Genomic DNA, 230,686 nt, shown 5'->3' on the forward strand with positions numbered 1-230,686 from the left:
CAAAATGAACAAACTGATCGCCGCTCTGGTCGCTGGCCTCTTCGCAACGGCAGCATTCGCACAAGCATCGGCACCGGAAGCAGCTTCGGCAGCTCCGGCAGCAGCAGCTTCGTCGGCAAAGAAGACCACCAAGCACGCTCACAAGAAGTCGCACAAGAAGGCAGCAGCAGCTGCAGCTTCGGCAGCTTCGGAGTAAGTTGCTGGTAACAAACGCAGTCAAGAACAAGCTTCATTGCCGTTCTTACGGCGTTGTAAGGCAGATCACCGCAAGGCGATCTGCCTTTTTGTTTTTGACGCGCTCGCGTAACATGCGCGGGTTCATTTCAGCAAGGAGTCTTCCCGTGCGATTTTCCATGCGCTCGTTGATGGCGCGTTTCGTCGTTGCCGTGGCACTGCCGCTCGCGGCGCTCTCGTTCGCCGCCGCCACCACCGCCCCCGCCCAGGCGCAGCAGATGCCGCCGGGCGCCAAGCAACCGAGCGAGTTTCCGCGCGTCAAACTGACCGCGGGCATGTTCGTCATCGACGCGGCCGTCGCCGCCAACGACGCCGACCGCGAACAGGGCTTGATGTATCGCACGAATCTCGCACCGAACGAAGGCATGCTGTTCGTGTTCGACGAGAACGCGGGCCACTGCTTCTGGATGAAGAACACGCTGATCCCGCTGTCGATCGCGTTCATGCGTGCCGACGGCACGATCACCGACATCGACGAGATGCAGGCCGAGACCACCAACAACCACTGCCCGACGCACAATGGCGTGTTCGCGCTGGAAATGTCCAAGGGCTGGTTTTCGTCGAAGGGCATCAAGCCGGGCATGCGGGTCCAGGGCTTGCCGCCGGTGCCGGGTATCGCGCAGTAAAGTCCCGCGCGGCCAGCCCTGGCGCCGGCTGGCAAGATTCATGCAAAAGACCAGTCGACGCGCTATCCTTGTAATCTCAGTAAGCAGCACCAGACTCCCCGGGCGGCCCACGCGGTCGCCCGGCATGCGTTTCAGGCGCGCCATTACAAGGAGATTAACGTGCCCCGCAAGACTCCCATCGAGCGCTACCGGAATATCGGCATCAGCGCTCACATCGATGCCGGCAAAACCACCACCACCGAGCGGATTCTGTTCTACACCGGCGTGACCCACAAGATCGGCGAGGTTCACGACGGTGCGGCGACGATGGACTGGATGGAACAGGAGCAGGAGCGCGGCATCACGATCACGTCGGCGGCCACCACGGCGTTCTGGAAGGGCATGGCCGGCAATTATCCGGAGCATCGGATCAACATCATCGACACCCCCGGGCACGTCGACTTCACGATCGAAGTCGAACGCTCGATGCGCGTGCTCGACGGCGCCTGCATGGTGTACGACTCGGTCGGCGGCGTGCAGCCGCAATCGGAAACGGTGTGGCGCCAGGCGAACAAGTACAAGGTGCCGCGCATCGCATTCGTCAACAAGATGGACCGCGTCGGCGCGGACTTCTTCCGGGTGCAGCGGCAGATCGGCGATCGGCTGAAGGGTGTCGCCGTGCCGATCCAGATTCCGATCGGCGCGGAAGAGCACTTCCAGGGCGTGGTCGACCTAGTCAAGATGAAGGCGATCTACTGGGACGACGACAGCCAGGGCATCAAGTTCGAGTACCGCGACATTCCGGCTGAACTCGCGGCCACCGCCAGGGAATGGCACGACAAGATGGTCGAGGCCGCGGCCGAGGCGAACGAGGAACTGCTCGAGAAATACCTCGGCGGCGAACCGCTCAGCGAAGCAGAAATCAGGCACGGCATCCGCGCGCGCACGATCGCCAACGAGATCGTGCCGATGCTGTGCGGCAGCGCATTCAAGAACAAGGGCGTGCAAGCGATGCTCGACGCGGTGATCGACTATCTGCCGTCGCCCGTCGACGTGCCTGCGATTACCGGTCACGACGAGTACGATCGTGAGATCGAGCGTCATCCCAACGACGACGATCCGTTCTCGGCGCTCGCCTTCAAGATCATGACCGACCCCTTCGTCGGCCAGCTGATCTTCTTCCGCGTGTACTCGGGCGTCGTCAATTCGGGCGACACGGTCTACAACGCGGTCAAGGAAAAAAAGGAGCGCCTCGGCCGCATCCTGCAGATGCACGCGAACGAGCGCAAGGAAATCAAGGAGGTCTATGCGGGCGACATCGCCGCGGCCGTCGGTCTGAAGGAAGCCACCACCGGCGACACGCTCTGCGATCCTAACCATGTGATCATCCTCGAAAAGATGATCTTCCCCGATCCGGTGATTTCGCAGGCCGTCGAGCCGAAGACCAAGGCCGACCAGGAAAAGATGGGCATCGCGCTGAACCGTCTCGCGCAGGAAGATCCGTCGTTCCGCGTGCAGACCGATGAGGAATCCGGACAGACGATCATCTCTGGCATGGGCGAGCTGCACCTCGAAATTCTGGTCGATCGGATGAAGCGCGAGTTCGGCGTGGAGGCGACCGTCGGCAAGCCGCAGGTCGCTTATCGCGAAACGGTGCGCAACAAGGTCGAGGACGTCGAAGGCAAGTTCGTCAAGCAGTCGGGCGGCCGCGGCCAGTACGGCCACGCGGTGATCGCGCTCGAACCGAGCGCACAGGGCAAGGGCTACGAGTTCGTCGACGCGATCAAGGGCGGCGTGATTCCACGCGAATTCATTCCGGCCGTCGACAAGGGCATCCAGGAAACGTTGAAGGCCGGCGTGCTCGCGGGCTATCCGGTCGTCGACGTCAAGGTCACGCTGACTTTCGGTTCGTACCACGACGTCGACTCGAATGAAAACGCGTTCCGCATGGCCGGCTCGATGGCGTTCAAGGAAGCCATGCGCAAGGCGAAGCCGGTGCTGCTCGAACCGATGATGGCGGTGGAAGTCGAAACGCCCGAGGACTTCATGGGCAACGTGATGGGCGACCTGTCGAGCCGGCGCGGCATGGTGCAAGGCATGGAAGACATCGCGGGCGGCGGCGGCAAGCTGGTGCGCGCGGAAGTGCCGCTCGCCGAGATGTTCGGCTACTCGACGTCGCTGCGCTCGGCCACCCAGGGCCGGGCGACCTACACGATGGAGTTCAAGCACTATGCGGAAACGCCGAACAACGTCGCCGAGGCCGTGATCAACGCGAAGAAGCAATGATACTGACGTCACGGCGTTGAGCGCGACGACTCGAAGCCCGCTCCGTGTGAGCGGGTTTTTTTTGCGGCGCCTTTTGCATCGTGACGCCACGCAGCCATTTTTTGAACGTGCCAGAATGTCGATCAGCCATGCGGCACGACCGTCGAGCGCAGGACCGAAGCGAACGACTCGAGCGCGGCACGCAAGCCGAGGAGGAGAGACGATGAGCCAGGATCACGAACATCCGCATTACCGGGCCGAGCACGAAGCCGCCGAAGCCAGCCAGCAGATCGACTGGCGCGAGCACGGCGTGAAGGTCATCCGCGGCGATCAACTCGACGCCAACACCGCGCAAACGCCGGGCATGAATCGCGCGGCCGCAATCAATGCGGCGCGCGTCGGCGCGCAGAAGATCTGGGCCGGCACGGTCACGATCCATCCGAATGCAAAGACCGGCGCGCATCATCATGGCGCGCTCGAAAGCGTGATTTACGTGGTGCGCGGCCAGGCGCGCATGCGCTGGGGCGAGCATCTGGAGTTCACCGCGGAGGCCGGTCCCGGCGACTTTATCTTCGTGCCGCCCTACGTGCCGCATCAAGAGATCAACGGGAGCACCGACGAACCGCTCGAATGCGTGCTCGTGCGCAGCGACAACGAAGCGGTCGTCGTCAATCTGAACATCGACGCGGTCGAGCAGCCGGAAGCGGTCTACTGGGTCGATCCGATCCATAAGCATCCGCACGATCACTAAGCCGCTCGCTAACCTGCTCGTTTATCCGCCCGCGCCACATGACGCCTACTGCCTCGCTGCGCCCTCGGCTCGTCACGCTCTACACGGTTCTGATCGCCGCCAACCTCGGCGCCTGGCTGTGGGCGCTGATCGCGTTTCGTCACTATCCGCTGCTGCTCGGCACCGCGCTGCTCGCGTATGGCTTCGGCCTGCGTCATGCGGTCGACGCCGACCACATCGCGGCGATCGATGCCGTCACGCGCAAGCTGATGCAAACGGGCAAGCGACCGCTCGGCATCGGGCTCGCGTTTTCGCTCGGACATTCGACGATCGTGATCGCGGCGACGGTCGGCATCGCGTGGACCACGCATTCGCTGCATGGGCGCTTCGAGAGCCTCAAGGAAGTCGGCGGCATGCTCGGCACGCTGGTCTCGGCGACGTTTCTGCTGGTGCTCGCGGCGATCAATCTCGTGATTCTGCGCGACGTGTGGCGCCGCTACCGGCACGTGCGGCATGGCGGCGCGACAACAACACCGTCAGCCGATGCCCTCGCCCCAGCCGGACTGCTGTCGCGCGCATTACGTCCGCTATTCCGGCTGGTCACGACAAGCTGGCACATGTATCCGGTCGGCGTGCTGTTCGGACTCGGGTTCGACACCGCGACCGAGATCGGCCTTCTCGCGATCGCCGCATCGCAAGCGAGCACCGGGCTGCCGCTCTACTCGATCCTCGTGTTTCCGGCGCTCTTCACGGCCGGCATGACGCTCGTCGATTCGACCGACAACGTGCTGATGGTGCATGCGTACGGCTGGGCGATGGACGACCCGATGCGCAAGCTGTACTACAACGCGAGCATCACCTTCGTGTCGGCGGTGGTCGCAATCGTGATCGGCGGCGTCGAGGCGTTGGGATTGCTGTCGGACCGTTTCGGCTGGAGCGGCGGCGTGCGCGATGCGATCGCCGGTGTCGGCGATCATTTCGGCGCACTCGGTTATGCGACCGTCGCGGCCTTCATGGCGTGCTGGATCGGCTCGGTGCTGTTTAATCGCTGGAGACGGCCGGATCCGGCGCGACGGTAGATCGCCGCGGCAAAACACTCGACGCAATCGACCCGATCGGTAAGGCTTCCAGCGCAATGTCCACCGGCGCATCGCGCTCATCGTTGCGCGGACTCGTTGATCTAGCGGCTGCCGCCGACGCTCTCATCATCGTTCCCGGAACGCTTCACGCGCTTTGAAAATCGGCTTCAGCAGATAGTCAAGGATTGTCTTCTCACCGGTACGGATGTCGGCCGTCGCGACCATGCCCGGCAGAATCGGTAAGCTTTTCCCGCCAGCATGCAACTCACTGGCGTCGGTCAGCACGAGCACCCGGTAGTAGGTGGCATCGGCCCGGCCCGCTGCGGCCTTCTGGTCGTCCTTCAGAGTGTCAGGACTGATGTGTTCGACCTTGCCCGTCAGGCCACCATAAATACCGTAGTCGTAAGCGGTGATCTTCACCGTGGCCGGTTGACCGGGATGCAGGAATGCGACATCCGAAGGCTTGATGCGTGCCTCGACGAGCAACTGATCCTCCAGCGGCACGATTTCCATGATGTGCTCACCCGGCTGGATGACGCCTCCAATCGTATTGACGCGTACGTTCTTCACCGTGCCATATACGGGTGCCACCACCGTCGTGCGCTGCAGGACATCCGCGCGACCCACCACGGTTTCGCTGGTTTGCGCCAGTTCCAGTTCCAGCTTCGTCAGTTCCGAGTTTGCATCGGCCTGAAACTTGTTGCGCCGCTCGACGACCTGCGAGCGCAGGTCGTTTGCCTGACGGCGCATGCGCAACAGTTCGACTTCGGATACCAGCCCCTTGGCCGCGAGCGGCTCGGCCAACGCGATTTCCTTGCCCGAGAGCGAGTAGCTCTTTTCCAGCGCCGCTACGCTGTCGTCCAGTGCTCGCCGGCGCGCGTTGTATGCGAGCGTTTCCTGCTTCACGACCGTCGGCACGGCTTTTACGTCGTCCGGAAATGTCAGCGGTTGTCCGTACGCCTCAGCGCGCAAACGCGCAATCGTCGCCTTCAGCCCGACCGATTTGGACCACGCTTCTCGATAGCTTGTCTCTGCACGCGTTGGGTCGATCTTTGCCAACACCTGGCCCTTCTTGACGATATCGCCTTCGCGTACATCTAGTTGCTCGAGAATGCCGCCTTCGAGACTCTGGATGACCTGCTCGCGGCTTTTCGAAATGATGGTCCCTTCGCCGTGCGTAATCTCTTCCACGCGAGCAAAGTGCGCCCAAGTCAGACCGACTGCCAGAATCGCGAGAATCACGTAAAGCATGATCATGGAGCCCGGAGTCGACTGCGTGAGCAACGATTCCTTGATGTCGCTCATAAATGCGGCATCGCCTGGGGTGAGCCGGGCATTCTTCGCCCGGCGTCTGAGAATATTGAAGTTCATTGACATTGCTCCTCGTTCGGCACGCCTGCCTGCGCATTACCGGCTTGCGCAGTGGCTGCCGAAACGGCCTTCTTTGCGGGCACGATCCTGATATTGGTAGTGGTGGCTTGAGGCGCCGCAGGCGAAGCGGCTGAGCCGGAAGCGGTCGTGGCTTCGGCTCCCGGCGGGGTGCGCTGTCGCTCGCGCGGCTGCGCTCCATCCACTGCAGCCGACTTGGCGTTACCCGACAGCGCGGCGAGGATCTTGTGCTTCGGACCGTCGGCCACGACTTTGCCTTCCTCGACAACGACAATCCGGTCAACCAGTGCCAACAAGGATGGTCGATGGGTCACGACAACGATCGCCTGTCCGAGCGTTGCACGCGCGAGGTGCTCGAGGAAAACCGCCTCGGTCTGGCTATCCATCGCGCTGGTCGGCTCATCGAGCAACAGAAGTTGCGGCCGCGCAAGGAGGCTGCGAGCCAACGACACCAGTTGACGCTGGCCGCCGGAGATGCCCACACCACCTTCTCCGATCGGAAGGTTGATGCCCTTTGGATGGCGGCTTGCGAACTGCTCAAGGCCGGTTAAACGCAGCACGCGCAAAAACTCGTCAGCGCTCGCTTCCGGCCGGCCGATCATCACGTTTTCGCGCAGGGTACCGTGAAAAAGACGCGCGTCCTGTCCCACGTAACCCACCGCTTTGCGCCAGTCGGCCAGGTCGATCTGCTCGACATCCAGACCGTTGGTCAACACCTGGCCGTCAACCGGCGCATAAAGACGCGCCATCACGCGCAGCAGGGTCGATTTACCGCTGCCGACGCGGCCCAGGATCGCAACCCGCTCGCCGGCCCCGATGCTCAGGTTGACGTCCTTCAGAACCGACGGATTCGTTTGCATCGCCGGCGCTGGGTATGAGAAGCAGACGTCCTTCAGCGTGATTTGTCCCGACAGCGGTGGCTTGGGCAGATAGGTGCGTGACGAATCACGATCAACGGGCATCGTCATCAGGCTGTTCAACGAGTGCAGCGCGGTCTTCGCCTGCTGGAAGCGCAAGGCCAGTCCCATCACCTGGCCCAGCGGCGCGGTAATTCGACCGGCCAGCATCACGGTACCGATCAGTGCACCTTGCGTCAGCTCGCCTGCGCCGATCAGGTACACGCCCAGCACCACCAGCACCACCGTCTGCAATTGCTGCAACAACGCGATGAAGCTCGTCGCCTTGCTGGAAATCTGACGCGACTTCATCGAAGAGGATGCCGCCATCGCGCTTAAGGTCTCCCAACGCTTTTGCATATGGCCTTCACCACCCACCGCCTTGAGCGTCTCAAGACCTTCAACCGACTCGATCAGTACGCCCTGCTTCAGCGACGCCTCCTTGAAATTCTCTTTCATGAGTCGGGCAAGCGGCCACTGCACGAACAGACTCGCCCCGACGATCAACGGGATCATCAGCAACGGCACCCAGCCGAGTGAGCCTCCGACCGCGAACACCACGCCCACGAAGACGAAGACGAACGGCAGATCGGAAATCGCAGACAGCGTCGCGGAGGTCGCGAAGTCTCGCACCGACTCGAACTCGCGCAGCTGGTTGGCGAATGAACCCGCCGACGCGGGCCTGTACTCCATCCGGATCGCGAGCGCTCGCCGAAATAGAAGCGTACCCATAACGAGATCTGCCTTCTTGCCGGCAACGTCCAGCAAATGGCTACGGACATGACGAGAGATCGCTTCAAACAGCATCGCAATGCCAACCCCGATCGCGAGCGACCAGAGCGTGACGTAGGCTTGGTTCGGTACCACGCGGTCGTACACGTTCATCGTGAAAAAGACGCTGGCGAGACCAAGCACATTGATCAGCAATGCGCCAAGCGCGGCACTCGCGTAGTAGCGCCGATAGCGCCATAGCGTACCGAGCAGCCAGTGGCCAGCCGGTTCGACGCTGTCCCCTTCGCGCAACTCGACTCTGGCCGTCGGCTTGACCAGAATGGCGTAGCCCGCATAGATCTCATCCATTTCCTCTTGGGTGTACTCCACCGGCTCATGGCCGATTTCCGGTACGACCACCTGATACAGAACGCGGCTCTTGGCTTCCTTATCCGGATTCTCCCGACGACCTAGCAATACGCAGCCCCCCATCCGCCGATGCAGCAAAATAGTCGGCAGCACGTGCTCCGGAATCAGTTGCAGGCGACGCTCCACGAGGCCCGCCGTGAGACCCGCATTTGACAGAGCGCCGAGCGCCAGCGACGGCGAAAGCATGCCGCTCTTCGGCAGGCCCGCGGTCAGCGCCTCCGCCGTCTTGCCACAACCGTAACGCTCGCAGATCCACATTACGGAGTTGAGTAGGCCGTCCTCGTTGGTGAGCGTCTGCGCCGCAGCCTGCACGTCAGGGAAAACGTCTTGAGTCATGATCGGAACCGGTTAGATTGATCGTTGTGGCGCGACACCTGAACCGTGATCCGGACGTACTGAACGATGAAAACAATCGTTGTCGTCTAAGGGTCGATTCGGCTATTTCGCGTGATTGATGAACGAAACATAAAATCTCGCACTGGCTTCCATTGTCTAAAAATCAGTCGTTTAAAAAAATCGGACGGTCGCACCGGCACGACAGGACGAGTACGAATTCGTAGCTCACTCGCCTTTCACAAGACCATTGGACGAAGCAGCGTTAAAAAGAAGCATTTGCGGCGGTGGCTTGTAAACGAAGGCGAAGACTCGTTCACTGGCGCCTTTTGCACGGCGAACCGGATGCTCCCCGACATTCGGAGTATTGAAGAAGCCTTTGCTCAAGAATCCCAGCAGCGGCACGCCAGCCCATGAACTGACACGAATGTTCGCGGTCGCGCTGTGCGCAATTGTTCTCTCGGGCGCAAGTTAGCCAGCACAGACCAGGCCGAGACTTCGGTGTACGTCCTTCAAGCCTTATTTGTCGCGCTGTCTCTCATTCAGATTGTCGCGCCACTATGGCGTTAGCTTGCCGCCGGTTTTGTGTCGTCCAGCTCATCATTGCGGTCTTCGTTATACGGCTCGACCGCAAGGGCCGCCCCGATCGAGTACTTGATCAGCTCAGTGTCGGTCTCCACTCCAAGCTTACGCATCGCACTGGTCTTTTGCGAGCTGATGGTCTGTTTGCTGCGCTTGAGTTGCGCCGCAATTTCGTTGACAGACAGTCCCGACACAAACAGCCGAATTACCTCAGATTCACGCTTGGTGAGCGCCCGGTTACTGTAACCGGAAGATTCAATGTCGAGCTGCCAGACAATCTTCGAAATGGCAGGCGAAAAATAACGTCCATTTGCATATGCGCCATGAATTGCCGCCAGCAAATGGTCGGTCGTATCGGCCTTGCTGAGAATGCATTGAATGTCGAGCTTGAGAATAGAGCGAATAACGCCCGGATTGTCGATCATGGTCAATATGACAATCCGTAGAGCCGGGTACCGCCGCCGCAAAAAGGAAAACAGTGTGATGCCGTCGCCGTAATCGCCGCCGGGCATCGCGTAATCAGATACGAGTACGTCGCAGGGCCGCTTGCCAAGTGCGGCAAGCAATTCGGTGGAATCGCCAACCGTATCCACAACCTCAAGCGTGCGGTGCTTCTTGAGCGTATGGAGTAATCCGGCAACGACAGCTGGATGGTCGTCGGCGAGAATGACCCGGATGGCAAAATCATCCATTTGGAGGTTTCCTGCTTTGGAATGTAGTCAAGTACATTACAGATTTCGAATAAATCGGTAATGATTGAGAGGTGGCCGGCAACTTTGGACAGCCGGACAAGTGAATCGACCGGGGCCTAAGCCAGCGGTCATGCTGTTCACAGGATGAAAGCGGCAGTTGCAGGAGCGCGCGGCGGACGTGTTTGATGCGACAGGCGCGTCGAGGGCCGGTGCATTCGGCTGTCGATAGATGGCCGTGGCAACTCGCGTGACACCATGTTCGTCGAACGAGTCCGGCGCAGCATCAAGTGCGGGGAAGTTCATCTGAAGGCCAGCGAGTCGGTCAGCCATGCTCGGCGCTCCATTGGGCGAATACATCGAGCTGTACAACCGGAAACGGCCGCATCCGAGCCTGGCAAATCAGACGCCGGATGAGACATACTTCGCGACGCCGCCTGCAATAAAAACGGCCGCACGATTGCGTCGGACGCTCCAAATTCCTGGTTATCCCGACGATGGGTGATTAGGTCAGTATATCGTGCACAACAATCACGACGGCATAAAAAGTGGCAACCCACCCGGGAAACACCCGACCACCCCGGAATTTGTCAGAAATGGCGCACTCGACGTGTGAATATCCTCGGAGGCCGTTTTCATAGCAGTCGTTCAACACTCAGTTCCGAGAACGTTCATACGCGTTCGGTCGCATGTCTGATCAACAGGTGAGCGCTCAACCGCTGGTGTTACCAGTCTCTAGCCAATCAACCAACGCACCTGCCGACGCGTATTCCTGCAGTACCGCCGTGTAGCCGTCAAAGCGATTCGCCACTTCGCTCACGCTGTTGCCATAGTGATCGTTCTCGGCGAGCAACACATCCAGCAGCGTTCGCTTGCCCAGGTGGTACCACTGTTCGAAGAAGGCCTTGCGCACCTGATCGGTCTCGGCGGAAAGTCGTTCGTATTGGTCCGCGCGGTTGAGCATGGTGTGCGCATCCTGATCCGCGGCGCGAATGCCATACTCAAGGTCGCGCCGCTGTTGATCGAGGCGCTGCCACGTGGCCTGTGCCCGATACCCGGCCGCCGCCGTCGCCGCCTGCGTAGAACCGCCGCGAAGTGCCGCCCAGTTGAGCGTCAGCATGGTCTGCCATGGCGCGCGTTGTCCTGTGCCTCCGACGCCGGCATTCGCACTGACAACCCAGTTCACCGACGGCAGTCCGGACGCTTTCACCGCCTTCGCATTCAGGTCGGCAGCATTGGCCTCGGACTGAATCTGACGCAGGCTCGAGTGAGTATCCACCTGCTGCAGAAGTTGCGGCAGATCGCCCGGTCGGATGGGCCATGCGTGTGCGCGCGGGATCGGCGGCGTGGTCTCACCCACCAGCTTTTGCAACTTCAGCTCAGCATCACGTGCCTTTGCTTGTGCGGAATCACGCGCGGCTTCAGCTTGCAGCAGACGCGCCTTCGCCTGCGTGAGCTCGCTACCGCGACCTCGGTCGACAGCCACAATTTCACTGAGCATTTTCACGAGCGTGGCCATGCGCTCGACGAATTGCTGACTCAGGTCAACGATCGCGCGTTGCTTGCCCAGTTCGACCAGCGTGCTCGTCACGTCGAACGCATTCTGGTCGCGAGCCACGGTGTAATTGCTGCGCGCGGCATCCGAGAGACGCTCACGGCTGCCAATAGTGTTCTTTGTACGGCCCCAGTCGTACACCGTCGTGGTGATAGTCGCCGTAACTGCATTACCGTTGTCGTAGCCATTCCGATCGCCAGGACCAAATTTGACGCCCTGCGTCTGCGAGCCGATGTCAACTTGTGGCCACCGCTGCCCTTTCGCTTCATGGACGTCTGCATTCGCAGCTTCGTAGGTGGCATAGGCCTGCCCCACTTCGGGACTGCGCTTCTCCGCTTTCTCAACGGCGTTTAGGAAGATGCGACGCAGCGTGGCGCCATCCACCGAAGGCGCGTTATCGGTACTGGCCGGCTGTGCTTCGAGCCACTGCGCGAACGTCTCAGGTGGCGTGCGGCTTGCCGACGTCGACGGCTGTTTCGCCTTTGGTGAAATTGATTTCAGTGCAATTTCGGCATCGCTTACCAATGCCTGATCAGGCTTCGTTTGCGCACCTGCATCGCCAGTCGCCAGCAAGCCAAGCAGTGCCAAAGCGAGCCATGCCACGGGGCGGCGTGCGGGACCGGGGAGACCGTCCTCGTGGGTCAAGGCTTGCATCGCAGCTTGCACGTCAAGTCGAATATGTTGAGTCATGATCGGCACCGGTCAGATGATCGTTGGTGACGCGACACCTGAACCGGAATCCGGAACCCTACCCAACGATGAAACAATCTTCGTCATCCTTGGAGTCGATCAGGCTACTTCGCGTGACTGATGAACGAAACATAAAATTTCGTACTGGATCTCATTGTCGGAAAATCAGTCAGCGGGCGAAATCGGACGGCAGCAACGAAATGGCAGGACTAGTACGAATTTGGACATCGCACTGACTTCGACTATTGGGCCTACTGCGCCAGCGTCACCGTTTGCGGTAGCCGTCGAGAAAGCGCGCGATCCGGTTGATCGAATCCGCGAGGTCGTCGACGTTCGGCAGGAACACGACGCGGAAGTGATCCGGCGTCTTCCAGTTGAAGCCGGTGCCCTGCACGAGCAGCACGCGCTCTTCGAGCAGCAGGTCGAGGATGAACTGCTGGTCGTTCTGGATCGGATACACCTTCGGGTCGAGGCGCGGGAACATGTAGAGCGCCGCTTCCGGCTTCACGCAGCTTACGCCGGGGATCGCCGTCAGCATGTCGTAGGCGAGCTCGCGCTGTTTATACAGGCGCCCGCCCGGCACGATCAGGTCGTTGATGCTCTGATAGCCGCCGAGCGCGGTCTGAATCGCGTACTGGCCGGGCACGTTCGGACACAGCCGCATCGACGCGAGGATGCCGAGCCCTTCCAGATAGTCTTTCGCGAGCCGGCGGTTCTCGCCGGTCAGGCCCGAGATCGCCATCCAGCCGGCGCGATAGCCGCATGAGCGGTAGCTCTTCGACAGGCTGTTGAACGTGACGGTCAGCACGTCGTCGGACAGCGACGCCATCGACGTGTGCGTCTTGCCGTCGTAGACGATCTTGTCGTAGACCTCGTCGGCGAAGATCACGAGGCCGTGCTGGCGGGCAATCCCGATCAGGCCGAGCAGCAGTTCGTCCGAATACAGCGCGCCGGTCGGATTGTTCGGGTTGATCACGACGAGCGCGCGCGTGTTCGGCGTGATTTTCGCGCGGATGTCGTCGAGATCGGGCATCCAGCTGTTGGACTCGTCGCAGATGTAGTGCACCGGCGTGCCGCCCGCGAGGCTCACGCCGGCGGTCCACAGCGGGTAGTCGGGCGCGGGCAGCAGCACTTCGTCGCCATCGTTGACGAGGCCCTGCAGCGCCATCACGATCAGCTCGGACGCGCCGTTGCCGATGTAGATGTCGTCGAGCTCGACGCCGTGCGCGCCTTTTTGCTGCGTGTAGTGCATGATCGCCTTGCGCGCGGCGAACACGCCTTTCGAATCGGAATAGCCCGACGAGCTGGGCAGGTTCAGGATCATGTCCTGAATGATCTCGTCCGGCGCCTCGAAACCGAACGGCGCCAGATTGCCGATATTCAGCTTGATGATGCGGTGGCCCTCTTCTTCGAGCCGCTTCGCATGTTCGAGGACGGGCCCGCGAATGTCGTAGCAGACATTCAACAACTTGTTGGATTTGAGAATCGGTTTCACGACGGGCACCCTCACCCGGGATAAATAACTTGAGCAAACCCGCGACATGCAGGGTCTATGCCAAATAGCTGCAACTCCATGAGGTGCTGAAGTTCATTGCCGTGTTGGCAGCAAACTGGCATCTAATAAAACTCGACGAATTGGCGGTGACGTGCTGTTCACCATGCGCGACGGTACACTCTATCCAACAATATTCACCCCCTACTGCTTGTCGGATGATAGGGGGCCCCCCGTTTGCACAGAAATCTGACTCGCAAAGCGCGTACAGATACGCTAGACTGAACTCAGGAATCAAGGAGTGGTAGTTCAGTTGGTTAGAATACCGGCCTGTCACGCCGGGGGTCGCGGGTTCGAGTCCCGTCCACTCCGCCAGCATTACCAAAGGCGAACGTTTTGTTCGCCTTTTTTATTTGGACCGCTGCGCCGCACGAACACCACTTAGCATGTCGAACTTCATTGTTTCCACACAGAGTCGCGCCGGGAATTTTCGAAGCTGGTTCGTTTAAGTCGATGTCGGCGCGGCAGCGGTATTGCGGAGTTACCGATATTGGTTTGCTTCGGCTTCAGCGGTCGGGACATCCCTGATGAGTTACATCACTCCACGGCGATCGAACCACGCTACCGTTCCAACGTAACCAATTCGACGGATTCACGTGCTCTCGATGCACTGGGCGAACACGTCGATTCCGAACGCCACATATAGCCGGTCCTGCTACGTCGTCCTTTCACCTCCAGTGCTTGAGGCTTTCGGGCTCTGACGTGCTAATGCCTCCACTCTCGCCGCTGACCCACCCGCGATAGCTTCGCTCGCTGACCACTGTAATGGGTAACCGTCGTGATGTTCTCACACCATGCGCACTGCACACTCGCGGACTTCAATTGAAAACTTGTTTGATTTATTCATGGCTCTGCCAGCGGGGCCTGCAACGCTTCCCCGTATTGAGGTCCCTCATCCTTGAGCGTGAGTGACAACACCTTCATGACCAGTTCCTCATAGCTGATACCAACCGCGCGGGCGGCCTTCGGCGGCAGCGAGTGATCGGTCATTCCGGGCGCCGTGTTCACTTCAAGGAAGTACGGATTGCCCTCACCGTCCAGCATAAAGTCGGCGCGGCCCCAGTCGGTGCAGCCAAGCACCTCGAACGCGCGGCGCGCAAGCTCCTTCAGGCGCATCTCCTCTGGCGACGGCAGTCCGCACGGAATCAGGTATTGCGTCGCGTCGGAGATGTACTTCGCCTCGTAGTCGTAGAACTCGCCTCCGGGCACGATGCGGATGACCGGTAAATCGAGATCACCCGCAATGCATGCGGTGTATTCACCGCCGCCTTCGATGCTCTTCTCGACGAGCACTATCGTGTCGAACTTTGCCGCTTCCGCGATCGCTGCAGCCAGCGCCGTGGCCGCTTTCACCTTGATCACCGCGACGCTAGAGCCTTCGCTCGCCGGTTTCACGAAAAGAGGTAGGCCGAGTTGTGCGACGATCGCCCGCGAGCGCGCATCGTAATCATCGCCGCGCATCACAGTCTCGAATGGCGGCGTTGGAATGCCCAACTGCTGCCACACAAGCTTTGCGCGAAACTTGTCGAGCCCGAGCGCCGAACCGAGCACGCCGCTACCCGTATAACGAATGCCGTAAAAATCGAGCGCGCCCTGAATCTGCCCGTTCTCGCCGTAGCCGCCGTGCAGCGCATTGAATGCACGCGCAAAGCCCTCGTCCTTTAGAGCGGAGAGCGGCCGTACGGACGGATCAAAAAGGTGCGCATCGACGCCTCGGTCGCGCAACCCCTGCAGCACCAGTCGGCCGGAATTAATCGACACTTCACGCTCGGCGGACACGCCACCCGACAGGACCGCCACTTTGCCAAATTGTCTTGGATCGATACCACCCATCTCACCCCCTGTTGCTGCGCGAAGCGTCAAAGCCCCCGCTGCGAAAAAAACACGATCATCGCAATCAACGCATTGCGAGCGCACCACTACAGCGAGCGCCCGCTGGCATTGGCCCCGATTCGAACTACCGTACGGCAAGTCGAAACGACAAGTGAGGTGGTGACGTCGAGCCGGAAAGCGGGCTGTCGAAGCCCGAGACGCAGCGAACTACAAACCACCCGTATTGCACGAGCCTATGAAAAAAATGCCACTGAGTGTCCATTCGCAGTCCGCACTAGTCTGGGCGAAGGCGTCATGACCGAGATGACTGCCTGACAGAAAGTGCACGGTCCTTTTGCTGGACAACGCCCCCCACTGTGACCATTACGGACAATGCTTTACCGGAACTGGTACTTCCTCCGGTGATTCACCGACCCTGCTGCACATCAAGTTTCGCAAGCGCCAAGCGAATTTCCTCTGCGGACTTTCTTTGAGCCAACAGCGCCGCTGCGCGTTTCGCGTGCCTAGCGAGCAGATGACGTTGCGGCCCGGCAGCATAGGCATAGATGTGATGCGGCTTGAGGCCGGCGCCGCGCAAGCGGCGGACGTAATACAGCTGACTGTAAAAAGGAACGACACGATCCTCCGGATCCGAAATCAAATAGATTTCGGGTAGTGGGTCACGACGAATATTCCCGATTTCGTCGACCGGATCGTAATAACTCCGAGCGTCATAGAGCAGTCGGCCGGGAATTTCACGCCTGAATTCCCAATAGGCGGTAACCTGCTTCATGGAAACGAGGCCCGAAGAAAACACCGATGCCGCGATGTCCTGTCGCCTGTTCAGGAGAGCCGCGACGATCTGACCTCCAGCAGAATGTCCGGTCAGGATGAATGACTTGATGTTGTAGCGCTCTTTCAGCATGTCCAGTGCGCGCTCCATCAGTTCTATTTCTCGGTGAGTGCGTCGGATATTATGGGCGCCAGAGGAGCCATAGATACCCGGCCGGGCAACATAGAGCGCGGGGATGCCGGCGTCAGCCGACCAGTCAGCCATCTCGTTCTCGATCTCCATCGGGGAAGTCGATAGATAGGATTGTGAAATGTACCTGACGCCCCTCGCTGATCTCAGCATGACATCGCCGCTGAAATAAACAAGAGCGGCGGGATTCTCGCCACCGGATAGTCCATGCGCATAGTATCGGATGCAATCCCCCTTGCCGTTGACTTCAACCCAGAGGCTATCGGGCACCTGCGCACAGTGTTCCGGTGAACTGAACGAGCCATTCAGGGCTTGCGCAGCATCGAAGGGCTCGCTGCCCACTGGGATGTTGAGCTCTCCGGGTCGTGGATCCTTGAACGGCCCCAGTGCGGGCCGCCCCCCCAAACTGGGTTCGGCGACCCCCCAAACGCCGAAGGCGACGAAAAGAAAGCGCCGGAGTCTCCAGCGCAGAAGATGCGATAAACGCCGAACAGAACGGCCAAGCCATTGCATGATTAAGATTCCGTGAGGTTGTTCAAGAAAACCCGAGATAATCGACGATCGTCATGTGCGAACACGACCGACCGCGTGCGGATACTCTCATGGGGAACGGCGCCGCCGTCGTGGGCTCACTGAGTCACGTCTAACAGCGTGTATTGCCCGTAGGTTGGGCAGAGATCAACACGGCCTGACTCTGCGCACACGCCTTCATCCACGCCACGATGTGGTGTATGCCCGTACTGTTGGAGCCTTTGAGCAGCACCACATCCTCGTCGACGAGCTCTTCGTGAAGTGCAAGCTTCAGTTCATCCAGGGAATTCGTGTGACGTCCTCGGCGCGCAGCCGGCAACCGCTTCCAGAAATCGGTATAGAGTTTGCCCATGACATAAACACGGTCAATCGCACAACGCTCGACCACCGCAGCGAGGTCAGCATGAAGCATCAGGGCCTCGGGACCGAGTTCCGCCATCTCGCCTAGCACAGCGACCCTTCTGCGGGCATGCTTCATGTCCCTTAAATGCTCCAAGGCCGCCTGCATCGAACCGGGATTGGCATTGTAGGCATGGTCGACGACGGTCAGATGCCGTCCGTCAAGCGTCAGCTCAAGCTCCTCACCCCGGCCGGACAGGGCCGCAAAGCGTGCGATTCGTTCGAGCGCGGGTTCAAGCGGATAGTTGAGCGCCAAGACGGAAGCGAGGACGGCCACGCTGTTCAGCGCCATGTGCAAGCCCGCAGCCCCAATCGGGAAGGTGATATCGCGCCCTCTGATACGGACAGTGGCCGACTGCCGCGCCGAATCATGGTCCACGAGCTGAAAGTCACTCTCGGCAGTCCTGCCATAAGTAAAGATTTTCAGATCTCGTTCCATGGCCGCCTGATAGACGGTGTCCCATTCGAGCATGTCGCGATTGAGTATCACGGTACTTCCGGCAGACATGCCAAGGAAGATCATGCTCTTGGTCCGTGCGATGTCGGTGATTGTGCTGCTTTTGCCGAGGTGTGCAGGCTGGATATTGGTGAAAATACTGATGTTCGGGCGCGCTATGAGCGCGCTCTTCCTCATGTTGCCCACGGCAACTTCCAGGACGACATGAGGGGTATCCCAGTTGATCGACGCAAGATTCCAGCTCAGGCCGTGGGGAAGGTTTGCGTTGAACGCACTCGCTGCCGTCTGGCCGTAAGCATTGAGGGCATCAGACAGCATGGCCACGAGCGTAGTCTTGCCAGCGCTTCCCGTCACTGCCAGGACGGTCCCGCTCATCTGCTGGCGTGCGTAGGCACCCATCGCAAGAATTGCCTCACCCGTATCTGCGACATGCAGGACCGGCAAATCGTCAAGTTGAGCCTGCGCATCAGGATCCGTCGTGATGACGCCCGCTGGGCGCGTGTGCATCTGTCGAATAACAGAAACAGGAATCCCCCGATCGCCCTCACCGACTCGGGCGACCACCACGTTTCCGGCCCTCATGGCAGGCGCGTAAATACAAAGGCCATTCGCCGTCCACCCCGATGGCGGCGGTGTGAGCCATGTCCCCTGCGTGACTGACTGGATCACGGAGGCGCTCCACTTCCGCCCCGGCGTAGAGGATACGGCACCGTGCTGCGCGTTCAGATAGTTTAGATAGGCGACGAACCCGGACAGATAGTGCTCGACGTCGTCAATTCGGACCCGGAAGGCATGGTGACGGATGAAGAAGCTGCCAGTGATCTTGGCCGGATTGGCGAAGTACATGGCGAGTTCCGGCCAGAAATGGCCGTTCAGAAGGCGCTGTGCTCGCGCATGCAATGCATGAAAGAACTTATCCAGATCGATTTCGGCGAGTAGATGCTCCATGCCGGGTTCCTGCTGCAGTCGGCTGATCATCTGCTCGGCAGCCGTCATCAATTCAAGGAGGGTCGGAAAGGTCGTGATCCTGTCGACTACGAAGTCGAGGTAGCTGGCGAAGTTCTGGATCCCGAACTTGTAATACGCTTCCAGTGGCCTGTGACGGGTCAGTTCGTTCACGCAATAGCTGAGCCAGTGGTCATGCGCCTTCCAGTGTTTTGCCTCGATGAAATGAGCGAACGCCTTTTTTACTGCTTCGAGCCATCTCGCATCGCCAGTCAGGCCATAAAGGCGCATCAGGCCAAAGGCTGCTTCGCCATCGTAATAAATGATCCGGAATGCCTGTTTGACCGACAAATCCGGATAGTTCAGCACGTGGCTGAACCTGCCGGTGTCCGCATCCTGCATGAAGAGGATGCCTGTCGCGAGCTGCTCAAGCAGAGTCAGATATTCACCCGACCCGGTCAGCTGGCTATATTTAACCAGCGCGAGAAGGCACACGCCGTTTCCACCCAGTTTGATTTCGGCGCGTGCGTCAACCAGAAACGCCGCCTGGGCCCCGGACGGCAATTCCACCGGCATGATGAGTTCGTTGACGAGATAACGCAGAGCTGCGTCGATTGCTATCTCGAGGTCATGATCCCGGGTCACTTCCCAGGCTTCGAGCATTGCGTAGACCGAACTCGCGTGTCGCAGACAGTTGTAGGTGCCGATCGCCCGATCGAAGCAGGGATGCCAGCCATAATGAAAGCGTCCGTCTTGCTGTACCTGCCCGGCCAGATAGCGGCTGCCGGAGGCGACGAGCGCCCTGACGTCTGCCGGCTGAAGATGTTCGATGATACGGCGGCCTGCATTCAGGCCAGTTCCGTGCAAAAGATGCACTTCCGGCGATTGCAGACTTGTGAACGCCCCGCGGGTCGAGAACACATAGACCTCCCGCGCGTCTGCGAAGTCCACATTGGCGAGCTGGTGCCGGATGGCGGCATACCGTTGGAAGTTCTTCGTGTTCACGACGGCATGCGCCGTTGCCGGACCACCATACAGCATGGCATTGGCATTCAGTTCGGTCTCCAGGAAGGCATGCCCGAAACTCCTGTCCAGCGACAGACCGCAACGGAAATAATTGCGTTTGGTCTGTTCGAGGCGGGCTCGCAGTGCTTTCCAAGTGGTGACCTCGACCTTTTCGACCCAGTCCACGCGAAGCCACTGGACACCCTCTCCGGTTGCGCCGGTAGCCTGGGTGGCCCGCGCCATGGCGATGTCCCATGCCTCGGCAAATGTCGGTGCCGTTGCACTCACGACGTCGGCTCGCCGCTGCCCGTCGCTCCATGAAAAGAACAGGACAAAAGACGGCCAAGCCGCCGCCAACGGATTGACCTGCGGTTCAACGACAGTGCGCAACCGCGCGAACAGTGCAGGCAAATCTGTGGGAGTGAACGGGATGGGCAACATGGTTTTACTCTCGGGTAAGGGGAAAAAAACGCCTTCGGCGAGATACCTGACGACTATGTTTCGTCTCGCAGCGGCAAATGAGATCTGACTGGAGACAATCGACAAATCCAGTATATACACTTGTCGAACGATGTCTTGCACAGGTTCGACTCTGTGATCGAAAGACTGCCCCCCTGAATTTCGCTTCGGGGGGTTAGTCGCGTATCGGCACAATCAGCGTTGCGCCGGCGAACTCGAGCTCCCGTCGCCATTGCTCGATGAACTCCCGTTTGCGCACCCGAGAGGCAAAGATAAACTCATTGAGCATTCTGTGAAAGACCTCCTGGTCACTATCGTGTAACGCCGCATAAGCGAGCAATACATTGATTGCAGGAATCGCTGGTTGTTTTGCCATCACAACTCCGTGATTGAAGCTCTCGTCAATTGCGTGTGGCGAAAGACAGATTAATAACAATAAGATGTAGCGAAATTAGGCTTTTCGGACTGTCAACTTTTTGACTTCGCGATAACTGACGGTCTTTTTTGGCCTGACAGGAAGCAGGCGTCTGGCAACGCATTCATGAACGTCGGCCCTTCGAGCGTTCGATTGCATAGGCTTCGCTCGTTTGGATGTCTGAACATTTGCTATGAACGCTACACTCCTATTCACCAAGCATTCCTGTCCCTCGCGTGCGCCTCGATCTGCTGGACGCCCCCCACGCCGCTTTTGATTCATTTCGCAACAACGTTTGGGGCGAACGCGACTTCCGGATTCGGGAAAGGCTGTGCGCCGCAGCAGCCTGCGTCCGCCGTCCCGTCAGGCCGGATGGGACAGGTTCACACGCACCACCACGCGGCGGTTGGGCTCGTTGCAGGCAATCTGTTGCTGCATCGTGCCGCTGCACTCCGAAACTACGGCATCGGAATTGCCCGCGCTTTCGGCTGCAATCTTCGACGTCGGAATACCCCGCTCAATCAGCATCCGGCGAACCGTCATCGCACGCTGCTCGCCAAGTTTCTGCGCCGCTGCTTCCGAGCCGATCATGTCTGCGTGGCCAATCACCGTGACGGCTTCCAGCGATGCGTTCTCCGCGAGAATCTGCTCAGCAAGACGCGAAATCTCCGCCCGGCCTTTGCCGGTCATGTCTTGGCTGCCAGACTTGCCGAACGCGAATAGCGCGTCGCCCTTGAGCGTGTAGTTTTTCACCAAGGCAGGCTGTGCCGCCGCGGCGGGTTGTCCCACAGTGACTGACGGATAGTCACACGCCTGAACTGCCGATGCACGGGAAAGCACGTGCATTTGCGCGCGCATGCCCTGCAACTGGGTTTCGGCTTCGTTGCGCGGCACCACTACGGGTGCGCCATTGTTGCCACGCGGCGCGACCTTTACGAAGTAGGTCATGCCGTCCTTCAGTTCAGCGCGAGATCCACTGGTGGTCTTGCCTCTATAGAGCGGTGCATCGTCGATGTACGCACCTAGCGTGTGTTCGCCCGGCTTCACGCAAAAGATGCTGTAGCCGTTAGGCAGCAATGCGGTCTGCAGGTCGCCATCAACATAGACGTCAGCGGCAGACGAACGGCCCGCACCCGCGGATGCGTCACGGTAGTAGACGATCTGTGCCTGCTGCGAGCTGACCTGGCCAACAGGCGCGTAGCTCTGGCCGAATACCTTGCCAAGCTGCGTGCCGGCGCCGCTCATCGGTGCAGCTCCGGGTGCGCCTGCCTCTGTAGTCAGCGGCTGCTGGTTGGAGAAAGATTGCTGTGCGACGGCTGGCAAGATGCCGGCCGTCACGAGCAATGCGCCTGCGAGCGCACGCTTCAATGTTTTATTGAAAGTCATGTTAGTTCACCAAAATGGCTCCCTGCACCGCCCGATGCGGTTCAGGGGACCTTGTCAAATGAATGGTCGATTCCAAGGTCCGCGACGCGGGCCATGCGTCGCGGACCGTCCAAAGGTCAGTGATTGTTCAGCGTGGTCTCGACACCGTGCTGCACCAGCAGTTCGGCGTTCAGACCCGAGTGGTAGAAGACGTCATACTCGACGCCACCCACGGTCGTAGTGCCAGACTCCTGCACCCAGTCGCCGAGGTCCTCACCGTCCGGTAGCAGGTCGGACAGATCGACCTTGTCGCCCGCATCACCCTTGACCTTCAGCTGAGTATGGCCGTCGGCAAGGAACAGGTCAGTGGCTCCCAGTTCGAGGACATCGCCCAGCGAAAGCTTGAGCGTGTTGTCACCCGTGCCGGTGATGTCGAACACTTCGATCGACGACAGCTTCTCTTCGACATTCGCCAGATCCGGCACCAACCCCGAACCCGTCAGCGTCAACACGTCCACTTCACCTTCAGTACGAATATCGCCATACGCACTGGTGGAATACTCAATGCCCTGAAGATCAAGCACCGTATCTGGATCTTCAGTCGAGGTCACGCCTATTGACTGTTCGTCACTATCGCGTGCCGAATCTGAATCGCTCGGCTTCTCATCGTCAAAGCCACTGTCAGCAGGGACATCTGCATTTGCCGTTGGGGCTGCATCTGCATCCGCATCAGACGAATCCCCGGTGTCCTGAATCTCGGAAACGGCGACCTCGTCCACCAAGACATCAGACTGGCCGGTTACGGGTTGATATTCACGAGTGTAGTAAGAACTACCCGTTATATCGAAGCCAGGAGACGCGTTGTCGAACACGATTTCCAGTCTTATCAAGGTGTAGCCTTCCGGCAAGGTCATTTCAATATGATTTGCACCTTTGTTGTTCAAATTAATAAAAGTTAATTGCTTTTCATTCCCGTACGCTCCGCTCTCGTCCTTGACAATGACCCTCACGATATAGTGGTATTTCGGATCGATTCCATCGAAATCAACCGAAAACGCAGTCGGTCGATTACCCGGGGTCCCGAGGTAATAATAGAGCATTGACGTCGGAAACTGCCCCGAATCCTGCGGCGAAGTGTTGGGACGCGTGCCTATACGCATTACACCATTCACCATCTTTACATCATGACGATCCCCGGCATTGTAGAAATTCGTGGATAGACCACTGACGGTTGATTTACTGAAATCCAACTCATAGTGTCCGGGTAGCAACAACGAGAACCCGAGTTGCCCGCTCGGTTCACTGGTGCCCACCTCATTCGACGCCACAGCCGTCAGGTTATGGTTCCCTTCGGCCAGCGGCGTCGCCGGCGTGAAGCTCCAGTTGCCATTGTCGTCAGCCTTCGTCTGCCCCAGCACCTGGCCACCATCGGAAATCGTCACTATGCTGCCCGGCTCCGCCGTGCCACGGATTTCCGGCTGTGCATCATCCGTCGTCGAACCCTGAGCGATCGGACCCGTCACCGTGCCTTGATCGTCAATCACTGCGCTGATCACCGGCGCGTCTGGCCTCTTCGTGGCCACGATGACCGTCCATGGATCCGACGGCTCGCTTTCGTTGCCCGCCGGATCGCGTTCCACCACCGTCAACTCATGCCGACCTTCGTCCAGCGGCGTATCCGGCGTGAAGCTCCAGTTGCCCTGCTCGTCGACCTTCGTCTCGCCAATCGGCGTGCCGTTGTCCTTCACGATGATCGTGTCGCCCGGATCACCCTTGCCCACCAGCGTCGGCCTCGGGTCGTCCGTGCTCTCCCCATTGCCCACCGGACCCTGAATCGGACCCACGTGGTCAATGACTTCGCCCAGCGACGGCGTGTCCGGCGGAGTCGTATCCACGATCACGGTCCACGGGTCCGACGGCTTGCTTTCGTTGCCCGCCGGATCGCGTTCCACCACCGTCAACTCATGCCGACCTTCGTCCAGCGGCGCATCCGGCGTGAAGCTCCAGTTGCCCTCCCCGTCGACCTTCGTCTCGCCAATCGGCGTGCCGTTGTCCTTCACGATGATCGTGTCGCCCGGATCACCCTTGCCCACCAGCGTCGGCCTCGGGTCGTCCGTGCTCTCCCCATTGCCCACCGGACCTAGGATCGGACCCACGTGGTCAATGACTTCGCCCAGCGACGGCGTGTCCGGCAGAGTCGCGTCCACGATCACGATCCACGGATCCGACGGCTTGCTTCCGTTGCCCGCCGGATCGCGTTCCACCAGCGTGAACTCATGCTTGCCTTCGCCCAGCGGCGTGTCAGGCGTGAAGGTCCAGTTGCCCTCCTCGTCGACCTTCGTCTCGCCAATCGGCGTGCCGTTGTCGATCACGATGATCGTGTCGCCCGGTTCGCCCTTGCCCACTAGCGTCGGCTGCGTGTCGTCCGCGCTCTCGCCATTGCCCACCGGACCCTGGATCGGACCCACGTGGTCAATGACTTCGCCCAGCGACGGCGTCTCCGGCGGAATCGTGTCCACGATCACGGTCCACGGATCCGACGGCTTGCTTTCGTTGCCCGCCGGATCGCGTTCCACCAGCGTGAACTCATGCTTGCCTTCGCCCAGCGGCGTGTCAGGCGTGAAGCTCCAGTTGCCCGCCTCGTCGACCTTCGTCTCGCCAATCGGCGTGCCGTTGTCGATCACGATGATCGTGTCGCCCGGTTCACCCTTGCCCACCAGCGTCGGCTGCGTGTCGTCCGTGCTCTCGCCATTGTCCACCGGACCCTGGATCGGACCCACGTGGTCAATGACTTCGCCCAGCGACGGCGTCTCCGGCGCATCGGCCAGCGTACCGAGCCTCATATGGGTGGTCGGGCTCGGCTGTGAGACGTGGCCCGCCGCGTCGCTCACCGTATAAGTAATGTCGAACTCCGTTTCCAGGTCGACCAAGTCTTCCGCCGGGATACGCATCTTAATAACCCCCTGGAGACCGTCGGCCACTGACACCACGTGCTCGTAAGTCTTGCCGTTCCAGTCCAATTTGATCGTGTCGCCCACGGCCATGTCCCCATAGGCCGGGATCAATACCCATGTGCCGGTGGTGGCTTCCTCCCTGTTGATCACACCATCTGCCATATCCGGTACAGAAGGCGCCTTCAGGTCCGTCCATGGTTCCGGTAGTTCCGGCACGTCGGCATCGGCGTCCGCATCCGCATCCGCATCCGCATCCGCATCCGCATCCGCGTCCGCATCCGCATCCGCATCCGCATCCGCATCCGCATCCGCATCCGCATCCGCATCCGCATCCGCGTCCGCGTCCGCGTCCGCGTCGGCATCCGCGTCGGCATCAGCATCAGCGTCTGCATCTGCATCCGAGTCAGCATCGGCGTCTGAATCAGCATCCGCGTCGGCATCGGCGTCCGAATCAGCATCTGCATCCGAGTCCGCATCCGAGTCCGCATCCGCGTCAGCATCCGCGTCAGCATCCGCATCAGCGTCGGCGTCTGCATCCGCATCCGCATCAGCATCGGCATCAGCATCGGCATCGGTATCCGCATCGGCGTCAGCGTCAGCGTCAGCGTCCGCATCTGCATCTGCGTCTGCATCCGCATCAGCGTCGGCATCCGCGTCAGCATCCGCATCGGCATCGGCATCGGCATCGGCATCGGCATCAGCATCCGCGTCAGCATCCGCGTCGGCGTCGGCATCCGCGTCGGCATCCGCGTCGGCATCGGCATCGGCATCGGCATCGGCATCGGCATCGGCGTCAGCGTCAGCGTCCGAATCAGCATCGGCGTCCGCATCCGCATCCGCATCCGCATCCGCATCCGCATCCGCATCCGCATCCGCATCCGCATCCGCATCCGCATCCGCATCCGCATCCGCATCGGCATCCGCATCGGCGTCTGCATCCGCGTCAGCATCGGCATCTGCATCTGCATCCGAGTCCGCATCCGCATCAGCATCAGCATCTGCATCTGCATCTGCATCCGAATCCGAGTCGGCGTCGGCGTCGGCATCGGCATCGGCATCGGCATCGGCGTCAGCATCCGCGTCCGAATCAGCATCGGCATCAGCATCCGCGTCAGCGTCGGCATCGGCATCGGCATCGGCATCGGCGTCAGCATCCGCGTCCGAATCAGCATCGGCATCCGCATCCGCATCCGCATCCGCATCCGCATCCGCATCCGCATCCGCATCAGCGTCCGCGTCCGCGTCCGAATCAGCATCGGCATCGGTATCCGCATCGGCGTCAGCGTCCGCGTCCGCATCCGCATCCGCATCCGCATCCGCATCCGCATCCGCATCCGCATCCGCATCCGCATCCGCATCAGCGTCCGCGTCCGAATCAGCATCGGCATCGGTATCCGCATCGGCGTCAGCGTCAGCGTCCGCATCAGCATCCGCATCAGCATCCGCATCCGCATCCGCATCCGCATCCGCATCCGCATCCGCATCCGCATCAGCGTCCGCGTCCGCGTCCGAATCAGCATCGGCATCGGTATCCGCATCGGCGTCAGCGTCCGCGTCCGCATCCGCATCCGCATCCGCATCCGCATCCGCATCCGCATCCGCATCCGCATCCGCATCCGCATCCGCATCCGCATCCGCATCCGCATCCGCGTCCGCGTCCGCGTCCGCGTCCGCATCCGCATCCGCGTCCGCGTCCGCGTCCGCGTCCGCGTCGGCATCCGCGTCGGCATCAGCATCAGCGTCTGCATCTGCATCCGAGTCAGCATCGGCGTCTGAATCAGCATCCGCGTCGGCATCGGCGTCCGAATCAGCATCTGCATCCGAGTCCGCATCCGAGTCCGCATCCGCGTCAGCATCCGCGTCAGCATCCGCATCAGCGTCGGCGTCTGCATCCGCATCCGCATCAGCATCGGCATCAGCTTCGGCATCGGTATCCGCATCGGCGTCAGCGTCAGCGTCAGCGTCAGCATCTGCATCTGCGTCTGCATCCGCATCAGCGTCGGCATCCGCGTCAGCATCCGCATCGGCATCGGCATCGGCATCGGCATCGGCATCGGCATCGGCATCAGCATCCGCGTCAGCATCCGCGTCGGCGTCGGCATCCGCGTCGGCATCCGCGTCGGCATCGGCATCGGCATCGGCATCGGCATCGGCATCGGCGTCAGCGTCAGCGTCCGAATCAGCATCGGCGTCCGCATCCGCATCCGCATCCGCATCCGCATCCGCATCCGCATCCGCATCCGCATCCGCATCGGCATCCGCATCGGCGTCTGCATCCGCGTCAGCATCGGCATCTGCATCTGCATCCGAGTCCGCATCCGCGTCAGCATCCGCGTCAGCATCCGCGTCAGCATCCGCATCAGCGTCGGCATCGGCATCGGTATCCGCATCGGCGTCAGCGTCAGCGTCAGCGTCCGCATCTGCATCTGCGTCTGCATCCGCATCCGCGTCGGCATCCGCGTCAGCATCCGCATCGGCATCGGCATCAGCATCCGCGTCAGCATCCGCGTCGGCATCCGCGTCGGCATCCGCGTCGGCATCGGCATCGGCATCGGCATCGGCATCGGCATCGGCATCGGCATCGGCATCGGCATCGGCATCGGCGTCAGCGTCCGCGTCCGCGTCCGCATCGGCGTCGGCATCCGCGTCCGCGTCCGCGTCCGCATCCGAGTCTGCGTCGGCGTCTGCATCCGCATCTGCATCGGCATCGGCGTCAGCGTCAGCGTCAGCATCAGCGTCCGAATCAGCATCCGCATCCGCATCCGCATCCGCATCCGCATCCGCATCCGCATCAGCGTCCGCGTCCGAATCAGCATCGGCATCGGTATCCGCATCGGCGTCAGCGTCAGCGTCCGCATCAGCATCCGCATCAGCATCAGCATCCGCATCAGCATCAGCATCCGCATCAGCATCAGCATCCGCATCCGCATCAGCGTCAGCATCAGCATCAGCATCAGCGTCTGCATCTGCATCAGCGTCGGCATCTGCATCCGAGTCAGCATCCGCATCAGCGTCAGCGTCAGCGTCGGCATCTGCGTCGGCATCCGCATCCGCATCAGCATCAGCATCTGCATCTGCATCTGCATCTGCATCTGCATCCGAATCCGAGTCGGCGTCGGCGTCGGCATCGGCATCGGCATCGGCATCGGCGTCAGCATCCGCGTCCGAATCAGCATCGGCATCAGCATCCGCGTCAGCGTCGGCATCGGCATCGGCATCGGCGTCAGCATCCGCGTCCGAATCAGCATCGGCATCCGCATCCGCATCCGCATCCGCATCCGCATCAGCGTCCGCGTCCGCGTCCGAATCAGCATCGGCATCGGTATCCGCATCGGCGTCAGCGTCCGCGTCCGCATCCGCATCCGCATCCGCATCCGCATCCGCATCCGCATCCGCATCCGCATCCGCATCCGCATCCGCATCCGCATCCGCGTCAGCATCCGCGTCGGCGTCGGCATCTGCGTCCGCATCTGCATCTGCATCTGCATCTGCATCCGAGTCGGCGTCGGCGTCGGCATCCGCATCCGCATCTGCATCCGCATCCGAATCCGAGTCGGCGTCGGCGTCGGCGTCGGCATCGGCATCGGCATCGGCATCGGCATCGGCGTCAGCATCCGCGTCCGCGTCCGCATCGGCGTCGGCATCCGAGTCTGCGTCGGCGTCTGCATCCGCATCTGCATCTGCATCGGCATCGGCATCGGCATCGGCGTCAGCGTCAGCATCAGCATCAGCGTCCGAATCAGCATCCGCATCCGCATCAGCGTCCGCGTCCGCGTCCGAATCAGCATCGGCATCGGTATCCGCATCGGCGTCAGCGTCAGCGTCCGCATCCGCATCCGCATCCGCATCCGCATCCGCATCCGCATCCGCATCCGCATCAGCGTCGGCATCAGCATCCGAGTCTGCGTCGGCGTCTGCATCCGCGTCTGAATCGGAGTCAGCGTCGGCATCGGCATCGGCATCGGCATCGGCATCAGCATCGGCATCGGCGTCAGCATCCGCGTCCGAATCAGCATCGGCATCAGCATCGGCATCAGCATCCGCGTCGGCATCGGCATCGGCATCGGCATCGGCGTCAGCATCCGCGTCCGAATCAGCATCGGCATCAGCATCCGCATCCGCATCCGCATCCGCATCCGCGTCGGCATCTGCATCTACATCTGCATCTGCATCTGCATCTGCATCCGCGTCCGCATCCGCATCCGCATCCGCATCCGCATCCGCGTCAGCATCCGCATCCGCATCCGAGTCTGCGTCGGCGTCAGCATCCGCATCCGCATCCGCGTCTGCGTCGGCGTCTGCATCGGCATCGGCATCGGCATCCGCGTCCGAATCAGCATCGGCGTCGGCGTCGGCGTCGGCATCGGCATCGGCATCGGCATCGGCATCGGCATCGGCGTCCGCATCAGCGTCCGAATCAGCATCAGCATCCGCATCAGCATCAGCGTCGGCATCTGCATCCGAGTCAGCATCCGCATCCGCATCAGCGTCAGCGTCGGCATCTGCATCTGCATCTGCATCCGCATCCGAGTCGGCGTCGGCGTCTGCATCCGCATCCGCATCCGCATCCGCATCCGCATCCGCGTCAGCATCCGCGTCGGCGTCGGCATCTGCGTCCGCATCAGCATCTGCATCTGCATCCGAGTCTGCGTCGGCGTCTGCATCCGCATCCGCATCTGCATCCGCATCCGAATCCGAGTCGGCGTCGGCGTCGGCATCGGCATCGGCATCGGCGTCAGCATCCGCGTCCGCGTCCGCGTCCGCATCGGCGTCGGCGTCGGCGTCGGCGTCGGCGTCGGCGTCGGCATCCGAGTCTGCGTCGGCGTCTGCATCCGCATCTGCATCGGCATCGGCGTCAGCATCAGCGTCCGAATCAGCATCCGCATCCGCATCAGCGTCCGCGTCCGAATCAGCATCGGCATCGGTATCCGCATCGGCGTCAGCGTCAGCGTCTGCATCAGCATCCGCATCAGCATCAGCATCAGCATCCGCATCAGCATCAGCATCCGCATCCGCATCAGCATCAGCGTCGGCATCTGCATCCGAGTCTGCGTCGGCGTCTGCATCCGCATCTGAATCGGAGTCAGCGTCGGCATCGGCATCGGCATCGGCATCGGCATCGGCGTCAGCATCCGCGTCCGAATCAGCATCGGCATCAGCATCCGCATCAGCATCCGCGTCGGCATCGGCATCGGCGTCAGCATCCGCGTCCGAATCAGCATCGGCATCAGCATCCGCGTCGGCATCCGCGTCGGCATCCGCGTCGGCATCCGCGTCGGCATCTGCATCTGCATCTGCATCTGCATCCGCATCCGCATCCGCATCCGCATCGGCATCCGCATCCGCATCCGCATCCGCATCCGCATCCGCGTCAGCATCCGCATCCGCGTCCGCGTCGGCGTCCGCGTCAGCATCAGCATCAGCGTCGGCATCTGCATCTGCATCTGCATCTGCATCTGCATCTGCATCCGCATCCGCATCCGAGTCTGCGTCGGCGTCTGCATCCGCATCTGAATCCGAGTCGGCGTCGGCATCTGCGTCCGCATCCGCATCCGCATCCGCATCCGCGTCAGCATCCGCATCCGCATCCGCGTCTGCGTCGGCGTCTGCATCGGCATCGGCATCGGCATCGGCATCCGCGTCCGAATCAGCATCGGCGTCGGCGTCGGCATCGGCGTCGGCGTCGGCGTCGGCATCGGCATCGGCATCGGCATCGGCATCGGCATCGGCATCGGCATCGGCATCGGCGTCAGCATCAGCATCAGCGTCCGCATCAGCATCAGCGTCGGCATCTGCATCCGAGTCAGCATCCGCATCAGCGTCAGCGTCGGCATCTGCATCTGCATCTGCATCCGCATCCGAGTCTGCGTCTGCATCCGCATCCGCATCCGCATCCGCGTCAGCATCCGCGTCGGCGTCGGCATCTGCGTCCGCATCAGCATCTGCATCTGCATCCGAGTCTGCGTCGGCGTCTGCATCCGCATCCGCATCCGCATCTGCATCCGCATCCGAATCCGAGTCGGCGTCGGCATCGGCATCGGCATCGGCATCGGCGTCAGCATCCGCGTCCGCGTCCGCGTCCGCATCGGCGTCGGCGTCGGCGTCGGCGTCGGCGTCGGCGTCGGCGTCGGCATCCGAGTCTGCGTCGGCGTCTGCATCCGCATCTGCATCGGCATCGGCGTCAGCGTCAGCATCAGCGTCCGAATCAGCATCAGCATCCGCATCCGCATCAGCGTCCGCGTCCGAATCAGCATCGGCATCGGTATCCGCATCGGCGTCAGCGTCAGCGTCCGCATCAGCATCGGCATCAGCATCCGCGTCGGCATCCGCGTCGGCATCCGCGTCTGCATCCGCGTCAGCATCAGCATCAGCATCAGCATCAGCATCAGCATCAGCGTCGGCATCAGCATCCGAGTCTGCGTCGGCGTCTGCATCCGCATCTGAATCGGAGTCAGCGTCGGCATCGGCATCGGCATCGGTGTCAGCATCGGCATCGGCATCGGCGTCAGCATCCGCGTCCGAATCAGCATCGGCATCAGCATCCGCGTCGGCATCCGCGTCCGCATCCGCGTCAGCGTCCGCATCAGCATCCGCGTCGGCATCCGCGTCAGCATCAGCATCAGCGTCCGCGTCAGCATCAGCATCAGCGTCCGAATCAGCATCAGCATCCGCATCCGCATCAGCGTCCGCGTCCGAATCAGCATCGGCATCGGTATCCGCATCGGCGTCAGCGTCAGCGTCCGCATCTGCATCCGCATCAGCGTCGGCATCTGCATCTGCATCCGCATCCGCATCCGCATCCGCATCCGCGTCAGCATCCGCATCCGCATCCGCATCAGCGTCGGCATCTGCATCCGCATCCGCATCCGCATCCGCATCCGCATCCGAGTCTGCGTCGGCGTCTGCATCCGCATCCGAATCCGAATCCGAATCCGAATCCGAGTCGGCGTCGGCGTCGGCGTCGGCATCGGCATCGGCATCGGCATCGGCGTCAGCATCCGCGTCCGCGTCCGCGTCCGCATCGGCATCGGCGTCAGCGTCAGCATCAGCGTCCGAATCAGCATCGGCGTCCGCATCCGCATCCGCATCCGCATCAGCGTCAGCGTCCGCGTCCGAATCAGCATCGGCATCGGCATCGGCATCGGCATCGGCATCTGCGTCCGCATCCGCATCCGCGTCAGCATCGGCATCTGCATCCGAATCTGCATCGGCGTCAGCGTCGGCGTCCGCATCGGCATCCCCATCCGCATCGTCTTGCTCACCCGGCGGCGTCTGTGCATCCGAAACAGGATCTACGCCCTCTGACCCGCCACTACGGCCGCCGCCGGCCACAGCGATCCCTGCACCCAGAGCTGCAAGCGCCCCCAGACCCAAAAAGCCGAGGCCCGCCAAGCTCACACCAGGTGCAGCTAAGACATTCCCGCTGAGCCCGTTCAGCTGCTGTGCGCCCAGCACCAGAGGCGAGTCGGTGCCGTCCGCAAGAAAAGCGGCTTTATGGTCATCCTCGCCGTCTGCAGCGATATATTCGTGATACGCCCCGTCTTCTCCCAAGCCGATCAGCGCGCCTTCATTGCCGTAAAAGTCTTCGATGATCAGTTGCGGTTGGTCGAGCTCCGTCCCTTCCAGGCTGACCAGAAGTTTCTTGCCGGAACGGCGTACGGTAATGTTTTGAGGACCATGGCCAGTGTCGTTCTGGGCCAGAATCAACTTGCCGCCCTTGATGGCGCGGATATGAACGGGTGCGCCTTGCGCAGAACCGCGCAATTCGACCGTCTGCTTGATCGTGTTGCCGTCGATAACGGCCAGCTTCACTGAATTCGTACTCACAGTAATATTCCTTTTATTAGGCGTGGGCGCGCTGGCCCAGCTGGCCAGCATATGGATGGAAAATCGTGACCCGGCTGCCGCCGGATTCATCTACGTTCATTTTTGATAAGTGCCTCGATAAACGGAACGGGACCGATCCGCATTGAAGTAGGACTGGAACGAAAATGATGTTTGGCTGGGAAATCAGCCAGGGAAATCGCCCAAGGCTCTTTAAGGAATGTCCGCCAAAGTTCTGGCATTGGGATTCGGGCAGAGCCTCCTGTGAAGTACGACTGGATTGACGCGCACGACGACTACTTTCCGCGGGCGGCGCTGCGCGAGGTCCCGCCACCCAGCGCGACTTCAACCAGGGGACGCAGTAGGTTGCACAAGCCGTTCGGCTGGCGTTTCGTACTTCATGCCGTCTTCGGACGTTTATTGATCCTGTCGTCGAGGACCCCAATCGAGTGGTCAATGAGGTGGCCGGAGATATCAGCTTCTCTCTCGTTCGGTCTGTCCACAGAGAGACTAATCTGCACCGTAGGTTTTTAAGAGTTCCATCTTGAGGAGTCAAAAGACGCATCTCGTTCGATGCAATCGAAGATCAAACGCTCCAGTGTCCCGCGCGATGGAATTCGTTCGACGCTCAAGACGACGGCGACGAGAAAAGTCGCCGGAGTTGCGGTTTTGTTGCCATGCATGCCATGATGCAAAACCAGCCTGCGAGACGTTTTTGCGACTCAAGTACAACTCGGCGGATAGAAGCGTTCGGTTCCGATCAGCGCCGGCTCAATCCATGAGGCGGTGCCCCCCGCACACCTTCCCGACAGGTCTCCGAAGCCGCAAGTCTGCAGGGTTTTCCCGTCACGGTAGACCTACCGACCGCTGACGATGACCGACAGGTTTGTCGTCTCGTAGCAAAGCCGCACGCCCAACGCAGCCCGTCGAGACCCATTCCGCCGATCCACCGCAATGGCGGCCACCTCTCGCAAGCACGCGTCGGGTAACCGTTGTCACGACGACACACCGCACGCCATTTCTCGGCCGATCGGCCGGGGCGGCGCGCCAGAGCCGCGAGCAATCGCTTACACTGAGACCGCTCTGCGCAGCGTTGCGCTTTCGCGATCGCGGCCCCGCGACCTCGTGCCGCCCTTCGGAACGCGCGCTGCCTCTCGCGCTGTCGCGCGGCTCGCGCGACACTCCCGAACCGGCAACAGAACGGACTGGACACGCCATCGATGAAAACGCCTGCGGACCGATTTCTCGCCTCTCGTACAGCACTGAACGAAGCCCGCCTCACCGCCGACGCGTACGGCAACCACGCCCTCGACGAGTTCCTCGCCGGCCGCATCACGCGCCGCGAACTGCTGCGATATGCAAGCGTGATCGGTCTGTCGCTCACGGGCGGCAGCTTGCTCGGCGCGCCGCGTGCGCGGGCGCAAGGTGCGCCGGCCACGTCGAACCAGACGATCCGCGTCGCGCATCTGACGCCGGCCGGCGCCGTCGATCCGCTGACGGTCACCGACGCCGCGAGTCTCGCGCTGCTGAATCAGACCGGCGAATTCCTGATCGACGACGACGGCGAGAAGCTGATGCTCAAGCCGGCGCTCGCGCTGTCGTGGAAGCCGAACGACAAAGGCGACGTATGGACCTTCAGGCTGCGCCCCAACGTGAAATTCCACGACGGCCAGAGCTTCGGCGCGAAAGACGTGGTCGCCACTTTCGACCGTCTCGCCGATCCCTCGAGCGGCTCGGCCGCGCTGTCGGTGTTGAAGGGCGTACTGTCGAAAGGCGGCGCGAAGGTCGTCGACGAACACACGGTGGCGTTTCATCTCGATGCGCCGACCGGCAATTTCCCCTACTACGTTTCCTCGGATAATTACAACGCGGTGATCCTTCCCGCGAACTTCGCGGGCAACTACGAAAAGAGTTTCATCGGCACCGGCCCGTTCAAATTCGAAAAGTATCAGCCGAAGGTCGGCGCGTCGTTCGTGCGCAATCCCGACTACTGGGGCGAGAAAGCGTTACCGCAACGCGTACAGTTTTCGTTCTATGCCGACGAACAGGCGCAACTGCTCGCGTTGCAAGGCCATCAGGCCGACGTGATGGGCACATTCACCGTGCAGGGCGGCGCGGCCATCCTGAACAATCCCGACTACAAGGCGGTCGGTGTGAAGTCGAGCGCGCATCGGCAGATCCATATGCGCAACGACAGTCCGCTCTTCAAGGACAAGCGCGTGCGCCAGGCGCTCGCGTTGTCGCTCGATCGCGACGTGATCGTGCGCGGTCTCTTCAAGGGCCGCGCGCAGCTCGGCAACGACAGCCCGTTCGCGCCGGTGTTTCCATCGTCGGATGCGGGCGTGCCGCAACGCAGGATCGACGTCGTGAAGGCGAAGCAACTGCTCGCACAGGCCGGCGTGCCGAACGGTTTCGACGTGACGCTGACCACCGAAAAATACATGGAGATTCCCGACCTCGCGGTCGTCGTGCAGAACGCCGCGAAGGCGATCGGCGTGCGCATCAATCTGAAGGTCGAGAGCCAATCGCTCTACTACGGCGCGGGCACGCCGGGCAAATCCGACTGGCTCGACTCGCCGCTCGGCATCACCGACTATGGCCATCGCGGCGTGCCGAACGTGTTCCTCAATGCGACGCTGACGAGCAACGGCACATGGAACGCCGCGCACTTCAAGAATCCGCAGTACGATCGACTGGTCGCGCAGTTCGTCGCGGCGATCGATCTCGCCAGTCAGAAGAAGATCTCCGGACAGATCCAGACGCTGCTACTCGACGAAACGCCGCTCATCATCCCGTTCTTCTACGATCAGCTGATCGCGATGCGCAAGGGCGTGAACGGCGTGCGCTTCACCGCGCTCGCGCAACTGTATTTCGATCGCGCGACGCTGAGCGCGTAAGCAGCGCGCCGTCCGCCTCACTTCCGCAGGAGAACTCACGATGTCGGCTCCGGCGCCCTCTCCCGCCTCGAATGCATCGCGCTCGCCGCGCGCGACGAACGGCAACGCGGGCCGCGTCGCGCGTTTTCTCGCGACGCGCGTCGGCCTCTCGCTGATTACGCTGTGGCTGCTGTCGCTGATCGTGTTCGCGGGCGGTCAGTTCCTGCCCGGCGATATCGGCCGCGCGGTGCTCGGACCGCTCGCCGATGCGCGCGCGGTCGCCGCGCTCGATCATCAGCTTGGCGCCGACCGGCCGCTGCTCAGGCAGTACATCGAGTGGATCACGCATTTCGTGCGCGGCAACATGGGCTTGTCGTACGCGTACCGCGAACCGGTCGGGCCGTTCATCAGCGACGCGCTCGCGCATTCGGCGAAGCTCGGCCTGCTCGCGTTCATCGTCGTCGTGCCGCTCGGCATCGCGGGCGGCGTGTGGTCGGCGATGCATGCGGGACGCTGGCTCGATCGCGCGATCAGCATTGCCGGGTTGTCGGCGACCGTGGTGCCGGAGTTCGTGTCGTCGATCGTGCTGATCCTCGTGTTCGGCGTGTGGCTGCGCTGGCTGCCGATCGAGGCCGCGTATCCGCCCGATGCAGGCGTGCTCGAACAGCTGCGGCATCTGGTGCTGCCGGTGCTGCCGCTCGTCCTCGTATTTTTCGGCTACATCGCGCGGATGGCGCGTGCGGGTACCGTCGAAGCGCTCGACGCCGACTACACGCGCACCGCGATCCTCAAGGGCCTGCCGCGCCACGTCGTCATCTGGCGGCACGTGCTGCGCAACGCGCTACTGCCGACCATCACCGTCGCCGCCACCCAGCTCGGCTACATGATCGGCGGACTCGTGGTGGTCGAGACGCTGTTCCACTACCAGGGCATCGGCTCGCTGATCTACAACGCCGCCAAGGCGAAAGACTTTCCGATGCTCGAAGCGGGCGTGCTGACGATCGGCGTCGTCTATACGCTCGCGAATCTGGTCGCCGATGCGCTGCACGTGCTGCTCAATCCGCGGCTCCGAGTGAGGACCGCCGAATGACTACGACCGTGCCGCCAGCTTCATCGACGCCGCGAGGCTCGCCCGCGCCAGGCGCACCGGGCTCCGTGCCGCGCGCGGCCGCCGAACCGCGCTTCCCGCGCCTGCTGTTATTGCTGCGCTCGCCGACCTTCATCGTGGGCGCGCTGATCGTCGCGTGGTGGATCGTCTGCGCGATCGCCGGACCGTGGTTCGTGCATCTCGATCCGTACGCGTCCGATCCGCTCAATTCGCTGACGCCACCCGATCGCACGCACTGGTTCGGCACCGATCAGCTCGGCCGCGACGTGTTCTCACGCGTGATCGTCGGCGCGCGCGACATCCTGACGATCGCGCCGCTCGCGACGCTGCTCGGCACCGCGGCAGGCACCGCGCTGGGCCTGCTGGTCGGCTACTTCGACGGTTGGGTCGACGACGTGATCGGCCGCGTGATCGACGCGGTGCTCGCGCTGCCGCTCGTGATCATCGCGCTACTCGCGCTCGCGGCGGTCGGTGCGTCGAACTTCACGGTGATTCTCGTGATCGGCGTCACGTTCACGCCGATCACCGCGCGCACCGTGCGCGCCGCCGTGTTCGCCGAGCGCCATCTCGACTATGTGGCCGCCGCGCAACTGCGCGGCGAGCGCGCGCCGTACATCATGTTTGCGGAGATCCTGCCGAACGTGCTGCCGCCGATCGTCGTCGAGGCGACCGTGCGCCTTGGCTACGCGATCTTCGCGGTCGCGACGCTGTCGTTTCTCGGCTTCGGCATCCAGCCGCCGTCGGCCGACTGGGGGCTCGCGCTGTCCGAGTCGTACACGCTGATGGCGGGCGGCGCGTGGTGGACGGTCGTGTTCGCGGCGGGCGCGATCGCGTCGCTGGTGGTCGGTGTCAATCTGATCGCCGACGGCGTGCAGGGGGTGCTCGACCGATGAACGGCCCGCCGCCCTCCTCGTTCGCCGCGTTCGACGTATCGAAGAGCGATCGCACCGATGCGCTGACCGTGGTCGGCCTGACGGTCACCTACCGGATCGGCGGACGCGATCGTGAAGTGCTACAGGACGTGTCGTTTCGCGTGCGGCGCGGCGAGGCCTATGGACTCGTCGGCGAATCCGGTTGCGGCAAGTCGACCGTCGCGATGGCGACGCTGCGCTATCTGCCGCGCAATGGCAAGGTGAAAGCCGGCAAGATCGTGATCGCCGGCGAGGACGTGCACAAGCTCGGCGCCGATGCGCTACGCGGCATGCGTGCGACGACCGTGTCGATGGTCTACCAAGACCCGGGGCGCGCGCTGAATCCATCGCTGACGATAGCGCGTCAGGTCTCCGAAGCATTCGAGGCGGCCGGCGTCGCGCGCGACGAAGCGCTCCAGCGCACGCTCGCGATGTTGAAGCGCGTGCGCATCGCGGCGCCCGAGCGCGTCATGGACAGCTATCCTCATCAATTGTCGGGCGGCATGCAGCAGCGCGTCGTGATCGCGATGGCACTCGCGTCGAACCCCGCGCTGCTAATTCTCGACGAACCGACCACCGGCCTCGACGCGACCGTCGAAGCGGAAGTGCTCGACCTCGTCGCGCAGCTGCGCCAGGAACTCGGCACCGCGGTGCTGTTCATCAGCCACAACCTGGCGGTGATCGGCCGCATGTGCGAACGCGTCGGCGTGCTGTACGCGGGCAAGCTGGTCGAGGAAGGCGCGACGCAGGACGTGTTCGCACGGCCGCGGCATCCGTACACGGTCGGACTGCTGCGGTGCCTGCCGACGGCCGGACGCAGCAAGGACCGCGAGCGGCTCGATACCATCGCGGGCGGCTTGCCGCTGCCGGGCTCGGTCACGCAAGGCTGCATCTACGCGGAGCGCTGCCGCCTCGCCGACGAGCGCTGTCGCCGCGACGCGCCGCCGCCCTATCGGCTCGGCGCCGCGCACGGCGATCAGATGGCGCGCTGCCACTATCACGAGCGCGCGATCGAGCTGCCGCAAGCGGCATCGAGCGCGGCGCCGGTGCGGGCCGCGGCACCCGATGCAGCGCGGCCCGCGGCGCCGTCGCCAGTCCTGCGCGCGCACAACCTGTCGAAAACGTTCCACGTATCCGGCGCCCCGCTGCGCGCGGTCGACGACGTGTCGCTCGAACTCGCGAGCGGCGAGACGCTCGGGCTCGTCGGCGAATCGGGCAGCGGCAAGACAACGCTCGCGCGGCTGATGCTCGGCCTGCTCGCACCCGATGCCGGCGGCGTGCTCGAACTCGACGGCGCGCCGCTCGCCGCGCGCGTCACGCGACGCAGCGACGCGCAGCTGAAGTCGCTACAGATCGTGTTCCAGAATCCGGACTCGGCGCTCAATCGCGCGCATTCGGTCAAGCGGCTGATTGGCCGCGCGCTCGCGCGCTTCACCGCTTTGCGCGGGCCCGAGATCGACGCGCGGCTCGCGACGCTGACGGACGCCGTGCGGCTGCCCGAGCGCTATCTCGACGCGCGCTCGCGCCAGCTTTCGGGTGGACTCAAGCAGCGCGTCGCGATTGCCCGCGCGTTCGCCGGCGATCCACGCGTGGTCGTGTGCGACGAGCCGACTTCATCGCTCGATGTGTCGGTGCAGGCCGCAATCCTGAACTTGCTCGCCGACCTGCAGCGCGAGCGCGGCGTCAGCTACGTGTTCATCTCGCACGATCTGCACGTGGTGCGCTATGTGTCCGATCGCATCGCGGTGCTCTATCTCGGCCGGCTGCTCGAAATCGGCCCGGCGGCGGCCGTGTTCGATGGGCCGCAGCATCCCTATACCGAGGCGTTGCTGTCCGCGGTGCCGACGCTGCCGGGCGACGGCGGGTCCGGCGAGCCCCGGCCGCCTACGCGCATCCGTCTCACGGGCGAGCTGCCGGGGCCGGGCGCGATGCCATCGGGCTGCGTGTTTCACCCGCGCTGTCCGCGCAAGCTCGGCGCGATCTGCGAGCAGCAGGACCCGCCTTTCGCCGACGCGGGCGGCGCCGCGAACCTGCCTTCCGCGCACCGGATTCGCTGCCATATTCCGGTCGCCACACTGCGCGAGCTGCAACGCGAGCCGCGCGACGACAACGCCGGCAACCCGGCGAACGGCGGTGACGCCGACGACGCGTCGCGAAACGCCAGCTAGCGTCGCCCCGCCCGCTTAATGAATGCCGCGCCGGAACACGCTTTTGCGTCCGCGCGTTTCGTCGCTGCAACGTTTTTGGACGTTTTTCCGGTGTTCCCGGCGCAGGTCCCGATACCGCACGCGTCGCTTCAAGGCTTTGCGACGCGTGGCATGGATATCGCTAATTAGCGGCCAGTGATTCGACGCCAATCCGGGCGTACAACACCGCGCACATCCGCACGACGAGCGCCATCACGCGATGGCGCGCCCTCGCGCGATCAGCACGGCAGCGACGCGCGGACAACTTCGACAGAACTGACTCGGGATGCGACGAGAGGGAAATAAGGGGAAATAGCGGTGGCGTAAGCGGCGGCGGATGTAGCGGCGGAGGCGGGAGCGACTGCCGCGGTTGCGCAAGCTCCAGCGGCGAACCAAGCGGCGGCTTCGGTGGCGGCTTCGGTCGAGGCTTTGGCGAAAGCTTCGGCGGCTGCCACGGAGGTCAGGGTGGCGACAGTGGCAACGGCGACGGGAACGGGCACCAGCCGTGGCCCGTTTTCCCGGGTAGTGGGCGCACTACCCGCCCGCGACACGTCCCCGCATACTGTCCGCTATCCGCTGGCAACGGCGGTGACGTCCCGATCCCCCGGTCGGGCGTCACCGCCGGAGGCCGGGCGCAGCGGGCCGCCTGGCTGCGGCGCGCGCTGACCGGACGGCTCGGAGAGCGCACGAGCCACGCGCCGCGCCATCGCATGACCCGCGCCGCGAGCCGCGGGGAGCCACCCTCCATGGCGTGCGCGTGTTATGGAACCAATCCGAGACGACCGCCTCATATCAAATTCATCGTTCGATATGAGGGCCCACAACATGCATAGAAGCGTCCCCGCCTCCGCGACCCGCACGGCAGCCGCCGCGTTGATGGCTGCCGCCTTGGGCCTCGCATCGCTCGCCAATGCCCAAACGCCTGCGCAGCCGATCGCGCCGACCCTGTCGCAAGCTGCGCCACCGGTCGACCCGAGCTTCTCCGCCTACTCGCTCGTACAGAGCTGCAAACAGCGCCGGGACAACGTCGCGCAAGGGCAATGCGTCGGCGCCATCCGCGGCATCATCCACGGCTATCAGTACGGCGTGCTGTTCCTCGCCCAACGCGCCACCCTGCCCGCCAACGAAACCCAGCGCGTGTCGCTGTGTCTGCGCGACGTGCCGGTGTCGTCGATCGTCGATGACTTCCTCGCCGACGCCGCCCAGGTCCCAGACGACGCCCTGCAGCACACCCCCGCCGAAGTCGCGGTGCTCGGCTCCGTGCATCAGCACCATTCCTGCACCTGAGCGCTGCGTCAGCGCGAGCGGCGGCATCGATGCGCGCAGCGCTTCCCGCCTCGCGCGCCGCCGCCGGGCAATGGGCGGCGGTCGCGAAGGCTTACAACATCTCCAGTGCCCGCTTGCCGCGCGGCGGCTTGAAGTACGCGTCGAGCGAGGCGAGTTCGCCGGCTTCCAGCACCAGTTGCGACGCGCGATAGTTGTCCCGCACATGCTCGACGCGCGCCGCCTTCGGAATCGCACACACATTGGGCTTGCCCAGCGCCCACGCGAGCGCGACCTGAAACACCGAGACGCCGCGCGCGTCGGCGATGTCGTCGAGAGGCGAGCGTTTTGGCAGACGCGCGTGATCGACCGGGCTGTACGCCATCGCCGGCATGCCGCGCGCGGCGAGCCATGGCAGCAGATCGAACTCCGGCCCGCGCCGCGCCACGTTGTACAGAATCTGATTGGTCGCGCACGCGTCGCCGCCCGGCGTCGCGACGAGTTCTTCCATGTCGTCGGTATCGAAGTTGCTCACGCCCCAATGGCGGATCTTGCCCGCGCGCCGCAGCGCCTCGAAGCCGTCGACGGTCTCCGCGAGCGGCACCGAGCCGCGCCAGTGCAGCAGGTACAGATCGAGCCGGTCGGTCTTCAGACGCTGAAGGCTCTGCTCGCACGCGGCCATCACGCCGCGCCGGCTGGCGTTGTGCGGATACACCTTGCTGACCAGAAAAACCTTGTCGCGCAAACCGGCGAGCGCTTCGCCCAGCAACGACTCGGTCGCGCCATCGCCGTACATTTCGGCGGTGTCGATCAGCGTCATGCCGAGTTCGATGCCGCAGTGCAGTGCATCGATTTCCGCCGCGCGTTGCGCCCGCTGCTCGCCCATCTCCCACGTGCCCTGCCCCAGCGCCGGAATGCGCTCGCCGCCCGGCAGGCTCACGCTCGCGATATTGCTCGTCATGCTGACTCCTCGAAAGTGGCTAGATCCAGATGCGCTGCGATTGCACGCCGCCTGAGCGCGCGCCGCATGCTACGAAAACCTAGCGACGAGTTTAGCGGCTGTGCGGCCTCACGGCGGCGCGCCAGGCAAAAGCCCGCTATAACGGGAAGCGCCGATGTTCTAAAATTGCCGCTTGCCCATCTTGCGTGAGCCCCATGACCTCTGCCTCGGAAGACCGCTGGCGCGACCTGCGTCCGGACCCGGAAAACGACACCCCGCTCTATCTGCAACTAGCCCGCAAGCTCGGCAGCGCGATCCACGAAAACCGCTGGAACGCCGGCGAGGCGCTGCCCTCGGAGCGCGTGCTATCGGAGGCGCTCGGCGTGTCGCGCATCACCTCGCGCAAGGCGATCGCGTTGCTGGTCGAGCAGGGTTTGATCCGCCGCACCCAAGGCGCGGGCAGCTTCATCACGCCGCGCTATGAAGATCCGTTGTCGCGTCTGTCGAGCTTCAGCGAAATGCTGCAGCGGCGCGGCTTCACGCCGAGTTCGAAGTGGCTGTCGCGCGAAATCTCGCCGGCCAATCGCGACGAGGTGATCCAGCTGGGGCTGTCGCCCGCCGCCGCGGTCACGCGGCTGCGGCGGCTGCGGCTCGCCGACGGCATCGTGATGGCGGTCGAGAATTCGACGTTTCCGGCCGCACTGATTCCGGATCCGCAGGCGATCGGCGATTCGCTGTACACCTATCTGGAGAATCGCGGACTGACGATCGTGCGCGCGTTGCAGCACTTCCGCGCGGTGAACGCGAGCGACGAGATCGCGCAGCAGATGAGCATCGCGCCGAACGAGGCATTGCTGTTGATCACCCGCGTGGGTTATACGGCGGATCAGCGGGCGATCGAGTTGACGGATACGTATTGCCGCAACGACTACTACGACTTCGTCGCAGAGTTGAGGAAGTAGGCTGGCACACATGGCACGCATGGGCAGCGGTCGGGCGGGCCGCAGCCATCAGGTCCACCGGGCATCGTGCGCGCCGATGGGCGCCGGCGGCAGCGCATAAAACGCCGGCGTCTGTTCCAACTGCTCCGCGGGCTGCACGCCCAGCACGCGCCCGAACTCCGATTGCATGCTCGCGACGCAATCGCGCACCTCGTCGAGCGACACCTCGGGCGCCTGCTGCCCATCGGCCAGCAAGCCGAACGACTGCAGCCAGCGCCCGGTCTGCGCAAGCGACACCTTCACATGCCAGCTGCCGCCCTCACGACAGCGCCGCGCGAGCGCGACCATCGCACCGAACGCGGCCAGATAGCCGGTCGCGTGGTCGAGCGCCTGACACGGCAGATGCCGCGGCTCGGCCGAACCCGCCGCCGCTCGCTCGGTCCACGCGATGCCGCTCGCCGACTGCACCAGACTATCGAAGCCGCGTCGTTGCGCCCACGGTCCCGCGTGCCCATACGCGCATACCGAGACATAGACGATGCCCGGCCGCAGCCGCGCCAGTTCGTCCGGGCCGAAGCCGCGCGCCGCGAGCGCGCCCGGACGATAGGCCTGCAGGAACACGTCGGCATCGCGCGCGAGTTCACGCAACGTGTCGCGGCCGGCCGCGTCGCGCAGATCGACGAGTGCGGAACGCTTGCCACGGCCATTGTCGATCACGAGCGGCGCGATGTTCGGCAGATGCGGCCCGTTGACCGTCAACACGTCCGCGCCGTGATGCGCGAGCGCGCGGCCGGCCACCGGTCCCGCGATGATCCGCGACAGATCCAGTACCCGCAAGCCTGCGAGCGGGCGGTCGTGGCCGGTGTCAGCGCCTGCGTGGCGCGGCGGCTCGGCCGGCGCGTCACCGATGCGCTCGATCTCGAACAGCGGCAAGCGCGCAATCGCTTTGGCCTGCTCGAGCGCGGCCCATTCGTCGGGCGTGCGAATCAATGCGGCGCACAGGCCCGCATCGGCCAGCGCGCGATCGAGCATCGCGCCGTCCCAGCCGCGAACCGCGGCCGCCACCGGGTCCCGCCCATTGTCACAGCCGAGCACCTCGAGCACGCCCTTCAGGTGATGCGCGAAATTCGTATGCAACTGGATCCAGCGGCCGTCGCCCGTTTCGTAGAAGCCGGTGACCGGATCGCGTAGCGCGGGCGGCGCGCCATCGTCGATCCGTAGATAGCGTTCGCTGCGAAACGCCGCCAGCGCGCGACGCATCTGTACTGACACCTGTTGCCTGCGTCCGCTGCGCAGGCGCCAGTATTCGGCGGCGGCGAGGCCCGTCGCGGCGATCGTCGACGACGCGAGCGTGCCGACGCGGTAGACCGACGGCAAGCCGGGGTCCGCGCCGGCGAGCGACACGGCGTGCAGCGCGACCGGATCGCAGCCGGCGAGAGTCCAGATGTGCTTAAGGGCGAGTTCGGGTGTCATGGCATCGGGCGCGCTGGTCGCGCGGACTGGAAGGAGTGCATCGAGTCTAAAGTTGCGCATTGCCGTAATCAATCTTGATGATCATAATCAACATATATTGATTTCTTCGGTTATCGCACGCTTTCATGCCCACCCCGATTTACCTGACCGCCGCCGAAGCGGCCGCCACCCTCGGCGTCAGTTTGCCGACGCTGTATGCGTACGTCAGCCGCGGCATGCTCGGCTCGTCGCCGGATGCGCAAGGCAGGCATCGGCTCTACGATGCCGCCGAGGTGCGCCGCCTCGCGCGTCGCAAAGCAGACGGCAAGCGCGCGGGCAAGGTCGCGCAGAAGGTGCTCGACTGGGGCGTGCCGGTGCTCGAATCGTCGATCACGCTGGTCGCGGACGGCCGGCTGCTGTATCGCGGGCACGATGCGATCGAACTCGCGCGCAGTGCGTCACTCGAAGACGTCGCGGCGCTGCTGTGGGAATGCAGCACGCGGCGCATCGCCGATGCGCCCGCCGTTCCGCTCGCTCGCGCACAATGGGCCGCGTGGCTCAAGCTATGGAGCGACAGCACGCCGCTCGATCGCACGCTCGTGCTGATGCCGGCCGCCGCGGCGCAAATGCCGCGCGTGTGGGCGCTCGGCCGCGATGCGCAACTCGACACCGCGTGCGCCGTGATGCGGCTGCTTGCCGCCGCGATGCTGTCGGCGGCGCCGTCGAACGAACCGCTGCATCGGCAGATCGCAACGGCCTGGCGGGTGCGCAGCCGGCAGCAAAGCGGGCTGCTGCGCGCGGCGCTGATCGCCTGCGCCGATCACGAGTTGAACGCGTCGACGTTCACGGTCCGCTGCATCACATCGACGGGCACGCATCTGTTCGGCGCCGTCGCGGGCGGACTCGCGGCGCTCTCCGGGCCGCGTCACGGCGGCGAAACCGTGCGCATCGCCGCGCTGCTCGATGAGGCGTCGCGCTCGCCCGAGCTGGACCGCTATCTGGCGAACCGCCTCGCGCACCACGAGCACGGCGCGCAAGGCGCGGCGCTGCCGGGTTTCGGTCATCCGCTTTATCCGGACGGCGACCCGCGCGCGCGGCTGTTGCTGACGATGCTCGCCGACTGCGCACCGGCCCGCTCACCGCTCAACGAGGTGCTGCATTTCGCACGAGCCGTGCGCGAGACGACGGGCGCGGAGCCGACGGTGGATTTCGCGCTTGCGGCGGTCGAGCGCGTGCTCGGCTTGCCGACCGGTGCCGCGTTCACGCTATTCGCGCTCGGGAGGGTGGTCGGCTGGATCGCGCACGCGATAGAACAGACGCGCGACGGCCGGTTGATCCGGCCGCGCGCGCGGTATATCGGAGAATACGAGGCGGGAGGGGCTGCGTCCGGGCCGTAACCGAGCCGTTATCGAGCCGTAAGCTGGCTGCAAAGCGGCGGCTCGCCGCTCGTCCGGCTTCAGACCGCCTGTGGCCGGCGCGCCAGCCAACCCGGCATTGGCCAGCCGAATAGCAAGGCCGGCAACTTCCGTTGCGAGCCGCTCGCCAGCGCAAAACGCGCCCCGGCCTGCCCCGTGCTGATCCATGCCACCGACCCACGCGCCAACTCGATCGACTCTCCCGCCGCCAACCAGTGATCCTCATGCTCGCCCTCGACGGTCAGCCAGACATTGCCGCTGATCACCTTGAAAATCGACGGACGCGCGACCCGCCAGGCCGAGACGGGCTCGCCATGTTCCAACTCGAAAACTCGGACTTCTCGCATCGCCGTTCTCCTCGAAGAACTTTCTGTTGTACCGATTATTGATGTGCGATGATCGAATACCCATGCACAGTTCCGAACACTTTCATCTGAACTGTTCAGTCAAAAAACCGAACAGTTGGCATGGCCTGCGCGGTGCAAAACCACTCGCGTTCGCCGGCCGGCACAAGAAGGCGAGCGTATGAAACTTGAAATCGAGCTCGATCGGGACAACGGCGTGCCGCTGACCGAGCAGATCGTCGCGGGCGTCTCGGCGTGGATCCGCTCGCGCAATGCGCATCCTGGCTCGAAACTACCGTCGATCCGCCAGTTCGCCGCAGACTTCGGCGTGAGCCGCTTTCCGGTGATCGAGGCGTACGACCGGCTGGTGTCGCTCGGTTATGTCGACTCCCGCCACGGCTCAGGCTTCTACATCGCCGATCGTCAGCCGACCGAGATGCGCTGCCAAGGCACCTCCGACCCGCGCCGCGCCGACGTCGAGTCGGACCATTTGCTGGAGCAATTCAACTTTCCGGGCGAGACGCTGAAGCTCAGCTCAGGCTTCATTCCCGAAAGCTGGCGCGACATCGATGGCATAGCGCAGGCGATCCGCCACGTGTCACGAACCGATCCGTCGAGCATGGTCGAGTACGCGACGCCGCTTGGCAACCCGGTCTTGCGGGAGCAGTTGCGCGGCCGCATTGGTCAGCTGGGCATTCAGGCAGACGCGTCGCAGATTCTCATCACCAATGGCGCGAGCCAGGCGTTCGATCTGCTGGTGCGCTACATGCTCAAGCCAGGCGACACGATCTTTGTCGAGGACCCGGGCTATTACAACCTGTACGGCCTGCTCCGACTGCACGGCATGAAGCTGATCGGCATTCCACGCACGGGCCATGGTCCGGACCTCGACGCGATGCAGGCGCAATTGAAGCTGCACCGGCCCAGATTGCTGCTCATCAACTCCGTGTTCCACAATCCGACCGGCACCACGGTCGCACCGCAGGTCGCGTTCCGTTTGCTGCAAATGGCGCGCGAACATGGCTTCCAGATTATCGAAGACGACATCTACGCGGATTTCCAGACCGATATCACCGATCGCCTTGCCACCCTCGACCAGCTCGAACAGGTGATCTACATCGGCGGGTTGTCCAAGACGCTGTCGTCGTCGCTACGGATCGGCTGCGTGGTAGCGAATCACGCGATCATCAAGGACCTGGTCGACATCAAGATGCTGACGAGCATCGGCTGCTCGCGTTTTGCCGAAGCGGTAGCGGTGTCGATGCTGGAGCGCGGCGCATATCGCAAATATCTGGAGCGACTGCGCCGGCAGATGCGCGGCGCGCTCGGCTCGACCGTCCAGACACTCGAGGATGCCGGCTGGGAGATTTTCGAAGAGCCGGCAGGCGGCAAGTTCGTGTGGGCGCGCGTGCCTCACGTCGCGGACGCCGAGCGGTTGGTGGAATGCGGCGTGCCGCTCGGTGTAACGGTGCTACCTGGACAACACTTCAGGCCGAATCGGGAGGCGAGCCCGTGGATCAGGATTCACGTCGCCTTTGGTAACGAGCCGCGCGCGCAGGCGTTTTTTCACGCGGCGGCGCAGTTGCCGCCTGATGCGTGAACACGGCGCAGAGCTTGGCCGTGACGCAGCACCGGCGCCCACGAACAGCACTGCCGACCCGCAACAGGGCGCGTGCCGCACCAGCGAAGTGCGTGTCGCCGCCGTCGTGCCGCGGCGGCCGCACAAGGGCTTCCCCGGCGCATGGCTGGCGGGCACTCGAGCCATGTTCGTACATGCGCATATTTCTTGCTCGTCTATCCTGTAAACTCTTCGTCTGCGCCTGCGAACTCCCGCGGTGCCTTGCAAGCGCCGCCATTTCCACACGACTGAATGATGAGCATGATCGAACTCGATCCTCCCGGCTTCCAGCCACCACGCCCGATGGCCGGCGACGAAGGCTCCCGGCGTACCGTTCTGTATGGTGGCTACACCGTTTTCAGCGTGTTTCAGCCGGTCTTCTCGGTATCGCACCGGCGAGCGATCGGATATCACGCATCGCTGCGCGTTCATGACGAGCATGACAAACAGGTGCCCTCGCACGAAGTCTTTACGCAGGCCGCGCGACGCGGCGATCTGCTCGAACTCGGCCGGCTGGCCGAATCGCTGCACCTCGGCAACTTCAACGCGTTTGACAGCCACGACGAATGGCTCTTCCTCAGCCTGCATCCCGCCGCACTGATGGACACCAGTTACGGTGACGCGCTGCTTGCCGGCTTGAAGACGCTTGGCCTGCCGCCGCAACGCGTGGTGCTCGAAGTATCCGAACAGGCCGGCGGCGAGACCACGCGCTTTGCCGAAGTCGTCGATTCGCTGCGCAAGTCCGGTTTCCTGATCGCGCTCGACGGCTTTGGCGCCAAGCATTCGAACATCGACCGAGTGTGGAATCTGCGGCCGGACATCGTCACGCTGGACCGCTGCATCCTCGCGCAAGCGAGTGAACACTCGCACATCGAGCGCGTTTTGCCGGGCCTCGTCTCTCTGCTGCACGAGTCCGGGCAACTGGTGCTGATGGGCGGTCTGAGCACCGAGCGCGACGCGCTGATCGCGCTCGAATGCAACGTCGACTTCGTCCAGGGCGCCTTTTTCGCGGGCCCGAGCGTTGACCCCGTCAAGCCGCAAGTCGCAGCACGTCTGATGGATTCGCTCTCCGCCTCGCTGCGCGAACGCGTCGCCGCTCGAGAGAAAGCGCAGTCCGCGCGGCTCGCACCGTATGTCACGGCGCTCGAGGCCGCCGCCGCGCAGTTGATCGCCGGGGAACCGATCGCGCAGGCGAGCGCGCCTTTGCTCGCGCTGGGAGAAACGGCGCGCTGCTTTCTCCTGGATGGTTCGGGCCGGCAGATCGGCGACAACGTGCTGCCGCCGGGCCGCACCTCGCAACGCGCAAAGCGCTTCAGCCCCCTGCTGCATTCCGAAGGCGCGAGTTGGGAACGCCGCCCGTACTTCATTCAGGCGATGCGTCAACCGGGGCGTGTTCATCTGACGCCGCCGTATCTGTCGATCAACGAAGCGCACCTGTGCGTCACTGCCTCGATTGCCGCGCATACGTCGCATGGTACGCAGGTGCTATGCGTCGACATCAACTGGGAAGTCGCGGCTCACCGTAACTGATGCCCCCGGATGGTCCTTGATCCGGGCAAGCAGTTCCTTCACCGCGTCGCGGCCAAGCATCCGGTTGGCCGCGTGCAAATGCGCGGCGCTGGTCAGGATGCGCAGCGAGACGATTCTCGCCGAAAGGTCCGTGGCGCCATCCGTCACCACGTCGATTAACCCGACGATGTCGCCGTCGCAGAACAGCGCGATACACACGGCACCCGCCATCGACACCACCTCGGCATGGCTCGCCTGCTGCGCGAGCGATATGATCACGCCCATCCACTTCGGACCTGAAACCGGTTCACGGGCGCGCTGCGATTCGGTCCTGGGCGTTGGCCCGTGTGCACCAAGGGCCGGGTCGACCGCGGGGAACGCAGTGGGCTGAGCGTACAAAGGTACGTCGCTGACAAGTTGCGGCGCCTCGCTGAAAAGCTGTAGCAGGCCCGCCCGGTCTTGCGCTTCGAGCGCCGCGCGCAAACGCTCGACGATTCGCCCATGCACCGCTGGATCGGGCCGCTCCAACGGCGCACCCGCACGTCTCAGACGCTCCTTGGCGCGATGAACCATTTGCCGGCAAGCGGCCGGGTTGCGCTCGAGAATCAAGGCAATTTCTGCATAACCGCACTCGAACGCTTCATGGAGGACGAACGCCGCACGTTCGTCTGGCTTCAAATGTTCGAGCAGCAGCATCACCCCATAGGACATATCCGCGGCGCGCAGTGCCAACTCCTCCGCAGAGGGCGCGACCTCGTCGAGCCACGGCTCGGGCAGCCAACCGCTAGCCTGCGACGCACGCTCGCGCTGCGCATGCCGCAGGCGGTCGATCGCCGTGCGCGTCGTGAGCGTGGTGAGCCATGCGACCGGTGTTTGTACCGCCTGCGTATCGGCCAGATGCCATTTGAGCCAGACGTCCTGAACCGCGTCTTCGGCTTCCGCGCGACTGCCGAGCATCCGATATGCGAGTGCCAGCAGACGGGCGCGCGCGGCCTCGAAACTGGATGCCTTGTCGATTCCGTGCTCCGTCATGCGTCGACCTCCCGATGGTGCGTAGTGAAAAAGCGGCTGTGTTGTCATGTCCGGTATTCGTAAGCTTGACGCATGGGCAACTGGCTGTGTGACAGCGCGGCGCAAAAAATTTCTGTCACACCGCCGGCCGCTGCTTCGTCAAATGAGCAAAACCGGCACATGTCACAAGGCTTCTGGCTCGCACGGCCGCCTGCACATCCCGGAATGCCCGTACCGTCCATCCTGAACGAGGAATACATGCCTTCCAGTTACCCATCTGTCTCCGGCCTGGGCCTTGTGCCCACGGTGATCGAACAATCCGGCCGGGGCGAGCGCGCCTATGACATCTACTCCCGCCTCCTTCGCGAGCGCATCGTGTTTCTTGTCGGGCCTGTGAACGAGCAGTCGGCCAGCCTGATCGTCGCGCAATTGTTGTTTCTCGAATCAGAGAACCCCGACAAGGATATTTCCTTTTACATCAACTCGCCCGGCGGTTCGGTGTACGACGGCCTTGCGATTTACGACACCATGCAGTTCATCAAGCCGGAGGTGTCGACCTTGTGCACGGGCTTTGCCGCGAGCATGGGCACCTTCCTGCTCACCGCGGGTCAACGCGGCAAACGGTATGCGCTACCCAATGCGCGCATCATGATTCACCAGCCGTCCGGCGGCGGTCAGGGCACCGCGGCGGACATCGAAATCCAGGCGAAGGAGGTGCTGTATGTGCGAGCGCGTCTCAATGCGATGATGGCCGAGCGCACCGGACGCAGCATCGAAGAGATCGCGCGCGACACCGACCGCGACAACTTCATGTCGGCGCTCGAAGCGAGGGAATATGGATTGATCGATGACGTGCTGGAAGCTCGCGCGACGTGGAACAACGAAGGTCGCCGCGACACCGTGTAACGAGACTGACATGGAGCCGCTTGCCGGACCGCCGGTTGAACCGCTTGCTGCCAATTCCCTCTTGCCGAGCGGTGCGCGCGCACCACAAAAGCTGCTCACCTTCGCTGGAATCGCTATCATGTCGCGATTCGTCGAGTTCGACGATCGCTTCAATGGAGATAGATATGGCGTCATCCAACGAAAACGTCAGCATGGCGCTGTTTTGCGACTTCGAAAATGTCGCGCTTGGCGTGCGCGACGCGAAATACGACAAGTTCGACATCAAGTTAGTGCTCGAACGGCTGCTGCTGAAGGGCAGCATCGTCGTCAAGAAAGCGTATTGCGACTGGGATCGCTACAAGAGTTTCAAAGGCGCAATGCACGAAGCCAATTTCGAGTTGATCGAAATTCCGCACGTGCGCCAATCGGGCAAGAATTCCGCCGACATTCGGCTCGTCGTCGATGCGCTCGATCTCTGTTACACGAAATCGCACGTCAACACGTTCGTCATCATCAGTGGTGATTCCGACTTCTCGCCGCTCGTGTCAAAGCTGCGCGAAAACGCCAAACAGGTAATCGGCGTGGGTGTACAACAGTCCACCTCCGATCTGCTGATTGCGAATTGCGACGAATTCTTCTTTTACGACGATCTGGTACGCGAAAGTCAGCGCGCAGTCGTGAGGCGCGAATCGTCGCGCCAGCAGCAAGGCGCCCAACAGGCCGCCAAACGTACGTCTGACGAAGAGAAGGCCCCGCCCAAAGAGGATCTGGAAAAGCGCCGCACCAAGGCCGTTGAAATTGCGGTGCAAACCTTCGACGCGCTCGCTTCCGAACGTGGCGACAGCGGCAAGATCTGGGCGTCCGTGCTGAAAAATGCGATTAAACGGCGCAAACCGGATTTCAACGAGACGTACTACGGTTTTCGCGCTTTCGGCAATCTGCTGGAAGAAGCGCAAGCGCGCGGGCTGCTCGAATTCGGCCGCGACGAGAAGTCAGGCGCGTACGTTTATCGAAGCGCAGCTGTGAACGTCGCCGGTGAAACCGAAAGTGAAAGCGAAACCATCGGTGAAACAGTGACGGGGTCGGCGGAAACCGGGTCGGCCGAAGCAGTATCCGCTGAACCGCCAGCCGAACATTCGTATGAAGCGCAGGCTGCGCAAGCGGCCGCTTCGGAGTCGGGTGGCAAGCACAAGTCGCGGCGCAAGGACCGCAACAATCCTAAGGCGCGCCGGGGTCAGCAGGAGGCCGCGCATGCCCAGCGCAGTCACCACGAAGCGGCTGATGAAGCCCCCGCGGCTACCGCACCGGCTCGCACCGAACACGCGGAACACGCCGAACCGGCACACCGGCAGGACCCTCATGTACATGCGCCGCTCGCGCACGAGTTCGTCGCTGAACAGGTAGCTCAGGAGCCCGAAGGTCACTCTGTGACAGCGCAAGCGGATACAGCCGCTGAACAAGTCGTGTTCGGCCACGAAACCCACTCAACCATCGACAGCGACCATCCCGCGCAGCGTCAAAGCCCCAAAAAGCGCGCATCGCGCAAAACGGCCGCAAGGAAAGTCAAGAAAAGCACGCCGCGCACGATCGATGAAGCACCTGAGATTGCCGCGCCGGCCGAAGCCGCTGCGCCGGCAGTCAGCCCGGAAGAAGTGCCCGAGGCCACCAGGCAAGCCGCCCGTAAAACGGCGTCGTCTCGCGGGCGTCGTCCGCGTAAAGCGGCGTCAACGGACAACACCGAGTGAGCAGCGGTACAGGTTTGACGAGCGTTGCTAAAAGTTGCGGCGCAGCCGTACCACGCATTTCACCCGCGATACGAGCCGGCAATGCCGGACAAGCAAGCCGGCTTGGCCCCACAATCACCGCTCAGTAAGCCGGATAAGGCGCATACATGACCGGCGGAGGCGGCGCGTAATAAGGAGGGGGTGCGACATAGACCGGCTGCGTCGAATAGTAAGGCTGCGGCTGAACGATCGTCTCGCCTTTCGAAGTCATACACTGGGCGTAGGCGGTGTCGTAGCGGGCCTGCATGCCGGCGGCCGAATACTGGGCGCCATTCGCGCCGTTCGCGCCTCCGATGAGCAGGCCGCTGCCCGCGCCGATCGCCGCGCCCGCGCCGGCGTTGCCCGCCGCCGCACCGAGCAGTGCGCCGACCGCTGCGCCGCCGAGCGTGCCGAGCGCCGCGCTGTTCACGCTATTCGTGGTGGCGGCCTGCGCTGCGCCGGACGGATTCGTCGATTGATTCGCGTAGTCGCGGCATGCGTAGTCGTTTTGCTGGAACTGGCTGAGAGGCTCGCCGCTATGCGGCATGGCGACCACGCTCGGGCCGCTCGGCGGCGCGACTGCACAACCGCCTAACGCAAGTGCAATGACGGCGGCGGGAATCGCCAGGCTGATCGTTTTATTGCTGGGAATCATGGTAGTGCACTTCGGGAGATTGGAATTCAAACGTTAGGCTAACCGCACAATTCCGTGGTTACGGCTTCGTTACAGAAAGTTTGTTGCGCAGCCGGCTTGCCCGTTGCCGGCTGTGTGTCGACGCGGTGACCGGGTACGTTAGGTCAGGTCATGCTTGTAAATCAGTGTAATCAAATGACGAGAAGCGCCACTGCCAGCCCGGGAAGTCGACAGGCGATGGCCGGGGCCATCTCCATCGACACATGCCGACGAGTTCTGACTCGGACGGTTAGCCGCAGCTCACGCTGCCACGCGCCGGTTGCAGAGCGGTTACCAACTGTGACAATCTTCTTTCAGAAGCGCGCCAAGAACGACACCCGCCCGTAGTTTGCGCGAGCGGCACCGATTCCTCGCCTTGCAATCGCGTCAAAAAACAGAAAGCCCTCGCAATGGAGGGCTTTCGTCTTTCGCTTCCCGCTTCGATCGCGACCGCAGGGATCACAACCTCAGTCGGCAAGCGGCAACCGGCAATCTCAAGCGAAGTTCTTCGCTGCAAAATCCCAGTTGACGATGTTCCAGTACGCCTCGACGAACTTCGGGCGCGCATTGCGATAGTCGATGTAGTAAGCGTGCTCCCATACGTCGATCGTCAGCAGTGCCTTGGCGTCGGTGGTGAGCGGCGTGGCAGCGTTGCTGGTCGACACGAGGTCGAGCGAACCATCAGCTTTCTTCACGAGCCATGCCCAGCCGGAGCCGAACGTGCCGACTGCCGTCTTCGCAAACTCTTCCTTGAACTTGTCGAACGAACCCCACTTCGCGTTGATCGCGTCAGCCAGCGCGCCGGTCGGTGCGCCGCCACCTTGCGGCGACAGGCTGTTCCAGAAGAACGTGTGGTTCCACACCTGAGCCGAGTTGTTGAAGATGCCGCCCGAGGACTTCTTGACGATTTCTTCCAGCGACAGGCTCTCGAATTCCGTGCCCTTGATCAGATTGTTCAGATTGGTCACATAGGTCTGGTGATGCTTGCCATAGTGAAACTCGAGCGTCTCTTCCGACATGTGCGGAGCGAGCGCATTTTTCGCAAACGGCAGGGGCGGGAGCGTATGTTCCATGGTGCTTTCCTTCTCTGTATCTGTTGTGGGGAGTCTGCGGATGACGCTATCGAGCACTCGATTGTAGGCGAGTTGGAATAACCCCGCAAACCAACGGCCTTTGTGTCCGGCATGGCAAACATGCGGTGCGCAAGACCCTCGGGACGTGCCTGCATTGGCCGTGCCCGGTCGTCGGAACTCAGGGAGCGGGCGCCCGCGGGCACCCGCGAGACCTCACAAACCGTCGGTCAGACGCGCCTGCACGTCGGCGAGCGCGACGTCGGCCGAGCCTTCGGCGAGATGCATCGTCAAACGACGTCCGGGTTTCAGCGACGAAGGCGTGCGGATCGCCCGACCGCTTTGCGCATCGAGCACGGCCGCATAGCCGCGCTCGAGCGTGCGCTGAGGGCTCAGCACGGCGAGTCGCGCGCTCAGCATGTCGATGCGCGCGACCTGACGTTCATGCTGGCGCGATAGCGCCGCATTCAGGCGCTGCGTCAGCGCATTGACACGGGCGCGCTCGGCCGCGAGATCCGGACGCCAGCGTTGCCAGCGCATCTGCAGCAGCGAGAATCGCGCACGCGCGTCGCGCACCGGCCGCGCGCCCGCCGACGCGAGCCGCACGCGCAACTGCTGCAGATGCGTGCGCTGCCGCGCGAGCCGCTCTCCCGGCGACACGAGCCGGCGTGCGAGCCAGTCGAGCTGCTGCGCGCGCCGCTCCATCATGCGGCCGAACGCGCGCGCGAGTGTCGCGTGCCGATGATCGAGTTCGCGCAGCAGCATGACGCGCTGCGGACTCACGAGCTCCGCGGCACCGGTCGGGGTCGGCGCGCGTACGTCGGCGGCGAAATCGGCAATCGTAAAATCGGTCTCGTGACCGACGCCGCTCACCACGGGGATGACGCTTTCCGCAATCGCGCGCGCGAGCACTTCTTCGTTAAACGCCCAGAGGTCTTCGATCGAGCCGCCGCCGCGACATAAGATCAGCACGTCGACCTCGCGGCGCGCGCCGGCCGCCTCGACCATCGCCGCGAGCTTCGCGCTGACGCCCGCGCCCTGCACCGGTGCCGGATAAACGATCACCGGAATGTGCGGCGCACGGCGCGACAGCGTCGTCAGCACGTCGCGCAATGCGGCGGCTTGCAACGACGTGACGATGCCGATCGCGCGCGGATGGGTCGGCAGCGCGCGCTTGCGCTCCGCGGCGAACAGCCCCTCGGCCTCGAGTTGCGCCTTCAACCGCAAAAACGCTTCGTACAGACGCCCCTGTCCAGTGCGGCGCACCGCTTCGACATTCAGCTGCAGTTCGCCGCGCGGTTCGTACATCGTGACGAGCGCGCGCACCTCGATGCGATCGCCTTCGCGTGGCATGAATTCGGCGTACTGCGCGCGACCGCGGAACATCACGCAGCGCATCTGCGCCTGCGCGTCCTTGATGGAAAAATACCAGTGGCCGCTCGCCGCGCGGGTGAAGTTCGACACCTCACCCGCGACCCAGACGAGCGGAAACGAGCGTTCGAGCATCGTGCCGATCGCACGGTTGAGCGCGGAGACGGGAACGACGACCTCACCGCCTGGGGAGGCCGCCGAAGCAAAAGGATTTTCGGGATTCATGCGAGGAATAAGTAGCGCTGGCCGGACAGACGATAGACCGAGCGACGAGCCGCGTCCAGCCGGAATCGCAGCATTGTTAAAAGTGTCCACATGGCGGGAACCGCCTGACGAATTCCGCCAGACGCCCGCCAAGGAAAATAAATCCCAGGCAGGCCGTTGATTTATATGGAATTTACTTTTCAACAGCGAGCGAGCACTGCGGGCCGAAGCACATGGAATGGCCGTTTCGGGTCATCGCATGGCAGGTTCTCCACAAAGTTATCCACAGACTGTGGGCAACCCCACATAAGGTGCGGCCGCCTGTGTGACGCCCCGCGCGACTTGCGGGGCGGGACGCCCGCGCGATAGAGTGGCGGGTTCGACGGCATGCCGATCGCACAGTGCAGCGAACAGCTTGCCGGCCCAGGACCATCACGCGCGAGCCCTTTCGCCACGTCGCTCGCACCTCATTTTTCGACCGTATTCGCATTCGATTGCCCGGAGAACCGCGTTCATGTCGATCCCGCGTAGTGCGTACGGCGCGCAGTCCGTGCGCGCAAACCGCCCATGAGCGAACTCAACCACCGACTCGAAGCGCGCCTCGCGCGCGAATGGCAGCAACGCGGCCCGTTCGCCTGGGCGCTGACGCCGCTCGCCTGCGTGTTCGGCGCAATCGCGGCCGCGCGCCGCGCCGCCTTTTCTCTCGGCTGGCTCAAGTCGGTGCGCATCGGCGTGCCGGTGGTGGTCGTCGGCAACGTGACGGTCGGCGGCACCGGCAAGACGCCGACCGTCATCGCGCTCGTCGAAGCGTTGCGCGCCGCGGGCTTCACGCCTGGCATCGTGTCGCGGGGCTACGGCGCGCGCGTGGGCACGCCGACCCAGGTCACGCCCGGTTCGTCGGCGGGCGTCGGCGGGGACGAGCCGCTGCTGATCGCGCGCCGCACCGGCGCACCGGTGTGGGTCTGTCCGGATCGCGTCGCGGCCGCCCAGGCGCTGTGCGCCGCGCGCGGCGACGTCGACGTGATCGTCAGCGACGACGGCCTGCAGCACTATCGGCTGGCGCGCGACGTCGAACTGGTCGTGTTCGATCACCGGCTCGGCGGCAACGGCTTCCTGCTGCCGGCCGGACCGCTGCGCGAGCCGCTGTCGCGCCGCCGCGACGCGACACTGATCAACGATCCGTACGCGCGCACGCTGCCCGCGTGGCCGAACACGTTCGCACTGCAGCTCGCTCCCGCCGACGCGTGGCATCTCGACCATCCCGCGCTGCGCCGCCCGCTCGCGCAGTTCGCCGGTCAACGCGTGCTGGCCGCCGCCGGCATCGGCGCGCCGGAACGCTTTTTCGCGACACTGCGTGCGGCCGGCCTCGCGCCCACGACGCGCGCGCTGCCCGATCACTACGCGTTCGAGCGCAATCCTTTCACCGATGTCGACGCCGATGCGATCCTGATCACCGAAAAGGATGCGGTAAAATTGGGGGCCTGGCACGACGCGCGCATCTGGGTAGTCCCGGTCGAAGCCGCGCTTGATCATCGCCTCACTGCATTAGTTGTGGAGAAAGTCCGTGGACGCTCGCCTGCTTGAAATCCTCGTATGCCCGATCTGCAAGGGCCCGCTCAGCTACGACCGCGCCGCGCAGGAGCTGATCTGCAACGCGGACAAGCTCGCCTATCCGATCCGCGACGGCATTCCCGTCATGCTCGTCGACGAAGCACGGCAGACCGTCGAAGGCACCCCCGTCGATCTGAATCCCGGCTCGGTCGCCTGACCCGCAGCGGCGCTGCAGCGTGAGGCGCCGCGTCGTCTGGCTCATGCGAGAACCACGGCGAGCTCCGATGTGAATGCCCGCCGCGCACGGACTGCGCAATCGATCCGCCGCCGTTTTCGCCGCTTCCGCTTATGTCCGACTCTGCGTGCGCGCCGCGCGCGCAGCCTCTTCCCCCGCCTTGATCGCCGCTCGTCCTTGATCCGATGACCCACACCGCCGCTCATCCGTTTATCGCCGTCGTACCCGCCCGCCTCGCGTCGACGCGTCTGCCCAGCAAGCCGCTCGCGGACATCGGCGGCAAGCCGATGGTCGTGCGCGTTGCGGAGCGCGCGCGCGAATCAGGCGCGCAGCAGGTGCTGGTTGCGTCGGACGCGCAAGAAGTGCTCGACGCGGCGCACGAGCACGGCTTCGAAGCAGTGCTCACGCGCGCCAATCATCCGTCTGGCACGGACCGTCTCGCGGAGGTGGCAACGCGCTTTGGCTGGAGCGACGACACGATCGTCGTCAACGTGCAGGGCGACGAGCCGCTGATCGACCCAGCGCTCGTGCGCGGCGTCGCCGCGCATCTGGCGACGACGATCGACTGCGCGATCGCGACGGCCGCGCATCCGATCACCGATCCCGCCGACATATTCAATCCGAACGTCGTCAAGGTCGTGCCCGACGCGCGAGGCGTCGCGCTGTATTTCTCGCGCGCGCCGATCCCGTGGGCGCGCGACGCGTGGCAGCCGCATTGGCCCAACGTCGCGTCCATGCCCACGCCGCCCGCGCCTGCCGTGGTGTACCGGCACATCGGCCTGTACGCGTATCGCGCGAAATTCCTGCGCACGTACCCGACTCTCGCGATCTCGCCGATCGAGCAAGTGGAAGCGCTCGAACAGCTGCGCGCGATGTGGCATGGCGAGCGCATCGCCGTACTCGTCACACATGACGTGCCGTTGCCCGGCGTCGATACCCCTGCCGATCTCGCCCGCGTACGGGCTTTATTCGGGTCTTGAGCGCAGGAAGCCGTGGCATAATCGAACGGTTATGCGCGCTTCCCCAGCGCAAGCGACACCCGGGTTGTCCCGGTCGCGCCGTTCATGTCTTGCAGCGCCGTCGTATTCGACGTGCAGCGCGAGCTAGCCAACGGTAGCCGATGCGGAACCTGCGAGAATCGCCGGGAAGCATGCCGCGTCAACGAAGAATTCACACAGATCTGGAGATATCCATGCGTTTGATCCTGTTGGGTGCGCCGGGTGCTGGCAAAGGCACTCAGGCCAACTTCATCAAGGAAAAGTTCGGCATCCCGCAAATTTCGACCGGCGACATGCTGCGCGCGGCCGTCAAGGCTGGCACGCCGCTCGGCCTCGAAGCAAAGCGCTTCATGGACGCCGGCGAGCTCGTCACCGATGAGTTGATCATCAACCTCGTGAAGGAACGTCTGCAGCAGCCGGACTGCGCGAACGGCTATCTGTTCGACGGCTTCCCGCGCACGATTCCGCAAGCCGAAGCAATGAAGCAGGCTGGCGTCGCGATCGACTACGTGCTCGAAATCGACGTGCCGTTCGACGAGATCATCGTTCGTATGAGCGGCCGCCGCTCGCACCCCGCGTCGGGCCGCACGTATCACGTGACGTTCAATCCGCCGAAGGTCGAGGGCATCGACGACGTAACCGGCGAGCCGCTGATCCAGCGCGACGACGACAGGGAAGAAACCGTCAAGAAGCGGCTGCAAGTATACGAATCGCAAACCAAGCCGTTGATCGAGTACTACAACAGCTGGGCGAAGAACGGCGATGCATCGGGCTCAATGAAGGCGCCGCAATATCGGCGCATTTCGGGTCTCGGCACCGTCGACGAAATTCGCGCACGCGCATTCGACGCGCTGAAGTGAGCCGGATCGCTCTGAACGTCAGCGCTGGTTGCTTTTGACGAAAACCCGCCCAGTCGGCGGGTTTTTTTTTGGCGGCGAGCAAGTCGAAGCGGCAACTGTGCAGATCGCTCGGAACGATGCGTTATTTTTTCCATAGCGCTGGCACGCCGCCGCCCTGCTTCGCTTTCCGCATCGCAGCACAGCCGCTACAATCAATCGTCGAAAAATGCTTCGATCGAGCCAGCACTGAACCACCGCAGCAAAGGAGAAGACATGGAGATTCGTGACAACGTGTTCCTGATCACCGGCGGTGCATCGGGCCTCGGCGCTGCCACTGCGCGCCTGCTCGCCGACAACGGCGGCAAGGTCGTGCTCGCCGACTTGAATCTGGACGCGGGCGAGGCGCTCGCGAAGGAACTCGGCGGCGTGTCCATCAAATGCGATGTGAGCCGCGAAGAGGACGCGCAACAGGCCGTCGAAGCGGCGACGAAGCTCGGCACGCTGCGCGGTCTCGTCAACTGCGCGGGCGTCGCGCCAGCCGCGAAGACCGTCGGCAAGGATGGTCCTCATTCGCTCGATCTGTTCACGCGCACGATCTCGATCAACCTGATCGGCACGTTCAACATGATCCGGCTCGCCGCAGCGCAGATGGCGAAGAACGCGCCGAACGCCAATGGCGAGCGTGGCGTCGTCATCAACACGGCATCGGTGGCGGCGTTCGACGGCCAGATCGGCCAGGCGGCCTACTCGGCGTCGAAGGGCGGCGTGGTCGGCATGACGCTGCCGATCGCGCGCGACCTCTCGCGCAACGCGATCCGAGTGATGACGATCGCCCCCGGCATCTTCGAAACGCCGATGCTGCTCGGCATGCCGCAGGAAGTGCAGGATGCGCTCGGCGCGATGGTGCCGTTCCCGCCGCGCCTGGGCAAACCGGCCGAATACGCGATGCTCGCCAAGCAGATCTTCGACAATCCGATGCTGAACGGCGAGGTGATCCGGCTGGACGGCGGAATCCGTATGCAGCCGAAGTGAGGATCGCATCCGGTAAAAAAAACGCCTGCACATGTGTGTCATGTGCAGGCGTTTGCGTTTTATACAGCGTGTCAATGCGCGTCGCTACTCGCCGCTATCGTGCCGCGTGCGCTGCCGCAATTCATGCAGCTGCGACTCGACCACGGTGGCGTCTTCCGCATCAGGGCGATCGCCGAGATAATTTTCCAGATCCTCGAGCGCGGGCCGCAGATAATCGAGCCGCGCATAGGCGAAGCCGCGATCGCGCACTTCCTCGATATTGTCCGGCAGCAAAATGACGAGCCGTTGCTGCACAGCCAAGAGACGCTGCCAGCGCTCAGTCTGCAGATAGATCGCCTTCAGGTTGCGCAACATCCGCGCGACGATCTCGCGACGCGTGGCCGGTTGCAACAGCATGCGCAGCGCGCGCCCGACCGAATCCCCAGCGGACGCGACGTACGGCTCGAGCATCTCGACCATTTGTGCTTCGGACAGCGAATGACCGGTGGTTGGATCGAGCATCACGTCACCGTCGGGGGTCGTCACGCGCAGCAGGAAGTGGCCAGGAAACGACACCCCGCGCACCGGAACGCCGAATTGCTCAGCAATCTCCAGATAGAGCACCGCGAGCGAAATTGGAATACCGCGGCGGCGTTTGAGTACGACGTTCAGATGACTGTTGTCGGGGTCGTAGTAATCGTTCAGATTGCTCGCGAAACCGAGCTCGCGGAAAAAGAAACGATTCAGGATGCCGACCTTCTGACGGATGTCGGCATCGTCGGGCATGCGGCGCCGCAGCCGCAGTACCAACTCGTCGATTTCGGCGAGCACCGACTGCAGATCGAGGTCGGGATAAGCGTCCTGCGCGATCGAGAGCGCCGTCTCGGTCAGCGGCAGACTCTCGTCTTCGGCGACGAGCGTACTGAAATAATCGAGAACCCGCGACATGGTGATCACTTCACTCGCCTTCTGAAATACGCGTACTTGAAGCCCATCAGCCAAAGCATACCGAAATATAGCGCGGCGAACAGAACGAGGCACGCAGCAAGCAATACGATGCGGCTGACCGGCTGGCTATGCATGCCGATCCAGTCGAAGCTGATCGCGAGCCAACGCATCACGCCGGCGAGCACGAGGCACGCGCCGAGCAACTGCACGAAAAACTTGACCCAGCCGTGCGACGGCATATAGATGCCGCGTTTGCGCAGACCAATGAATAGCAGCAACGCGTTGACGCAAGCGCCGAGCCCGACGCTCAGCGTTAGACCCGCATGCGCGAACACCGGCACGAACGCGAAGTTGCTGAGCTGAGTGACGACCAGCACGCCGATGCCGATCTTCACCGGCGTCTTGATGTCCTGCTTCGCATAGAAGCCCGGCGCGAGAATTTTGATCAGGATCAGGCCGATCAGGCCGACGCCGTAGGCGGCGAGCGCGCGGCTCACCATCACGACCGACATGCCGTCGAATTTGCCGTAGTTGAACAGCACAGCCGTCAACGGCTGCGCGAAAAAGAACAGTGCGATCGCGCTTGGCGCGGCGAGCAGGAATGTGACACGCAGCCCCCAGTCGAGCAGCGACGAATACTCGTGAGAATCGGCATCGACGTGCGCCTTCGACAGGCTCGGCAGCAAGATCGTGCCGAGCGCGACGCCGAGCAGCGCGGTCGGAAATTCCATCAACCGGTCGGCGTAGTTGATCCACGACACCGCGCCAGGGCCGATGTGCGATGCGATGTTGGTGTTGATGATCAGGCTGATCTGCGCGACCGATACCGCGAACATTGCGGGCACCATCTTCGCGAGCACCCGCTTTACGCCGCGATGCGCCAGCGCGCGCAGCGGGTTCAGGCCGATGCGCGGCACCATGTCGATCTTTTTGAGGCCCGGCAACTGCACGATGAATTGCAGCACGCCACCGACGATCACCGCCCAGGCGAGTGCATAGACCGGCGTTTGCAGGCGCGGCGCGAGAAATACTGCCGAGACGATGAACGCGACGTTCAGCAGCACCGGCGCGAACGCGGGCAGAGAAAAGTTCTTGTACGTATTCAGCACACCCGACGCCAGCGACGTCAGCGAGATGAAAATGATGTACGGGAACATGATGCGTGTCATCGCGACCGCGAGCTGGTACGCGTGCCCTTCGTGCGCGAGGCCCGACGCGACGACGAACACGACGCCCGACGCCCCCATCACACCGATCAGCGACAGCACGGCGAGCGCCCACGCAAGCACGGTCGAGGTCGCGTCGACGAGCGCCTTGGTGGCGTCGTGGCCTTGCTGGTTCTTGAACTCGGCGAGAATCGGAACGAAGGCTTGCGAGAACGCGCCCTCGGCGGAAATGCGGCGCAGCAGGTTCGGAATGCGAAAGGCGACGTAAAAAGCGTCGGTGTATTGACTGGCGCCGAACGCACGGGCGATCAACGTTTCACGGGCCAGTCCGGTCACGCGCGACAGCAGCGTGAAGCCGCTGACCGTCAGCAGGGCTCGGAAGAGATTCATGGGGCGCTTATTATAAGGGTCCCGCTAATGCGGGCGACGAGCCGGAACGCGATTCCGACCGATTTGCCACCCGGACGTTCGCCCCGATCGGCTGGAAAGCACGATTATTTATGATTTTTTCGACGTTCGACGTTCCAGGCACCGCTCGTACCTGCGAACGGCGCCTTGCGCGAGAACTAGCGCATAGCGCGACCGTGACGCCAGACCGGTCACTGTGGCGCCTTCGCGCGTTTTTCGTTGTCACGTGTCTGATTTTGTTGCTATAATCGTCGGTTTCGAAGCTTGCTCAGTTTTCGAACGGTCTTCGGATGGGATTCTCGGGTTGGCGCAGCGCCGCCCGTCAATGTATCCGGATGCCATGAAAACATGGGCCCGCCTTCGCGTAGTCCGATCGATTTTTTCGACACATTTACGCCCTTGGGCAATCGCTTCCAAGGGTTCGGATCGAGAAGCAGCGCCTCGCCTCATCATTGAAGGCCGGGTACTGGAAACAGGAACAGGATAAGGAACCGTCATGGCTAACTCCGCACAAGCACGCAAGCGCGCCCGCCAGGCCGCGAAGGCAAACTCGCACAACTCGGCACTGCGCTCGAAGTTCCGCACGGCTATCAAGGCTGTCCGCAAGGCAATCGACGCAGGCGACCACGCTAAGGCCGCCGAAATCTTCAAGGCATCGTCGAAGACCATCGACATCATCGCCGACAAGAACATCGTTCACAAGAACAAGGCCGCTCGCAACAAGAGCCGCCTCGCTGCAGCCGTCAAGGGTCTGCAAGCGCCCGCAGCGCAGTAATTCCGGTCGGCCCGTTTCGGCGGGCTACCTCCTGTTTCCGCTGCACGAGAAGCCCGCTTTGGCGGGCTTTTTTGTTTGCGCCGGAGTTTCTGCCGGATCGTTTCTGCCGGATTGCCTGCCACAAAAAAACCCGCAGCTTGCGGGTTTTTGTTTTTTTGGATTTGCCGATCCGGTCGGCTTGCGTCAGATCACGTGCCGTTTGGCTTGGGGCGCAGGCGCCTGCTCGAGTTCCAGCTCGCACGCCTCGGTGACGAGGAGGTCGTTGTCTTTCGCGAAGTTCATCACGAAATCGAAGGCCATGGGCTCGATGTCACGCAGCCGCGAATCGAGAATCACGCATTTGAGGTCGCCGATCATGGTCGGCCGTACGTACAGCGAGTACTGCATGTAGGCGTTCGGCCCCTTCCTCACGCCGGGCCCGAACGACGACATCACGCCCGCGAGCCGCTCCGACCAGTCGCTCGGCCGAAACCTTTTTCCGGTCGACGTAATGCCCTGAATGAAATATTCGATTGGAGCTTCTTCGGCCATGTAGGAATACCTGTGTGACTGCCCAGCGGAATGACGGCCAACCGGCGACGCAAGTTGTACGCGCGAATTCACCGCAAGCGGCATACACGGCAAGCGCTTGCAGCCACCTGCTACGTGCGGGAGACCTGGCGCTAACGCAACACTGACGAACCGCACCACGAAACCGCTGCGGCGAACCGGCTGAACCGCTCTTGCGCCTGTCATGACGGCCACGCTGTGAGGGGCTTTCCGCGCCGCGCGAGCCGGCTTCCTTCATGCGAAACGGTGGCCTGCTGGGGCTTTGGGATAACCCGCAGATTATAGCGCAGCGGACCCTTTTCCGCACTGCACACAAGCGCCCTCCGACGACCGCCAGACGGCCGATGCGACGCTTTCGGACAGCTTGCGCCGCCTTCCGGCCGACTCGTCAAACGGGGCGAAATCCTTTATGCTGCATTGACTTACCACCAAATCGACGGCGGCGCGGTCCGGCAACCCTGCCGGGTGAAACCGCCGTATTTGTTTCATGACCGCCAAGAAAATTCGCCACTACCTGCAGTTCAAGGATTTCTCGCTGGAAGACTACGAGTACGTGCTGGAACGCGCGCGCATCCTGAAACGCAAATTCAAGAACTACGAGACTTACCATCCGCTGCATGACCGCACGCTGGCGATGATCTTCGAAAAAAATTCGACGCGCACGCGCCTGTCGTTCGAAGCCGGCATCTTCCAGCTCGGCGGTCACGCCGTGTTCATGAGCACGCGCGACACGCAGCTCGGCCGCGGGGAGCCGATCGAAGACGCCGCTCAGGTCATCTCGCGCATGGTCGACATCATCATGATCCGCACGTTCGGCCAGGACATCATCCAGCGCTTCGCCGAAAATTCGCGCGTGCCGGTGATCAACGGGCTCACGAACGAATACCACCCGTGTCAGGTGCTCGCGGACATCTTCACCTACTTCGAGCATCGCGGTCCAATCCGCGACAGGACGGTCGCGTGGGTCGGCGACGCCAACAACATGCTGTACACGTGGATCGAAGCCGCGCAGATTCTAGGCTTCAAGCTGCGCCTGTCCACGCCGCCTGGCTACAAGCTCGACCGCGCGCTCGTCGCGGCAGAAAGCGCACCGTTCTATGAGGAATTCGACGACCCGAACGAAGCTTGCGCGGGCGCGGACCTCGTCACCACCGACGTATGGACCAGCATGGGCTTCGAGGCCGAGAACGAAGCGCGCAAGAAGGCTTTCGCGGACTGGTGCGTCGACGCCGACATGATGGCGCGCGCGAATCCCGACGCACTCTTCATGCACTGCCTGCCCGCGCATCGCGGCGAGGAAGTCAGCGCGGAAGTGATCGACGGCCCCCAGAGCGTCGTGTGGGACGAGGCGGAGAACCGTCTGCACGTGCAGAAGGCGTTGATGGAATACCTGCTGCTGGGCAAGCTCAATCACTGAGCGAGCCGCTCGCCCGGACACCCGCGGCAACCGCACTCGAAAAAAGGCGCCGCGAGGAAACTTCCGGCGCCTTTTTGCATTGTGGACGGCGAAGCTTCGCGAGGAGACTCAGCGTGAAAAAAGCAAACGGCCGCTCACAGGCAAACCGGCTCCGCCTCCAATTCCACGCCGAATCGCTCGAACACGTCGCGCTGGATCGCCCGCGCCAGCGCCAACAGGTCCGAGCCGCTCGCGCCACCGCGATTCACCAGCACCAGCGCCTGGCGCTCATGCACAGCCGCCGCGCCCATCGCGCGGCCCTTCCAGCCGCATTGGTCGATCAGCCAGCCGGCCGCCAGCTTCACCCGGCCGTCCGCTTGCGCATACGACACGATATCCGGCTCGCGGCGCTTGAGCGCCTCGAACTGCACGGCGTCGATCACGGGATTCTTGAAGAAGCTTCCGGCGTTGCCCAGTTCGCGCGGATCGGGCAGCTTGGCGCGCCGCACGGCGACGACCGCATCGAAAATGGCCTGCGCGGTCGGCTGCATCGCCGGCTCATCGGCTTCCACGGTGGCGGCCGCATGACCGCGCGCCGCCAGCTCGCGCGCGAGATCGGCGTAGCCCGCGCGCGGCTGCCACGCCTTGGGCAACCGGAACGTCACCGACGTGATCGCGAAGCGCTCGCGCCCTTCCCGCTTGAAAAAGCTGTCGCGATAGCCGAACCGGCACGCAGCGGCGTCGAGCTCGATCACCTTGCCGGTCGCGAGCTCGATCGCCCGCAGCGACGCGAAGCGTTCGCACAATTCGAGCCCGTACGCGCCGATGTTCTGGATCGGCGCCGCACCGACCGTGCCAGGAATCAGCGCGAGATTCTCCAGGCCGGGCATGCGCTGCGCCAACGTCCACGCGACGAACTCGTGCCACGGCTCGCCGCCGGCGGCCTCGACATACCATGCGTGCTGATCCTCGCGCACCACACGGCGGCCGCGCAGCGCCATCAGCAGCATGAGCCCGGCGAAGTCGCCGCTCAGCACGACGTTGCTACCACCGCCGAGCACGAGGCGCGGCAGGCCCGCGACGCGCGGATCGCGCACCGCGGCGAGCACTTGCTCCTCACGCTCGATCAGGCACGCGAACTGCGCGCGCACGTCGAAGCCGAAGGTGTTGTGAGTCTTCAGCGGATAGCCGGCAATGAGGGACGCGACAGTGGAAGCGGCAAGAGCGGATCGGGACATCGGAATGGCAACAGGGCAACGACGCGAAGCGACGAAAAGCAACGAAAACGACCAATGGCGCGTACGGCGACTGCAACGACGCCGCCCGACGCCGGATCGCCCGCCGTCACGACGCAGCGCGGCGGCCTTGGGCAAAAGAGAGCGGCGTCGGTAAAATGACGTCCGGTCCGTGATTATAGCGAGTGCCTCGCGCGCAGCCGACCGGCCGCGTCGCGCACTGCCGCACTATTGGGAGAATGCAATGCCATCGTTTGACGTCGTCTGCGAAGCGAACATGATCGAAGTGAAGAACGCGATCGAACAGTCCAACAAGGAAATTTCCACGCGTTTCGACTTCAAGGGGTCCGACGCGCGCGTCGAACACAAGGAAAACGACATCACCGCATACGCCGACGACGACTTCAAGCTCGGTCAGGTGAAGGACGTGCTGCTGTCGAAAATGGCCAAGCGCAACGTCGATGTGCGCTTCCTCGACTACGGCAAGATCGAGAAGATCGGCGGCGACAAGGTCAAGCAGGTCATCAAGATCAAGAAGGGCGTGTCGGGCGATCTGTCGAAGAAAATCGTGCGTCTCGTGAAGGACAGCAAGATCAAGGTACAGGCGAGCATTCAGGGCGATGCGGTGCGCATCACCGGTGGCAAGCGGGACGATCTGCAAAGCGTGATCGCTATGCTGCGCAAGGACGTGACCGACACGCCGCTCGACTTCAACAACTTCCGCGACTAAGCGGCACGGCGCGCGAAACTTGCAACGAACCTCGCGCAAAACCGGAAGCGCTTCGCCTCAGCGGGTAATGCGGCCCAGCCCACTTCAAAGATCGTTGCCCGCCGCCGGACTTGCGACCTTCTTCTTGTCGCCGATACGGCTCTCCTGCCCCCGCATGAGCTTCGCGATATTGCCGCGATGCCGCCACACCAGCAGCAGGCTCATCACCAGAATCGCGAGCGCCACGATGCGCGGACCGAACAGAAAGACGTAGAAGAGCGGCGCGAACAGCGCCGAGCACAGCGCCGCCAGCGACGAGTAGCGGGTGAAGAACGCGACGATCAGCCAGGTCAGCAAGGTCGCGACGCCGAGCGTCGGGTTGATCCCGAGCAAAACGCCCGCGGCGGTCGCAACGCCCTTGCCGCCCTTGAAGCGGAAGAAAACCGGATACAGATGGCCGAGAAACACCGCGAGCGACGCAATCGCGATCGAGCGCTCGTCGAGCCCGTAACGCGCGCCGACATGCACGACCAGCCACACCGGCAGCCAGCCCTTGAACGCGTCGCCGATCAGCGTCAGAATCGCGGCCTTCTTGCTGCCGCTGCGCAGCACGTTGGTGGCGCCCGGGTTGCCCGAGCCGTACGAGCGCGGGTCGTCGAGACCCATCGCGGCGCTCACGATCACGGCAAACGACAACGAACCGATCAGATAGGCAACGACAGCGACGATCAGGTTTTGCATCTGGGACTCTTGTAAGGATCGCGGTCTGACATTCGATACCCCAACCGCAACAGGGCATGCCCGTCGAAACAGGGCGGCGCACATTCTACCCAACGCGTGCGCGCGAAAAACATTCAGGCAAACCTCAACCCACGCATCGGCGTCAGTCCACGCTCGCGCATTGCACCGCTTTCGCGGCGAGCAGATCAGTGAGCACCTTCGGCTCGATGCTGACGAGAAAGCCGCGCCGTCCGCCGTTCAACCAGATCCTGTCCATCTCGAGAATGGTCGACTCCACATACACCGGCATCTGCTTGCGCGTACCGAACGGCGACGTTCCGCCGATCAGATAACCCGAATGCCGGTTCGCCACCTCGGGCTTGCACGGCTCGACACGCTTCGCGCCGATCTGCCGCGCGAGGTTTTTCGTGCTGACGGTGCGATCGCCGTGCATCAGCACGATCAGCGGCTTCGCGTGCTCATCTTCCATCACCAGCGTCTTCACGACGCGATGCTCATCGACGCCGAGCTGACGCGACGATTCCGCGGTGCCGCCATGCTCGACGTAGTCGTAAGGATGCTCGCCGAACGCGACGCCATGACGGCGCAGCAGCTGTGTGGCGGGTGTTTCAGACACGTTTCTGGATTTGCTCATCGGCGCATTGTAATGGCGAGTTTGCGCAACGGCTATTTGGCGAACGGCCAATTGTGCGGGCCGGAGGCTTGTGGCACGATCGTTCGAAAGTATGCCGGCGCAGTGCGGGATACTGCACGCAGCGCAACGAACAGGTAAAGAGGAGACAGTGTTGAATCAGGCTTCATCCATCCGGTCTACGATCGACGTCCCCGCGTTGCTCGCCGCCTTGCCCGCGCGCATCAGCGACATTCCGGCGCTCGCGGCCGCGCGCGATCCGCGGCATGTCGCGCTGATCGAAGATGCGCGCCGCCTGACCAACGCGCAACTGCTCCAGGCCGTCGATGCCAGCGCCGCGCTGCTGCGGGACTGGGACGTGCGCGGCGGCGATCGGGTGATGATCGTCGCGGAGAACAGCATCGCGCAAATCGTACTGCTGTTCGCGACCGCGAAGCTCGATGCGTGGGCGCTCGTGTCGAATGCTCGTCTGTCCGCCACCGAACTCGATTCGATCCGCGCGCATGCGCAACCGCGCGTCGTCGCGTATGCGGTCGAAAGCTCGCCCGACGCGCGCGAGCATGCGCAGCGGCATCGAGCCACGCACGCACCCACGCTGTCGCCAAACATCGGCGCATGGTCGTATGCGCTGGACAGCAGCGTGCAAGCTGAAGCGGTCGAAGCCGCCAGCGAGCGCCAATGCGCGGCGCTGATCTACACGACCGGCACCACCGGCGCGCCGAAAGGCGTGATGCTGTCGCATCGCAATCTGCTGTACATCGCGGCCGTGTCGAGCCGGCTGCGTCAGGTCGGGCCCGACGACGTCGTCTATGCGGTGTTGCCGATCTCGCACGTGTACGGCTTCGCGTCGGTGTGCCTCGGCAGCCTGCATGCGGGCGCGACGCTGCGGCTCGCGCCGCGCTTCGTGCCCGAAGCGGTGCGCCGTGCCCTCGCCGACGAGCGTGTGTCGATCTTCCAGGGCGTGCCGGCGATGCACGCGAAGCTGCTCGAATATCTGCACACGCACGAGCACGCATGGTCCGCGCCACGGCTGCGCTTCGCGTACTCGGGCGGCTCGCCGCTCGACGCCGCGCTGAAGGCGCAGGCCGAAGCCGTATACGGTCTGCCGCTGCACAACGGCTACGGGATGACCGAAAGCAGCCCGACCGTGTCGCAGACGATGGTCGACGCGCCGCGCACCGACTGCTCGGTCGGCGAGGTCATTCCGGGCGTCGAGGTGAAGTTCGTCGGGCTCGACGGCGTCGCAGCCGCGTCTGGCGAGATCGGTGAACTGTGGGTGCGCGGGCCGAACGTGATGCTCGGCTACTACCGCAATCCTGAGCAGACCCGCGCGAGCGTCACCGAGGACGGCTGGCTAAAGACTGGCGACCTCGCGCGGCAGGACGCGGATGGCGCGTTGCACATCGTTGGGCGCAGCAAGGAGCTGATCATCCGCTCGGGCTTCAACGTGTATCCGGCCGAGGTCGAGCACGTGCTGAACGCGCATCCCCAGGTCGTGCAGTCGGCGGTGATCGGGCGCGCGGTCGAGGGCAACGAGGAAGTCGTCGCGTTCGTCGAGCTGATTGCCGGCGCGACGCTCACGCCCGCGGAACTGATCATGTGGTGCGGCGAGCGGCTCGCGCCGTACAAGCGGCCGGCCGAGCTGAAGGTGCTCGCGGCGCTGCCGGCCGCGTCGACCGGCAAGATTCTCAAGCACCGCCTGCGCGAGTTGCTGTAATGCGGGCGGGCGCCCCGCTCGCTTCACGTCGTGCTCACCCGCGCGGATGATGCTGCGCATGCAGCGATTTCAGACGCTCTCGCGCGACGTGCGTATAGATCTGCGTCGTCGAAATATCGGTGTGGCCGAGCAGCAATTGCACGACGCGCAGATCCGCGCCGTGATTAAGCAGGTGCGTCGCGAACGCGTGCCGCAACGTATGCGGCGACAACGGCGCATGGATCCCCGCCGCCTGCGCGTGTCGCTTGATGATGTTCCAGAACTGCTGGCGCGTCATGCCTTCCGCGCGTGCCGTCACGAATAGCGCATCGGCCGCGCGCGGGCCGAGCAGGGCCGGGCGCGCGTCGCACAGATAGCGCTCGATCCACCCGTGCGCTTCTTCGCCGAACGGAACCAGCCGCTCCTTCGAGCCTTTGCCGGTGACGCGCACGACGCCTTCGTTCAAGCCCACTTCGACGGTCTTCAGCGTGACCAGTTCGGTCACCCGCAAACCGCTTGCGTACATCAGTTCGAGCATGGTGCGATCGCGCAAGCCCAGCGGCGTGTCGATGTCAGGCGCGCCGAGCAGCGCTTCGACCTGCGCTTCGCTCAACGTCGACGGAAAGCGCGGCGGCTGCTTCGCCGAGCGGATGCGCAAGGTCGGGTCGGCGGCCGCGCGATGCTCGCGCACCGCCCACGCGTAATAGCGGCGAAACACCGACAGCCGACGGTTCGCCGAAGTCGCCTTGTCCTTTTGCCGCGCCGCGCTGTAGGCGCTCAGGTCGGCTTCGCTGGCGATGTCGAGCGACGCATTGCGGGTGTGCGCGAGCCATTCGCCAAAGAGGCGCAAGTCGCGGCGATACGCGTCGAGCGTGTTGCGCGATAGGCCGTGTTCGAGCCACAGCGCGTCGCAGAACGCGTCGATCGAGGCGGAGGAGGTGATTAGCAGCGGTGAGTCGACGACCGTGTGTTCGACCTGTGCAGCGGTATCGGGTGCGGCGCTCGTGCTCATGCGAAGGGCACGCCTTCATGCGCGAGTAGCCAGCGCTTCACGTTGCGAAAGAAGCCATCGCCGCCATCGTGCGCGAAGCCGCCGATGCCGCTCGCACTCACCACGCGGTGACACGGAATCACGATCGGAAAGAAATTCGCGCCGCACGCCTGGCCGACCGCGCGCGGGACGCTACCGAGCTGCTTCGCGAGTTCTCCGTAGGTCAGCACGACGCCGGGCGGGATCTCGGTGATCGCGCGCCAAACGCGTCGCTGGAACGCGGTGCCGCACTCGGCAAGCGGCAGCTCGAACTTCGCGGACGCGTGTTCGAAGTACCGCTCGATCTGTTCGGCAGCCTCGCGCGCGAGCGGCGTCGTGGGCGCGACGTTGCGCGTCGACTCGGGCAGATAGACGATCTCGCGCATGGCCTCGCCTTCGAGCCGGATGCCGATCTTGCCGAACGGCGCATCGATTACTGCGTTGAACATGATTGCCTGCTCCTCTGGCGTGGCGGATTGCGGGCATCGAATCGCCGTCACGAATGACCACGACTTTACGCCGCTTCGAGCGCCCACTCCACATGCTCGCGCACGAGCCCGGACGGATCGTCGACACGCTGCCTCAACGCCCGCACGATCGCGGCGCGCGCATCGGCGTCAAGACTCGCGGGCGCGGCGCGCAACGCGTTGCCCATGCCGACCGCGAGATTGCGCAGCCAGCTCTCGTAACCGATGCGGCGAATCGCGCTGCCCTGCATGCGCGTATCGAAGTCTTCTGCGCTCCACCCGAACAGCTCGACCAGCGACGCGCGATCGAGCCCATGCCGCACGTCGAAGTCGGCGACCGGCGCGGCTTGCGCGAACTTGTTCCATGGACACACGAGCTGACAGTCATCGCAGCCATACACCCGATTGCCGATCAGCGGGCGCATGTCGAGCGGAATACTGCCCTTCAGCTCGATCGTCAGATACGAGATGCAGCGCCGCGCGTCGACCTTGTACGGTGCAACGATCGCACCGGTCGGACAGGCGCCGATGCAGCGCGCGCAACTGCCGCAATGCGAGCCCGGCGTCTCGGGCGCGAGCTCGGGCGAGGTGTCGGCGTCGGTTGGCAACGGCACGTCGACATAGATCTCGCCGAGGAAAAACAGCGAGCCGGCGTCGCGCTGCAGCAGCAACGTGTGCTTGCCGCGCCAGCCGATGCCGGCTTTCTGCGCGAGTTCGACTTCGAGCACCGGCGCCGAATCGGTGAACACGCGATAGCCGAACGGCCCGATCGCCGCCTCGATCCGGTCGGCCAGTTGTTGCAGGCGCTGACGCATCACCTTGTGATAGTCGCGGCCGCGCGCATAAATCGACACGACCGCCGTCGACGGGTCCGCGAGCCGCGCGTACTCGGCCGCGCGCCAATCGCGCGCGCGGGGGGTCGGCCGTGACGCGGATTGCGCCACGTCTTGCGACAGGCTTTCAGGCGAGCCTGGAGCGGCGCCTTCAGGCGCCCGTTCCGACGCATCTGCACCCAGCGTCAGCGCAGGCAAATAGGCGATGCGCGCGGTGATCACGCGTCGCGTGCCGGCCACAAGCTCGGCCGGCCGCGCGCGTTTCATGCCATGTTTGGCCATATAATCCATCTCGCCGTGGCATCCCGCTTCGAGCCACGCTGCAAGCGGCGCTTCGGCGGCCGACAGATCGGTGTCGCTGATGCCGATCGCTCCGAAACCGAGTTCACGGCCCCACGTCTTGATGTCGAGCGCGAGCGCACGAAGCGCCGCTTCATCGAGACGGGACGTTGCACCAGAAGCTCGCGCGGCATCGTCGGCCGACGCGGGCGTGCAGGAAACAGGGGACTTCGGACTTCGGTTCATCACGCCATTTTACGAGAATGCCTGTCAATCCCGATCACGCGACGCTACCGTCCGCTCCCGTCCTGTTCGAACGCGCTTTCGCGTTCGCTGACGAAGCCGCCACGCAGGCGTTCGGCGCGCGCTTCGCACAGGCGATCGAAAGCGTGCGCGCAGCCTCGCAGCCAGGACGGCAGGCCAAGCCTCGCACCGCAAGCGGCCTCGTGTTCCACGGCCTGCAAGTGCAACTCATCGGCGATCTCGGCGCCGGCAAAACCACGCTCGTGCGCGCGACCTTGCGCGGGCTCGGCCACAGCGGCCGCGTGCGCAGTCCGACCTACACGCTCGTCGAACCGTATGTGCTCGAGCGCCCCGCTGGGGAACTCACGCTCTATCACTTCGATCTGTACAGATTCACCGATCCGGCCGAATGGGCCGACGCGGGCTTTCGCGAGTATTTCGATAGCGGCGCCGTCTGCCTCGTCGAATGGCCGCAACGCGCGGGCCCGCTGCTCGGCGTGCCGGATCTCGTCTTCTCGCTCAGGCTGGCCGGCGGCCCAGACGCAAACGCAGACGCACGCGTACTCGTCGCACGCGCCTACAGCGAATCAGGAAAGGCATGTCTCGAAAGATGTTAATCAAACCGTTCCACTCGATCGAATCGGCAGCGGGCGCAACGCATAACTGGCGGCGTCGGCAGATCCTGCGCGCCGGTGCGTCGACACTCGTGCTTGGCCTCGTCGCGCCGCGTCTCGCATTTGCGAGCTCAGTGCTCGGCGTGCGCGTGTGGCCCGCGCGCGACTACACGCGCGTGACGATCGAATCCGATCAGCCGCTGCAGAACACGCAGCAACTGCTGCAGGGACCTGACCGGCTCGTCGTCGACCTGAACGGCCTCGATCTCGACCAGGCGCTCAAGGACCTGGTGTCGAAGATCACGCCGAACGATCCGCAAATTTCGTCGGTGCGGGTCGGGCAGTATCAGCCGCACGTGGTACGCATGGTGTTCGACCTGAAGGGTTCGGTGAAGCCGCAGGTGTTCGCGCTGCCACCGGTCGGCGCGTACAAGTACCGGCTCGTGTTCGACCTGTATCCGGCCGTCGCGCCCGATCCGCTGATGGACCTGCTCGCGCAGACCGAGCGCAAGCAGCAGGCGCTCGACGAAGAAAACAGCGCGCCGCCCGCGGCGCTCGCCGGCCCCGGCACCGCGCCGCCGGCCGACAACAGCGACGCGTTCTTCGAGCGTTACGCGCAGAACGGCGGTGCGGGCAATGGCACCGCGGGCGTGCCGCATCCGCCCACGCATGGCAGCACGGCGCCGTCCGCGCCGGTCATTGCGGGCAGACAGGCAACGCCCGCCGCGCCATTGTCGCCGCCCACCTCGATCGCCCGCAACAAGGGTGGCAGCGCCAAGGGCAACGGCGCAGCGCAGGGCCCGGACAACGACAACCTCGCCAACGGCGACGGCACCTACGCGTTCACCACGCCGAAGTCGAGCCGCAGCAACACCGTGCGGCTGCTCACCGTCGCGATCGACCCGGGCCATGGCGGCGAGGACCCGGGCGCGATCGGCGGCGGCGGCACTTATGAGAAGCACGTCGCGCTCGACATCGCGAAGAAGCTGCGCGCGAAGATCGACGCGCAGCCGAACATGCGCGCGATGATGACGCGCGACGCCGACTTCTTCGTGCCGTTGAACGTGCGCGTGCAGAAGGCGCGCCGCGTCGGCGCGGACCTGTTCGTGTCGATCCACGCGGACGCGTTCACGACGCCCGAGGCGAAGGGCTCGTCGGTGTTCGCGCTGTCGGAGCACGGCGCGTCGAGCGCGGCCGCGCGCTGGATGGCGAACAAGGAGAACTCGTCGGATGTGATCGGCGGCATCAACATCAAGTCCGACGACGCCACGGTGAACCGCGCGCTGTTCGACATGTCGACCACCGCGCAGATTCGCGACTCGATGCGCTACGGCAACTTCGTGCTCAAAGAAATCGGCGACATCAACAAGCTGCACAAGGGCTCGGTCGAGCAGGCCGGCTTCGCGGTGCTGAAGGCGCCGGACATTCCGTCGATCCTCGTCGAGACCGCGTTCATCAGCAATCCGGACGAAGAGCGCCGCCTGAACGACGACGCGTATCGCGACCGGATGGCCAACGCGATTCTGACCGGCATCAAGCGCTATTTTGCGGCGAATCCGCCGCTCGCGAAGAGCCGAATGACGTGATCACGGCTGCTCAGCGCGCCGGCATCAAGCGCTGCACGAGCCAGCCGCCGAACACGTTGACCGCGAGCCCCGCCAGCACGAGTAACGCGCCCGCCACCTGCGTCGCGGAGAGCTGCTCGCCGAGCAGCAGCGACGCCGACGCGAGTCCGATGATCGGCACCAGCAGCGAGAACGGCGCGACCTGGCTCGCCGGATAGCGCGACAGCAGACGGCTCCATAAGCCATAGCCGATCAACGTCGCGATAAACGCCAGATAGACGATCGCGAATATCGACAGCGCGCTGATGCCGGTCAGCGCGGCGACGATCTCGCGCGGCCCTTCGAACACGAACGATGCCGCGAAAAACGGCAGCGGCGGAATCAGACTGCCCCACACGACGAGTCCAACCAGGTCGATCTTGCCGACCTTCTTCGTGACGATGTTGCCGAGCGCCCACATGCACGCGGCGCACAGGGTCAGCACGAAACCGGCGAGCGACATCGTGTGGCCGCCGCGCAGGCCGATCACCGCCAGCCCCGCCGCGGCGATCAGCAGACCCGCGACGTTCGGCAAGCGCAAGCGCTCGTGCAGAAACAGCGCCGCGAACATCAGCGTAAAAAACGCCTGCGCCTGCAGCACCAGCGACGCGAGCCCCGCCGGCATGCCGACGTACATCGCAGAGAACAGGAACGCGAACTGCCCAAAAGAAATCGTCGCGCCGTAGGCGAACAGCCACCGCCACGCGATCTGCGGCCGCCTGACGAAAAACACCGCCGGCACCGCGGCGAGCGAAAAGCGCAGCGCGCCGAGCAGCATCGGCGGCACGCCATGCAGGCCGACCTTGATCACGACGAAATTAACGCCCCACGCGATCACGACGATCAACGCGAGCAGCAAGTCCCTCGGCGACATCCGGGTCTCCAATGTGATGGTTCATCCGGCAGTGTAGCGGAGGGCGGCAAGGTCGGTTCAGTGCGCCCGCTCACGCCCGCGTGCGCCGTTGCCGTCGGCCGCACGCGACGCGCAGTAGAATCGACCATTCGAGCCTTCTCCCTCCATTTTCCCCGTCGAGCCCGCCCATGACTTCGTCGATCAAAGCCGTCCTCAAACCGCACTTGCGCGACATCGGCAATCTGACCGTGCGGCGCGTGCTGCCGGCGATGGCGGCGCGCCTCGTCGGCCCATTCATCTTCTTCGACCATATGGGCCCCGCGACGCTCGAACCGGGCACCGGCCTCGACGTGCGCCCTCACCCGCACATCGGCCTCGCGACCGTCACCTATCTGTTCGACGGCGCGATCATGCATCGCGACAGCCTCGGCTCCGAGCAAAAGATCGTCCCGGGCGACGTCAACTGGATGACCGCCGGGCGCGGCATCGTCCATTCGGAGCGCACGCCGCCGGAAGATCGCGCGCGCGCGCAGAAGATTCACGGCATCCAGACCTGGGTCGCGCTGCCGCTCGCCGACGAAGATATCGAGCCGTCGTTCGCGCATCATGCGGCGGCAACCTTGCCGGTGGTCGAGCGCAACGGCGTGACGCTGCGCGTGATCGCGGGCACCGCGTTCGGCGCGGTGGCGCCGGTCGCGACTTTTTCGGGCACGCTATACGTCGCCGCCGACTTCACGCCGGGCAGCGCGTTTGCGCTCGAGCCCGAGCACGAGGAGCGCGGCGTGTACCTCGTGGAAGGCGATCTCGAGATCGACGGCACGCCGCTCGAAGCGGGCGCGATGGCCTTGCTTGCACTCGACGAAACCGTCACGCTCGCGAGCACGCACGGCGCGCGCGTGATGTTGCTGGGCGGCGAGAAGCTCGACGGCGAGCGCTTCATCGAATGGAATTTCGTCGCGAGCTCGCGCGAGAAGATCGAAGCCGCGAAGCTCGCGTGGACCAATCAGGAAATGGGCCAGGTGCCCGGCGAAACCGACTGGATTGCGCTGCCGCAGCGCAAGTGACGGCGCCGGTCCCGCGCGAACGTCCGCATTGAATTCGTGCGTTTCGGCACCACCTAGCTACAAACCGTTTCTATCGACGAGGACGCAATGGACACCACTCTGGCCACTTTCGAACAGGACGTCATCAACGCGTCGATGCTGGCCCCCGTGCTGGTCGATTTCTGGGCGCCGTGGTGCGGCCCCTGCAAGAGTCTCGGCCCGATGCTCGAAAAGCTCGAAACCGAAGCCGCCGGCAAATGGAAGCTCGTGAAGGTCAACGTGGACGAGAACCACGAACTGGCCGCGCACTTCCAGGTGCGCAGCATTCCGCACGTGATCGCGTTCGCCGACGGTCAGCCTGTCGATCAGTTCATCGGCGTGCTGCCGGAAGGACAGCTGCGCGAGTTCCTCGACCGGCTCGTGCCGCAGGGTGCGCCGGCCGCGCGCATCGAAGCGCAGACCGCGCTCGCCGAAGGCCGCCGCGACGACGCCTACGACCTGCTGCAAGCGGCGCTCGCATACGACCCGGGCTTCGACGACGCGCGCATGGACCGCATCGAGTTGCTGCTCGAAGACAACCGCATCGACGAGGCCCGCAACGAAGTCGAGCTGCTGTCGCCGAAAACCACGCAAGGCATCGACGCGCGTTTCAACGCAATCAAGACGCGACTCGACGCGGTGGACGCCGCCGCGGATCTGCCGCCCACCGATGCGCTCGAAGCGCGCGTCGCGGGCAATCCCGACGATCTGGAAGCGCGCTTCGATCTCGCGAATGCGTTTATCGCACGACGCAAATACGCGCAGGCGCTCGAACATCTGCTCGCGATCGTGCAGCGCGACCGCGCGTTCCGCGACGATATCGGCCGCAAGACGATGTTGTCGGTGTTCGATCTGGCCGCGCATCAGCCGGAGCTGGTAGCGCAATGGCGACGTAAGCTGAGCGCGTCGTTGTATTGATCGTTTGTCGCATTTCGCCTGACGGCAGTCCCGGATAGCGCGGATAAAACCGCCGTCCAGGCTGCCGCCTAAACCGCCGCCTGCTTCGCCAACTCCCGCAACACGTACGCCGCAGCCGCAAAACCAAAGCTCGCGGTCACGCACACGCTCGACCCAAACCCCGCGCAATTCAGGCCGACCGGCCCCGTGTGCCCCGGTGACGTGCTCACGTGCTCGGCTTCTTCATCGATATCGCACACGGCCGCTTCCGGATAGATCAGCGGCTCGTCGGAATACACGGCGCTCACCCTGAACTTCGCCTTCGGCCCACGCGGAAAGCCATGCTGTTTGCGCAGCTGCCCGCGCACCTTCGAGAGCAGCGGGTCCTGGATCGTCAGCGCGAGATCGTCGATGCGGATACGGGTCGGGTCGAGCTGACCGCCCGCGCCGCCGACCGTGATCAGCGGCTGCTTGCGCTCGACGCACCACGCGATCAGCGCGGTCTTGGTGCGCACGCTGTCGATCGCGTCGATCACATAGTCGAAGCCTGCGCCGAGCGTCGCCGCGAAATTGTCCGGCTCGACGAAGTCTTCGATCAGCCGCACGTCGCAGTGCGGATTGATCGCCGCGATGCGCTCGGCCATCGCTTCGACTTTCGGTTTTCCGTAGTTGCCGTCGAGCGCGTGAATCTGCCGGTTCGTGTTGCTTTCCGCCACGTTGTCGAGATCGATCAGCGTCAGCGTGCCGAGCGCGCTGCGCGCAAGCGCCTCCGCGACCCACGATCCCACCCCGCCGATGCCGATCACCGCGACGTGCGCGCCTTCGAACGCGGCGAGCGCCGGCGCGCCATACAGGCGCGCGATGCCGCCGAAACGGCGCGCGCGGTCGGCCATTTCATTCGCGTCGAGGCTGGTAGTAAGATCGGATTGCGCGGTGGTGCTGGACATGATGACAGGGCTCGAAAACACAGGCTGATTGGCGAATCGCTTTGGCAAACAAGGCGCGCAGCCCGTATTTTGCCTGAACACGTGAAAGCAGCCGCGCAGGACCACGAGCAGCGACGCAACGTTGCAGACGCGCGCTGGCGCGACTTGCGCCGCGCGCTACGTTGATCCGCCCGCGCGCAAAAACCTGCCGCCTTGGCTATACTTGGCCCACTGTAGCGTTCGCATAAGAACATGATCTCACTCGCCGAGCTTCGAAAAAATTACTCGCTGGGCTCACTGGACGTTGCCGACGTCAACCACGATCCGTTCCGTCAATTCGACACGTGGTTCCAGCAGGCAATCGACGCCAAGCTGCCCGAGCCGAATGCGATGACGCTGGCCACGGTCGACGCGCGCGGCCGCCCATCGGCACGCATCGTGCTCATCAAGGGCGTGGACGATCGCGGTTTCGTGTTCTTCACTAATTACGAGAGCCGCAAAGGCCGCGAGCTGAGCGCGAACCCCTACGCGAGCCTGCTGTTTCACTGGATCGAACTCGAGCGCCAGGTACGCATCGAGGGCCGCGTCGTCAAAACGAGCGAGGCAGACAGTGACGCCTATTTCGCGTCGCGTCCGCTCGGCTCGCGCATCGGCGCATGGGCATCGAATCAGAGTCAGGTGATTGAAAGCCGTTCGCAGCTCGAAGTACGCGAACGCGAAATCAGCCTGCAATACGGCGACGATCCTCCGCGTCCGCCGCACTGGGGCGGCTACCGTCTGGTGCCCGACGCGATCGAATTCTGGCAGGGACGGCCGTCGCGGCTGCACGATCGTCTGCTTTACACGCGCACGCAAGAAAGCGCCAACTGGCAGATCGCACGCCTGTCGCCCTGACCGCACGAATGACGCCGGCCGCGCCGCCAACGTAGCGGCGCGGCCGGCCGGATTGCGTTGCGCGGCCCGCGGAATGCGCCGCGCCCTGTCGCGATCCACACAGCTTTGCTTTAAATCAACGAACACGGAGAGATCGCATGTTCTGGGAGAAAAAGCTGGCGCAGTGGGTTGAAGATGTCAAAGCCACCGCTAACCTGCCCGCACGCCTCGTGCTGTGGGACGGTCAGCAACACGACTTCGGGCAGTTCGCCGCGCCCCGGGTCACGCTACACGTGAAGAGTGCAACCGCGCTGCCCTATCTGCTCGAGCCGAGCCTCGACAATCTCGGCGAAGCCTATGTCAAGGGCAAGATCGACATCGAGGGCAAGCTGTCGGACATCATCAATATCGGCTATCAGCTCGCGCGCAGCACGGTGACGAGCGCCGGCAAGCTCGCGCGCGTGCGGCGCTACTTCAATCATTCGAAGACGTCGGACAAAAAGGCCATCCAGTATCACTACGACGTGTCGAACGAGTTCTACAAGCTGTGGCTCGACGAGAACATGGTCTACTCGTGCGCGTACTTCGAGACCGGCACCGAAGACCTCGCGACCGCGCAACTGAAGAAAATCGATCACATTCTGACCAAAATCCAGCTGCAGCCGGGGCAGCGTCTGCTCGACATCGGCTGCGGCTGGGGCGCGCTCGTGCTGCGCGCCGCGCAGAAGTTCGGCGCGAAGTGCGTGGGGGTTACGCTGTCGCAGAATCAGTTCGATCTCGCCACCGCGCGCGTGAAAGCGGCGGGCCTCGAGAACCAGATCGAAATCCGTCTGCAGGACTATCGCGATGTGCAGGGGCAGTTCGACCGCATCACGAGCGTCGGCATGTTCGAGCACGTCGGCCGCAAGAATCTGCCCGGCTATTTCCAGAAGATGCACGATCTGCTCGCCGACGAAGGCATCGCGATGAACCACGGCATCACGTCGAGCGACGCCGATAGCGGCGAAACCGCGCTCGGCGGCGGCGAATTCATCGACCGCTACGTGTTCCCGGACGGCGAACTGCCGCATATCAGCCTCGCGCTGGAATCGATGCAACGCGGTGGGCTCGAACCGGTTGACGTCGAAAGCTTGCGCCGTCACTATGCGCACACGCTCGACATCTGGGCCGAGAATTTCGAAGCGCATGCGGACGAAGCCCGCAGTCTCGTCGACGACGAGAAATTCCGCATCTGGCGCGTGTACCTGGCGGGCTGCGCGTATGCGTTCGAAAACGACGACGTGTCGATTTTCCAGGTGGTGTGCCGCAAAGCCGGCCGCAGCGCGAAAACCCTGCCGTGGTCGCGCCGCTACATGTACGAAAAACCGCTGTGACCCGGCTATGACCGGTTGCGCCGCGGCGGCCTGCATGAGCGCGCGCCGCGGCGCAATTCTGATGAACAGCAGGCCGGACATCGATGGACCACAGCGGGACGAGTGACGTTGACAAGCCGTTGAACGACGAGGACGGCGGCGCGGACGATGCCGCGCATGAGGCCACGCAGCAGTTCGATCTGTTCGGGATGCCGATGCAGTCCGCGGTAGCAACGCCGGCTGTCCCCGCAAGCGAAGCCGATTCGAACCCTAGCGCTGCGGCGCAGCCAGAGCGCACGCGCGCGCCGAAGACCGCACAAGCCAACGCGGCTGCGTCGCTGTTCGAAGACGACGCCACGCCCGAGAACCCCGCCCCCGAAGCAGGTTCCCCCGACTCACAACCCGCGTCCACCGACGCGCCGAAAAAACGCCGCAGCCGCGATGTGCTCGCCGCGCCAACGTCGGCCGAACTGCTCGCGCTCGCGGCGCAATTGCCGCCGCAGATCCGCCTCGGCACGTCGACATGGTCGTTCCCGGGTTGGTCCGGCATCGTCTACGGCGACGACTACAGCAACAGCAAACTGTCGCGCGAGGGCTTGAGCGCGTACGGCGCGCATCCGCTGCTGAAGACCGTCAGCATCGACCGCTCGTTTTACCAGGCGCTGACGGTCACCCAATACCTGCGCTACGCGCAGCAGGTGCCCGAGCACTTCCGCTTCATCGTCAAGGCGCCGATGACGATCACCGACGCCACGGTGCGCGCCGAGCGCGGCGAGCCGGTCTCGCTGAACCCGTGCTTTCTGAACGCGCAGATGGCGATCGACGATTTCGTCACGCCGTGTCTCGAAGGCCTCGGCGCCAAGGCCGGCGCGCTGGTGTTCCAGTTCTCGCCGCTGCCGGATCAGATGCTCGCGCAGCCAGCGGTGTTCATTGAGCGTCTCGGCGAGTTTTTCGACGCGTTGCCGGGGCTACCCGACGGCAGTTGCTATGCGGTCGAGATCCGCGATGCAAGCCTGCTCACGCCGCGCTTCATCCGCATGCTGAAGACGGCGGGGGTGCGCTACTGCGTCGGCATTCATGCGCGGATGCCCGATCCGCTGCGCCAGGCCGCGGCGCTCGCGCTGCTCGACGGCGAGCCGGCCGGCCCGCTGATCGTGCGCTGGAGCCTGCACGGCGGCTTCAAGTACGAACAGGCGAAGGCGAAGTACGAGCCGTTCAATCGGCTCGTCGACGAAGATCCGGCGACGCGCGCGTCGCTCGCCGAGCTGGCCGCGCGTTATGCGCTCGCCGGCCAGCCGGTCGTGATTGCGGTCAACAACAAGGCGGAAGGATCGGCGCCGCTCAGTTGCGTGAAACTGGCTGAAGAGATCGTCCAAGCCTGCGTGCGGATCACACGGGGACGCGAGGATGACCTTGGCGCCGACGACGCGCCGTCGCAAGCACAGGAAACGCACGGATGAACAGCAGCGGGCGGCCTTGCACATCCGTCCGCTGCCGACTCCATTCCGCGCGCTGCACGGTCAACCGGCCTTGATCCGATGCGCGAACTTCTGGCGGAATTTCGCGACCTTCGGTGCGACCACGAACGAGCAGTAGCCCTGATTCGGATGCTGCGCGAAATAGTTCTGGTGGTAGGCCTCGGCGGCCCAGTAGTTGTCGCCGAGCGCCAGCACCTCAGTCACGATTTTGCCGTCGTAGATGCGCTGTTCGCCGATCTCGCGAATCGCCTGCAGCGCGGTTTCACGCTGCCCATCCGAATGCGTGAAGATCACCGAGCGGTATTGCGTGCCGACGTCGTTACCCTGCCGGTTCACCTGGGTCGGATCGTGGATCGCGAAGAAGATGTCGAGAATCTCGCGATAGCTGATCTTCGCCGGATCGAAGTCGACCTTGACCACTTCCGCGTGACCGGTGTCGCCGTCACAGACCTGCTCGTAGCTCGGATGGCGCGCGTGACCGCCCGCATAACCCGACTCCACCGCATTGACGCCCTCGGCGCCCAGATACACCGCTTCGAGGCACCAGAAACATCCACCACCGAGCGTTGCCGTCTCGTTCATGAGCTTCACTCCAGAATCGATTCACACCATGATCGGCAGCTGGGCTGCGTCGCGCCGCCGGGTCTGCCACCGCAACCGAATATATGGCCGAAAACGCGTCCTGAAAGGCGCCGCTCAGGCGCCCGTCGCGCAACGCCGCGAATCCGACCGTGTAGATATCGAGTATAGAAACGCCGGCACGCGACAGGTGAATAACCCTGCATCACGCCGCACCGCACGCATCGCCGCGCGGCGCGCGCCGCGATTGCAGTTAAAATTGGCAGAAATCGACGATTTTCACCATGACTTTCGAAACATCCGCTTCCCGCCGCACCGGTCTACGCTTTAATTCGCGCCTTTATGCGCGCTTTGGCGCGTCTTTCACACGGCGCGCGCCGGGGACCTCGCCCCGATGAAGCGCGCGACCCCACCCAACTTCGACCAGTCCGCCTTCAAACAGGCGCTCGGCCAATTCGCGACCGGCGTCACCGTGATCACGACGCGCGCCGCATCCGGCCAGCTGATCGGTATCACGGCCAGCTCGTTCAACTCCGTGTCGCTGTCTCCGCCGCTGGTGCTGTGGAGTCTGGCGACGCGCTCGGCGTCAATGCCGGTGTTCCGCGCCAACAGTCACTACGTGGTCAATGTGCTGGCCGCGACGCAACTCGATCTGTGCAAGCGCTTCGCGACCGTAAAGGGCGACCGCTTCGAGGGCGTCTCACACGCGGCGGGCGACACCGGCATGCCGGTGCTCGACGGCGCGCTCGCGTGGTTCGAATGTCATAACCGCAGCCGCTACGAGGAAGGCGACCACGTCATTTTTGTCGGCGAAGTGGAGCGCTGCGGCGTGCATGAAAATGCCGCGGCAATGCGGCCGCTCGTATTCCAAAGCGGCCAGTTCCACGGCCTGGAGCCGCTTTGAGCGGCGCGGCGCGGCGCGCCCCCCTCACATCACCTCAACGCTCGCTGTGCGCGGCCCCGTGGCCGCTGTTCTTCGTCACGAGCGATACCGGCACGCCTGAATCTTCCTTCAGCGTTTCAAGCACGATGTTCGAGCGGATGTCCATCACGCCCGGGGCCTTGTACAGGCGATTGAGCACGAAGTCCGAATAGTGTTTGAGGTTGTGCGCGAGCACGCGCAGCAGATAGTGCGTCTCGCCGGTCACGACGAACGCGCCGACCACCTCGGGCCAGTCGCGCAAAGCTTCCGCAAAGCGCTCGTGCCAGTTCTGCTGGTCGTTGCGCATCGATACCTGCACGAACGCTTCCAGTTCGAATCCTAATACTTCGCGGTTCAGGCACGCGCGGTAGTGCTCGATGACGCCCTGCTCCTCCAGCAGACGCAGCCGTCGCAGACAGGCCGACGGCGACAGCGAGATGCGCTCCGCGAGGTCGAGATTGCTGATCCGTCCTTCCTGCTGAAGCACCGTCAAAATACGGCAATCGGTGGCGTCGAGCGAGATCGCGTTCATATTCGGTCTCCCTTTCCTGTTTGAATCAAATTATGTTCCAAGACGCGGCTGGTAAGGAGATTTTTTCGCAATCACATTTTTCGGCTTGACCTCTATTATTCAGAAACAGTCAACTTCCGTCGAAACCGTCATGCGAGCACTTTGGGACATCACTCCCGCCGTCGATACCGCCACGCCCGTCTGGCCTGGCGACACGGCGGTCGGTATCGAGCGCGTCTGGCGCATGGAGGCGGGTTCGCCGGTCAACGTCGCGCGCCTGACGATCTCGCCGCACACCGGCGCGCATACCGATGCGCCCCTGCACTACGACGCCGACGGCGCCGCAATCGGCGACGTGCCGCTCGACGCGTATCTCGGTTTATGCAGAGTGATCCACTGTATCGGCGCGTCGCCTGTGGTGACGCCACAACACCTGGCCGGCTCGCTCGACGATCTGCCGCCGCGAGTCTTACTGCGCACTTACAGAAAAGCGCCGACGCGCGAGTGGGATAGCGCGTTCTGCGCGGTCGCGCCCGAGACCGTCGACCTGCTCGCCGCGCGCGGCGTGAAACTGCTGGGTATCGACACGCCGTCGCTCGATCCGCAGGAATCGAAGACGATGGACGCGCATCACCGCATTCGCGCGCACCGGATGGCGATTCTCGAGGGCGTCGTGCTCGACGCGGTCGAACCGGGCGACTACGAGCTGATTGCGCTGCCGCTGAAACTGACCACGCTCGACGCGAGCCCGGTGCGCGCGGTGCTGCGTGCGCTGCCCGCCCCGCGCTGAGCGACGCCGCCCCGGCGAGCTGCCAACCCGACAACCCAACCGATCGAATCCACCATGAACCATCGTGACGACACCGTGGCGCTCGACAGCGCCGACCCGCTCGCCGCGCTGCGCGACCAGTTCGCGCTGTCGCCGACCACCATCTACCTCGACGGCAACTCGCTCGGCGTGCCGCCGGCCGCCGCCGCGCAGCGCGCGCAGACCGTGATCGCCGCCGAATGGGGCGAAGGGCTGATACGCAGCTGGAACACCGCGGGCTGGTTCGCGCTGCCGCGCCGGCTCGGCAACAAGCTCGCCCCGTTGATCGGCGCGGCCGAGGACGAAGTCGTGATCACCGACACGATCTCGATCAACCTGTTCAAGCTGCTGTCGGCCGCGCTGCGTCTCGCGAATGCGCGCGATGCGAAGCGTCGCGTGATCGTGTCCGAGCGCTCGAATTTTCCGAGCGATCTGTATATCGCGCAGGGCCTGATCGAGCAGCTCGATCGCGGCTATGAGCTGCGCCTCGTCGACGATCCGTCGGAACTGCCCGACGCGATCGGCGAGGACACCGCGATCTCGATGATCACGCACGTGAACTACCGCACCGGCTACATGCACGACATGGCCGCGCTGACGAAGCTGATCCACGACAAGGGCGCGCTCGCGCTTTGGGATCTCGCGCATTCGGCGGGCGCGGTGCCGGTCGATCTGAACGGCGTGAACGCCGACTACGCGGTCGGCTGCACATACAAGTATCTGAACGGCGGTCCCGGCTCTCCCGCGTTCGTATGGGTGCCCAGGCGCCACCAGAACGAATTCGCGCAGCCGCTGTCGGGCTGGTGGGGGCATCGCGCGCCGTTCGAGATGAACCCGACGTATCAGCCCGACAACGGCGTGGGCCGCTTCCTGTGCGGCACGCAGCCGCTGGTGTCGATGGCGCTCGTCGAATGCGGGCTCGACGTGTTTCTGCAAACCAAAATGCAGGCGGTTCGCGAGAAGTCGCTCGCGCTGACCGATCTGTTCATCGAACTGGTCGAGACGCGTTGCAGCGAATTTCCACTAAAGCTCGTGACGCCGCGCGAGCATGCACAGCGCGGCTCACATGCGAGCTTCGAACATCCGCACGGCTACGAGGTGATGCAGGCGCTGATCGCGCACGGCGTGATCGGCGATTATCGCGAGCCGCACGTGCTGCGCTTCGGCTTCACGCCGCTTTACACGCGCTTCGTCGACGTATGGGATGCCGTCGAAACGTTGCGCGACGTGCTCACCCGCGAGGCCTGGCGGGCTCCCGAATTCGCCCAGCGCGGCGCCGTTACCTGAGGATCACAGCATGAACGATCATATGCACACGCCCGGCTTGCCCGAAGAGCCGGTCGCACAAGGTTGCCCGTTCGGGCACGGACAGCCGGCTTCGGCGCCGGCCGCGAGCGCGGCCGACAGCGGCTGGCACGACGCGCAGCTCGACTTCTCGGAATCGATGAGCTATGGCGATTATCTGTCGCTCGGCACGTTGCTGGACGCGCAGCATCCGTTGTCGCCGGATCACAACGAGATGCTGTTCATCATCCAGCATCAGACCAGCGAGCTATGGATGAAGCTCGCGCTGTACGAGTTGCGCGCGGCGCTCGCGGCCGTGCATCGCGACGAGTTGCCGCCCGCGTTCAAGATGCTCGCGCGCGTGTCGCGAATCATGGAGCAGCTGGTGCAGGCGTGGAGCGTGCTCGCGACGATGACGCCGTCCGAATACACGGCGATGCGGCCGTACCTCGGAACTTCGTCGGGCTTCCAGTCGTATCAGTACCGGCAGATCGAATTCCTGCTCGGCAACAAGAACGAGCAGATGCTCAAGCCGCACGCGCGTCGCGCCGACGTGTACGCGCAAGTGAAGGCATCGCTCGAAGCGCCGTCGTTCTATGACGAAGTGGTGAGGCTGCTCGCGCGCCGCGGCTTCAGGATTTCGCCCACGCGGCTCGAACGCGACTGGACCAAGCCGACCGAACATGATGCATCGGTCGAAGCGGCGTGGCTCGAGGTGTATCGCAATCCGTCCGAGCACTGGGAGCTGTACGAGATGGCCGAGGAACTCGTCGATCTGGAGGATGCGTTCCGCCAATGGCGCTTTCGCCATGTGACGACGGTCGAGCGGATCATCGGTTTCAAGCAGGGTACTGGCGGAACCAGCGGTGCGCCGTATTTGAGGAAGATGCTCGACGTGGTGCTGTTTCCGGAGCTTTGGCACGTGCGGACGATGCTGTAGCGGTTAGCGCGTGTAACGCACTTGCCCGGCGAATCTGGCATCCGGGCGGTGAACAAAGAGCAAGTTGTCACTACTTGCAGTGATGCGGAACAGGCACCGTGCATCGGGCCACGGAAAATTCGGAGTTGTCCGAATCTTGAGAGACGGTCCGCACGGCAGCATCGGAACCCCATAAAAACATCAGAGGGGTTCGATATGCCCGGTGCAGATAACACCGAAGAAGTGAAGGTTGTACTAAGCGCTCCGCAACTCGCGGCCGTGCTATCCCGCCAGTCGATCAGCCAGACGGAGATGCTTTCCAACCGGCTTTGGGGCGGGTTACAGGTCGTCGGCGGCGTGCTGGAAATGGTCGGTGCGGGTGCGCTGTGCGTCTTGCCCGAGCCGACGATGGCGAGCAAAGCCGGGTGTGTCCTTTTCGGGGTACATGGCTCGGACTCGGCAGCGGCGGGCCTGCGGCAGATCTGGACTGGTCAGGACACGGCCACGCTGACCCAGCGGGGCACGACGAAACTCGCTGAAGCGATGAAGGCGAGCCCTGACATGGCGAACAATATCGGCCTGTCGCTCGATATCGCCGTGCCATTCGGCTTCGCTAGCTCGATCAGGGCGGCACGCGCTGCGCGCGTCACGATGGGCCGGATTAACCTGCAAATGCACGAGGCAAAAGCGGGCAGCCGGATTGGTGGACATACGCTTTTGAAACATGTCGGGAGGACCGAAGCGCAATTGCGGGAGAGGCTCAGGCTGGAGCCGACAAAACGCGTAGTATCGTCTTTCGTAAATCTTGAGGAGGCGGAGTGGGCCATATCGGAAACGATGCGCGCAAATGCCTCGCTGATTAACGCATGGACAAAAGCGCCGAAAGAGCCTCTGAGGCTGAAGAAGGACGTTGGAAGAAAGGTGGGTTACGCGTTGGTCAGGAAGACCGACACGTTGGTGGATAGCAGTAAAGTATGGGTTGTCTTGAAATACGAAACGTATAATGCGATGCCGTACTACATTCTCACGGCCATGCTCAGTGACTGATTTGGAGTGAATATCGAGGTATGAGATACGACAATCTGGATCAATTGATTGGTGTCTACTTCAATGAAGATTCCGACTACTGGGGAGACACAATCGAAGAGTTGGTTCGGGCTTGTGCAAGCAGATGCACGCCAGAAATGATTAACGCGAAGGTGGCCGACATAGACCGGTTCAAGCGAGATCACGCTGGAAATCTTGACGCAGCCTTTGAGGCGGAATTTGGCAGGCAGTTCGATCCGACGCTGTGGGGTCACACAACCGAATCTTTTCTTGACGAGCTTAAGCGTCTTCTTCTGAGTGAGTAGCCCACCCAACTCTGGCGCTCGAAAAGAACGTTGAAAGAAAAGTAGGTTGTGCATCGGTCAAGGAGAACCACACGTCAATAGATAGCAGTACTGTTGAGGTTGTCGTGAAGTACCGGACGTATAACGGGATGCCGTACTACATCCTCACTGCTATGCTCGATAAGTGATTAACGGGTATTGATGCATGAAATATTACGATCTGGGGCAATTGATCCTTGGTTACTTCAATGAAGATTTTGACTACTGGGGAGACACAATTGAAGAGTTGGTCCGGGCTTGTGCAAGCGGATGTACGCCAGACATGATCAACGCGACGGTGGCCGACATAGACCGGTTCAAGAGCGATCATGCTGGAAATCTCGACGCGGCCTTCGAGGAGGAGTTTGGCTACCAGTGCGATCCGACAGCGTGGGAGCAGACCACCGAGGCTTTCCTTGACAAGCTTAAGCGTCTTCTTCTGAGCGAGTAGCCCGAACTTCCTCCCACCGGACGGCCCAAACCGTCTGGAAGGACCGCCGCGCACTTCCGCGTCACCCGGCAACCGGCAGTGCCCAACACCCGCTAACGCGCCGTATAACCCCCATCGATCGGCAAACACACCCCGCTGATCATCGACGCCGCGTCGCTCAACAAAAACAGAATCGGCGCTGCGACTTCGGCCGATTCCGCGAAGCGCCTGAGCGGAATCGCCTGCAAAGCGGGATCGCGTTTGACCGGATCGCTCCACGCCAGCACCGCCATCGGCGTCAGCGTGACCGTCGGGTTCACGCTGTTCACGCGAATCCCATGCGGCCCCAGCTCGATGCACAGCGCTCGCGTGACCGCATCCAGCGCCGCCTTCGACGCCGAATAGCTCAGATGATCGTCGAGCGCGACGAGCGCGGCCTGGCTCGACACGTTGACGATGCTGCCCGCGCGCCCCGCGTCGAGCATGCCGCGCGCGACATGCTTCGCGACCAGCACCGCGCCGCGCGCATTCACCGCCATCACGCGATCGAAGCTCGCGGCCGTCGTATCCACCGCGCGTTCGAGCAACGCGATGCCCGCGCAATTGACGAGACCGTCGAACGGTTCGAGCGAGGCCAACGCTTCGTCGATCGCGGCTTCGTCGCTGACGTCGAGCTTCAACGGTTCACAGCCGGTTTCCTCGGCGAGCCGCGCCAGCTCGTTCCCGTTGCGCGCGGCCGCAATGACCGACGCGCCACTCGCGCACAGCGCCTCGACGGTCGCGCGGCCGATGCCGCTTGAAGCGCCCGTCACCAGGATCGAGCGGCCGGAAAAATCGAAGGTAGCGTTCATGATGATTGCAAGCGATGCATGACCGGCTTCAACGCCGAATAGAGGTCCGTGTACACGCCAAAACGCTGTTCGTATAGCGCCATGCGCTGTGCGTCAGGCTGCGCGCGCTCGATCAGCGTGACCCAGCCGCCTTGCGCCGCTTCGCGCGACACGAGGCCGATCGCGACCGCGGCAAGCAACGCGGCGCCCATCGCGGCTTCGACGTCCTGCTCGATCGTGTAGACCGGATAGCCGGTGACGTCGGCGATGATCTGCATCCAGAGGTCCGAATGCGCGGCGCCGCCGACCACGATCAGCTTGTCGTCGAGCGATTGCGCGCCCTTGCGCCCCGCCTCGATGTTGTGCTTCAGCGCGAACGACACGCCTTCAAGCACCGCGCGGTACAGATGCGCACGCGTATGAAACAGCGACAACCCGACGAACGCGCCGCTCGCTTTCGCATCCCACACCGGGCTGCGCTCGCCCATCAGATACGGCAGGAACAGCACGCCGTCGGCGCCGGCCGGCACCTGCGCAGCGGCTTCCTCGAGCAGCCGATGCGGATCGCCATGCGGCGTCGCGCGCGCGGCCTCGATTTCCGCGTGACAGAACTGCTCGCGATACCACGTGACCGACGCGCCCGCGGTAATCGCGCCGCCGAATACGTAGATGTCGTGCTGTCCGTTGAAAACGTGCGGCATGCTGATCAAACCGTGCCGCGCGTCGACACGCTGGTTGATGTAGCCCCAGCACATGCTCGTGCCGATCATCGCGACATGCTGCCCCGCGCGCGTGACGCCGGCCGCAAACGTCGCCACCGCGGCATCGACGCCGCCCGCGACGATCGCGGTGCCCGCTTCCAGCCCGAGCTGCGCGGTCCATTGCGACAACAGCCCGCCCACCACCTCGGACGATTCGACCAGCCGCTCCGGCATCATCGTCGCCGGAATGCCGAGCATGTCGAGCGCTTCATCGGACCAGTCGCGTCGCGCGATATCGTAGACGCCGCCGATATTGCCGGCCGAACTGTGATCGACGGCGACTTCGCCGGTCAGCAGATAGATCACGTATGCGTTCGGCGGCAGGAAATAGCGCGTATGCGCCCACACGTCCGGCTGGTTCTCGCGCAGCCACAACATCTTCGTGTAACCGTAGTAGCTATCCACTCCGTTGCCGGTGATCGTATGGAGCCGCTCGATATCGACGTTCTCGCGCAACCAGTCGACCTGCGCGGTCGCGCGCCGATCCATCCAGATCAGGCATGGCGCGAGCGGCCGCATGTCGTTGTCGACCGCAATGCCCGAGCCGCCGTACAGACTGCTCACGCACAGCGCCTTGATCGCGCGCGGCGCGATGCCGGCCGCCTGCGCATCGCCGACGCACGCCGCCACGCATTCGACCACGGCCTTCAGCCACACCGCGGGCCACTGCTCGGCCCACAACGGCTTGGGCGTATCGGGCTGATAAGCCGACGCATGCTGCGCGACGATTGCGCCGTGCTCGTCGACCAGCAGCGCCTTCGTGCTCTGCGTGCCGATATCGACGCCGATGACATAGTTCATAGGGTCTCCGTTGAAAGGCCACGCCCGCGATTCACGCGCGCGGCTTCATCAGCACCTTGATCGACTCGAGCGAGTTCGCGATCCTGATCGCTTCATCCCATTCTTCCAACGAAAAGCCGTGCGTGACGATGCCCTTCGACGTGACGAGTCCGCGCGCGAGCAGATCGATCGCGATCGGGTAGCAATAGGGTCCAAGATGCGCGCCGCGCACGTCGAGTTCCTTGCGATCGCCGATCACCGACCAGTCAAGCGTCGTATCCGCGCCGAACACCGAGAATTCGACGAAGCGCCCGAGCTTGCGTATCAGGTCCATCCCCTGATTCACGCCGATCGGCGCGCCCGTCGTTTCAATATAGACGTCGCAGCCGTAGCCGTCTGTCAGTGAATGGATGATCGCGAGCGCGTCGTCCTTCTGAGGATTGATCGTCACGTCGGCGCCGTATTCGCGCGCGAGTGCGAGCCGTTCCTCGACGAGATCGATCACGACGAGCTTCTTCGGCGTCTTCAGATGCGCGACCTGCGTCATCATCAGGCCGAGCGGCCCCGCGCCCGCGATCACGACCACGTCGTCGAGTTGCAGATCGCCGCGATTGACGGTGTGAATCGCGCACGCGAGCGGCTCGATGATCGCGGCGTCTTCGAGCGAGATGCCGTCGGGGATCTTGTGGACGATCGCGGTCGGCGGAATGCGCATGTACTCGGCCATGCCGCCGTCCGCGACTTCGCGTTGAAAGCCGAAGATGTTATGCACTTCGCACATCCAGTACTGGCCGGATTTGCAGTAGCGGCATTTGCCGCACGGCACGATCTGCTCGGCGATCACGCGCTCGCCCTTCTGCACGCCGAAATGCTCGGCCGCACCTTCGCCCAGTTCCTCGACGTAGCCGAAGAACTCGTGGCCCGGAATCACCGGCGCCTTGACCCACGGGCTCGGGCCGCCCCAGAACATCTTCGCGCCCGAATGGCATTTGCAATCGCTCGCGCAGATACCGCACGCGGCAATGCGGATCACGAGTTCATGCGCGCGGGCGCGCGGCTTGTGCACCTGCTCGACGCGGTAGTCTTTCGGTGCATGACAGACGATGGCGGTCATGTTCTGCCGATCGGATTGATTGGATTGAGTCGTCATTGCATGGTCCTGCGAGAAGAGGATGTGAGGAAGAGAGCGTTACTTTCTGCGGTCGCGGCTGATGTAGATCGCGAGCAGAATGATTCCGCCCTTGATCACGTTCTGCACGTACGGATTCACACCGACCATGTTCAGGCCGTTATTCAGGACCCCGAGTAACAGCGCGCCGATCAGCGTACCGATGATCGAGCCGCGCCCACCGGAGATCGACGTGCCGCCCATCACGACAGCGGCGATCGCGTCGAGCTCGAAGCCCACGCCGGCGTTCGGCTGGCCGCTCATCAGACGCGCGGTCAGTACGATCGCGGCGAACGCGGAGGTCAGACCGGCGATCGTGTAGACGATCAGCTTCACGCGCGCCACCCGCACGCCGGACAGACGCGTCGCCTGTTCGTTGCCGCCGATCGCGTACACGTAGCGGCCAAACGGCATGCGTTCGAGCAGCACCCACGCAATCACATAGATCACCGCCATGATCACGACCGGCGCCTGGATGCCGAGAATCTTGCCGCTGCCGAAGAAGCTGACCCAGTCGGGCAGACCGTCGATCGGATAGCCGCCCGTGTAGATCAGCGCAAGGCCGCGCGCGATGCCCATCGTCGCGAGCGTGACGATGATCGGCGGCATGCCGGCGAACGCGACGAAGAAGCCGTTGGCCGCGCCGAAGCCGAGACCGACCGCGAGGCCGACCGCAAGCGCCGCCACCGCATTCATGCCGGCGACCATCAGCCCGGCCGACAGCGTGCCTGCGAGCGCCATCACCGAGCCGACCGACAGATCGATGCCGCCCGTCAGGATCACGCAGGTCATGCCGACCGCGATGATCGCGTTGATCGACACCTGGCGCAGCACGTTCTCGATATTCGCGGCCGACAGAAAGCTGTCGCTCGCGAACACCATCACGATGCAGACGACCAGCAGGCCGATGAACGGATAGAACAGCGTCGAGCGTTTCAGCGCGGCCCACGTGAAGCGCACCGGCGCGCCCGGCGTGTCGCTGCTGACGCTCGATGGCTTGGGTGAAGAGGAAGGATTAGGCGTGTTCATGAGAGGCTCCAGCCGAACCGGCGGTCGCATAGGTCATCACGGCATTCGATTCGATCGCGTCGCCTTCGAGCAGCGCTTCGATGCGGCCCTGCCGGAACACGGCGACGCGGTCGCACATGCCGACGATCTCCGGCAACTCGGACGAGATCATGATGATCGAGTAGCCGCGCGCGGTCAGTTCGCGCATCAGCAGATAGATTTCGGCCTTCGCGCCGATGTCGATGCCGCGCGTCGGTTCGTCGAAGATCAGGATGTTCGTGTGGTGATTGAGCCAGCGCGCGATCACGACCTTCTGCTGATTGCCGCCCGACAGCGTCGCGACTTCGGTGTGCATCGTGGGCGCCTTGACGCCGACGCGCTTCATGATGTCGGCGGTCGCGCGCGCTTCGCTACGCTGGTCGATAAAGAAACGCAGCGACCGGTACTTGCCGAGGTTGTTGATCGAGATGTTCTGCTTGATCGAGAAGTCGGTAATGAGCCCTTCGGTCTTGCGGCTTTCGGGCAAAATGCCGACGCCCGCGCGCAGCGCGTCGGCCGGGTCGCCGAACTTCGCGGCCGCGCCGTTTACGCGAATGTCCTTCACGTACGCGCGCTCCGCGCCAATCACCGCGAGGGCCGTCTCGGTGCGCCCCGAACCGACGAGTCCCGCGAAGCCCAGAATCTCGCCTTCGCGCAGCGTGAAGCTCAACTCGGGACTGTCCTTGAACAGCTGCAAGCGCACGACGTCGAGCACGACCTTCGCATCGGCGCGCGGCGTCGGCTTCGGCGGAAAGCTGCTTTCGATGCGGCGTCCCACCATCATCTGCACGAGCCGGCTCACGTCGGATTGCGCGACCTCCGTCATGCCGACGTACTGGCCGTCGCGCAGCACCGTGATGCGGTCGCACACCTCGAAAATTTCTTCGAGGTGGTGCGAGATAAAGATCATCGCGACGCCCTGCTGCTTGAGCTCGCGCATGATCGTGAACAGATGCGCGGCTTCGGCGGGCGTCAGCGTCGCGGTCGGCTCGTCGAGAATCAGCACGCGCGCATCGAGCGACAACGCCTTGCCGATTTCGACGAACTGCTGCTGCGCAACCGACAGTTCCCTGATCGGCACCGACAGATCGATCGCGACGCCAAGCCGCTGAAAAATCCCGGCGGCCGCGCGCCGCATCTTGCCGCGTTCGAGCAGGCCGAAGCCGTTCTTCATTTCACGGCCGAGAAACATGTTCTCCACCGCGTTCAGATACGGAATCAGGCTGAACTCCTGAAACACGATCCCGACGCCCGCGGCCACCGCGTCGTGATAGTTCGCGAAGTGGCGTTGCTCGCCGTCGAGCGTGATCGTGCCTTGGTCCGGCTGATAGATGCCGCACAGAATTTTCATCAGCGTCGACTTGCCCGCGCCGTTCTCGCCGAGCAGCGCGTGAATCTCGCCGCGCGCGATCTCGAGGTGAATGCCTTGCAGCGCCTTCACACCGGGAAAGCTCTTGCTGATGTTGTCGAGCTTCAGAATCGTGTCCATCGCGTGTTCCTGTGCCGCGTGCCGCCGCGCATGATTTCCACGCGCGGCGGCCTGCGCTTGCGTTACCAGCTGAAGCCCTTCGCGTTGCTCTTGTCGATCATCTTCACGTCGACCGGAATCGATTTGGGCACATTGGCGCCCCACTTCTTCGCGAGCGCGATGCCAAGCGCGATGCGGACCTGGTCGGCCGGGAATTGCGCGGACGTCTCGACGAATTTCGAATTCGGCTTCTGGATCGCGGCGATCGCTTCGGGTGCGCCGTCGACGCTCGTCAGCTTGATGTCCTTGCCCGACGATTCGATCGCCGACAACGCGCCCATCGAGCCGCCGTCGTTCACGCTGAACACGCCCTTCAGGTTCGGGTGCGCCTGAATCATGTTCTCGGTGACGGACAGCGCGGTCGCGCGTTCCTGCTTACCGTTCTGCGTATCGACGAGCTTCACGCCCGGCGACTTCGCGAGCGCCGCCTTGCAGCCGCGCACGCGTTCGAGAATCGGCACGACCGGAATGCCGTCGAGAATCGCCACTTCGCCGCTGCCGCCGATCGACTTCGCGAGGTAGTCGCAAGCCATCACGCCCGCGTCGTAGTTCTTCGAGCCGACGAACGAATCGACCGGACCGTTGGCGTTCGCATCGACCGCGACGACGACCACGCCCGCTTTCTTCGCCGACGTGACCGCGGACTGAATACCGGTCGAGTCGGTCGGATTGACGAGCAAGATGTCGATCTTCTTTTGCAGCATGTCTTCGACATCGCTGACCTGCTTGCTGACGTCGTGATGCGCGTCGGTCACGACGACCGTCGCGCCGGTCGATGCGGCGGCATCGTTCAGCGCTTTCTGCATCGTCACGAAGTAAGGGTTGTTCAATTCCTGGAACGTCATGCCGATTTTCAGCGGCGCGGCCTGCGCGGCCTGCCCGGCCGACATCGCGACGAGCGACAAACCGAACGCGAACGCGGCGGCGCGGCGCGCCATCGTCATTGAAGGATTGAGCGGGAAAGCAGACGGCTTCATGGTTGTCTCCATTTTTTAAGTGAGCACGCCCGTCGCGCTGCGGGCGCGCCGCGCGATCGATGCGTGTTGAAACGCGAGTGGACTAAAAACCAGCGGACTACCGGGTGGGCACTAGGTGACCGGGTACGCGACGCCGCTACGCGGCAAGCCCGGCGCGAGCACGATCGCCGGCGCGTTGTCGATACCCCTGCCATGCGCGGCCGCTTGCTCGGAAGCGTCGCGGCTCGCATCGTTCAGTTGCTGGTAGCGGCGAAACGTCGATGGCGCCATGCCCTTCATCGCGAGAAACTGCCGGTTGAAATTCGACAGATTGTTGAAACCCGCCTTGAAGCAGATGTCGGTCACGCTCAGTTCGCCATCGGTCAACAACTGGCACGCGAGATTGATGCGCATACGGTTCACGTACTGCACGAACGACAGTCCGGTATGGCGGCGGAAATAACGCGAAAAGGCGCTGACGCTCTGGCCGGCGAGTTGCGCAAGCTCCGACTCGCGCAACTCGTTCGCGAGGTTCTTGCCGATATACGCGAGCACGTGATTGATGCGGGTCGCCGCGAAGCGGGTCGGATCGGCCTGATAGGCGGGACTCGCGAGCGTGTCGCGATCCGGCGCGTTGATCAGGATTTCGAGCATCGACATGAACAGCACGAGGCGGCGCAGCCCGCGCGCCGCGAGCAGTTCGAGAAAGAGCGGCTTGATCTGCGCCGACGTCTGCAGACCGAACGACAGTCCGCGGCGCGCATCGGCGAGCAGAGCCTCGACCTGGCGCCACTCGGGAAAGCTCTCGAGACAGTTCGACACGAACTCCTGGCCGAACTGCACGACCAGATTGCGCTGCGCGACGCTCTCGCCTTCCGGTACGTCGCTGACCCAGTTGTGCGGCAGGTTCGGCCCCATCAGCACCAGGTTGCCGGGCACGAAGCTGCCGATGTGATCGCCGACGAACATCTTGCCCGTCGTCGCGACGATCAGATGGATCTCGTACTCCGGATGAAAATGCCAGCGCACCGTGCGATACGGATAGCCATGCGACCACACTTTGAACGATTCGTCGTGGCGTACGGCCACGATTTCGAGATCAGGTTGCACTGTCTGCCTCCATGAAGCGGCGCGAGAGAGGCGCCGCCGATCTTGATCTTGTAAAGCGAAAAGTAACCGCCAAACGCGTTGGCGACCACTTAAAAAGAAACCGCAGACCGATACTTTTTTGCACTGGTGTTACTCCGGACGGCCGCGATGTCAATTTTTGATGCAACGCAATATGCGTGGCGCGGCGGGTTTTCGGGCCTTTGGGGCCCGGCATGGCGGCCGGCGTAGCCGCCATGCCGCGCTGCGCCACGAAAACCCCGAGCCGTCGCCTTGACTTTCGTTTCTGCGGGTACGATCATTCGCTCACATACAGAGCAAATGCTCTGCACGCACAAAACGCGCGCCGCGAGCGTCGCGAACGAGTTATTGGAGACGAACATGGACAGCCGGCAAGGCAGCGGCGCGGCCGCACACGTGATCCTGCACATCGGCGCGGGATCGTTTCATCGCGCGCATCAGGCGTGGTATCTGCACCGGCTGAACGAGGCGAGCGCGGCCAGCGAGCCGCGCTGGTCGTTGAGCGTCGGCAATATTCGCGGCGACATGAACCCGGTGCTCGAAGCGCTCGCCGCGCAGGATGGCGTCTACACACTCGAAACCGTCACGCCACAAGGCGAGCGCGCCTACGAGACGATCCGCTCGATCGAGCGCGTGCTGCCGTGGAGCGAAAGCCTCGACGGCCTGATCGAAGCGGGCGCCGATCCGGCCTGCAAGATCATCGCGTTCACCGTGACCGAAGGCGGCTATTACCTCGACGAGCACGACCGGCTCGACACCGCCAATGCCGATCTCGCCGCCGACCTCGCGGGCGGCCACACGACGATCTACGGCGCGCTCGCGGCGATTCTCGACGCGCGCGCGAAGCGCGGCGCGGGGCCCGTCACGCTGCAGACCTGCGACAACCTGCGCAGCAACGGCGAGCGCTTTCATGCGGGCATGAGCGAGTTTCTCGAACGACGCGGCGCGAGCGATCTCGCGCAATGGTTCGACGAACAGACCTCGTGCCCGTGCTCGATGGTCGATCGCATCACGCCGCGTCCGACGCCCGACGTGCGCGAACGCGTGAAGGCCGCGACCGGCGTCGACGACGCATGTCCCGTGATGGGCGAGGCGTTCATCCAGTGGGTGATCGAGGACCGCTTCATCGCCGGACGCCCGGCCTGGGAGAGGGTCGGCGCGGAACTCGTCGACTCGGTGCTGCCGTACGAGGAAGCGAAGATCCGCATCCTCAACGCAACCCATAGCTGCATCGCGTGGGCGGGCACGCTGGTCGGCCTGAACTACATCCACGAAGGCACGCTCGACGCCGACATCCGCCAGTTCGCGTACGACTACGTGACCGAGGACGTGATCCCGTGTCTGACACCGAGCCCGCTCGATCTCGAACGCTATCGCGACGTCGTGCTCGAACGTTTCAGCAACCCGCATATCCTCGACACCAACCAGCGCGTCGCCGCCGATGGCTTCTCGAAGCTGCCCGGCTTCATCGCGCCGACGCTCGCCGAATGCTTCGAGCGCGGCGTCACGCCGGCCGCGACCGCGATGCTGCCCGCGTTGTTCTTCCGCTTTCTCGAACGCTGGCACACGGGCAAGCTGCCGTACGCGTATCAGGACGGCGTGATGGACGAGCGCGTCGCGCACGCCTTTTTCACGGCGCCCGATCCGCTGCGCGCGTTCGCGGCCGACCGGCTGCTGTGGGGCCGCACGGCGCAGACGCCGGAGCTCGAAGCAGCGCTCGCGGGCGCCGTCGCGCGGGTCGACGCATGGCTCGCGAAACGCGGTGCGACGAGCCAGGCTTAATGCGTATGACAGCGCGCGCGATGAACCGCTAAAGTAGCGCATCCCCAACGACCAAGGTTTCGCTCCCATGTACCTAGGCATCGACCTCGGCACGTCCGAAGTGAAAGTTCTGCTGCTCGCCTCGGACGGCCGCGTAATCGGCACCGCAGGCTCGCCGTTCACCGTTTCGCGTCCGCACCAACGCTGGGCCGAGCAGAATCCCGAAGACTGGTGGGCGGGCACGCGCACGGCGCTCGCCGCGTTGCGCGCGCATCATCCCGACGAGTTCGCGCGGATTCGCGGCATCGGCCTGTCCGGGCAGATGCACGGCGCGGTGCTGCTCGACGCGGAAAACCGCGTGCTGCGGCCGGCGATCCTGTGGAACGACATGCGCAGCGACAAGGAATGCGCGGAGCTGACCGAGCGCGCACCCGATCTGCACAGCGTCGCCGGCAATCTGGCGATGCCCGGGTTCACCGCGCCAAAGCTGCTGTGGGTCGCGCGTCATGAGCCGGAGATTTTCGCGAGCACAGCCTGCGTGCTGCTGCCGAAGGACTATCTGCGCCTGCAACTGACGGGCGGCAAGGTGTCCGATCCATCGGACGCCGCCGGCACGCTGTGGCTCGACGTCGCGAAGCGCGATTGGTCCGACTCGCTGCTGGCCGCTTGCAACATGACGCGCGCACAGATGCCGGCGCTGCGTGAAGGCAGTGCGCCGGCCGGCACGCTGTTGCCGGAACTCACGCGCGAATTCGGTCTGCGCGACGACGTAATCGTCGCGGCCGGCGGCGGCGACAACGCGACGAGCGCGATCGGCATCGGCGCGACACAACCGGGCGACGGCTTCGTGTCGCTCGGTACCTCGGGCGTGCTGTGCGTGGTCGGCGACAGTTTCCGGCCGAACCCGGCCTCCGCCGTGCACGCGTTCTGTCATGCGATCCCGGACCGCTGGCATCAGATGAGCGTGGTGCTGTCGGCGGCGAGCTGTTTGCGCTGGGTCTGCAAGCTGACGTCGACCGACGAGCCGACGCTGCTCGCCGAAATCGAGGCGCTGCCCGACGATGCGTTGACCACCGCGCCGCTCTTTTTGCCGTATCTGTCGGGCGAGCGCACGCCGCACAACGATCCGTACGCGCAAGGCGTGTTCTTCGGCATGACTCACGCAACCGACCGCGCGCTGCTCGGCTACGCGGTGCTCGAAGGCGTGACGCTCGCGCTGACCGACGGCCTCGACGCGCTGCGCGCGGCCGGCACCGAGGCGAAGGTGCTGTCGCTGCTCGGCGGGGGCGCCCGCAGCGACTACTGGGCCCAGTTGCTCGCCGATGCGCTCGACACCGTCACCGTCAAGCACGGCGGCGGCGAAACTGGCGCGGCGCTCGGCGCGGCGCGTCTCGGCTGGCTCGCCGCCGGTGGCGATCCGGCCACGGTGCTGACCAAGCCGCCCGTCGAACAGGAGTTCACGCCGAATCCGCGCCGCCACGCGCAATTGCGCACGCGGCTCGAAGCGTATCGCGCGCTGTATCGCCACGTACGGCCGCTGTTCGACCCGGCGCGCGCACCGCTCGCCTGAGCGTCAACCCCGGCCGGTCGGCGCGTCGATGCGCTGCCGGCCGCTATCATCGGCACAGTTCAAGCAAAACCCGAGCGAAACCTCATCGTGCCCAGATCCACAGAAAAACTCGATCTCGCCACGCGCGCCGCGTGGCTTTACTACGTCGCGGGCAATACCCAGAACGAAATCGCCGAGAAGCTGCAGGTATCGCGGCCGGTCGCGCAGCGGCTCGTCGCGTTCGCGGTCGAAAAGAACCTGATCCGCGTGCGCGTCGATCACAAGCTCGCAGATTGTCTGTCGCTCGCCGATCAGCTGTCGAAGCGCTACGGCCTGAGCCTGTGCGAGATCGTGCCGATCGACGGCGATACGCCCGAGGAAGTCGACCGCAAGCTTGCGGTCGCCGGCGCGCAGGTGATGGAACGCTATCTGAGCGAGGAAAAGCCGATGGTCGTCGCGGTCAGCAGCGGCCGCACGCTGAAGGCCGCGGTCGATCAGATCGCGCAGCTCGACCGTCCGCAGCATCGGCTGGTATCGATGGTCGGCGCGATCGCGCAGGACGGCTCGTCGAACCGCTACGACGTCGCGCTGCACATTTCGGAAAAGACCGGCGGCAAACATTTTCTGCTGCCCGCGCCGCTGCTCGCCGACAGCGAGGCGGAGCGCGCGCAGTGGTGCAATCACCGTCTCTATCGGATCGTCGAATCGCTGTCGGCGCAGGCCGATGTCGCGTTCGTCGGCATCGGTAACATCGGCATGACTTGTCCGTTGCACGAGGACGGCTTCATCACGGAAGGCGAGGTGAAGGAGCTGATGCACAACGGCGCGGTCGCCGAAATGCTCGGCCTGCCGATCGATGCGGCCGGCGCGCACGTCGAATCGCCGACCGGCCGGCGCGTGACCAGCATCGCGCTCGATACGCCGCCGCGCCGGCCGACCATCGGCTTCGCGGGCGGGCAGCGCAAGCGCGAGGCGCTGATCGCGGTGCTCAAGGGGGGGTGGTTGTCAGGGCTCGTGACCGACGAGGTGTGCGCGCGGGCGGCGTTGGAGGCGTGAGTTTCGGCGGCGTGCCGGTCGCGCTCTATCGCGTCAACGCACGCAAGCACCGTTAACGCTCGACGATCCGTGGGGCGTGCCTTACACGCGTGATTCTTTCAACGCAAGGCATAAAAGGCGCTCGTCGAAGAAGCGGGCCTTCTATTTGATCTATCTGAAGGGAAACGATGTCGCCCGAACGCTACCCGGCGATGCGCCGCATATTTCACGTGTATTTCGGTCAGGATTTTGACCTGTTTGGCGAAACCATTGCCGAAATCGTGGCTTGTTACAAGACGGACAGTCCCCACACACACTCAAGTTTGATTCATGAAATCAATTCGTTCATGGATGAGCACTCGACCGATCTTGATGCCGCGTTTGAAACAAGCTATGGGTCGGGTTTTGAACCGACACTGTGGGGACACACCACCGAGTCTTTTCTTAATGAGCTTAAGCGTCTCATGAGCGAGTAACGTCGTTTTCCCCGAACCGGACGACTCCCCGCCGTCCGGTAGGTTCTTCGTGCGTTCGTTCGCGCCTTGCGCGCACCACCTGCTTAAGCAATACGTCATCGCGCGATCAAGCCGCCAGCACCTCAACGATCTTGCGCTGGAACGCCTTGCCTTCGCTATCGAACAGATGACAATGCTCGGGCGTCGCGCCCAGCTTCTGCGTATTGCCCTTCGCATGCCGTTCGAGCGGCGGAATCCGCGCGATCAAACCATCGGGCGCGACGCTCGACTCCGCGTACAGATATGCGGCATCGCCGAGCGATTCGACCGTCATCGTGCGTGCCTCGATACCATCCTCGGTCGTGCTGACGTGCAGATGCTCGGGGCGGATGCCGACCGTCACCTTGTCGCCCTGCTTCGCCGCGCCGGGCTCGACCAACACCCGCTGCGTCTCGCCGGTCTCGTAACGCACCGAGACGCCGTCGTGCGACACCGACTGCACGACGCCTTCCATGAAGTTCATCTTCGGCGAGCCGATGAAGCCGGCGACGAAGCGATTCGCCGGCGCGTGATACAGCATCGTCGGGCTGCCGACCTGCTCCAGGTTGCCCGCCGACAGCACGACGATCTTGTCGGCCAATGTCATCGCCTCGACCTGGTCGTGCGTCACGTAGATCATCGTCGTCTTCAGCTCGTCGTGCAGGCGCGCGAACTCCAGGCGCATCTTCACGCGCAGCGCGGCGTCGAGATTCGACAGAGGCTCGTCGAACAGAAACACCTTCGGCTTGCGCGTGATCGCGCGGCCGATCGCGACGCGCTGACGCTGGCCGCCCGACAGCTGCTTCGGCTTGCGATCGAGCAGATGGTCGATGTGCAGAATCTTCGCCGCGTTGCGCACGGCCGCGTCGATCTCCGGCTTCTTCGCGCCGGCAAGCTTCAGGCCGAACGCCATGTTGTCGTATAGCGTCATGTGCGGATAGAGCGCGTACGACTGGAATACCATCGCGATGCCGCGCTTGGCCGGCGGCACGTCGTTCATGCGCGCGGCGTCGATGTTCAGATCGCCGCCCGTGATGTCCTCGAGGCCCGCGATCATCCGCATCAGGGTCGATTTGCCGCAACCGCTCGGCCCGACGAACACGACGAATTCGCCATCCGCGATGTCGAGATTGATGTCGCGCATCACTTCGGTGTCGTCGTAGGCCTTTCGGATGTTGCGCAAGGTTACGCTTGCCATGATGTGTCTCCTTGTAATGCGGTTCGATGCGGTTCGATGCGGTTCGTGACTTCGTGCTGCTACCTGATGCCGTGTCGTAGGGTGCGCGTCCGTGCGCTCAGGGCGCCGCGGCCGTCGCGGACAGCGTCCATTGCGCGACCAGTTCGGGCAACTGACTCATATCGTCGAACACATGGCGCGCGCCCGCCGCGTGCAGACGATCGATCTGCGCGTCGCTCGCATGACCGCCGCCGATAAAGCCTAGCACCGCCATGCCCGCCGCCGCGGCCGCCGTGACGCCGGTCACGCTGTCCTCGACGACGAGGCACGCGCCGGGCGCCAGCCCGAAGCCTTGCGCGGCCGCCAGATACACGTCCGGCGCGGGCTTCGGATTGGGCACCGCGTCGGCGCAGAACAACCGCTCGCCGAAAAAACGCTTCAGGCCCGTGCGCACCAGCACCGCCTCGACGTACGGCCGGAAGCTATTGCTCGCGCAGCCTTTGACGAGCGGCACCTGGTTCAGCGCGCGCTCGATGCCGTCGACCGCGGGCGCCTCGATCGCGGCCGCTTCGACCGCGCGGCGGATCGCGTCGATATCGTCGGCGCCGAGCTGTCTGCCGAGCTGCGTCGCGGTGTCCCGCAGTACGCGCTCGATGCGCAGCCCGAGCAGCGGCAGCACCACCGGCGCGACGTCGATGCCGGGCCAGCGCGCCTCGAGTTCGCGCACCAGCACGCGCGCGGCCACCGCTTCGCTGTCGATCAGCACGCCGTCGCAATCGCAGATCAGCGCATATCGCGCGATGCCTGGGCCTGCCGTCGACTCTGCCGTCATTTGACCGCCCCGAACGTGAGGCCGCGCACCAGCTGCTTCTGCGACAGCCAGCCGACGATCAGAATCGGCGCGACCGCCAGCAACGAAGCGGCCGACAACTTGGCCCAGAACAAACCTTCAGGACTGGAATACGACGCGATGAACACGGTCAGCGGCGCCGCGTTCGAGCTCGACAGGTTGATGCTCCAGAACGCCTCGTTCCACGACAGGATCACGAGCAGCAACGCGGTCGACGCGAGCCCGGGCAGCGCCATCGGCATCAGCAGATAGACGATCTCCTGCCACGTCGCCGCGCCGTCGATGCGCCCGGCTTCGAGAATGTCGCGCGGGATCTCGGCGAAGTACGTGAACGCCATCCAGACCGCGATCGGCAGATTGATCAGCGTGTAGACGATGATCAGGCCCGACACGGTATCCAGAAGGCCGCTGTTTTTCCACAGCAGATAGATCGGCACCAGCACGCCGACCGACGGCATCATCTTCGTCGACAGCATCCACAGCAGCACTTTCTGCGTGCGGCGCGTCGGGAAGAACGCCATCGCGTACGCGCACGGCACCGCAAGGATCAGGCACAGCAGCGTGACACCGACCGAGATCAGTATCGAGTTCCACGCGAACGCGAAGTAGTTGCTGCGCGCGAACACCTCGCGGAAGCTGTCGAGCGTCGGCGAGAAAAACAGCGACGACGCGTAGGCCTGCTGCTCGGTCTTGAACGCGGTGATCGTCATCCAGAAGATCGGGAAGAACAGCAGCAACGCGACGAGCCACGCGATCACGCCGGGAATGCCGCGACGAATCGTGTCGAACGGCGATTTGGTCGGCACCGCGACCGGCTGCGTCGTCGATGCCGTAGTGGAGGCAACGTGGCTCATTTTTCGTACTCCCCTTTCAGGTTCTTCGCGAGCATCCGCACGAGGAAGATCGACACGATATTGGCCAGCACGACCGCGAGAATACCGCCCGCCGAGGCCAGACCGACGTCGAATTGCTGCAGGCCGAGCGAGAAGATCAGGTACGACAGCGTGGTGGTCGCGTTACCGGGACCGCCGCCCGTGGTCGTGTAGATCTCGGCGAAGATCGACAGCAGGAAGATCGTCTCCATCATCACGACGACCGCGATCGCGCGTCTCAGATGCGGCAGCGTGATGTAGAAGAACATCGAGAACGGACCCGCGCCGTCGATCTTCGCGGCTTCCTTCTGCTCCTGGTCGAGCGACTGGATCGACGTGAACAGGATCAGGAACGCAAACGGCAGCCACTGCCACGCGACGATCATGATCACCGCGGTGAGCGGGTAGTCGGCGAACCAGTCGATCGGCTGCATGCCGAGCGCGCGCATGCCCTGCGCGACGAGGCCGTACACCGGGTGCAGGATCATGTTCTTCCAGATCAGCGCGCTGACCGTCGGCATCACGAAGAACGGGCCGATCGCCAGCAGGCGGGCCACGCCCTGCCCGTAGAACTTGCGATCGAACAGGATCGCCATCAGCACGCCGCCGACCACGGTGATCACCAGCACCCACACGATCAGCTCGATCGTATGTGCGATCGACGGGCCGAACGACGGATCGGTCGCGAGATAACGGTAGTTGTCGGCGCCAGCGAAGCCGCGCAGATCGGGATTGAGCAGGTTGTAGTGCGAGAACGAGAACCAGATCGTCATCGCGAGCGGAATGACCATCCACAGCACGAGCACGCCGACCGACGGCGCCACGAGCCAGCGGGCCGAACTGGCCTTACGCTGCTCGCGTTCCTTTTCTGTCTGGGGATGGGTTTGCATCAGAGGTAGGCGCAAAGGACGCATGATGGACCACCTGTTCGGTAATGCGCGGAGCGTTCGCCTGCACACCGCGTGGGTGCGATGCGGCGCAGGCGAACGGCCGCTCTGCTGCATGAGCCGCATCGGTCGATGCGGCAGGCCTGCCGGGTGACTGCTGCGCAGTTATTTCTGCGCAGCTACTTCTGCGGTTATTTCTGATAACCCGCCTGCTTGACCGCGCGATCCGCGGCCGCGTTGCCGGCGGCGAGCGCCTGGTCGACCGTCATCTGACCGGCGATCGCGCCGGAGATGCTCTGCCCGACCACGGTGCCGAACGACTGGAACTCGGGAATCCCGACGAACTGCACCCCGGTGTACGGGACCGGCTTCAAGGTCGGATGATCCGGGTCGGCGGTCTGAATCGCCTTCAGCACGAAGTCGCCGAACGGCGCGGCCTGCTTGTACTCGGGGCGCGCATAGGTGGACTGGCGCGTACCCGGCGGCACCGAGGCCCAGCCCTCATCCTTCGCGACCATTTCGATGTAATCCTTCGAGGTCGCCCACTCGATGAACTTCTTCGCCGCATCTTGCTGCTTCGACGACTTCGGAATCGCGAGCGCCCATGCCCACAGCCAGTGCGAGCCCTTCGGCGTAACCTCGATCGGCGCGGCCGCGAAGCCGACCTTGTCGGCGATCTGCGACTGCTGCTTGTTGTACAGCATGCCGGCGGCGACCGTCGCATCGATCCACATCGCGCACTTGCCCGACGACATCAGCGTCAGGTTTTCGTTGAAGCCGTTCGAGCTGGCTCCCGGAGGGCCGTCCTTCTTGAGCAGGTCGACGTAGAACGTCATCGCCTTCTTCCATTCGGGCGAGGTCAGCTGCGCGTGCCACTTTTCGTCGAACCAACGGCCTCCGAACGTATTCGCGACCGTCGTGCCGTACGCCATGTTCTCGCCCCAGCCCGCCTTGCCGCGCAGGCAGATGCCGTACTGCTCCTTGGGCTTGTCGGTGAGCTTGTCGGCGAATTGCGCGATCTGGTCGTAGGTCGGCTGGTCGGGCATCTTCAGGCCGGCCTTGTCGAACAGATCCTTGCGGTAATAGGTCATCGAGCTTTCGACATAGAACGGCAGCGCGTACAGCTGGCCGTTCGCGGACAGGCCGTCGCGGGCCGTCTTCACGACGTCGTTGAGGTCATAGCTCGCCGGCAGGTTCGTGATCGGCGCGAGCCAGCCGCGCTTGCCCCATTGCGGCGTTTCGTACGCGCCGATCGTCATCACGTCGAACTGGCCGCTGCCGGTCGTGATGTCGGTCGTCGCGCGCTGACGCAGCACGTTTTCCTCGAGGATCACCCAGTTCAGCTTGATGTCCGGATTCGCTTTTTCGAACGCGGGCGACAGCTTCTTCAGCTCGATCATGTCCGGGTTGTTCAGCGTCGCGATCGTCACCGTCGCCGCCGATGCGCTCAGCGCGAAGCAGGTGGCCGCGCCGGCACCGGCCGCCTTCAGCGCGAACTTGATAGTTGGTTTCATCGTTGTCTCCTTTCTCATACGTTATGTGATGCTGCGTTCGTTTGACGGAATGACGCGCCGCTCACAGCGGCCAACATGCCCGCTGCCAGCTCTTCTTTCAGCTCATCCAGTTGCCGCCGTCGACGTTCAGCGTCTGCGCGGTGATGTAGTCCGCATCGGCCGACGCGAGGAACAGCGCGGCGCCCGTCAGGTCGTCGGGCACGCCCATGCGGCCCAACGGCACCGCGTCGCCGACGAGGCGCTTCTTCTCGCCGAGCGGGCGGTTCTCGTAGCGCGCAAATAGCGCGTCGACCTCGTTCCACATCGGCGTGTCGACGACCCCCGGCGCGATGCCGTTCACGTTGATCTTATGCGGCGCGAGCGCGAGCGCCGCGGACTGCGTATAGCTCAACACCGCCGCCTTGGTCGCGCAGTAATGCGAAACGAGCGCCTCGCCGCGCCGCCCGGCCTGCGACGACATGTTGATGATCTTGCCGCCGCGGCCTTGCTCGACCATCTGCCGCGCGACCGCCTGCATCAGGAAGAACATGCCTTTCACGTTGACCGCGAACAGGCGGTCGAACACGTCCCAGGATTCGTCGAGGAGCGGGCGCATGTCGAACAGCGCCGCGTTGTTGAAGAGGATGTCGATCTGGCCGAAGCGGCCGACCGTGCTCGTGACGATGCGCTCGATGTCCTCGCGCAGGCGGACGTCGGCGTTGACGCTCAACACGCGCTCGCCGTAGGTGCCGCGCAGCGCGCCGCCGATGGTCTCGGTCGGCTTCACGTCGACCAGCACGCAGCGCGCGCCTTCGTCGAGGTAGCGCCGCGCCACCGCTTCACCGATACCGCTGGCCGCGCCCGTCAGAATGGCGACCTTATCCTGCAATCGTGCCACTGCCTGTCTCCGGTTCGTTTTTGCATTCTGGCGCGCAGTGAGCGAACGCTCATCGCGCGATCAATTGCTCGGTTAGTGATCGAATGATCGGATACGGACCGGGTCATGTCAAGGCACGCGGACGAATTTCGATGGTGCAGCGCGGCAGGCGCAATTGCATGGCGACGAGTGGTGGCCAAGGCACGCCCGGCGCTTGCAGCCGCGCGCAAATTCGCGCCGCTGACAAAAAAATCGCGATACGTTATATCATTTCCGACCTCGCGCACCCCGCGCGGGCCGCCCCGTCAGGAACCACGATGAAAACAATCGCCTCGATGTTCTCCGCAGCGCAACGCTCCCTGAAACAATCGACGTCTGTGCGCACGCATCTGTGCAGCTGTCTGCTAGCGCTCGCGGCGCTCGGCTTCGGCCACAGCGCGTTCGCCGCCGACGCGAAGATTCCGGTCGTCGCCGCTGAGAACTTTTATGGCGACGCGGTGCGGCAACTCGGCGGCGATCGCGTCGACGTGATCAGCATCCTCAGCAACCCGGACCAGGACCCGCATCTGTTCGAAGCGAACCCGGCCACCGCGCGCGCGTTGCAGCATGCGAGCCTCGTCGTCTACAACGGCGCCGACTACGATCCGTGGATGGCGAAGCTGCTGGCCGCATCGAAAGGCACGCAGCGCACCGTGATCGTGGCGGCCGAGCTGGTCGGCAGAAAAGGCGGCGACAATCCGCACCTGTGGTACGACCCGGCGACGATGCCGAAAGTCGCGCGTGCGGTGAGCGCCGCGCTCAGCGCTGCTGACCCGGCGCACAAGTCGGCGTACGATGCGAACCTCGCGAAGTTTCTCGATTCGCTGAAACCGATCGACGCGAAGCTCGCCGAGCTGCACGGCCGCTATGCGGGTCTGCCGGTCACCGCGACCGAGCCGGTGTTCGGCTATATGTCGGACGCGATTGGCCTCGCGATGCGCAACCAGCGCTTCCAGCTCGCCGCGATGAACGACACGGAAGCGAGCGCGGCCGATATCGCCGCGTTCGAACGCGACCTGCGCGAGCGGCGCGTGCGCGTGCTGATCTATAACAGCCAGGCGACCGAGGCACTGACCCAACGCATGCTGAAACTCGCGCAACAATCGAAGGTACCGACGATGAGCGTCACCGAGACACTGCCGGCCGGCAAGACCTATCAGACGTGGATGCTCACGCAACTCGACGCGCTGCAGAAGGCGCTGGCGGCGGGCGACACGACCGGCTCGAATGGCGCGACGAGCGCCAAAGGAAAGACGCCATGATTGCAATGGGCCATGGCGCGCCCGCGGGTGCGGTGCCGGACGCATCCACCGCAACCCGCGGCGACACGGCCGTGCTCGAGCTCGACAACGTGACGCTCCAGCTTGGCGGTCGCACGATCCTGCGCGACACCAGCTTCGTCGTGAACCAGGGCGAGTTTATCGGCGTGCTGGGACCGAACGGCGCGGGCAAGACGACGCTGATGCGCGCGGTGCTCGGCCTCGTGCCGGCCGCGAGCGGCGCGCTCCGCGTGCTCGGGCAGACGGTCGAGCGCGGCAACGCGTCGATTGGCTATATGCCGCAGACGCGCAGCGCGCTCGCCGGGCGCCGCGTGCGCGGCCGCGATCTCGTCGCGATGGCCGCCGACGGTCATCGCTGGGGGTTGCCGCACGCGGATGCGAAAACGCGCGCCGACGTCGACCGGGTGCTCGAGCTCGTCGGCGGTACGAGTCTCTCGAAGCGGCCGCTGTCGGAGCTATCGGGCGGCGAACGGCAGCGGCTGCTGCTCGCGCAGTGCCTGCTCGGCAATCCGAAGCTGCTGCTGCTCGATGAGCCGTTGATCAGTCTCGATCCGCATCATCAAAAGAGCGTCGTCGAACTCGTGCGGCGCGTGCAGCAGGAGCTCGGCATCGCGGTGCTGTTCTCCGCGCACGAACTCAATCCGCTGCTGAACTCGATCGATCGCGTGCTGTATCTCGGCAGCGGCGTCGCGGCGCTCGGCACCGTCGACGAAGTCATCACGCGGCCGGTGTTGTCACGTCTATACGGCTCGCCGATCGACGTGATGCGCGTGAACGGCCGCATCTTCGTGATGTCGGGCGGCGTCGAAGTCGAGAAGCACGATCACGAGCACGAACACGACGAGGACGGCGGACATCCGCATTCGCACGGTCGCTCGCATGACCACGGCCACGGTCATTCACACAGCCACTCTCATCAGCACGACTCACGCGACGGACACACGCACGATGTTTGAATACGATTTCATGGTGAACGCGTTCGCGGCGTCGGGGATCGTCGCGGTGCTGGCCGGCGTGGTCGGTTATTTTCTGGTGATGCGCGGACAGACGTTTGCCGGCCATGCGCTGTCGCATGTCGGCTTCACGGGCGCGACCGGCGCGGTGCTGGTCGGCATCTCGCCGGTCTGGGGGATGATCGGCTTCACGCTCGCGGCCGGTGTCGGCATGGGCGCGCTTGGCGAGCGGCTCGCCGGCCGCGACGTCGCGATCGGCGTGATTCTTTCCTTGTCGCTCGGCTTCGGGCTGCTGTTTCTGCACTTCTTCACCGCCTACGCGACGCAGGTGACGGCGCTGCTGTTCGGCAACGTCCTCGGCGTCAATACGTCGACGCTCGGCGTGCTGGCGGCGTTGGGCGTCGTCAGTCTGGTCGCGCTCGCGGCGATCATGCGGCCGCTGCTGTTCGCGTCGCTGCAACCGGAGTTGGCCGAAGCGAAGGGCGTGTCGCTGCGCCGCGTATCGGTGCTGTTTCTCGCGATCGCCGCGCTCGCGGTCGCGGCGTGCACGCAGATCGTCGGTGTGCTGCTCGTGTTCACGCTGATGGTCGGCCCGGCCGCCGCCGCGCAGAACCTGAGCACGCGGCTGTCCACCGGCCTCGTGCTTGCCGCCGCGTTCGCGCTCGCGCAGGCGTGGCTCGGGCTGACGCTCGCGTTCTATACCGATTGGCCGACGAGCTTCTGGATCACCGTGCTGTCGGCGGTGGTCTATGGCGGGAGTCTGCTGAAGCGGCACTGAGCCACGCTTGCGCCGCACACACGAAAAAACGGCGGCACCTCAGGTGCCGCCGTTTTGCTATTCGCATCGTGCTGTGCGGCGTTTTCAGCCGAGCAACACCCTCGCGTGATGCGCGAGATGATCGTCGATGAAGGTCGAGATGAAGTAGTAGCCGTGGTCGTAGCCCGCGTGCCGGCGCAACGTCAGCGGCTGACCCGCGGCCTTGCACGCCGCTTCGAACACGTCAGGATTGAGCTGCGTGGGCAGAAACTGATCCGCGAGGCCCTGATCGACGAGGATCCCTGCCGCGAATTTTCGCGTTGCGTGCGCGAGCAGCTCGCTCGCGTCGTATTGCTTCCATGCTTCGCGGTTCTCGCCGAGATAACCGCTGAACGCCTTCTCGCCCCACGGACAACGCATCGGCGCCGCAATCGGTGCGAACGCCGACACCGACCGATAGATGTCCGGATTGCGCAGCGCGAGCATCAGCGCGCCGTGCCCGCCCATCGAATGACCGAAGATGCCGAGGCGCTCGCCATCGATCGGCAGGTTCGCAAGCGCCGTTTCGCGCAACTCGTCGCGCACGTACGAGTACATGCGGTAGTTCCGCGCCCACGGCTCCTGCGTCGCGTCGAGATAAAAACCCGCACCGACGCCGAAGTCCCACGCATCGCTCTCGCCGGGCACGCCCGCGCCGCGCGGGCTCGTATCCGGCGCGATCAACGCGATGCCGTGCTGGGCTGCGAAGCGCTGCGCGCCGGCCTTGATCGCGAAAGTCTCTTCGGTGCACGTCAACCCCGCCAGATAGAACAGCGCGGGCACCTTCGCATTGCCCTGCAACGCCTGCGGCGGCAGATAGATCGAGAAGCGCATCGGCAGACCGATCGTGCGCGACTCGTGCCGGTAAAAGCGCTGCTCGCCGCCGTGACAGGCGTGCGACGATAGTAGTTCGAGCATCGCGACGCTCCTCTTTAGTACAGCACGACCGAGCGGATCGACTCGCCCTTCTTCATCAGCTCGAAGCCCTCGTTGATGCGCTCGAGCGGCAGACGGTGCGTGATCAGATCGTCGATATTGATCTTGCCTTCCATGTACCAGTCGACGATCTTGGGCACGTCGGTGCGCCCGCGCGCGCCGCCGAACGCCGAGCCTTTCCACTCGCGGCCTGTCACCAGCTGGAACGGCCGCGTGCTGATCTCTTCGCCCGCCGCCGCCACGCCGATGATGAACGACTGGCCCCAGCCCTTGTGCGTGCATTCGAGCGCCTGGCGCATCACCTTCACGTTGCCGATGCATTCGAACGAGTAGTCGGCGCCGCCGTCGGTCAGCTGCACGATGTGATCGACGACGTTCCCGACTTCATTCGGGTTGATGAAGTGCGTCATGCCGAACTTCTTTGCGAGTTCGACGCGCCCCGGATTGAGATCGACACCGATGATCTTGTCGGCACCGACCATTTTCGCGCCCTGGATCACATTGAGCCCGATGCCGCCAAGCCCGAATACGACCACGTTGGCGCCCGCCTCGACCTTCGCCGAATACACGACCGCGCCGACGCCGGTCGTCACGCCGCAGCCGATGTAGCAGATCTTGTCGAACGGCGCGTCCTCGCGCACCTTGGCGACGGCGATCTCCGGCACGACGATGTAGTTCGAGAACGTCGACGTACCCATGTAGTGAAACAGCGGCTTGCCATCGAGCGAGAAGCGCGAGGTCGCGTCGGGCATCAGGCCCTTGCCTTGAGTCGAGCGGATCGCCTGACACAGGTTGGTCTTGCGCGACAGGCAGAACTTGCACTGGCGGCATTCGGGCGTGTAAAGCGGAATCACGTGATCGCCCTTCTTCAGCGTGCCGACGCCCGGCCCGACATCGACGATCACGCCCGCGCCTTCATGGCCGAGAATCGCCGGGAAGAGGCCTTCGGGGTCGGCGCCCGACAGCGTGTAGTAGTCGGTGTGGCAGATGCCCGTCGCCTTCACTTCGATCAGGACTTCACCGGCGCGCGGACCTTCGAGATCGACTTCTTCGATCGTCAACGGCGCGCCGGCTTTCCATGCGATTGCTGCTTTGGTCTTCATCGTCAATGCTCCTATGAGTCCGTGAATGCGTGAATGCGAAAAGGCATCGCGTGCTTGAAGATGGCGTGGCGCGCGAAAAGCGTCATGGTATTGCAAAGTGCGTGACCGCAGCGTTGCCGATGGCCGCGCTCACCACTGCTACTTCGCTTCGCGCGGCGCGCCAGCACCGAACCACGGCTCGATCCGTTGATACAGATCGACGAAGCGCGCATAGCGTTCCGCAAGCGCCGCATCGCCTCGCGGACCCGCGACGCGCGTCGCGCCCGGCGCGAGCGCGGCGAGATCGCGCGTGTGCCAGTGGCCGCACGCGAGACCGCCGAGGATCGCCGCGCCGCGCGGCGCCGCGTTCGGACAATCGACCGCGTGCAGTTCGACGTCCAGCGCATCGGCGAGCAGTTGTCGCCAGCGCGCATCGACCGAGCCACCACCGGCGAGCTTGAGCGCCGTCACCGGCGCGCCGCTCGCACGAATCGCGTCGAGCCCCGCGCGCAGCGAAAACGCGACGCCCTCGAACGCCGCACGCATCATCGCGCCGCGCGTATGCTCGAGCGACAGGCCAAGCCAGCCGCCGCGCGCCTGCGGGTTCAGCCACGGCGTGCGCTCGCCGGTCAGGTAGGGCAGGAAGCTGAGCGTTGATGGGGCATCAGCGGCGGCATCAGCGCTGGCATCGGCCGTATCGCCGAATGCCTCGCGGTAAGCCTGCGCCCACTCGTACGACAGCCACCCGCGCACCCGCTCCAATGCGATGCCGACGTTCTGCATTGCCGCCATCCGATACCAGTGATCGCTCGCCGCGCGATAGCGATGCAAGCCCTTGAACGGCGCCGGCTGGTCGTTCGCGAGCACGACAATCTGTCCGCCGGTGCCGGTCGTCAGCAGTGCGTCGCCATCACGCGCGAGTCCGCTGCCGAGCGCCGCGCACGGCGTGTCGGCGCCGCCGGTTGCCAGCGCGATGCCGGCGCGCAAGCCGAGCGCCTGCGCGGCCTGCGGCGACAGCGCGCCCGATGCCGCATACGACGGCGCCAGCGGCGCGAACCATTCGCGCGGAATCTCGAGCCGTTCCAGCAGCGCCGCGTCCCACGCGCCGGCGGGATCGGCGAGCGCGGTCGCGCACGCGTCGGACGCATCGGTCACGCACGCGCCACCGAGCGCGACGCGCAGCCAGTCCTTCGGCTGCAGCGCCCAGCGGGTGCGGCGCGCGGCTTCGGGCTCATGCGTCACCAGCCAGCGCAGCAGTGGACCGGCCATGCCGGGCGCGACCGGATTCTGTTGCGGCTCGGGCCACGCATCGAGCACGGCGAGCGCGCGCGAGTCGGGCCACAGCATCGCGCGCCGCACCGCCGCGCGGTTTGCATCGAGCAATACGACACCGTGCATCTGGCCGGACAAGCCGATCGCGCGCACGCCGTCACGCAGCTCGCGCGGCAGGCTCGCCATCGCATCGACGAGCGCGTTCCACCAGGTGTCGACGTCGATTTCTGCCCAGCCCGCGTGCGGCGTAACGAGCGCATAAGCGACGCTCGACATCGCCTGCTCGCGGCCATGTTCGTCGACGATTGCCACTTTCAGGGAGCCGGTGCCGAGGTCGATGCCAAGAAAACTCATGAGCGCAGTGACGTTGAAATAAGAAATGAACCGGCGAGGCTCTCGACCAGCGCGGAAAGCGAAGCCGGATAACCCCGCCGCGGCGATACCGCGAACGTTTAGCGAACGGGTCGGAAAACACGAGGAAAAAGGCCCTTCGCGGGTTAACCCCGCATGCGGCGAGCCGTCGTCAAAACGGAACTATGTGCGCAGCGTGATACACGTCATCGATTCTCACACATATCCCCGCCGGCGACGAAGCCGCGCCAGGCACGCGACGTCCGCGCGCAATGGCCGCCGCATCGGCCTCGCCGCCTGGCCGCAGCCGATCGGTCGAACGCGCGGCTTTAATTCGCCTTTCAAACGACGCCTGCGCATATCGTCGCCGGGAATGCCGGAATAGCCACGTATGGTCTTGTTGCGAATTTTCGTCGCCGATACCTTGGAGTCATCCCAACACGAGACGGTGGAGACTGACGATATGCAAGCGAACACGGTTCACCCGTGCGACGAGCGCCTACCCGCGGGTCAGTTGCTCACTCTTGGCATTCAGCACGTACTGGTCATGTACGCCGGCGCGGTCGCGGTGCCGCTGATCATCGGCGCGGCGTTGAAACTGCCCAAAGACCAGGTCGCCTTCCTGATCAGCGCCGATCTGTTTTCCTGCGGCATCGCCACGCTGATCCAGACGCTCGGACTGTGGATCTTCGGCATCCGTCTGCCCGTCATCATGGGCTGCACGTTCGCGGCCGTCGGCCCGATGGTCGCGATCGGCGCCAATCCTTCGCTGGGCATCCTCGACATCTTCGGCTCGACGATCGCGGCCGGCGTGATCGGCATTCTGCTCGCGCCCGCGGTCGGCAAACTGTTGCGCTTCTTCCCGCCGGTCGTGATCGGCGTCGTGATTTCGGTGATCGGCCTGTCGCTGATGGAAGTCGGCATCAACTGGGCAGCCGGCGGCGTCGGCAATCCCGACTACGGCAATCCGGTCTACCTCGGTCTATCGTTCCTCGTGCTGACGCTGATCCTGCTCATCAACAAGTTTGCCAGGGGTTTCGTCGCCAATATCTCGGTGCTGCTCGGCATCGTCGCGGGCTTCGTGATCGCGCTGCTGCTCGGCCGCGTCAACATGGACGGCGTCACGCACGCGCCGTGGGTCGGCTTCGTGATGCCGTTCCACTTCGGCCTGCCGCACTTCGATCCGCTGTCGATCGCGACGATGGTCACCGTGATGTTCGTCACTTTCATCGAATCGACCGGCATGTTCCTCGCGGTCGGCGACATGGTCGATCGTCCGGTCGATCAGCAGACGCTGGTGCGCGGCTTGCGCGTCGACGGGCTCGGCACGCTGATCGGCGGCATCTTCAATTCGTTTCCGCATACGTCGTTTTCGCAGAACGTCGGGCTAATCGGCGTGACCGGCGTGAAGAGCCGCTTCGTCTGCGCGATGGGCGGCGTGATCCTCGTGCTGCTCGGCCTCTTTCCGAAGATGGCGCAGGTGGTCGCGTCGGTGCCGGCGTTCGTGCTCGGCGGCGCGGGTATCGTGATGTTCGGCATGGTCGCGGCGAACGGCATCAAGGTGCTGTCGCGGGTGGACTTCGTCAGGAATCAACACAATCTGTTCATCGTCGCGGTCAGCGTCGGGCTCGGCCTCGTGCCGGTCGTGTCGCCGCACTTCTTCTCGCAACTGCCGCCGGCGCTGTCGCCGCTGCTGCATAGCGGGATTCTGCTCGCGTCGGTGTCGGCGGTCGTGCTGAACCTGATTTTCAACGGCGTGAAGAGCGAGAACAAGGCGACGAGCGAGCTTCGCCGCGCCGGGCACGATCTCGACGCCGGCGCGCTCGGCGAACCGCGGCACAACGAGATGCTGCGGGCGGCGGACCTGCATTGAGCATTTGATGCAGCGCCGAGGCAGCGAGCGGCGCCGAACGACGCGCATCAACGAAAACGCCACGGCATGCCGTGGCGTTTTCGTTTGCTTCAGCGCTTCGTCAACGAGGCGCTTAACCTGCCGTTGCCGCCGAAGCCGCGACCGGCGCGCTCGCCGCACCGTAGTCGACCGGCGCGTCGGCGGGACGCTGCTGATCGCCGGTGTGCTCGACCCAGCCGCCGCCGAGCGCCTGGTATAGCGTGACCAGGTTCTGCAGGCGCTCCATGCGCGCGGTAACCAGTTGCTGCTGAGCCGCGTACAGCGAGGTCTGCGCGGTCAGCACCGACAGATAGCTGTCGACACCGTTCGTGTAACGGAGGGTCGACAGGTCCAGCCGCCGCTGCTCGGCCGCGACCTCGCGCTCGAGCGCCGCGATCTGTTCATCGTACGTGCCGCGCGCGGCCAGTCCATCCGCCACTTCGCGGAAGGCCGTCTGGATCGCCTTTTCATACGTGGCGATCTGCACGTTCTTCTCGATGTCGGCGAGATTGAGGTTGGCCATGTTCTGCCCGCCCTCGAAGATCGGCAGCGTGATGGACGGCGCAAAGCTCCAGGCCGCCGAACCCGGCTTGAACAGACCGCCGAGCGTCGGGCTCAGCGTGCCGACGCTGCCGGTCAGCGTGACCCTCGGGAAGAACGCCGCGCGCGCCGCGCCGATGTTCGCGTTGGCCGCGAGCAGATTCTCCTCGGCTTCCATGATGTCGGGACGACGCGTCAGCAAATCGGACGGCAGACCCGCCGGAATATCCGTGAGCAGGTTCTGGTCGTTCAGCGGCAGGCCGCTCGCCAGATCAGCCGGCAACGGCTCGCCGATCAGCAGCACCAACGCATTGTCAGCCTGGGCCCGCAAACGCGCCTGCGCCTGCAGGTTGGCGTTCGCGGTCTCGACGACCGTTTCCGCCTGGCGCAGATCCAGTTCCGAACCCGTACCGTTGTCGAACTGCAGTTTGGTGATCCGGTACGACTCCTGCGCCGTCTTGAGCGTGTTCTGCGTGACCTTCAGCAGATCGTCCAGTTCGAGCACCGTCATGTACTGGTTCGCCACCTGGGTCACCAGCGAGATTTCCGCCGCCTTGCGCGCCTGCGCGGTACCGAGGTACGTGGCCAATGCCTGATCTTTCAGGCTCTGCACGCGCCCGAAGAAGTCGATTTCCCACGACGCGTTCAAGCCCACCGAGTACGTGTTGGAAATCGTCGGGGCGTTGGGCGACGCCAGCAGATCGCGCGGCGTGCGCTGCCGGCTCTGCGAAGCTGCGGCGTCGAGCGTCGGGAACAGGCCCGCGCGCACGATCCGGTACTGCGCCGCCGACGCCTGCATGTTCAGCACCGACACACGCAGATCGCGGTTGTTCTTCAGCGCGATTTCGATCAGCTGCTGCAGACGCGGATCGACGAAGAAATCGCGCCAGCCGATGTCGGCGGCGGCGTGGCCGGTTGCGCTGCGCGCGCCATGTGTGCCCGGCTGTTGGTCGTAGACGCCGCCCGTCGGGAAAGTCGCCGTCACGGGCGCGGCGGGCCGCTCGTAGTGCGGTGCCAGCGTGCAACCCGCGACGAGCAGCGCGACGGCCACTGCAATCAAAGAGTGTTTTTGCATCTCAATGCCCATCCTTGCCCGAGCCATTGCCATCCGACCCGTCGGCCGTGCCACCCGCCGCGCCGCCTTGCGGATCGTGCGGATGGTGCTGTTGGTAGTGGCGCAGCGCCTCATCCGGGTCTTCCTTCTCGCCGCCGAACTTCGCGCGAATCACGACGAAGAACATCGGAATCATGAAGATGGCGAGGAAGGTCGCCGTCAACATCCCGCCGATCACGCCGGTACCGATCGCGTGCTGGCTGGCCGACCCCGCGCCGTTACTGATGGCGAGCGGCAACACGCCGAGAATGAACGCGAGCGAGGTCATCAGGATCGGACGCAACCGCAGACGCGCCGCTTCGAGCGCGGCCTCGACCGGCCCCATGCCTTCACCCTGCTGCAGTTCTCGCGCGAATTCCACGATCAGAATCGCGTTCTTCGCCGACAGACCGACCGTGGTCAGCAGACCCACCTGGAAGAACACGTCGTTCTCGAGCCCGCGCAGCGTCGCGGCCAGCAGCGCGCCGATTATGCCGAGCGGCACGACCATGATCACCGAGAACGGGATCGACCAGCTTTCATACAGCGCCGCGAGACACAGGAACACCACGAGGATCGAGATGCCATACAGAATCGGCGCCTGCGAACCCGACTGACGCTCCTGCAGCGACAGACCCGTCCACTCGTAGCCAATGCCCGCGGGCAGCTTCTTGACGATCGCTTCCATCGCCACCATCGCCTGACCGGTCGACTTGCCCGGCGCGGCCGCACCCTGGATTTCCACCGACGAGATACCGTTGTAGCGCTCGAGCTTCGGCGAACCGAAGGTCCACTCGGTGCTGGCGAAGGATGAGAACGGCACCATCGCGCCCGCGCCGTTGCGCACGAACCAGGCATTCACGTCTTCCGGTTTCATCCGGAACGGTGCGTCGCCCTGCAGGTAAACTTTCTTGATACGGCCGTCCGTGTCGAGGAAGTTGTTCACGTACGACGAGGCCCAGGCGATCGAGAACGTCTGGTCGATCGAGGCAAGCGACACGCCGAGCGCCGAAGCCTTCTCGTGGTCGATGCTCACCTTGAACTGCGGCGTATCGTTCAGGCCGTTCGGACGCACCTGCGCGAGCGTCGGATCTTTCGCCGCCAGACCGAGCAGCATGTTGCGCGCTTCCATCAGCTTCGCGTGACCGAGACCCCCGCGGTCCTGCAGCTGGAAGTCGAAGCCCGCCGCGGTGCCGAGTTCGGGAATCGACGGCGGATTGACCGGATACACGACCGCGTTCTTGTAGCTGCTGAAGTGCATGAACAGACGCCCAACGAGTGCCTGCACTTTCTGGTCCGCGTGCTGACGCTGCGAGTAGTCCTTCATCCGCACGAACACGAGACCCGCGTTCTGGCCGCGACCCGCGAAGCTGAAGCCGTTCACCGTGAAGGTCGATTCGACGATCGCCTTCTCGTCGTTCAGCAGATAGTCCGACACGTCCTTCAGCGCGCGGGCGGTGGTTTCCTGCGTCGAGCCCGATGGCGTTTGCACGAGCACGAACATCGTGCCCTGGTCTTCGTCCGGCAGGAACGACTTCGGCAGACGCACGAACAACAGGCCCACCGCAAAGATCACCACCATGTAGATGATGAGCCAGCGGCCCGAGCGCTTGATCACGTGGTGCACGCCAGAGTGGTATTTGTCGCGGCTGGTGTTGAAGGTGCGGTTGAACCAGCCGAAGAAGCCGGTGGCTTTTTCGTGATGACCCTTCGGAATCGGCTTCAGGATCGTCGCGCACAGCGCCGGCGTCAGAACCAGCGCGACGAGCACGGACAGCACCATCGCCGCGACGATCGTCAGCGAGAACTGCCGGTAAATCGCACCGACCGAGCCGCCCGAGAACGCCACCGGCACGAACACCGCCGACAGCACGAGCGCCACGCCAACGAGCGCGCCGGTGATCTGGTCCATCGCCTTGCGGGTTGCGTCGCGAGGCGATAAGCCCTCCTCCTGCATCACCCGCTCGACGTTTTCCACCACCACGATTGCGTCGTCCACCAATAGGCCGATCGCGAGCACGAGACCGAACATCGACAGCACGTTGATCGAGAAACCGACCACGCTCATGATCGCGAAGGTACCGAGCAGCACCACCGGCACCGCGATGGTCGGGATCAGCGTGGCGCGCAGGTTCTGCAGGAACAGGTACATGACGAGGAACACCAGCACGATACCTTCGAGCAGCGTCTTGACCACTTCCTCGATCGACAGGCGCACGAACGGCGTCGTGTCGTACGGGTACTGCACCACGAGACCGTGCGGGAAGTACTTCGACAGTTCGGCGATCTTCGTGCGCACCGCCTTCGCGGTGGCGAGCGCGTTCGCGCCTGTGGCGAGCTGGATACCGAAGCCTGCCGTCGGCTGACCGTTGTACTTGGTGTCGAAGTTGTAGTTTTCGCCGCCCAGTTCGACGCGCGCCACGTCGCGCAGACGCACCTGCGAGCCGTCCTGGTTCACCTTCAGCAGGATGTTGCCGAACTGCTCGGGCGTATTGAGCAGCGTGGCCTGCGTGATCGTGGCCTGCAGCACCTGCCCCGGCACCGACGGCGTACCGCCGAGCGAGCCGCCCGCAACCTGCACGTTCTGCGCCTGCAGCGCGGAGGAGACGTCGAGCGGCGTCAGGCCGAAGTTGTTCAGCTTGTTCGCGTCGAGCCAGATCCGCATCGCGTACTGCGAGCCGAACAGCGTCACCGTGCCCACGCCATCGATACGGCTGACCGGATCCTGAATGTTCGACGCCACGTAGTTCGCGAGGTCGTACTTGTTCATGCTGCCGTCGGTCGACACGAACGCCATCACCATCAGGAAGCTGCTGCTCGACTTCGTGACCCTGGTGCCGAGCTGCTGCACCGCTTGCGGAAGCAGTGGCGTGGCGAGCTGCAGCTTGTTCTGCACCTGCACCTGCGCGATGTCAGGGTTGGTGCCGGCCGCAAACGTCAGCGTGATGGTGGCCGTGCCCGAGTCGTCCGAGGTCGACGCGAGGTACAGCAGGTGGTCCAGACCGCTCATCTGCTGCTCGATCACCTGCGTGACGGTGTTTTCCACCGTCTTCGCAGAAGCACCCGGGTAGGTTGCGCTGATCTGGATCGACGGCGGCGCGATGGTCGGGTATTGCGCGATCGGCAGCGTGAACACCGACGCGAGACCCGCGAGCATCAGGATGATGGCGATCACCCATGCAAAAATCGGGCGATCAATAAAGAACTTTGCCATGAAGCGGGCTCCCTGTTATTACGCGCCCGAGGCGGCGGAGGCAGGCTGAGCCGCGGGTTGAGCCGCGGGTTGACCTGTCTGTGCGCCGCCCGCGACCGCGTCGGAAGCCGGGGCGCCGGGCAGCTGTGCCGCCACGGGCTTGACCTGCTGGCCGGGACGCGCCTTGTCGGTGCCCTGGACGATCACGCGGTCACCCGCTTTCAGTCCGTCCGACACCACCCAGTACGAGCCGAAGGTGCCCGTGGTGACGAGCTGACGCAGCCCGACCTTGTTGTCGTTGTCGACGACGAGCGCGGTGGGTTGACCCTTCTGGTCGTGCGTGACGCCGACTTGCGGCACGATCAGCGCATTCTGGTTCACGCCCTCGTCGATCTTCGCGCGCACGAACATGCCCGGCAGCAGCACGTGGTTCGGGTTCTTGAAGATCGCGCGCACCGTGACCGAGCCGGTGCCCGGGTCGACGGTCACGTCGGTGAACTGCAGCTTGCCCTTCTCGGGATAGACGCGACCGTCCTCCAGCACCAGCGTGACCTGCGCGGCGCCCGGGCCGCTCGTCTTCAGACGCCCTTCCTGCATATCGCGGCGCAGCTTCAGCCCCTCGAGACTCGATTGCGTGAGGTCGACGTAGACCGGGTCGAGCTGCTGGACCGTGGCCATCAGCGTGGCCGCGCTCTGCTGCACGAAGGCGCCCGGCGTGACCTGCGACACGCCGATCTGGCCGGTCACGGGCGAGGTCACGTCGGTATAGCCGAGGTTGATCTGCGCGGTATCGACCGCGGCCTTGCCCGCGGCGACGTCGGCGGCGGCCTGGCCTTCGGCGGCGACCGCGTTGTCGTAGTCCTGCTTGCTGACCGCGTTCGCCGCGACCAGCACCTTATAGCGATTGGCCTGCGCGGTGGTCGTCACCAGGTTCGCCTGCGCCTTCGCGAGCGATGCCTTCGCATTGTTCAACGACGCGATGTACGGCGCCGGATCGATTTTGTACAGACGCTGGCCGGCCTTGACCTCGCTACCCTCCGTGAACTCGCGGCGCAGCACGATGCCGTCGACCCGCGCGCGCACCTGCGCGACGAGGAAGGCACTGGTACGGCCAGGCAGTTCGGTGATGACGGGCACCGTCGTCGGCTGGAGGGTGACGACGCCGACTTCGGGCGTCTGTGGCGGCGGGGCAGATTGTTTTGGTCCGCACGCCGCCAGCAAAATGGCAGCCGTCGCGGCACTGATTAAGCGGAATGGAACCCGTTCGACGCGCATGGAGCGACCTCTGTCAAAGACTGAGTAATGAAAAAGTGCGCGCATCCCTACCCCCGGGGGACGACAGCGCACACAGGCGTCTCGCGACGCTCAACCGGAAAGCCCATGAATGCAAACCTGCGCTTGCAGGGCACCTTGCTACGAACGCGCCGTACCGGGGAATGCCGCACAGTGCCGCCGTTTGACGGCTGCGGTAGCGCTTTCGAAAGGCAACAGTGACGGATATTAACCGGTCGTCACGGCTTGGGCTATCCGATCGTGGGGTGCTATTATATATACATTCATGAATGCATGTAAAAGTGCATTTACTTTTCCTGAACGGGCGGAGAGCGCAAATTCAGCCGCGATTCGCTTTGGAAGTAATCAAATTGTCATCGGACCGACTTAAAACCGCCGCATAAACCCGCGATCAGCGCAGGTCACACCAATATGGTCAGAAGAACCAAAGAAGAGGCGTTGGAGACACGCAACCGGATTCTCGACGCGGCCGAACAGGTCTTTTTCGAGAAAGGCGTATCACGCACATCGCTGGCCGACATCGCGCAGGCCGCGGGGGTCACGCGCGGCGCCATTTATTGGCATTTCGCGCACAAGAGCGAGCTCTTCACCGCCATGTTCGACCGCGTGCTGCTGCCGCTCGACGAACTGAAGGCGGCGTCGCTCGATCCCAACGAAGCCGATCCGCTTGGGCGCCTCATGGAAATCTGCATGGTCTGCCTGCGTGATACCGCCAACGATCCGCGCCGCCGCCGCGTGTTCGACATTCTGTTTCTGAAGTGCGAGCTGGTCGAAGACATGGGGCCGGTGATGGAACGGTATCAGACCAACATGCGCGAGGGGCTCGCGAAGATTGCGGGCGGCCTGCGCAACGCGATCTCCAAAGGCCAGATGCCCGCCGATCTCGACACGAAGCTTGCCGCGGCGATGGTGCACGCGTTCGTCGGCGGCTCGTTGCGCGACATGCTGTTCTTGCCCGACGCGACCGACTTCGGCGCACACGCGCAGCGGATGGTGGAAGCGATGTTCGACGCCTTGCGCCTGAGTCCGGCGTTGCGCACGAGCGCGGCGGCGTAGAAGGTGCGCAAAGGTTGCGGGTTGGGGAAGCGGGCGGCTCGGTGAACCGCCCGTTTCTGTTGGTCGACCGGATGATCCGCCCGCTGCATCGACTTCAGGCAACCGCGCGCCGCGCTCGTGCCGTCTGGTTCGACGCATAAATGTTGCCGCGCTCGAGCGGTGCACCGCTCTGCAGCGCCGCGATCCACTGATCGGTGCTCGCGACCGCCGCGAAGCGCGACTGCAGCACCACACTGAACACGCGATGAATCTCCTCCGCGCTCGCGAAGCCCGCGCTGTTTTCGTATGGCACCGAGCCGGTCGCGTCGTGCAGGAACTCGACCGCGAGCCCGGCATGCACGGCGTGGTTGATCGTCGATGCATCGCAGTTGTGGGTCATATACCCGGTGACGGTCAACGTATCGATCCGCCGGGCGGCGAGCCAGTCGGCCAGATCGGTGCCTGCGAAGGCGCTCGGCAGCGACTTCTCGACGAAATGGTCATGAGCGCGCGAGCTCACCACCGTGTGCAGTTCCACGCCCGCGCTGCCGCGCGCGAACAGCGGCGAGGTGGCGGGCGCGACGTTCTGCACGACCACGACCGGCACGTCGGCGGCGCGCGCCGCATCGATCGCACGGCCGATGTTGGCGAGCGACGTGCGCACGTCTGGAAATTCGATCGGCAGGTCGCCGCTCACGTATTCGTTCTGCACGTCGATGACGATCAGCGCACGGCGCGGCGCGGGTGTGGTCATGGCAAGGCTCCTTGTCGGAAAAAACGGTCGGTGGCGTGAACGACAGCATTGTTGCTCCGCTGCCCGGCCACCGATAGCGACCCGAATGACAAGCTTCGCTAGAATCGGGCCATACTTCTTGCATTCATGAGACACCCGGCATGGCCACCTTCGCATCTTCCGACGATGTCTACGACCACGTGCCGCGCCACGTAGTCGCCGTCGTCGCGTTCGACGGCATCAGCCCGTTTCACCTGTCGGTGCCCTGTGTCGTGTTCGGCGAAGACCGCAGGGGCGGCGGTGCTCCCGCTTTCGACTTCCGCGTCTGCGCCGCCGAAACGGGCACGCTCGCGACGACAGCGGGCTTCTCGATCGCGGTCACGCACGGACTCGAAGCCCTCGCCGACGCGCAGACGATCATCGTGCCGAGCTGGCGCGATCCCGACGAAACGCCGCCCGCCGCGCTTCTCGACGCGCTGACGGCCGCGCATGCGCGCGGCGCCCTGCTCGTCGGCCTGTGCCTCGGCGCTTACGTGCTGGCCGCGGCGGGTCTCCTCGATGGACGGCCCGCTTCGACGCACTGGGCCTGGGCCGACGACTTCGCGCGCCGCTACCCGCGGGTGCGGCTCGACCCCGACGTACTGTACGTCGACGACGGCAACATGCTGACCTCGGCCGGCACAGCCGCCGGCCTCGACTGCTGCCTGCACGTGCTGCGCAACATCTGCGGCGCGCGCGTGGCGAATCAGATCGCGCGCCGGCTCGTCGTGTCGCCGCATCGCCAGGGTGGCCAGGCGCAATACGTGCAGCAGCCGATGCCGCCGAACCCGCGCGGCGACCGTCTGTCCGGCCTGCTCGACTGGGTGAGCGGCAACCTGGCCGCGCCGCATACGCTCGACGCGCTCGCCGCGCGCGCGCTGATGAGCCGCCGCACATTCACGCGACGCTTCCGGCTCGCGACCGGCACCACCGTGGGCGCGTGGCTGCTCTTGCAGCGGCTCTCGCGTGCGCAACAACTGCTGGAAAGCACCGACGAGTCGGTCGAAGCGATTGCAGCGAGCGCCGGATTCGGCTCGGCCGCATCGCTGCGGCAGCATTTCGCGGACGCGTTTCGGACGTCGCCGAGTGCGTGGCGGCGGGAGTTTCGGGGGGATTAGATGGAGGCGGCGGGAGCACCGCTAATTCGTAGTGCGTCACCGAGATTTCGTAGTCGCACGGGCACGTCGGGCGTGTTTCACCAGACGCTGCGCGCAACTCCGCGCCTCAATGCTCGCTGAGCCAGCGTGCGATATACAACAACAGCGCGACCAGAAAAATCATTCCGGCCCACGCCCAGTACGGCACGACATGCTGACCGGGTTCTTGATGCGACACACCATGCGACCAGCTATGCGACGCGCTTGCCGCTCGTCCCGGCAGCGCATGGCTGTGCTCGATGCGCGCGCGCCGCGCGATGCCACCGAGCGTGATCGGCCGCAAAAACACGTACTGCCGACGTGGCACCGTGCCACGCGCGCGGTTCGGTCCCTTGCCGTGCTTGGCGCGCACGACGGCGTCGAACTCGGCGAAAAAATCGTCGGCAAGCTGACGAAGCGCGTTCTCGAGTTGGCGCGTCGGCAGCTCGGCGAGCGGTCCCGACGACGTGGCCCACAACGTGTAATCGATACGCGTGCCGCGTTCCCGGCCATCGTCAGCGCGCAAACGCACTTCCATCTGACCGCGCAACGCGCCGATGCCCTCGGCCCGAGCCTTGAAGCTGACGGTGCGGCGCTGCGCGTCCGCCGGGCCGGAATCCTGGCCGGCGACGTGCGCGCGTGCTTCGTAACGCGCGCGCAACGGGCCGAGCGGCACGGTCACCGTCAGCGCGTATTCGCCGTGAGCGAGACGCACGAACGACTCGCAGTTGTCGAGGCTGGCACGCAACAGCGCAAGGTCCTGCAACGCGTCCCAGACCTCGGACGGCGCCAGCGGAATCCGTAACGCGTCGTTCAGTTCCATGACAACCCCCTGACGAACGCGCCGACTGCGGGATCAGGACGTCTGATCGATGCGGTCGACGCGCGATGCGTAAAAAGCGAGATAGCCCTTGATGCGACCGACCTGCTCGAACGGCGCTTCGTAGCTCCATACCGCGTTCTCGACCACGCCATCTTCGGTGAGCAGGTGGAAGTAGGAGGCGTCACCCTTGAACGGGCAATGCGACGTGTGCGCCGAGCGTTCGAGCCGGGCCATGTTCACGTGCTCGCGCGGAAAATAGAACACGTCGGCCAAACCGGTCTCCGACAGCGTCAGCGCGGCCTGGGTGTCGGCCATCGTCACGCCACCGTGAATGACGCGCACGCGGTGGCCGTTCTCGCGGATCTCGATGGTATGGCCGTCCGGCCGTCCCGCAGATGTCGACGCATCGCTCATGTCCAGTCTCCGTGATGGGTTTGGCGCTGCACTGCCGGCTGTTGCCGCCGGAACGGCAAGCCACGGGTCATGCCCGTGGCTTCATTATCGGCCAAACTTCGGCCGATTGTGCGAGCTTCCTGCGCGGCGGCGGACGGATCGACCCGTTATTACTTCACGTTCCAGATGAACGCGGATTTGACGTTGCCGTGCGCCGGCACCGTAACCGAGCGGCTTTGCTCGCTGTCGTTGTATTTCGCGTGCACCGTGTAGCGGCCGGGGCTCAGGCGCACCAGCATGAACGGTCCGCGCGACGTCGTGTTCAGCACTTCGCCGTGATGCGCATCGTCGATACGCACGTGCACATCGGCGAGAAACTCGCCGTTCGGTCCGGTGAAGCGCAGCGTCAGTGGCCACTGGCTTTGCGCTTGTCGCAGCGCGCGCGATTCGTCGAGGCCGACGCCGCCCGATACATACGACACATCGCCCTGTTGCTGGACCTGCGGCAGACCGCCGCCATTGGTGTTGCCCGCGCTGGTGTTGTCGGTAGTCGAGCCGCCGGTCACGCCCGCCTGCTGCGCGTGCGCGCCGCCGGCCATTCCGAGCGTGAGCGCCGCGCACAGCGCGACGGCTACCAGCCTTTGCTGATTGCGTTGGATTTTCATCGGTTCGCTCTCCTTGTTAAAGTCCTTGCCCAATCCGTGGACGGGCCAAACCAAGAGCCACGCAACTCATGTGCCATCCGTTCGATTGCGTCGACGGAGCACGCCCGACCATCGCGGCATCGATCCGCGGGGCGCGCCTCGGCCTGTCCGCCCAGCACGCGGCAGTACGGTTCCGACAGGCGAAAAAAAAGCCGGTCCTTGCAGTAAATGCAAAGGACCGGCAATCGCTACTACAGCTCTAGCTGGGCGGGCGATCCGTCCGAACCGCCCGCATACTGGATCAACCGAGATCGACGGGCACAAAAATCTGCGCGTTGTCCCGCTGGATCAGCAACGCAATGCTGTTGCCTGCGCCCGAAATCATCTGTTTCAACTGATCGACGTTCGTGACCGGACGGCCGTTGACTGCGAGGATCACGTCGCCCGGCTGGATGCCGGCGCTCGCCGCCGCGCCGCCCGCCTGCTGCACGAGCAGACCGTGCGACACCGACGCGCCGCTCTTCTCTTCCGGCGTCAGCGGCCGCACCGCGACGCCGAGACGGCCTTGCAGCTGCGTCTGCTGATCGGTCTTGTTCGCCGACGCGACCTTCGAGTCCGAGAACGAGCCGATCGTCACCTTTACGTCCTTGCTGGCCTTATCGCGCCACACTTTCAGCGTCGCCATGCTGCCCGGCGCGAGTCCGGCGATCTTCGCCGGCAGATCTGTGGAATCGCTGACTTCGTCGCCGTTCACCGACAGGATCACGTCGCCAGGCTGCAAGCCGGCCTTGGCCGCCGGACCGTTGGCGTCGACCGAGCTGACCAGCGCGCCTTGCGGCTTCTGCATGCCGAACGATTCGGCGAGCGTCTGGTTCAAGCCCTGCACCGCGACGCCGAGGCGGCCGCGGCTCACGTGGCCGGTCTTGACGAGATCGTCCTTGACCTTGATCGCCTCGCTGATCGGAATCGCGAACGATAACCCCTGGAAACCGCCCGTCTGCGAGTAGATCATCGAGTTGATGCCGATCACTTCACCTTGCAGGTTAAAGAGCGGACCGCCGGAGTTGCCCGGGTTCACCGGCACGTCCGTCTGAATGAACGGCGTGTAATTCTCGTTGGGCAGGGAGCGCGACTTCGCGCTGATGATGCCCGAGGTCACGGTGTTGTCGAAGCCGTATGGCGAGCCGATCGCGACGACCCACTGACCAACCTTGCTCTGGCGCGGATCGCCAATCTTCACCGTCGGCAGATCGCTTGCGTTGATCTTCAGCACGGCGACGTCGGACTGCTTGTCGGCGCCGATCACCTTCGCCTTGAACTCGCGCTTGTCGGTGAGCTTCACGGTGACGACGTTCGCGCCATCGACCACATGCGCGTTCGTCAGAATGTAGCCGTCATTGCTGATGATGAAGCCCGAGCCAAGGCTCGCGCTCGGCTGATCGGGCGCGTCACCGCCGTCGCCGCCCTGCATGCCGGGCACGCCGCCGAAGAAACGTTTGTAGAACTGATAGAACGGATCGTTCGGGTCGATCGGCAACTGGTTGCCGTTGAGTGTGCCGCCGTTACCGCGCATCGCGGTCTGCTTGACCACGTGCTTCGCGCTAATGTTGACGACGGCCGGACCGTAGGTTTCGACGAGACCGGAGAAATCGGGGATACCGGTTTTGGCAGCGGCTTCGGCGGGCATCATCGCGGCTTGCGCCGGCGAGATGACCTGAGGTGCGGGCACATCGCGATGGCCCGCCACATAGCCGGCTGAAAGCGCAGCGGCCACAGCTACCGCAACGGCGCCGCGGGACAAGGTTTTCGCGTTCATCATGAGCTCCTGACTGGAGAAAGTGACTTTGGATGTCGAGGAGCGTAAGCGGCATCACTTAAAAGAGTCTTAAGCATCGCCAGATGGTGGGAACCTCATCTGACCGGGGGCTTCGGGCCGTAGCGACAGCGTGAAAACGGGTTTTGGCCGAAGGGTAAACCACCGTGCTCAGAAGCGTACGGTGACCTGCAAACCACCGGCCGGCGAATCGCCGAGCGACACTTGCGCATGATGTTGCGTGGCAATCCGGCGCACGATCGCGAGACCGAGACCGCTGCCGGCCACGTCGGTGCGCGCGCGATTCGCGCCCGCGCCGGCGCGATAAAAACGGTCGAACACGCGCTCGCGATCGGCCGGATCGATACCCGGCCCGCTATCGGCGATGGACACGACCGGGCGGCCGTCCTCGACACGCAGGCTCACGTCGACGCGGCCGCCATGCGGCGTGTACTTGGTCGCATTATCGATGAGGTTGTTGAACATGACGCGCAGCGCTTCGGCGTCGCCGGTCACGCTGGCGGCGTCGCTCGCCTCGATGCCAAGGTCGACGCCGCGATTCATCGCGAGCGGCGCATAGCTCGCGACGCACTCCCGCAGTAGCTCCCGCAGATCGAGCGTCCCGACGCCCCCGGCGCTGTCCGGCTCGGCGCGCGCGAGCGCGAGCAGTTGCTCGGCGAGGCGGGTCGCGCGCGTGACGCCCGCCTGCAGGTCGGTAAGCGCTTCGCTGCGGGCTGTGTCGTCCTTGGCCCTCGCGACCAGTTGCGCCTGGATCTGCACTGCGGCAAGCGGCGTGCGCAATTCGTGCGCGGCATCGGCGACAAACGCCTTCTGGATATCGAGCGCGGTCGCGAGCCGCTGCAGCAGCGCGTTGAGTGCCCGCACGAGCGGCCGCACTTCGAGCGGCAAGCGCTGATCGGGCAATGGATCGAGCGCCTCCGGATGACGCGTGTCGAGCGCGCTCGTCACGCGCCGCAGCGGCTGCAGCCCGCGGCCGACGATCACCCACACCGCGAGTCCGAGCAGCGGCAGCAGCACGATCAGCGGCCACAGTGTGCGCAGTGCGACGTTGGCGGCGAGCCGATTGCGCACCGACAGCGGCTGCGCGAGTTGCACGACGTTATCGCCGACGATCGCGCCATATACGCGCCATTCGCCGCGGTCCGTACGTTCCGTCGAAAAACCGAGCTCGGCGCGCGGCGCGAGCGGTGCGCGCGGCCGCGAGTAGTACATCAGCATGCCGTTGCGGTTCCAGATCTGCAGCACGATGCCCTCGTCGCCGGTATCGCGGCCGAGCACCTGCGAGAACGGCTCCGCCGGCAGCGCCGCGGCGATCTGCTCGAGCTGGTAGTCGAACAGCTCGTTCGCTTCGGCGAGCGCCTGCCGATAGATCAGCCAGCCCGCGATGCCCACGCCGAGCAGCACCAGCGCGAGCAGCCAGAACAACAGTTGACGGCGAATCGAGCGCATCGGCTCAGGCGTCCTTCGCGATCATGTAGCCCAGTCCGCGTACGTTGCGGATCAGATCGGCGCCGAGCTTCTTGCGTAGCGCGTGGATATAAACCTCGACCGTGTTGCTGCCGATCTCCTCGCCCCAGCCATACATCTTTTCCTCGAGCTGGCTTTTGGACAGCACCGCGCCGGGTCGCGCGAGCAGCGCCTCGAGCAGCGCAAATTCGCGCGCGGATAACGCGACCAGCGCGCCATCGAGCGTCACCTGGTGCGACGCGGGATCGAGCGTCAAATTGCCGTGTCGAATCGTCGAATCGCTGCGGCCGGACTGGCGCCGGATCAGCGCGCGCATGCGCGCGCCGAGTTCGTCGAGGTCGAAAGGTTTGACAAGGTAATCGTCAGCGCCGGCGTCGAGTCCCTTGACGCGATCGGCGACCGCGTCGCGGGCGGTGACAATCAGCACCGGCAGCGCATGGCCGCGCGCGCGCAGCGCACGCAGCACCTCGAGACCGTCGCGCTTGGGCAGACCCAGGTCGAGCAACGCGAGGTCGTAAGGCTGGGCGGCCGCCGCGCGCAGCGCCGCCTCACCGTCCTCGACCCAATCGACGGCGAAGCCTTCGCCGCGCAGCGCCTTGCGCACGCCTTCGGCGATCATCCGATCATCTTCGACTAGCAGGATGCGCATGGTTGTCCGTTCCAAAACATTCGATGATGCCGCATTCTAGCGCCCGCTTCCGGCCTGCGCGGCGTGTGGCGCTTTTTTCACCGCAGCGCCGCGGCATGTCACTACAATGGGCGCTTTGCGTCGCGCGACGGCCGTCGGGCAGCACGCGGCGCGCTACCGCGCCGTCGAAGCCCCGGATGGTCGCACCATTGTCCCGCGCACGCGGCACGCCCTGAAATCCTGCTCGTCCGTTGCCTTTTCACCCGTTCATGACGCACGCTTTTCTGTCTTCCGTCGCCCGCCGCCTGGCGCCGCGATCGCGCCGCATTTTCAATCGCGCAGCCTTCGTGCCTAACCGCCTCGCGGCGCGCACGGCCGTCTGGCTCTGCGCCGCCGCGCTCGGTGCGGGCGCGCTGCTGCCGCTGGCGGCGCAGGCACGCATCAAGCCGATCCATCCGAGCGTCAACGTCACGACGGTGCTGCCGCAACCGGTGATGGTCGGGCTGCAGCGCGCTCACGTGCCGTTGTCGTCGATCAGCGTGGTCGTCGAAAAGGTCGGCGATCGCACGCCGATCCTTGCGCTGAACGCAGGCAAGCCGATGATGCCCGCCTCGACGATGAAGCTCGTCACCACCTACGCGGGCCTGTCGATCCTCGGCCCCGACTACCGCTGGCGCACCAGCGCGTACGCGGACGGCGCGCTCGACGCAAGCGGCGTGCTGCACGGCAATCTGTACATCCAGGGCACCGGCGACCCGAAGCTCGTGCCCGAAGAACTGATCGACCTCGTGCAAAAGATCCACAAGGCGGGCATCAACGGCATCGACGGCGCGCTGGTGCTCGACAAGCGCTACTTCGATCCGTCGACGCGCGATCTGCCCGCGTTCGACGATGACGCGAGCGCGCCGTACAACGTCGGCCCCGATCCGCTGCTGTACGCGTTCAAATCATTGTCGTTCACGGTGACGCCATCGCCGGACGGCTCGGTGGCGATCGACGTGCTGCCCGCGCTCGCGCGACTGCACATCGACAACCAGCTGCGTGCGACGAGCGGCCCGTGCCGGGGCGAGCTGCCGACGCCGACCGTCACGCCGGAGCCCGACGGCACGCTCGTCGCGTCGTTCATCGGCGACTTTCCGGTGCGCTGCGACGCGCGCACGATCAACGTCGCCGTTCTAGATCACTCGACGTTCTTCGCGCGCGGCTTCCTCGCGCTGTGGCAGCAAACCGGCGGCACGTTCACGGGCGCGATCCGCGAAGGCGCGGTGCCGGCCGGCGCGAAGCCCGTCGCGACGCACGAGGGGCCGATGCTGTCGGACATCGTTCGCGACATCAACAAGTTCAGCAACAACACGATGGCGCGCAACCTGTTCCTGACGATCGGCGCCGCCGAGGAAAGGGCGCCCGCCACGCCCGCGAAAGCCGCGCGCGCGGTCGAGGCTTTCCTGGAGCGCGACAGCGTCAACACCGAGTACCTGTCGCTCGAAAATGGCTCGGGCCTGTCGCGCGACGAGCACATCACCGCGCTTGCGCTCGCCGATCTTCTGCAACGAGCGAATGCGAGCCCGGTCGCGCAAGTGTTCGTCGATTCGCTGCCGATCGCCGGTGTCGACGGCACGATGCGCAACCGCCTGACCAGCCAGGGCGCGGGCGGCAACGCACACATCAAGACCGGCACGCTGCGCGACGTGCGCGCAATCGCCGGCTACGTCGCGTCGGCCGACGGCAACAGCTACATCGTCGTCAGCCTGATCAACGATCCGCATTCGGAGGCGGCGCGCGCCGCCCACGACGCGCTGCTCGAATGGGTGTACGAAGGCCCGTCGCAAGGCTTCACGAAGGTCTCCGCGCCTATCGAGGAAGCGCGCCAGAAACCCAGGAAAAACCCGCGCAAACGCGGCGGCCACTGAGTATTTCTTCTAGCGATGCCATGCGCGGCAAGCAGCGAACCGTGTACGCTGTCGGGCAGCATGCGGCGCGCGACAATCATGCGCTCGCCACACAGGGCGCCCGGTCGTGCAGACGGCGCGACCCGCACGAACGATAACGACACCACCCGTCGCGCACCACGCGGCGGTCAGCGATCAGCGAGGGAGACATGACGCGATTCGATGCCGAATTGCTGCTGCTCGCCATGGCGCCCGTCTTTCTTGCCTGCATCGGCTGGGAGGCGTGGCACGCGAGCCGCACGCGCCCGGCCGAGCGGCTCTATAGCTGGCGAGACACGCTGTGCAACGCCGCGCTCGCGCCGGTGCAGCAGGCCGCCGGCAAGCTCGCGTGGCTCGCGACCATCCCTGTCTACGCGTTTTTCTACGAGCATGACCGCACTCGCACATGTACGGCAACGCGGCGGTCGTTCGTCGTGCTGTTCGTCGCGCAGCACCTGCTCTGTTTTCGGCGGCTACGTCGACAAAGTTCCGCACCAGGCAAAACCACCGCCGCGCTACCCGGCTTGAACTCAAACCATACGGCCGCGCTGCCGACATCACGCAGGCCGTAGAAGATTCTGTAAGCTGTCGTCACGCCGTCGACGCGGTGGACGCCGCCTGCAACACATGGCATCAAGGGCCACACATAAGAGGAGATGCAGTCAACATGAATCAAACCGCTTCGAAGAAACAGCAATGGATGCGCGTCACGCAGATCGCCGTGGCGAGCGCAGCGTTCGCCGCGCTCGCGGCGTGCGGCGGTGGCGGCGGCGACAATAACTCGAGCAGCAGCGGGCCGTCGGGGGGTGTCACGCTGCAGGTCGTGTCTTTCGGTGACAGCCTGTCGGATGTCGGCACGTACATGCCGGCGGTCCAGGCCAACGTCGGCACGGGCGGCGGCCGCTTCACCACGAACCCGGGCGAAATCTGGACGCAGAAGGTCGCCGAGTACTACGGCGGCACGCTCACCGCCGCTTATGTCGGCGGTTTCGGCCAGCCGCTCACCGCAGCCGGCGGTCTCGGTTACGCGCAAGGCGGCTCGCGCGTCGATCTGCAGCCGGGCGAGGGCTACGCGCCGAACAACATGGCCGCGACGACGGTGCCGATCACGACGCAGGTCACCGAGTATCTGAGCGCGCACAACAGCTTCAATTCGAACCAGCTCGTGCTGATGAACGGTGGCGCGAACGACATCTTCATCGCGGTGCAAGCCGTCTCCGATGCCGGCACGGCAGCGGCGGCGCAAGCGCTCCAAAGCGGTGGCACCCCGGCCGCCGCGCAGTCGGCGGCAGCCGCCGCTTCGCAGGCGGCCACGCTGAGCGCGCTGCAGGCGATCACGACCGCGGCGACCACGTTCGTCGGCACGGTGCAGAAGGTTGTCGCGTCGGGCGCGACGCACGTGGTGGTGTCGGACGTCCCGGACATCGCGCAGACGCCGCAAGGTCTCGCCGCGGGCGCGCAAGGCCAGGCGCTCATCAACGCGCTCGTCAAGACCTACAACGGCGTGCTACAGCAAGGACTCGCGCCGCTCACGTCGACCAAGCAGGTCATCTACGTGAGCGCGTTCGCGTGGCTGGACCAGACGTTGGCGAACTATCAGTCGCTCGGTTTCACCGTGTCGAATACGGGCACCGCGTGTAACCTGACGTCGATGGCCGCGAGCGCGACCGCATACGCGACGAAGAATCCGAGCGTGCTCGCAACGGGGCAGACGGCGGCATCGTTCGGCAACTCGCTCGCGTCGTCGCTGTTCTGCTCGCCGCAGACCTATACGTTGGCCGGCGCGGATCAGACCTACATGTTCGCGGACCTCGTGCATCCGAGCACGCATCTGCAAGCGCTGTTCGCACAGCAGGTCGAGACGCAGATCGCTGCTAGCGGGCTTGGGAAGTAACGCGGGGTTACGGTCGCCTGAATGTAGAAGGCCCGGCTCGTTGAACGAGCCGGGCCTTTGCTTTTCGCGCTGGCCACGCCTGGCCGGGCAGCGAACGGATCGCGTCAGTGCTGCGCTTCAAATGCCGCCGCCGCGCGCCCGAGCCGATCGTTGACCGCGATCCATTCGATCGTGTCCGGCAGCTTCTCGATCAGAATCCGCGTGACGTTTGCGTGATCGAGCGCGCGCAGCAAGCTGTAGAGCTCGCGTGCATAGACGTGCGGATCTTCGGGCGCGGCGACGAAATGCACACCGTCGGCATCAGCCCATTGTCCTGCACGCGATGCGCGCGCGACCAGCGCAACGCGCTCGCCCGCCTCGCGCACTGCGAGCAGCGGCTCGAGCTCGCCGAACGGCAGCAGCGCGAGCGGCGTGCGCGGCGCGTAATGCGCTTTCAACGTGCCGGACGCGCGCGGCGCGGTCGCGTCCGACCCGTCGGGCAGACGCGGCACTTCGCCGAGCACGTCGGCGATATCCTGCGGCGTCACGTGACCCGGCCTCAACAGCGCCGGAAAGCCGCGTGACAGATCCACAATCGTCGACTCGATGCCGACATCCGACGCGCCGCCATCGAGCACATGAATCGCGCTGCCGAACTCGTCGCGCACATGCTGCGCCGTGGTCGGGCTCACATGACCGAAGCGGTTCGCCGACGGCGCGGCGACGCCGCCATGTCCGCCGCGCAGCGCGCTGAACGCTTCGAGCAAAGCCTGCGCAACCGGATGCGACGGGCAGCGCAGCCCCACCGAATCCTGCCCGCCACTAACTGCCGCGGGAATGCGCGCGGCGCGCTTGAGGATCAGCGTGAGCGGTCCCGGCCAGAACGCGTCGATCAAGCGCTGCGCATCCGCGGGCAAATGCTCGACCCAGTAGTTCGGATCGCCGTGCGGCGCGAGATGCACGATCACCGGATGATTGGCCGGCCGGCCCTTCGCCGCGTAAATGCGCGCGACCGCGTCGGGGTTCTCGGCATCGCCCCCGAGGCCGTACACAGTCTCCGTCGGAAACGCGACCAGCCCACCCGCGTCGAGCAGGGCCGCCGCATGCCTGATCTGCGCGGCGCTGACGGGCAACGCGTTGGCAGCGTCCTCGGCGGGTTTCTGTTGATCCGGCATGGCGCGCGCGTCAGCTGGTAGCGATGTGCAGCAACCGCGCGCAATCGCGCGCCGCGGTGCGGGCTTCGTCGAGCGTCGGCGCGGTGAAGTTCACGTGGCCCATCTTGCGGCCGCAACGCGCCTCTTCCTTGCCGTACAGATGCAGGCGCGCAGCCGGCATCGCGGCGACGTCCTGCCACGGCGGAGTGACCGCCGCACGCTTCGGACCGTCCGGGAACCACACGTCGCCGAGGATGTTCAGCATCACCGCGGGCGAATGCTGGCGTGTGTCGCCGAGTGGCATGCTGGTCATTGCGCGCACCTGCTGCTCGAACTGGCTCGTCGCGCAGGCGTCGACCGTGTAGTGGCCGGAGTTGTGGGGGCGCGGCGCCATTTCGTTGGCGACGAGCGAGCCGTCTTCGAGAATGAAGAATTCGACACACAGCACGCCGACATAGCCCAGCTTGTCGGCGATCCGCAGCGCGGCCTGTTGAGCCTGCTGCACGAGTCCGGGCGACGCGTCCGGCGCGGGGACGATGGTGTGCGACAGCACGCCGTCGCGATGGGTATTCTGCGCGAGCGGATAAACGACCGACGCCCCGCTCGCCGCCCGCGCAATCAGCGCCGACACCTCGAACTTCAGCGGCAGGCGCTTCTCCAACACGCACGGCACGCCGCCGAGCGACGCATGCGCCTCGCGCACTTCGTCGGCGTTGCGCACGCGGAGCTGGCCTTTGCCGTCGTAGCCCATGCGCGCCGTCTTAAGGATGCCCGGCAGCACCGCTTCGAGTTCGCCATCGCCCAGCGCCGCAAGCGCATCGGACGACTCAATCACGACGTGCGGTGCAACCGTCACGCCCGACGACGCGATAAAGCGCTTTTCGGCGATGCGGTCTTGTGCGACGGCGACGCAACGCCCCGCCGGACTCACGAACGTGGTCGTGCCGAGAAAGTCGAGGCTAGCGGCCGGCACGTTCTCGAATTCGGTCGACACCGCCGCGCATAGCCGCGCGAGTTCGGTCAACGCCGCTTCGTCGTCGTAGGCCGCGCGCAGGTGGCGATCGGCGACCGCGCCGGCCGGGCTGGTCTCGTCCGGATCGAGCACGGCGACGCGATAGCCCATCGCCTGCGCGGCAAAGCAGAACATGCGGCCGAGCTGGCCGCCGCCGACCATGCCAAGCCATGCGCCGGGCAGAATCGGTGAAACCGGTGTGTTGTCAGGGTTCATCTTGGTGGTCGGTCGCGGCCGGATACGCGTGGTGCTCGCAGTGCGGGCGGCGGGCATCCGGCCGGGGGGTCGGACAGGAGACGTCGTAAAAAACCACCGGCGCGGTTACAGCGCCGGCAACACCATGGCGTGAGCCGCTTCGTTCTGGCGCACGCGGAATGCCGCGAGCTTGTCCGCGTATTCGGCGCTCGTGCCGGACAGCAGCGACACCGCGAACAGCGCCGCGTTCGCGGCACCCGCCTCGCCGATCGCAAACGTCGCGACGGGCACGCCCTTGGGCATCTGCACGATCGAATGCAGCGAATCGACGCCCTTCAAATATCTGCTTGCGACCGGCACGCCGAGCACCGGCACCGTGGTCTTCGCGGCCAGCATGCCCGGCAAATGCGCCGCGCCGCCCGCGCCCGCGATGATCGCGCGAATGCCGCGCGCGCGCGCGCTTTCAGCATAGGCGAACATTTCGTCGGGCATGCGGTGCGCGGACACGACCTTCGCTTCGTACGGCACGCCGAATTCCTGCAGGATCGCGACGGCGTTTTTCATGACTTCCCAGTCGGAACTGGAGCCCATCAATACGCCGACAACCGGCGCATCATGCGTATGGGCGGTGTGTGCTTCACTCATCTTTACGGCTTCCTTGTTTCCGGGCGATGCGCGCCTGACACGGCGCGCGCAATCAGCGATCAGATTAGTCGAGCTTGTGCCCGGTCAGGCGCTCGAGCGCTTCCTGGTATTTCTCGCCCGTCTTGACGACGACGTCGTCCGGCAGCTTCGGCGCCGGCGGCTCTTTCTTCCACGGCTGGGTTTCGAGCCAGTCGCGCACGAACTGCTTGTCGAACGACGGCGGATTGGTGCCGACCTGGTACTGATCCGCCGGCCAGAAGCGCGACGAGTCGGCCGTGAGCGCCTCGTCCATCAGGTAGAGCTTGCCGTGGTTGTCGAGACCGAACTCGAACTTCGTGTCCGCGATGATGATGCCGCGCGTCGCCGCGTAATCAGCGGCTTCCTTGTACAGGCGGATCGAGATGTCGCGGATCGTGGCCGACAGCTCGGTGCCGATGCGGCGCTCCATCTCGTCGTAGGTGATGTTTTCGTCGTGGTGGCCCATCTCGGCCTTGGCGGCCGGCGTAAAGATCGGCTCGGGCAGCTTCTGCGCGTTCTGCAGGCCCGGCGGCAGTTGCACGCCGCACACCGAGCCGGTCGCCTGGTAATCCTTCCAGCCGCTGCCGGCCAGATAGCCGCGCACCACCGCCTCGACGAGGATCGGCTCGAGACGCTTGACGACTACCGCGCGCCCCTTCACCTGCTCGACTTCGTCCGGCGCGACCACCGACTCGGGCGCGACGCCCGTCAGGTGATTCGGCACCACGTGCTTCAGCTTCTCGAACCAGAAGTTCGCCATCGCGTTGAGCACGCGGCCCTTGTTCGGAATCGGCTCGCCCATGATCACGTCGAACGCCGACAGACGGTCGGTCGTGACGATCAGCAACTGGTCGTTACCCACCGCATAGTTGTCGCGGACTTTACCGCGGCCGAGCAGCGGCAGCGAGCGGAGCGTGGATTCGTAAAGGGTAGACATCGTCGTGGTTCGCTAAAAGTGGGGCAAAAAATGTGACCGGAACAAAAGGGAAACGCCGTTCCCCGGATGATGCGGGAACGGCGATCGGACGACAACCTGGCCAAACGGCCAGGCGCGGAGCCAAAACTACAGCTTAGCGGACGATCTGCGCGAGCTCGCCCGACTTGTACTTCTCCGCAATTTTATCAAGCGCAACCGGCTTGATCTTGCCAGCCTGGCCTTCGCAGCCGAATTGCATATAACGGTCGATACAGATCTTCATCGCCGCTTCGCGCGCCGGCTTCAGGTAGTCGCGCGGATCGAACTTGCCCGGGTTGGTCGCCATGTAGCGGCGGATCGCGCCCGTGATCGCCAGACGCAGGTCGGTGTCGATGTTGACCTTGCGCACGCCGTGGCGGATACCTTCCTGGATTTCTTCGACCGGTACGCCGTAGGTTTCCTTCATGTCGCCGCCGAACTCGCGGATCTCCGCGAGCAGCTCCTGCGGGACCGACGACGAGCCGTGCATCACGAGGTGCGTGTTCGGAATACGCTGATGGATTTCCTTGATGCGTTGGATCGACAGAATGTCGCCCGTCGGCTTCTTGCTGAACTTGTAGGCGCCGTGTGACGTGCCGATCGCGATGGCCAGCGCGTCGCACTGGGTCAGCTTGACGAAGTCGGCAGCCTGCTCCGGATCGGTCAGCAGCTGCTCGCGCGTCATCGTACCTTCGGCGCCGTGACCGTCTTCCTTGTCGCCCTTCATCGTTTCGAGCGAACCGAGCACGCCCAGCTCCGCCTCGACCGTGACGCCGATCGAGTGTGCCGCTTCGACGACCTTGCGCGACACTTCGACGTTGTACTCGTACGATGCGACCGTCTTGCCGTCGGCTTCCAGCGAACCGTCCATCATCACGCTCGTGAAGCCGCTGCGGATCGCCGCCATGCACACCGCCGGCGACTGGCCGTGATCCTGGTGCATCACGACCGGGATGTGCGGATACGACTCGACCGCCGCTTCGATCAGATGACGCAGGAACGGCTCGCCCGCGTACTTACGCGCACCAGCCGAAGCCTGCATGATGACCGGAGCGTTGACCTTGTCGGCCGCGGCCATGATCGCCTGCACCTGCTCCAGGTTGTTCACGTTGAATGCCGGAAGGCCATAGCCGTTCTCCGCGGCATGGTCCAGCAGTTGACGCATTGATACGAGAGGCATGCTGAAACTCCTTAGATTGAAACGAATTCTTTTGCCGTCGGCATCTGTTGCGGCGATTTTATCGCGAAGCAGACCGCGTTCCCCCGCTGACACCGGCGCGTTGGTGCGCCGTCGCACATGGACCATGCGGGGTGTGCCGGCCTGCTTCGATCAATCGCGCCCGTGCCGATCGAGCGGTCCTGCCTGATCAGTACGGTTCACCGACCCGCACGATCTTCAACGTGTTGGTGCCGCCTGCCTGGCCCATCGGCTCGCCGACCGTCAGCACGACCATGTCGCCGTGCGACGCGTAGCCCTTGCCGACCACCGTTTCGAGCGCTTGCTGCAGCGCGGTGTCGCGGTCGGTGTTGGTGTCCAGATGCAGCGAAGTCACGTTGCGGTACAGCGCCATCGCGCGTTCGCTGCCGACGCGCGGCGTCAGCGCGAAGATCGGCACGTGGGTCCAGTGGCGTGACATCCACAGCGCGGTCGAGCCCGATTCGGTCAGCGCGACGATCGCCTTCGCGCCGAGGTGATAGGCGGTGAACAGCGCGCCCATCGCGATCGACTGGTCGATCCGCGTGAACGTGCGGTTGAGGAAATCCTTGTCGAGCTCCGACTGCTCGGACTTTTCCGCTTCGACGCAGATCGCGGCCATCGTCTCGATGGTCTGCACCGGGTACTTGCCCGCCGCCGATTCCGCCGACAGCATCACCGCGTCCGTGCCGTCCAGCACCGCGTTCGCGACGTCCGACACTTCCGCGCGGGTCGGCACCGGCGCGTGGATCATCGACTCCATCATCTGCGTCGCGGTGATCACGAACTTGTTCGATTCGCGCGCCATCCGGATCATGCGCTTTTGCAGCGCCGGCACTGCGGCATTGCCCACCTCCACGGCCAGATCGCCACGCGCGACCATGATGCCGTCCGACGCGTCGAGGATGCCTTGCAGCGCCGGAATCGCTTCCGCGCGCTCGATCTTCGCGATCATCTTCGGCTTGATGCCGTACGGCGCGCCGGCGATATTCGCGAGCTGGCGGGCCATTTCCATGTCGGTCGCGTTCTTCGGAAACGATACCGCGATGAAATCGACGCTGAGCGACATCGCCGTGCGAATGTCCTCCATGTCTTTCGCGGTCAGCGCGGGCGCCGACAGACCGCCGCCCTGGCGGTTGATGCCCTTGTTGTTCGACAGCTCGCCGCCGATCTTCACGATCGTGTGGATCTCGTGGCCGATCACGCGCTGCACGCTCAGCACGATGAGGCCGTCGTTGAGCAGCAGCACGTCGCCCGGTTTCAGGTCGCGCGGCAGATCCTTGTAGTCGAGGCCGACGCGCTCGTCGTTGCCGAGCTCGCATTCCGCGTCGAGGATGAACGGATTGCCGGTGGCGAGCGTCGTGCGGCCGTTCTCGAACTTGCCGACGCGGATCTTCGGACCTTGCAGATCGGCCATGATGGCGACTTCGCGGCCGGCCTGACGGGCCGCCTCGCGCACGAATTCGGCGCGCTGGCGATGGTCGTCGGCGGTGCCGTGTGAGAAATTGAGCCGCACCACATCCAGTCCCGCCTGAATCATTTGCAGCAGGATTTCCGGCGTGCTGGAAGCCGGACCGATAGTAGCGACAATCTTGGTAGCGCGATGCATGAGTCTCCTCGTCTGGAAAGGATCGCTGGAAAGAGCGCTGCGGGGCTGCTGCGGAGTCTGCGCATCGAAAGATGCTGGCTGGGGTCGCGCGCCGGCTGCGGCCGGTGTCGCTTTGTGGACTGATGCGGGTGATGCGGTATTCGAGACCGGCGCCTTGCGCGCCGGAGAGTTGTTGTCCTGCTTGCCGGAAGGCCGTTGCGTCCGGGCCGAATCGTGTTGGGCGAATTCGGTGTCTGCGGTTGGAGGCTGCTCTGCGTCGCCGGCCTGAGCATGCTGCCCGACCAGCTCTGTGGTCGAGCCGGCGGCTAGCGCCTGTGCCGCGCGCTCCCCTGCCGGCGCTGCCGCGTTATCGCGCGGCGCATTCGCGCCACGCGCCTTGGTCGACTTCGCCGATCGGGAGCGCGTCGCCACGTTAAGCCCGCGATTCCAGAACTTCGACCGCCGGCAGCTTCTTGCCTTCGAGGAACTCGAGGAATGCGCCGCCGCCCGTCGAAATGTAGCTGACCTGGTCGTGGATACCGTACTTGGCGATCGCCGCGAGCGTGTCCCCGCCGCCTGCGATCGAGAACGCCGCCGAGCGTGCGATCGCGTCCGCGAGCGTCTTGGTGCCGTTGCCGAACTGGTCGAACTCGAACACGCCGACCGGGCCGTTCCACACGATCGTGCCGGCCTTCTCGAGCTGCGCGGCGAGCACCTTCGACGTTTCCGGGCCGATGTCGAGGATCATGTCGTCGTCCTGCACGTCGGCGACGGCCTTCACTTCGGCCTTGGCGGTCGGCGCGAACGCCTTGGCCGTGACCACGTCGGTCGGGATCGGCACCGAAGCGCCGCGGGCCTTTGCCGCGTCGATGATCGCCTTCGCTTCGTCGACGAGATCGGCTTCGGCGAGCGACTTGCCGATCTTCAGGCCGGCCGCGAGCATGAACGTATTGGCGATGCCGCCGCCGACGATCAGCTGGTCGACTTTCTCCGCGAGCGACTTCAGGATGGTCAGCTTGGTCGACACCTTCGAGCCCGCGACGATCGCCACGAGCGGACGCTTCGGCGCGCCGAGCGCCTTGCCGAGCGCTTCGAGCTCAGCCGCGAGCAGCGGGCCCGCGCAGGCAACCGGTGCGTACTTCGCGATACCGTGGGTGGTCGCTTCAGCGCGATGAGCGGTGCCGAACGCGTCGTTCACGTAGATGTCGCAGAGCTTCGCCATTTTCTGCGCGAGCTCGTCGGAATCTTTCTTTTCGCCCTTGTTGACGCGGCAGTTTTCGAGCAGCACGACCGAGCCCGGCGCGACGTTCACGCCGTTTTCGACCCAGTTCGCGACGAGCGGCACGTCGCGGCCGAGCAGCTCGGCCAGACGCTTCGCCACCGGCGCGAGCGAATCTTCCGGCTTGAAGTCGCCTTCGGTCGGACGGCCAAGGTGCGAGGTGACCATCACGGCGGCCCCGGCGTCCAGCGCGGCCTTGATGGCCGGCACGGAAGCGCGGATGCGGGTGTCTTCGGTGACGTTGCCTTGATCGTCCTGCGGCACGTTCAGATCGGCGCGGATGAACACGCGTTTGCCGGATAGCTTGCCTTCGGCGATCAGGTCGGAGAGACGCAATACCTTGTTCATGGGCTTGAGTAGGCGAGTTGATGGAAGGCGGTGGTGGACAGCGCGCGGGGACGATGCGCGGCGGACTCCAGCGCTTCGGCCCAACGGCTCCGCGGGATCGGGCGCCGGCCGGCAGCCGGCCGCGACACAAGGCGCCCGGCTGCGGCGCGCTCAACCCGGAAAAAGGCATTTTAACTGATCCAAACGGCCTGCTGACCCGCGACCAGGACGAATCTCGCGTATTTGATCGCGGGGCCGACGATGCCGCGGCGCGGCAGTCATCGCCACACCGCGAACCGGACCGTCACAGGAAGACGCGCATCAGCGTGAACACGACCATTCCGGTCACGATCGTGCCGAGCATGGTGCGTCGCCACAAAAACCAGCCAAGGCCGGCGAGCGTCGCGTAGAGCTCATGATTGGACGCCGCGAACGACAGCCCCTCGGGCGTCGTCAGCACGTCGGGCAACACCACGGCGGCGAGCGCGGCGGCCGGCGCGTAGCGCAGCATCTTCTGCACACGCGCCGGCAGCACCGTGCGCTCGCCGCCGATCAGGAACATCGCGCGCGTGAACGCGGTGACGAAAGTCATGCCGAAGATGGCCAGCCAGACTTGCATGGAGGTCATCGGGAGTCTCCGGCGCGATCGTTCACCCCGCGGATGCGGCGCAGGTCGGCGCGCTCGATCATCAGGTCGGCCGCGCTGCCGGCGGCGATCGCCGCGATCACCGCGAGCAGCAGCGCGAGCCGGTACGGCAGGTCGAGCGCGAGCAGCGACACGATGCCGGCCACGCTGACCGCGACCATCGTCGAGCGAGTGGCGATCGCCGACACCATCACCGGCAACAGCGCGAGCGTGCCGGCGAGCGCGAGCCCCCAGTTGTCGGGAATCAGGCTCGCGAGCAGGATGCCGACGATCGACGACACTTGCCACGACAGCCAGCTCGACACAGCCATGCCCCAGAAGTACGCCTCCTTGCCCGGCAGGTAGCCGGTCGGAAAGCTCTTCTTCACGAACAGCAGATAGATCACGTCGCCGTTGAAATAGCCGAGGAGGATGCGCCGCCACATCGACAGATACGAGAAGTGCGGCGCGAGGCCGGCGCTGAAGATCACGAAGCGGGTGTTGACCATCGCCGCGGTCAGCAACACGGTCCATACGGGCAGTTTTGCTGCGAGGAGCGGCAGCACCGCCAGCTGCGACGAACCTGCATAGCACAGCAGCGACATCGCGAGTGCCTGCGGCAGCGTGAGCACCGACTTGCTCATCGCGATGCCGGTCACGAGGCCCCAGGAAAAAATCGCCATCAGCGTGGGAGCATAGGCGCGCGCGCCTTCACGAAAAGCACGGCGATCGGTATCGGACAGTCGAGCGAGCATCGGACGGAGGGTGCGGCGCAAGGAACGCCGTCAGGAAGACTGGGTCGGCGCCAGGTCGCGAGGCGACCCGTTGGCGCATCCGGAGTTGATTTATGCGTGCGCTGGATTATAGCGCCCGGGGTGCGGCCAAACGCCCGTTGCATGTACAAAAGACGCTAAAATAGCGCTCCCGGCTATGTCCTGCGCGCATGGCCGCACCTCATAACGCACCTGCTGGAGAACCGTATGTCAATGGCCGACCGCGACGGCAAGATCTGGATGGATGGCAAGCTCATCGACTGGCGCGATGCCAAGATCCACGTGCTCACCCACACGCTGCACTACGGCATGGGCGTGTTCGAGGGCGTGCGCGCTTACAAGACCGCCGACGGCGCCACCGCGATTTTCCGCCTGCAGGAGCACACCAAGCGCCTGCTGAACTCCGCGAAGATTTTCCAGATGGACGTCCCGTTCGACCATGAAACGCTCGCCGCCGCACAGCGCGAAGTGGTCCGCGAGAACAAGCTCGAGACGTGCTATCTGCGCCCGATCATCTGGGTCGGCTCGGAAAAGCTCGGCGTGTCGGCCAAGGGCAACACGATCCACGTCGCGATCGCCGCGTGGCCGTGGGGCGCGTACCTCGGCGAAGACGGCATCACCAGGGGCATCCGCGTGAAGACGTCGTCGTTCACGCGCCATCACGTGAACGTGTCGATGGTGCGCGCGAAGGCGTCGGGCTGGTACGTGAACTCGATCCTCGCGAACCAGGAAGCGATCGCCGACGGCTACGACGAAGCGCTGCTGCTCGACGTCGACGGCTACGTGTCGGAAGGCTCGGGCGAGAACTTCTTCCTCGTCAACAACGGCAAGCTTTATACGCCGGACCTGTCGTCGTGCCTCGACGGCATCACGCGCGACACCGTCATCACGCTCGCGCGCGACATGGGCTTCCAGGTAATCGAAAAGCGCATCACGCGCGACGAGGTCTATACCTGCGACGAAGCGTTCTTTACCGGCACGGCAGCCGAAGTCACGCCGATCCGCGAGCTCGACAACCGTGCGATCGGCGCCGGCGCGCGTGGCCCGATCACCGAAAAGCTGCAGTCGGCGTTCTTCGACGTCGTGAACGGCAGGAGCGAGAAATACGCGCACTGGCTCACGAAAATCTGAGCGACCTTTCGACCTGCGCCGCGCCGCCCAACGGCGGCGCCCTGCAAGCCCCCGCATACAACGAGAAAGTCTCATGAGCGAAATCAAGGAAATGCCGCTGGTCGAACTGTCGGCAAAAGATCTGCCGGCGTATTGTCCGAACCCGGCCATGCCGCGCTGGAGCGCGCATCCGCGCGTCTTCATCGACGTATCGCACGGCGAAGCGCGTTGCCCGTATTGCAGCACGCGCTACAAGCTGCGCGACGGCGAAGTGATCAAGGGCCATTGATCCGGCGCATCGAGCGGTTCCGAGCCGGCTCGGGCGGCACGCGGCGCCTGTGGGCAAACTGCCTCGCGCCGCGCGGCTTTGCGCTTTCCCCTTTTACCCATCCGAGTGCCACGCGCATGGCGCGCGCGGCGCTTGTTATCGACACCGGACACTCACCCTGATGCGTCGCGCGTTGGTTATCGCACCGAACTGGATCGGTGACGCATTGATGGCGCAGCCGCTGTTTGCGCGCCTCGTGAAATTGCATCCGCGCATCGCCATCGACGCGGTCGCGCCCAGCTGGGTCGCCCCCGTGCTCGAACGCATGCCGGAAATCCGCGACGTCTACGCGACCGATCTCGCCCACGGCAAGCTGCAAATGCTGCGCCGCTGGCAGCTCGCGAGCGATCTGCGCGACGTCGGCTACGACGCGGCCTACGTACTGCCGAACTCGTTGAAGTCGGCGTTGATTCCGTGGCTGGCGGGCATTCCGCTGCGCATCGGCTACACCGGCGAGAGTCGCTATGGCGTGCTGAACGTGCGTCACGCGAATCCGCGCAAGGACGCGCGCCCGCCGATGGTCGGCCACTACGCTGCCCTCGCCTACACGCCCGGCGCCAAGGTCCCCGAAGACCTGCCGCTGCCGCGCCTCGACACCGACCTGAACGAGGCGTCGCGCGTGTCGGCGCGCTTCAATCTCGATACGCGCGTGCCGCTGCTGGTGTTCTGCCCCGGCGCCGAGTACGGTCCCGCAAAGCGCTGGCCGCCCGAGCATTTCGCGTCGCTCGCGCAGATGGTCGGCCAGTCGTTCCCGTACACGCAGATCGTCGCGCTCGGTTCGCCGAAAGACGCGCCGCTCGCGCAGGCGATTGCCGAGAAAGCGCCGAACGTGCGCAACCTGTGCGGCCAGACCGCGCTCGGCGAGGCCTGCGCGCTGATCTCGCGGGCCAACGCGGTCGTCACCAACGACTCCGGCCTGATGCATGTCGCCGCCGCGCTGCGCCGCCCGCTCGTGGCCGTCTACGGTTCGACCGATCCGCGCCACACCCCGCCCTTGTCCGAGCTCGCGAAGGTACAATGGCTTCATCTCGAATGCAGCCCCTGTTTTCAGCGCGAGTGCCCGCTCGGTCATCTGAACTGCCTGAAGCAGCTGAGCGCCGAGCAGGTTTTCGGCGATTTGCGCGGCATGCTGCTCGCGCAGCGCTAAGACGACTCGTATTTGCACGCAACACCGCACGCCCCCGAGCGCGTCGCGTCATGTTCGCGCCTTGGGGCGCGGGCAAGCTGACGCCGGGGAGCGATGGTCCGGCGCTCTGGACCGTCCCGCTACCGCAGACCCGCAACCGCGCGCCGCGCACAAGAGACTGACGAGCCATGCCACGTTTTGCCCACATCTTCGAAGCCGCCGCCGATACCCTGAACGCCTACTATCAGGCCGTCGCCGAGGTCAATATCGACAGCTTGATGGGCTTGTGGATCGACGAGGAGTTCGTCAGCTGCATCTGCGCGGACGGCTCGCATCTGCACGGTTTCGACAGCATCCGCAATGGCTTGCAGAGCCAGCTAGAAGCGATGCCGGTGTCGATCGAACCGCTCGACATCCGTGTTTACGACAGCCTGGGCACCGTTGTCTATGCAATTGCCGAAGCGCATCGCCCGGCCGACCCGACCGCCACGCCCGCGATGGTCTTCACCACTTACGTGATGGTCCACGAACGCGGCGAATGGCGCATTGCGCATATTCACGCGAGCGCGATGCCGAACGAGACCGCCAGCCAGTTCGCGACGAAGATGCGGCATGGGCAAGGCTCGCTGCACTGACCCGCGGCACCGCTGCGGAGTCAGATTCACGCTTTTTCGTTTTTTCGCTTTTCCGCCGGTATGAGCTCGACGCCCGATAAACCCGCTTCCCCCGGTACAGCGCCCACCCGCGCGGCGGCCGCCGTCGAGGCAACCGTCGAGCTGCTCTACCGCGCGCCGCTGTGGCTGCCGAACCGGCATGCGCAGACCATCGTCCCGTCGCTGTTCGCGCGCCGCCCCGCGGTATCGTTTCGACGCGAGCGCTGGGACACGCCCGACGGCGATTTCATCGAGCTCGACTGGGTCGCACACGATAGTCCGCCCACCGACGCCGCGCCGCTCTTCGTGCTGTTTCACGGCCTCGAAGGCAGTTCGTCGTCGCATTACGCGGTCGCGCTGATGGCGGCCGCGCGCGAATACGGCTGGCACGGCGTGGTGCCGCACTTTCGCAGCTGCAGCGGTCCGTTGAACCGACTGCCGCGCTTCTATCATCTCGCCGACAGCGACGAGGTCGATTGGATCCTGCGTCGCCTGCGCGCCGCGCATCGCGGGCCAGTGGTCGCGGCGGGCGTGTCGCTCGGCGGCAATGTGCTGCTGCGCTGGCTCGGCGAGCGGCAAGACGATGCGGCGCGGGTGGTAGCGGCCGCCGCCGCGATTTCGACACCGATCGACGTCCATGCGGGCGGACGCGCGCTGTCGCAGGGCTTCGGCCTCGTCTACACACGCAGCTTCCTGAAGACGCTGAAGCAGAAGGCCAACCAGAAGCTCGAGCAGTTCCCCGGCCTGTTCGACCAAGACGCGATGCTCGCGAGCCGCACGATGTACGAGTTCGACAACGTCGTGACCGCGCCGCTGCACGGTTTTCGCAATACCGACGACTACTGGAGCACCGCGACGACCCGGCCGCTGCTGCCGCACATTCAGGTGCCGACACTCGTGCTCAACGCGCGCAACGATCCGTTCCTGCCGGCCGCAGCGCTGCCGTCGCGGCACGAGGTGTCGGCGGCGGTCGAGCTCGATCAGCCTGAGCACGGTGGCCACGCGGGTTTCATGACCGGGCCGTTCCCGGGCCGCATCGACTGGCTGTCGCGGCGCGTGCTCGGCTATCTGGAGCGGCACGTCGATCATGGATGACATCGTTAGACAGGCGCTCGCCAAATGGCCGAACGTGCCGAGTTGCACCGGCTGGCTGATGCTCGACCGGCGCGGCAACTGGCGCATGCGCGACGAAGCGGCCCAGGCGAGCGGCGCGCCTGGCGTTCCGATCCGGCACGAGGCGTTGCTTGGCTTCATCAACCGGAACTACGAGGTCGATGAGCGCGGGCAGTGGTTTTTCCAGAATGGGCCGCAGCGCGTATATGTCGAGCTGGCTTATACGCCGTGGGTGGTCAGGTTGTCCGCGCACGCGGATGGAACGCTCGCGCTGCACGATCAAGGCGGCGGCGCTTTCGAACCGGCGGCGGTGTTCGTCGATGAAGACGGCGGCATTCTGTTCGCCGATCGCTCACAGCCGGCGCGCATCGCGGTGCTGCACGATCATGACCTCGGAATCTTCTCCGATCACGCGACGCTCGCCGACGATGGCTCATTGAGCGGCGCGTTCCGCTGGAGCGCTCAAGTCACACTGCCGCTGCAAAATGTCCGACGCGATCAGGTGGCCGCGCGCTTTGGCTTCGTCGCGAGCCCGGCGGCGCAGGTCTGACGCCGACACCGGCGCGCTCACGTCCTATCCCTTCTCGTCGAGCCGCTCCTCCTTGTAGCGGTTCTCCATCTCGTGCAGGCGCGCGTCGACGGTCGCGAGGTCGTAATAGCCGATCGTCTTCAGGTCGCGCGCGTCTTTCAACTGCCGGATCGCCGATGGCCACGCCCCCTCCAGCGCGAACTTCTCCGCCATCGCGCGATGCTGTGTCAACGCGTCGCCACTGCCCGCGCTCGCCTGCGCGAGATACAGCCACCACGCGGGTTGATCGGGATGCGCCCGGGTTGCCTGCCTCGCTAGCGCCTGCGCGTCGGTGAAACGGTGCAGCGTCAGCAGCGTGCGGATGTGCATGTCGATCGCGGCGTTCGATTGCGCCCAGCGCTTCTGCGCGAACTCGGCGAGACGCGCGGCTTCGTCGGCGCGACCGGCGCACCGCGCGATGTCGGCCGCGAGCACGTCGAGGCTCGGCGACGTGCGCTCGGGCTCGCCTTGCGCGCGCGCGTCCGAGACGAACGTCGCGCGCGCGTTCGTGAGCGAGGCCGCCGCGTCGTCGTAGCGCTCGAGCAGCATCTGCCCGTACGCGATGCCGTACCAGTTCGCCGCGACGTTCAGCGCGGTGCGCTCGTCGATTTCCGCGCGCAGCCGCGCAATCTCGTCCGCATATTCGTTGCGCGAATGGTCCTGCAACAGACGCGAGCGCGCCCGCACGAAGCCGTACTCGGCGTCCTGATGCGGTTGCCGGTACGGCGCGCGGCGCGCGCGGTCCTCCATGTCGGCGATCCGCTCGCCGGTCAGCGGATGCGTGCGCGCATAGGCCGGAATGCCGTTCTCGTTCATCGACGCGCGGTCGAGCCGGTGAAAGAACGTCGGCATCGCATAGGCGTCGTAGCCGGCGCCGGCAAGCAGCAGAAAGCCGACGCGGTCCGCTTCCTGCTCGGCCGATCGCGAGAAGCGCAGCTGGCTGTCGACCGCATACGCCTCGCTGCCGAGCGCGATCGCGCTGCCGAGGTCGCCGCTATGCGCGAGTACGCCCGCCAGCACGCCGAACAGCACGCCGACGAGCGCCGCGTAGCCGCTGCGCTCGCCGTTCGAAATCATCCGCGAGATGTGCCGCTGCAGCACATGCCCCATCTCGTGACCCAGCACCGACGCTAGCTCCGATTCGGTCTGCGTCGCCACGATCAGCCCCGTGTTCACGCCGATGAAACCGCCCGGCAGCGAAAACGCGTTGATCTGCGCGTCGCGCACCGCGAACAGCTCGAAGTCCGGGCGATAGCCGCCGATGTAGAGCGCGCTGGCCGCCGTCGCGAGCTTGGCCGCGACCGAGTTCAGGTAGTCGCGCACGAGCCAGTCGTCGAGATAGTCGGGGTCGCGGCGTATCTCGCGCATCACGCGCTCGCCGAGCTTGCGTTCGGCCTGCGGGGTCAGCGAGCCGGCGCCGCCGCTGCCGAGATCGGGCAATTGCTGTGCGACGATCGGCGCGCGCCAGTCGTTGCTGCCGGCTTTGCCGCCATGGCCGCCGTTACCGCCGCCATTGGAAAAGCGGCCTTGGGCGCCGCCGTAGGTGCCGAACACGCCGCGCGCGATGTCGGGCGGCAGAATCGGATCGGCATGCGCGTCGCTCGGGCCGCCGACGAGCGGTGCCTCGGACGATGTCGTTCCCGGTGCGATCGCCGCACCGCCGGTCGACTGCGCGAATGCGCCCGGCGGTATCGCGAGCGCGACGCAAAGCACTGCAGCGAGGAATCGTTTTGGAGACATCGCGAAGCCGGTTTGACGAAGTCGACAAACGCCGCCCGCGGCCCGGACTAAGATGACGGGCAAGGGCGTCGCAGAACATTACAACGCAAAACGCAGAGCACGACACAGCGCACGTTTTATCAGCCGCCGCGACGATTCGGGGCCGCGCCGCGCTGCTATGATAGGCGCCCTCTGAAGGAGTCAACCATGCCTGACCTCACTCATTTCGATGCGGCCGGTGACGCGCATATGGTGGACGTCGGCGGCAAGCAGGAGACCAGGCGCATCGCGATCGCGCGTGGCTCGATCCGCATGCTACCCGACACTTTCGCGCTGATCCGCGATGGCAACGCCAAAAAGGGCGACGTGATCGGCGTCGCGCGGATCGCAGCGATCCAGGCCTCGAAGCGCACCGCCGATCTGATTCCGCTATGCCATCCGCTCGCGCTGACGCGCGTGAAGGCCGATTTCGAGCTCGACGAGCAGATGCCGGGCGTGCATTGCACGGTTCAGGTCGAGACGTTCGGACGCACGGGCGTCGAAATGGAGGCGCTTACCGCCGTGCAGGTCGGGCTGCTGACCGTGTACGACATGTGCAAGGCGGTGGATCGCGGGATGACCATCACCGATGTGAAGGTGCTAGAAAAGCATGGCGGGAAGTCGGGGGATTGGGTCGCGCAAGCTTGAAGCGCGCTTCGGCAACTATCCGGGTAGCAAAATGACCATCGACCAACTGCTCGAGCAGCTACTGGCGTTTCGCGACGCGCGCGACTGGCGGCAGTTTCACACGCTGCGCAATCTGATCGTCTCCACCGGCATCGAAGCCGGCGAGCTTCTGGAGACGATCCAATGGAAAACCGACGATCAGATCGACGCGCTGCTCGGCGATTCCGCGCAATCGACGAACCTCAGGCACGAGTGCGCCGACGTGTTCATGTATCTGCTGCTGGTCGCCCACACCGCAGGCTTCGACCTCGTCGACGCAGCAGCGGAAAAACTGAAGTTGAACGAAGCGCGCTACCCCGTCGACAAGGCAAAAGGCACGGCCGCGAAGTATTCCGAGCTTTGAACTTCGAGGCGTGGAAGCCTGGCTTGGCGCGAGCATGCCCAAGCCTCCGCGGTCCGATCAATTCTCGTCGCTGCCGTCGTCGGGCGTCGCGTCGGCCGCCGGTGTGCCGTAGCGCTTCACCAACTGCTCCTTGAATCCCGCGAGCGACTTCTGCTCGTCGACGAGTTCATACAGATAGCCGAGCTGCGCCGGCCAGTCCTTCAGTTCCTCGGCGAAGATCCGCAAGCGTTCGACCGTATCGAGCGCCGCCGCGGTATCGCCGGTCAGCGCCTGCAGCACCGCATAGCGACGCAGCACCGTCTCGCCCGGCAACAACGCGATCGCCTGCTTGTGCATCGCGAGCTTGCGTTGCAGGTTCAGCGGATTCATCGGCTGCAGCGTCGCGAGACCGTATTCGCCCCACGCGCCGAACAGGAACGACGGATCGGCGCTGTACTGCTCGGCCGGACGCGCGCCGTAGTACAGCACCTCGGCACGCGCATAGTCGCGATACACCGGATACAGCGCGGCGAGTCCGCCAAACACCACGACCGCGAATGCGCCGAGCGACAGATTCGCTGACACCGTACGCAACGGCCGAGTTTCGAGCAGGCCCAACACGAACATCGCGGGCAACAGGAAGAACATGTACTGCTGCGGATACTCGACGAGCGCATGCATCGTCAGCACGCCGATCAGCGCGATGCCGAATACGCGCGCCGAGCTTTGCGGCGCACGCACGACGCGCACGAGCCATGCGACGAGACCCACCAGCACGATCCCGAGGCCAATCAGACCGGTTTTCGCGAGCAGGTCGACAAAGATGTCGTGCGAGTTGTTGGCAATCTCGACGCCGCCTAGTTGCTTGACGAGCTGGAACTGATAGCTCGGAAATTCGCCCCAGCCGACGCCGAGCAGCGGATGCTGCTTGAACATGGTCCAGCCGTATTTCCACAACGCGAGGCGCGGCGCGATCTGGCCGGCGTCCTGGAAGCGCTCGGCCGCCGACTGACCGAGTTCGAGGTGGTAGCGCACATTGGCCCAGCGGATCAGCGCATTGATCACGAAGAACAGCACCGCAAGCGCGATCGGGACCAGCCATTCACGGTTGCTGCGGCGCAGTTGCGGTTGGTGGCGCGTCTGCGCAAAAGCCATCCAGAAGCCGGCCACGACGATCACACCCATCTGCAGCCACGGACCACGCGACACGGTCAACGCGAGGCCGACCGAGAAAATTGTCGACACCAGCAGCCAGATCGGCACCGCGATGCGGCGCGTCTGCACGAGGTACAGCGCTCCCGCCATCGCGAACGCGATATACGTCGCGAGGTGGTTGGCCTGCGCCATGTTGCCGAACGGCCGGCGCTCGACGGTCACGTTATACGCGACGACGAGCGGAGCCACGCGCGTCTCGAGGTGAAACAGCTGGATCACCTGGCTGAACACCGCGAACAGACCGCCGACGATCAACGCCCCCGCCGCCCAGCGCAACGCGGTCTCGTCGAGCTTCACGCGCGCGAAGCCGTAGCCCGCGTGCACAGCCATCCACGCGGCAAGCAGGAAGCCCGCGCCGAGCCAGTTCATCGACGGCTCCGCGACCGGCAGCACCAGCGTCTGCACGACCAGCACGAGGCCGAACAGTAAAGGCACGAGCGCGACCGTGGGCGACGCGAAGCTCACGCGCGGCCGTGCGGACGCAACCAGCAGCACGACGGCCGCGCCAGTCAGCAGATACAGCGCGAGCGCGGTGAATTCGGCGTAGAAGGTTGGGATCGGATACGTATGGTTGGCAACCGCGTAGGGCAGGATCAACGCAAGTGCCAGCAGTACGAGAGACAGGTAACGCGCGAAAGGGGTGGGCATCGAATCAACGGTGGGCGTCAGCAACCGGCGCACTATACAAAAAATTCGTTGCACTGTGCGCCGGCCCGGCCGAAATAGGCTGAAGTTCAGGCTTTTACGTTGTGGTTTCGACTCATCCGATCAGCGGCCGGCCGCTGTCTCGTCACCGACTTGTTTGACGCTTACGACCGGCATTCGGGCGGCGCCAGATTCGCCGCCAGTGTCGGCGCTTCGATCGGCATCGGCCCCGAGCCCGGCGCCGGCAACGACGACGCGCTCTTGCCGCTCGCAAAGCATTCCCACGTCAGCGCGCCGGTCTGCACCGCGTCCTTGCTCAACGCGACGCGCGCGCTCGGCGCATCCGCGTTGTCCGGCACCGAGGGCACCAGCGTCAGCGTGTTCGCAGCGGCCTGCGCGACGCGCGTCGAGTAGGTGATCGTGATCTGTCCGGTGTCATCGTCAATCTTGATGGACTCGACGTTGCGCGTGGCGGGCGGCGACGCATAACCGCCGCTGAACGCGTTGCCGCTCGCGGCGTTTTCGGCCACCGCGAGCCGCGCCGACGCCGCGAGCGACAAGCCCTCGCCGATCCGGCTGCGCGCCAGATAGTCCTGATATGCGGGAATCGCGTAGGCCGCGATCACGCCGACGATCGCGAGCACGATCATCAGTTCGATCAGCGTGAAGCCGACGCCGAAGCGGCCGCAGATGCGCGCGAACCAGCTCGCGCGCCAGCGTGCGCGGCGCGACGTATGCGCGGATTGAGAGTAAGGGGAATACGGCAGGGTAACGATCATCGGCAGACTCCTGATACGAGAAACGCCTGGCCCGTGGATCGGGAACAGGCGTTTTTATCGTAGCGAGCGAGGCTCGCGCGTCACAGTCAGCCGGATGGCCAGCTTGCGTTCGGACGGCATCAGGGTTTAGACAGCGACACCGTCAGCGCTCCGCTCACACCGCCGCGCGTTTCGCGTGACGACGCTTCAGCAGATAACCGACGACCACGACGAACAGCGCGCCCGCGATACTCATCCCGTACTCGGCGACAGGCGTGTCGAGAACCGGCCAACGGTCGCCGGCTGGGTCGTTGACCATCAGGCCGCCCGCGATCCAGCCAAGCAGACCCGCGCCGAACAGCACAATGCCAGGAAAGCGATCGAGCAGCTTCAGAATCAGCTGGCTGCCCCACACGATCAGCGGAATGCTCACGACGAGGCCGAAGATCACCAGCGCCAGCCGATGCTCGTGCTCCGCGGCTTCGGCTGCGCCCGCGATCGCGATCACGTTGTCGACACTCATCACCGCATCGGCGACGATGATCGTCTTCACCGCCGATATCAGCTTGTCGGCCGGCTTGACGTTCTCATGCCCGTCGTGCGCCGGCGCGAGCAGGCGCACGCCGATCCACAGCAGCAGCAGCCCGCCCGCGAACTTCAGGAACGGCACGTCGAGCAGCGCGACGGCGAACGCGATCAACACGACGCGCAGCACGATCGCGCCGGCGGTCCCCCACACGATGCCGCGCATGCGCTGCGACGACGGCAGGTCCCGGCAGGCGAGCGCGATCACGACTGCGTTATCGCCGCCGAGCAGAATGTCGATGACGATGATCTGAAAGACCGCACCCCAATGGAGGGTGGCGAAGAATTCGAGCATGGAAAAAGAATAAGAAAAATTGCCCGGTCGGATAGCAACCCGGCGCAAGCGCGGACGAAAAAAAACGGAGGAGTCTGCACTCCCCCGCTTTTCGGGACCGCCCGCTCGCGAAAGGATTTCGTAAGCGTATCAAAAATCGCGCGCCTATGGCACGCGAATTCGATTTACAGCATCGCCTTCAGAAGACGCGCCATTTCCGACGGGTTCTTCGTGACCTTGATGCCGCATGCGTCCATGATTTCCAGCTTCGCTTCAGCGGTGTCCGCGCCGCCCGAGATCAGCGCGCCGGCGTGGCCCATGCGCTTACCCGGAGGCGCCGTGACGCCAGCGATGAAGCCAACCACCGGCTTCTTCATGTTGTCCTTGATCCAGTGCGCGGCGTTCGCCTCGTCCGGACCGCCGATTTCGCCGATCATGATGACGGCGTCCGTATCCGGATCGTCGTTGAACATCTGCATCACGTCGATGTGCTTCAGACCGTTGATCGGGTCGCCGCCGATACCGACTGCCGACGACTGGCCGAGGCCGATCGCGGTTAGCTGGCCGACTGCTTCATACGTCAGCGTGCCCGAACGCGACACGACGCCGATGCGGCCCTTGCGATGGATGTGACCCGGCATGATGCCGATCTTCAGCTCGTCCGGCGTGATCGTGCCCGGGCAGTTCGGCCCGAGCAGCAGCGTCTTGCGGTTTTCTGCGCGCATACGGGCCTTGAGCTCGATCATGTCGCGCACGGGGATGCCTTCCGTGATGCAGATTGCGAGATCGAGATCGGCTTCGACGGCTTCCCAGATCGCGGCGGCAGCGCCTGCCGGCGGAACGTAAATCACCGACACGGTCGCGCCCGTTTCAGCCTTGGCTTCAGCGACGCTGGCGTAGATGGGGATGCCTTCGAAATCTTCGCCGGCGCGCTTCGGGTTCACACCCGCGACGTACGCTTCGCGGCCGTTTGCGTATTCACGGCAAGCACGCGTATGGAACTGACCGGTCTTGCCGGTGATGCCCTGCGTGATGACCTTGGTGTCTTTGTTAATCAGAATCGACATATATTGACCTCTGTTCGTTTGGCGTCGCGCGGTAGCGCCACTCGGCGCGATGCTTCACGCCTGTGTCGCTCGCGCGCCGCCACCCGTCAATTTGGCAAATGAGCTGTAAATGCGCCGTGGGCTTTGGCTTACGCCTTGCCCGAAGCAGCCGCGACGACCTTCTGGGCCGCTTCTTCCATGCTGTCCGCCGAGATGATCGGCAGGCCGGATTCAGCGAGCATCTTCTTGCCCAGGTCTTCGTTCGTGCCCTTCATGCGGACCACGAGCGGCACCTTCAGCGACACGGCCTTCGATGCCGCGATCACGCCTTCCGCGATCACGTCGCAGCGCATGATGCCACCGAAGATGTTGACCAGAATCGCGGTCAGGTTCGGGTTCTTCAGCATGATCTTGAACGCTTCCGTGACCTTCTCGGTCGTCGCTCCGCCGCCGACGTCGAGGAAGTTCGCCGGTTCGCCGCCGAACAGCTTGATGGTGTCCATCGTTGCCATGGCGAGGCCAGCGCCGTTCACGAGGCAGCCGATGTTGCCGTCGAGCGAGATGTACGCGAGGTCGAACTTCGACGCTTCGATTTCAGCCGGATCTTCTTCGTCCAGATCACGGTACGCGACGATTTCCGGGTGACGGAACAGCGCGTTCGAGTCGAAGTTGAACTTCGCGTCGAGCGCGATGACCTTGCCGTCGCCGGTCAGGATCAGCGGGTTGATTTCGGCGAGCGATGCGTCGGTTTCCCAGAATGCCTTGTACAGGCCCTGCAGAATCGCGCGAGCTTGCGGGATCGAAGCGTCGGGCACGCCGATCTTCTTCGCGAGGTCGTCGGCTTCCGAGTCCTTCAGGCCGGTCGACGGGTCGACGGCAACCTTGTGGATCAGCTCAGGCGTCTTTTCCGCGACTTCCTCGACGTCCATGCCGCCTTCGCTCGACGCCATCACGACGATCTTCTGCGAAACGCGATCGATCACGAGACCGACATACAGTTCCTTCTTGATGTCAGCGCCTTCTTCGATCAGCAGGCGGTTGACCTTCTGGCCTTCCGGACCGGTCTGGTGCGTGACGAGCTGCATGCCGAGGATCTGGTTCGAGTACTCGCGAACCTGTTCCAGCGACTTGGCGACCTTGACGCCGCCGCCCTTGCCACGGCCACCCGCGTGGATCTGAGCTTTCACGACGCACACCGGGCCGCCCAGCTCTTCAGCGGCCTTGACCGCATCATCCACCGAGAAGACCGGCTTGCCGCGCGGTACCGCGACGCCGAATTTCCGCAGGATTTCCTTACCCTGGTACTCGTGAATCTTCATGCGTGATTCCCTTCAGTCTGAGAGTTGGATTGAACTTCGTTTTCGTTGCCGCCGTTCAGGCCGACGCGTCGCCGCCTGGTTCGCGGGCCGCCGCGTCGTCCGACGACGCCGCGCGTTGCGCCGGACGCGGCGCATGGCCATACCAGCGCGGATGAAACTGCTTCACCGCCTCGCCGTCGAAACGCAGCGCGTGGCAGCGTCCCAGCTGGAATGGCGGTTTGTCGTTGGAATGCTCGCCTGTGCCGCTAGACGATTCGTCTGCCGAACCCGCGTTCGCACCCGGCGTGCCGTGATCGGTGTTCCACACGTCGCCGGCGAACGCCTGGATCGCGGCGGTCGGCAGGATCGCGCACAGCTCGGTGAGATGCGTGCAACCGGCCGTGCCGGCCAGCAAACGGGCAGCATCGCGACGGAAGTTGTGGAACAGATTGAGCCCGATGAGGGCACGGTAGGCGGGATTGCTGGCCTGGCACAACCCTGGATAGGGTACCCAGTCGGACGACGCCTCGGCGTCGACGACGTTGAGCTTGCGATCGATGGTGATGCGAAGCCAGAGTTCATGGATCGGCTGACCATTGGGCCGGATGCCCGACGCAAGCGCCACATCGCGCGGCTTTTCGTCGGTTAGGCACGCTTCCACATCCCACAGGCCATCGGCTCGCTCGTAAGCTTCCGCTCTGATTGCGCGACGGTGGCGCAACTGACGGGACACTGGCGGGGAAAGCGACATGCGGGAGGAAAGGCCGGATTGGAAAACCTTCGGATTTTAGCATAACGGGTATTTGGGACAGCCCCGATTGCGCACGGCCTGGCGCCAGGTTACGGCGCGGCAATTGCCCGGCCGTCGAGGCTGGCGTGCTAGTCGCCATCCCCGATGTCGTCGATACCCTTCAGGATCTTGCCGATCGTCGCGCCGGAGAAGCCGCGCGACGCGAGAAAGCGCGCCTGCTTCGCGCGCTCGGCCGGCGTTTGCGGCAACTGGCCGAACTTCTTGCGCCAGACCGCCTGGGCGCGCGCGAGTTCGGTTTCGCGCAATTGCGCGCTCGCCTCTTCGACGAGCGCCGGATTGAGCGCGTGTTGCTTCAGTTCGCCCAGAATGCGGCTCGTGCCGAGCCGCGATGCGCGCCGATGGATCAGGCTTTCCGCGAAACGCGAGTCGGATAGCCAGTTTTCGGCTTGTAGCGCGTCGAGCACCGTGTCGAGCGAATCGGTTTCCTCTACGTAGGGCTTCAGCTTGTGGGCGAGCTCGGCGCGGCTATATTCGCGGCGCGACAGATAGCCAAGCGCGCGCGCTTTCAGCGAACGCAGCGGGCGTTGAGTTTTTCTGCTGTCGTCTTCGTCGGACTGGCCCGGCTTCGCTTCGCCGGGTTGGCGGCGCGAGCGGGTGTAGGTGACTTCGGAGCGGATGGAGGAATCGAGCCCGGAGGAATCCGGGCTCGACGGCGCTGCAGCGGGGGCCGGCCGCGTACGCTGCGCGTCGCGGCCCGCAGCGCGGTCGTGTGCGTCGAACGGTTCGAACGGATCGAATGGATCGCCGGAATCAGGCGATCCATCCGCCGCATCGCGCGGGCCGTCCGGATAGCGTCCGGAGTCGGACAACGGTCGGCCTTTGCGTATCACGTGATGCTTACTCTTCTTCGCCCGCGACTTCAGCGTCCGCGCCGGTCACGGCGTTCGCCATCGCGGTGACGCCCAGCGACTCGCGGATACGGTTTTCGATTTCCCGAGCGATGTCCGGATTTTCGCGCAGGAATTCACGCGCGTTGTCCTTGCCCTGACCGATCCGCTCGCCGCTGTAGCTGTACCATGCGCCGGCCTTGTCGACGATCTTCGCCTGCACGCCGAGGTCGATGATTTCGCCCTGACGCGAGATGCCCTCGCCGTACAGGATGTCGAAAATCGCTTCACGGAACGGCGGCGCCACCTTGTTCTTGACGACCTTCACGCGGGTTTCGTTGCCGATCACTTCGTCGTTCTTCTTGATCGAGCCGATGCGGCGAATGTCGAGACGCACCGACGCATAGAACTTCAGCGCGTTACCGCCCGTGGTGGTTTCCGGGTTGCCGAACATCACGCCGATCTTCATGCGGATCTGGTTGATGAAGATCACGAGGCAGTTCGTGCGCTTGATCGTGCCGGTCAGCTTGCGCAGCGCCTGCGACATCAGACGCGCCTGCAGACCCGGCAGCGAGTCGCCCATTTCGCCTTCGATTTCCGCCTTAGGTACCAGCGCCGCGACCGAGTCGATCACGATCATGTCGATCGAGCCCGAGCGCACCAGCGCGTCGGCGATTTCGAGCGCCTGTTCGCCGGTGTCCGGCTGCGAGACCAGCAGGTCGGAGACGTTCACGCCGAGCTTGCCCGCGTATTGAATGTCCAGCGCGTGTTCCGCGTCGATGAACGCCGCGGTGCCGCCGAGCTTCTGCATTTCGGCGACGACCTGCAGCGTCAGCGTGGTTTTACCGGACGATTCCGGACCATAGATTTCGACCACCCGGCCACGCGGCAAACCGCCGACGCCCAGTGCGATGTCGAGGCCGAGCGATCCGGTGGAGACCACCTGGATGTCTTCGACTGCCTCACCTGCGCCGAGCCGCATGACCGACCCTTTGCCGAACTGCTTTTCGATCTGCGCGAGCGCGGCAGCCAGTGCCTTGCTCTTTTCAGCAGTCAGTCCAGCCGAGCCTTTCTTGCTTTCTTCCATGAATCGTCCTTTGCTATGATGAACGGCGTCTGAGGCAGGTGTGCGCCCGTGGTTCCACTCAAATTGAATTGAGCGGAGTCTTCAGGACATCACACGGAACGCAGACACTGTATAAAAAAACAGTAGTTTTGGCAAGCGCGATTGTGATGCGAACGCGCATCTTTTACTGTCGCGTCGCCCCAACTACCCACAATAAATGTTCGGAGACCGCTGCGCGCCGGGGCAACCCCAACGGTGCCGGCAAAGCCAGGCTGGCGCATCATGCGAATTCTGATTGCCGAAGATGACAGCATACTCGCGGACGGTCTGGTTCGATCACTCCGCCAATCGGCCTATGCGGTCGATCACGTGAAAAGCGGCGTGGAAGCCGATACCGCGTTGTCAATGCAGACCTTCGATCTATTGATCCTCGATCTGGGCCTGCCGCGCATGTCCGGACTCGAGGTGCTGCGCCGCCTGCGCGCGCGCAATTCGAACCTGCCCGTGCTGATCCTGACCGCCGCCGATAGCGTCGACGAACGCGTCAAAGGCCTCGACCTCGGCGCCGACGATTACATGGCCAAGCCCTTCGCGCTGAACGAACTCGAGGCGCGCGTGCGCGCGCTGACACGGCGCGGCGCAGGCGGCGGCCCGACCGTCGTGCGGCATGGCTCGCTGTCGTTCGATCAGGTGGGCCGCATTGCCTATGTCAACGACCAGGTGATCGATCTGTCCGCGCGCGAGCTCGGTCTGCTCGAAGTGCTGCTGCAACGGATCGGCCGGCTGGTCTCGAAAGAGCAGCTCGTCGACCATCTGTGCGAATGGGGCGAAGAAGTCAGCAACAACGCCATCGAAGTCTACGTGCACCGGCTGCGCAAGAAGATCGAACCGAGCGGCGTGCGCATCATCACCGTGCGCGGACTCGGCTATTGCCTAGAAAAAGCGGCGCCGCCGGCGAATCCGAGCGGGCCCGTCGCCGCCGGCTCCGAGCCGCCAACGGAGCAAACCGCACCACCGCCCGCCGCGCCGTCGTCCGCCGCGATGCCGGCGAGCCACCACTACAAATAGAGGCCCGCCATGTCCGCACGCGCTGAGCGCGCCACGGCGCACGCTGCGGACCTCGACGAGGCGCGCGACGCGCGCTACGCCAATCCGTTCGCCCCGCCCGACGAAACCGAAGCCGCCGCCGAAGCGCGTCCGCGCTCGCTGTTCGGCGAGATTCTCGACTGGATGCTCGCGCCGCTGCTGCTGCTGTGGCCGATGAGCCTCGCGGTCACGTATCTGGTCGCGAAGTCGATCGCGAACGGGCCGTTCGACCGCGCGCTCGAAACCGACGCTTACGTGCTCGCGCGCCAGATCCATCCGGTCAACGGCGTCGCGGAGCTGTCGCTGCCTGAGTCGACGCGCGATTTCCTGCGCGCCGACAATGTCGACAGCGTGTTCTTTCAGGTGCTCGGCACGCGCGGCGAGCTGGTGGCCGGCGAGCGCGACATGCCGCTGCCGCACGAGGAGGATCGCCCGCCACCGGGCCTCGTCGAATTCCGCGACGACGTGCTGCGCGGCAACGACATCCGCGTCGCTTATACGACCGTCGAGTTTCCGCAGACGCCGGGCGCGCAGGCCGTGCTCGTGCAAGTCGCCGAAACGCTCGACAAGCGCAGCCAGCTCGCCAACGACATCATCAAGGGCGTGATCCTGCCGCAGTTCGTGATCCTGCCACTCGCGATCCTGCTCGTGTGGTTCGGGCTGTCGCGCGGGCTCGAGCCGCTGCATGCGCTGCAGGCGCATATCCGCGCGCGCCGGCCGGACGATCTGTCGCCGCTCGAGGCGCGCCGCGCGCCGCCGGAAATCGAGCCGCTCGTCACTTCGTTCAACGATCTGCTCACGCGCCTCGAACAGAACATGGAGTTGCAGAAGCGCTTCATCGCCGACGCCGCGCATCAGATGAAAACGCCGCTCGCCGGGCTGCGCACGCAGGCCGAGCTCGCGCTGCGGCAGGACGCGTCGGCCGAGGTGCATCGCTCGCTCGAACAGATCGCGACGAGTTCCGAGCACGCCGCGCGGCTCGTCACGCAGTTGCTCGCGCTGGCGCGCGCGGAAAACCGTCGGTCGGGACAGATCTTCACGCCGGTCGAACTCGGCGAACTCGCGCGCAGTGCGGTGCGCGAATGGGTGCAGGCCGCGCTCGCGAAGCAGATGGACATCGGCTACGAAGCGCCCGACGAGCCAGTCGAAGTCGCCGGCAATCCGGTCATGCTGCGCGAAATGCTGTCGAACCTGATCGACAATGCGATCCGCTACACGCCGGCGGGCGGCCGCATCACCGTGCGCGTGCGACACGACGCCCCCGCGCGGCGCGTGCATCTGGAAGTCGAGGATACCGGGCTCGGCATTCCGGCCAGCGAGCGTTCGCGCGTGGTCGAGCGGTTCTACCGGATTCTCGGCCGTGAGGGCGACGGCAGCGGCCTCGGTCTGGCGATCGTGCGCGAGATCGCGGCGATGCACGGCGGTGAACTCGCTATCGACGACAACGTCTACCACGCGTCGCCGCGGCTCGCCGGCACGCTCGTGCGTGTCAGCTTGCACGTGCTCGAACGGGGGCAGGACTTACCCTAACGCCGGCTGTTCGGCTGCGAACCGAGAGGGTGAATTTGAGATATTTGCTGGTTAATTGCGCGGAGATCCCGGCGCATTGACGAAAGTTCAGCGCCGGTTCGTGGGTTTACCGAGTGACGGAAGTTCTGGCGTCGAGTCAGAACGCCGTAAGTTTCCACTCCAATAATCGGTTGCACGGGAACGCCTGTGCGCCGGCGGTCCGTGTGTATATCAAATATTGGAGACGACATATGGCTACCGTTGGCGGGCAAATCTCGCACGTGCCGATGACGCGCGATGAGAAGCGGGTGATCTTCGCATCGTCGCTAGGTACGGTTTTCGAGTGGTACGACTTTTATCTGGCCGGCTCGCTGGCGGCCTTCATCAGCAAGAGCTTTTTCTCCGGCGTCAATCCGACTGCGGCGTTCATCTTCACGCTCCTCAGCTTCGCGGCGGGCTTCGCGGTGCGGCCGTTCGGCGCGATCGTGTTCGGCCGGCTCGGCGACATGGTCGGGCGCAAGTACACGTTTCTCATCACGATCATCATCATGGGTCTGTCGACGTTCCTCGTCGGCTTTCTGCCCGGCTATGCGGCGATCGGCATCGCTTCGCCGGTGATCTTCATCGCGATGCGCCTGCTGCAGGGTCTCGCGCTCGGCGGCGAGTACGGCGGCGCCGCGACCTACGTGGCCGAACACGCGCCGGCGGGACGCCGCGGCTTCTACACCGCGTGGATCCAGACCACCGCGACGCTCGGCCTGTTCCTGTCGCTGCTCGTGATTCTCGGCGTGCGCACGACGATGGGTGAAGCTACGTTCGGCGCCTGGGGCTGGCGCATTCCGTTCATCGCGTCGATCCTGCTGCTCGCGGTGTCGGTGTGGATTCGTCTGCAACTGCACGAGTCACCGGTGTTCGCGCGCATCAAGGCCGAGGGCAAGACCTCGAAGGCGCCGCTCTCCGAAGCGTTCGGCCAGTGGAAGAACCTGAAGGTCGTGATCCTCGCGCTGGTCGGACTGACGGCCGGCCAGGCCGTGGTCTGGTACACGGGCCAGTTCTATACGCTGTTCTTCCTCACGCAGACACTGAAGGTCGACGGCACCATCGCCAACATCATGATCGCGCTCTCGCTGCTGATCGGCACGCCGTTCTTTCTGTTCTTCGGCTCGCTGTCGGATCGCATCGGCCGCAAGCCGATCATCATGGCCGGCCTGCTGATCGCCGCGCTCACGTATTTCCCGCTGTTCAAGGCGCTCACGCACTACACGAACCCGGCGCTCGAAGCGGCGACCGCGAAGTCGCCGATTGTCGTGATCGCCGACCCGGCCGAGTGCTCGTTCCAGTTCAACCCGGTGGGCACCGCGAAGTTCACGAGCTCGTGCGACATCGCGAAGGGCGCGCTGTCGCGAGCCGGCCTGAACTATGAGAACGTCGCGGCACCGGCCGGCACGATCGCGCAGATCCGCGTGGGCGATACGGTCGTCAACACATTCGACGGCCGCGCCGCCAACGCGAAGGAGCAAGGCAAGACGTTCGAGAAGACGCTCGCCGCCACGCTGAAGGCCGCCGGCTACCCGCCGAAGGCCGATCCGGCGCAGATCAACTGGCCGATGACCATCGTGATCCTGACGATCCTCGTGATCTACGTGACGATGGTCTACGGGCCGATCGCGGCGATGCTGGTCGAGATGTTCCCGACGCGCATCCGTTATACGTCGATGTCGCTGCCGTATCACATCGGCAATGGCTGGTTCGGCGGTTTCCTGCCCGCGACCGCGTTCGCGATCGTCGCGGCGAAAGGCAACATCTATTCGGGGCTCTGGTATCCGATCGTGATCGCGTTGGCCACGTTCGTGATCGGCATGCTGTTCGTGCGCGAGACCAAGGACTCGGACATCTACGCGAAGGATTGAGTGGACGAACGGTCTGGGCCACCTGAAAAAGAGGCGCACCGGGGTTGACAGCCTTCGGCTGCGCCAGCATAATCTCGCTTCTTTCGGCGAATTAGCTCAGTCGGTTAGAGCGACGGAATCATAATCCGCAGGTCCGGGGTTCGAGTCCCTGATTCGCCACCAGCTTCAAGAAAAAGCCGCTGTCCCACAAGGACAGCGGCTTTTTTGTTTTGGCTTCGCGCTACCTTGGCAATCGCCTCTGCTTCGCCCGAATCAAGTGCACACCCTGACACACATCAGTGCACACCCTGCCCGCTAGCGGGCAAAACTTCCCCTTCCCCGCAGAGAACCCACGACTAGCGCAAGCGATCCAGGCTGGCACGCTTCCCGCTTTAAAGAGCGCGCAAGGAGCCGGCGCAACCTCCGGTTCGACAAACAATCTGGAAATGGACGGCTAGGGTTCCGGCCTGCTTCGCGCAGGCGCTGGTCCGAGAGCTGTCGACCTCAGGCGAGGTTACACGGCGGGATAAAAGCCCGGGAGAGAACGCGATGTTTGCGCTGCTCCCTGCCGTCGCTAACCGTCCCCTCCGAGGTCAACCCATGTTCAAGCTCGTTCGCTGTCTTGGCATTGCCGCCGTCTCCCTCGCCACCTTCGCCTCGAGCCCCACGTTCGCCGCGGGCCGCAACGACTTCAAGGTTTGCTGGACCATCTACGCCGGCTGGATGCCTTGGGGTGAGGCGAAAACCCAGGGCATCGTGTCCAAATGGGCCAAGAAGTACGGCATCAATGTCGATGTCGTGCAACTGAACGACTACGTCGAGTCCATCAATCAGTACACGGCCGGCAAGTTCGATGGCTGCGCGATGACCAACATGGATGCGCTCACGATTCCCGCCTCCGGCGGCGTGGATTCGACGGCCCTGATCGTCAGCGACTATTCGAACGGCAACGACGGCGTGCTGATGAAGGGCAAAGGCAAGCAGATCGCCGACCTGAAAGGACAGCAGGTCAATCTCGTGCAGTTCTCCGTCTCCCACTACCTGCTCGCACGCGCGCTCGAAAGCGCGCATATGAGCGAGCGCGACCTCAAGGTCGTGAACACCTCGGATGCCGACATCTCCGGCGCATTCGCGACCCCCACGGTTCACAACGCGGTCACCTGGAATCCGATGCTCGCCGACCTGAAGTCGCAGCCGAACGTCAGCGAAGTGTTCGACTCCAGCAAGATTCCCGGCGAAATCATGGACATGATGGTCGTCAACACGAAGACGTTGCAGCAGAACCCCGCCCTCGGCAAAGCGCTGACCGGCGCATGGTTCGAAATGATCGCGCTGATGCACACCGACTCCGCGGCCAGCACGTCCGCGCTGACCGCAATGGCGAAGGCCTCGGGCACCGACCTCGCCAACTTCAAGGGCCAACTGTCGACGACCGCCCTATTCTATTCGCCGCAAGCCGCGCTCGACTTCGTCACGAGCCCCGACATGCCGAAGATCATGACGCGCGTCGCGAAGTTCTCTTTCGATCACGGCCTGCTCGGCCAGGACGCGAAGAGCGCGGACGCGGTCGGCATGGCGTTCGACAAGGGCGTCGTGGTCGGCAACAGGAACAACGTCAAGCTGCGCTTCGATCCGTCCTACGTCGCGATGGCGGCCGCGGGCAAGCTCTGAGAGGAACCTTCCAGGCTCTCGCTGCGAGCTCGCATGCCGGGCTCCCATTCCAGGTTGTCAACCAGGCGCTCACCATGCGACTCATCAATCGACATCCGAGTCGAATCGGCGGCTTGATGCTGCTCCTGCTGCCGTTCGTCGTGCTGTTCGCGGTCTACTTCACCAGCTCCTCGACACGGCTCTCGCTCAACCCCGATGACAAGCTGCTGCCGAGCGCCGCGCAAATGAGCGACGCGGTGAAACTGGCCGCGTTCACGGAGGACAAGCGCACCGGCGAGTACCTGTTGTGGACCGACACGCTGTCGAGCTTGCGGCGGCTCGGCATCGGCCTCGTCGTCAGTGCCGCGATCGCACTGGTCGCCGCGATCGCGACCGGTTCGTTGCCGCTCGTCGGCGCGACGCTCTCGCCATTCATCACCGTGATCTCGATGGTGCCGCCGCTAGCGGTGCTGCCGATTCTGTTCATCGTGTTCGGGCTCGATGAGTTGTCGAAGGTCGTGTTGATCGTCGTCGGCATCACGCCGGTGATCATTCGCGATCTGCATGCTCGCGCCCGCGAGATTCCGGTCGAGCTGTGGGTCAAGGCGCAGACGCTCGGCGCCACCAGCTGGACGCTGATTCTGCGTCTGGTGCTGCCGCAACTGCTGCCGCGTCTGCTGGTGGCGACGCGTCTGTCTCTGGGCGCGGCGTGGCTGTTTCTGATCGCCGCTGAAGCGATCGCGTCGACCGATGGCCTCGGCTATCGCATCTTTCTCGTGCGCCGCTATCTGTCGATGGACCTGATCCTGCCGTACGTCGCGTGGATCACGCTGCTCGCATGGCTCACCGACGAACTGCTACGCCGGATCACCCAGTGGTGCTTCCCTTGGTACGGAGGCGCACGATGATCGAAGTCCGCAACGTATGGAAAGAGTATGGCGACCAGGTGGTGCTCGAGCGTTTGAGTCTGACCGTCAACGAAGGCGAGTTCTGTTCGATGGTCGGTGCATCGGGCTGCGGCAAGTCGACGTTTCTGCGACTGCTGCTAGGCCAGGAACGCGTAACGCGCGGCGACATCCTGCTGGACGGCAAGCCGCTGCCCGCCGAACCGGACAGACATCGCGGCGTCGTGTTTCAACGCTATTCCGTGTTCGACCATCTGAGCGTGCTGCGCAACGTGATGTTGGGGCTCGAACTTCCACGAGCAAAGTTCACCGGCCGGCTATTCGGTGCCCGCCGGCTGCTGGCGCGAGACGAGGCAGTGGCCATGCTGGAACGCGTGGGCCTCGGCGCGGCCTTGAACAAGTTTCCGCAGCAACTCTCGGGCGGCATGCAGCAACGCCTCGCCATCGCACAGGCGCTGACGATGAAGCCTCGTGTGCTGCTACTCGACGAACCGTTCGGCGCGCTCGACCCCGGCATTCGCAAGGACATGCACGTGCTGCTCTCCGAGCTGTGGCGCGAATCGAAGCTCACGATCTTCATGGTCACGCATGACCTGAAAGAAGGCTTCACGCTGGGAAGCCGCGTGCTGGTTTTCGACAAGGTGCGAATCGATCCGCAAGCGCCAGGCGCGTATGGCGCGCGCATCACCTACAACATTCCGCTCGACCGCAGCCGCGATTCCGTGTCCGCCGTGCATATCGCCGAGGCGGCCGTGCGAGGCGCATCGCATATCGAACTGGTCTCCGACTGAAGGACACAGGTATGACCTTACTGTTTGAAGAAACCATCCCGGGCGGCGGTCATACGTCGCTGATCGTCAAGCGCGGTCAAATGCTGCGCATGACCGACCTGCGCGGCGGCGCGAACGTCAGCGTGATGATGGTCAACGCGGCGGAAAAAAGCGAACGGCTCAATCTGCCGGATTCGTTGAAGTGCCAGCACACGGCCAGGCTCACCGCGGGTCACTGCCTGTACTCCGACATGGGCCGCGTGCTTGCCGCAATCGTCGCGGATACCTGCGGCTGGCACGACAGCATCGGCGGTGTGTCGAACGCCGACGAGGTTCGCGAACGATACGGCGCGGGCCGCTATCAGGAACTGCGCAACGCGTTCTATCGCAACGGCACGGACAACCTGCTCGTCGAAATGAGCAAGTGGGGGCTCGGCATCACCGACCTGCTGATGACGCTCAATCTGTTCAGCCGTGTCGAGGTCAGCGACGATGGACTGCTCAACTTCGTTCCAGGCAACTCGCAGGCGAACGACTACGTCGAGCTATACGCGCCGATGAACACCCTCGTGGTACTCACCGCGATCCAGCACCCGCTCGACCCGCACCCCGAGTACGCGCCCCGGCCTGTGAAGCTCGAGCTGAGCGACGCGCGCCCCGATGTCGCCGAAGTTTGCCGCACCGCATGCGAAGAGAACGTACGCGGTTTCATCAATACTGAACGCTTCTTTCTTTGAGCGAAGGCCACGCTTATGACTAGCACGCTTATCGTCAGCGACAAACGTCCGGAAACCGCGGTGTATCGAGAGACGCTCGCCGCCGGCGAGCCGTGGCTTCACGAGGTGAAGGCTGGGCAAACGCTGCGCGTCGTCGATCTCGAAGGCAACCAGGCGGTCGACACGCTGTTCTACAGCCTCGCCGATCCGCGCGAGCGTTTCGACCCGCAGCGCACGTTGCGCCGGCAAAAGAGCCTTTACCTGACCTCGGGCTCGGTGCTGTACTCGAACCTCGGCAAGCCGATGCTGACGATCGTGGCCGACACCTGCGGCCGCCACGATACGCTCGGCGGCGCCTGCGCGCAGGAGAGCAACACGGTGCGCTACGCATTGGAGAAGCGCTATATGCACAGCTGCCGGGACAACTTCCTGCGTGCCTGCGCGCATGACGGCCGCCTGTCGAAACGGGACATCGGCGCTAACGTCAACTTCTTCATGAACGTGCCGGTGACGGCCGAAGGCGGGCTCAGCTTCGAAGACGGCATTTCCGCGCCGGGCAAGTACGTGGAATTGCGCGCCGAGATGGACGTCATCGTGCTGATCTCCAACTGCCCGCAGCTGAACAATCCGTGCAACGCCTACAATCCGACGCCCGCGGAGCTGCTGATATGGAACTGAAGCGCATCCGCCACTGGGTGTTTCTCGTCATGCTGGTTCGCTCGGGACGCTACTTCATCCGCACGCGCGAACAACCGACCCGCACAGATCGCTGACGCGACATCGGCCGTGGACGACCACGGCCGGTCATTCCCACGGCGGGACGGCCCGCCTCCGAATCGACACACCTTCCATGTTCGAGAAGATTCTGATCGCTAATCGCGGCGCTATCGCGTGCCGCATTCTCAGGACGTTGCGCGAACTCGACGTGACCGGCGTCGCCATCTACGCGGAAGCCGACAGAGCGAGCCGCCACGTCAGCGCAGCGCCCATCGCCCATGCGCTCGGCGACGGTCCAGCCGCGCTGACCTATCTCGACGTGGACAAAATCCTCGCGATTGCGCGTCGCGAAGGCGTGCAGGCGATCCATCCCGGCTATGGGTTCTTATCCGAGAACGCAGCATTCGGCGAAGCCTGCGAAGCGGCCGGCATCGCCTTCATCGGGCCGACGCCAGCGCAGCTTCGCGCGTTCGGCCTCAAGCACACGGCCCGCGAAATCGCCGCCAATGAAGGGGTGCCGATGCTCAAAGGCACCGGGCTGCTCGCGGACTTGCCGGCGGCGCTCGCGGCCGCGCAGACCATCGGCTATCCGGTGATGTTGAAAAGCACCGCGGGCGGTGGCGGCATCGGCATGCGGGTGTGCTGGAACGCCGACGAGCTCGGCGCCCATTTCGACGCGGTCAAACGCCTCGGCGAAAACAACTTCAGCGATGCCGGCGTGTTTCTGGAGAAGTACATCGAACGGGCGCGGCATCTGGAAGTGCAGGTATTCGGCGACGGCCGAGGCGACGCGCTGGCGCTCGGCGTGCGCGACTGCTCGGTGCAGCGGCGCAATCAGAAGGTGCTCGAGGAAACCCCCGCGCCCTGCCTGCCGGACGGGATTCAGGCCGCGTTGTGCGAGGCCGCGGTCAAGCTCGCGAAAGCCGTCGACTATCGCTCCGCCGGCACCGTCGAGTTCGTGTACGACAGCGCCGCCGAACAGTTCTACTTCCTCGAAGTCAATACACGTCTGCAGGTCGAGCACGGCGTAACCGAACAGGTGTGGGGCGTCGACCTGGTGCGTTGGATGATCGAACTCGCGGCCGGCACGCTCGCGCCGCTGCGGGAACTCGCGGCAGGTCTCACGCCGCGAGGACATGCGATCCAGGCGCGACTCTACGCGGAGGACCCTGGGCGTGACTTCAAACCGAGTCCGGGTCTGCTGACCGACGTCGCGTTCCCGCACGCGGACGGCCGTGCGCTGCGCATCGATACATGGATCGAGGCAGGTTGCGAAGTACCGCCGTACTTCGACCCGATGCTCGCGAAAGTGATCGCGTGGTCGCCGACTCGCGATCAAGCGCGCCATGCGCTCGACGATGCGCTGCGCCACACCCGGCTCTACGGCGTCGAGACGAATCGCGACTATCTGCGCCAGATTCTGCGCGATCGGCCGTTTGCGTCGGGCGAACCGTGGACTCGATGTCTCGAAGCGCTCAGGTATCAGGCCAGCACGGTCGACGTCGTCAGCGGCGGCACGCAAACGACGGTGCAGGACTATCCTGGCCGGTTGGGTTACTGGGCAGTCGGCATCCCGCCGTCGGGGCCGATGGATGACCGGGCGATGCGGCTCGGCAATCGCCTGCTCGGCAATGCGCCCGACGCCGCCGCTCTCGAAGTCACGATGAGCGGACCGACGCTGCGCTTTAACACGGATGCAGTGGTCGCCGTCACCGGCGCGGAGCTTCCGGTGCTGCTCGACGATGTCGCGCAGCCGCTCAATACGAGCCTTCATGTACCGGCGGGTGCGACGCTCGCGCTCGGCACGATACGCGGCGCGGGCGCGCGCGCTTACCTATGCGTGCGCGGCGGCTTCGACGTCGCGCTCTACCTCGGCAGCCGCAGCACCTTTACGCTCGGCCAGTTCGGCGGCCATGGCGGCCGCGCGATCCGCGCCGGCGACGTGCTGCATCTTTATCCGCTCGCCGACGCGCAGGCCGGCGCGGCGCTCGTCAACGCGCCGATGCTCGACGGCGTGCGCGCTGTGCGCGTGATCTATGGGCCGCACGGTGCACCGGAATACTTCAGCGCCCGCTATATCGCGCAGCTTCTCGACACCGAGTGGGAGGTTCACTTCAACTCCAGCCGTACCGGCGTGCGCCTGATCGGGCCGAAACCCGAGTGGGCGCGCGAGGACGGTGGCGAGGCCGGCCTGCACCCGTCGAACATTCACGATAATCCGTACGCGGTCGGCGCCGTCGACTTCACCGGCGACATGCCCGTGATTCTCGGACCCGACGGCCCGAGTCTCGGCGGCTTCGTGTGTCCGGTGACGATCATCGAGGCGGACCTCTGGCAGATCGGCCAACTGAAAGCGGGCGACAAGATCCGCTTCGTTCCGGTCGAAGTCGAGCAAGCCCGTCAGGCGGCGCATGAGCGTCGGCGGGAACTGGAGAGCCTCGAGATTGCACCGAACGCGCCGAGCGAAAGAACCACCTCGCTAACGTCGCCCATCGTGCTCGATACCGGCACGGATCGCGAAAGACTCGTCGCGCGTCTATCGGGCGACACGCATCTGCTGCTCGAGATCGGGCCGGCGGAACTCGATCTGGTTGCGCGGTTTCGCGGACATGCGCTGATGCAGTCCCTCGAAGCGATGCATCTGACGGGCGTCATCGATCTCACGCCGGGCATCCGCTCGCTGCAGATCCACTATCGGCCCGAAGAATTGCCGCTCGCCCGCTTGCTCGACATCGTCGCGCAGGCGTGGGGCGAGGTCGGGTTGCACAAGGACCTGCGGGTGCCGTCGCGAATCGTGCATCTGCCGCTGTCGTGGGATGACCCCGCGTGCCAGCTCGCGATCGACAAATACATGACCACCGTGCGCAAGGATGCGCCGTGGTGTCCGAGCAACCTCGAATTCATTCGCCGCATCAACGACCTCGACTCGATCGACGCGGTCAGGCAGATCGTCTTCGATGCGAGCTATCTCGTGATGGGACTCGGCGACGTCTACCTCGGCGCACCGGTCGCGACGCCGCTCGATCCTCGTCACCGGCTCGTTACGACGAAATACAACCCGGCGCGTACGTGGACCGCGGAGAACTCGGTCGGCATCGGTGGCGCGTATCTGTGCGTCTATGGCATGGAAGGGCCGGGCGGCTATCAATTCGTCGGCCGCACGTTGCAGATGTGGAATCGCTACCGCGATGTCGCGGATTTCGCTGGACAGCACTATTTGCTGCGCTTCTTCGACCAGATTCGCTTCTACGAAGTGGCGGCCGCCGATCTGTTGCGCATCCGCGCGGACTTCCCGCTGGGCCGCTATCCGTTGCGGATCGAAGAGTCCGAGCTTTCGCTGCCGGACTATCAGGCGTTCCTCGCCAGCGAATCCGTCGGCATCGAGCAGTTCCGTTCGCGGCAACAAGCGGCCTTTCAGGCGGAGCGCGAGCGATGGCGTGAAGCCGGCGCCTCGGAAGAAACGTTCGAGACGCCGGTCGCCGAAGACACTCAATCAGCTCCGCTGAAAAACGGCGACGTCGCCGTGGACAGCGAAATTGCCGGCAGCCTCTGGCAGGTCAAGGTGAAAACCGGCGACGCGGTCGACGCAGGCGACGTGCTGCTCGTCATCGAGTCGATGAAGATGGAGATCTCGGTGTGTGCGCCGTGCGCGGGTATCGTCGGCGATATCTACGTGGCGCCGGGGTCGCCCGTGCGCGCGGGGCAACGCGTTGCGGTTATCGAACGTCACTAAATATCTGGACGGAAAACCATGTCGTCATTCGATCTACGTCTCCCGACGCTTCGCGCCGCATACCGTGCGGGAACGCTCACGCCGCGCAAGCTCGTCGCTGAACTGCTCGCCAAAGCCGCCGCGCTGAATCCGTCGTTCAATCTGTTCATTCATCTTCTGACCGAAGAGGAAGTCGCGCCCTACCTCGACTGGCTTAACGCGCAAGACATCGAAAGCCTGCCGCTCTATGGCGTGCCGTTTGCGATCAAGGACAATATCGATCTCGCCGGTATTCAGACGACGGCCGCGTGTCCCGCCTTCGCGTACACGCCGTCGCGCTCCGCGAGCGTCGTTGCGCAATTGATCGCGCTCGGTGCGATACCGCTCGGCAAGACCAATCTCGACCAGTTCGCGACCGGTCTCAACGGCACCCGCTCGCCGTACGGCAAATGCCGCAATAGCGTGCATCCCGACTATCCGTCAGGCGGCTCGAGCGCCGGCTCGTCACTCGCGGTCGCGCTCGGCGTCGCCAGTTTCGCGCTCGGGACCGACACGGCCGGTTCCGGTCGCGTGCCTGCCGCGCTGAACAATCTCATCGGTCTCAAGCCAACGAAAGGCCTGTTGTCCACCGCGGGCGTGGTGCCCGCGTGCCGCACGCTCGATTGCGCGACGTTTTTCACGGCGACGGCGGAAGAAGCGAGCGAGCTTCTTGCGTTGAGCTCGTGCGCCGATCCTCGCGATGCATACAGCCGCGCGAATCCGCAATGGAACACCGCACGCGCGTTTGGCAGGCCCCGGGCGTTCCGCTTTGGCGTGCCGGCGCAACTGGAGTTTGCGGGCTGCTCCGAAAGCCCCGGCTTGTTTGCCAAGGCGCGCGCGTTGCTGGAAGCGGCAGGAGGCGAGGCTGTCGAGATCGACTTCGAGCCGTTCGTCGAAGCCGCGAAGCTGCTCTATCAGGGCCCGTGGGTGGCCGAGCGCTACGACGTGGTGGGCGAGTTGATGACAACGAGGCCGGCTGCGGTCATGCCCGTCATTCGCGACGTGTTGGCGAGAGCGCCGGGCGCCACCGCGGTCGAGCTGTTTCGCGCGCAATATCGCCTGCAGGAATTGAAGGCCGTCTGCGACGCAGCGATCGAGTCGCTCGATTTCGTGCTGACGCCGACGTATCCGCGTCCCGTCACGCTCGACGAGTTGGAGCGCGACCCGATCGGTCCGAACTCGCTGTCGGCTACTACACGAACTTCATGAATCTGCTGGACTATGCGGCCGTCGCTACCCCGACCGGCTTCATGAACAATGGTCTTCCGTGGGGCGTCACCGTCTTTGGCCGCGCATTCACCGATCAGTATCTGTTAGGCGTGGCCGACCTGCTGCAACGAGAAAGCGACGTGCAATGCGTAGGCAGGCCAAGCGTCGAGCCGGGCGAGCCGGGCGAACGACACACGGCCACCCATGACCGCATGCCGATCGCGGCCTGCGGCGCTCACATGCAAGGCTTACCGCTGAACCGGGATCTGGTCGCCCGACGTGCACGCCTCGTGCAGGCCACGCACACTGCGGAGCACTATCGTTTGTCTGCGCTGCCCGCATCGGCGGACGGCACGAGGCGGCCAGCCATGTGGCGCGTCGCGGACGGCGGCGCAAAAATTGCTGTCGAAGTATGGGATATGCCCAGCGCCGAGTTCGGCTCGTTCATCGCGACCGTTCCTTCTCCGCTGGTTCTGGGGAAGGTCGAACTCGTCGACGGTTCGTGGGTGACCGGCTTCCTGTGCGAGCCGTATGGTGTGCAGTCGGGAACCGACATCTCGGGGTTTGGCGGATGGCGAGCATGGCTGGCCAGCGAGCGCGGCGCGAGCTCCTGATCGAACGAAGCGGTGGCCACCCGCGTCACAGGGTATGGGCAGTGAAACGCTGCGGGTTTGTTGCAGCCTTCGTCTCTTGAGAGAATAGAGTCATGAGCCAGCCTGACACGTTCTCTCCGGAGAGTCCAACGCGCGTCCTGGATGCAGGACCTGACAGGCTTCCTGCCAGCATCGCCAATCCGTCGCAACTACGAGGAGGTTCACTGATGACGTTCCGCACCGTCGCGCTCGCCGCAACCAGCGCTGCGCTCGCGCTCGCCGGCACGACCGCCACCCGCACCGCCCATGCCCAAGCCCCAACTCCGTCCGACAGCCAATGGCGCGCCAGTTCGACCATGCTCGCGACGCTGCTTCAGGATGGCTACAGGATTGTCGCCGTCGTCAACAACGGGCCGGCCGACACAATCTTCGTGCAGCGCGATCAGAGTGCGTTCAAATGCATCGATCCGCAGCCGGATACCAAAGCGAAAACCTCCGCAGCGCCGGGCTGCTACGAACTGGTGCCGCCGACCAGCGCCGCGCCCGCGTCAGAATCCAAATAACGTAATTTGAAGCGCGAGCCGCCACCGCAACGCGTCAGCGATCCACGAGCCGGCTCAGGTTGCCGCGCACCCGTTGCAGCAGCCCGATCAACTGCGCCGATTCTTCATCGCTGAAACCATTGAGCGCTTCGAGCGCGACCTCGTCGCCGACCTTGCGCGCCTTGCCGAGCGTGCGCTCGGCCTTCGGCGTCATGCGAACCTGGCGTTCGCGGCGATCCTGCGGATTCGCGGTCCGTTCGATCCAACCGCCTTCCTCCATCCGGTCGAGCAGCCGGCCCGCCGAGATCGGCGCGACCTCGAGTAGATCCGCGAGCCGCGCCTGATTGATGTCGCCGAAATGGCCGAGATAGGCCAGCACGCGACACTGCGCGCGCGTCAGATCGACCGACGACCTCGCGAGATCGTCGAACCGCTTGCCCGCCAGCCGGCCGACGTCGTAGATCAGAAAGCCGAAGCGCTCTTCGAATTGGGTTTTCATGCGCGGATTATACGGAAGCACTTCGGCTTGCAGCGTGCCTGCGCACGCGTTCCGCCCTCAGCACAAGCCCCGATAGCGCAAACCGGTACGGCCGATATAATAAGCATGCTTACTATATCGGCCATCCCCACCGTTCATGTCCTCTGCCTCCACGCCGGCGAGCGCCACCGCGCTGCTCAACCGGCCGATGATCACGATCTCGATCATGCTCGCAACGCTGATCCAGACGCTCGACAGCACGATCGCCAACGTGGCGCTGCCGCATATGCAAGGCGCACTGTCCGCGTCGCAGGACGAGATCACGTGGGTGCTGACCTCCTATATCGTCGCCGCCGCGATCGCCACGCCGCTCACCGGCTGGCTGGCGGATCGGCTCAGCGTCAAGCGGCTGCTGCTGATCGCGATCGGCGGCTTCACGGTGTCGTCCGCGCTGTGCGGGCTCTCCGAGACGCTGTCGCAGATCGTCGTGTCGCGTCTGCTGCAAGGGATCTTCGGCGCGTCGCTGGTGCCGCTGTCGCAGTCGATCCTGCTCGATATCAACCCGCGCGAAAAGCAAGGCCAGGCGATGGCCGTGTGGGGCATGGGCGTGATGGTCGGGCCGATTCTCGGCCCGACGCTCGGCGGCTGGCTCACCGATAGCTATAACTGGCGGTGGGTGTTCTTCATCAACGTGCCGATCGGCGCGTTCGCGCTGTTCGGCGTCGCGACCTTCCTGCCGACGCGCGAGCCGAAACACGACGTCAAATTCGACGCGTTCGGCTTCATCACGCTCGGCCTCGCGATCGGCGCATTGCAGGCGATGCTCGATCGCGGCGAGCAGCTCGACTGGTTTTCGTCGACTGAGATCGTGATCGAGGCGCTCGTCGCGGCGATCAGCTTCGCGTTCTTTCTCGTGCACACGGCGACGATCGGGGAGCGCTCGTTTTTCAAGTACAAGTTGCTGAAGGACCCGAACTTCGCGACCGGCACGTTCTTCATCTTCGTGATCGGCGCGGTGATGTACGCGACGCGTGCGCTGCTGCCGCCGATGCTGCAAAACCTGATGGGCTATCCGGTCGCGACCACGGGCCTCGTCACCGCGCCGAGCGGCGCCGGCACGATGGTCGCGATGCTGATCGCCGGCCGGCTGCTCAAGCGCGTCGACGCCCGACTGCTGCTGCTCTGCGGCTTTCTGATTTCGGCGTTCGCGCTATGGCAGATGATGCAATACACGATCGTGCTGTCGGCGTCGAACATCGTGTGGCCCGGCGTGATCCAGGGCTTCGGACTCGGCCTCGTGTTCGTGCCGCTGTCCACGCTGACGTTCTCCACACTGTCGCCGGAACTGCGCGCGGACGGCACCGCGACTTATAGCCTGATGCGCAACATCGGCAGCAGTATCGGCATTTCGATCGTGCAGACGCTGATGACGCGCAACACGCAGATCTCGCACGCGGACCTCGCCGCGAACGTCACCGCGTTCAATCCGGGGCTGCAGTCGATGCTCGCCAGCGGCTCGAACTACGACATCGCGGCGCTGAATGCGTCGATCACGCAGCAGGCCACGATGATCGCGTATCTGAACGACTTCAAGCTGATGTTCGTGGCGACGCTGCTGGTCGTGCCGCTGTTACTGCTGATCCGGCCGTCGCACAAGACACCGGATGCATCGGTCGCGCATGCGGCGATGGATTGACATCGCGTGCGGCAGCGTCCGCCTCAGCCTTCGATTCGCCCGCGCGTCACGCCGAGCAATGACGCCATCGCCGCGTACGCCGCGGCGGCATCGCGCGCGCGAATCGCCTCGAACACCGCCGTGTGCTCGGCGAGCGACGCGTTGAACACATCGGCGCGTTTCGCATTGAGCCGCAACTGTCCCTCGAGCGTGCGCTCGATCAGCGCGCCAAGGGGAATCAGCAATTCATTGCTGCACGCGGTAAGCACGCACAGATGGAACTGCAGATCGGCACGCACCCATTCGTCGACGTTGCGCGCCGCCACCATCGCGGCATGCGCGGCCGCAAGCGCATCCAACGTGTCGTCGGTGTACGCGGCGGCCGCGAGACCGGCGGCGTACGGCTCGACCATCTCGCGCATTTCCTGCAGCTTGAGCGCGAACGCCATCGGCTCGGCGACCCGCGAATACCAGTCGAGCAGATTGGCATCGAGCAGATTCCACGCGGATTTGACCCGCACGCGCGTCCCGACGCGCGGCCGCGATTCGATCAACCCTTTCGACGTCAGCGTGCGCAGCGCCTCGCGCAGCACCGTGCGGCTCACGCCGAACGCCTCCATCAACTCCGCTTCGCGCGGCAGGATCGACTCGGGTGCATAGTCGCCGCGCAGAATGGCAGTCGCGAGCACTTGGGCGACTCGCCCATGCAGATCGTGCGGCATGGTTCTCTCCTCGCGATGGTCTCGTAGCGCAATGTGGCGTAACTCTTTCAAGCTCACCACTATGTGATCAATTATACTATTAATAGTACTTTTAAAGCACTTTTGTTGTAGCATGGAATCCTCGAATTTTTTGCCGCAACCATCTTGCATGGACTCGGAGCCAGCGCTAAAGCGCCAGCTCCGACCGACATAGGAGACGCACAGCATGAAAATCACCAAGCTCGAAACCTTCATCGTCCCGCCGCGCTGGTGCTTCCTGAAGATCGAAACCGACGAGGGCATCGTCGGTTGGGGCGAGCCGGTGGTGGAAGGGCGCGCGCATACGGTCGCGGCGGCCGTCGAGGAACTATCCGACTATCTGATCGGCAAAGACCCGCTGCTGATCGAGGATCATTGGCAGGTGATGTACCGCGCGGGCTTCTATCGCGGCGGTCCGATCACGATGAGCGCGATCGCGGGCGTCGATCAGGCGCTGTGGGACATCAAGGGCAAGCACCATGGCGTGCCGGTGCATGCGCTGCTCGGCGGCCAGGTGCGCGACAAGATCAAGGTGTACTCGTGGATCGGCGGCGACCGCCCGAGCGATGTCGCGAACAACGCGCGCGCGGTGGTCGAGCGCGGCTTCAAGGCCGTCAAGATGAACGGCTCGGAAGAGCTGCAGATCATCGATACCTTCGACAAGGTGCAAGGCGTCATCAACAACGTCGCGGCGGTGCGCGAGGCGGTCGGGCCGAACATCGGCATTGGGGTGGACTTTCACGGCCGCGTGCACAAGCCGATGGCGAAGGTGCTCGCCAAGGAGCTCGATCCGTACAAGCTGCTGTTCATCGAAGAGCCGGTGCTGTCGGAAAACGCCGAGGCGCTGCGCGACATCGTCAATCAGACCAATACGCCGATCGCGCTCGGCGAGCGCCTGTATTCGCGCTGGGACTTCAAGCACATCCTGTCGGGCGGCTACGTCGACATCATCCAGCCGGATGCGTCGCACGCGGGCGGCATCACGGAATGCCGCAAGATCGCCGCGATGGCTGAAGCCTACGACGTTGCGCTCGCGCTGCATTGCCCGCTGGGCCCGATCGCGCTCGCCACCTGCCTGCAGATCGACGCGGTCAGCTACAACGCGTTCATCCAGGAACAGAGCCTCGGCATCCACTACAACCAGGGCAACGACCTGCTCGACTACATCAGAAACCCGCAAGTCTTCAAGTACGAAGACGGCTTCGTGTCGATTCCGCAGGGCCCGGGACTTGGCATCGAGGTCAACGAAGAGAAGGTGCGCGAGATGGCGAAGGTCGGTCATCGCTGGCGCAATCCGGTGTGGCGTCACGCCGACGGCAGCGTCGCCGAATGGTGATCTGAGCACTCCGAACTGAGCAGCTGAGCGAATCAGCCCCGTCCCTCGCCACGCCCTACCCCGCCTGGCTCTCGCTTAAGTTCGTTCGGTATCGGACATACGCATGGCCGTCTCCCTGCTGAAATGCATGCAAACAACGCATGCAGCAGGGAACACCATGGGCGAATTCCTTCCCGACTATCTGATCCGCGAACAGGCGACGGTTGGCGCGTTGGTCGCGTTCGGCGTGCTGCGCCTGATCGGCGCGATGCTCGCGTACGAGCGCGGATGGAGCATCTCGGTGGTCGGGAAATGCTTTATCGCCGCGGCGGTGCTGTACTGCCTACCCCAGCTCTTCGATCTGCTCACGCAGATGGTCAGCTCACACGCGGCCGGCGCCGAGCTCGAAGGCAAGGCCGCGGGCTGCGCGATCGCGCTGTTCTGTGCGCCGATTCTTGGTCATCGCCTGGGCTTCGAGTAAGCGGACTTCGAACCGGGGCCGCGCATTCAACCGAGCCCCGCGAACGCCGGCACGCTATGCGACAACGCGGCCGCGACGACGAACACGCCGATCATCACGAGCGCTTCCAGATACATCACGTTGACGAACGTGTGCGCATCCATCGTCGACGCGGTGCGACGCAGGCGCGGCAGCGCCGAGCTCCGGTTCAGCGCGCCGAGCACGAGCGCGAGCGCGACCAGCACGAGCTTCAACGTCAGCACATGACCCCAGGTGCTCGCCTGAATCGCTTCGAACGAGCCGCCCGAGCCGCGCACCGCATTGAAGACACCCGATAGCAACGCGAACACGACCGCGACGATCGACACGTTCGAGACCTGCGTCGCCGTGCGAATCAGCATGCCGCGCGCGGTCGATGCGCCGAGCGCCGGCAGCACCGCGAGGCCGGAGGCCATCACGAGTCCGCCCCATACGCTCGTCGCCAGCACGTGCAGCGTCTGCATGCCGATCGCGGCGGAGACGACGCCGGCGTCGGCCGCATGACCGAGCGACGCTTTGCCGGCCGCGATCGCGAGCACCGCGAGCCACAGCACCGTGCTACGCAGCATGCCCGTGCCATGGCTCAACGCGGTGCCGAGCAGCACCAGCGCGCCGCCGAACGCGACGCTCCAGCCGTAGCCGACATGCGTTTGCGTCAGCACCGTCGGCACCATGCCGAACGCCGCGAGCAACGCAACGCCGCCCATCGACGCCGCCTGATACAACAGCCAGCCGAGATCCGCGAGCACCAGCACGATGGTGGCCGCGAGCATCGAGCGTTGCGCGCGCATCCAGCCGGGACGCGCCGGTGACGTGCCGGGGAGCCCGTCCTTCGCGAGCCATGCGCCGAGTAGCGCCGAGCCGACGGCGAAACCGAACGCGACGTTCATGAGCGCGGCCATGGCGACCTGCCCGATCCACAGTCCGTCGAAGTTCATTGGACGTTGAACGCAAAGTCGCCTTGCGTGCGATGGCCGTCGATGGCCACCGCGATCCAGTGCACCGCATAGCGGCCGCTCGTCAGCGCAGGCAGCGCGAGGCGCATCGCGCGAGCGTCCGCGTGATCGACCGTCGACGCGGTCGGCGTCGCGGACTTGCCGCTTGCGTCGGCGAGCGTGATCCTGCTGAACGCCGGTTCGAGCGGCTCGGTGAAATGGATTATCACGTCGGCGGGCGCGACGGCCTCGGCGTTCGCGGCCGGCACGCTCGAGATCAGATGCGCGTGCGCGAACACGGTGGGCGACATGGCCAGCGCCACCGCGCCGGACATCAACGCACGCTGCGTCGAAGAAGAAAAATCGAATAGCTTCATGTAAGGCCGATAGCGAATGAGAACGAACGAAACATAGCCGGGCCGGCGACGCGCTGCGTCTGCACGACGACCGGCGAGCCCGGAAGTGTACGCTTCGACGGCGCGCGCGGGGATCGATTCGACCTGACGCACTGTCGCATGGCGGTCACACCGGGAACCGTCTCTCATGCGGCAAATGGTCACCATCAACCTTCGATGATAGAATGCTGCGTCGCCGCAGCGACGGCTGTCCTTCACACCGAGCCGCCCGAAGTTCGGTCAGGTCCCCGATTCTGATGGAGTTACGCGTGTCTTCAAGACGCCTCTTCCGCCCGTTGCTTGCCCTTCTGCTGATCGGCACCGCGGGTGTCTATAGCGCTGCAAAAGCGCAGACTCAACCGAAGGCCCCCGACACGATGGAAGCGCGCGTGCAAGGCTGCACGGCTTGCCACGGCTCGCATGGACAAGGCACCGACAACGACTACTTCCCGCGCCTCGCGGGCAAGCCGGCGGAATATCTGTTCAATCAGTTGCAAAACTTCCGTGAAGGGCGCCGCAAGTACCCGCCGATGAACTACCTCGTCACGTATCTCTCCGACGACTACCTGCATCAGATCGCCACCTTCTTCTCGCAGCAGCGCCCGCCGTATCCGACGCCGGCCAAGCCGACGGTCTCGGCCGCCACGCTCGCGCGCGGCGAGCAGATCGTGCTGCACGGTGATGCGTCGAAGCAGGTGCCCGCTTGCGCGGCCTGCCATGGCAAGGCGCTCACCGGTATGGAGCCGGCGATCCCAGGTCTCGTCGGTTTGCACGCCGACTACATTAGCGCGCAGCTCGGCTCGTGGCGCTCGGGCACGCGTCGCGCGATCGCGCCGGACTGCATGCACACCATCGCCACGCGCCTGAGCGACGAAGACGTGAACGCCGTCGCGGCCTGGCTTTCCACGCGGCAGGCTCCGCAAAACCCCGTGCCGGCTCCGGCCCGCTCCTTGAAGACTCCGCTTGCCTGCGGCAGCGAACCGCAATAAGGCGCCGGGAGAGACATTCAAATGAAACGCAAGTCTTTGTTCGCCCTCTCGGCAGTCGTCGTAGTCGCGGCCGCCGCTCTCGTTCCCGTCCTCTGGTCGGGCGGCGACAATCTGCATAGCAGCGGCGCGGCGGTGGCGGCAACGCCCGCGGACCAGGCTGACCTGGTCAAGAAGGGCGAGTACCTCGCCCGCGCCGGCGACTGTATCGCCTGCCACACGGTGCGCGGCGGCCAGCCGTTCGCGGGCGGCCTACCGATGGCCACGCCGTTCGGCACGATGTTCACGCCGAACATCACGCCCGACGACCAGTACGGCATCGGCAAGTGGACCCAGGACGACTTCTATCGCGCGATGCACACCGGCCGCTCGAAAGACGGCAGCCTGCTCTATCCAGGCTTTCCGTTCACGAGCTATACGAAGGTCACGCGCGCCGACTCCGATGCGATCTATGCCTACCTGCGCTCGGTCGCGCCGGTCAACGTGCCGAGCCGTCCGCACGAACTGAAATTCCCGTTCAACCAGCGCAACATGCTGATCGGCTGGCGCACGCTGTTCTTCCGTGAAGGCGAGTTCAAGCCTGATCCGACCAAGTCGGTCGAATGGAACCGTGGTGCGTATCTGGTCGAAGGCCTCGGCCACTGCGGCATGTGCCACACGTCGATCAACGCGATGGGCGGCCCGGTCAATTCGGCGGCGTTCGCTGGCGGTCTGATTCCGTTGCAGAACTGGTACGCGCCGTCGCTGACGTCGAACCGGGAAGCCGGCCTCGGCGACTGGGACCTCAAAGACATCGCCGATCTGCTCAAGACCGGCGTGTCGAGCCGCGGCGCGGTGTTCGGTCCGATGGCCGAAGTGGTTCACAACAGCCTGCAGTATCTGTCGACCGAAGACATCAACGCGATGGCGACGTACCTGAAGACGATTCCGCAGAAGAGCGAAGCACCGGAGCCGCTGCAGCTCGAAACCTCGGAAAAGTTCGGCGGCGAACTGTTGAAGCAAGGCCAGAAGATCTACGCTGACAACTGCGCGAAGTGCCACGAGGAAAACGGTCTCGGCCGGCCCCCGGCATTCCCGCCGCTCGCGAACAACCAGTCGATCCAAATGCCATCGGCGGTCAACCCGATCCGCATGGTGCTGAACGGCGGTTATCCGCCGAGCACGGACGGAAACCCGCATCCGTACGGCATGCCGCCGTTCGCGCAGGCTCTGTCGAATCAGGAAGTCGCGGCGGTCGTGACGTACATCCGTATGTCCTGGGGCAACCACGGTACGGCCGTGTCACCGCAGCAGGTGGCCAATCTGCGTTCGGCGCCGCTCGACTAAGCAGCGTTTGACGCACCCGGGCGCGGCCTGCGAATTTCGCGGCCGCGCCCTTCGTTTTTTCAGGACCGGTATCATATGGGCCTGTTCGTATCGACGGTCGCCCTCGTGGGACCGTGCTGGAGGAAAGAGTCGTGCACGTCGGTGAGCGTTTGAACAGCATCACCCATCTCGTCGGCACCGTGCTTTCGGTGGTGGGGCTGGCGACGCTGGTCACGATGGGCGCGCTCGCCGGCGACGCGTACAAGGTCGTGAGCTTCAGCGTGTACGGTGCGATGCTGTTCGTGCTGTATGCGATCTCGACGCTGTATCACAGCGTGCGCCATCCACGTCTGAAGGCGATTCTGCAGAAATGCGATCATTCGGCGATCTACCTGCTGATCGCCGGCAGCTACACGCCGTTTACGCTCGTCACATTGCGTGGACCGTGGGGCTGGTCGCTATTCGGCGTAAGCTGGGGGCTCGCTGCCCTCGGCATCGTGCAGGAACTGACGCTCGGGCGACGCACCCGCAGCGTGTCGATGGTGCTGTATGTGTTGATGGGATGGCTCGCGCTCGTAGCCGTCCACCCGCTGGTGCAGGCGTTGCCGGCCGCGGGAACCGCATGGCTCGTGGCCGGCGGCGTCATCTATAGCGTCGGCATCTATTTCTTCATCAACGACGAGCGCATCCGCCACGGACATGGTATCTGGCACCTGTTCGTACTGGCGGGCAGTCTGTGTCAATTCGTCAGTGTCGCGCGCTATGTCGCGTGACATGCCACGGCGACGAAATGCAACTTAAGGCCAGTCGACGTGTCTGCATAGCGCGTTGAATCATCCGGCACCTCTGTGAGCGTGCCGCCGATTTCTCCGTGAACGGAACCGGGCTGCGGCCTCGCACACGCCATGCGGGCGTGTCGATGCCGTGCTGGTTTTTCCGCGTTGGGGCCGCTGTGTCCCGCGGGGCCGTTCGCGAAACTGCATTGCAAAGAGTTTTTATGTCTTTTGATTCCCTCGGCTTGTCCGAACCGTTGGTCCGCGCTGTCAATGAACTGGGCTACACCAGCCCGACTCCGATCCAGACTCAGGCGATCCCGGCCGTGCTCAACGGCGGCGATCTGCTCGCCGGCGCGCAAACCGGCACCGGCAAGACTGCCGGCTTCACGCTGCCGATCCTGCAGCGCCTCAATTCGACGCCGCCGGCCGCCGGCGGCAAGCGCGTGGTACGCGCGCTGATCCTCACGCCGACGCGTGAACTGGCCGCGCAGGTCGAAGAAAGCGTGCGCGCCTATGGCAAGTATCTGAAGCTGAAATCGACCGTGATGTTTGGCGGCGTCGGCATCAATCCGCAAATCGATGCGCTCAAGCGCGGCATGGATATCGTCGTCGCGACGCCGGGCCGCCTGCTCGATCACATGCAGCAGAAGACCATCGACCTGTCGCATCTCGAGATCCTCGTGCTCGACGAAGCGGACCGCATGCTCGACATGGGCTTCATCCATGACATCAAGCGTGTGCTCGCGAAGCTGCCGCCGAAGCGCCAGAACCTGCTGTTCTCGGCGACGTTCTCCGACGAAATCAAGGCCCTCGCCGACGGCCTGCTCGACTCGCCGGCGCTGATCGAAGTCGCGCGCCGCAATACGACGGCCGAAACGGTCGCGCAGAAGATTCACCCGGTCGATCGCGACCGCAAGCGCGAGATGCTCACGCATCTGATCCGTCAGCACAACTGGTTCCAGGTGCTCGTGTTCACGCGCACCAAGCACGGCGCGAACCGCCTCGCCGAGCAACTGACGAAGGACGGCATCACCGCGCTCGCGATTCACGGCAACAAGAGCCAGTCGGCACGCACGCGTGCGCTCGCCGAGTTCAAGGATGGCACGCTGCAGGTGCTGGTCGCGACGGACATCGCCGCACGCGGCATCGATATCGATCAGCTGCCGCACGTGGTCAACTTTGATTTGCCGAACGTGCCGGAAGACTACGTGCACCGCATCGGCCGCACCGGTCGCGCGGGTGCGACGGGCGAAGCGGTGTCGCTCGTGTGCGTCGATGAACTGCAGTTGCTGAAAGACATCGAGAAGCTGATCAAGCGTCCGATTCCGCAGGAAGTGATCGCCGGTTTCGAGCCGGACCCGACCGCCAAGCCCGAGCCGATCCTCCGACGCGGCCAGGGCGGTGGTGGCGGCGGCGGCCGCTCGCCGCGCCAGGGACAAGGTGCAGGGCGCCGCGAGGGCGCGAGTGCGGGCGGTGCCGGTGGTGGCGGATCGGCTAAGCCGGCCCAAGGCTCCGGTCAGCGTACCGCGCAAGGCACGGGTCAGCGTTCGTCGAACGCTCAGCCCGCGCCACGGCCGCAAGGCGCAAAGCCGGCCGGCAACGGTGGACAGACGCGCCGCGATACGCAGCGTCATGACGATCGTCCGCGTGCGGCAGGGCAAGACGGCGGTGCCGCGCAACATGCGCCGCGCAAGCCGCAGGGCAATGGTTCCCCTAACGCCAATCCGGGCGCATTGCTCGGCGGCACAAAGCGCAACGATGCGCCGCGTCGTGCGCAACCGTCGCGCAACGGCGAGCGCGGCCGCTAAGCGTCGTTTCGCCTGAAGGCCGCCGGCGCGTGTCAGCCGTCAGTGCTTGCTGCTCGAAGACTAACGGCTGCTTGCGGCGGCGGCCCGCTTCAAATACTCGACCTGCTGTTCCCATCGCTCGAGTACCGCATTCCCCTCTCCTTGCAAGGCGAACGTGATGCCGCCCGTCAGGTGCGCATAACGGACGCTTTGCGCCTCCGCCGTGTCGATCGAGCCGAGCAGGTAGACGAGGCCGCTATCGTCGTCGGCGACACCGGGCAGCGGCGTGACACGCAACTGCACCTGATAGAACGCCGCATCACAAACGAAGCTCAACGCCGCGCGTCCGCTTTGCTCGATCGCGCGCGTGGCTCGCGCCTGCGGCCATAGCGCGATGCACAGCGTGCGCGAGTCGGGTGCATAGAGTTCGCCGACGCTCAGCAGCGATGTGCGCACGTGGCCGTTCGCATCGACTGTCAGCAGCGACGCGGTGAAGCCCGCCTTGTCCGCGAGCAACGAACCGTCGAGCAATGCACGCACGTTGGCCGGCCATTCGTCGAACGTGACCTGTTCGAGCGCACGCGCGGACGTCGATGCGGAGGAGGGGTCGCTCATGCTATCGATCCAGCCGAAGTAGTCAGTCAGCCTCAACGAGCGATAGCTCAGCGAAAGAACACATGCTGAGTGATCTTCGCGAGCGGGTAATGCACGCCCGGCTGAATGCGCGCTGGCAGATCGAGCGGTTTGAGCAGCATCTTCACGCACATGTCGGCGGACAGATTGCGCCGCACCAGCTTATTGATACGCGCGGCGCGCTCGCGGTTATACGCGCAGTCGTGCACGCGCTCTGGATAGCGAATCGCGAACACGTGCCGCAACGCGATCTCCGAATCTTCGTTCTTGATTTCCATCACGCGACGCATCAACGCGCCGAGCACCGCGAGCCGGCCGTTGCCCTCGATCCGGTTGTACTTCTTGAAGTACTTGAAAAAGTGCTTGTAGTGACGGACTTCGTCGGTGCGGATGTTGTCGGTGATCTGCTTGAGCACCGCTTCATCTGAGCACTCGTTGATCGCGCGATACAACGTCGCCGTGCCCGTTTCCACTACGCAACGCGCGACCATCTCGAGCGCGCGGGTCTTTTCGAAATCCTCGACCGAGCAAGTCAGCGAATACTCGGCCATGAAATTGCGGAATGCGGTGTCCCAGTCGAACTCCGGCCACACATGCGCGATATAGGTCTTCAGCGCGCGGCCGTGCTGCATTTCCTCGGGCTCCCACTCGTTGTTGAGCCAGGCGGAGACCTCGGGGTCGTCGTTGAAAAACGTACTCAGATTGCTGGTGTAGAGATCGGTGCCGCTTTCGATGAACGAAGCCGCGCACAGCAACAGCAGCAGGTCTTCGTTGGCCGCCGCCTTCTGCCGGTCAATGCGCGTCAGATCGATGTCCTCGATCCGCCAGGGCATGACATGGTTCAGCTCTGTGTGCATCGTGTCTTGCTCCCATGCTGTACCGACCGGTGGACTTCTTCGCAACTGCTCCAGCGCTCGCCGCGATGTTTGTCCGTGTCGGATGCAACGCCGTGAATTAGAGTTTGGGCTCTTGTACTCGGCATGTTAGCTGGAGATATCCGACTATGCAGAGTACACAGCACAGACCATGCCGCATCAGTGCAGTTCCAATTCCAGATAGTCGATATCTTCCACCGTATTAAAACGATGTGCGCGAGACGAAAAAAGCCAGCCCAAAAGGCTGGCTTTCCGGACAGACACCGGGCCCGATGGGCCCGGCGGCCCCAGCGGGGTGCCCGCAAGCTCAGGCAGGCTGTACGCCGCCTGGGACGGGGCACGCGCGACGCCTGCGCAGCGCGACGATGACCAGCGATATGCCTGAAAGCACCGCCGCCAGCAGCACGTAATAGCTGGGCGCAAGTTTGTCGCCGGTCAAATGAATGAAGGTTTCGACGATGGTCGGCGCGAAGCCGCCGAAGAGCGTCACGCCGATGCTGTAACCGATTGAAAGGCCGGTCGAGCGCACCTGGGTCGGAAAGATCTCCGACATCAGCGCGGGCATCGGCCCCGAATAAGACGCCTTGAACATCCCGGCGACGCCTTGCAGCACCAGCAGCCAGCCAATCGTCGGATGGCTCTGCAGCCACGCGAACATCGGATAGATCAACAGCCCCATCAGGATCGAGGTGGTCAGCATGATGCGAATGCGGCCGATGCGATCGGACAGCGCGCCCATGATCGGCGAGAAGATGAACTGCATGCCGCCGTTCAGCACGACTACGCCGAATGACGCGGCGGCCGCCATATGCAGTTGCTTGACCGCGTAGAGCGGCATGTAGAGCTGCAGCACGTACACGCCGACCGTCGACTGCGCGACGATGCCGATCGCAAGCAGCAGGTTGACCCACTGACTCGAGAACGACGCATCTTTCGTTTCGTCCGGCATCTTGCGCTCGCTGGCCGCCTCGCTGGCCGCGCGCGTTTCACGCAAGGCGAGGAATTCGGGCGTTTCGTCGAGATGCGAGCGGATGTAGTAGCCGACCGGCCCGACCAGCAAACCGAACACGAACGGCACGCGCCAGCCCCAGCTGTTGAGATGCTCGGCCGGCAGCCACGCGGTCAGCAGTGAGCCGAACGCCGCCGCGGTGATCGCCGCGAGACCCTGGCTCGCGAACTGCCAGCTCGCGTAGTAGCCGCGCCGCGTCGCGCTGTGCTCGACCATGAACGCGGTGGCGCTGCCGAACTCGCCGCCGACCGCGAAGCCCTGCACGAGCCGCGCGAGCAGCACCAGCAGCGGCGCCGCGAGACCGATCGACGAAAACGGCGGCATCACCGCCATCGTGAAGGTACCGACCATCATCAGCGCGATCGCGAGCGTGAGCGCCGCCTTACGGCCCTTGCGGTCGCCATAGACGCCGAGCACGATCGCGCCGAGCGGGCGCATCAGGAACGAGATGCCGAAGGTGGCGATCGCGAGCAGCGTCGAGAGCCACTCGTCCTGCATCGGAAAGAACTGTTTCGCGATGATCGTCGCGAAGTAGCCGTAGACCAGAAAGTCGAACCACTCGAGCGCATTACCGATCGACGATGAGAAAACGATCCGCCGCACCATCGCTTTCGACAGCGGTGCGGCGTGAGGGGAAGCGGTCGTCGAATGCGACGCGGGGGTGTTCATCATGGTCTCCTGCGGGTCTGCTGGGTGATGACTGTCGTAGGTGCGGCACCGCCCGCGTCGGCGAGGCGGCGAGGCGGCCGCGCAAGTGTGCGCGGCATGCGCAACGCCGCGCGTTCATTACCTGTTGCCTCGTTCCGGTCTAGAAGCCGGCGGCGAGCCCGTCGCGGCGGCTGTCGCTCGCCGCCACATAGCCGCGCTCCGGCTCGTTGCGATCGAGCTTCCAGATGAACTGGCCGGAGCCGAAGTCCATATACGGATCATCGACCGACTTGATCGTGTGGCCGAGCTTGTGCAGGCCCTCGGTGGTCTTCGGATCGAGCGTCGACTCGATGTCGACCGTGAAGTCGCGGTTGACCTTCCAGCGCGGCGCGTCGCACGCGGCCTGCGGCTGCTGGCCGTAGTCGAGCATGCGCACCACCGTTTGCAGGTGGCCTTGCGGCTGCATGTCGCCGCCCATCACACCGAAGCTCATCACCGCTTCCTGCTGGCCGTTCACCTGTTGCGTGAGGAACGCCGGGATGATCGTATGGAACGGCCGCTTGCCGCCCTCGACGACGTTGGGCGACTTCGGATCCATCGAAAAGCCGCAGCCGCGGTTCTGCAGCGCGATGCCGCTGTCCGGCACCACGACCCCCGAGCCGAAGCCCATGTAGTTCGACTGGATGAAGCTGACCATCATGCCGCTCTCGTCCGCGGCCGACAGGTAGATCGTGCCGCCCGCCTTCGGCATGCCGAAGTCGAAGTGCGTCGCACGCTTCGGATCGATCAACTTCGCGCGCGAGCTCAGGTACGCGTCGTCGAGCATCTGCTCGGGCGTGACGTCCATCGAACGCGGATCGGCGACGTAGCGATACAGATCGGCAAACGCGAGCTTCATCGCTTCGATCTGAAGATGCTGCGACTCGACGCTGTCGACCTTCAGCGACTTCACGTCGAACTTCTCGAGAATGCCGAGCGCAACCAGCGCCGCGATGCCCTGGCCGTTCGGCGGAATCTCATGCACGGTGTAGCCGCGATAGTCCTTGCCGATCGGCTCGACCCAGTCCGCGCGGTAGTTGCGCAGGTCGTCGGCGGTGAGCGCGGCGCCGCCTTCGCGCGCGAACGCGGCGATACGCTCGGCGATCTCGCCCTCGTAGTACGCGCGCGGACCTTGCTCGGCGATCAGGCGCAGCGTCTTCGCGTGACCGGGAAAGCGCACCGGTTCGCTGACCTCGGGCGCGCGGCCGCGCGGCATGAAGGTCTGCGCGAAGCCCGGCTGATCCTTCAGCTCCGGCACGGCGTTCGCCCACTTGTAGGCGACGATGCTGGCCACCGCGTGACCGCGCTCGGCGATCTCGATGGCCGGCTCCATCAGATCGGCGAACGGCAGCTTGCCGAACTTCTGGTGCAGCGCTTCCCAACCGGCGATCACGCCCGGCACCGTGACGGCGTCCCAGCCGCGCTTCGGCTGCTTCGCGAGGCCGTTTTCCTCGCCATATTTGCGCTTGAAGTAATCGACGTTCCACGCAGCCGGCGACACGCCCGACGCGTTCAGACCGTGCAGCTTCTTGCCGTCCCACACGAGCGCGAACGCATCGCCGCCGAGGCCGCACGAGACCGGCTCGACCACCGTGATCGCGGCGGCGGCCGCGATGGCCGCATCGACGGCATTGCCGCCCTTCCACAGCATGCGCAGGCCGGCCTGCGCGGCGAGCGGGTGCGAGGTCGAGACGAGATTGCGTGCGAATACGGGCAGACGTTGCGTCGGATAGGGGTTTTGCCAGTTGAAGCCAGTCATGTCGAACACTCTCGAAAGCGCGGCCCGGCACGACAAAGTCGCCGGACATCATGGGAAAGGTTGTTAAGCAGGTAAAACACGAAGCCCCGAATTGCAGCGCGAACCGGCCCAAAAAACAAATTCATTTATCAAATGAATAAATGCGCGACGTGCCTGAATGGATCTAAAAGCAGGTTCGAGACCTTCGCGCCGCGTTTGGCCGGATTGCGCCAGTTGGCGGACAAGAGGCACGTTGGTCTTACAATAGCCGCAACCACAGCCACGACACGAGACACATGACACGAGACCCCCGCCTGACTCTCAACGCCCGGCAACAGGAATTGCTGGAGTGGGTGCAACGCGACGGCTTCGTGACCGTGGACGACCTCGCGAGCCACTTCGACGTCACACCTCAGACGATCCGCCGCGACGTCAACTGGCTCGCCGATATGAACCTGCTGCGCCGCTATCACGGCGGCGCCAGTCTGCCGACCAGCTCCGAGAACGTCTCCTACACCGCGCGCCAGCGCATGTTCCACGACGAGAAACGCCGCATTGCCGCGCTGGTGGCCACTCACATTCCCGATCAGGCGTCGCTGTTCATCAATCTCGGCACGACCACCGAGGAAGTGGCGCGCGCGCTGAACCGCCACCGCGGACTGCGTGTGATCACGAACAATCTGAACGTGGCGAGCATGATGAGCGGCTACCCGGATTGCGAAGTGCTGGTGACGGGCGGCATCGTGCGGCCGTGGGACAAAGGCATCGTCGGTGAACTGGCGATCGATTTCATCCGCCAGTTCAAGGTCGACTTCGCGATCATCGGCACGTCGAGCATCGAAACGGACGGCACGCTGCGCGATTTCGACACGCGCGAAGTGCGCGTCGCCGAGGCGATCATCGAGCACGCGCGCACCGTGTTCCTGGCCGCCGATCACTCCAAGTTTGGCCGCCCGGCGTTAGTTCGCCAGGGACATCTGGAGCAGATCGACGCGCTGTTCACCGACGCCGCACCGCCCGCCGACTTCGCCGAGGCGCTGAGCACCGCCGATTGTCAAATGTATATTGCCGGATAATTCCAGGCGTTCTCCGCCATGCTGCGGTGCACGCCAAACTTCGCGTTAAATCAAGAAATTGGCTGGCAGGCAGGACCGCCGGTCGCCCATCAAATTGTCAAATGGAAAATTTGCGGGCGGCAGGTTGGCGTTTCGTCGGTGCTCGCCTACACTCCAGTTCCCCAGCGTACGTTGCGAGTTTCGCACGGCGTCGGTCGTGTGAATCTGTCGTATAAGCCGTACCTCCCGCCCTGATCCTTTAGCGGACCCTGCTCCGACCTCCGGTCGACTGCAAGGCTATCCGCAATTCGCTGACATGGAGAGAACGATGCTGAGTCCGCATGAATTCGCCACGTTGTTGCTCGTCAAAGACGCCCCCAATCAAGTCGAAATGAACCGAGAAGAACTCGATGCGTTGCTCGAACGCCAACTGGTGCAACTCGAGCGCCTCGCATCGGGCAACGAAGAATGGCGCGTGACCGAAACCGGCGACACCGCATTGCGGGCCATCAAACGTTCTTCCTGAATTCGCCGCAGTCAGTTCGAGAGTCGTTGGCGGCGTGTTAGCGCCGCCCTTGCGGTATGCGCCGCGCTCGCGCTCTACTTCCAGGTTCGCGTCACCTACTTCTCACGACCGCGAGCCGCTTTCGCAGCGCGTTGTTGTGCGTAGCTCATTTACGCAGTAAATTTCCGCGACGGACTTCCCGCCCTCGCGCATGCCCAAAACCCTCTCCGCCGACGATATCCAGCAGTTTCGCGAAGCCATGCGGCGCGTCGCTGAAAACGCGTTTGCGACCCGCGGCGCGCAGGGCGTGACGATGCGCGAGCTGGCCAAGGAACTCGGCTGCAGCGCGATGACACCGTATCGATATTTCCGCGACAAGGAAGACATTCTGGCGATGGTCCGAGCCGCCGCGTTCAGCCGCTTCGCAGCGCGCCTCGAAGCGGCCGCGCAACGCATGCCCGCGAACGCCCTCGCGATCGACCGCAGCGCCGTCAGCGAGGCCTACGTCGCCTTCGCGCTCGACGAACCGCACGCCTACCGCTTGATGTTCGACCAGACGCCGCAACAGCAAGACGTCTACCCTGAACTGGCCGCGGCTTCGCAGCGCGCGCGGCATCTTATGGAAGCGCACTTCGAGCAGCTCGTCGAGGCGGGCGTTCTAGAAGGTGATCCGCGCCTGATCGGCTACGCGTACTGGACCAGCCTGCACGGTTTCACGATGCTCGCGCTCGCGAACCAGCTGCCGCCGTCGGCGGCGCAACCGGCCGATCCCGCCGGCCGCGATGCACAGCAGCCATCGCGCGAAGCGGTGTTTGCGCAACTCTTGCGCATGCTGTGGCGCGGCGCGCTGGCGCAGCCAAAGTGAAGCTGGACACCGGGCAGGCGGCGAGGAATCGCGCTCGTCGGTCAGCCCAATGCCGCCTACCCGTTACGCAAGGTCGGATCGACGCCCGCCCGCCAGCTGATCGCCCTTGCTCGCTGTTCGTTGAAAAACTCCACCCACTGATTGCGCACCTTCGGATCGCTGCTCGTCGCCTCGCTCGCATGGCGCTGCGCAATCGATGCCTGGAAAGCGCAGAAGTCCTCGTTCGACAAGCGGCCGCGCCGGTTCGCCACGTAGGCGTCGAAGAACGTCTCATAGACGATCTGCGCATCGCTGCCGTAATCGACGGTCTGCGGCGAACACATCTTCTGCAACGACTCGAACGACGCCGCGCCCCTCGTTCCCTCCAGGCTCGGCGTACTCACGCATCCCGCCAGAACCGCCACCGCGCCGATCATCAAAAGTCCACGCATTCATCACCTCGAAATAGCTGCTGCCAAGAGTATCGTCCGCGGTCGTGCGTTACGCCACTCCGCTCGCCATTCGGCCCAGTCCGCCCGGAGAAAGCGAACTTTACTTTTTCGTTTGTGTTCGTTAAAGTTCGAAATCGAACATCACTCATTCAATTCGCTTTCCAACCCATTTCCAGAATCGATGCAGAGGACTCAGCAGGTGACGTCACGCACGAAATACGATTTGCTCGTCGTCGGTGGCGGGATCAACGGCGCCGGCATCGCCCGCGACGCGGCCGGCCGCGGCCTGTCGGTGCTGTTGTGCGAGCAGGACGACCTGGCCGCGCATACGTCGTCGGCGAGCACGAAGCTGATCCACGGCGGCCTGCGCTACCTCGAGTACCGCGAGTTCGGGCTCGTGCGCAAAGCGCTGCAGGAGCGCGAAACGCTGCTGCGCGCAGCGCCGCACATCATGTGGCCGCTGCGCTTCGTGATGCCGCATATGCCGGATCTGCGCCCCGCGTGGCTGATCCGGGCGGGTCTGTTTCTCTACGACCATCTGGCCAGGCGCGAGCTGCTGCCGGCTTCGCGCGGCATCGTCATGAGCCGGCATCCGGCCGGCGCGCCGCTCGTCGATTCGATCAAGCGCGGCTTCGTTTATTCGGACGGCTGGGTCAACGACGCGCGCCTTGTCGTGCTGAACGCGCTCGACGCGCACGAGCGGGGCGCCACGATCCTCACGCGCACGAAGCTGGTCAACGCCGAGCGCGACGGCGGCGAGTGGCTCGCGCAACTGCACCGCGCGGACGGCACGACGCTCGAGGTGCGCGCCTCGGCAATCGCGAACGCGGCGGGCCCATGGGTCGGCGAGCTGCTGAAAGGTGCGCTCGGCCGACCGGCGTCGCATAGCGTGCGGCTCGTCAAGGGTAGTCACATCGTCACGCGGCGCCTGTTCGAGCACGATCACGCGTACATCTTCCAGAACCCGGACAAGCGGATCATCTTCGCGATTCCGTACGAGCACGACTACACGCTGATCGGCACGACCGACCTCGAATATCGCGGCGACCCGTCGCGGGTCGCGATCGACGCCAACGAAACGCAATACCTGTGCGATTCGATCAACCGCTACTTCAAGCAGAAGATTTCGCCTGCCGACGTGCGCTGGAGCTATTCGGGCGTGCGCCCGCTGCTGGAGGACGAGAACGCGGACAATCCGTCGGCGCTCACGCGCGACTACTCGCTCGAACTCGACGCGCCCGCGGACCAGGCGCCGCTGCTGTCGGTGTTCGGCGGCAAGATCACGACTTTTCGCAAGCTCGCCGAGCAGGCCGTCGATACCCTCACCGAGGCGCTCGGCCACGGTGCGTCCGCGTGGACCGTCGACGCGCCGCTGCCGGGCGGCGACATCGCGCAGGCGAACTTCAATCGCTTCCTCGGCGAGTTCTCGCGCGAGCACGCGTGGCTGCCGGCATCGCTCGCGCATCGGCTCGCGCGCGCGTATGGCACGCGCGCGAATCGCGTGATCGGCCTCGCGCGCTCGCGCGCCGAGCTCGGCCGGGAGTTCGCGCCGGGGCTGCACGAAGCCGAGCTGATCTATCTGCGCGACACTGAATGGGCGCGCAGTGCGCAAGACGTGCTGTGGCGGCGCTCGAAGCTCGGCCTGCATGCGGAGCCGGGCACGCTCGAGCAAGTCACGCGCGACATCGACGCGTGGTTCGCGCGCGAACCGGTGCGGCAGAGCGCGTAGGCCGCGCGGCGCCGCAAGCTCGCGGCCCCCGGCGAAAGCGCGAGCGCAAACCGAACGCGCCCGCGGCAACGGTGCGCACCGCCCACGACCTGAAGCAGCCTGCCCACCCCGCAGCTCCGCTGGACGACGCCGGCACGCGCCCTCACACTATGGCGGCCCCCTCACAACAACACGCCGCTCCCGTCGCCGGCCAGCAATCCGGCGATCGATAACACGCATGGAGAAGAGACAATGCAGGATCAGTACGTCCTCGCGCTTGACCAAGGCACCACCAGCTCGCGCGCGATGCTGTTCGACCGGCGCGGCAACGTCGTGTCGACCGCGCAAAAGGAATTCCAGCAGATTTACCCGCACCCGGGCTGGGTCGAGCACGACCCGCAGGAAATCTGGTCGACGCAGGCCGGCGTCGCCGCCGAGGCGGTCACGCGAGCCGGCATGAACGGCACGTCGATCGCGGCGATCGGCATCACGAACCAGCGCGAAACCACGATCGTGTGGGATCGTGACACCGGCCACCCAATCTACAACGCGATCGTCTGGCAGGACCGCCGTACCGCCGACTTCTGCGACGAGCTGAAGGCGCAAGGTCTCGAAGCGAGCGTGCGCGCGAAGACCGGTCTGCCGATCGACTCGTACTTCTCGGCGACCAAAATCCGCTGGATTCTGGACAACGTCGAAGGCGCGCGCGAAAAAGCGCGTCAGGGCCGGCTCGCGTTCGGCACCGTCGACAGCTGGCTCATGTGGAACTTCACGAAGGGCGCGCTGCACGTGACCGACGTGACCAACGCGTCGCGCACGATGCTCTTCAACATCCACACGCTGAAGTGGGACGACGAACTGCTCGCCGCGCTCGACATTCCGCGCAGCATGCTGCCGGAAGTGCAGCCCTCGTCGCAGGTGTATGGACCGACGGTGACCACCGTATTCGCGTCGAAGATTCCGCTCGCGGGCATCGCCGGCGACCAGCACGCCGCGCTGTTCGGGCAGATGTGTACCGAGTCCGGCATGGTGAAGAACACCTACGGCACCGGCTGCTTCCTCGTGATGAACACCGGCGACAAACCGATCGAATCGAAAAACAATCTCGTCACGACGATCGCCTGGCAGATCGGCGAGCGTATCGACTATGCGCTCGAAGGCAGTATCTTCATCGGCGGCGCGGTCGTACAGTGGCTGCGCGACGGCCTCGGCATCATCAAGAACGCGGCGGAAATCGAAACGCTCGCGCGCGGTGTGCCGCATTGCGACGGCGTATATCTCGTGCCCGCGTTTGCCGGCCTCGGCGCGCCGCACTGGAACGCGCATGCGCGCGGCACGCTGTTCGGCGTCACGCGCGGCACGACGTCCGCGCATATCGCGCGCGCGGCGCTCGATTCGATCGCGTATCAATCGCTCGATGTGCTGAAGGCGATGGAAGCCGACTCGGGCATTCGCATCGGCGAGCTGCGCGTGGATGGCGGCGCTTGCGCGAACAATCTGCTGATGCAGTTCCAGGCCGACATCCTCGGCGTCGACACGGTGCGCCCGCGGGTGTCGGAGACGACCGCACTGGGCGCCGCCTATCTGGCCGGTCTCGCGGTGGGTTACTGGAAGGACATCGACGAGTTGAAAAGTCAGTGGAAGCTCGAGCATCGCTTTACGCCGGCGCTCCCGCATGCCGAGCTCAGGACCTGTCTCGAAGGCTGGCAACGCGCGATCCGCGCGGCGAAGGCCTGGGCCGATACGCCGTAAGGCAACCCCCACCCCGCGCGCTTTGCGCTTACCGTTTTTCAGGCATGATCGACCACCTCATCTGTGACTGCGACGGGGTACTCGTCGACAGTGAAGTCATCGCCGATCGCGTGATGTTCGATACGCTGACGGCCACCTACCCCGGCCTCGATTTCGCGCCCGTCATCAAAACCGCGTTCGGCCAGCAAACCTCGCGCTTTCTCGCCGGCCTCGAGATGCAGTTCGACATCGCGCTGCCCGCGAACTTCCTCGATACGATCGAGCACAACGTCGAGCTCGCACTCGCCGCGTCGCTCGGTCCGATCCACGGCGTGCGCGACGCGCTGCAACGCGTGACGCTGCCGGCCGCGGTCGTATCGAACAGCCGCATGACGCGCGTCGCGGCGTCGGTGCGGCGCGCGGGCTTGCAGCGGATTTTCGGTGAGCGCGTGTTCAGCGCCGAACAGGTCGCGCGGCCGAAGCCGTATCCCGATGTCTATCTGTTTGCGGCCACCACGCTCGGCGTCGAGCCGGCGCGCTGCCTCGTCGTCGAAGACAGCGTCGCGGGTCTGAACGCGGCGCGCGCGGCCGGCATGAAGACGATCGCGTTCGTCGGCGCGAGCCATATTCCGGACGGCTATGCGGACGCGCTGCGCGCGATGGGCATCACGCGAATCATCAAGCACATGCAGGAGTTGCCGGCGCTCATCGAGGCGGGCGTGCGCGGCGAGTTCGGCGACGTGCAGTCGTAGCGGTTTCCGGCTTTTTGCGTGATCGCTTCGCGTGCCGCGCCAGCTGGACGGCCGTCAAGCCTCCAGCATCGCGCCCTCGCGCGCCTGCGCGAGCGCTGCGCGAAACTCCACCAGCTCGGCGATCGTCAGCATCGGCAGGTCGTGTTGCGCGGCGAAGCGCTCGACGTCGGCGCCGCGCGTCATCGTGCCGTCGGCGTTCATGAGTTCGCACAGCACGCCGGCCGGTTTCAGGCCCGCGAGGATGGCGAGATCGACGGTCCCTTCGGTATGGCCGCGCCGCGCCAGCACGCCGCCGGGCATCGCGCGCAGCGGGAAGACGTGACCGGGCCGCACGATGTCGGCGGGTTTGGCGGCATCGGCGATCGCCGCGCGGATCGTCGTCACGCGATCCTGCGCGGATACGCCGGTGCTCACGCCTTCGCGGGCTTCGATCGACACCGTGAACGCGGTGCCGTGACGGCTTTCGTTGTTGATGGCCATCGGCGGCAGTTCTAGCGCGCGGATCTTGTCGTCGGGCAGACACAGACACACGATGCCGCTGCATTCGCGGATCAGCAGCGCCATCGTTTCGACCGACAGGCGCTCGGCCGCGACGATCAGATCGGCTTCGTTCTCGCGGTCGTGGTCGTCCTGCAGCACCACGGCGCGACCCTCGCGCAGCGCCTGCAAGGCAACGGCGATGCGCGGCGGAACGGCTTCGGTGGCAAGCAGAGGGAGATCGGCGAAAGCATCGGCTGCAATCGTCGACGGAGCGGGAAAAGTAGCAAAGGACATGGTTGAAACGCTCATCGCGAAAGTTGGGCGAGAAACGTTTCAGGGCATTGCAAACAGACACAGACGCGCCGCCGGGCGCCGCACGAAGCGGGCGCTCATCCGCCGCCTCGGTGACGGGCGGCGTCGGGGAACGCACATGACTATCTGCACATCTTCTTCCATCCGGACTATGACCGTCGGCTCTGGCTTCTGACCAGATCTGCTGACCCCGCGGCTGTCTTCGAGATTCCGGAGACCACTCGATGCGGGCGCTCGCGGGCTTGCCGGCTCACGCTGTCGCGCTGCCGGCCTACCGCCGGTGGGGAATTTCACCCCGCCCTGAAGACGCACTGATTGCCGGTTCGACCGGCCGGCGAAGCATACAACAGTCGCGCGGGAGCTGCAGCGCGACAAACAATGACCCTACTGGCGGCGTTAGACCTGCATCGACGCGCTGAGCTACGCCTGATCCTCGAGCGCCGTCGATCCTCAACCCGGCACGCCTTCGCGTGCGGCTTCGTCGCGCGCGACGCCTGCGGCGGGCGCTTGCCAGCGCGGCGGCGTTTCCGCCCGCAGTGTCACGCGAAACGCGCGCGCCTCGGTATCGCCGGGATTGCGCAGGCTGTGCGGCTGATCGGCATCGAATACGATCGCGTCGCCGGTCGCGAGCAGCTGGCGCTGGTCGTGCACGCTGACTTCGAGCGTGCCGTCGCTGACCACCAGATTCACCGTCGTGCCAGGCGTGCGGCGAATGCCCGCCTCGGTATGGAGCGGCGCGATGCGCAGTTCGTGAAACTCGGCGGCGATCGACTCGTCGTCGGGATACAGCGGCCGCACCGAGTAGCGCCCGTTCGCGCTGACCACACGCGCCGAGCGCTCGGCCGGCAGATGCTCGAAACCGTTGGTCGCGTGACGCCGCAGGAACGCCGCCACCGACACCTTCAGCGCCGCCGCCACCTTGCACAGCACCTTGATCGACGGCACGCTGCGCGCCGACTCGATCTGCGCGAGCATCGCGCGCGACACGCCGGATGCGCGCGCCAGCGCATCGAGCGAAAGCTGCCGCTCGGCGCGCAGCCGCGCCAGATTCACGCCGACCAGCTGTTCGAGCGCATCGAAGGGTTCGGCCGAGCGCGGCGCCGCATCGGTATCGGCATCGGCCGAAGGATCGCGGACCAGCGCGAGCGGGGAATGCATATTGGCCTCCAGAGCGCCGCCCGGCGGCGCAAGAGCAGTGAGTGGAAGCAAGATAGCATCGGCTTTGGCCGCACCCAACGAAGTTATCTTCACACTGTTATCAGCATTGCGGAGGCAAGCAACCGACAACCCACGCGCGGCGGCGAGGTGCAGCCGGAAAGCCTGCTGGGACTGGCGCCGGGCCGACGGATCGGTCCCGGAACCCCCGCTCCCTGAAGGGCTATAATGTTCCGTTACACCGCAACGACACGCGCAGACTGGCCACCGGGCAGCGCGCTGCTCCGCGCCGCGGCCTCCCTCACCTTTTTACGACGCCCCCAGGTTAACCACTGCGACCGGCGAAATTCGATGACCAAGAAAGTTTATGTAAAAACCTTTGGCTGCCAGATGAACGAGTACGACTCCGACAAGATGGTCGACGTGCTCGGTGCCGCTGAAGGACTCGTCAAGACCGACACGCCGGAAGACGCCGACGTGATCCTGTTCAATACCTGCTCGGTGCGCGAAAAAGCGCAGGAAAAAGTCTTCTCCGACCTCGGCCGCGTGCGCGAGCTGAAGGACGCGAATCCGAATCTGATCATTGGCGTCGGCGGCTGCGTTGCCAGCCAGGAAGGCGCATCGATCGTCGCGCGCGCGCCGTACGTCGATATCGTGTTCGGTCCGCAAACACTGCACCGCCTGCCGCAGATGATCGGCGCGCGCCGCGCGAGCGGCCGCGCGCAGGTCGATATTTCGTTCCCCGAAATCGAGAAGTTCGATCACCTGCCGCCAGCGCGCGTCGAAGGTCCGAGCGCATTCGTGTCGATCATGGAAGGCTGCAGCAAGTACTGCAGCTATTGCGTCGTGCCATACACGCGCGGTGAGGAAGTGTCGCGTCCGCTCGACGACGTACTGACCGAAATCGCCGGTCTCGCCGAGCAGGGCGTGCGCGAAGTCACGCTGCTCGGCCAGAACGTAAACGCCTATCGTGGAAAATTCGGCGGCGCGCCGACAGCCGGCTCGGCCGAGATCGCCGACTTCGCGACGCTGATCGAATACGTCGCCGAGATCCCCGGCATCGAACGGATCCGCTATACGACGTCGCATCCGAAGGAATTCACGCAGCGCCTGATCGACACCTACGCGAAGGTGCCCAAGCTCGTCAGCCACCTGCATCTGCCAGTGCAACACGGCTCCGACCGCATCCTGATGGCGATGAAGCGCGGCTACACCGTGCTCGAATACAAGTCCGTGATCCGCAAGCTGCGCGCGATCCGCCCGGACCTGTCGCTGTCGACGGACATGATCGTCGGCTTCCCCGGCGAGACCGACGAAGACTTCGCGAAGATGATGGCGCTCGTGGACGAGATGCAGTACGACACGAGCTTCTCGTTCATCTACAGCCCGCGTCCCGGCACGCCGGCCGCGAACCTGCACGACGACACGCCCCGCGAGGTGAAGCTCAAGCGCCTGCAACACCTGCAGGCCACGATCGAACAGAACGTGCAGCGCATCAGCGACGCGATGGTCGGCAAGGTCGAGCGCATTCTGGTCGAGCGCCCGGCACGCAAGGACCCGAACGAGCTCGCGGGCCGCACCGAGAACAACCGCGTGGTCAATTTCCCGGCGCCGGTCGCGTCGCACGCACGGCTGATCGGCCGGATGGTCGACGTGAAGATCGTGCACGCGTACCCGCACTCGCTGCGCGGCGAGCTCGTGATGGTTCACGACGACAGCGCCGCCACGACGCACTGAACGACCTTCCGAGTACCGCAACCGACAGGATCGACTCACTGCCTTGAAGACCACTCAGCAGCATCTGGAATTCGCCGCACCGCGCGAAGACAACGCGCGGCTCGCCAACCTCTGCGGACCGCTCGACGAAAATCTGCGGCAGATCGAGCAGGCGCTCGACGTGACCCTGCAGCGTCGCGGCCATCGCATCACGATCCGTGGGCGCGGCGCGAACCTCGCGCTCACCGCACTTGAAAACTTCTACAACAACGCGCGCGAGCCTTTGTCGGTCGACGACATCCAGCTCGCGCTCGTCGAAGTCCGCCATCCGGCGCTCCATCGCCCGAACGGCAACGGCAATGGCGACGACGCCGTCCATCCGCGTTTCGCCGGCAACCCCGATCATCCGTTCGACCAGCCCGCCGATACCGTCGCGAACGAAGACGACTTCGAGGAATACGGCCCGAAGCTGTACACGCGGCGCGCCGATCTGCGCGGCCGCACGCCGGCGCAGCGCGACTACCTGAAGCAAATCGTGTCGCACGACGTCACGTTCGGGGTCGGCCCGGCCGGTACCGGCAAGACCTACCTCGCGGTGGCCTGCGCGGTCGACGCGCTCGAGCGCGACCAGGTGAAGCGCATCGTGCTGACGCGCCCCGCCGTCGAAGCGGGCGAGAGGCTCGGCTTTTTGCCGGGCGATCTCGCGCAGAAGGTCGATCCGTATCTCCGCCCGCTCTACGACGCACTGTACGACCTGCTCGGTTTCGACAAGACCGCGAAGATGTTCGAGCGGCAGATGATCGAAATCGCGCCGCTCGCCTACATGCGCGGCCGCACGCTGAATCACGCGTTCATCATCCTCGACGAGGCGCAGAACACCACGCCCGAGCAGATGAAGATGTTTCTCACCCGGATCGGCTTCGGCTCGAAGGCGGTCGTCACGGGCGACACGACCCAGGTCGACCTGCCGCGCGGCCAGAAGAGCGGACTGATCGAAGCGCAGCAGGTGCTCACGAACGTGCGCGGCATCGCACTCACGCGCTTCACGAGCGCGGACGTGGTTCGCCATCCGCTGGTCGCGCGAATTGTGGAGGCGTACGATGCGCATGCGCAGAAGACGTCGACTCCGGGCGATCCGCGCTAAGGCGATGTCCCTCGCAGCGCGACGCGCAACCCGCCACGCCGCAAAAAACGCTTGAGCCACGAACGCCACGCACAAAAACCGCATGAGCCGTACCCCGAAACTGACGTTGACCTTGCAATTCCCCGCCGCCAAAGCCTGGCCGGAACACAAGACGCTGCTGCCGCGCGCGACGGTGGCCGGCTGGATCAAGGCGGCTTTGTTCGCGGACGGCGAACTGACCGTGCGTTTCGTCGACGCCGAAGAGGGCCGCACGCTGAACCGCACCTATCGCGGCAAGGATTACGCGACCAACGTGCTGACTTTCGCCTATGCCGAATCGGAAGATGACCCGGTCACGGGCGATCTGATCCTGTGTTGCCCAGTGGTCGAGAAGGAAGCCGCCGAGCAGGGCAAGCCGCTGGCCGCGCATTACGCGCATCTGCTCGTGCACGGCACGCTGCATGCACAGGGCTACGACCACGAAGTCGAAGAAGAAGCCGACGAAATGGAAGCGCTCGAAACCGAAATCCTCGGCAAGCTCGGCTTTCCAGCCCCTTATCAATAAGCGTCCTGCGTCGCGGCCCCGCCCTTCTTCCACGCCAGCCCGAATTCACCGTGAGCACCCCGTCCCCCGAAGCCGATGCCCCCGTGCGCTGCCCGGACTACCCGCCGATGCTCGGCGAATCGCGGCTTCTGACGGATGAAGAACTGCGCGCGTCGCTTGAATCCACACTGTGCGGCTGGGACCGCCAGAGCGATCTGTGGCTGTTCGGCTATGGCTCGCTGATCTGGAATCCGGGACTGCCCACCGTCGAGGCGATGCGCTCGAAGGTGCACGGCTATCACCGCGGCCTTTATCTGTGGTCGCGCGTGAATCGCGGCACGCCCGAGCAGCCCGGCCTCGTGCTCGCGCTCGATCGCGGCGGCTCGTGCACCGGCATGGCGTTCCGGCTCGCGGCCGTTGGCTCGATGCCGCATCTCGAAGCACTGTGGCGCCGTGAAATGCCGATGGGGTCGTACCGTCCCGCGTGGCTGCCGTGCGTGCTCGCGGACGGCCGGCGCGTCGACGCGCTAGCGTTCGTGATGCGTCGCGACGTGCCGAGCTATACCGGCAAGTTGCGCGACGACATCATCCAGACCGTGCTGGGCTGCGCGAGCGGCCGCTACGGCACGACATTCGACTACGTGAGCCGTACCGTGCATGCGCTGCGCGAAAGCGGCATGCCGGACCGCGCGCTCGAAGCGCTGCTCGCGCGCTGCAAGCCGGCCGGGTGAGCGCCGCGGCTCGGCAAAAACCCCAGCCGCGACTTTTTTGCCCGCGAGCGCTTTTGCGCGCGTAATCGGTTAGGATGATTCCACGCTCCGCCGTCGCGGCGCGGCCGCTTCACCCTGGCTTCGCTCATCGCCCGGCCCGGCGGGACACGGTTCCGCCATCTGCCTGGTGTATCCTTAACGATCTGCAACAGCGCGCCCAGTCTCGCCGGGCGCACTACCATGAACGACACGTATCCCAGTCGACGCCATACCGGACGCCAACTCGACAAACCTCACGAAAAGCGCTCGCTGCTCGAGCGCCTGACCGACTTCATCTCGCCCGAGCCCGACTCGCGCGGCGAACTTCTGGAAATTCTGCAGGACGCGCATGAGCGCAACCTGATCGACGCCGACTCGCTGTCGATGATCGAAGGCGTGTTCCAGGTATCGGAACTGAGCGCACGCGACATCATGGTGCCGCGCGCGCAAATGGACGCGATCAACATCGCGGACAATCCCGCTGAATTCATCCCCTACGTGCTGGAGAAGGCGCATTCGCGCTATCCCGTCTACGAGGGCAATCGCGACAACATCATCGGCGTGCTGCTCGCGAAAGACCTGCTGCGCTACTACGCCGAAGAAGAATTCGACGTGCGCGGCATGCTGCGCCCGGCCGTGTTCATCCCCGAGTCGAAGCGGCTGAACGTGCTGCTGCACGACTTCCGCGTGAACCGCAACCACCTCGCGGTGGTCGTCGACGAATACGGCGGCGTCGCGGGCCTGATCACGATCGAAGACGTGCTCGAGCAGATCGTCGGGGACATCGAGGACGAGTACGATTTCGACGAGGAAAGCGGCAACATCATCGCGTCGCCGGACGGACGCTTCCGCGTGCGCGCGCTGACCGAGATCGAGCAGTTCAACGACACCTTCGGCACGCATTACTCGGACGACGAAGTCGACACGATCGGCGGGCTGGTCACGCATCATTTCGGCAGGGTGCCGCATCGCGGCGAGCAGGTCCGCCTCGACGATCTGATCTTCGAGATCCTGCGCGGCGACGCCCGCCAGGTCCACATGCTGCTGGTGCGCCGCGACCCGCTCGCGGGTCAGCGCGAGCGGGAGACGCAGCACGTCCAGACCTGAGCCGGGTGCTCGGGCCGATGCACGGCCTGCGCGCCCGCGCACTTTCTACGTGCGCCTTTTGCCTACCGATTTGCCCTTTCAACTTCCGACGCCGACCGCGCAACGATGGCCGACCCGATCATTTCCCGTTCGCACCGCGGCGTGAGCGCCCCCGCTGCCGCCCCCACCGACAACGGCACGCGCAGCCGCGCGCTGCCGCGCTGGCACTACCTCGTCGCACTGGCCGCGGGCGCGGCCAATACGCTGTCGTTCGCGCCGACGCCGCACGGCGGCTGGCTGCAGCTCGCGATCTTCGTGTTCTTCTTCGCGTGGCTCACGCGCAGTACCGGCTGGAAAAGCGCCGCGCTGACGGGCGGCGCGTTCGGCTTCGGCAACTTCCTGAGCGGCGTCTGGTGGCTGTATGTGAGCATGCACTACTACGGCGGCATGCCGGCGCCGCTCGCCGGCACGGCGCTGGTGCTGTTCTCGCTCTACCTCGCCGTTTATCCGGCACTCGCCGCGGGGGTATGGTCGTTCTGCGCGGGCCACGCACAGAACGGCGCGGTCGACGCGCGCGCGCCGCTCCCACCCTTCGCGCCGACCTGGCACGGCGCGCTGGCCTTTGCGAGCGCGTGGGCGATCGGCGAATGGCTGCGCGGCACGGTATTCACCGGCTTTCCGTGGCTCGCCACCGGTTATGCGCAGGTCGACGGCCCGCTCGCGGGGTTTGCGCCGGTGGTCGGCGTGTACGGCGTCGGCTGGATGGTCGCGCTGACGGCCGCGTTGATCGTGCAGGCGTTGCTGGCGCTGCTGCCGTCGTGGCGCTCCCGGCGTGCAAGTGAATCGCGCGATCCGAACGCCAGCGCCGACCATGACGCCGGCGGCCGCGCCGCGCGAGGCCGCGGCCCGCGCGTCGCCGCCATCGTCGTGCCTGCCGGCGTCGCGCTCACGCTGCTGGTGATCGGCCTGCTGCTGCCGCTCGTGCAGTGGACCACGCCCGCCAACGCACCGCTGTCGGTGCGTCTGCTGCAAGGCAACGTGAAGCAGGAGATGAAGTTCGAGGAAGCCGGCTTGCGTGCGGCGATCGACGAGTATCAGCAGATGATCACGTCGAAGCCGGCCGATCTGATCGTCACACCGGAAACCGCGATTCCGGTGCTCGCGCAGCAGCTGCCGCCGAACTTCGCGGCGGCGATCCGCCAGTTCACGGATTCGACCGGCAGCGCGCTGCTGTTCGGCGCGATCGGCGGCACGATCACGCCGGACGGAAGGGTGGTCGACTACACCAACAGCCTGTTCGGCGTCACGCCCGGCTCGCACGAGATCTACCGCTACGACAAGCATCACCTGGTGCCGTTCGGCGAATTCGTGCCGTGGGGCTTCCGCTGGTTCGTGAACCTGATGAACATTCCGCTCGGCGACTTCTTCCGCGGGCCGCCGGTGCAAAAGCCGTTCATGGTTCACAACCAGCCGGTCGCGGTGAACATCTGCTACGAGGACATCTTCGGCGAGGAGATCGCGCGCACGCTGCGCGAGAATGCGACGCCCGCCGGCGTGCTGATCAACTCGACCAATCTCGCGTGGTTCGGCGACACGGTCGCGCTCGACCAGCATCTGCAGATCGCGCGCATGCGCTCGCTCGAAACCGGCCGGCCGATGCTGCGCGCGACCAACACCGGCATGACCGCCGCGATCGACGCGAACGGCCGCGTGATCGGGCGCCTGACGCCGTACACGGTTGGCTCGTTGGACGTCACCGTGCAAGGCACCTCGGGCAACACGCCCTACGTGACGAGCGGCAACAACACGGTGCTCGCGGTATCGGCGCTGCTGCTCGCGTTCGGTTTCGCGTTCGGACCGGCAATCGCGCGGCGACGCAACGGCAAGCGGTAACGCCGGCGCCAACGTCAAGGCAACGACACCTCGCAAAAAAAATGCGCCTGACATGCAGGCGCATTTTTTTCATGTTCACTCGAGCTTCGTCAGTCTTTCGGCACCGTATCGATGAACGACTGCCGCAGCGACAGTTTCTGGAAGTGCTTGTCCAGGTTCGCATGCGATTCGCGCCAGTTCAGTTGCGGCATGCGGAAGTCCAGATAACCGAGCGCGCAGCCCACCGTGATGTCGGCCAGCGTGTAGTGATTGCTCGCGCACCACGGCTTGCTGCCGAGCCCCTGCGACATCGCGATCAGCGCTTCGTCGATCTTGCGCTGCTGCCGCGCGACCCACGCGTCCACGCGCTGCTCGGGTGCGCGCTGCGTGCCTTCGAGGCGGATCAGCACGGCTGCGTCGAGCAGGCCGTCGGCGAGCGCTTCCCAGCAACGCACCTCGATGCGCTCGCGCCCCGAGGGCGGGATCAGCTTGCCGACCGGCGACAGCGTATCGACGTATTCGCAGATCACCCGCGAATCGAACACGGCCTCGCCGTCTTCCATCACGAGGCACGGCACCTTGCCGAGCGGATTGAAGGTGTGAATCCGGGTATCCGGCGCCCAGACGTTCTCGGGCACCAGTTCGTAGTCGATCTTCTTGTCGGCGAGCACGATACGCGCTTTACGCACGAACGGGCTGCCGAACGAACCGATGAGTTTCATCATGACCTTCTGCCTTTTCCTGAATCCGGCGAAAGTATAAGTGGTGTAAGGCGTTCAGGAACGTACCGTCGACATCTTCGCGCGCTGTCCGCCGACCCGCTGTGGACGGATTGCAACATGACGGCGGCCGCCGCGCCGTCGGGCCGCGCGCCAGGCGAATCAATGTAGCGCGCGGAGAATGGGCCCGTGGAACCGCGGCGCTACAATCACACGATGAACCAGCCGACCGAACCCACCATCGCCATCGACGTCTACCGCACGCGCCGCGAGCGCGTTCTCGCCGCGCTGCGCGCGACGGGTGGCGGCGTCGCCATCGTGCCGACGGCGCCGCAAGCGCTGCGCAATCGCGACGCCGACTATCCGTACCGCCACGACAGCTACTTCTATTATCTGACCGGCTTCACCGAGCCCGAGGCGCTGCTGGTGCTCGACGCCAGCGCAGCGCCCGGCGCACCGTCGTCGATCCTGTTCTGCCGCGAGAGAAACCTCGAGCGCGAGACGTGGGAAGGCTTGCGCTTCGGCCCCGACGGCGCGCGCGAGGCGTGCGGGCTCGACGCCGCGTTCCCGATCGGCGAACTCGACACCCAGTTGCCGCGCATCATCGCCGACAAGCCGGCGCTGCACTACGCGCTCGGCACGTCGGCACGTTTCGACGAACAGGTGCGCGGCTGGCTCGACGCGGTGCGCGCGCAAAGCCGGGCGGGCACCGTCGCGCCCGCGGCCGCGCGCGACCTGCTGCCGTTGCTCGACGAGATGCGGCTCGTCAAGGACGACCACGAACTCGCGATCATGCGCCGCGCGGGGCAGATTTCAGCGGCCGCGCATCGTCGCGCGATGGCGGCCTGCCGGCCCGGCATCCGCGAATACGAGCTCGAGGCCGAACTGCTCTACACGTTCCGCCAGTTCGGCGCGCAGGCGCCGGCCTATACGTCGATCGTCGCGGCGGGCGCCAACGCGTGCGTGCTGCACTACCCGGCCGGCAACGCGATCGCGCGGGACGGCGAGCTGATCCTGATCGACGCGGCCTGCGAACTCGACGGCTACGCGTCCGACATCACGCGCACGTTTCCGGCAAGCGGCCGTTTCACGCCCGCGCAGCGCGAACTCTACGACATCGTGCTGGCCGCGCAGCAGGCTGCCGTCGACGCGACCCGCGCCGGCGCGAGCTTCGACGATCCGCACCAGGCCGCGCTGCGGGTACTGTCGCAGGGGCTGCTCGACACTGGCATCGTGCCGCGCGCGAAGTTCGCCTCGGTCGACGATGTGATCGCCGAGCGCGCCTACGCGCCGTACTACATGCACCGCACCGGCCACTGGCTCGGCATGGACGTGCACGATTGCGGCGACTACCGCGAGCGCGGCGCGCCGCGCGACGAGGCGGGCGCGCTGCCGTGGCGCACGCTGCGCGCGTCGATGACGCTGACGATCGAGCCGGGCCTGTACGTCCGCCCGGCCGAGGGTGTACCCGAGCGTTACTGGAACATCGGCATCCGCATCGAGGACGACGCGATCGTCACACCGACCGGCTGCGAGCTGATCACGCGCGACGTACCGGTCGCCGCCGACGAGATCGAGGCGCTGATGCAGGAAGCGCACACGACCCATCAAGCGTCTCATCAAGCGAGGATCTGATCCGCGATGAACGAAGCCGCTCAATCCGCGGTGATCCTGAGGCCCGCGTCCCACCAGCAGGGGTTCGATTTCGACGTGACGATCGTCGGCGCGGGGCCGGTCGGCCTTGCGCTGGCCGGCTGGCTCGCGCGCCGCAGCGTGACGCGCGAGCTGAAGATCGCGCTCGTCGACGCGCGCGAGCCGGAAGACTCGATCGCCGATCCGCGCGCGATCGCGGTCTCGCACGGCAGCCGGATGATCCTCGAGCCGCTGCGCTGGCCGGCCGACGCCACCGCGATCGAGCGCATCCACGTGTCACAGCGCGGTCATTTCGGCCGCACGCTGATCGATCATCGCGAGCACGGGCTGCCGGCGCTCGGCTATGTGCTGCGCTACGGCTCGATCGTGCACGGCCTCGCAGAAGCCGTGCATGCGACGCCGGTCCACTGGTTCCGCTCGACCTCGGCCGGCGCGCCGGTTCAGGAGCTCGACGGCGTCACGCTGCCGATCGAAACCGCGGGCGTTGCGCGCCAGTTGCGCACGCGGATTCTGGTGAACGCCGAGGGCGGGCTGTTCGGCGATCAGAAGCACGCGAAAAACGTGAGCCGCACCGCGGACGAAGACGCCGGCGCACGCAACATCGCCACAAACAACGCCGGCTCGCGCGACTACGGCCAGACCGCGCTGGTCGGCACGGTCACCGCGTCCGCGCCGCAGCCGCACGTCGCATGGGAGCGCTTCACGTCGCAGGGCCCGATCGCGCTACTGCCGATGGGCGGCGTGCGCGGCGCCGACTACGCGCTGGTCTGGTGCTGCGCGCCGGATGAAGCCGCGCGCCGTGCGCAACTGTCCGACGAAACGTTCCTGCGCGAGCTCGACGCCGCGTTTGGCGATCGGATGGGCCGCTTCACGCACATCAAGGGACGCGCGTCGTTCCCGCTCGGACTCAATACGGTCGACACGCTCGTGAATGGCCACATCGTCGCGATCGGCAATGCGGCGCAGACGTTGCATCCGGTCGCGGGCCAGGGCCTCAATCTGGGCTTGCGCGACGCGCACGCGCTCACCGATGCACTGTCGGCCGAGGGCCCAACCCCGCTCGCGCTCGCGCGCTTCGCGCAACGCCGCGCGCTCGACCGGCGCCTGACGATCGGCTCGACCGATACGCTCGCGCGCCTGTTCACCGTCGACTTCGCGCCGCTCGCGGTGCTGCGCGGCCTCGCACTGACCGCACTCGAATTCGTCCCGCCGGTGAAAACCGCGCTCGCCCGGCAGATGATGTTCGGCCAGCGCCGCTAGGCGCGCACAGCGCTGCGCGGCTCTATGAGCCGCGCGACTTTCATAGAAGATTGAACGGGTTACGAGATCCGGTTCGCGAGTCCCGCTAAGCCGTTAACGCTAAAATGGCTGTTTTCCCCTCGCATTTCGCGCTGCGCCGGCTGTCACGGTTACCAAATCCTGACCCCTTCGCTGGCGTGCGCTCACGTCATGCCTACACTCGGCTCCCACAATCTGCGTAACAACCTGTTCGTCGCCCCGATGGCCGGCGTGACCGACCGGCCGTTCCGCCAGTTGTGCAAACGGCTCGGCGCGGGCTACGCGGTGTCGGAAATGGTCGCGTCGAACGCGCAGCTGTGGAAGAGCGAAAAGACCATGCGCCGCGCCAATCACGAAGGCGAGGTCGAACCGATCGCGGTGCAGATCGCCGGCGCGGACCCCGACATGATGGCCGAGGCCGCCCGCTACAACGTCGCGAACGGCGCGCAGATCATCGACATCAACATGGGCTGCCCGGCCAAGAAGGTCTGCAACGTCGCGGCCGGGTCAGCGCTGCTGCAGAACGAACCGCTGGTGCAGCGCATCGTCGAGGCGGTCGTCAACGCGGTCGGCGTCGGGCCCGACGCAGTGCCCGTCACGCTGAAAATCCGCACCGGCTGGAATCGCGAGAACAAGAATGCGCTGAACGTCGCGCGTCTCGCGCAAGCAGCGGGTATTTCGATGCTGACCGTGCACGGCCGCACGCGCGCCGACCTGTATCACGGCGACGCCGAGTACGAAACCATCGCCGCGGTCAAGGCGGCGGTGCGCATTCCGGTCGTCGCGAACGGCGACATCACCTCGCCGCACAAGGCGCGCGAAGTGCTCGCCGCGACCGGCGCGGACGCGATCATGATCGGGCGCGCCGCGCAGGGCCGTCCGTGGCTGTTCCGCGAGATCGAGCATTTCCTGCAAACGGGCGAGCTACTGCCGCCGCCGCGCATCGACGAAATCCAGCAGGTGATGAACGAGCATCTCGAAGATCACTACGCTTTTTACGGGGAATTTACCGGTGTTCGCACTGCGCGCAAGCACATCGGCTGGTACACTCGCGGCCTTTCCGGCGCCAACCTGTTCCGGCATCGCATGAATACGCTGGACAGCACGCGCGAACAGCTCCTCGCCGTCAACGAATTCTTTGACGCGCAAAAGGCGATCTCAGACCGCCTCGTCTACGTCGACGAAGCGCCCGGCAACCCCGGGCTCGACAGCGAGAGCGAGGACAACCCAGACCGACTAGCAGCATGAGCAAGAACAATATCGAACAATCTGTCCGCGACAGCCTGGACGTGTATTTCCAGGATCTCGACGGCTCCAATCCGCACGACGTCTACGACATGGTCATTTCATGCGTGGAAAAACCGTTGCTCGAAGTGGTGCTCGAGCAGGCCGGTGGCAACCAGTCGCTGGCCGCCGAGTATCTCGGCATCAACCGCAACACGCTGCGCAAGAAGCTGCAACAACACGGTTTGCTGTAGCGCGTTGTAGTTTCTGGCGCCCTGCCACGTTTCCCTTCGGCTTTTCGTCTTCATCATGATCAAGCAAGCGCTCATCTCCGTTTCCGACAAGTCCGGTATCGTCGACTTCGCCAAATCGCTGTCGGACCTCGGCATCAAGATCCTGTCGACCGGCGGCACCGCGAAACTGCTCGCGGACGCGGGCCTGTCCGTCACCGAAGTCGCCGACTACACGGGCTTCCCGGAAATGCTCGACGGGCGCGTGAAGACATTGCATCCGAAGGTGCACGGCGGCATCCTCGCGCGCCGCGATCTGCCCGAGCACATGGCCGCCCTCGAGAAACACGACATTCCGACCATCGACCTGCTGGTGGTGAACCTGTACCCGTTCGTGCAGACCGTGTCGAAGGAAGAGTGCTCGCTCGAGGACGCAATCGAGAACATCGACATCGGCGGCCCGACGATGCTGCGCTCGGCCGCGAAGAATCACCGCGACGTGACGGTGGTGGTCGATCCGGCCGACTACGCGGTCGTGCTCGACGAAATGCGCGCGAACGGCAACACGGTGTCGTACAAGACGAACTTCCGCCTTGCCACCAAGGTGTACGCGCACACCGCGCAGTACGACGGCGCGATCACCAACTACCTGACGAGCCTGACCGACGCGTTGCAGCACTCGTCGCGCAACGAATACCCGGCCACCTTCAACATGGCGTTCGAAAAGGTCCAGGACCTGCGCTACGGCGAAAACCCGCACCAGAGCGCGGCGTTCTACCGCGACCTAGCGGTGCCGGCCGGCGCGCTCGCCAACTACAACCAGCTGCAGGGCAAGGAACTGTCGTACAACAACATCGCCGACTCCGACGCGGCGTGGGAATGCGTGAAGACCTTCGACGTGCCGGCCTGCGTGATCGTCAAGCACGCGAATCCGTGCGGCGTCGCGATCGGCGCGAACGCGCACGAAGCGTATTCGAAGGCGTTCCAGACGGATCCGACCTCGGCCTTCGGCGGCATCATCGCGTTCAACCGGGAAGTCGACGAAGCGGCCGCGCAAGCCGTCGCGAAGCAGTTCGTCGAAGTGCTGATCGCGCCTTCGTTCAGCGCCGAAGCGCGTCAGCTGTTCGCGGCGAAGCAGAACGTGCGTCTGCTCGAAATCGCACTGGGCGAAGGCCATAACACGTTCGACCTGAAGCGCGTCGGCGGCGGCCTGCTGGTGCAGTCGCTCGACTCGAGGAACGTTCAGCCCCGCGAACTGCGCGTCGTCACGAAGCGTCATCCGACGCCGAGGGAAATGGACGACCTGCTGTTCGCATGGCGCGTCGCGAAGTACGTGAAGTCGAACGCGATCGTGTTCTGCGGGAACGGCATGACGCTCGGCGTCGGCGCGGGCCAGATGAGCCGCGTGGACTCCGCGCGGATCGCGAGCATCAAGGCGCAGAACGCCGGTCTGACGCTGACCGGTTCGGCAGTCGCATCGGACGCTTTCTTCCCGTTTCGCGACGGTCTGGACGTGGTCGTCGCGGCAGGCGCGACCTGCGTGATCCAGCCGGGCGGCTCGGTGCGTGACGACGAAGTGGTCGGCGCCGCTGACGAGCACAACATCGCGATGGTGCTGACGGGCGTGCGTCACTTCCGTCATTGATCGCCGAGCTTCGGTAGCGGCAAAAAAGGCCCGCGGGTTGTCCCGCTGGGCCTTTTGTTTGGGAACGACGCGCTCAATCGTCCGGCTCTTTGCGCGCGTAACCGTCCCGCACTTGCGCATGCTGGCTGATGTAGGTGCCCAAACCCCGTCCGCGGCGCGCCAGACGCTTTAGCACCGCCACATGTTCGGTGCCCACACTCTGCTCTGTGTACCAATACACGACGCCCGGCCGAAAGCGCACCTTGATGAAATCGTCGCCGATTTCGTAAGCGTCGACACCGGACTCGCCGCTGAGATTCCCGTAGCGTTCCATCCTCGATCGCCTCCTTGCGCATTGCCGCAGCAGCTTTTATTCCGCCAGGCACGCGGCGAGCGGACCGCCGCGCGCCGCGTTCGTTGTAGTATCGCAGGCACCTGGTTTTTATCGCTTGTGCGGCACCTCATGAAAATTCTCGGCATCGACCCCGGCCTGCGCGTAACGGGCTTCGGCGTGATCGAACAACACGGCCACACACTGCGCTACGTCGCGAGCGGCGTGATCCGCACCGCCGACGCCGATTTGCCGTCGCGGCTCGGTACCATCTTCGCGGGCATTTCGACGCTGATCCGCGAGCACGCGCCGGATCAGGCGGCGATCGAAAAAGTCTTCGTCAATGTCAATCCGCAATCGACGCTGCTGCTCGGCCAGGCGCGCGGCGCCGCGATCTGCGGGCTCGTCGCGGGCGGCGTGCCGGTCGCCGAATACACGGCCCTGCAGTTGAAGCAGTCGATAGTCGGCTATGGCCGCGCGACCAAGGAGCAAATGCAGCAGATGGTCGTGCGCCTGCTGAGCCTGTCAGGCGTACCGGGCACCGACGCCGCCGACGCGCTAGGCATGGCCATCTGCCACGCGCACGGCGGCTCGACCCTGAGCACGCTCGGCGGCATCGCGCCGGCGCTCGCGAAAAAGGGGCTGCGGGTGCGGCGCGGGCGTCTGGTCGGCTAGCGCAACGATGCCCCGCGCCGCCGATCCGCTGCGCTACACTCGCGCTTTCCCATCCGACTCTGAAAACTAATCCGCCATGATCGGTCGCATCGCCGGCGTTCTGCTGGAAAAAAACCCGCCGCATCTGCTCGTCGACTGCAACGGCGTCGGCTACGAAGTGGATGTGCCGATGAGCACCTTCTACAACCTGCCGTCGACCGGCGAGCGCGTCGTGCTGCTCACGCAGATGATCGTGCGCGAGGACGCGCATCTGCTGTACGGCTTCGGCACCGCGCAGGAACGTGCGACGTTCCGCGAGTTGCTGAAGATTTCCGGCATCGGCGCGCGCATGGCGCTGGCGGTGCTGTCCGGCATGAGCGTCGCGGAGCTCGCGCAGACCGTCACCATGCAGGACGCCGCGCGCCTGACTCGTGTGCCGGGCATCGGCAAGAAGACCGCCGAGCGGCTGCTGCTCGAACTGAAGGGCAAGCTCGGCGCCGACCTCGGCGCGATGGCGGGCGCCGCGTCGCCATCCGATCACGCATCCGACATCCTCAACGCGCTGCTTGCGCTCGGCTACTCGGAAAAGGAAGCGCTCGCGGCGGTCAAGAACGTGCCGGCCGGCACCGGCGTGTCCGAGGGCATCAAGCTCGCGTTGAAGGCGCTGTCGAAGGGCTAAGCTCCAGGCCACGCACGGTACAATGACCGCATGATCGAAACCGACAAACTCGCCGCCGAGCGCATCATCGCGGCCACGCCTGTGTCGCCGAACGAAGAAGCGTTCGAGCGCGCGTTGCGCCCGCGTCAGCTCGAGGAATATGTCGGGCAGGAGAAAGTGCGCGGACAGCTGGAAATCTTCATCGAGGCCGCGAAGCGCCGGTCCGAATCGCTCGACCATGTGTTGCTGTTCGGGCCGCCGGGCCTCGGCAAGACCACGCTCGCGCACATCATCGCGCGCGAGATGGGCGTCAATATGCGGCAAACGTCGGGCCCGGTGCTCGAACGCGCCGGCGACCTCGCCGCGCTGCTCACCAATCTCGAAGCCAACGACGTGCTGTTCATCGACGAAATCCACCGGCTTTCGCCGGTCGTCGAGGAAATCCTGTATCCGGCGCTGGAGGATTATCAGATCGACATCATGATCGGCGAGGGGCCGGCCGCGCGCAGCGTGAAGCTCGATCTGCAGCCGTTCACGCTGGTCGGCGCGACCACGCGCGCGGGCATGCTGACCAATCCGCTGCGCGACCGCTTCGGCATCGTCGCGCGACTGGAGTTCTATAACGCGGAAGAGCTCGCGCGCATCGTCACGCGTTCGGCCGCGCTGCTCGGCGCGCAGATCCATCCGGACGGCGCGGTCGAAATCGCCCGCCGCGCGCGCGGCACGCCGCGTATCGCGAACCGCCTGCTGCGGCGCGTACGCGACTTCGCCGAAGTGAAGGCCGACGGCAACATCACCGCGCAGGTGGCCGACGCCGCGCTCAGAATGCTCGACGTCGACGCGGTCGGCTTCGACCTGATGGACCGCAAGCTGCTCGAAGCGATCCTGTACAAGTTCGACGGCGGCCCGGTCGGTGTCGACAATCTCGCGGCGGCAATCGGCGAAGAGCGCGACACGATCGAAGACGTGCTCGAACCCTATCTGATCCAGCAGGGCTTCCTGCAGCGCACGCCGCGCGGCCGCGTCGCCACGCTGCTCACCTACCGGCATTTTGGGCTGGCCGCGCCGGACGCGTCGAGCGCGCTGCCGGGTCTGTGGGATTCCACGAACTGAGTCACGCAACGAGGCCGACCAGGATGTCCGACCAGACCGAGCAACCCGGCCCATCCAACCCTTCACCCGTCAATCCCGCCGGCAGCCCGTCCGGCAAGTTCACGCAGCGCCTCACCCACCGCCTGCGCTCGAAGCTCGCCGCCGGCGTCACGCATCTGACGACCGGCAGTGGCCCAATGCTCGACTACTCGTCACCGCCGGGCGATCCGGGCCTGTTCGGGCCCGACTCCGTCTGCTGGAAAGTCCACGCCGACTTCACGTCGATGATGACGGGCGGCATCAGCGCGCTGCTGCTGCAGGCGCTGCATCCGCTCGCGCTCGCGGGCGTCTGGGATCACTCGAGCTTTCGCACCGACATCCTGGGCCGGCTGCGTCGCACCGCGACGTTCATCGCCGGCACGACGTACGGCAGCAAGAACGATGCGCTCGCGCTGATCGAGCGCGTGAAGCGCATTCATCTCGACGTGAGCGGCGTTGCGCCGGACGGCCAGGCGTATCGCGCGAGCGAGCCCGCGCTGCTCACGTGGGTGCACGTCGCCGAAGTGTCGAGCTTCATGACCGCGCATCTGCGCTATGTGAATCCGGTGCTGTCCGTCGCCGCGCAGGATCAATACTTCGCGGAAACCGCGCGCATCGCGGAAATGCTCGGCGCGGTCGATATTCCCCGCTCGCGCGCCGAAATCGAGGCGTACCTGCTCGCGATGCGGCCCGCGCTAGTCGCGAGCGAGCGTACGCGCGAAGTCGTCAGGATTCTGATGAACGCGCCGGCACCGAGCTTCGCGATGCGGCCCGCCGGCACGCTGATGCTCAACGCCGGGGTCGATCTGTTGCCCGACTGGGCGCAGACGATGCTCGGCTTGAGTCGCTACGCGGCGCTGCGTCGAACGTTCGCGCGGCCTGGCGTGCGGATCGTCGCACCGGTGATTCGCTGGGCGCTGGTCAATGGGGTATCGAAGCGGGCACGGCGGCGTGCGGCGGCGGCGCGACAGCAGGATTGAACACGGCGCGCGGGTAGGGCCATCGCCCGCGTCTGGTTAGCGCTTCGGCTCCGGCCCCTTCCTCAAACCGTCATCGTCGGCGCTGCCCGCGTCGAGATGCGATACGTCCGCCCACGATACGATCGTCGCGCGACCGTTGACGTAATCCACGATGTTCAGGCTGGTGTTCAGCAACGGGTAATCGCGCGGTGCGTCGAGCGGCATACCGCTTGCAAAGCGGCGCACGCAATCGAGCACGCCGCCATGCGTGACACACGCGATGCGCCCACCCGGATGCGCGGCGACGAGCGGCTCGATTGCATGCACGATGCGGTGGTAGAACACGCGTTGCGACTCGCCCTCGGGCGGCGCGAAGCCGGGATCGCGGGTTTGCCACTGTGCGTATTCGTCGGGAAAACGCAGCGCGATCTCGTCGCTGTCATGGCCCTGGAACGCGCCGTACGAGCGTTCGCGCAAATTCTCGCGCGATTGCAGCGGCAGGCCGAGCGCATCGCCGATCGGCTGCGCGGTCTGCTGCGCGCGCTGCAGATCGCTCGAATAGATCGCGTCGAGCCGCGTGCCCCGCTTCGCCTCGTCGGCGAGGCGCTGCGCGAGACGCTTCGCTTGCGCGACGCCCGTCGTCGCGAGCGGAATGTCGATGTGACCTTGAATGCGCTTGATGCGGTTCCAGTCGGTCTCGCCGTGCCGGATAAACAGGATCTGCGTCGTCATGAGAGAGAGAGGTGCCGTTCGCGGGTGTGTCGAGCGGCTATTGTCGCAAAAAGCAGCCGCGCGCCTCGCCTGCGGCGACGGCGCGACGTTAGCGCTCGGTCACGCGTTGGTCTGCAACCAGAACGTGACCGGCCCGTCGTTGACGAGCGACACCTGCATCTGCGCGCCGAACTCGCCGGTCTCGACGATCGGATGCTTCGCGCGCGCGGCCGTGACGAAGTAGTCGAACAGGCGCTTGCCTTCATCGGGCGGCGCGGCCGGCGTGAAGCTCGGGCGCAGGCCGCTGTTGGTATCGGCGGCGAGCGTGAACTGCGACACCAGCAGCAGTCCGCCCGCGCGCCCCGCGCCGTCGAGATTCTGCACCGACAAATTCATCTTGCCGGCCGCGTCGCTGAAGACGCGGTAGCCGAGCACCTTGGCGAGCAGCTTGTCGGCCGCAGCTTCGGTATCGCCACGCTCCGCGCAGACCAGCGCGAGCAGGCCTGCGTCGATCGCGCCGGTCACACGATCGGCGACGCGCACTTCGGCGCGCCGCACGCGTTGGATCAGCGCGATCACGCCGTCAGCGTCACGCGCGCGAAGCGGCGCTTGCCGACCTGCACGACGTACTCGCCCGCTTCGACCTTCAACCCCTTGTCGGACACCGCCGTACCGTCGATCTTCACGCCGCCCTGTTCGATGTTGCGCAGCGCCTCGCTCGTCGACGGCACGAGGTTCGCCTGCTTCAGCAACTGGCCGATCGCAAGCGGTGCGCCCGCGAGCGTCACGGCCGGGATATCGTCAGGCACGCCGCCCTTCGCGCGATGATTGAAGTCCTCGAGCGCGCGCTCGGCGTCCGCCTGCGAGTGGAAACGCGCGACGATTTCCTGGCCGAGCATCACCTTGAAGTCGCGCGGATTGCGGCCCGCGTCGGTCTCGCGCCTGAAGCCGGCGATCTCGTCCAGCGGACGGAACGACAGCAGTTCGAAGTAACGCCACATCAGCGTGTCGGAGATGCTCATCAGCTTGCCGAACATGTCGGTCGGCTTTTCGCTGATGCCGATATAGTTGTTCTTCGACTTCGACATCTTCTCGACGCCGTCGAGCCCTTCGAGCAACGGCATCGTCAGGATGCACTGCTGCTCCTGGCCGTACTGCTTCTGCAGTTCGCGACCGACCAGCAGATTGAACTTCTGGTCCGTGCCGCCGAGTTCCAGGTCCGCGTTCAACGCGACCGAGTCGTAGCCCTGCATCAGCGGGTACAGGAATTCGTGGATCGAGATCGGCACGCCGCCCTGGAAGCGCTTCGTGAAGTCCTCGCGCTCGAGAATGCGTGCGACCGTATAGCGCGACGCGAGCTTGATCATGCCGTCGGCGCCGAGCGGCATCGACCATTCGCTGTTGTAGCGGATCTCGGTCTTGTCGCGATCCAGCACGAGCGCGGCCTGCTCGAAGTAGGTCTTCGCGTTCGATTCGATCTGCTCGCGCGTGAGCGGCGGGCGGGTCGCGTTACGCCCGGACGGATCGCCGATCAGCGACGTGAAATCGCCGATCAGGAAAATCACCGTGTGGCCAAGGTCCTGCAGCTGGCGCATCTTGTTTAGCACGACCGTGTGGCCGATATGGATGTCGGGCGCGGTTGGATCGAGCCCGAGCTTGATGCGCAGCGGTTTGGCCGTAGCCGCGCTGCGCGCGAGTTTTTGCGCGAATTCGTCCTCGATCAGCAGTTCGTCGACACCGCGCTTGGTCACGGCGAGCGCGTGACGGACTTCGTCGGTGATCGGGAAGGCGGAAGCGGGATTGGGCTGGGTGGACTCGGTGCTCATGCTGGAAACGTGAAGTCGCGAAAAAACAGGATTGTCCCATAGATGCGCCGGCGCGGACGCACGCGCGACACCCGCGCCGCGCTCATCTTTGCGCCGCGCTGGTGCCGATAATCTGCTACAACCAATCGCAATGAACATCGACAGGAGCAGCGACGTGGCGCAAGACCCCGCAGAAGGCATCTATTTCGGATTGATGTCGGGTACCAGCATGGACGGTGTGGACGGCGTGGCTGTCCGGTTTACGGAAGGGAAGCCGCCCGAGGTGCTGGCCGAGGCGTTTGTCGGCTTTTCGGCCGGCATCCGCGAGGCGCTATTCGCGCTGCAGCAGCCGGGCGACAACGAGATCGAACGCGAGGCGCTCGCCGCCAACGCGCTCGCCACCCGCTACACGGTGTGCTGCCACGATCTGCTGCGAGACAGCCGTGTATCGGCCGATAACGTCCGCGCGATCGGCGTGCATGGGCAGACCGTGCGGCATCGGCCGGAAAAAGGCTATACGCGGCAGATCAACAACCCGGCGCTGCTCGCGGAAATGGTGCATATCGACGTGGTCGCCGATTTCCGCAGCCGCGATGTCGCGGCCGGCGGTCAGGGCGCGCCGCTCGTGCCCGCTTTTCACGCGACGGTCTTCGGCGCGAAGAACGAAACGCGCGTCGTCTGCAATCTTGGTGGCATCAGCAACATCACCATCCTGAACGCGACCGGCGGGGTGCGCGGTTTCGACTGCGGGCCGGCGAACGCGCTGCTCGACGCGTGGGCCGAGCGCCATCTCGGCAAGCCATTCGACGAAAACGGTCATTTCGCGGCGAGCGGCCAGGTCGATCGCAAGCTGCTGAACGCGTTGCTCGACGAACCGTTCTTCGCCGAACAGCCGCCAAAGAGCACCGGCCGCGATCTGTTCAACACCGCATGGCTCGATGCGAAGCTCGAAGCGTTCACCGCGCTCGCACCCGCCGACGTACAGGCGACGCTGGTCGCACTGACCGCGGTGACGGTCGCACGCGAGATCGAGCGGCATGCATCGGACGCGCGCGCCGTGTATGTGTGCGGCGGCGGCGCGCGCAATCCGGAAATCATGAAGGCGTTGCAGCAGGCGCTCGAAGACAGCGGCGTAAGCGGCGTGCCCGTGATGACGACCGACGCGCTCGGCGTGCCGCCGAGCCAGGTCGAACCGCTCGCATTCGCGTGGCTCGCGATGCGCTGCCTCGCGCGTCTGCCGGGCAGTCTGCCAAGCGTGACTGGGGCGTCCGCGGAGCGGGTGTTGGGCGCCATCTATCCGCGCTGAGAAATGCACGGCGCGCGCTTGTCGTCGATGTACGTGGTCGGCAACGGATTTTGCTCACGTCGCTGACGGATCAAAGGCGTTTCGAGGCCGCCGGACCATTCGGTACGAAATGACATGGGCGGACGTGACGCGCTCGTACGGCAAATTGCCTGCGCTGCTCACACGCCTGAAGGACAGGCTCACGCAACCAACGCCCCAATGAGAAACGGCCCGGGCGCATTTGCGCTCGGGCCGTCAAATCAAGCTCGTTTCGTTATACCGTTCGAGTCCTCAAAAGAGACCTCAACTGAACGGCATTTGGGCCAAGCCCCGTTTTCACTGTGGCGCGAAGGGCCTCTTCGCTCAGACCGAGAACGACGAACCGCAACCGCAGGTCGTGCTCGCGTTCGGGTTCTTGATGACGAACTGCGCGCCGTTGATGTCGTCCTTGTAGTCGATCTCTGCGCCGACCAGGTACTGGTAGCTCATCGAATCGATCAGCAGCTGGACGCCGCTCTTGTTCATCACGGTGTCGTCTTCGTTGATCGCTTCGTCAAACGTGAAGCCGTACTGGAATCCTGAGCAGCCGCCGCCCTGCACGAACACGCGCAGCTTGAGCTCCGGGTTGCCTTCCTCATCGATCAGTTGCTTGACCTTGTCAGCCGCTGCGTCGGTGAAGACGAAGGGGGCCGGCATTTCGGTCACGGGGGTGTCGGTGACTGCGTTCATTCGAACTCTCCAAAAAGCTTTAACCGATATTGTAGGGCTGTTCCGGATATCGTGCTGAAGTCCACAAAATCAATGGGTTCTTGCTGCAAGATCGGTGCAAGACGAGCCGTTGTCGCTTGAACGAACGAGACCGGCGCACGAACCCCGGCAAACCATGAAAAAAGCCGCCTTCGCGCATGGCGTTGGCGGCTTGTGCTGCAAACCGGCGCGAAGCCCGGTTCGCGTCCGAAACGATTAACGCTTCGAGAACTGCTTGCGACGACGTGCCTTGTGGAAGCCGACCTTCTTACGTTCGACTTCACGAGCGTCACGTGTAACGAAGCCAGCCTTCGACAGTTCCGGCTTCAGCGTCGCGTCATAGTCCATCAGCGCGCGCGTGATGCCGTGGCGAACCGCGCCGGCTTGACCCGTTTCACCGCCGCCCGTCACGTTGACCTTGATGTCGAACGTGACACCGTGGTTCGTCAGTTCCAGCGGTTGACGCACGATCATCAGCGACGTTTCGCGCGAAAAGTAGTCGGCGATGGGCTTGCCGTTCACAACGATGTCGCCCTTGCCTGCCTTGATGAACACACGTGCGACGGCGCTCTTGCGGCGGCCCGTGCCGTAATTCCAGTTACCGATCATGTGGGCTCCCCTTAGATCTCGAGCGCCTTCGGCTGTTGCGCCGAATGCGGATGCGTTGCTTCAGCGTAGACCTTCAGCTTCTTGATCATCGCGTAGCCGAGCGGGCCCTTCGGCAGCATGCCTTTGACCGCCTTCTCGAGCGCGCGGCCCGGGAAGCGTTCCTGCATCTTGCCGAACGTCGTTTCATAGATACCGCCCGGGTAGCCCGAGTGACGGTAGTACTTCTTGTCGGTAACCTTGTTGCCCGTGACCTTCAGCTTGCCAGCGTTGATGACGATGATGAAATCACCAGTGTCGACGTGGGGAGTGAATTCAGGCTTGTGCTTGCCGCGAAGACGGTGTGCCACTTCGCTGGCGACACGCCCGAGAACCTTATCCGTCGCGTCAATCACGTACCATTCGCGCGTCACCTCATGGGCTTTTGCGGAAAACGTCTTCATGATCGATCCAAAAAAATTGCTGCGCCCAATGTGTTCTTTCCTGCTTGTAGTGTGCGCATCGAGGCGCGTGCAGGCTCTCCCTGGTTCTTCCTCCGCGGGCGCGGATGCGGAAAAGCCCTGAATTATAAAGGAATTTGTGCTCGCAAGTCAAAACCTGCGATGCGCTTGCCACGAGCGGTCCGAAACCGGGGGAAACGCGGGCGCAGACATGGGCGAAAAAAAACCCGAACGAGCGGCTCGGGTTTAATCCACCAAAGGAGGAGGTGGAGGAGACAGCGGAGATCGCACAACTGCTGCGACGATGAGACGAATTATAAGGGCCGCCCTTGGACGGCGCAAGAACATCTGCATTGCGAAATGTGATTTCATAATGTGGCAGATGCCGCGCGTGAGGGTGCGTTCATCGAAACTCCTTTTGCATCGATGATTCATGATTAAACGACGCCGATCGGATAACACATCGCTTAGAGCGAAACCCCAATGGCTTGCGCAATTCAGGAACCGCCCGTCCGTTTCGCACTGCAGCAAAACAGCAAATACCATGCATAACCTCGCGATGCGCCCAGCGTGCGCTGACCGTCAGGCACCGGGCTACAATGCCGTTTCGACTAAGCGATGCGCGGTGGGAGTGACAGCATGGAATGCAAAGTAAGCTGGATGGGGCAAGACGGGATGGCGTTCGCGGCCGAGACGGGCAGCGGTCATCTGGTCGCGATGGACGGCGCGCCCGAAGGTGGCGGCCGCAACCTCGCGCCGCGTCCGATGGAAATGGTGCTGCTCGGCACCGGCGGCTGCACCGCCTACGATGTCGTCATGATCCTGAAGAAGAGCCGCCAGGAGATCGCCGGCTGCACGGTGACGCTGAAGGCCGAACGCGCGAGCGAAGATCCGAAGGTGTTCACGAAGATCCACTTCCACTTCACGGTGACCGGCAAGAATCTGAATCCGGCGACCGTCGAGCGCGCGATCAATCTGTCGCACGACAAGTACTGCTCGGCGTCGATCATGATCGCGAAGACCGCCGAGCTCACGCATTCGTTCGACATCGTCGCGCTCTGAGCGCGACAGCGATAGCGGCCAAGGCTGCGATCCGCGCCCCACATGAAAAAGCCGGCGTCCCAACGGACGCCGGCTTTTCTATTCAGCGGCAAAGCAGGCCGATAAGCCGGATTCTGTGCACGCGCCGGGTCCGAAGACGCGACGCGCGTGGCAGCCATTCCTCTAGGCGCGCCATTACTGACGCGCTCAAGCTTCCTACCCGCAGACGAGACGGGGGCCCCATCCTGCATCGCGAAGATGCGCGCCTGCCTACTTGGAATTGCTCCGGGTGGAGGTTACCGTGCCGGTCTGCCTTGCGACAGCCGCGGTGCGCTCTTACCGCACCGTTTCACCCTTACCTGATCCCGACTTGCGCCGGGCCATCGGCGGTTTGCTTTCTGTTGCCCTGTTCCGCGTGTCGCCACGGATGGCCGTTAGCCATCACCCTGCCCTGTGGAGTCCGGACTTTCCTCGCCCTCGTTGGCCGAAGCCGTCGAAGCCGCGACTGCCTGGCCTGCTTTGCTGGCGCGGATTTTAACACCGAACAGGGATGCGCCTAGCGCTTGCGGCGCCCCGTTCGGAACACGGACGTGTCGTCGTAGAACGCCGTCGATTCATTCTCGCGCCACCAGCCCGGAATGCCGAGCACGGGCAGCGGCGCGAACATGCGGCTGGTCAAGACGTCGGTGTCGAGCAGCGCCGCGCTGACCGCCTCGTCGAGCCACGCGTCGCGCGCGGCGGGGTCACGTTCGAAATAGTCGGGAGGCACGTCGACGATCCACGCATGGCCGGTGCAGCCCTTGAACGGCGCGATCAGCTTTTCCAGCAGCGCATGGCCAAAACAACGCACTTCGCAGCCCCGTCCCCACGCATCGCGCCGCGTGACGAATAGCGTCTGCCAATCGAAGCCGCGTAGCGCGATGCTGAGCGAAGGATCGGCGCAAGCGAACAGCAGCGCGTTTTCGTCGAAAAGGGTCAGCATGTCGCGCACGCCGCCACGCATCGGGCCGACGCCGAGCAGCTCGAGTTCCGCGGACTGGCGCGCGTTGAGCGCCGCCTTGATGCGCGGAAACGCGAACCACATCGAACCATTGAAGAAGTCGTGCAGATTGTGGCGCGTCGGCACACATCCGCTCGACGCGATATGCCCCTCGTACGGCGCGCCCGGTGGCAGATCATCCTGCGCGATGAACGCGAGACGCTGGCCGCGGCCGGTGGTCTGTTGCATCTGAGCGGCGTCAATGTTCATCGCGGCGAGCAGATCCGCGTAGCCGGTCAGCGCGGCTTGCTGCCAGCGCTGACCGCGCGCGGCGAACTGCGCGAACCACGGCTTCGACCAGTCGATCGCGGCGAAGCGTGACGGCAGAGGCTCGGGCGCCATGCCGCGCGCAACTTTGACCGCGGCTTCATGCGCTGCCGCCGAACCCGCTGTCGCCGCGGCGTCGTCATCCGCAATGCGCGGCCCCGCCTCACGCTCCCACATCTATCGTGGCCTCAAACGAGACGCCAACCGATCGACTCGCCGCCTCGCAGCGGTACCACCGGCGTGTCGCCGGCCGGCAGTTCGGCCGGCAGCGTCCATTCCTCGCGACGCAGCGTCACCTTCTCCGTATTGCGAGCCAGACGATAGAAGTCCGGACCGTGGAAGCTCGCGAAGCCTTCGAGCTTATCGAGCGCGCCGGCCTTGTCGAACGCTTCGGTGTACAGCTCGAGCGCGTGCAGCGCCGTGTAGCAGCCCGCGCAGCCGCACGCATGCTCCTTGAGCCCCTTCGGATGCGGCGCGCTGTCGGTACCGAGGAAGAAGCGCGGATTGCCGGAGGTCGCTGCCTCGACCAGCGCGACGCGATGCGTCTCGCGCTTGAGCACCGGCAGGCAGTAGTAATGCGGACGGATGCCGCCCTGGAAAATCGCGTTGCGGTTGTACAGCAGATGGTGCGCGGTGATCGTAGCGCCAAGCAGTTCCGGCGCAACGCCCGCTTCGCGGACGTAGTCGGCCGCGTCTTTCGTCGTGATGTGCTCGAAGACGACCTTTAGCGCCGGAAACGCGCGTCGCAACGGCATCATCACGCGATCGATGAAGACCTTCTCGCGATCGAACAGATCGATGTCCGAATCCGTCACCTCGCCATGCACGAGCAGCGGCATGCCGAGTTCCTGCATCACTTCCAACGTTTTCGCACATTTCATCAAATCGGTGACGCCCGCGTCGGAGTTCGTCGTCGCGCCCGCCGGGTATAGCTTCACGCCGTGCACAAAGCCGCTTTCGCGCGCGCGGCGGATTTCGTCGGGCGGCGTGTTGTCGGTCAGGTAGAGCGTCATCAGCGGCTCAAATTTCGCGCCCTCGGGAATCGCGGCGATGATGCGCTCGCGATACGCGTTGGCCATTCCGGTCGTGGTGACGGGCGGCTTCAGGTTCGGCATGATGATTGCGCGACCGAACTGGCGCGCGGTGTCAGGTAGCACGGCCGCGAGCATCGCGCCGTCGCGCACGTGCAGGTGCCAGTCGTCCGGGCGGACCAGCGTGACGGAATCGGGGGAAACGTTGGAAGCAGTCATGGCAGGAATTCGAGACTTCACGCGCCTCGCTGATCGACCGTCAAACCGCGTTGTAGCGGCCCAAACACAGGTCAATTTCGCTATTTGGCGTATTCGGCTCGGTGATATGCTTGGAAGATCATCATTGTAACGGCTCACTCCGTTCACAGGCTCACCTGCAACATGTGCCAACTTCTCGGAATGAACTGCGCCGCGCCGACGGACGTCACGTTTTCCTTCACGGGCTTTGCGGCGCGCGGCGGCGTCACCGATCACCATGCCGACGGCTGGGGCATCGCTTTCTTCGAAGACAAGGCCTGCCGGTTGTTCATCGATCATCAATCGTCGGCCACGTCGCCGATCGCCGAGATGGTCAAGCGCTACCCGATCAAATCGAAAAACACGATCGCGCACATCCGCAAGGCGACGCAAGGGCACATCCTGCTCGAAAACTGCCACCCGTTCATGCGCGAACTGTGGGGACGTCACTGGATCTTCGCGCACAACGGCGATCTGCAGGCTTACGCGCCGGAGTTGAACGGCGTGTATCAGCCGGTCGGCACGACCGACAGCGAACTGTCGTTCTGCTCGCTGCTCGAAGGACTGCGCAAGGCGTTCCCGGGCGCGCAGCAGCCGCCGCTTGACGAACTGTTTGCCGCGCTCGAGGCGCTCACGCGTGAAATCACGCAATACGGCGTGTTCAATTTCCTGATGTCGAACGGCCAGGCGCT

At 64.5% G+C, this 230,686-nt stretch carries 198 protein-coding genes, 2 tRNA genes, 1 other RNA gene, 2 pseudogenes and 2 riboswitches (1 of these 205 cut by a window edge); of the genes and pseudogenes, 106 read left to right on the top strand and 97 right to left on the bottom strand.

What is annotated here, in order from left to right; genetic code table 11:
- The first annotated feature begins 4 nt into the window (after nt 1-4).
- From BJG93_RS12765 to BJG93_RS12785, 5 genes are all read left to right on the top strand, one after another.
- The gene (locus tag BJG93_RS12765) at nt 5-196 is read left to right on the top strand and encodes a hypothetical protein (RefSeq protein WP_082194658.1); all 192 of its coding nucleotides are present in this window, start codon (nt 5-7) and stop codon (nt 194-196) included.
- A gap of 145 nt (nt 197-341) precedes the next feature.
- The gene (locus BJG93_RS12770; RefSeq protein ID WP_027198631.1) at nt 342-860 is read left to right on the top strand and encodes a DUF192 domain-containing protein; all 519 of its coding nucleotides are present in this window, start codon (nt 342-344) and stop codon (nt 858-860) included.
- Nucleotides 861-1,019: 159 nt separating this feature from the next.
- On the top strand, nt 1,020-3,125 hold the full coding sequence (gene fusA, locus BJG93_RS12775) for an elongation factor G (RefSeq protein WP_027198632.1): 2,106 nt from the start codon (nt 1,020-1,022) through the stop codon (nt 3,123-3,125).
- A 202-nt stretch (nt 3,126-3,327) separates the two neighbouring features.
- Nucleotides 3,328-3,855, top strand: a complete 528-nt coding sequence (locus BJG93_RS12780) for a cupin domain-containing protein (protein WP_027198633.1) — start codon at nt 3,328-3,330, stop codon at nt 3,853-3,855.
- Nucleotides 3,856-3,893: 38 nt separating this feature from the next.
- Nucleotides 3,894-4,913, top strand: a complete 1,020-nt coding sequence (locus BJG93_RS12785) for a HoxN/HupN/NixA family nickel/cobalt transporter (RefSeq protein ID WP_027198634.1) — start codon at nt 3,894-3,896, stop codon at nt 4,911-4,913.
- Between the two features lie 126 nt (nt 4,914-5,039).
- Here the strand turns inward: BJG93_RS12785 and BJG93_RS12790 are convergent, their stop codons facing one another.
- The 5 genes from BJG93_RS12790 to BJG93_RS12810 all read right to left on the bottom strand — a co-directional run bounded on the left by BJG93_RS12790 (nt 5,040) and on the right by BJG93_RS12810 (nt 13,691).
- Entirely contained in the window at nt 5,040-6,284 is a 1,245-nt protein-coding gene (locus BJG93_RS12790) for an HlyD family type I secretion periplasmic adaptor subunit (protein WP_027198635.1), read from the bottom strand.
- Entirely contained in the window at nt 6,281-8,674 is a 2,394-nt protein-coding gene (locus tag BJG93_RS12795) for a type I secretion system permease/ATPase (protein WP_027198636.1), read from the bottom strand. Before BJG93_RS12795 ends, BJG93_RS12790 begins: the two co-directional genes overlap by 4 nt.
- A gap of 563 nt (nt 8,675-9,237) precedes the next feature.
- A complete protein-coding gene (locus BJG93_RS12800; protein WP_027198637.1) occupies nt 9,238-9,945 on the bottom strand; it encodes a response regulator in 708 nt (235 codons plus the stop codon).
- Between the two features lie 709 nt (nt 9,946-10,654).
- On the bottom strand, nt 10,655-12,187 hold the full coding sequence (locus BJG93_RS12805) for a TolC family protein (protein WP_027198638.1): 1,533 nt from the start codon (nt 12,185-12,187) through the stop codon (nt 10,655-10,657).
- Nucleotides 12,188-12,452: 265 nt separating this feature from the next.
- Nucleotides 12,453-13,691 (bottom strand): pyridoxal phosphate-dependent aminotransferase, encoded by a 1,239-nt coding sequence (locus BJG93_RS12810; RefSeq protein ID WP_071336500.1) that lies wholly within the window; start codon nt 13,689-13,691, stop codon nt 12,453-12,455.
- 286 nt (nt 13,692-13,977) lie between these two features.
- Between BJG93_RS12810 and BJG93_RS12815 the strand changes: the two genes are divergently transcribed.
- Nucleotides 13,978-14,054, top strand: a tRNA-Asp gene (locus tag BJG93_RS12815).
- Nucleotides 14,055-14,582: 528 nt separating this feature from the next.
- Here the strand turns inward: BJG93_RS12815 and BJG93_RS12820 are convergent.
- From BJG93_RS12820 to BJG93_RS12845, 6 genes are all read right to left on the bottom strand, one after another.
- On the bottom strand, nt 14,583-15,572 hold the full coding sequence (locus BJG93_RS12820) for a D-alanine--D-alanine ligase (protein WP_051374433.1): 990 nt from the start codon (nt 15,570-15,572) through the stop codon (nt 14,583-14,585).
- Nucleotides 15,573-15,978: 406 nt separating this feature from the next.
- Entirely contained in the window at nt 15,979-17,046 is a 1,068-nt protein-coding gene (locus BJG93_RS12825; RefSeq protein WP_027198640.1) for an alpha/beta hydrolase family protein, read from the bottom strand.
- 130 nt (nt 17,047-17,176) lie between these two features.
- The gene (locus BJG93_RS12830; protein ID WP_231337402.1) at nt 17,177-20,452 is read right to left on the bottom strand and encodes a UDP-N-acetylmuramoyl-tripeptide--D-alanyl-D-alanine ligase; all 3,276 of its coding nucleotides are present in this window, start codon (nt 20,450-20,452) and stop codon (nt 17,177-17,179) included.
- Nucleotides 20,453-20,504: 52 nt separating this feature from the next.
- Nucleotides 20,505-20,705 (bottom strand): hypothetical protein, encoded by a 201-nt coding sequence (locus BJG93_RS12835; protein ID WP_027198642.1) that lies wholly within the window; start codon nt 20,703-20,705, stop codon nt 20,505-20,507.
- Between the two features lie 402 nt (nt 20,706-21,107).
- On the bottom strand, nt 21,108-22,130 hold the full coding sequence (locus tag BJG93_RS12840; RefSeq protein WP_027198643.1) for an OmpA family protein: 1,023 nt from the start codon (nt 22,128-22,130) through the stop codon (nt 21,108-21,110).
- Nucleotides 22,131-22,246: 116 nt separating this feature from the next.
- Nucleotides 22,247-32,890 carry a hypothetical protein gene (locus BJG93_RS12845; RefSeq protein ID WP_231337476.1) on the bottom strand — a complete coding sequence of 3,548 codons (10,644 nt, stop codon included), beginning with the start codon at nt 32,888-32,890 and terminating at the stop codon, nt 22,247-22,249.
- A 1,217-nt stretch (nt 32,891-34,107) separates the two neighbouring features.
- On the opposite strand from BJG93_RS12845, the gene BJG93_RS12850 reads away from it, so the two are divergent.
- The 5 genes from BJG93_RS12850 (at nt 34,108) to BJG93_RS12870 (ending at nt 41,255) form a co-directional block, all read left to right on the top strand.
- Nucleotides 34,108-35,784 (top strand): ABC transporter substrate-binding protein, encoded by a 1,677-nt coding sequence (locus BJG93_RS12850; RefSeq protein WP_027198647.1) that lies wholly within the window; start codon nt 34,108-34,110, stop codon nt 35,782-35,784.
- A 40-nt stretch (nt 35,785-35,824) separates the two neighbouring features.
- Entirely contained in the window at nt 35,825-36,853 is a 1,029-nt protein-coding gene (locus tag BJG93_RS12855; RefSeq protein WP_027198648.1) for an ABC transporter permease, read from the top strand.
- Nucleotides 36,850-37,764 (top strand): ABC transporter permease, encoded by a 915-nt coding sequence (locus tag BJG93_RS12860; protein WP_027198649.1) that lies wholly within the window; start codon nt 36,850-36,852, stop codon nt 37,762-37,764. Before BJG93_RS12855 ends, BJG93_RS12860 begins: the two co-directional genes overlap by 4 nt.
- Nucleotides 37,761-39,950, top strand: a complete 2,190-nt coding sequence (locus BJG93_RS12865; protein WP_071336582.1) for an ABC transporter ATP-binding protein — start codon at nt 37,761-37,763, stop codon at nt 39,948-39,950. Before BJG93_RS12860 ends, BJG93_RS12865 begins: the two co-directional genes overlap by 4 nt.
- Nucleotides 39,951-40,793: 843 nt before the next feature.
- A complete protein-coding gene (locus BJG93_RS12870) occupies nt 40,794-41,255 on the top strand; it encodes a Rap1a/Tai family immunity protein (protein WP_027198651.1) in 462 nt (153 codons plus the stop codon).
- 91 nt (nt 41,256-41,346) lie between these two features.
- Here the strand turns inward: BJG93_RS12870 and BJG93_RS12875 are convergent, their stop codons facing one another.
- Nucleotides 41,347-42,192 carry an aldo/keto reductase gene (locus tag BJG93_RS12875; RefSeq protein WP_027198652.1) on the bottom strand — a complete coding sequence of 282 codons (846 nt, stop codon included), beginning with the start codon at nt 42,190-42,192 and terminating at the stop codon, nt 41,347-41,349.
- A 194-nt stretch (nt 42,193-42,386) separates the two neighbouring features.
- Here BJG93_RS12875 and BJG93_RS12880 point away from each other — a divergent pair, with 194 nt between their 5' ends.
- Nucleotides 42,387-43,133, top strand: coding sequence for a GntR family transcriptional regulator (locus BJG93_RS12880; protein WP_027198653.1), 747 nt, complete (start codon nt 42,387-42,389; stop codon nt 43,131-43,133).
- Between the two features lie 48 nt (nt 43,134-43,181).
- Here BJG93_RS12880 and BJG93_RS12885 read toward each other — a convergent pair whose 3' ends face one another.
- Complete coding sequence (locus BJG93_RS12885) at nt 43,182-44,585, bottom strand: CoA transferase (RefSeq protein WP_027198654.1); 1,404 nt, start codon at nt 44,583-44,585, stop codon at nt 43,182-43,184.
- Between the two features lie 125 nt (nt 44,586-44,710).
- On the opposite strand from BJG93_RS12885, the gene BJG93_RS12890 reads away from it, so the two are divergent.
- On the top strand, nt 44,711-45,961 hold the full coding sequence (locus tag BJG93_RS12890) for a citrate/2-methylcitrate synthase (RefSeq protein ID WP_027198655.1): 1,251 nt from the start codon (nt 44,711-44,713) through the stop codon (nt 45,959-45,961).
- 59 nt (nt 45,962-46,020) lie between these two features.
- On the opposite strand, the gene BJG93_RS12895 is transcribed toward BJG93_RS12890, so the two are convergent.
- On the bottom strand, nt 46,021-46,326 hold the full coding sequence (locus BJG93_RS12895) for a DUF2917 domain-containing protein (protein ID WP_027198656.1): 306 nt from the start codon (nt 46,324-46,326) through the stop codon (nt 46,021-46,023).
- Nucleotides 46,327-46,504: 178 nt separating this feature from the next.
- Here BJG93_RS12895 and BJG93_RS12900 point away from each other — a divergent pair, with 178 nt between their 5' ends.
- A complete protein-coding gene (locus BJG93_RS12900; protein WP_027198657.1) occupies nt 46,505-47,923 on the top strand; it encodes an aminotransferase-like domain-containing protein in 1,419 nt (472 codons plus the stop codon).
- 273 nt (nt 47,924-48,196) lie between these two features.
- Complete coding sequence (locus BJG93_RS12905; protein ID WP_034480130.1) at nt 48,197-49,471, top strand: EAL domain-containing protein; 1,275 nt, start codon at nt 48,197-48,199, stop codon at nt 49,469-49,471.
- On the opposite strand, the gene BJG93_RS12910 is transcribed toward BJG93_RS12905, so the two are convergent.
- On the bottom strand, nt 49,427-50,482 hold the full coding sequence (locus BJG93_RS12910) for a sigma-70 family RNA polymerase sigma factor (RefSeq protein ID WP_027198659.1): 1,056 nt from the start codon (nt 50,480-50,482) through the stop codon (nt 49,427-49,429). The two genes, BJG93_RS12905 and BJG93_RS12910, sit on opposite strands and share 45 nt — an antisense overlap.
- Before the next feature lie 237 nt (nt 50,483-50,719).
- Between BJG93_RS12910 and clpP the strand changes: the two genes are divergently transcribed.
- Both clpP and BJG93_RS12920 read left to right on the top strand, forming a co-directional pair.
- The gene (gene clpP, locus BJG93_RS12915) at nt 50,720-51,367 is read left to right on the top strand and encodes an ATP-dependent Clp endopeptidase proteolytic subunit ClpP (RefSeq protein WP_027198660.1); all 648 of its coding nucleotides are present in this window, start codon (nt 50,720-50,722) and stop codon (nt 51,365-51,367) included.
- Between the two features lie 164 nt (nt 51,368-51,531).
- A complete protein-coding gene (locus BJG93_RS12920) occupies nt 51,532-53,091 on the top strand; it encodes an NYN domain-containing protein (protein ID WP_027198661.1) in 1,560 nt (519 codons plus the stop codon).
- Nucleotides 53,092-53,212: 121 nt separating this feature from the next.
- Here the strand turns inward: BJG93_RS12920 and BJG93_RS12925 are convergent, their stop codons facing one another.
- From BJG93_RS12925 to xseA, 3 genes are all read right to left on the bottom strand, one after another.
- The gene (locus BJG93_RS12925) at nt 53,213-53,764 is read right to left on the bottom strand and encodes a glycine zipper family protein (protein ID WP_027198662.1); all 552 of its coding nucleotides are present in this window, start codon (nt 53,762-53,764) and stop codon (nt 53,213-53,215) included.
- 512 nt (nt 53,765-54,276) lie between these two features.
- Nucleotides 54,277-54,855: a superoxide dismutase [Fe] gene (sodB, locus tag BJG93_RS12930; RefSeq protein ID WP_027198663.1), complete on the bottom strand. Its 579-nt coding sequence runs from the start codon at nt 54,853-54,855 to the stop codon at nt 54,277-54,279.
- A 213-nt stretch (nt 54,856-55,068) separates the two neighbouring features.
- The gene (xseA, locus tag BJG93_RS12935; RefSeq protein WP_027198664.1) at nt 55,069-56,448 is read right to left on the bottom strand and encodes an exodeoxyribonuclease VII large subunit; all 1,380 of its coding nucleotides are present in this window, start codon (nt 56,446-56,448) and stop codon (nt 55,069-55,071) included.
- Nucleotides 56,449-56,994: 546 nt separating this feature from the next.
- Here xseA and lpxK point away from each other — a divergent pair.
- From lpxK to BJG93_RS12960, 5 genes are all read left to right on the top strand, one after another.
- Nucleotides 56,995-58,011, top strand: a complete 1,017-nt coding sequence (gene lpxK, locus BJG93_RS12940) for a tetraacyldisaccharide 4'-kinase (RefSeq protein WP_027198665.1) — start codon at nt 56,995-56,997, stop codon at nt 58,009-58,011.
- Nucleotides 57,992-58,195, top strand: coding sequence for a Trm112 family protein (locus BJG93_RS12945; protein WP_007180583.1), 204 nt, complete (start codon nt 57,992-57,994; stop codon nt 58,193-58,195). Before lpxK ends, BJG93_RS12945 begins: the two co-directional genes overlap by 20 nt.
- A 203-nt stretch (nt 58,196-58,398) precedes the next feature.
- Nucleotides 58,399-59,193: a 3-deoxy-manno-octulosonate cytidylyltransferase gene (kdsB, locus tag BJG93_RS12950; protein WP_027198666.1), complete on the top strand. Its 795-nt coding sequence runs from the start codon at nt 58,399-58,401 to the stop codon at nt 59,191-59,193.
- Between the two features lie 212 nt (nt 59,194-59,405).
- Nucleotides 59,406-60,071, top strand: a complete 666-nt coding sequence (adk, locus tag BJG93_RS12955; RefSeq protein ID WP_027198667.1) for an adenylate kinase — start codon at nt 59,406-59,408, stop codon at nt 60,069-60,071.
- A 252-nt stretch (nt 60,072-60,323) separates the two neighbouring features.
- Nucleotides 60,324-61,082 carry a 3-hydroxyacyl-CoA dehydrogenase gene (locus tag BJG93_RS12960; protein WP_027198668.1) on the top strand — a complete coding sequence of 253 codons (759 nt, stop codon included), beginning with the start codon at nt 60,324-60,326 and terminating at the stop codon, nt 61,080-61,082.
- Between the two features lie 84 nt (nt 61,083-61,166).
- Here the strand turns inward: BJG93_RS12960 and BJG93_RS12965 are convergent, their stop codons facing one another.
- Together BJG93_RS12965 and murJ are read right to left on the bottom strand one after the other, a co-directional pair.
- Complete coding sequence (locus BJG93_RS12965) at nt 61,167-62,009, bottom strand: SirB1 family protein (protein ID WP_027198669.1); 843 nt, start codon at nt 62,007-62,009, stop codon at nt 61,167-61,169.
- Between the two features lie 5 nt (nt 62,010-62,014).
- The gene (gene murJ / locus BJG93_RS12970) at nt 62,015-63,565 is read right to left on the bottom strand and encodes a murein biosynthesis integral membrane protein MurJ (protein WP_027198670.1); all 1,551 of its coding nucleotides are present in this window, start codon (nt 63,563-63,565) and stop codon (nt 62,015-62,017) included.
- Nucleotides 63,566-64,079: 514 nt separating this feature from the next.
- On the opposite strand from murJ, the gene rpsT reads away from it, so the two are divergent.
- On the top strand, nt 64,080-64,358 hold the full coding sequence (gene rpsT / locus BJG93_RS12975) for a 30S ribosomal protein S20 (RefSeq protein WP_027198671.1): 279 nt from the start codon (nt 64,080-64,082) through the stop codon (nt 64,356-64,358).
- Between the two features lie 183 nt (nt 64,359-64,541).
- Here rpsT and BJG93_RS12980 read toward each other — a convergent pair whose 3' ends face one another.
- A complete protein-coding gene (locus BJG93_RS12980; RefSeq protein WP_027198672.1) occupies nt 64,542-64,889 on the bottom strand; it encodes a DUF3579 domain-containing protein in 348 nt (115 codons plus the stop codon).
- A 505-nt stretch (nt 64,890-65,394) separates the two neighbouring features.
- On the opposite strand from BJG93_RS12980, the gene argF reads away from it, so the two are divergent.
- Nucleotides 65,395-66,324: an ornithine carbamoyltransferase gene (gene argF, locus BJG93_RS12985; RefSeq protein ID WP_027198673.1), complete on the top strand. Its 930-nt coding sequence runs from the start codon at nt 65,395-65,397 to the stop codon at nt 66,322-66,324.
- Between the two features lie 134 nt (nt 66,325-66,458).
- Here argF and murB read toward each other — a convergent pair whose 3' ends face one another.
- Nucleotides 66,459-67,541 carry a UDP-N-acetylmuramate dehydrogenase gene (gene murB / locus BJG93_RS12990; protein WP_051374434.1) on the bottom strand — a complete coding sequence of 361 codons (1,083 nt, stop codon included), beginning with the start codon at nt 67,539-67,541 and terminating at the stop codon, nt 66,459-66,461.
- A 241-nt stretch (nt 67,542-67,782) separates the two neighbouring features.
- Between murB and BJG93_RS12995 the strand changes: the two genes are divergently transcribed.
- Complete coding sequence (locus BJG93_RS12995; protein ID WP_027198675.1) at nt 67,783-68,268, top strand: YajQ family cyclic di-GMP-binding protein; 486 nt, start codon at nt 67,783-67,785, stop codon at nt 68,266-68,268.
- Between the two features lie 84 nt (nt 68,269-68,352).
- Here BJG93_RS12995 and plsY read toward each other — a convergent pair whose 3' ends face one another.
- Nucleotides 68,353-68,988 carry a glycerol-3-phosphate 1-O-acyltransferase PlsY gene (gene plsY, locus BJG93_RS13000; RefSeq protein WP_027198676.1) on the bottom strand — a complete coding sequence of 212 codons (636 nt, stop codon included), beginning with the start codon at nt 68,986-68,988 and terminating at the stop codon, nt 68,353-68,355.
- Between the two features lie 142 nt (nt 68,989-69,130).
- Nucleotides 69,131-69,622 (bottom strand): Cys-tRNA(Pro) deacylase, encoded by a 492-nt coding sequence (ybaK, locus tag BJG93_RS13005; protein WP_027198677.1) that lies wholly within the window; start codon nt 69,620-69,622, stop codon nt 69,131-69,133.
- A gap of 151 nt (nt 69,623-69,773) precedes the next feature.
- Here ybaK and BJG93_RS13010 point away from each other — a divergent pair, with 151 nt between their 5' ends.
- Nucleotides 69,774-71,336, top strand: a complete 1,563-nt coding sequence (locus BJG93_RS13010; RefSeq protein WP_027198678.1) for a class I adenylate-forming enzyme family protein — start codon at nt 69,774-69,776, stop codon at nt 71,334-71,336.
- Nucleotides 71,337-71,370: 34 nt separating this feature from the next.
- Here the strand turns inward: BJG93_RS13010 and xerD are convergent, their stop codons facing one another.
- The 3 genes from xerD to queG all read right to left on the bottom strand — a co-directional run bounded on the left by xerD (nt 71,371) and on the right by queG (nt 74,170).
- Complete coding sequence (gene xerD, locus BJG93_RS13015; RefSeq protein WP_027198679.1) at nt 71,371-72,327, bottom strand: site-specific tyrosine recombinase XerD; 957 nt, start codon at nt 72,325-72,327, stop codon at nt 71,371-71,373.
- Nucleotides 72,324-72,794, bottom strand: coding sequence for a methylated-DNA--[protein]-cysteine S-methyltransferase (locus BJG93_RS13020; protein WP_027198680.1), 471 nt, complete (start codon nt 72,792-72,794; stop codon nt 72,324-72,326). The genes xerD and BJG93_RS13020 overlap by 4 nt, the downstream gene beginning before the upstream one ends.
- 65 nt (nt 72,795-72,859) lie before the next feature.
- A complete protein-coding gene (gene queG / locus BJG93_RS13025) occupies nt 72,860-74,170 on the bottom strand; it encodes a tRNA epoxyqueuosine(34) reductase QueG (RefSeq protein WP_027198681.1) in 1,311 nt (436 codons plus the stop codon).
- A gap of 17 nt (nt 74,171-74,187) precedes the next feature.
- On the opposite strand from queG, the gene tsaE reads away from it, so the two are divergent.
- Both tsaE and BJG93_RS13035 read left to right on the top strand, forming a co-directional pair.
- On the top strand, nt 74,188-74,784 hold the full coding sequence (tsaE, locus tag BJG93_RS13030) for a tRNA (adenosine(37)-N6)-threonylcarbamoyltransferase complex ATPase subunit type 1 TsaE (protein WP_027198682.1): 597 nt from the start codon (nt 74,188-74,190) through the stop codon (nt 74,782-74,784).
- Nucleotides 74,766-76,367: an N-acetylmuramoyl-L-alanine amidase gene (locus BJG93_RS13035; RefSeq protein ID WP_034479678.1), complete on the top strand. Its 1,602-nt coding sequence runs from the start codon at nt 74,766-74,768 to the stop codon at nt 76,365-76,367. The genes tsaE and BJG93_RS13035 overlap by 19 nt, the downstream gene beginning before the upstream one ends.
- 10 nt (nt 76,368-76,377) lie before the next feature.
- Here BJG93_RS13035 and BJG93_RS13040 read toward each other — a convergent pair whose 3' ends face one another.
- Complete coding sequence (locus BJG93_RS13040; protein ID WP_027198684.1) at nt 76,378-77,259, bottom strand: EamA family transporter; 882 nt, start codon at nt 77,257-77,259, stop codon at nt 76,378-76,380.
- Between the two features lie 167 nt (nt 77,260-77,426).
- Between BJG93_RS13040 and BJG93_RS13045 the strand changes: the two genes are divergently transcribed.
- Nucleotides 77,427-78,302, top strand: a complete 876-nt coding sequence (locus tag BJG93_RS13045) for a pirin family protein (RefSeq protein WP_027198685.1) — start codon at nt 77,427-77,429, stop codon at nt 78,300-78,302.
- A gap of 87 nt (nt 78,303-78,389) precedes the next feature.
- Nucleotides 78,390-79,238, top strand: coding sequence for a thioredoxin (gene trxA, locus BJG93_RS13050; protein ID WP_027198686.1), 849 nt, complete (start codon nt 78,390-78,392; stop codon nt 79,236-79,238).
- A gap of 68 nt (nt 79,239-79,306) precedes the next feature.
- On the opposite strand, the gene tcdA is transcribed toward trxA, so the two are convergent.
- Entirely contained in the window at nt 79,307-80,164 is an 858-nt protein-coding gene (gene tcdA / locus BJG93_RS13055) for a tRNA cyclic N6-threonylcarbamoyladenosine(37) synthase TcdA (protein ID WP_027198687.1), read from the bottom strand.
- A gap of 231 nt (nt 80,165-80,395) precedes the next feature.
- Here tcdA and pdxH point away from each other — a divergent pair, with 231 nt between their 5' ends.
- The 3 genes from pdxH to BJG93_RS13070 all read left to right on the top strand — a co-directional run bounded on the left by pdxH (nt 80,396) and on the right by BJG93_RS13070 (nt 83,828).
- Complete coding sequence (gene pdxH, locus BJG93_RS13060; protein ID WP_027198688.1) at nt 80,396-81,037, top strand: pyridoxamine 5'-phosphate oxidase; 642 nt, start codon at nt 80,396-80,398, stop codon at nt 81,035-81,037.
- Nucleotides 81,038-81,174: 137 nt separating this feature from the next.
- The gene (locus BJG93_RS13065) at nt 81,175-82,389 is read left to right on the top strand and encodes an SAM-dependent methyltransferase (RefSeq protein ID WP_027198689.1); all 1,215 of its coding nucleotides are present in this window, start codon (nt 81,175-81,177) and stop codon (nt 82,387-82,389) included.
- An 83-nt stretch (nt 82,390-82,472) separates the two neighbouring features.
- On the top strand, nt 82,473-83,828 hold the full coding sequence (locus BJG93_RS13070; protein ID WP_027198690.1) for a DUF72 domain-containing protein: 1,356 nt from the start codon (nt 82,473-82,475) through the stop codon (nt 83,826-83,828).
- Nucleotides 83,829-83,888: 60 nt separating this feature from the next.
- On the opposite strand, the gene msrA is transcribed toward BJG93_RS13070, so the two are convergent.
- A complete protein-coding gene (gene msrA / locus BJG93_RS13075; protein ID WP_027198691.1) occupies nt 83,889-84,428 on the bottom strand; it encodes a peptide-methionine (S)-S-oxide reductase MsrA in 540 nt (179 codons plus the stop codon).
- Here msrA and BJG93_RS13080 point away from each other — a divergent pair.
- Together BJG93_RS13080 and BJG93_RS13085 are read left to right on the top strand one after the other, a co-directional pair.
- A complete protein-coding gene (locus BJG93_RS13080) occupies nt 84,427-84,756 on the top strand; it encodes a hypothetical protein (RefSeq protein ID WP_154671856.1) in 330 nt (109 codons plus the stop codon). The genes msrA and BJG93_RS13080 overlap by 2 nt on opposite strands.
- 63 nt (nt 84,757-84,819) lie before the next feature.
- Nucleotides 84,820-85,329, top strand: coding sequence for a flavin reductase family protein (locus tag BJG93_RS13085; protein WP_027198692.1), 510 nt, complete (start codon nt 84,820-84,822; stop codon nt 85,327-85,329).
- A 34-nt stretch (nt 85,330-85,363) separates the two neighbouring features.
- Here the strand turns inward: BJG93_RS13085 and BJG93_RS13090 are convergent, their stop codons facing one another.
- Entirely contained in the window at nt 85,364-85,879 is a 516-nt protein-coding gene (locus tag BJG93_RS13090) for an Lrp/AsnC family transcriptional regulator (protein WP_027198693.1), read from the bottom strand.
- 130 nt (nt 85,880-86,009) lie between these two features.
- On the opposite strand from BJG93_RS13090, the gene kynB reads away from it, so the two are divergent.
- The 7 genes from kynB (at nt 86,010) to BJG93_RS13125 (ending at nt 90,690) form a co-directional block, all read left to right on the top strand.
- A complete protein-coding gene (gene kynB, locus BJG93_RS13095; RefSeq protein ID WP_027198694.1) occupies nt 86,010-86,648 on the top strand; it encodes an arylformamidase in 639 nt (212 codons plus the stop codon).
- 54 nt (nt 86,649-86,702) lie between these two features.
- Entirely contained in the window at nt 86,703-87,953 is a 1,251-nt protein-coding gene (kynU, locus tag BJG93_RS13100) for a kynureninase (RefSeq protein ID WP_027198695.1), read from the top strand.
- Between the two features lie 10 nt (nt 87,954-87,963).
- Nucleotides 87,964-88,890, top strand: coding sequence for a tryptophan 2,3-dioxygenase (gene kynA / locus BJG93_RS13105; RefSeq protein WP_027198696.1), 927 nt, complete (start codon nt 87,964-87,966; stop codon nt 88,888-88,890).
- 195 nt (nt 88,891-89,085) lie between these two features.
- Nucleotides 89,086-89,916, top strand: a complete 831-nt coding sequence (locus BJG93_RS13110; protein WP_027198697.1) for an RNase A-like domain-containing protein — start codon at nt 89,086-89,088, stop codon at nt 89,914-89,916.
- Nucleotides 89,917-89,936: 20 nt separating this feature from the next.
- Nucleotides 89,937-90,221 (top strand): contact-dependent growth inhibition system immunity protein, encoded by a 285-nt coding sequence (locus tag BJG93_RS13115; protein ID WP_027198698.1) that lies wholly within the window; start codon nt 89,937-89,939, stop codon nt 90,219-90,221.
- An 11-nt stretch (nt 90,222-90,232) separates the two neighbouring features.
- Entirely contained in the window at nt 90,233-90,388 is a 156-nt protein-coding gene (locus BJG93_RS13120; RefSeq protein WP_162162798.1) for an RNase A-like domain-containing protein, read from the top strand.
- 17 nt (nt 90,389-90,405) lie between these two features.
- Nucleotides 90,406-90,690: a contact-dependent growth inhibition system immunity protein gene (locus BJG93_RS13125; RefSeq protein ID WP_027198699.1), complete on the top strand. Its 285-nt coding sequence runs from the start codon at nt 90,406-90,408 to the stop codon at nt 90,688-90,690.
- Nucleotides 90,691-90,782: 92 nt separating this feature from the next.
- On the opposite strand, the gene BJG93_RS13130 is transcribed toward BJG93_RS13125, so the two are convergent.
- From BJG93_RS13130 to BJG93_RS13160, 7 genes are all read right to left on the bottom strand, one after another.
- Complete coding sequence (locus BJG93_RS13130; protein ID WP_027198700.1) at nt 90,783-91,520, bottom strand: SDR family oxidoreductase; 738 nt, start codon at nt 91,518-91,520, stop codon at nt 90,783-90,785.
- Nucleotides 91,517-93,061, bottom strand: a complete 1,545-nt coding sequence (locus BJG93_RS13135) for an FGGY-family carbohydrate kinase (RefSeq protein ID WP_027198701.1) — start codon at nt 93,059-93,061, stop codon at nt 91,517-91,519. The genes BJG93_RS13130 and BJG93_RS13135 overlap by 4 nt, the downstream gene beginning before the upstream one ends.
- A gap of 31 nt (nt 93,062-93,092) precedes the next feature.
- The gene (locus tag BJG93_RS13140; protein WP_027198702.1) at nt 93,093-94,190 is read right to left on the bottom strand and encodes an alcohol dehydrogenase catalytic domain-containing protein; all 1,098 of its coding nucleotides are present in this window, start codon (nt 94,188-94,190) and stop codon (nt 93,093-93,095) included.
- 39 nt (nt 94,191-94,229) lie between these two features.
- Nucleotides 94,230-95,237 (bottom strand): ABC transporter permease, encoded by a 1,008-nt coding sequence (locus tag BJG93_RS13145; RefSeq protein ID WP_027198703.1) that lies wholly within the window; start codon nt 95,235-95,237, stop codon nt 94,230-94,232.
- Nucleotides 95,224-96,744, bottom strand: coding sequence for a sugar ABC transporter ATP-binding protein (locus tag BJG93_RS13150; RefSeq protein ID WP_027198704.1), 1,521 nt, complete (start codon nt 96,742-96,744; stop codon nt 95,224-95,226). Before BJG93_RS13150 ends, BJG93_RS13145 begins: the two co-directional genes overlap by 14 nt.
- Nucleotides 96,745-96,806: 62 nt before the next feature.
- Entirely contained in the window at nt 96,807-97,760 is a 954-nt protein-coding gene (locus BJG93_RS13155; RefSeq protein WP_027198705.1) for a substrate-binding domain-containing protein, read from the bottom strand.
- 111 nt (nt 97,761-97,871) lie between these two features.
- The gene (locus BJG93_RS13160) at nt 97,872-98,849 is read right to left on the bottom strand and encodes an AraC family transcriptional regulator (protein WP_027198706.1); all 978 of its coding nucleotides are present in this window, start codon (nt 98,847-98,849) and stop codon (nt 97,872-97,874) included.
- A 378-nt stretch (nt 98,850-99,227) separates the two neighbouring features.
- On the opposite strand from BJG93_RS13160, the gene dalD reads away from it, so the two are divergent.
- From dalD to BJG93_RS13180, 4 genes are all read left to right on the top strand, one after another.
- Nucleotides 99,228-100,649, top strand: coding sequence for a D-arabinitol 4-dehydrogenase (dalD, locus tag BJG93_RS13165; RefSeq protein WP_027198707.1), 1,422 nt, complete (start codon nt 99,228-99,230; stop codon nt 100,647-100,649).
- Between the two features lie 67 nt (nt 100,650-100,716).
- A complete protein-coding gene (gene xylB, locus BJG93_RS13170) occupies nt 100,717-102,198 on the top strand; it encodes a xylulokinase (protein ID WP_027198708.1) in 1,482 nt (493 codons plus the stop codon).
- 87 nt (nt 102,199-102,285) lie between these two features.
- Nucleotides 102,286-103,233: a sugar-binding transcriptional regulator gene (locus BJG93_RS13175; RefSeq protein WP_027198709.1), complete on the top strand. Its 948-nt coding sequence runs from the start codon at nt 102,286-102,288 to the stop codon at nt 103,231-103,233.
- 167 nt (nt 103,234-103,400) lie between these two features.
- Nucleotides 103,401-103,688 (top strand): contact-dependent growth inhibition system immunity protein, encoded by a 288-nt coding sequence (locus BJG93_RS13180; RefSeq protein ID WP_027198710.1) that lies wholly within the window; start codon nt 103,401-103,403, stop codon nt 103,686-103,688.
- Nucleotides 103,689-103,794: 106 nt separating this feature from the next.
- Here BJG93_RS13180 and BJG93_RS13185 read toward each other — a convergent pair whose 3' ends face one another.
- The 6 genes from BJG93_RS13185 to BJG93_RS13210 all read right to left on the bottom strand — a co-directional run bounded on the left by BJG93_RS13185 (nt 103,795) and on the right by BJG93_RS13210 (nt 109,883).
- Nucleotides 103,795-104,904: an ABC transporter ATP-binding protein gene (locus BJG93_RS13185; protein WP_027198711.1), complete on the bottom strand. Its 1,110-nt coding sequence runs from the start codon at nt 104,902-104,904 to the stop codon at nt 103,795-103,797.
- A gap of 97 nt (nt 104,905-105,001) precedes the next feature.
- Entirely contained in the window at nt 105,002-105,715 is a 714-nt protein-coding gene (locus BJG93_RS13190) for an HAD family hydrolase (RefSeq protein ID WP_027198712.1), read from the bottom strand.
- Nucleotides 105,712-106,587, bottom strand: a complete 876-nt coding sequence (locus BJG93_RS13195; protein WP_027198713.1) for a carbohydrate ABC transporter permease — start codon at nt 106,585-106,587, stop codon at nt 105,712-105,714. Before BJG93_RS13195 ends, BJG93_RS13190 begins: the two co-directional genes overlap by 4 nt.
- Nucleotides 106,584-107,519: a carbohydrate ABC transporter permease gene (locus BJG93_RS13200; protein WP_027198714.1), complete on the bottom strand. Its 936-nt coding sequence runs from the start codon at nt 107,517-107,519 to the stop codon at nt 106,584-106,586. The genes BJG93_RS13195 and BJG93_RS13200 overlap by 4 nt, the downstream gene beginning before the upstream one ends.
- A 164-nt stretch (nt 107,520-107,683) precedes the next feature.
- Nucleotides 107,684-109,006, bottom strand: coding sequence for an ABC transporter substrate-binding protein (locus BJG93_RS13205; RefSeq protein ID WP_027198715.1), 1,323 nt, complete (start codon nt 109,004-109,006; stop codon nt 107,684-107,686).
- Between the two features lie 97 nt (nt 109,007-109,103).
- Nucleotides 109,104-109,883 carry an L-iditol 2-dehydrogenase gene (locus BJG93_RS13210; protein WP_034479684.1) on the bottom strand — a complete coding sequence of 260 codons (780 nt, stop codon included), beginning with the start codon at nt 109,881-109,883 and terminating at the stop codon, nt 109,104-109,106.
- Nucleotides 109,884-110,179: 296 nt separating this feature from the next.
- Here BJG93_RS13210 and BJG93_RS13215 point away from each other — a divergent pair, with 296 nt between their 5' ends.
- From BJG93_RS13215 to BJG93_RS13225, 3 genes are read left to right on the top strand one after another with little or no spacing between them, the layout of a single operon-like run.
- Nucleotides 110,180-111,163 (top strand): metal ABC transporter solute-binding protein, encoded by a 984-nt coding sequence (locus BJG93_RS13215; RefSeq protein WP_027198717.1) that lies wholly within the window; start codon nt 110,180-110,182, stop codon nt 111,161-111,163.
- A complete protein-coding gene (locus tag BJG93_RS13220; protein WP_027198718.1) occupies nt 111,160-112,137 on the top strand; it encodes an ABC transporter ATP-binding protein in 978 nt (325 codons plus the stop codon). Before BJG93_RS13215 ends, BJG93_RS13220 begins: the two co-directional genes overlap by 4 nt.
- Entirely contained in the window at nt 112,130-112,912 is a 783-nt protein-coding gene (locus BJG93_RS13225) for a metal ABC transporter permease (RefSeq protein WP_027198719.1), read from the top strand. The genes BJG93_RS13220 and BJG93_RS13225 overlap by 8 nt, the downstream gene beginning before the upstream one ends.
- 84 nt (nt 112,913-112,996) lie before the next feature.
- On the opposite strand, the gene fghA is transcribed toward BJG93_RS13225, so the two are convergent.
- The 3 genes from fghA to BJG93_RS13240 all read right to left on the bottom strand — a co-directional run bounded on the left by fghA (nt 112,997) and on the right by BJG93_RS13240 (nt 116,574).
- Nucleotides 112,997-113,848, bottom strand: a complete 852-nt coding sequence (gene fghA, locus BJG93_RS13230) for an S-formylglutathione hydrolase (RefSeq protein ID WP_027198720.1) — start codon at nt 113,846-113,848, stop codon at nt 112,997-112,999.
- 14 nt (nt 113,849-113,862) lie between these two features.
- Nucleotides 113,863-114,969 carry an S-(hydroxymethyl)glutathione dehydrogenase/class III alcohol dehydrogenase gene (locus tag BJG93_RS13235; RefSeq protein ID WP_027198721.1) on the bottom strand — a complete coding sequence of 369 codons (1,107 nt, stop codon included), beginning with the start codon at nt 114,967-114,969 and terminating at the stop codon, nt 113,863-113,865.
- A gap of 138 nt (nt 114,970-115,107) precedes the next feature.
- Nucleotides 115,108-116,574 carry a xylulokinase gene (locus BJG93_RS13240; RefSeq protein WP_027198722.1) on the bottom strand — a complete coding sequence of 489 codons (1,467 nt, stop codon included), beginning with the start codon at nt 116,572-116,574 and terminating at the stop codon, nt 115,108-115,110.
- Between the two features lie 460 nt (nt 116,575-117,034).
- On the opposite strand from BJG93_RS13240, the gene BJG93_RS13245 reads away from it, so the two are divergent.
- Nucleotides 117,035-118,444, top strand: a complete 1,410-nt coding sequence (locus BJG93_RS13245) for a nucleobase:cation symporter-2 family protein (RefSeq protein ID WP_027198723.1) — start codon at nt 117,035-117,037, stop codon at nt 118,442-118,444.
- A gap of 112 nt (nt 118,445-118,556) precedes the next feature.
- Here BJG93_RS13245 and BJG93_RS13250 read toward each other — a convergent pair whose 3' ends face one another.
- The 3 genes from BJG93_RS13250 to BJG93_RS13260 are packed head-to-tail and all read right to left on the bottom strand — an operon-like array spanning nt 118,557 to nt 124,563.
- Complete coding sequence (locus tag BJG93_RS13250) at nt 118,557-120,077, bottom strand: efflux transporter outer membrane subunit (RefSeq protein WP_027198724.1); 1,521 nt, start codon at nt 120,075-120,077, stop codon at nt 118,557-118,559.
- A gap of 1 nt (nt 120,078) precedes the next feature.
- Entirely contained in the window at nt 120,079-123,309 is a 3,231-nt protein-coding gene (locus BJG93_RS13255; protein ID WP_027198725.1) for an efflux RND transporter permease subunit, read from the bottom strand.
- Between the two features lie 18 nt (nt 123,310-123,327).
- On the bottom strand, nt 123,328-124,563 hold the full coding sequence (locus tag BJG93_RS13260) for an efflux RND transporter periplasmic adaptor subunit (protein ID WP_027198726.1): 1,236 nt from the start codon (nt 124,561-124,563) through the stop codon (nt 123,328-123,330).
- A gap of 429 nt (nt 124,564-124,992) precedes the next feature.
- Between BJG93_RS13260 and BJG93_RS13265 the strand changes: the two genes are divergently transcribed.
- Entirely contained in the window at nt 124,993-125,637 is a 645-nt protein-coding gene (locus tag BJG93_RS13265) for a TetR family transcriptional regulator (protein ID WP_027198727.1), read from the top strand.
- A gap of 94 nt (nt 125,638-125,731) precedes the next feature.
- Here BJG93_RS13265 and BJG93_RS13270 read toward each other — a convergent pair whose 3' ends face one another.
- Nucleotides 125,732-126,370, bottom strand: coding sequence for an isochorismatase family protein (locus tag BJG93_RS13270; protein WP_027198728.1), 639 nt, complete (start codon nt 126,368-126,370; stop codon nt 125,732-125,734).
- 140 nt (nt 126,371-126,510) lie between these two features.
- On the opposite strand from BJG93_RS13270, the gene BJG93_RS13275 reads away from it, so the two are divergent.
- A complete protein-coding gene (locus tag BJG93_RS13275) occupies nt 126,511-127,506 on the top strand; it encodes a helix-turn-helix domain-containing protein (RefSeq protein WP_027198729.1) in 996 nt (331 codons plus the stop codon).
- A 106-nt stretch (nt 127,507-127,612) separates the two neighbouring features.
- Here the strand turns inward: BJG93_RS13275 and BJG93_RS13280 are convergent, their stop codons facing one another.
- The 6 genes from BJG93_RS13280 to BJG93_RS13305 form a co-directional block, all read right to left on the bottom strand.
- Entirely contained in the window at nt 127,613-128,347 is a 735-nt protein-coding gene (locus BJG93_RS13280) for a CoxG family protein (RefSeq protein ID WP_027198730.1), read from the bottom strand.
- Nucleotides 128,348-128,380: 33 nt separating this feature from the next.
- Nucleotides 128,381-128,761 carry a DUF427 domain-containing protein gene (locus BJG93_RS13285; RefSeq protein ID WP_027198731.1) on the bottom strand — a complete coding sequence of 127 codons (381 nt, stop codon included), beginning with the start codon at nt 128,759-128,761 and terminating at the stop codon, nt 128,381-128,383.
- Nucleotides 128,762-128,910: 149 nt separating this feature from the next.
- Entirely contained in the window at nt 128,911-129,405 is a 495-nt protein-coding gene (locus BJG93_RS13290) for a carboxypeptidase regulatory-like domain-containing protein (protein ID WP_027198732.1), read from the bottom strand.
- A gap of 280 nt (nt 129,406-129,685) precedes the next feature.
- Nucleotides 129,686-131,200 (bottom strand): DegQ family serine endoprotease, encoded by a 1,515-nt coding sequence (locus BJG93_RS13295; protein WP_027198733.1) that lies wholly within the window; start codon nt 131,198-131,200, stop codon nt 129,686-129,688.
- 168 nt (nt 131,201-131,368) lie between these two features.
- Nucleotides 131,369-132,667 carry an ATP-binding protein gene (locus BJG93_RS13300; RefSeq protein ID WP_027198734.1) on the bottom strand — a complete coding sequence of 433 codons (1,299 nt, stop codon included), beginning with the start codon at nt 132,665-132,667 and terminating at the stop codon, nt 131,369-131,371.
- A gap of 4 nt (nt 132,668-132,671) precedes the next feature.
- The gene (locus BJG93_RS13305; protein WP_027198735.1) at nt 132,672-133,334 is read right to left on the bottom strand and encodes a response regulator; all 663 of its coding nucleotides are present in this window, start codon (nt 133,332-133,334) and stop codon (nt 132,672-132,674) included.
- 248 nt (nt 133,335-133,582) lie between these two features.
- On the opposite strand from BJG93_RS13305, the gene dacB reads away from it, so the two are divergent.
- The 3 genes and pseudogenes from dacB to BJG93_RS13320 all read left to right on the top strand — a co-directional run bounded on the left by dacB (nt 133,583) and on the right by BJG93_RS13320 (nt 137,135).
- On the top strand, nt 133,583-135,223 hold the full coding sequence (dacB, locus tag BJG93_RS13310; RefSeq protein WP_027198736.1) for a D-alanyl-D-alanine carboxypeptidase/D-alanyl-D-alanine endopeptidase: 1,641 nt from the start codon (nt 133,583-133,585) through the stop codon (nt 135,221-135,223).
- A gap of 188 nt (nt 135,224-135,411) precedes the next feature.
- Nucleotides 135,412-135,708 (top strand): annotated as a pseudogene (locus BJG93_RS13315) (sterol desaturase family protein); the annotation flags it as partial.
- A 200-nt stretch (nt 135,709-135,908) separates the two neighbouring features.
- A complete protein-coding gene (locus BJG93_RS13320) occupies nt 135,909-137,135 on the top strand; it encodes an SGNH/GDSL hydrolase family protein (RefSeq protein WP_027198738.1) in 1,227 nt (408 codons plus the stop codon).
- A gap of 104 nt (nt 137,136-137,239) precedes the next feature.
- Here BJG93_RS13320 and BJG93_RS13325 read toward each other — a convergent pair whose 3' ends face one another.
- The 9 genes from BJG93_RS13325 to BJG93_RS13365 all read right to left on the bottom strand — a co-directional run bounded on the left by BJG93_RS13325 (nt 137,240) and on the right by BJG93_RS13365 (nt 146,862).
- Nucleotides 137,240-138,289 (bottom strand): L-threonylcarbamoyladenylate synthase, encoded by a 1,050-nt coding sequence (locus BJG93_RS13325; RefSeq protein ID WP_027198739.1) that lies wholly within the window; start codon nt 138,287-138,289, stop codon nt 137,240-137,242.
- A gap of 10 nt (nt 138,290-138,299) precedes the next feature.
- A complete protein-coding gene (locus BJG93_RS13330) occupies nt 138,300-139,496 on the bottom strand; it encodes a 5-(carboxyamino)imidazole ribonucleotide synthase (RefSeq protein WP_027198740.1) in 1,197 nt (398 codons plus the stop codon).
- 105 nt (nt 139,497-139,601) lie between these two features.
- Complete coding sequence (gene purE, locus BJG93_RS13335; protein ID WP_027198741.1) at nt 139,602-140,120, bottom strand: 5-(carboxyamino)imidazole ribonucleotide mutase; 519 nt, start codon at nt 140,118-140,120, stop codon at nt 139,602-139,604.
- A 64-nt stretch (nt 140,121-140,184) separates the two neighbouring features.
- A complete protein-coding gene (locus tag BJG93_RS13340; RefSeq protein WP_027198742.1) occupies nt 140,185-141,075 on the bottom strand; it encodes a phosphoribosylaminoimidazolesuccinocarboxamide synthase in 891 nt (296 codons plus the stop codon).
- A gap of 133 nt (nt 141,076-141,208) precedes the next feature.
- On the bottom strand, nt 141,209-142,273 hold the full coding sequence (fba, locus tag BJG93_RS13345) for a class II fructose-bisphosphate aldolase (protein ID WP_027198743.1): 1,065 nt from the start codon (nt 142,271-142,273) through the stop codon (nt 141,209-141,211).
- 187 nt (nt 142,274-142,460) lie between these two features.
- Nucleotides 142,461-143,897, bottom strand: coding sequence for a pyruvate kinase (gene pyk / locus BJG93_RS13350; RefSeq protein ID WP_027198744.1), 1,437 nt, complete (start codon nt 143,895-143,897; stop codon nt 142,461-142,463).
- A 412-nt stretch (nt 143,898-144,309) separates the two neighbouring features.
- Nucleotides 144,310-145,503, bottom strand: a complete 1,194-nt coding sequence (locus tag BJG93_RS13355) for a phosphoglycerate kinase (protein WP_027198745.1) — start codon at nt 145,501-145,503, stop codon at nt 144,310-144,312.
- 283 nt (nt 145,504-145,786) lie between these two features.
- The gene (locus BJG93_RS13360; protein ID WP_027198746.1) at nt 145,787-146,110 is read right to left on the bottom strand and encodes an AzlD domain-containing protein; all 324 of its coding nucleotides are present in this window, start codon (nt 146,108-146,110) and stop codon (nt 145,787-145,789) included.
- Nucleotides 146,107-146,862 (bottom strand): AzlC family ABC transporter permease, encoded by a 756-nt coding sequence (locus tag BJG93_RS13365; protein ID WP_027198747.1) that lies wholly within the window; start codon nt 146,860-146,862, stop codon nt 146,107-146,109. Before BJG93_RS13365 ends, BJG93_RS13360 begins: the two co-directional genes overlap by 4 nt.
- A 225-nt stretch (nt 146,863-147,087) precedes the next feature.
- On the opposite strand from BJG93_RS13365, the gene BJG93_RS13370 reads away from it, so the two are divergent.
- The 6 genes from BJG93_RS13370 to BJG93_RS13395 all read left to right on the top strand — a co-directional run bounded on the left by BJG93_RS13370 (nt 147,088) and on the right by BJG93_RS13395 (nt 151,760).
- The gene (locus BJG93_RS13370; protein ID WP_027198748.1) at nt 147,088-148,011 is read left to right on the top strand and encodes a branched-chain amino acid transaminase; all 924 of its coding nucleotides are present in this window, start codon (nt 147,088-147,090) and stop codon (nt 148,009-148,011) included.
- 73 nt (nt 148,012-148,084) lie between these two features.
- Nucleotides 148,085-148,279 (top strand): zinc-finger domain-containing protein, encoded by a 195-nt coding sequence (locus BJG93_RS13375; RefSeq protein ID WP_008920434.1) that lies wholly within the window; start codon nt 148,085-148,087, stop codon nt 148,277-148,279.
- 160 nt (nt 148,280-148,439) lie between these two features.
- Entirely contained in the window at nt 148,440-149,465 is a 1,026-nt protein-coding gene (waaF, locus tag BJG93_RS13380; RefSeq protein WP_027198749.1) for a lipopolysaccharide heptosyltransferase II, read from the top strand.
- Between the two features lie 167 nt (nt 149,466-149,632).
- Nucleotides 149,633-150,079, top strand: coding sequence for a nuclear transport factor 2 family protein (locus BJG93_RS13385; RefSeq protein WP_027198750.1), 447 nt, complete (start codon nt 149,633-149,635; stop codon nt 150,077-150,079).
- A 60-nt stretch (nt 150,080-150,139) separates the two neighbouring features.
- A complete protein-coding gene (locus BJG93_RS13390) occupies nt 150,140-151,192 on the top strand; it encodes a hydrolase (protein ID WP_027198751.1) in 1,053 nt (350 codons plus the stop codon).
- Complete coding sequence (locus tag BJG93_RS13395) at nt 151,185-151,760, top strand: DUF2946 family protein (RefSeq protein ID WP_027198752.1); 576 nt, start codon at nt 151,185-151,187, stop codon at nt 151,758-151,760. Before BJG93_RS13390 ends, BJG93_RS13395 begins: the two co-directional genes overlap by 8 nt.
- 24 nt (nt 151,761-151,784) lie before the next feature.
- Here BJG93_RS13395 and BJG93_RS13400 read toward each other — a convergent pair whose 3' ends face one another.
- Complete coding sequence (locus tag BJG93_RS13400; protein WP_027198753.1) at nt 151,785-153,518, bottom strand: M48 family metalloprotease; 1,734 nt, start codon at nt 153,516-153,518, stop codon at nt 151,785-151,787.
- A gap of 186 nt (nt 153,519-153,704) precedes the next feature.
- On the opposite strand from BJG93_RS13400, the gene moaC reads away from it, so the two are divergent.
- Together moaC and BJG93_RS13410 are read left to right on the top strand one after the other, a co-directional pair.
- The gene (gene moaC, locus BJG93_RS13405; RefSeq protein WP_027198754.1) at nt 153,705-154,184 is read left to right on the top strand and encodes a cyclic pyranopterin monophosphate synthase MoaC; all 480 of its coding nucleotides are present in this window, start codon (nt 153,705-153,707) and stop codon (nt 154,182-154,184) included.
- A 31-nt stretch (nt 154,185-154,215) separates the two neighbouring features.
- Nucleotides 154,216-154,566 carry a nucleotide pyrophosphohydrolase gene (locus tag BJG93_RS13410; protein WP_027198755.1) on the top strand — a complete coding sequence of 117 codons (351 nt, stop codon included), beginning with the start codon at nt 154,216-154,218 and terminating at the stop codon, nt 154,564-154,566.
- 57 nt (nt 154,567-154,623) lie between these two features.
- Here the strand turns inward: BJG93_RS13410 and BJG93_RS13415 are convergent, their stop codons facing one another.
- From BJG93_RS13415 to recA, 8 genes are all read right to left on the bottom strand, one after another.
- Nucleotides 154,624-156,408 (bottom strand): PglL family O-oligosaccharyltransferase, encoded by a 1,785-nt coding sequence (locus BJG93_RS13415; protein WP_027198756.1) that lies wholly within the window; start codon nt 156,406-156,408, stop codon nt 154,624-154,626.
- Between the two features lie 161 nt (nt 156,409-156,569).
- Entirely contained in the window at nt 156,570-157,184 is a 615-nt protein-coding gene (locus tag BJG93_RS13420) for a pilin (protein ID WP_027198757.1), read from the bottom strand.
- 154 nt (nt 157,185-157,338) lie between these two features.
- Entirely contained in the window at nt 157,339-158,043 is a 705-nt protein-coding gene (locus BJG93_RS13425; RefSeq protein WP_027198758.1) for a TerC family protein, read from the bottom strand.
- Between the two features lie 164 nt (nt 158,044-158,207).
- Nucleotides 158,208-159,089: a succinate--CoA ligase subunit alpha gene (sucD, locus tag BJG93_RS13430; RefSeq protein ID WP_027198759.1), complete on the bottom strand. Its 882-nt coding sequence runs from the start codon at nt 159,087-159,089 to the stop codon at nt 158,208-158,210.
- Between the two features lie 128 nt (nt 159,090-159,217).
- Nucleotides 159,218-160,387 carry an ADP-forming succinate--CoA ligase subunit beta gene (sucC, locus tag BJG93_RS13435; RefSeq protein ID WP_027198760.1) on the bottom strand — a complete coding sequence of 390 codons (1,170 nt, stop codon included), beginning with the start codon at nt 160,385-160,387 and terminating at the stop codon, nt 159,218-159,220.
- A gap of 55 nt (nt 160,388-160,442) precedes the next feature.
- The gene (locus BJG93_RS13440) at nt 160,443-161,117 is read right to left on the bottom strand and encodes a DUF2889 domain-containing protein (RefSeq protein WP_027198761.1); all 675 of its coding nucleotides are present in this window, start codon (nt 161,115-161,117) and stop codon (nt 160,443-160,445) included.
- A 128-nt stretch (nt 161,118-161,245) separates the two neighbouring features.
- Entirely contained in the window at nt 161,246-162,007 is a 762-nt protein-coding gene (gene recX / locus BJG93_RS13445) for a recombination regulator RecX (protein ID WP_027198762.1), read from the bottom strand.
- Between the two features lie 7 nt (nt 162,008-162,014).
- A complete protein-coding gene (recA, locus tag BJG93_RS13450; RefSeq protein WP_027198763.1) occupies nt 162,015-163,091 on the bottom strand; it encodes a recombinase RecA in 1,077 nt (358 codons plus the stop codon).
- A 261-nt stretch (nt 163,092-163,352) separates the two neighbouring features.
- Between recA and BJG93_RS13455 the strand changes: the two genes are divergently transcribed.
- The 12 genes and pseudogenes from BJG93_RS13455 (at nt 163,353) to BJG93_RS13510 (ending at nt 178,428) form a co-directional block, all read left to right on the top strand.
- Nucleotides 163,353-164,138 (top strand): response regulator transcription factor, encoded by a 786-nt coding sequence (locus BJG93_RS13455; protein WP_027198764.1) that lies wholly within the window; start codon nt 163,353-163,355, stop codon nt 164,136-164,138.
- 9 nt (nt 164,139-164,147) lie between these two features.
- Nucleotides 164,148-165,686, top strand: coding sequence for a sensor histidine kinase (locus BJG93_RS13460; protein ID WP_027198765.1), 1,539 nt, complete (start codon nt 164,148-164,150; stop codon nt 165,684-165,686).
- A 230-nt stretch (nt 165,687-165,916) separates the two neighbouring features.
- Nucleotides 165,917-167,575 carry an MFS transporter gene (locus tag BJG93_RS13465; RefSeq protein ID WP_027198766.1) on the top strand — a complete coding sequence of 553 codons (1,659 nt, stop codon included), beginning with the start codon at nt 165,917-165,919 and terminating at the stop codon, nt 167,573-167,575.
- 85 nt (nt 167,576-167,660) lie between these two features.
- Nucleotides 167,661-167,737 (top strand) — tRNA-Met (locus BJG93_RS13470).
- Between the two features lie 260 nt (nt 167,738-167,997).
- A riboswitch (guanidine-I (ykkC/yxkD leader) is annotated at nt 167,998-168,097 on the top strand.
- A 57-nt stretch (nt 168,098-168,154) separates the two neighbouring features.
- Nucleotides 168,155-169,225, top strand: coding sequence for a putative urea ABC transporter substrate-binding protein (locus BJG93_RS13475; protein WP_027198767.1), 1,071 nt, complete (start codon nt 168,155-168,157; stop codon nt 169,223-169,225).
- Nucleotides 169,226-169,299: 74 nt separating this feature from the next.
- A complete protein-coding gene (locus BJG93_RS13480; protein ID WP_027198768.1) occupies nt 169,300-170,112 on the top strand; it encodes an ABC transporter permease in 813 nt (270 codons plus the stop codon).
- Nucleotides 170,109-170,900, top strand: coding sequence for an ABC transporter ATP-binding protein (locus BJG93_RS13485; RefSeq protein WP_027198769.1), 792 nt, complete (start codon nt 170,109-170,111; stop codon nt 170,898-170,900). Before BJG93_RS13480 ends, BJG93_RS13485 begins: the two co-directional genes overlap by 4 nt.
- Nucleotides 170,901-170,911: 11 nt before the next feature.
- A complete protein-coding gene (locus tag BJG93_RS13490; RefSeq protein WP_027198770.1) occupies nt 170,912-171,616 on the top strand; it encodes an urea amidolyase associated protein UAAP1 in 705 nt (234 codons plus the stop codon).
- A gap of 15 nt (nt 171,617-171,631) precedes the next feature.
- Nucleotides 171,632-172,273, top strand: coding sequence for an urea amidolyase associated protein UAAP2 (locus BJG93_RS13495; protein WP_027198771.1), 642 nt, complete (start codon nt 171,632-171,634; stop codon nt 172,271-172,273).
- A 172-nt stretch (nt 172,274-172,445) separates the two neighbouring features.
- On the top strand, nt 172,446-176,045 hold the full coding sequence (gene uca / locus BJG93_RS13500) for an urea carboxylase (RefSeq protein ID WP_027198772.1): 3,600 nt from the start codon (nt 172,446-172,448) through the stop codon (nt 176,043-176,045).
- Nucleotides 176,046-176,063: 18 nt separating this feature from the next.
- A pseudogene (gene atzF, locus BJG93_RS13505) lies at nt 176,064-177,886 on the top strand (allophanate hydrolase).
- A 206-nt stretch (nt 177,887-178,092) separates the two neighbouring features.
- Complete coding sequence (locus tag BJG93_RS13510) at nt 178,093-178,428, top strand: hypothetical protein (RefSeq protein WP_027198773.1); 336 nt, start codon at nt 178,093-178,095, stop codon at nt 178,426-178,428.
- A gap of 34 nt (nt 178,429-178,462) precedes the next feature.
- Here the strand turns inward: BJG93_RS13510 and BJG93_RS13515 are convergent, their stop codons facing one another.
- Entirely contained in the window at nt 178,463-178,906 is a 444-nt protein-coding gene (locus BJG93_RS13515) for a MarR family winged helix-turn-helix transcriptional regulator (RefSeq protein WP_027198774.1), read from the bottom strand.
- A 136-nt stretch (nt 178,907-179,042) separates the two neighbouring features.
- Between BJG93_RS13515 and BJG93_RS13520 the strand changes: the two genes are divergently transcribed.
- Nucleotides 179,043-180,581 carry a DHA2 family efflux MFS transporter permease subunit gene (locus tag BJG93_RS13520; protein ID WP_027198775.1) on the top strand — a complete coding sequence of 513 codons (1,539 nt, stop codon included), beginning with the start codon at nt 179,043-179,045 and terminating at the stop codon, nt 180,579-180,581.
- 23 nt (nt 180,582-180,604) lie between these two features.
- Here the strand turns inward: BJG93_RS13520 and BJG93_RS13525 are convergent, their stop codons facing one another.
- A complete protein-coding gene (locus BJG93_RS13525; protein ID WP_034479695.1) occupies nt 180,605-181,282 on the bottom strand; it encodes a FadR/GntR family transcriptional regulator in 678 nt (225 codons plus the stop codon).
- 205 nt (nt 181,283-181,487) lie between these two features.
- Here BJG93_RS13525 and dgoD point away from each other — a divergent pair, with 205 nt between their 5' ends.
- Entirely contained in the window at nt 181,488-182,636 is a 1,149-nt protein-coding gene (gene dgoD, locus BJG93_RS13530) for a galactonate dehydratase (RefSeq protein WP_027198777.1), read from the top strand.
- Between the two features lie 157 nt (nt 182,637-182,793).
- Nucleotides 182,794-183,096 carry a hypothetical protein gene (locus tag BJG93_RS13535; protein ID WP_027198778.1) on the top strand — a complete coding sequence of 101 codons (303 nt, stop codon included), beginning with the start codon at nt 182,794-182,796 and terminating at the stop codon, nt 183,094-183,096.
- A gap of 26 nt (nt 183,097-183,122) precedes the next feature.
- Here BJG93_RS13535 and BJG93_RS13540 read toward each other — a convergent pair whose 3' ends face one another.
- Together BJG93_RS13540 and copC are read right to left on the bottom strand one after the other, a co-directional pair.
- A complete protein-coding gene (locus BJG93_RS13540; RefSeq protein WP_027198779.1) occupies nt 183,123-184,052 on the bottom strand; it encodes a CopD family protein in 930 nt (309 codons plus the stop codon).
- Nucleotides 184,049-184,426 (bottom strand): copper homeostasis periplasmic binding protein CopC, encoded by a 378-nt coding sequence (gene copC, locus BJG93_RS13545; RefSeq protein WP_027198780.1) that lies wholly within the window; start codon nt 184,424-184,426, stop codon nt 184,049-184,051. Before copC ends, BJG93_RS13540 begins: the two co-directional genes overlap by 4 nt.
- Nucleotides 184,427-184,701: 275 nt before the next feature.
- On the opposite strand from copC, the gene BJG93_RS13550 reads away from it, so the two are divergent.
- The 4 genes from BJG93_RS13550 to BJG93_RS13565 all read left to right on the top strand — a co-directional run bounded on the left by BJG93_RS13550 (nt 184,702) and on the right by BJG93_RS13565 (nt 189,319).
- Nucleotides 184,702-185,433 (top strand): c-type cytochrome, encoded by a 732-nt coding sequence (locus BJG93_RS13550; RefSeq protein WP_034479698.1) that lies wholly within the window; start codon nt 184,702-184,704, stop codon nt 185,431-185,433.
- 21 nt (nt 185,434-185,454) lie between these two features.
- Nucleotides 185,455-186,756, top strand: a complete 1,302-nt coding sequence (locus tag BJG93_RS13555) for a c-type cytochrome (protein WP_027198782.1) — start codon at nt 185,455-185,457, stop codon at nt 186,754-186,756.
- Between the two features lie 131 nt (nt 186,757-186,887).
- Nucleotides 186,888-187,508, top strand: a complete 621-nt coding sequence (gene trhA, locus BJG93_RS13560) for a PAQR family membrane homeostasis protein TrhA (protein WP_027198783.1) — start codon at nt 186,888-186,890, stop codon at nt 187,506-187,508.
- 224 nt (nt 187,509-187,732) lie between these two features.
- Nucleotides 187,733-189,319 carry a DEAD/DEAH box helicase gene (locus BJG93_RS13565; protein WP_027198784.1) on the top strand — a complete coding sequence of 529 codons (1,587 nt, stop codon included), beginning with the start codon at nt 187,733-187,735 and terminating at the stop codon, nt 189,317-189,319.
- A 60-nt stretch (nt 189,320-189,379) separates the two neighbouring features.
- On the opposite strand, the gene BJG93_RS13570 is transcribed toward BJG93_RS13565, so the two are convergent.
- From BJG93_RS13570 to ggt, 4 genes are all read right to left on the bottom strand, one after another.
- Nucleotides 189,380-189,913 carry a hypothetical protein gene (locus BJG93_RS13570; RefSeq protein WP_027198785.1) on the bottom strand — a complete coding sequence of 178 codons (534 nt, stop codon included), beginning with the start codon at nt 189,911-189,913 and terminating at the stop codon, nt 189,380-189,382.
- Between the two features lie 47 nt (nt 189,914-189,960).
- Nucleotides 189,961-190,788, bottom strand: coding sequence for a ferritin-like domain-containing protein (locus BJG93_RS13575; protein ID WP_027198786.1), 828 nt, complete (start codon nt 190,786-190,788; stop codon nt 189,961-189,963).
- Between the two features lie 325 nt (nt 190,789-191,113).
- Nucleotides 191,114-192,484, bottom strand: coding sequence for an MFS transporter (locus tag BJG93_RS13580; protein WP_027198787.1), 1,371 nt, complete (start codon nt 192,482-192,484; stop codon nt 191,114-191,116).
- 139 nt (nt 192,485-192,623) lie between these two features.
- Nucleotides 192,624-194,261, bottom strand: coding sequence for a gamma-glutamyltransferase (gene ggt, locus BJG93_RS13585; protein ID WP_027198788.1), 1,638 nt, complete (start codon nt 194,259-194,261; stop codon nt 192,624-192,626).
- A 275-nt stretch (nt 194,262-194,536) separates the two neighbouring features.
- Between ggt and BJG93_RS13590 the strand changes: the two genes are divergently transcribed.
- The 3 genes from BJG93_RS13590 to BJG93_RS13600 all read left to right on the top strand — a co-directional run bounded on the left by BJG93_RS13590 (nt 194,537) and on the right by BJG93_RS13600 (nt 196,665).
- A complete protein-coding gene (locus BJG93_RS13590; protein ID WP_027198789.1) occupies nt 194,537-195,316 on the top strand; it encodes a DeoR/GlpR family DNA-binding transcription regulator in 780 nt (259 codons plus the stop codon).
- Between the two features lie 307 nt (nt 195,317-195,623).
- The gene (locus BJG93_RS13595) at nt 195,624-195,821 is read left to right on the top strand and encodes a hypothetical protein (RefSeq protein ID WP_027198790.1); all 198 of its coding nucleotides are present in this window, start codon (nt 195,624-195,626) and stop codon (nt 195,819-195,821) included.
- A gap of 190 nt (nt 195,822-196,011) precedes the next feature.
- On the top strand, nt 196,012-196,665 hold the full coding sequence (locus tag BJG93_RS13600) for a TetR/AcrR family transcriptional regulator (RefSeq protein WP_027198791.1): 654 nt from the start codon (nt 196,012-196,014) through the stop codon (nt 196,663-196,665).
- 56 nt (nt 196,666-196,721) lie between these two features.
- On the opposite strand, the gene BJG93_RS13605 is transcribed toward BJG93_RS13600, so the two are convergent.
- Nucleotides 196,722-197,096: a hypothetical protein gene (locus BJG93_RS13605; protein ID WP_027198792.1), complete on the bottom strand. Its 375-nt coding sequence runs from the start codon at nt 197,094-197,096 to the stop codon at nt 196,722-196,724.
- Nucleotides 197,097-197,277: 181 nt separating this feature from the next.
- Between BJG93_RS13605 and glpD the strand changes: the two genes are divergently transcribed.
- From glpD to BJG93_RS13620, 3 genes are all read left to right on the top strand, one after another.
- Nucleotides 197,278-198,825, top strand: a complete 1,548-nt coding sequence (gene glpD / locus BJG93_RS13610) for a glycerol-3-phosphate dehydrogenase (protein WP_407675284.1) — start codon at nt 197,278-197,280, stop codon at nt 198,823-198,825.
- A 231-nt stretch (nt 198,826-199,056) separates the two neighbouring features.
- Nucleotides 199,057-200,556 carry a glycerol kinase GlpK gene (glpK, locus tag BJG93_RS13615; protein ID WP_027198794.1) on the top strand — a complete coding sequence of 500 codons (1,500 nt, stop codon included), beginning with the start codon at nt 199,057-199,059 and terminating at the stop codon, nt 200,554-200,556.
- A gap of 44 nt (nt 200,557-200,600) precedes the next feature.
- Nucleotides 200,601-201,287: an HAD family hydrolase gene (locus tag BJG93_RS13620; protein ID WP_027198795.1), complete on the top strand. Its 687-nt coding sequence runs from the start codon at nt 200,601-200,603 to the stop codon at nt 201,285-201,287.
- A 54-nt stretch (nt 201,288-201,341) separates the two neighbouring features.
- Here the strand turns inward: BJG93_RS13620 and ribB are convergent, their stop codons facing one another.
- Both ribB and BJG93_RS13630 read right to left on the bottom strand, forming a co-directional pair.
- On the bottom strand, nt 201,342-202,061 hold the full coding sequence (gene ribB / locus BJG93_RS13625) for a 3,4-dihydroxy-2-butanone-4-phosphate synthase (protein WP_027198796.1): 720 nt from the start codon (nt 202,059-202,061) through the stop codon (nt 201,342-201,344).
- 146 nt (nt 202,062-202,207) lie between these two features.
- Nucleotides 202,208-202,391, bottom strand: a riboswitch (FMN riboswitch).
- A gap of 138 nt (nt 202,392-202,529) precedes the next feature.
- Nucleotides 202,530-203,237 (bottom strand): helix-turn-helix domain-containing protein, encoded by a 708-nt coding sequence (locus BJG93_RS13630; protein WP_027198797.1) that lies wholly within the window; start codon nt 203,235-203,237, stop codon nt 202,530-202,532.
- A 348-nt stretch (nt 203,238-203,585) separates the two neighbouring features.
- Here BJG93_RS13630 and miaB point away from each other — a divergent pair, with 348 nt between their 5' ends.
- The 6 genes from miaB (at nt 203,586) to lnt (ending at nt 210,345) form a co-directional block, all read left to right on the top strand.
- Nucleotides 203,586-204,971 (top strand): tRNA (N6-isopentenyl adenosine(37)-C2)-methylthiotransferase MiaB, encoded by a 1,386-nt coding sequence (gene miaB, locus BJG93_RS13635; RefSeq protein ID WP_027198798.1) that lies wholly within the window; start codon nt 203,586-203,588, stop codon nt 204,969-204,971.
- Nucleotides 204,972-205,014: 43 nt separating this feature from the next.
- Nucleotides 205,015-206,094, top strand: coding sequence for a PhoH family protein (locus BJG93_RS13640; RefSeq protein WP_027198799.1), 1,080 nt, complete (start codon nt 205,015-205,017; stop codon nt 206,092-206,094).
- Between the two features lie 82 nt (nt 206,095-206,176).
- Nucleotides 206,177-206,638: an rRNA maturation RNase YbeY gene (ybeY, locus tag BJG93_RS13645; protein ID WP_027198800.1), complete on the top strand. Its 462-nt coding sequence runs from the start codon at nt 206,177-206,179 to the stop codon at nt 206,636-206,638.
- A gap of 107 nt (nt 206,639-206,745) precedes the next feature.
- Nucleotides 206,746-207,348, top strand: coding sequence for a gamma-glutamylcyclotransferase (locus tag BJG93_RS13650; RefSeq protein ID WP_407675300.1), 603 nt, complete (start codon nt 206,746-206,748; stop codon nt 207,346-207,348).
- A gap of 219 nt (nt 207,349-207,567) precedes the next feature.
- Nucleotides 207,568-208,473, top strand: coding sequence for an HlyC/CorC family transporter (locus BJG93_RS13655; protein ID WP_027198802.1), 906 nt, complete (start codon nt 207,568-207,570; stop codon nt 208,471-208,473).
- A gap of 105 nt (nt 208,474-208,578) precedes the next feature.
- Complete coding sequence (gene lnt, locus BJG93_RS13660; RefSeq protein ID WP_027198803.1) at nt 208,579-210,345, top strand: apolipoprotein N-acyltransferase; 1,767 nt, start codon at nt 208,579-208,581, stop codon at nt 210,343-210,345.
- A gap of 89 nt (nt 210,346-210,434) precedes the next feature.
- On the opposite strand, the gene BJG93_RS13665 is transcribed toward lnt, so the two are convergent.
- On the bottom strand, nt 210,435-211,049 hold the full coding sequence (locus BJG93_RS13665) for a glutathione S-transferase N-terminal domain-containing protein (protein WP_027198804.1): 615 nt from the start codon (nt 211,047-211,049) through the stop codon (nt 210,435-210,437).
- Nucleotides 211,050-211,259: 210 nt separating this feature from the next.
- On the opposite strand from BJG93_RS13665, the gene BJG93_RS13670 reads away from it, so the two are divergent.
- From BJG93_RS13670 to purH, 5 genes are all read left to right on the top strand, one after another.
- Entirely contained in the window at nt 211,260-212,678 is a 1,419-nt protein-coding gene (locus tag BJG93_RS13670) for an aminopeptidase P N-terminal domain-containing protein (RefSeq protein ID WP_027198805.1), read from the top strand.
- Nucleotides 212,679-212,684: 6 nt separating this feature from the next.
- A complete protein-coding gene (locus BJG93_RS13675) occupies nt 212,685-213,956 on the top strand; it encodes a UbiH/UbiF/VisC/COQ6 family ubiquinone biosynthesis hydroxylase (protein WP_027198806.1) in 1,272 nt (423 codons plus the stop codon).
- A 189-nt stretch (nt 213,957-214,145) separates the two neighbouring features.
- Nucleotides 214,146-215,222: a tRNA dihydrouridine synthase DusB gene (gene dusB / locus BJG93_RS13680; protein ID WP_027198807.1), complete on the top strand. Its 1,077-nt coding sequence runs from the start codon at nt 214,146-214,148 to the stop codon at nt 215,220-215,222.
- Nucleotides 215,219-215,452 (top strand): Fis family transcriptional regulator, encoded by a 234-nt coding sequence (locus BJG93_RS13685; RefSeq protein WP_008919619.1) that lies wholly within the window; start codon nt 215,219-215,221, stop codon nt 215,450-215,452. The genes dusB and BJG93_RS13685 overlap by 4 nt, the downstream gene beginning before the upstream one ends.
- Before the next feature lie 55 nt (nt 215,453-215,507).
- Nucleotides 215,508-217,073, top strand: coding sequence for a bifunctional phosphoribosylaminoimidazolecarboxamide formyltransferase/IMP cyclohydrolase (gene purH / locus BJG93_RS13690; RefSeq protein ID WP_027198808.1), 1,566 nt, complete (start codon nt 215,508-215,510; stop codon nt 217,071-217,073).
- 73 nt (nt 217,074-217,146) lie between these two features.
- Here the strand turns inward: purH and BJG93_RS13695 are convergent, their stop codons facing one another.
- On the bottom strand, nt 217,147-217,386 hold the full coding sequence (locus tag BJG93_RS13695; protein ID WP_027198809.1) for a hypothetical protein: 240 nt from the start codon (nt 217,384-217,386) through the stop codon (nt 217,147-217,149).
- A gap of 129 nt (nt 217,387-217,515) precedes the next feature.
- On the opposite strand from BJG93_RS13695, the gene ruvC reads away from it, so the two are divergent.
- The 4 genes from ruvC (at nt 217,516) to BJG93_RS13715 (ending at nt 220,806) form a co-directional block, all read left to right on the top strand.
- A complete protein-coding gene (gene ruvC, locus BJG93_RS13700; RefSeq protein ID WP_027198810.1) occupies nt 217,516-218,058 on the top strand; it encodes a crossover junction endodeoxyribonuclease RuvC in 543 nt (180 codons plus the stop codon).
- 76 nt (nt 218,059-218,134) lie between these two features.
- Complete coding sequence (ruvA, locus tag BJG93_RS13705) at nt 218,135-218,716, top strand: Holliday junction branch migration protein RuvA (protein WP_027198811.1); 582 nt, start codon at nt 218,135-218,137, stop codon at nt 218,714-218,716.
- Between the two features lie 30 nt (nt 218,717-218,746).
- A complete protein-coding gene (ruvB, locus tag BJG93_RS13710) occupies nt 218,747-219,808 on the top strand; it encodes a Holliday junction branch migration DNA helicase RuvB (protein ID WP_027198812.1) in 1,062 nt (353 codons plus the stop codon).
- Nucleotides 219,809-219,831: 23 nt separating this feature from the next.
- A complete protein-coding gene (locus tag BJG93_RS13715; RefSeq protein ID WP_027198813.1) occupies nt 219,832-220,806 on the top strand; it encodes an oxygenase MpaB family protein in 975 nt (324 codons plus the stop codon).
- A gap of 36 nt (nt 220,807-220,842) precedes the next feature.
- Here BJG93_RS13715 and BJG93_RS13720 read toward each other — a convergent pair whose 3' ends face one another.
- The 3 genes from BJG93_RS13720 to tyrS form a co-directional block, all read right to left on the bottom strand.
- Entirely contained in the window at nt 220,843-221,517 is a 675-nt protein-coding gene (locus tag BJG93_RS13720; protein ID WP_027198814.1) for a histidine phosphatase family protein, read from the bottom strand.
- 99 nt (nt 221,518-221,616) lie between these two features.
- Complete coding sequence (dtd, locus tag BJG93_RS13725; protein ID WP_027198815.1) at nt 221,617-222,075, bottom strand: D-aminoacyl-tRNA deacylase; 459 nt, start codon at nt 222,073-222,075, stop codon at nt 221,617-221,619.
- Nucleotides 222,072-223,322, bottom strand: a complete 1,251-nt coding sequence (tyrS, locus tag BJG93_RS13730) for a tyrosine--tRNA ligase (RefSeq protein ID WP_027198816.1) — start codon at nt 223,320-223,322, stop codon at nt 222,072-222,074. Before tyrS ends, dtd begins: the two co-directional genes overlap by 4 nt.
- Before the next feature lie 154 nt (nt 223,323-223,476).
- Between tyrS and BJG93_RS13735 the strand changes: the two genes are divergently transcribed.
- Nucleotides 223,477-224,607 carry an anhydro-N-acetylmuramic acid kinase gene (locus BJG93_RS13735; RefSeq protein WP_027198817.1) on the top strand — a complete coding sequence of 377 codons (1,131 nt, stop codon included), beginning with the start codon at nt 223,477-223,479 and terminating at the stop codon, nt 224,605-224,607.
- A 342-nt stretch (nt 224,608-224,949) separates the two neighbouring features.
- On the opposite strand, the gene erpA is transcribed toward BJG93_RS13735, so the two are convergent.
- The 3 genes from erpA to rplM form a co-directional block, all read right to left on the bottom strand.
- Entirely contained in the window at nt 224,950-225,315 is a 366-nt protein-coding gene (erpA, locus tag BJG93_RS13740; protein ID WP_027198818.1) for an iron-sulfur cluster insertion protein ErpA, read from the bottom strand.
- Between the two features lie 234 nt (nt 225,316-225,549).
- Nucleotides 225,550-225,942 carry a 30S ribosomal protein S9 gene (gene rpsI, locus BJG93_RS13745; RefSeq protein WP_011489810.1) on the bottom strand — a complete coding sequence of 131 codons (393 nt, stop codon included), beginning with the start codon at nt 225,940-225,942 and terminating at the stop codon, nt 225,550-225,552.
- A gap of 11 nt (nt 225,943-225,953) precedes the next feature.
- Nucleotides 225,954-226,382: a 50S ribosomal protein L13 gene (gene rplM / locus BJG93_RS13750; RefSeq protein ID WP_027198819.1), complete on the bottom strand. Its 429-nt coding sequence runs from the start codon at nt 226,380-226,382 to the stop codon at nt 225,954-225,956.
- A gap of 636 nt (nt 226,383-227,018) precedes the next feature.
- On the opposite strand from rplM, the gene BJG93_RS13755 reads away from it, so the two are divergent.
- Nucleotides 227,019-227,441 (top strand): OsmC family protein, encoded by a 423-nt coding sequence (locus tag BJG93_RS13755; RefSeq protein WP_027198820.1) that lies wholly within the window; start codon nt 227,019-227,021, stop codon nt 227,439-227,441.
- Between the two features lie 86 nt (nt 227,442-227,527).
- Here BJG93_RS13755 and rnpB read toward each other — a convergent pair.
- From rnpB to pyrC, 3 genes are all read right to left on the bottom strand, one after another.
- Nucleotides 227,528-227,941, bottom strand: an RNA gene (gene rnpB, locus BJG93_RS13760) — RNase P RNA component class A.
- Nucleotides 227,942-227,976: 35 nt separating this feature from the next.
- On the bottom strand, nt 227,977-228,903 hold the full coding sequence (locus BJG93_RS13765) for a DUF3025 domain-containing protein (protein ID WP_027198821.1): 927 nt from the start codon (nt 228,901-228,903) through the stop codon (nt 227,977-227,979).
- 11 nt (nt 228,904-228,914) lie between these two features.
- Nucleotides 228,915-229,976, bottom strand: coding sequence for a dihydroorotase (gene pyrC / locus BJG93_RS13770; protein ID WP_027198822.1), 1,062 nt, complete (start codon nt 229,974-229,976; stop codon nt 228,915-228,917).
- A gap of 162 nt (nt 229,977-230,138) precedes the next feature.
- Between pyrC and BJG93_RS13775 the strand changes: the two genes are divergently transcribed.
- Nucleotides 230,139-230,686: the 5' portion of a class II glutamine amidotransferase gene (locus BJG93_RS13775; RefSeq protein ID WP_082194661.1), read on the top strand. Its footprint extends 412 nt past the window's final position; 548 of the gene's 960 nt are visible here — the first part of the coding sequence; it begins with the start codon at nt 230,139-230,141; its stop codon lies off the right edge, out of view.

The sequence above is a fragment of the Paraburkholderia sprentiae WSM5005 genome (assembly GCF_001865575.2).
Taxonomy (GTDB): Bacteria; Pseudomonadota; Gammaproteobacteria; order Burkholderiales; family Burkholderiaceae; genus Paraburkholderia; species Paraburkholderia sprentiae.

Excerpts from the sequence above, each read along its gene's own strand:
- BJG93_RS13695 (WP_027198809.1), bottom strand. The coding sequence starts at position 217,386 with ATGGAACGCTACGGGAATCTCAGCGGCGAGTCCGGTGTCGACGCTTAC.
- ruvC (WP_027198810.1), top strand. The coding sequence starts at position 217,516 with ATGAAAATTCTCGGCATCGACCCCGGCCTGCGCGTAACGGGCTTCGGC.
- BJG93_RS13520 (WP_027198775.1), top strand. The coding sequence starts at position 179,043 with ATGTCCTCTGCCTCCACGCCGGCGAGCGCCACCGCGCTGCTCAACCGG.
- BJG93_RS13510 (WP_027198773.1), top strand. The coding sequence starts at position 178,093 with ATGACGTTCCGCACCGTCGCGCTCGCCGCAACCAGCGCTGCGCTCGCG.
- erpA (WP_027198818.1), bottom strand. The coding sequence starts at position 225,315 with ATGAACGCAGTCACCGACACCCCCGTGACCGAAATGCCGGCCCCCTTC.
- BJG93_RS13600 (WP_027198791.1), top strand. The coding sequence starts at position 196,012 with ATGCCCAAAACCCTCTCCGCCGACGATATCCAGCAGTTTCGCGAAGCC.
- BJG93_RS13215 (WP_027198717.1), top strand. The coding sequence starts at position 110,180 with ATGAAAACAATCGCCTCGATGTTCTCCGCAGCGCAACGCTCCCTGAAA.
- BJG93_RS13535 (WP_027198778.1), top strand. The coding sequence starts at position 182,794 with ATGGGCGAATTCCTTCCCGACTATCTGATCCGCGAACAGGCGACGGTT.
- ybeY (WP_027198800.1), top strand. The coding sequence starts at position 206,177 with ATGAGCCGTACCCCGAAACTGACGTTGACCTTGCAATTCCCCGCCGCC.
- rpsT (WP_027198671.1), top strand. The coding sequence starts at position 64,080 with ATGGCTAACTCCGCACAAGCACGCAAGCGCGCCCGCCAGGCCGCGAAG.
- BJG93_RS13180 (WP_027198710.1), top strand. The coding sequence starts at position 103,401 with ATGTCGCCCGAACGCTACCCGGCGATGCGCCGCATATTTCACGTGTAT.
- trxA (WP_027198686.1), top strand. The coding sequence starts at position 78,390 with ATGGACACCACTCTGGCCACTTTCGAACAGGACGTCATCAACGCGTCG.
- dusB (WP_027198807.1), top strand. The coding sequence starts at position 214,146 with ATGCCTACACTCGGCTCCCACAATCTGCGTAACAACCTGTTCGTCGCC.
- copC (WP_027198780.1), bottom strand. The coding sequence starts at position 184,426 with ATGAAGCTATTCGATTTTTCTTCTTCGACGCAGCGTGCGTTGATGTCC.
- BJG93_RS13765 (WP_027198821.1), bottom strand. The coding sequence starts at position 228,903 with ATGTGGGAGCGTGAGGCGGGGCCGCGCATTGCGGATGACGACGCCGCG.
- BJG93_RS13340 (WP_027198742.1), bottom strand. The coding sequence starts at position 141,075 with ATGTCTACCCTTTACGAATCCACGCTCCGCTCGCTGCCGCTGCTCGGC.
- BJG93_RS13220 (WP_027198718.1), top strand. The coding sequence starts at position 111,160 with ATGATTGCAATGGGCCATGGCGCGCCCGCGGGTGCGGTGCCGGACGCA.
- BJG93_RS12880 (WP_027198653.1), top strand. The coding sequence starts at position 42,387 with ATGACCTCTGCCTCGGAAGACCGCTGGCGCGACCTGCGTCCGGACCCG.
- BJG93_RS13365 (WP_027198747.1), bottom strand. The coding sequence starts at position 146,862 with ATGCTCGCTCGACTGTCCGATACCGATCGCCGTGCTTTTCGTGAAGGC.
- rplM (WP_027198819.1), bottom strand. The coding sequence starts at position 226,382 with ATGAAGACGTTTTCCGCAAAAGCCCATGAGGTGACGCGCGAATGGTAC.
- xylB (WP_027198708.1), top strand. The coding sequence starts at position 100,717 with ATGTACCTAGGCATCGACCTCGGCACGTCCGAAGTGAAAGTTCTGCTG.
- BJG93_RS12825 (WP_027198640.1), bottom strand. The coding sequence starts at position 17,046 with ATGCAATGGCTTGGCCGTTCTGTTCGGCGTTTATCGCATCTTCTGCGC.
- BJG93_RS13190 (WP_027198712.1), bottom strand. The coding sequence starts at position 105,715 with ATGACGGCAGAGTCGACGGCAGGCCCAGGCATCGCGCGATATGCGCTG.
- BJG93_RS13045 (WP_027198685.1), top strand. The coding sequence starts at position 77,427 with ATGACTTCGTCGATCAAAGCCGTCCTCAAACCGCACTTGCGCGACATC.
- BJG93_RS13515 (WP_027198774.1), bottom strand. The coding sequence starts at position 178,906 with ATGAAAACCCAATTCGAAGAGCGCTTCGGCTTTCTGATCTACGACGTC.
- xseA (WP_027198664.1), bottom strand. The coding sequence starts at position 56,448 with ATGAATCCCGAAAATCCTTTTGCTTCGGCGGCCTCCCCAGGCGGTGAG.
- BJG93_RS13085 (WP_027198692.1), top strand. The coding sequence starts at position 84,820 with ATGAAGCGCGCGACCCCACCCAACTTCGACCAGTCCGCCTTCAAACAG.
- BJG93_RS13575 (WP_027198786.1), bottom strand. The coding sequence starts at position 190,788 with ATGCACACAGAGCTGAACCATGTCATGCCCTGGCGGATCGAGGACATC.
- uca (WP_027198772.1), top strand. The coding sequence starts at position 172,446 with ATGTTCGAGAAGATTCTGATCGCTAATCGCGGCGCTATCGCGTGCCGC.
- BJG93_RS13755 (WP_027198820.1), top strand. The coding sequence starts at position 227,019 with ATGGAATGCAAAGTAAGCTGGATGGGGCAAGACGGGATGGCGTTCGCG.
- lnt (WP_027198803.1), top strand. The coding sequence starts at position 208,579 with ATGGCCGACCCGATCATTTCCCGTTCGCACCGCGGCGTGAGCGCCCCC.
- ggt (WP_027198788.1), bottom strand. The coding sequence starts at position 194,261 with ATGACTGGCTTCAACTGGCAAAACCCCTATCCGACGCAACGTCTGCCC.
- BJG93_RS13240 (WP_027198722.1), bottom strand. The coding sequence starts at position 116,574 with ATGAGTTTTCTTGGCATCGACCTCGGCACCGGCTCCCTGAAAGTGGCA.
- BJG93_RS13260 (WP_027198726.1), bottom strand. The coding sequence starts at position 124,563 with ATGCGCGTCGAACGGGTTCCATTCCGCTTAATCAGTGCCGCGACGGCT.
- BJG93_RS12865 (WP_071336582.1), top strand. The coding sequence starts at position 37,761 with ATGAACGGCCCGCCGCCCTCCTCGTTCGCCGCGTTCGACGTATCGAAG.
- BJG93_RS13130 (WP_027198700.1), bottom strand. The coding sequence starts at position 91,520 with ATGAACGCTACCTTCGATTTTTCCGGCCGCTCGATCCTGGTGACGGGC.
- BJG93_RS13360 (WP_027198746.1), bottom strand. The coding sequence starts at position 146,110 with ATGACCTCCATGCAAGTCTGGCTGGCCATCTTCGGCATGACTTTCGTC.
- BJG93_RS12885 (WP_027198654.1), bottom strand. The coding sequence starts at position 44,585 with ATGACACCCGAACTCGCCCTTAAGCACATCTGGACTCTCGCCGGCTGC.
- pdxH (WP_027198688.1), top strand. The coding sequence starts at position 80,396 with ATGATCTCACTCGCCGAGCTTCGAAAAAATTACTCGCTGGGCTCACTG.
- BJG93_RS13440 (WP_027198761.1), bottom strand. The coding sequence starts at position 161,117 with ATGTCGCTTTCCCCGCCAGTGTCCCGTCAGTTGCGCCACCGTCGCGCA.
- BJG93_RS13720 (WP_027198814.1), bottom strand. The coding sequence starts at position 221,517 with ATGACGACGCAGATCCTGTTTATCCGGCACGGCGAGACCGACTGGAAC.
- lpxK (WP_027198665.1), top strand. The coding sequence starts at position 56,995 with ATGAGCGAACTCAACCACCGACTCGAAGCGCGCCTCGCGCGCGAATGG.
- BJG93_RS13275 (WP_027198729.1), top strand. The coding sequence starts at position 126,511 with ATGGCCACCTTCGCATCTTCCGACGATGTCTACGACCACGTGCCGCGC.
- purE (WP_027198741.1), bottom strand. The coding sequence starts at position 140,120 with ATGAGTGAAGCACACACCGCCCATACGCATGATGCGCCGGTTGTCGGC.
- fba (WP_027198743.1), bottom strand. The coding sequence starts at position 142,273 with ATGCCTCTCGTATCAATGCGTCAACTGCTGGACCATGCCGCGGAGAAC.
- BJG93_RS12980 (WP_027198672.1), bottom strand. The coding sequence starts at position 64,889 with ATGGCCGAAGAAGCTCCAATCGAATATTTCATTCAGGGCATTACGTCG.
- pyk (WP_027198744.1), bottom strand. The coding sequence starts at position 143,897 with ATGCATCGCGCTACCAAGATTGTCGCTACTATCGGTCCGGCTTCCAGC.
- BJG93_RS13525 (WP_034479695.1), bottom strand. The coding sequence starts at position 181,282 with ATGCCGCACGATCTGCATGGGCGAGTCGCCCAAGTGCTCGCGACTGCC.
- kynA (WP_027198696.1), top strand. The coding sequence starts at position 87,964 with ATGAACGATCATATGCACACGCCCGGCTTGCCCGAAGAGCCGGTCGCA.
- adk (WP_027198667.1), top strand. The coding sequence starts at position 59,406 with ATGCGTTTGATCCTGTTGGGTGCGCCGGGTGCTGGCAAAGGCACTCAG.
- BJG93_RS12920 (WP_027198661.1), top strand. The coding sequence starts at position 51,532 with ATGGCGTCATCCAACGAAAACGTCAGCATGGCGCTGTTTTGCGACTTC.
- BJG93_RS13655 (WP_027198802.1), top strand. The coding sequence starts at position 207,568 with ATGAACGACACGTATCCCAGTCGACGCCATACCGGACGCCAACTCGAC.
- BJG93_RS13715 (WP_027198813.1), top strand. The coding sequence starts at position 219,832 with ATGTCCGACCAGACCGAGCAACCCGGCCCATCCAACCCTTCACCCGTC.
- BJG93_RS13270 (WP_027198728.1), bottom strand. The coding sequence starts at position 126,370 with ATGACCACACCCGCGCCGCGCCGTGCGCTGATCGTCATCGACGTGCAG.
- BJG93_RS13330 (WP_027198740.1), bottom strand. The coding sequence starts at position 139,496 with ATGAACCCTGACAACACACCGGTTTCACCGATTCTGCCCGGCGCATGG.
- BJG93_RS12840 (WP_027198643.1), bottom strand. The coding sequence starts at position 22,130 with ATGACTTTCAATAAAACATTGAAGCGTGCGCTCGCAGGCGCATTGCTC.
- BJG93_RS12910 (WP_027198659.1), bottom strand. The coding sequence starts at position 50,482 with ATGACGGAGCACGGAATCGACAAGGCATCCAGTTTCGAGGCCGCGCGC.
- tyrS (WP_027198816.1), bottom strand. The coding sequence starts at position 223,322 with ATGAGCACCGAGTCCACCCAGCCCAATCCCGCTTCCGCCTTCCCGATC.
- tsaE (WP_027198682.1), top strand. The coding sequence starts at position 74,188 with ATGCCTGTCAATCCCGATCACGCGACGCTACCGTCCGCTCCCGTCCTG.
- BJG93_RS12925 (WP_027198662.1), bottom strand. The coding sequence starts at position 53,764 with ATGATTCCCAGCAATAAAACGATCAGCCTGGCGATTCCCGCCGCCGTC.
- BJG93_RS12785 (WP_027198634.1), top strand. The coding sequence starts at position 3,894 with ATGACGCCTACTGCCTCGCTGCGCCCTCGGCTCGTCACGCTCTACACG.
- BJG93_RS13395 (WP_027198752.1), top strand. The coding sequence starts at position 151,185 with ATGGATGACATCGTTAGACAGGCGCTCGCCAAATGGCCGAACGTGCCG.
- rpsI (WP_011489810.1), bottom strand. The coding sequence starts at position 225,942 with ATGATCGGTAACTGGAATTACGGCACGGGCCGCCGCAAGAGCGCCGTC.
- BJG93_RS12765 (WP_082194658.1), top strand. The coding sequence starts at position 5 with ATGAACAAACTGATCGCCGCTCTGGTCGCTGGCCTCTTCGCAACGGCA.
- BJG93_RS12875 (WP_027198652.1), bottom strand. The coding sequence starts at position 42,192 with ATGACGAGCAATATCGCGAGCGTGAGCCTGCCGGGCGGCGAGCGCATT.
- BJG93_RS12805 (WP_027198638.1), bottom strand. The coding sequence starts at position 12,187 with ATGACTCAACATATTCGACTTGACGTGCAAGCTGCGATGCAAGCCTTG.
- dgoD (WP_027198777.1), top strand. The coding sequence starts at position 181,488 with ATGAAAATCACCAAGCTCGAAACCTTCATCGTCCCGCCGCGCTGGTGC.
- dalD (WP_027198707.1), top strand. The coding sequence starts at position 99,228 with ATGGACAGCCGGCAAGGCAGCGGCGCGGCCGCACACGTGATCCTGCAC.
- BJG93_RS13020 (WP_027198680.1), bottom strand. The coding sequence starts at position 72,794 with ATGTTCAACGCAGTAATCGATGCGCCGTTCGGCAAGATCGGCATCCGG.
- BJG93_RS12960 (WP_027198668.1), top strand. The coding sequence starts at position 60,324 with ATGGAGATTCGTGACAACGTGTTCCTGATCACCGGCGGTGCATCGGGC.
- BJG93_RS13295 (WP_027198733.1), bottom strand. The coding sequence starts at position 131,200 with ATGAACGCGAAAACCTTGTCCCGCGGCGCCGTTGCGGTAGCTGTGGCC.
- BJG93_RS12890 (WP_027198655.1), top strand. The coding sequence starts at position 44,711 with ATGCCCACCCCGATTTACCTGACCGCCGCCGAAGCGGCCGCCACCCTC.
- ribB (WP_027198796.1), bottom strand. The coding sequence starts at position 202,061 with ATGTCCTTTGCTACTTTTCCCGCTCCGTCGACGATTGCAGCCGATGCT.
- BJG93_RS13420 (WP_027198757.1), bottom strand. The coding sequence starts at position 157,184 with ATGATCGTTACCCTGCCGTATTCCCCTTACTCTCAATCCGCGCATACG.
- BJG93_RS13495 (WP_027198771.1), top strand. The coding sequence starts at position 171,632 with ATGACTAGCACGCTTATCGTCAGCGACAAACGTCCGGAAACCGCGGTG.
- BJG93_RS13650 (WP_407675300.1), top strand. The coding sequence starts at position 206,746 with ATGCTCGGCGAATCGCGGCTTCTGACGGATGAAGAACTGCGCGCGTCG.
- glpD (WP_407675284.1), top strand. The coding sequence starts at position 197,278 with ATGCAGAGGACTCAGCAGGTGACGTCACGCACGAAATACGATTTGCTC.
- BJG93_RS13200 (WP_027198714.1), bottom strand. The coding sequence starts at position 107,519 with ATGCGTCCTTTGCGCCTACCTCTGATGCAAACCCATCCCCAGACAGAA.
- BJG93_RS13300 (WP_027198734.1), bottom strand. The coding sequence starts at position 132,667 with ATGCGCTCGATTCGCCGTCAACTGTTGTTCTGGCTGCTCGCGCTGGTG.
- BJG93_RS13325 (WP_027198739.1), bottom strand. The coding sequence starts at position 138,289 with ATGCCGGATCAACAGAAACCCGCCGAGGACGCTGCCAACGCGTTGCCC.
- BJG93_RS13540 (WP_027198779.1), bottom strand. The coding sequence starts at position 184,052 with ATGAACTTCGACGGACTGTGGATCGGGCAGGTCGCCATGGCCGCGCTC.
- queG (WP_027198681.1), bottom strand. The coding sequence starts at position 74,170 with ATGAACCGAAGTCCGAAGTCCCCTGTTTCCTGCACGCCCGCGTCGGCC.
- BJG93_RS13665 (WP_027198804.1), bottom strand. The coding sequence starts at position 211,049 with ATGATGAAACTCATCGGTTCGTTCGGCAGCCCGTTCGTGCGTAAAGCG.
- BJG93_RS12870 (WP_027198651.1), top strand. The coding sequence starts at position 40,794 with ATGCATAGAAGCGTCCCCGCCTCCGCGACCCGCACGGCAGCCGCCGCG.
- BJG93_RS13565 (WP_027198784.1), top strand. The coding sequence starts at position 187,733 with ATGTCTTTTGATTCCCTCGGCTTGTCCGAACCGTTGGTCCGCGCTGTC.
- BJG93_RS13455 (WP_027198764.1), top strand. The coding sequence starts at position 163,353 with ATGCGAATTCTGATTGCCGAAGATGACAGCATACTCGCGGACGGTCTG.
- BJG93_RS13145 (WP_027198703.1), bottom strand. The coding sequence starts at position 95,237 with ATGAACACGCCTAATCCTTCCTCTTCACCCAAGCCATCGAGCGTCAGC.
- BJG93_RS12850 (WP_027198647.1), top strand. The coding sequence starts at position 34,108 with ATGAAAACGCCTGCGGACCGATTTCTCGCCTCTCGTACAGCACTGAAC.
- BJG93_RS13490 (WP_027198770.1), top strand. The coding sequence starts at position 170,912 with ATGACCTTACTGTTTGAAGAAACCATCCCGGGCGGCGGTCATACGTCG.
- BJG93_RS13225 (WP_027198719.1), top strand. The coding sequence starts at position 112,130 with ATGTTTGAATACGATTTCATGGTGAACGCGTTCGCGGCGTCGGGGATC.
- BJG93_RS13205 (WP_027198715.1), bottom strand. The coding sequence starts at position 109,006 with ATGAAACCAACTATCAAGTTCGCGCTGAAGGCGGCCGGTGCCGGCGCG.
- BJG93_RS13375 (WP_008920434.1), top strand. The coding sequence starts at position 148,085 with ATGAGCGAAATCAAGGAAATGCCGCTGGTCGAACTGTCGGCAAAAGAT.
- msrA (WP_027198691.1), bottom strand. The coding sequence starts at position 84,428 with ATGAACGAGACGGCAACGCTCGGTGGTGGATGTTTCTGGTGCCTCGAA.
- BJG93_RS13605 (WP_027198792.1), bottom strand. The coding sequence starts at position 197,096 with ATGCGTGGACTTTTGATGATCGGCGCGGTGGCGGTTCTGGCGGGATGC.
- BJG93_RS13070 (WP_027198690.1), top strand. The coding sequence starts at position 82,473 with ATGGACCACAGCGGGACGAGTGACGTTGACAAGCCGTTGAACGACGAG.
- BJG93_RS13400 (WP_027198753.1), bottom strand. The coding sequence starts at position 153,518 with ATGTCTCCAAAACGATTCCTCGCTGCAGTGCTTTGCGTCGCGCTCGCG.
- kynU (WP_027198695.1), top strand. The coding sequence starts at position 86,703 with ATGAACCATCGTGACGACACCGTGGCGCTCGACAGCGCCGACCCGCTC.
- BJG93_RS13155 (WP_027198705.1), bottom strand. The coding sequence starts at position 97,760 with ATGAAGCCGTCTGCTTTCCCGCTCAATCCTTCAATGACGATGGCGCGC.
- murJ (WP_027198670.1), bottom strand. The coding sequence starts at position 63,565 with ATGAATCTCTTCCGAGCCCTGCTGACGGTCAGCGGCTTCACGCTGCTG.
- BJG93_RS12905 (WP_034480130.1), top strand. The coding sequence starts at position 48,197 with ATGAGCATGATCGAACTCGATCCTCCCGGCTTCCAGCCACCACGCCCG.
- BJG93_RS13355 (WP_027198745.1), bottom strand. The coding sequence starts at position 145,503 with ATGAACAAGGTATTGCGTCTCTCCGACCTGATCGCCGAAGGCAAGCTA.
- BJG93_RS12800 (WP_027198637.1), bottom strand. The coding sequence starts at position 9,945 with ATGGATGATTTTGCCATCCGGGTCATTCTCGCCGACGACCATCCAGCT.
- sodB (WP_027198663.1), bottom strand. The coding sequence starts at position 54,855 with ATGGAACATACGCTCCCGCCCCTGCCGTTTGCGAAAAATGCGCTCGCT.
- miaB (WP_027198798.1), top strand. The coding sequence starts at position 203,586 with ATGACCAAGAAAGTTTATGTAAAAACCTTTGGCTGCCAGATGAACGAG.
- BJG93_RS13185 (WP_027198711.1), bottom strand. The coding sequence starts at position 104,904 with ATGGCAAGCGTAACCTTGCGCAACATCCGAAAGGCCTACGACGACACC.
- BJG93_RS13630 (WP_027198797.1), bottom strand. The coding sequence starts at position 203,237 with ATGCATTCCCCGCTCGCGCTGGTCCGCGATCCTTCGGCCGATGCCGAT.
- sucC (WP_027198760.1), bottom strand. The coding sequence starts at position 160,387 with ATGAAGATTCACGAGTACCAGGGTAAGGAAATCCTGCGGAAATTCGGC.
- dacB (WP_027198736.1), top strand. The coding sequence starts at position 133,583 with ATGACGCACGCTTTTCTGTCTTCCGTCGCCCGCCGCCTGGCGCCGCGA.
- BJG93_RS13460 (WP_027198765.1), top strand. The coding sequence starts at position 164,148 with ATGTCCGCACGCGCTGAGCGCGCCACGGCGCACGCTGCGGACCTCGAC.
- clpP (WP_027198660.1), top strand. The coding sequence starts at position 50,720 with ATGCCTTCCAGTTACCCATCTGTCTCCGGCCTGGGCCTTGTGCCCACG.
- BJG93_RS13065 (WP_027198689.1), top strand. The coding sequence starts at position 81,175 with ATGTTCTGGGAGAAAAAGCTGGCGCAGTGGGTTGAAGATGTCAAAGCC.
- BJG93_RS13245 (WP_027198723.1), top strand. The coding sequence starts at position 117,035 with ATGCAAGCGAACACGGTTCACCCGTGCGACGAGCGCCTACCCGCGGGT.
- kynB (WP_027198694.1), top strand. The coding sequence starts at position 86,010 with ATGCGAGCACTTTGGGACATCACTCCCGCCGTCGATACCGCCACGCCC.
- BJG93_RS13595 (WP_027198790.1), top strand. The coding sequence starts at position 195,624 with ATGCTGAGTCCGCATGAATTCGCCACGTTGTTGCTCGTCAAAGACGCC.
- BJG93_RS12965 (WP_027198669.1), bottom strand. The coding sequence starts at position 62,009 with ATGTCGCGGGTTCTCGATTATTTCAGTACGCTCGTCGCCGAAGACGAG.
- BJG93_RS13235 (WP_027198721.1), bottom strand. The coding sequence starts at position 114,969 with ATGAAGACCAAAGCAGCAATCGCATGGAAAGCCGGCGCGCCGTTGACG.
- BJG93_RS12995 (WP_027198675.1), top strand. The coding sequence starts at position 67,783 with ATGCCATCGTTTGACGTCGTCTGCGAAGCGAACATGATCGAAGTGAAG.
- waaF (WP_027198749.1), top strand. The coding sequence starts at position 148,440 with ATGCGTCGCGCGTTGGTTATCGCACCGAACTGGATCGGTGACGCATTG.
- moaC (WP_027198754.1), top strand. The coding sequence starts at position 153,705 with ATGCCTGACCTCACTCATTTCGATGCGGCCGGTGACGCGCATATGGTG.
- BJG93_RS13125 (WP_027198699.1), top strand. The coding sequence starts at position 90,406 with ATGAAATATTACGATCTGGGGCAATTGATCCTTGGTTACTTCAATGAA.
- BJG93_RS13620 (WP_027198795.1), top strand. The coding sequence starts at position 200,601 with ATGATCGACCACCTCATCTGTGACTGCGACGGGGTACTCGTCGACAGT.
- BJG93_RS12820 (WP_051374433.1), bottom strand. The coding sequence starts at position 15,572 with ATGGGTGGTATCGATCCAAGACAATTTGGCAAAGTGGCGGTCCTGTCG.
- BJG93_RS13670 (WP_027198805.1), top strand. The coding sequence starts at position 211,260 with ATGAACCAGCCGACCGAACCCACCATCGCCATCGACGTCTACCGCACG.
- BJG93_RS12900 (WP_027198657.1), top strand. The coding sequence starts at position 46,505 with ATGAAACTTGAAATCGAGCTCGATCGGGACAACGGCGTGCCGCTGACC.
- BJG93_RS13250 (WP_027198724.1), bottom strand. The coding sequence starts at position 120,077 with ATGCAAAAACACTCTTTGATTGCAGTGGCCGTCGCGCTGCTCGTCGCG.
- kdsB (WP_027198666.1), top strand. The coding sequence starts at position 58,399 with ATGACCCACACCGCCGCTCATCCGTTTATCGCCGTCGTACCCGCCCGC.
- murB (WP_051374434.1), bottom strand. The coding sequence starts at position 67,541 with ATGTCCCGATCCGCTCTTGCCGCTTCCACTGTCGCGTCCCTCATTGCC.
- BJG93_RS13550 (WP_034479698.1), top strand. The coding sequence starts at position 184,702 with ATGGAGTTACGCGTGTCTTCAAGACGCCTCTTCCGCCCGTTGCTTGCC.
- BJG93_RS12795 (WP_027198636.1), bottom strand. The coding sequence starts at position 8,674 with ATGACTCAAGACGTTTTCCCTGACGTGCAGGCTGCGGCGCAGACGCTC.
- BJG93_RS13675 (WP_027198806.1), top strand. The coding sequence starts at position 212,685 with ATGAACGAAGCCGCTCAATCCGCGGTGATCCTGAGGCCCGCGTCCCAC.
- ruvB (WP_027198812.1), top strand. The coding sequence starts at position 218,747 with ATGATCGAAACCGACAAACTCGCCGCCGAGCGCATCATCGCGGCCACG.
- BJG93_RS13305 (WP_027198735.1), bottom strand. The coding sequence starts at position 133,334 with ATGCGCATCCTGCTAGTCGAAGATGATCGGATGATCGCCGAAGGCGTG.
- sucD (WP_027198759.1), bottom strand. The coding sequence starts at position 159,089 with ATGTCGATTCTGATTAACAAAGACACCAAGGTCATCACGCAGGGCATC.
- BJG93_RS13370 (WP_027198748.1), top strand. The coding sequence starts at position 147,088 with ATGTCAATGGCCGACCGCGACGGCAAGATCTGGATGGATGGCAAGCTC.
- BJG93_RS12835 (WP_027198642.1), bottom strand. The coding sequence starts at position 20,705 with ATGGCAAAACAACCAGCGATTCCTGCAATCAATGTATTGCTCGCTTAT.
- xerD (WP_027198679.1), bottom strand. The coding sequence starts at position 72,327 with ATGAGCACGAGCGCCGCACCCGATACCGCTGCACAGGTCGAACACACG.
- BJG93_RS13570 (WP_027198785.1), bottom strand. The coding sequence starts at position 189,913 with ATGAGCGACCCCTCCTCCGCATCGACGTCCGCGCGTGCGCTCGAACAG.
- BJG93_RS13115 (WP_027198698.1), top strand. The coding sequence starts at position 89,937 with ATGAGATACGACAATCTGGATCAATTGATTGGTGTCTACTTCAATGAA.
- BJG93_RS13590 (WP_027198789.1), top strand. The coding sequence starts at position 194,537 with ATGACACGAGACCCCCGCCTGACTCTCAACGCCCGGCAACAGGAATTG.
- BJG93_RS13385 (WP_027198750.1), top strand. The coding sequence starts at position 149,633 with ATGCCACGTTTTGCCCACATCTTCGAAGCCGCCGCCGATACCCTGAAC.
- BJG93_RS13475 (WP_027198767.1), top strand. The coding sequence starts at position 168,155 with ATGTTCAAGCTCGTTCGCTGTCTTGGCATTGCCGCCGTCTCCCTCGCC.
- BJG93_RS12860 (WP_027198649.1), top strand. The coding sequence starts at position 36,850 with ATGACTACGACCGTGCCGCCAGCTTCATCGACGCCGCGAGGCTCGCCC.
- BJG93_RS13580 (WP_027198787.1), bottom strand. The coding sequence starts at position 192,484 with ATGAACACCCCCGCGTCGCATTCGACGACCGCTTCCCCTCACGCCGCA.
- BJG93_RS12895 (WP_027198656.1), bottom strand. The coding sequence starts at position 46,326 with ATGCGAGAAGTCCGAGTTTTCGAGTTGGAACATGGCGAGCCCGTCTCG.
- BJG93_RS13080 (WP_154671856.1), top strand. The coding sequence starts at position 84,427 with ATGAGCTTCACTCCAGAATCGATTCACACCATGATCGGCAGCTGGGCT.
- BJG93_RS13150 (WP_027198704.1), bottom strand. The coding sequence starts at position 96,744 with ATGGACACGATTCTGAAGCTCGACAACATCAGCAAGAGCTTTCCCGGT.
- BJG93_RS13140 (WP_027198702.1), bottom strand. The coding sequence starts at position 94,190 with ATGACGACTCAATCCAATCAATCCGATCGGCAGAACATGACCGCCATC.
- BJG93_RS13255 (WP_027198725.1), bottom strand. The coding sequence starts at position 123,309 with ATGGCAAAGTTCTTTATTGATCGCCCGATTTTTGCATGGGTGATCGCC.
- BJG93_RS13685 (WP_008919619.1), top strand. The coding sequence starts at position 215,219 with ATGAGCAAGAACAATATCGAACAATCTGTCCGCGACAGCCTGGACGTG.
- BJG93_RS12855 (WP_027198648.1), top strand. The coding sequence starts at position 35,825 with ATGTCGGCTCCGGCGCCCTCTCCCGCCTCGAATGCATCGCGCTCGCCG.
- BJG93_RS12780 (WP_027198633.1), top strand. The coding sequence starts at position 3,328 with ATGAGCCAGGATCACGAACATCCGCATTACCGGGCCGAGCACGAAGCC.
- BJG93_RS13485 (WP_027198769.1), top strand. The coding sequence starts at position 170,109 with ATGATCGAAGTCCGCAACGTATGGAAAGAGTATGGCGACCAGGTGGTG.
- pyrC (WP_027198822.1), bottom strand. The coding sequence starts at position 229,976 with ATGACTGCTTCCAACGTTTCCCCCGATTCCGTCACGCTGGTCCGCCCG.
- BJG93_RS13320 (WP_027198738.1), top strand. The coding sequence starts at position 135,909 with ATGAATCAAACCGCTTCGAAGAAACAGCAATGGATGCGCGTCACGCAG.
- BJG93_RS13410 (WP_027198755.1), top strand. The coding sequence starts at position 154,216 with ATGACCATCGACCAACTGCTCGAGCAGCTACTGGCGTTTCGCGACGCG.
- BJG93_RS13465 (WP_027198766.1), top strand. The coding sequence starts at position 165,917 with ATGGCTACCGTTGGCGGGCAAATCTCGCACGTGCCGATGACGCGCGAT.
- BJG93_RS13280 (WP_027198730.1), bottom strand. The coding sequence starts at position 128,347 with ATGGAACTGAACGACGCGTTACGGATTCCGCTGGCGCCGTCCGAGGTC.
- BJG93_RS13090 (WP_027198693.1), bottom strand. The coding sequence starts at position 85,879 with ATGAACGCGATCTCGCTCGACGCCACCGATTGCCGTATTTTGACGGTG.
- BJG93_RS13265 (WP_027198727.1), top strand. The coding sequence starts at position 124,993 with ATGGTCAGAAGAACCAAAGAAGAGGCGTTGGAGACACGCAACCGGATT.
- BJG93_RS13415 (WP_027198756.1), bottom strand. The coding sequence starts at position 156,408 with ATGCCCACCCCTTTCGCGCGTTACCTGTCTCTCGTACTGCTGGCACTT.
- purH (WP_027198808.1), top strand. The coding sequence starts at position 215,508 with ATGATCAAGCAAGCGCTCATCTCCGTTTCCGACAAGTCCGGTATCGTC.
- BJG93_RS13390 (WP_027198751.1), top strand. The coding sequence starts at position 150,140 with ATGAGCTCGACGCCCGATAAACCCGCTTCCCCCGGTACAGCGCCCACC.
- BJG93_RS12790 (WP_027198635.1), bottom strand. The coding sequence starts at position 6,284 with ATGAACTTCAATATTCTCAGACGCCGGGCGAAGAATGCCCGGCTCACC.
- fghA (WP_027198720.1), bottom strand. The coding sequence starts at position 113,848 with ATGCTCGAACTACTATCGTCGCACGCCTGTCACGGCGGCGAGCAGCGC.
- ybaK (WP_027198677.1), bottom strand. The coding sequence starts at position 69,622 with ATGAGCAAATCCAGAAACGTGTCTGAAACACCCGCCACACAGCTGCTG.
- tcdA (WP_027198687.1), bottom strand. The coding sequence starts at position 80,164 with ATGTCCAGCACCACCGCGCAATCCGATCTTACTACCAGCCTCGACGCG.
- ruvA (WP_027198811.1), top strand. The coding sequence starts at position 218,135 with ATGATCGGTCGCATCGCCGGCGTTCTGCTGGAAAAAAACCCGCCGCAT.
- recA (WP_027198763.1), bottom strand. The coding sequence starts at position 163,091 with ATGGAAGAAAGCAAGAAAGGCTCGGCTGGACTGACTGCTGAAAAGAGC.
- BJG93_RS13285 (WP_027198731.1), bottom strand. The coding sequence starts at position 128,761 with ATGAGCGATGCGTCGACATCTGCGGGACGGCCGGACGGCCATACCATC.
- BJG93_RS13195 (WP_027198713.1), bottom strand. The coding sequence starts at position 106,587 with ATGAGCCACGTTGCCTCCACTACGGCATCGACGACGCAGCCGGTCGCG.
- glpK (WP_027198794.1), top strand. The coding sequence starts at position 199,057 with ATGCAGGATCAGTACGTCCTCGCGCTTGACCAAGGCACCACCAGCTCG.
- BJG93_RS13480 (WP_027198768.1), top strand. The coding sequence starts at position 169,300 with ATGCGACTCATCAATCGACATCCGAGTCGAATCGGCGGCTTGATGCTG.
- BJG93_RS13040 (WP_027198684.1), bottom strand. The coding sequence starts at position 77,259 with ATGTCGCCGAGGGACTTGCTGCTCGCGTTGATCGTCGTGATCGCGTGG.
- BJG93_RS13035 (WP_034479678.1), top strand. The coding sequence starts at position 74,766 with ATGTCTCGAAAGATGTTAATCAAACCGTTCCACTCGATCGAATCGGCA.
- BJG93_RS13425 (WP_027198758.1), bottom strand. The coding sequence starts at position 158,043 with ATGCTCGAATTCTTCGCCACCCTCCATTGGGGTGCGGTCTTTCAGATC.
- BJG93_RS13135 (WP_027198701.1), bottom strand. The coding sequence starts at position 93,061 with ATGAACTATGTCATCGGCGTCGATATCGGCACGCAGAGCACGAAGGCG.
- BJG93_RS13555 (WP_027198782.1), top strand. The coding sequence starts at position 185,455 with ATGAAACGCAAGTCTTTGTTCGCCCTCTCGGCAGTCGTCGTAGTCGCG.
- plsY (WP_027198676.1), bottom strand. The coding sequence starts at position 68,988 with ATGCAAAACCTGATCGTCGCTGTCGTTGCCTATCTGATCGGTTCGTTG.
- BJG93_RS13110 (WP_027198697.1), top strand. The coding sequence starts at position 89,086 with ATGCCCGGTGCAGATAACACCGAAGAAGTGAAGGTTGTACTAAGCGCT.
- BJG93_RS13290 (WP_027198732.1), bottom strand. The coding sequence starts at position 129,405 with ATGAAAATCCAACGCAATCAGCAAAGGCTGGTAGCCGTCGCGCTGTGC.
- argF (WP_027198673.1), top strand. The coding sequence starts at position 65,395 with ATGACCGCCAAGAAAATTCGCCACTACCTGCAGTTCAAGGATTTCTCG.